The following is a 230,686-nucleotide window of genomic DNA, read 5'->3' as shown; positions in this document are numbered from 1 at the left end:
CGGGTTCCAGGGTTTTAAGGGGGGTGATTTCATCGCTGCCGAAGGATCCGGCTGTGTAAGTACGTTCAATGATATTGCGCAAATCAGCGGCGGGAATATCGTCGGCAAAGCGGGAAATGATCTCGAACGCCAGCTCGCGGTAGCTCAGGCCGCGCAATTGCTGCAACGCGGCGGAATCGAACTCCGGGTACGCCTCAGGCATGGCCAGCCCGCCATCTGCAGCTAGCCCCCCCAGGAGAATGCTGGAAAACTTTTTGGGCGGCATGCCGCCCCGGGTAGAAACATAACGCATTTTTTCTTCCTGAAAAAACGAAACCGGTAGCCGGTTCAGGCCGGAGTCGCGGTGTATTCGAAGGTATTCAAGGGGAAGCCCCCTTGCGGCGCACTGCTGCAGCGTAAGCTGAAGGACATCGCTACTTGCTGTTCAATTGCTCCAGCCGGATACGTGTCACTTTACCCACCACGAGGGGCAGCTTCTGGATCCCGGCGATTGCGGCGTTGATATTTTTCTCCAGAGCCAGATGGGTAAGCATGATGATGTCCACATGGTCCTCCCCTTCGCTGGGTTCCTTTTGCACCATTGCGTCGATGGAAATTCCCAGGTCTGCGAGCACACGGGTGATGTCGGCCAATGCCCCCGGTTTATCGATGACTCGCAGTCGCAGGTAATAAGATGTTTCCACCTCTTCCATGTCCAGGACCGGCGTATTGGAAAGCAGGTCGGACTGGAAAGCGAGATGGGGGACGCGATGTTTCGGATCGGCAGTATGCATCCGGGTGACATCCACCAGGTCCGCGACGACAGAACTGGCCGTGGGTTCCGCACCGGCTCCCGCGCCGTAGTATAGCGTTGCGCCAACCGCGTCGCCTTTTACCACGATGGCGTTCATCACCCCTTCCACGTTGGCTATCAGGCGGCGCGCGGGAATCAAGGTCGGGTGGACGCGCAACTCGATTCCGGCCGAAGTGCGCCGGGTAATGCCCAGAAGCTTGATGCGATATCCCAGTTCTTCCGCGTAGCGTATGTCTTCACGAGTCAGTCTGGTAATGCCTTCGGTGAAAACCTTGTCGAACTGCATGGGGATCCCAAAGGCGATCGAAGCCATGATGGTAAGCTTGTGCGCCGCATCGATGCCCTCGACATCGAAAGTGGGATCCGCTTCGGCATAGCCCAGCTTCTGCGCCTGCTTGAGCACCGTATCAAAGGTCAATCCCTTGTCGCGCATCTCCGAGAGAATGAAATTGCTCGTGCCATTGATGATCCCCGCAATCCATTCGATGCGATTCGCCGTGAGGCCCTCGCGCAACGCCTTGATGATGGGTATTCCACCCGCCACCGCTGCTTCGAACGCAACCATTACGCCCTTCCGCTGGGCTGCCGCAAATATTTCCGTGCCATGCGAGGCCAGCAGGGCCTTGTTGGCGGTGATGACATGCTTGCCGTTTTCTATGGCCTTGAGCGTCAGCTCTTTCGCGGCGGTATATCCGCCTATCAGCTCCACCACGATGTCTATGTCTGGATGCGTCACGATTGCGTTTGCATCGTCCGTGACCACAATGTCATTACCCGCGATTTTTCGCGCCTTTTCCACATCACGGTCGGCAATCATGCGAATGATGATTCCTCGCCCCGCGCGCCTGCTGATTTCTTCCTGATTACGCTTGAGTACTGCAAAAGTACCCCCGCCGACAGTGCCTATGCCTAGTAATCCTACGCTGATGGGTTTCATGTCCTGACAGATGAATGAATTGTTGGAAATGTTGCTGGTACGATGTACAGTCAAGAATAAAAAATCATGCTTCCCGTCATTTGCTCTCGTCCGGTGATCTGATCCGGGTTCGCTTGCGGTATCGCCCGAGAAAATCGCCGATCCGCCCTATCGCTTCAGTGAGGTCGTCGCTATTGGGCAGGAATACCACTCTGAAATGATCGGGTGCCGGCCAGTTGAAACCGCTGCCTTGCACCAGCAGCACTCTTTCCTCCAGCAGGAGATCCAGGACAAACTGCTCATCATCCTCGACGGGATAAATTTCCGGATCCAGCCGGGGAAACAGGTACATCGCCGCCTTCGGCTTGTAGCACGTCACGCCGGGAATGTCGGTGAGCAGCTTCCATGCCAGATCGCGCTGCCGCATGAGGCGTCCGGTCGGCATCACGAGGTCGTTGATGCTCTGGTATCCGCCGAGCGCGGTCTGGATGCCGAATTGCGAAGGCACATTCGCACAGAGCCGCATCGAGGCAAGCATGGTCAGTCCGGCAATATAGTCGCGCGCAAACTGTTTCTGCCCGGAAACCACCGCCCACCCGGAGCGGAAGCCCGCAGCCCGGTAATTTTTGGACAACCCGTTCAATGTCACAAACAGCACGTCCTCCGCGAGCGAGGCTATCGAGGTATGAGTGGCATTATCGTACAATACCTTATCGTATATCTCATCCGCGTAGATGATCAGCTGGTGCTCGCGCGCAATATCGGCAATCCCGCGCAGGATATCGTCCGGGTAAAGTGCGCCGGTCGGATTATTGGGGTTGATGACAACAATGGCGCGAGTGCTGGAAGTCACTTTCGCGCGAATGTCATCCAGATCGGGCAGCCAGTCCGACTTCTCATCGCATACATAATGCCGTGGCGTTCCTCCCGCCAGTACAACTGCGGCTGTCCACAAGGGATAATCGGGTGCGGGAATCAGCACTTCGTCCCCGGTGTTCAGCAGCGCCTGCATCGCCATCACGATCAGTTCCGAAACGCCATTGCCGATATAGATATCCTCCATCCGCACACCCTGGATCTGTTTCTCCTGGGTGTAGTGCATGATGGCCTTGCGTGCCGCGAACAACCCCTTTGAATCGCAATACCCGGAAGCGGCAGACAGGTTATGGATCACATCCTGGAGAATTTCCTGCGGCGCATCAAAGCCAAATGAGGCGGGATTGCCGATATTGAGCTTGATGATGCGATGCCCTTCCTCCTCCATCTGCCTTGCGCGGTCCAGCACAGGCCCGCGAATGTCGTAGCAGACATTGGCCAGCTTGCTGGATTTCAGGATGGGTTGCATGGTTATGGATTGGATGACTGGAAGAGGCGGTTGCCGCGAACACGCCGTGGCCGCCTGCAAAGAGGAGGATATGGGCGACGGAATCGGAATTTTAATTTTCAAGCAGGTAGTCTGTTCGGCTGATCATGCCTTTGTTCCGCTTTATTGCATCGCAAAAAAGATGTAATGTTACCCGACAGACCAACGTGCCGCAAATGGAGACTGATTTGAAGCTGCACCTTTCCGGGTTATCCGAACAAAACACGTTCACCGGCTACGGTGCCGGATATGTTACGATCAACCAGATACGCTACGAACAAAGCCTGATCGTCCTGTCCGATCGCATCATCGACTGGGAACCCAGGATCCTGGAGCAACTCAAGCCTGAGCACTTTGCATTCCTGCTTTCGTTGCAGCCTGAAATGGTGCTGTTAGGGACAGGACCCATGCTGCGGTTTCCGCATCCTTCCCTGACGAAAATGCTGACTGCTGCGGGGATCGGGGTGGAAGTAATGGATACCCAGGCGGCATGCCGCACCTACAACATATTGATGGCGGAAGGACGGCGCGTGGCGGCGGCACTCGTCATTTGATCTCGCCGGCTTTCGCACACTCCACCCTGTCCAACTGCCCGGATTCAGGATTATTCAGCGCTTCCCAAGGGAAAGCTCGGTCCGCACGCGCTCGTGCCAGATCTCGATCCAGCCGGGCAGTTCCACAGGCAGCATGGGCCGGGAAACAAAAGCTCCCTGAGCGAGATCGCAGCCCGTGCGCTGCAGAAGATCCCAGTCATTCCGGTCTTCCACGCCTTCGGCAACAACTTCCATGCCTAATTGCCTCGCCAGTGACAGACTGGCTTCATACATCGCCATCAGGGTCTCATTGCTCCAGGCGTGGTGGACAAACCCCTGGTCAATCTTGAGTTCATCGAAGGGAATATCACGCAACTGAGCCAGGGAGGAATGCCCGGTGCCAAAGTCGTCGATGGATAGCCGGAAACGCTTCAGGCGCAGCCGCGTGAGTATCTCAAGCGGTGCCCGCGTATCCTGCATCAAGCGGCTTTCCGTCACTTCCAGCACGATATCCTGGGGAGCGATGCCGACTTCGGCAGTCATATCAGCAACAAAATTCAGGAAACTCAAGGATGCCAGATTATCCATCGACACATTCACGGCAACACGAAGCCGGATTCCCTCCTCTCTCCACGCTTTTGCCTGGATCAGCGCATTGCTGAAAACCAGTTGTGTCAGTTCGTCGATCAGTCCGAAAGCTTCGGCCACCCCGATGAACATATCGGGAAATACGAGCCCATCCACCGGATGGTTCCAGCGCACCAGCGTCTCGACGCCAATCACCTCGCCGCTCGCGACCGCAACCTTCGGCTGGTAGTAATTGACCAGCTCCCGATTGTTTAGGGCAGCCTGCAATTCCTCCGCGTGGTAAACTTTTTTTGGTATCCCCTGGCCGCTGCTGGAAGGAGGAGTCCATTTATCGAGCAGCAGGGACAACGATTCCGGCCGGACCGGCTTGTGCAAATGCCCCAGTATGGGAATCTTGTGCGCCTGCACCAGTTTTTCGGCAGTCTGCAACATGCGCTCATCCTCCCCGCTGACCAGGATGAGGCTGCCGGTATAATGGCGCTCGACGAGATGGCGCACGAATTCTATTCCATCCATTTCCGGCATGTTGAGATCCAGCAGGATAATGTTGGGCCGCGAGTTTGCATCGATGCTTTCCAGCGCAACACGCCCGCTATCGCACAGTATTACCGATGTAAATCCGAGATTGGCAAGAACACGGTTGAGCAGCTTGAGCATGAAGGATTCATCGTCAAGCACCAGAATCCTGATAGCGGATCGTTCGACCATATTGTTTTTCTAAAAAATACTGAATAAAGCCTCAAACAAGGCGTCAAACGGACTGCCTCATTGCTCGGTTTCACGTATTGGCGTCGCACTACCTAGCCTAGTTGGCCTGTTTCGTTGTTCCAGGTTTGCCATTGTAATCATAACCCATGAAACCGCGATGGATAAACCTCGCGGCACGAAAGGTTTATCCAGGGGACTCTCCCAGGAATATATTACCAGTGGCGTAACGTTCTCGCCCGGAAACCCTCAGGAACCCTTGGCCTCCAGAGAATCGATATAGTGGCTCACCAACGTCAGTTCCAGCTCGAAGCGCGGCAATAATTCTCTCAGCGCATCCATATCCCCTGCTTTCCCTGCCTGCTCCATCTGTTCACACAATTCGCCCAGAGCCATTGCTCCCACCGAACGGGCCGAAGACTTGAGCTTATGTGCGGCCGCCGCCGCCGGCGCGGCCTGTCCTGCTTCGCATGCGGCACGCAAGTCCACGGCGACTCTTGCCGAGCTGATCCTGAAATCGTGGAGAAATTCGCTGATCACCGCCGGATCGTTTCCTACCAGGTTTTCTAGGATGGTCACATCCACCGGTTTCTTTTCCGCCGGCGCCGCCGGGGATGCGAAAGGCGATGCCGCCACAAGATGGTCGGCATAGGCAGCGGGAGTAACGGGCGTCGCTGGCGCGGGCAGCCATTTTTGCAGTATCGCTCTCAGATGGGCAAGCTGAACCGGCTTGCTCAGATAATCATCCATGCCCACTGCCCGGCAATGCTCCGCCTCACCCTTCAATGCATTTGCAGTAAAGGCGATGATGGGCTTGCGGACCTTGTCTCGTTCGGCGAGACGGATCGCAGCCGTCAGCTGATAACCATCTATTTCCGGCATATGCAAATCGGTGAGCAGCAGCGCATAATCGCCGCTCATCCAGCGCTTCAGCGCTTCCTTTCCATCAGGGGCTATGTCTGCAGCGTATCCCAGCAGCGCAAGCTGCTGCCGGATGACTTTCTGATTGATTTCATTGTCTTCCGCCACCAGGATCAGCCTGCCTTCCGCCAGCGCCTTGTCTCTCGATGGCGCAACCAGCGAATCGATCTTGGCCGGCTGCTGTGTAGCCATTTCCTCGTGCAGCCGTCCTGCAGCGATCGCCACGGCACGGAGAAAAGCATCCCGATGCATGACGTCGCCATCCAGAGTAACCGTATCAACGGCTTCGGAGCGCTCGTGGCGGCGGCGCCCGCGCCGGATGACCACGAACCGTGGCTCGATGTCGGGCTGATGGTGGCCGTGCTCCAGAACCACGAAATGAGGATCGAGATCAGGACGTGCGCGAAATGCTTCCCGCAATTCCTCTATGGGGGGGAAGGCATGTCCGGCATCGATGATCAATAGCCACAAGCCTGGCGGAAGCGTTTCTATCCGATTACGGGCCGCCGCGAGATCGGCTACCCGCTCAACGGCAGCCCCGCTGTATTTCAGATACACGGCCAGATCGTCGCTCAGCCCCTTCTCGTCTCCCAGCACCAGGCAGGAAACGCCAGCCAGGTCAACCACCTTCGCCACGGGTTTGGCGGGAAGGGCCACAAATGTGAGACGCACGGTGAATGTCGACCCCTTACCGGGCGCGCTCTGGACTGTGATACTTCCCCCCATGAGCTCGACCAGATGATGGGAAATAGCCAGGCCGAGTCCGGTTCCTCCAAATCTGCGCGTCGTGGAAGTATCGCCCTGGGTAAAGGAACTGAAAAGTTTTGCCTGGATCTCCTCGCTCATGCCGATCCCATTGTCGGCGATCTGGAACTCCACCGTCACCTGATCGCGGTCATGGCTGGCCAGAAGCGCCCGCACTGACACCCGGCCCGGTTCCTGCTGTCCACTGGAAAACTTGATGGCATTGTTGGCGAGATTGACAAGCACTTGCCGCAAGCGCAGCGCGTCTCCCAGGACCTCCTCCGGAATCGCCGGATCCAGGAACAAGGTAAGCTCCACGCCTTTTCGCGCAGCCAGGCTTTCGAGCATGTTGCAGGCCTTCTCGACGACGCTCACCACCGATGTGGGCGCCTGTTCGATTTCCAGCCGGCCTGCCTCTATCTTGGAGAAATCGAGAATATCATCGATGATTTCCAGCAGCGCAAACGCAGATTCGCGGATAAGGTCGACCATCTCCATCTGGTAGCCGTTGAGACTGGTCTGCTGCAGCACATCCGCCATGCCGATCACGCCATTCATGGGGGTGCGTATCTCATGGCTCATGGCAGCCAGGAAAATCGATTTAGCCTGATTGGCTTGCTCGGCATCGAGACGAGCCTGTTCGAGATCGCGCAGGATACGCATTCTCTCGCTTATATTGATACCCGAAGGTATGAGCTTGGCTATCTGGCCCTTCGCATCGCGCACCGGTACCAGCATGAAATCGATAGTCATCAGGCCACGGTTGGCGATGCGTACAACCAGGTCGTGGCGCACGATCTTCCCGGCTAGCGCCTTCTCGATATCCTCGCGAATTTGCGCCTGCACTTCTTCCTTATACGAAAACCATGCCGTCTCATAGAGTTTCTTGCCGATCACGTCCCGGCTCCGCAGGCCGCCCGTCTCCAAAGCAGTGCGGTTGATCTCGACCAGTACTCCATCAGGCGTCATCTCCCCGACAAAAGCCCCCAGGTTATCCACTATGGCCCTCAGCCGCTGCTCGCTGCCGCGCAATGCCTGCTCTGCCTGCTTGCGCTCGTGGATATCGCGCAGAATACCGGTAAAGTATCGTTTTCCCCCGACGAAATATTCGCTGACAGCAACATACAGATCGACGAGCTGGCCATTCTTGTGCCGCCCCTCGACTTCCCGGCCCATGCCGATGTTATGTACGCCTTCCACTTCCAGGGTGAGGATATGGTCGAATTCACAACGCCCCCTCCCCGTTCGAAAGTATCTGTCGATATAGCCGTCATGCGCGCGGCGATGGGGTTCAGGCATGAGCATCGAAATATTCTGGCCCAGCACCTCCTCGCGCGTATAACCGAAGAGTTTTTCTATTACCGGATTGACCGAGCGGATAATGCTTTTGTCATCAATGGTGACAATGCAGTCCACCATGTGTTCCACAATGGAACGTGTCTCTTCTTCCTTGCTGACAAGGGCCGCATTGACTCGCTCCAGGTCCGCGGTGCGGGCTGCCACCCTGTTCTCCAGCTCCTGATTGAGTTGCCGCAGGTTGTCTTCGGCGTCTTCCCGCTTACGGGTGCTCGCATTCAATCGCTCGATCATGGTATTGAAAGTACCGGCCAGTTGCCCGATCTCATCCCATCCCCCAACCGGCACGCGTTGTTGCAGGTTTCCCGCGGCGATATGCTGTGCGCTGTGGCTGAGTTTTTTCAAGGTGTCAACAACGCGCCTGCTGAACAGGATAGCGCCAAGAATAGCGGCGAGCAGCGTTATCCCGAGAATCACCAGGCTGAAAGTACGCACGCGCCTTCCGAATGCAAACACCTCGTCCGCATCCATCTTGACCTCGATGCCCCAGTTCATGCGCGGCAGATAGCGCCATGCGGCGACCACCTCCTTGGCGCGGTAATCTTCTTTCAGGCCGGCTCCACGCTCGCCATGCAGGCCGCTCTGGATCATTTTCGAAAATGGCGGGTTGTTAAGGGGCACCTTGAGCTCCAGCGCTGCATTGGGCTCATGTCTCAATGGCGCCATCACCAGGGCGGTGCGCTCGTTCAGAAGCCGGGTTATCATGGTTTCGCCGCTCGCACCTAGTCCGACATTGTCGGTAACGACCTGGAATACGCGCTCGCTATATATCTGAAGCGCCAGGACACCCTCGAGCTTACCCTCAGCCATGATCGGAAAAGCCATGAAAGCCGCGATCGCGCCTTTCGACGGTCCGTAACGTTCAAAATCCGACACGCCTTCCTGCAGCGTATCAAGCGCATTACGCGCAACATAAGCCAGGCCGCTATTCCGGTAGGGTCCGGTGATCAGGTTGGTGGCGAAATCGATTTCATGGGCCTGGGTATAAACAATATCGCCCTGGAGAGAAATCAGGAAAAGATCGTAATATCCGGCATCCTCGACAAAACGCTTGAAATGCTTGCGGTAGCGGGCATCCAGTTGACGATACGCGGCGGATTTTATCCCCTCTTCGGCATATGCCGCGGCAAGCTCCGGCATGGCCATGCGTGTGGTGCTGGCCGCCTGTATGATTTTGGCATCGCGGAGACGCTCTCGCAGATAGCTATCGATCTGTTCTGCTTTCATATCGGCAATGGCGGAGACTTGCCGGATCGCCGTCTTCTCCATTTCGATTTCGAAGGTATGCAGCAGGCTGTAGCCGATTATCAGAATCGGTAGCAGGGAAACCGCGACGAACCAGACGGTGAATCGCTGCGTAAGAGAAGTGAATCTCACGGTCATGGGGAGGGTGATGCTCATGGCGAAGCGAGACTCAGGGAAGCTTCCTCGCTTCTGCTAAGGAGTTGATCCCATTCTTCACGCGAACGGTAGCTCGGAAATGGGGCCGGCTCCAGCGGACGGCCGGAATCCCAGACGATATCGAACTGACCATCGCCCCGCGCCTTGCCGACACGGGCAATTTTCCATACATGGCGCGTCGCGGGATCGACCGAAACCAGCCCCTCGGGTGCTGGCAGGCTCTGGCGCAGGATGGTGCGCTGCACCTGGGCCACATCGCCCGAGTCCGCCTCGAGCGCCGCCTGTACCCACATTTGCAGGTTGACATAAGACGCTTCCCCCGGCCCGTCGATCACGGCGTTCTGTCCAAAGCGATCCCGGAACCGGCTTACGAAAGCCTTGTTCTCCGCGCCTCGAATGCTCTGGAAATAGTTTCGCGCCGCATAATGACCCGCCATGGGAGGCATTTCCTCGGCGGACAATCCTACCTCGGTGATGCTGAAAGATAATACGGGTATCCTCTCGGGGGTGATTTCCCTCTTTTGCAGTGCGCGAAAAAACATTGCATTGTCTGTGCCGCTGATGGTATTCAGAACCATGTCCGGCCTCTTCCCGGCGATATCTGCCGCCAGATCGTCCATATCCGGAAGCCCGGCGGATATATACCGCTCCCCTGCTATGATCGCGCCATGCGCAACCAGTAAATCCTTGATGAGAATACTGGCTACGCGCGAAAAATCATCGTTCGATCCAGTCAGGTAGACTCGTTTGCCACGCCCGCTATGGATACCGCTTTGGCCAGGCTCCCCCCGGTTACCAAGATTTACCAGCGCCCAATGAACCGCGGGCATAATCTGTTGATTGGGTACACCGCCCCCATACAGGATGTTCGTGGACTGCTCCATGCCCTCGTACCGTAGCGCATAAAAAAGTATGTGATGATGTTTTTCCACGACTTTTTTCACTGCCTTGCGGCAAGCCGAAGTCCAGCATCCAAACAACGCCTGTACCTGCTCCAGTGTAATCAGGCGCTCCGCCTCCTGTGCGCAATGCTCCGGATCGGAGCCGCAATCGACGACGATGGCCTCGATTTTTTGCCCTTTTATTCCTCCCGCCGCGTTCGCCTCCTCGATGGCAAGCCTGAGAGCGTCCACGAGCGGCTTTTCGCTCTCCGCCATCCTGCCGGTCAGCGAATGCAGCACGCCAATCCTGATAAGGGGTTTTACAGTAGAGTAGTGGCTTACTACCAGGGCGCCGCCGATCAATACAAGGATCAGCAGCACCAATGGAATGCGCCTTGTTCCGCTAATGCCCGTGGCTCGCTTTTCTGTCGGCATACCATTCACACTTCAGAAAATTCCCTTTCGAAAACCATGGATTCACGCGCGCCGTTCTGCCGCACCCTTCATCATGGACGCTATGCGCCAAACCAGAGCCTGGTAAAGTTGGACCATGGCCGCGCCCAAAGATTACCAGAGCTGTGAAGGAAGGGCTGAACAGACCCTAAAATCATCGAGCAGTATTTCGTCAATCGCTAACCGCCGCACCGCACAGTGCTTTTACATGCGCCGCGACACTCTTGCCGAGCGCTTTAAGATCGTATCCGCCCTCCAGCGTGGATATGATCCTGTCGCCGGCCCATACCGATGCCACCTGCATTATTTGCCGCGTCACCCATGCGTAATCCCCCTCTACAAGATTCAGCGAGGCAAGATCATCGTCCCGATGGGCATCGAAGCCGGCTGAAATGAACAACATCTGCGGCTTGAATTTCTCCAGGGAAGGCAGCCAGAACCGGTTGACTGTCGAGCGAAAAACTTCTCCTCCGCTATCAGCCGCAAGCGGAATATTGACCATCCGCTCCGAACGCCCCGAGATGCCGCTATAGGGATAAAATGGGTGCTGGAAAATCGAGACCATCATCACGCGTTCATCGTTCCGGAAGATATCCTCGGTACCATTGCCATGATGCACGTCGAAATCCACCACGGCAACACGTTCGAGAGCGTGCGCCTCCAGGGCATGGGCTACGCCTGCGGCGACATTATTGATAAGGCAGAATCCCATCGCGCGGGACCGTTCGGCATGGTGGCCCGGGGGACGAACGCTGCAAAAGGCATTTGTCATGCGCCCTCCAATCACCAGGTCCGTTGCCATGACCACCGCCCCTGCCGCACGCAGCGCAGCGTTCCAGCTATACCTGTTCATCGAGGTATCGGGATCAAGATGAACGATTCCCGTGGAAGGCACCTTTGCCGCGAGCGAAGCGATATATTCGGGGGAATGCACCCGCTCCAGTTGCTCCATCGATGCGAGGGGAATGTCATGGGGTTCGATTCGTTCCATTGCCCGCATCAATCCGGAAGCCAGCAATTCATCATTAATGGCACTGAGCCGGGCCGGACATTCGGGATGATACGAAGCCATTTCATGCAGCAGGCAATCTGGATGGGAAATGAAGGCGGTGCGCATGTAATTCCTCCGGTTCATGACGACGAGCTAGCGGCCAGGAGCATTTCCGCCTCGGATCGCCTGTCGGCGGCCACCGTCGCATATGGCGCCCACACCTTGCCCGGCATTCCGCCAGTTGCCCCGGGATTCCTCATATCAAAACAGCCCGCGCGGCCTCGGGCGCAAAATTGAAACGACAGTCCACTCCGTGATAACCTCTGCCTCAGTCACCCCACTTATTTATACTGCATTTGAATCGTCTCATGGAATAATCTTCAATCCGGTAGTTGATCGCTTTTTTTTAGTTTGGAACCATGATCCACAAAGACTTTCGCGACACTCGACGTTCACTTGCGTGGTGGGTTCGCTACAAGGCGAATTTAGGATAATAAAAATCAGGTCTTAAATGTCTCTTTCACGACAACTCTGGTTAGCCATCATACTGGTTACGCTAATAAGTTTTACGGGCAGCTTTGCGCTAAGCATGGCCAGCATCCGCAGCCACATCGAACAGCAGTTGCATCAAAAAAATATCGATAGCGCGACCTCCCTCGCCCTTGCAATATCGCAGTTAAGCAAGGATCCCATTACCATCGATCTGCAGATTGCCGCCCTTTTCGATACTGGCCAATATGAGGCGATCTCCATTACCGCGCCGGACGGCAGTATCATCGATGAGCGTACCCAGAGACCGGTTGCAGCTGCGGCTCCTGGCTGGTTCATGAGTCTTTTTCCAATAAGGGTCGAGGTGGGGCACGCTCAGGCGACGGATCACGGAGTGCACTTTGGCGTCATCAAGGTTGCCAGCCAGTCCCATCTGGGTTATCGCATGCTATGGGACCAGGCGAGCACGCTGATGATCTGGTACCTCACGGCGGCCGCCCTTGTGGGACTCATCGGCGTGCTGATACTCCACGCAATAAAGAAACCGCTGGTAGCGATGGTGGATCAGGCGGAAGCCATAACGAACCGTAATTTCCTGACTATTTCCGAACCCCGGATCCTGGAGCTGCGCAGCATCGCGCGCGCCACGAACGACCTGATAAGACAATTGCATAACAGGAAGCTTGAAGAAAGCTCACGGCTTGCAGACTTGAACGAGCGCATGAACCTTGACCCGGTCACCGGCCTTGCCAATCGCGAATATTTCATGAACCGGCTGCGTGAAATGATGGAAAACAAGGCCGATGCATCGGGTGGCATGCAAACCGGTATTCTGTTTCTTATTCGCCTCGATAAACTCGAACAGATCAATCAGAAGCTCGGGCGTATCGAGACCGACCGGCTGCTTCGCGAAGCAGGCGCGCTCCTGAGCCATATCGGCGAAACTTCGGAGGGCGAAAACCCGGGGTTTCTCGCCGCCCGCATGAACGGGTCGGATTTCATGCTGTTTATCCCGCACGCCGACAATACCGAAGCCATAGCGAATCAAGTCGTTTCGAAACTCACGGTATTGCTGTCGCGAGTTGGTGACGAGGTTACGGACATCTGCCACATCGGCGCCGTGCGATACCGCAAAGGGGACGAGTTGCGCGAACTTCTTGCCAGTGCCGATGCGGCCTTGGCAGCCGCCGAAGGCACTGCCAGGACGCTAGCCCGGGCGGCCCCAACCCAGGCCGGCCCGGCTGCGAATATTGGGGATTGGCGGCATATTTTCAATGATGCATTCCGGGAGGACCGCTTCAGGCTGGTTCTCCAGCCTGTGGTAGGACGTGCCGGGGAATTACTGCACCAGGAAGCATCCGTTCGCATGCAAGCGCAGCAAAACGGCGGCTGGCTGGATGCACCGGACTTTATCCCCATCGCGGTGCATCTTGATCTGATCGGAACGCTCGATCTCGGGGTCGCCCGCCATGCCCTCGAACATCTGCATTCCTTCCCGGAAGATATCGCCATCAACCTCTCTGTCGAAACCATCGCCAATGGGGAATCCCGCAGCAAACTGACTGAATTGCTGTGCAGGCATCCGGATTTATGTCGCCGGATATGGCTCGAAATGACGGCATATGATGCCTTGCGTAAATTTGAGGCATTCCAGGGTTTTTGCGGCACGTTCAGGGAAATCGGTTGCCGCATCGGGGTGGATCATGTCGGCCATACCGCTGGGGAATCGGAAAAACTGGCCAGCTTGGGCCTTGACTACTTCAAGATAGATGCCAGCCTGGTGCATCGGATTCATCAGAACAGGGAAAACCAGAGACGGCTGAAAGCGTTATGCGGCTTGGCTCAACAAATCGGCGTTATCGTGATCGCATGCGGGGTGCAAACCGAAGAAGAACAGAAAGCCCTGGTCAAATTGGGATTTGATGGCTTGGCGGGACCCGGTATCGATTTAAAATCAGAATGATAGCCCATCCCAGGCGAGACCGGTCCGGTGTGCCGACTCTGCACGGACTACTACATACTGCACGGCTTGCTGAATTTCGTGCAATTGTGCAGAGAACCCTTGCAATATTCCGGTATTCGACCTATAAGTATTAGAGGGTAAAACGGTTTTTCAATAACAACAAGGACAGGCATGATGGCTTCTTCCCATACATGGAAATTTTTCCGGGCGGGCGGTTTCGATCAGGCACAGATCGATAGCGGCGCGGATCTGCTGGCATTGAAAGCACTGGATCAGAAACTGTGGGTGGCGCTCAGTTGTCCGACCCGCGGCATCGAATTCGATAACAAGACGCTCGATCTGATCGACCATGACAAGGACGCGCATGTACATGCGAATGAAATCCTCTCTGCAATTGCCTGGGCAGGTGGTTTGCTGAAAAACTCCGATCTCATGGTCGAGGGATCGCCCAGCCTGGCTCTGGCGGATATAGACGATAGCAGCGAAGAAGGACACCAGGTGCTGGCGTCCGCACAATATATCCTTAAATATCTTGGTAAGCCCGACGCGACCGAAATTTCTCTTGCAGATCTGGCTGACGTCGAGAAACTGGTTGCCGGACTGGACTTCAACGGCGACGGGTTGATCAGCGTCCGCCAGATTACGGACGTAAAACTGCGCAGTACGGCGGAAGACATCGTCAAATACCAGGGATCCGTTGCTGATGTGAACGGTGAGCCCAGCATCAGCCAGGAACTCAGTGATTCGTTCTTCGCTGAAATTGCCGCGTACTGCGATTGGCAAGGCCAGGGCGACGGCGACCCCGCTATCCGCTTTCTGGATGAGACAACCCAGTCCGCCGCTGGCGCCTTTCATGCGGTCGAGGACAAGATCAACGACTATTTTACACGGTGCGACCTGGCCGCATACGATGCCCGCGCGGCTGTCCCGCTCAGCCGCTCCGTGGAGGATTATCAGGGCATCGCAGCCCAAACATTGTCGGCCGTGAACACCGATATAGCGAATTTTCCGCTGGCAACCGTGGAACCCGGCAAGCCATTGCCATTGATCTCCGGAATCAATCCCGCCTGGCGAAAACAGGTCGATGCGCTGCGCGAACTGGTCATTACGCCGCTACTCGGAAAAAAAGAAAGTCTAAGCGCTTCCGAGTGGACAATGTTGCGCACAAAATTTGCCGCATTCGAAGCCTGGCAGGCGGCAAAACCGGCATGCAAGGCGGAGGAACTGGGCAAGCAGCGAATACGGGAGATTTTCAAAAGCGAACACAAAAAAGCCATTGACAGCCTGCTCAGCCAGGACAAGGCAGTGGAGAACGAGGTAAAGGCGATTCGCCTAGTGGAAAAACTTCTGCGCTTCAAACGCGACCTGTTCAACCTCGTCAACAATTTCGTATCGTTTCGCAGCTTTTACACCGGAAGAGACAAAGCCATCTTCCAGCTCGGCACGCTCTACTTGGATGGACGGAGTTGCGATCTATGCATTCGGGTGGACGATATCGCAAAACATGCGGAATTCGCCAGCACCAGTGGCCTGTATCTTGCGTACTGCGAGTGCGTGCGCAATGGTGGGACCGAAAAAATGAGCATAGCGGCCGCCTTTACCGCTGGCGACTCCGATTTTCTGATGGTTGGGCGAAACGGCATCTTCTATGACCGGAAGGGCCACGACTGGGATGCAACCATAGTACGCATAGTCGATCATCCGATCAGCATCCGGCAGGCGTTCTGGTCTCCCTACAAAAAACTTGCCCGGTTTATCAATGAGCAGTTGCAAAAACTCGCCGCATCGAAAGCGGCCGCCACGGATGAGAAACTGATCAGTACAGCTGTGGATATGGGCACTCCTGCCGCCCCTGGAACTCCGCCTCCACCTCCGAAGGCCCCTTTCGACGTGGGCAAATTTGCAGGGATATTCGCCGCGATAGGACTGGCCTTGGGAGCGATCGGCGGTGTTCTCGCCTCCCTGGTCAGCGGCATCCTGGGTCTCAAGCTGTGGCAGATCCCTTTGGCGATTATCGGGTTGATGCTGCTGATTTCCGGTCCGGCCATGGTGGTCGCATGGTTCAAGCTGAAGAAGCGTAATCTCGGCCCCCTGCTGGACGCGAATGGCTGGGCAATCAATGCGCGCGCGCGAATCAACATCTCGTTTGGCACTTCGCTCACCAAGCTGGGTTATCTGCCAGAAGGTTCCCGCCGCTCGCTCAAAGATCCCTATGCCGATAAAAAACCTGTTTGGCCTTATTTCATCCTGATAGCCGGCGTCATCGCCGCCTTGATCGTTTTATCGTATCTCGGTATCTTCACTGCGCCACCGGCCACCACGCCATGACCCTCGCGATTTTTGGAAAGCGAGGAAACAAAAAACAAACTGATAGACTGTTCAGTACTATTTCAGGTTTTTTATCCGGAGTGGCATTGAAAAGGAAACCAGGCTGATGAACATCGATGAACTCAAGTTAGTGGCTGCTGCCATCGTGGCAAAGCAGAAGGGACTTCTTGCAGCAGATGAAAGCAGTCCTACCATCAAGAAACGTTTCGATGCGATCCAGCTCGAGTCGACTGAGGAAAATCGCAGGCGATACCGGGAACTACTCTTTACCGCTGGAGGCATCGAACGCTATATCAGCGGCGTCATTCTTTTCGATGAAACATTGCACCAGAGCTCCGCTGGCGGTATTCCTTTTGTACGATTGCTGTCGGAACGCGGAATCATACCCGGCATAAAGGTGGATAAGGGCGCGAAATCGCTGGCGCTGTACTCCGGCAATCAGGTCACCGAAGGCCTGGACGGATTGCGGGACCGGCTGGCGGAATACAGGCAACTGGGGGCGAGGTTCGCAAAATGGCGCGCAGTCATACAGATCGATGAATGCGAGTTACCAGCGCCCTATGCCGTCCACGCCAATGTCCATGCTCTGGCGCGATATGCCGCGCTGTGCCAGGAAGCGGACATCGTGCCGATCGTGGAACCCGAAGTCCTTATGGATGGGAAGCATGGCATCGAGCGTTGCGAAGCGGTCACCTCGCAAGTGCTGAAAAGCCTGTTCGAAGAACTTGACGCTCATCGCATCGCATTCGAAGGAATCCTGCTCAAGCCCAATATGGTGATTGCCGGCCTGAAATGTCCATCCCAGCCTGAGCCCCGGCAAATTGCAGAGGCCACGGTGCGATGCTTAAAGCGATATGTACCTGCCGCGATTCCAGGCATCGTCTTCCTGTCGGGAGGTCAAAGCCCGGAAGATGCAACCGCCAACCTCAGCGCAATAAATGAGTTGGGACCGCAACCGTGGCAGCTCAGCTTTTCCTATGGCCGGGCGCTCCAGGCGCCGGTTCTGGATGCCTGGAAAGGCCGGGACGATAGCAAGGTGAAAGCCCAGGAGATTTTTTTCAAACGCTGCCGGCTGAATGGCCTGGCACGTGACGGAATGTATACCGAATCCATGGAAGGTAATTAGGGCCTGTTAACAGGCCCTAGCTGGGACCACTTACAGCTATTTCGCCTGCTCTTTCTGCTTCAGGTGGAGATAGGCTCTCGACGCCGCCTCACCGCCAGCTCTTGCGTTTCCCTTCCTCGCTTCGCTGATCGCCAGCGCCATCTCTTCAAAGAGCGCATCATCATACTCCGCTTTCGGGTTCTCTCCATATATATGCAGGCTCGGATGCGTATAAGGATGTTCCCTGTTCTGCTGAATCAGTTGTTCTCTGGCCGCCTCGGTATGTCTGACCACCGCTGTTGCACTTCCTTCTCTGCCGCTTTCGATCGCTTTTTTCAGCAATTGCTCAGCCTTTTTCTCATGGTCTTCCTGTGCATGGCCCACTGAGGCGATTCCAAAAAAAAGACCGGCAAAACCCGCTAGAAGAATGAAATCGATAACACGTTTGTTCATTGGATTTCTTCGATGAAATAGGTGCACGGTGGAGAAGCAGGCTTCCGGTAAAATCGATAGGCATCTCGCTCCATCACCTCGCCCAGGCATAGCTATCATGACAACGAAACTGCCTGAAAAATTCAGTCTGGCTTTTCCCCTGGATACGAAGCCGTTGCCCAGAAAGTTGCGGTTGCGGCCTGAAGCCTTCCCTGTTCCTTTCAGCCAACTCCGGCAGCATCTCCCAGCCATTCACGGCGGTTCAGTCTGTTGCATCCCTGCAGAATAAACAGGACCTGATCAAATGGAACAGCCGCAGCGCGCATCCCTGCTTCACACATTAAAAAAAGACTATTTCCTGTGGTGCCTTATCGGACTTCTTGTCCTGCTCGCGATCACCGGCCATGGGCAGATAGCCGATTACGCGGAACTCGTAGATTGGCATACAGTCGCCGCCCTCACAGGATTGTTGATACTGACGAAAGGCGTGGAGACTTCCGGCTATCTGCATCATCTCGGCAAGCGGCTGGCGCTGTTGATGTCTACGGAAAGGACACTGGCTCTGACCCTCGTAATTGCTGCGGCACTGCTATCCACGGTGCTTACAAATGACGTCACGCTCTTCGTTGTAGTGCCGCTCACCTTGGGCCTCAGGGTAATGGGAACGATACCGGTAACACGCCTTGTGGTCTTCGAAGCCCTTGCGGTAAACGCGGGATCCACCCTGACGCCGATCGGAAATCCCCAGAACCTTTTTCTCTGGCAGCTATCCGGTGCGTCATTTTACCGCTTTGCGGCCGCCATGGCTCCGCTTGCCGCGATATTGCTTGCCCTGCTGCTTCTGCTTACTGCCTGGACCTTTCGCAGTCGCCGCCTGGTTATATATGCGTCAGGGAGAAATAGCCGTCATATTTTTGTTATTCATTTTTTTAATCGCCTATCGCCACGCGCTCAAACGGGTCGATTGGCCCTTGATCGTGGTATTCGTGCTCATGTTCGTGGACGTACGGCTGGTTGCCGAAATGCCCCTTTTACACGGAATGATAACGCAGGTACCTGACGACCCCAGGCATTTTTTCGTTGCCGGAGTCCTCATCTCCCAATTCATCAGTAACGTGCCAACTGCCATCCTTCTGGCGGAATATTCCGGAAACTGGAAGCTGATCGCTCATGCCGTAAATATCGGTGGCTTCGGCTTCATCCTGGGGTCGCTTGCCAATATCATCGCATTGCGCATGGTCCGGGACAGCAAGAGCTGGCTCGTCTTTCATGCCTTCTCGGTGCCTATGCTATGCATGGCGACTATCGCCGCATACCTGTTGCTGTTCGTCTGAGAGGCGCCATGCGTGTGCCATTTCCGATAGCGGAGATTCTCGGCTACCCCCATCAGCGCGAAATGGGGAAGAAAACGGGGCTACAGCCACCGCGCGCACAGCCTCGCGCCGAATTCTTTCAGCCGCTCGCCGATCGATCGCTTGCGCCAGTCTTCCAGAGTGATAAGTGCCGAGGAGTCAATGTCCTTGTCGAACATCGCCTTCATTTGCGCCCCGAATTCCTGCCCCAGGATCACGGCATTCACCTCGTGGTTGTACTCGCGGCTCAGCCAGTCGAGATTGGTTGAGCCGACAGTAGACCATACGCCGTCTATGAGAGCGGTCTTGGCATGCAGCATGGCGTCCTTGCGCTCGTAGATCTTCACTCCCGCAGCCAGCAGCTCTTCATAATAAGAGTGCGAAGCGTAAAAAACGAGATTCGAATCGCTCTTGCTGGGCAGCAGCAGGCGCACATCCACTCCCCGTCGGGCAGCTTGCTCGAGCGCGGCGAGCAGTTCCTGGTTCGGCACGAAATACGCGTTGGTGATATAGGCATAGGTTTCCGCGCTGTTCAAAGCGGAAAGCAGGGTGACGTACATCTGGTTGCAATCCTCATCCGGACTGCTGGCCACCGCGCGCACAATCTGGCTCCCTTTCTCTTCTTGCTTCGGGAAAAAGTTTTTGGCCGGAAGGGCCTCGCCGTTCTGCTGATTCCAGGTCGCGAGGAATAGCTGCTGGAATTTGGCCACGACGGGGCCCTCTATACGCAGATGCGTATCGCGCCAGGGCTCAGTATCGGGCGCTGGGGTTTTTGAACGGAACGACCCGCTGGAATAAACACTGCTGATGTTGACCCCGCCCACGAAAGCTACCTTGCCGTCGATAACGAGGAGCTTGCGATGGTCGCGGCCTACTTCCCATTTCTTGCGTAGCGCGAGGGGATTGAGCGGATTGAACTCGAGCACCTTTGCGCCGCTCGCGATCAGGGGCTGGAAAAATTCGCTGGGCGTGTTCCCCGACCCGACACTGTCATAAATCAGATTCACCTGCACGCCGCGCTCCTGCCTGGCTGCCAAGGCATCCCGGAAGCGGCGGCCGACCTCGTCGTCCTCGATGCTGTATGTTTCCATGTTGATATGATTCCTGGCATCCAGAATTGCCGCATACATGGATTTGTAGGTAGACGGGCCATCCATCAGCAGCGTCACCTTATTGCCCGTGGTCAGGGCACTGCCGGCGATCTGCTCCACCTGCGCGAGATGCCTTTCAAATATGCCGGTTGGCTCGCCGCCACTTTCGACCCGGGCGAGAATTGCCTTGCTTTCCTTCCGGGAAATTTCGCCGCGTGCGTTTTCAATCTGCACCGCACGGCCGACGGAACCGCTTTTGACGGAAACAGGGAGCGAACCGCAACCCGCAAACAGCAATAGGCAAATAACCGGCAAACACTTATATGTCATAACACGGCCACCTCGGCTTTATGGTTGACCTGACGCATGCGGATTCCATTCTCCTCCCCGCCGTTGCAGGGAAATAATGGAACAGGTCGATGATTCAGAATGAAGAAGCAAATACTGTTCCTATACTTTCGATTCAATAGATTAGCAAATCTCGGGGCCGGGAACAGGAAAATTCTTCGACACAGCATTCACTCGTTCCCGTGGCGATAGACGGCCAGGTGACAATAGCCATGCAATGATATTCCATTCCCCATGAGATCACGGGGGGAAGCGATAATCCTAAATCCGGCAGTTGGACAGGGTGGAGTATGCGGGAAGCGGACAAGATGCTAAATAGCCAGCATGCCCCTAATCCATTTCAGGGCAGGTGGATGAGGACGAAACGCCGGCGGAAACGATTGCCTCGCATGATGAAAAGACAAGCGGATCCCGGACCGGATGGAGGAGCTGGTCCGGCGCCGGCAGCATTCAATGTTTTTGATACCGGCCGATCAATTCGGAATAAGTGATGATATGGCCTCGCATCGCTTCCTCCAGCTTGGACTTGGTGGGCTGCTTCAAATCCGGCAGCACCGTATCGAGCGCATAGAGTTTATGAAAATAGCGATGATTGCCGATCGGAGGACAGGGGCCGCCATAGCCGGTGCGCTGCCAATCATTGGTGCCCTCGCGGGTCCCGTGAGGAAGATTTTCGGTTGGGATCCCCTCCGAAAGACCCGTTGCATGCGGGGGAATATTATATAAGACCCAGTGTACCCAGGTCCTTTTCGGTGCTGCTGGATCGGGCGCGTCCGGATCATCCACGATCAGGACAAGGCTTTTCGTCCCCTCTGGGACATCTGTCCAGAAGAGTTCCGGTGAAATATCGTGCCCTTCGCATGTATGACGAGCAGGAATCTCCCCGTCTTGGGGAAAGGACGATGCAGTTAAGCTCATGGGCATAATCGATTTCTCCTTCTTCTCTTTTTTTTCCAAAGCGCCTACCGTCGGTTGGATATCAGCCGTAGCCGGCTGCCAGCAGCCGAGGATGAACCCCAGGAGGAAAACAAGCCTTCTCCGCTGGCCGGCATCGGGCCTGAAGCGGGACAATTGAAGCTGGGCGGCGGATATCATGGAATAATGTCGATCTTGCCGGAGAGGCTGTCAACGGCGGTCCTGGGTTTCTTTTTGCTGCTGGTGCGCAATCAGCCGGGCAATTGCCGCCAATTCCTCCGACAGCAACTGCAGCAGATCATCCAGCGTGAGTATGCCCACCAGCGCGCCCTGTTCATCCACCACCGGCAGCCGCCTTACAGCCTTTGTCCGCATGTACTGGATGGCTTCGAATACCCCAAGGCTCTCCTTTACCGTAACCAGTCCCCCGGTCATGATGTCGCCGACTGTTATCACCTTTTGATCGAGCTCGGTCGCCATGATTTCGATCACCACATCCCGATCCGTAATGATTCCGACCGGACGCCGGAAGCCGCTGCTGTCATCTACAACCACTACATCGCCCACATGGTGCTGGCGCATGAGTTTTGCGGCAGCAAGTATGGTGTCCTCACGCCGCAAGATGACCACGTCACGATTGCATAATTCGCCTACTGGCATCGCACTCTCCCATCTGGAGCGATACTTTCCGCAACAGAAAGCGCTCGGGGAACAACCGGATCAGCATAAGGGTAACGGCATATCCGGTGGGATAGGGGCGGGGTTGTATCTCTCCTGCGCCTGTCCCGCTCTCCCACTCTGGTTTACCCTACTTTACCTCAATATGCCTGGCGGTCTTGCCTTCCTTCTTGGGCAATGTCAGTTCCAGGGTGCCGTTTTCATACCTGGCCTCGGCCCTGGCGTCATCCACATCGCTGCTCAACGTAAAGCTGCGATAGGCTGAGCCTTGCCGGCACTCGCGGCAAATGACCCTTTCACCCTCCTTCTGTTCCTTTTCCTGCCTGGTCTCCGCACTGATAGAAACGCGGTTGCCATCTATCTGCACCTTCACGTCTTCTCTCTTTACTCCAGGTATTTCCGCTCGCACCGTGTAAGCGGTATCGCTTTCGCTCAGATCCATCTTGATCGTCGGTGCGTTTTCCATTTCCATGGAAAAAGGACGCATTCCGGTATTTTTGACCCAGTCGAACCAGTCATCGATATTATAAAATGGGTCAAAACGGGCTATATCGCTCGAAAGCGGGGAGCGGCGTGCAATATTTGCCATGATTTTCTCCTTTAACAATAAGTTCTTGGGGAAAGTTACCGTCCAATTTCATATACAGCGTTTTCATTTCATCTGTTGCCCTACCTGCTGCTATCTGAATCTGTCATCGCCGGAATCGCCATCCATTTCGCTCCCCGCTTCCGGTTCTTCGGGAAATTCATCGGATCCGCCACCAAACACGCGGCCCCGCCGTTCGGGATGATAATAAGAAGCGGTAGAGATGACACGATGAGGACTTCTACGTTCAGTTGCTTCAGACGGAACATGCGGATCAGCCAATCGCGCCGACTCAGCCGTGGCTTGCATAGGCGCGTCGGTTTGGCCCTGAACTTCCGAATCGGAAGCGTTTCTTCTGTCTGATGATTTATTCATTTACTTCCTTTATAAATTGTTGATATTCCATGAGGAAACTGGATGAACCAAGGAAATGGAGTTCGTTCTGAAATTGGTGCATCCCATTTTCTGTGCGATTTTTTCGCAGTCCAGCGGAATTGTTCGTTCGCTAACTAACATAATCTTTGCTTTCCCGCCGAAATTACGAGGTGTATAAGAGAGGATGAGTCCCGCTATCTCGCTTCGCATATTCCGGGACAGTCCGCACCCCCCTGTTCAGGGTCGCAGTTGTCGTTGGGGTCGTCCACGCAAACCTTGTCGCCGGGACACCTGATCCCGGCGATGCCGTCGCAGGCCTGCCGCTCGCCCTTCTTGCATTCCCCCTGGTGCTCGATAGATGCGCCGGCGGCTGCGGCGTTGCATGCGTTCCCGTAGGTTCTTCCATCGCAGCCGCAAACGGGCTTGAACTCACGGGTACAAATCTCCGGCTTGATCTTGCATGCTCCTTGCGCGTCCGGAATCCTGCACTGACCCAGGCCATACTCGCAATACTGTTTTGGATCAGCACAGGTTTTTCCGGCGATTCCCCCACAGACCGCCGACGGTCCGGGATCCTCGGAATTCACCGGCTTGCACTGGGGTACGAACTCCACATTGAGAAATGTGCCCTTCCTGGGGTGAATGGAACGCAATTGCCGGACGAAATGATCGAAATCTTTGGGAGCAGCATCAAAACCCTTTTCTGCGCATACGAACAACCCGCCTTCGATCGGGACCGGGCCGCCTTCGCGGGGGCTATAGACAAAAACCGAGTCGACGATCTCGGCGGCGACCGCTCGTCCGATCACCTTGCGGACAGATCGAAGCGCCGCGTTATCCAGTCCTGCGCCGGAATTGCCGAGCGTGATGTTCACCGCCCTGTTGGCCCGGTTTGCCTGATCTGCCTGGTCCGCTCCGGGGATTGGATCAAGGCGGTCGCTGGCAAAAACGGGCGAGGCCTGAGCCAGGATGGAGCCGATCAGAAACACATGAATGATCGTCCTCATTTGTCCTCCCATAAATAGACGCAGGAATGTAAAGGGGCGAGCCGCTGATGGACTCCATGCGCTGGTTCCTGGATTTCCAGATGGAACCGGCCATAATTCTTTATAGCAAAGAAGATGGGAATGTAAAGACGCTATCTGGCTGTTTCGATTGCTTCGATTACGCCATTGGCAAAAAAATCCGGAGAGGATCAGGAAACCCGCCGTTTAAGAAAACGTGAATCCTCATGCAGGATGCACCTTTTTTCATATAGCCTTTTTGCTTCTTATCGGATGCAAATGCCGACAGCGCCGTGGATCATTCAGAGGTCCCTAAAGCCCCGATGGATAGGTCTCATCCATTTCTCCCGGCTTCCTGCGGATATGGGCCTGTAACGGGATGACCGCCTCCGTTTCGTCGATATGGATCATGAAGTCGAACTGCCGCGGCAGCGACGAATGAAAGTAGTGGCTTATACGTTCGGTTTCCGGCCGATAGATCACGCCGATGGCGCGCTGCAGGCGCTCTTGCCTCAGCACGTCGACTGCTTCATTTTCAACTGTCAGATCGAGGTAGAAGGATTTTTTCTCAAGCCGGGAAAACAACTCTTCGTAACTCCCGGGCAGGGGTGCACGTATGGTTTTGGTTCTGGACGGAGTGTCCCAATCCGTCGCTGCAGTAACCGTGCCGCGGCTGGTGGAAAAGCCGATGCATAAACCGCTGCGGCCATATTTTTCAGTAACCAGTTGCCCGATATTGATTTCTCCGTGCCGCCCCATATCCGTTGCGGCCGCATTGCCCAGATGAGAGTTGTGTGCCCAGACAACCAGCCGCGGCTCCCGTTCCAGCCGTGTTTCCAGATGGGCGGACAGTTTTTCCAATGTCTCGAACATATGCCGATCCCTGAGATTCCAGGTATTGGGGTGCCCCCGGAACATGGCCCGGTAGTATTCCTCCGCGTTCCTTACCAGCTCGGCATTCTGTTGAGCTGAAAAATAATCGTTTCCGGCAAACGGATCGTCCCTTCCTATATACACACGCGCTTTCTGCTGCAACCGTACGAGCTGGTCGATGACTTCCTGCTCGCAGGAATCCCATCTGCCAGATGCGATGGCATAGCCATATGCCTGCGGATTGTTGATGAACTGGCCAAAGCAGGCGTAGCGCTCACGCGCCGCGGAAGCTTCTTCGGGGTCGATTTTGTCGAGATACTCCAGAACCGCGGCCATGGAAGTCGTCATGCTATACAGATCCAGCCCGTAGAAGCCCACGGGCTCCTGCTCTCCGCGCTGGATTTTTTCCTTTTTCTGCCCGCTGTATTGGGTAAATGAACCGCTCCCCAGGTTATAGTCGTGGAGCCATTCGACGAAAGCAAGAACCTCGGTATTGCGCCACATCCAGGTAGGAAACCGTTGAAAACCAGACAGGGCACCGTCCGCAGCCAGGTCATCCGAACGACCGGAAACGAAGTCATTCACGCGGTATGCATCCGGCCAGTCAGCTTCAACAGCTACCGCATCGAACTCCTCTTCGACTATCAGGTGCCGGGTAATTTCGGCCCGAATGCGGTAGAACTCCGCTGTACCGTGGCTCGCTTCTCCAATCAGGACGAAGCGTTTTCCTCTCGCCTGGCCAAGCACGGTTTCGATCAGCGCATCCTGGTTGCCCGCCGCGAGCCCTAAAGGCTGGGCATGTTTTTCCACCACCTCCGCCAGGCGTTGCTCCGAAATGACGCTGTGCATTTCAGCGCTTCCCTACGGGTGCGCTGCAGTGATCGCAAAACCATTCTGCGGCCAGAAGAGCAGCTGCCTCCAGCGTTCCCGACTCCTCGAACAGATGCGTGGCATTTGGGACGATTTCCAGCGTGGATTCGGCATTGAGGCGGGAGAGCGCCGATTTATTCAACTCCAGCACCTGGGGATCGTTCTCCCCGACAATAAGCAGCACCGGCGCCATGACTTGTGGCAAATAATTCTCCGCCAGGTCCGGGCGCCCGCCCCGCGAGACCACAGCCATGATATCGTGAGGGCTGCGGGCAGCCGCGATCAAGGCCGCCCCAGCTCCCGTGCTGGCGCCAAACCAGCCGATTTTTAAATGCCTGGTTTGCGGTTGGCGCTGCAGCCACGCCCCAATGTCGATCAACCTGTCCGCCAGCATGGGAATATCGAAGCGCAAATGCCGCGTCCGCAAATCGATCATCTCTTCCTCGGGTGTGAGAAGATCGGCAAGCAGCGTCGCGAACTGATATTCATTCAGCGTTTCTGCCACATAGCGATTCCGGCTGCTATGCCTGCTGCTGCCGCTGCCATGGGCAAAGGCGACGAGGCCTTTCGCGTTGGACGGTATCGCAAGATCCGCATCCAGAACCACGCCTCCCGCTGGAATACGAACGGGAATGGATTTCAACCCTCCGCCTCCTTCCCGTGCGGTATCTGTCATGTTGGAACCCTTTTCTTACAATGGCTTGGACCCTGCTTCGACTGGAAAAACCAAAAACCTGATACCTCCCGCCTGTTTCTCCGGAAGCGTCTTTCACTTTTAACCGGCTTTATCCTGCTGCTTCTGTGCGATTCCGTACATAGCCACCCTGGTATTCGGGAGATTTTCTCCGCTATCCCGGAACGGCAAATTGCGCCCCTGCGGGTTGTATGGTAGATTTTTGGCTAATCCGGGGTAATGCTCTCTACCGCCACTCCTCGATCAAAAGAAAGAAGCAATAACAAATAAGCAACAAATGAGCGATCTGACAGCATGACGGACCCGATTGAAAGAGCTCCTCTCAGCAGGCATGACGAGAAAGAAGCGCCATCTGCGCGTTTTGAACCTGCCGGGTTCACGCATGAGGCAGCATCGACTCTCTCATCGATCCTCAGGAATGCCGAATATGAATGCGCCAAACGCATTCCGCAGTCCGGCGGAAACCGCTGGTATTCAGAACCCATCCGTCTCGCCACCTACGCTGCTGGAGGGATCAATTGCTGGAAAGAGTCGCCATGCCAGAATCTCTATTCCGGCATGCTGGAACGCAGCAAAGGTCTCGCCCCCGTCATGCTTTTCGATCTGTTTTTCTTTCATCGAAGCGTTGCGCGCGACAGGATCAGCCAGGTCATTGCTGAAGATGATCTGAAGATTCTGGAGGAAGCCGGCGTCCTCCACATTACCGGGGACGACGTGGCGTCAAAGGTTCGATGCTATCCGGTGGGGGAACTGTATTTCCTTTGCGACCCTTCCAGGGACAAATCGGATTTTGTCTATATCGGATGGGACTCCGACCTGATGGTCAATATCGCCGCAAAATATTCCAAGGGTCGCCGCTTTTCTCGATCGCTCGACCTGTGCACGGGAAGCGGCGTGCAGGGAATCTGTCTCTCGCGCCAGGCGGAAGAAGCAATCTGTGCGGATATCAATCCGCGAGCTCTCGCAATGGTCCAGGCAAATGCCCGCCTCAACAAGATCCGGAACGTCAACACGATACATAGCGACCTCTTCTCCAGCATTCCGGGGCGCTTCGATTGCATTACAGCCAATACGCCTTATGTTCCACATCCGGAAGGAGCGCAATTGCCCATAGGCGGGGGAGATATCGGCATCGAGTTCACCATTCGGCTGCTGCTGGAACTACCGGAGAGATTGACCGATAACGGAATGGCCGTGATTTACACCAGCGATCCCATCGTTCATGGAAAGCGACGGCTGATCAGCCGGGTCACGTCCGAATTGGGGCACCTGCCTTTCCGTATCATACTGATACCCCTGTTTACCAATAATTACCCGATGACACGGCCCATGCAGGAGCACTACGACCGGCTCGGATTGAGCGGATATGATGATTGCATACTTGTCATAGAGCGCAGCAACAAATATACGGTAGAACAGCACCAGAACGACTGGCTGCACTACTACCGCACGCGTGTGGATGCCTGGCTGGATTGGCGCCGGCGCGCGAACCAGGGAAGCGCTGAATAAATCTCCGCTGGCGCGGCGGTAGCTTTGCAGGATGGGATGCACGAAAGGCGACGACGCGAATGGTGCGGCCGCACAGGGCGGATCAGTGTCTTCCGAAGGAAGATGCGACCCCGTAGCAGGCTGCTGGCGCCTGTTGACACTTGTTACGCGCCCGCCTGCTCAGGCTTCGTCCGGTTCCGGGTCCTCGGTCAGACCCGCCTTCCGGTTTCCACTCAATGGAATGAAAACGTTCGCTGGAACACTGGCGGGGATTTTTGGCGTCGGACAGGCGACATCTGCATTTTGTGCCCGGTGACGCAGGGCATGATCCATCAGCACCAGCGCCAGCATCGCCTCGGCGATGGGCGTTGCACGAATGCCGACGCAGGGATCATGCCTGCCATGGGTCTCGACCACTACCGGCCTGCCGCTCTTGTCTACGGACCGGCGGCCCAGCCGGATGCTGGAAGTCGGCTTGACAGCGATATTCACCACGATGTCCTGCCCCGTGGAAATGCCGCCGAGGATGCCTCCCGCATTATTGCTCAGAAATCCTTCTGGCGTGATCTCATCCGAATGCTCGGTGCCTTTTTGCGTGACAGCGGCAAAACCCGCGCCGATCTCGACACCCTTGACTGCATTGATGCTCATCATCGCGTAGGCGATCTCCGCGTCCAGCCGGTCATACACCGGCTCGCCCCAGCCTACGGGCACGCCCTCCGCCACTGCGGTGATCTTCGCCCCGACAGACTCGCCTGACTTCCGCAGCTTGTCCATGAATTCTTCCAGGACAGGCACGATAGCAGCATCCGCCGCGAAGAACGGATTCCGGCTGACCTCGGCCCACTGCCCAAATGGCGCCGCTATCGGCCCAAGTTGCGCCATGTAGCCGCGTATCCGCACCCCTCGATTTTCCAGCAGCCATTTTCTGGCAATGGCGCCTGCCGCAACCCGCACCGCCGTTTCCCTCGCGGAGGATCGGCCGCCGCCGCGGTAGTCGCGTATCCCGTACTTCTGCCAGTAGACATAGTCTGCATGCCCCGGCCGGAACGTATCCATGATCTTGCTGTAATCCTGGCTCCGCTGGTCCTGGTTGCGGATCAACAGCGCAATGGGCGTGCCAGTGGTTCGGCCTTCAAATACCCCGGAAAGGATTTCCACCGTGTCCGGTTCGCGCCGCTGGGTTACATAACGCGACGTGCCCGGACGGCGCCGGTCCAGGTCCTGCTGGATATCTTCGGTGGACAATTCCATCCCCGGAGGGCAGCCGTCGACCACGCAGCCGATAGCCGGGCCGTGGGATTCGCCAAAAGAAGTCACGCAAAAAAGCTTGCCGAGCGTATTTCCAGACACGTTATTTGTCTCGCCAGATCGATACCTGAAGTTTAACATATCCCTTCCCGCAGCCCGCATCCGCAGGGGTGGCAAGCGCGCGGGAATCGCATCGGCAGACAGCCTCGACCGGAGGCCGCGCACCCTTTTCTATCTGGACAAGCATATGAAAATATCATGAGAGCCATATTGATGGATGCGCCTGGCGGGCCGGAAGTGCTGGCCGTCGCCGATGTTCCGGCGCCGGTGATTTCCACGCCGTCCGGCGTGCTGGTGAAAAACCATGCCGCCGGAATCAATCCGATAGATACGAAAGTGCGCAAGCGCAATATGTATTATCCGGAGAAGCTGCCTGCCATTCTGGGCTGTGATGGCGCGGGGGTGGTGGAGGCAACCGGAAGCGCGGTTACCCGCGTACGCCGGGGAGACGAAGTGTTCTTTTTCAACAATGGCCTGGGCTACCCGCCAGGAACGTATGCCGAATATGCGGTGGTGGACGAAGACTATCTGGCATTGAAGCCGCGCAATATCTCCATGGTGGAAGCTGCAGCCTTGCCGCTCGCGCTCATCACCGCCTGGGAAGCGCTGGTAATCCGCGGCGACCTGAAAGAAGGTCAGTCGGTGCTGATCCACGCGGGCGCGGGCGGCGTCGGCCACATCGCCATACAGCTTGCCCGTTATTTCGACGCGGTGATCGCCACCACCGTTTCAAGTCCCCTCAAGGCAGAGCTGGCGCAATCCCTGGGCGCAGAACTGATCATCGACTATACCAGGGAGGATTTTGCCGCAGCCGCGTTGAACTGGACTGGAGGCCTGGGAGTAAGGCTCGTGGTGGATACCGTCGGCGGCGACACCTTCTGCAAATCCTTCGCCGCGACGCGGCTGTACGGCCGCGTGGTGACGCTGCTTTCCACCGCCTGTGAAATCGATTGCATCAATACCGCGCGACTGCGCAACCTGAGCATCGGCTACGTGCAAATGACAGCCCCGCTCTATTTCGGCATGCACCTCGCGCGCCTGGCGCAGACGCGCATACTGGAACGCGGGGCGAAACTGGTCGAGCAGGGATTGCTTAAAGTGCACGTCGATCGCGTGCTGCCGCTGGAAGAAGCAGCCGAGGCGCATCGCCTCATCGAATCAGGCCACGCCGTGGGCAAGATTGTGCTGCAGATTGAATGAGAACCACCATTCTGATGCTTCGAGCGATGCGGTCTACTTCAGTCCCCTGCGCGGTGGACCTCAAGGATTCTTCAGGGGGAAGGGAATGTTGAAAATCCAATAATCGGGACCAATCGAAAGGATTATTCAAGATTCTCCAGCATCGCCAGCCCCCACCCCACACCAAATCCGGTAACGTCGCTTCCCACCGCGCCCAGTCCGCCCTTGCAACTGCTGGCCGAAAGATCCATGTGTATCCATGGCCCGTCGCCTGCAAAACGTCCCAGGAAACGCGCGGCGAGTATATGGTCCGCATCGCCTTCGAGAGAGCATTGCTTGATGTCGGCAATCCTGCTTTCCAGTTCTTCGTCATAATCGGCATCCATCGGAAATGGCCATATTCTCTCGCCGCTGGATTTTCCCGCCGAGCCCGCTTTTTCCAGCAATTCCTCCCGGTTCGCGAAAATCCCGCTGTAACGGCATCCCAGCGCGGTATGCATGGTACCCGTGAGCGTGGCAAAATCGATCATCAGATCCGGCTTCTTCCTAGATGCCAGCGTCAGGGTATCCGCCAGCACCATTCTGCCTTCCGCATCGGTGTGGATGATCTCGATGGTTGTCCCCTGCAGCGCCGTGATAACGTCATTCTGCTTATAGGCGCGCGGACTGATGTGATTCTGTGCGATGGCAAGCCAGCAATCGATATCCACCGGCAGGTCAAGACGCGTTGCAGCGAGCAGAATGCCGAGGGCAACCGCCGAACCGTTCATGTCCTCGTGCATGCCATGCATGTATTTCGGTGGCTTCAGGTTATGGCCGCCCGTGTCGAAGCAGATGCCCTTGCCCACCAGCGCGACGCTTTTGGCGGTCTTGATGGTCCTGGCGGTTTTAGCGGAGCGGGCCGCCCGCCGCTTCACATGCACGATAGCGGCATCCTCCGGGTCGCTGCCCTGGGCCACCGCCACGAAGGCCCCCGCACCCATCTTGCGCAAAGCCTTGACGTCGAATTCCCGGCATTTCCAGCCTTCTCTCCCCGCGAACTCCCTGATTTTTGCTCTATAAATTGCCGGGGTCAGTTCATTGGGAGGCAGCATGGTGAGGGAACGGGTCAACAGATTGCCTTCTGCCCTGGCGTACGCCGCTGCAAATCCATCCGCATTCCTGCAGCCATGCAGCACGATTCTGGCCAATGGCTTTCCTGACTCGCTTTTTCCGCCCGTTTTACGCGAAGGGAGTTCCGCCCCGTTGACCAGGGCGACATATATTGCCCATTCCGCCACATCCCGTGTTTCCCGCCCATCGCCATAGACTGCGAGATGAATTTCCGCCGGCTTTTCTTCCAGCAGCAGCCGCACCGCCTTGCGCAGGCGCGTTTGCTGCTCGAAAGGGGGTTGCGCCGGATCCACGATGACCCAGGCACACAAAGCGCCTCTCTCGATCGTGGCCGATAGCGGTGTCTCGTCCATCTCGCGCCACGTCATCTTGCGCCGCGCCAGGAGGTCTGCGAGCGCCTGCCTGCCTGCATACTCGAAACCCGGAGATTCGCCTGGAGAATTGCCCGCCCCGGGCAGCACCACGAGAATATGCCGGGCGGATCCGGGCTGTATCAAGGGAGAAGCATGCTGTATCAGTTTTGCGAGCATTTGACGGTCGATGCTGGTTTATTGCGGTGGGTCAACCCTGAATGCAAGGGTAGAGGCTCTCTCTACACCATGCACCATGGAGCAGCATGCTATTATATACGGTCGATCCATATCCCGCTTATCGCAGCCCATAGCCGTGCGTCAATATCTCGATTTAATGCGACATGTTCTCGTGCACGGCCACCGCAAGTCCGATCGGACAGGTACTGGCACGCTTTCGATATTCGGCCACCAGATGCGTTTCGATCTGGCGGAAGGCTTCCCGCTGCTCACTACCAAGAAATGCCATCTGAAATCCATCATCCACGAACTGCTCTGGTTTTTAAGGGGAGATACCAATGTCAAATCCCTGAACGAACAGGGAGTGACGATCTGGGATGAATGGGCGGATAAAAATGGCGACCTCGGGCCGATATATGGCCAGCAGTGGCGTTGCTGGCCCAGCCCGGAAGGGCGATGCATCGACCAGATCGCGCAAGTGATCGAGCAAATCGAGAATATGCCCGACTCCCGCCGCATGGTGGTGTCATCCTGGAACGTGGGAGAATTACATGAAATGAAACTGGCGCCATGCCATGCACTGTTCCAGTTCTACGTCGCCGGCAACAGGCTTTCATGCCAACTCTACCAGCGCAGCGCCGACATTTTCCTGGGCCTGCCGTTCAACATCGCATCCTATGCCCTGCTCACGCTGATAGTGGCGCAGCATTGCAACCTGGAGCCCGGGGATTTCGTCCACACCCTGGGCGATGCCCACCTGTACCTCAACCATCTGGATCAGGCGCGGGAGCAACTGGAGCGGGAACCGAAAAAACTGCCAACAATGAAGCTGAATCCATCGGTGAAAAGCATTTTCGATTTCAGCTATGAGGATTTCACCCTTGAAGGCTATGATCCTCACCCGGCAATCAAGGCGCCGGTGGCGGTATGATCCCGCGGCGACTTTCCATCTTGGCAGCGATGGCGCGCAATCGCGTCATCGGCAAAGACAATGCCCTGCCATGGCGGCTTTCCCCGGACCTGAAGCGCTTCAAGGCGCTCACGATGGGGCATCCCATCATCATGGGACGGAAAACCTTCGAATCCATCGGCAGGGCGTTGCCCGGCCGCACTTCGATTGTCGTCACCCACCAATCGGGATATGAGGCCGAAGGCGCCGCCGTGGTGCATTCCATCGCCACGGCGTTGCGGGAATGCTATAAAAATACGGACTCCACGGAAACCTTCATCATTGGGGGAGCCGAAATATTCCAGCAAACCCAGCCTGTATGCGACCGGATGTATATTACCGAGATACAGGCGGATTACGAGGGAGATGTGTTATTTCCCGAATTCGACCACGCTGAATGGATCGAAACCTCCAGGGAAAAACACCGGATGGACGAAGATGGGCTGGAATACCATTTCGTCGTGTTTGACCGCAGGACGGACCTGGGCTCGCGCTGAGCGCTGTACCGACGCGCTGCTTACTGTATACGGTGAGAGGCGAAAGGATGTCCGAGGAAACGCTCATAAAGCAGCTTAATTTTCCTTAAATTGCTGGCCCAGCCGCAATATGATGATAGCATCGACAGCGCGCAGCACGTTCATGAGTGCCGCCAGATCGATACGATCCGCCTTGGCGCCGCTCACCGTGCCCTCGAAAATGCGCAACGCGCCGTTGTCTTCAAGACAGGCGTGTGTCCTCGTGGCGCGAGCCACGCACACGGTTGGCGTCTTCCTTCATCGCCACCTCAAATTCATAATCAAAAATGGCTGAACAGCGGGAACACCGTTCAGCCATTCGCATACCACTGCTTGCTGTCGCCCTACAACACCATCACTTCGGGCAGCGGAAAACCATTGAAGTTGCTTGCATAGGCTGTCGTATAGGCGCCCGCATTGGGAATATAAATGAAATCGCCTTCCTCGATGTCTTCCGGCAGCATCTCATCGCGCATCAGGATATCCACTGAATCGCAAGTCGGCCCTGCCACGGACCAGGGGATACTTTTCCCTGAGCGGTCAGAAAAAATCTGATAGCTCAAACCTTCGGTGACTTCGATCACCCCGCCGAACATGCCTGCGTCCCAATACATCCAGCGCTTGCCATTGCGAGTCGCTGTGCCGACAACGCGGCAAACGAAATAGGCCGCGTCGGAAACGAGGTAGCGGCCGGGCTCGGCCATGACGCGAATATCCCCGGGTAAGTCCGCAAGGGCCTCGTTCACCACTTCGCCTATCACTTCGATCGAGGGTATCGGCTTGACATGCCGCACCGGGTAGCCACCGCCTATGTTGAGCAGGCGAGGTGTCAGTCCGGCGCCACGCATGTCGGCAAAGACCTTTTTTGCCCGCTCGATGCCCACGCGCCAATTCTGAGGGTTGCGGCATTGGGAACCCACGTGAAAGGTCACGCCCGAAAGGTCGGCTCCAAGGGCTGCCGCTTCTGCGATGATGCCCTCGATCTCGGCGGCATGCGTGCCAAACTTGCCGGCAAGCGGCCAATCGCTGCCGATGTTGGGCGTGTCGATGCGAAGGTACATTTTCGCGTCCGGCTTGACGCTGACGATCTTGCGCAGTTCCTCGACGCTGTCGAGCACATACCATTCCACTCCCATGGAAGCGGCATACTTTAAGTATTCACGCGATTTCATCGGATTGCTGTAATAGATTTCGGCGGCCGGAACGCCCAATCCCATCAGCAGATCGAGTTCAGAAATGGAGGCGATTTCAAACCCGACCCCTTCCTCGATCAGGACCTTCAAAACGCGCGGATCGGGATTGGCCTTGACGGCATAGTGCGGATGCACGCGAGGCATCGCAGCTTTGAAACGGCGGGCTTTGGTGCGGACGATATTGCTGTCTACCAGCAGGAACGGCTTGCTGTAACCCTTCTTCAGGGCTGACTGGACATGCTGGAAATCGAGACTGACTTCAGGATGGGTGTCGAATATGGAGTTGGCTTCTACGTCCTGGCGTAGAGCGGCAGTGTGCAGTTTCATGATGTCCCCCTTTGGAGGTGCTACGTTACGGGAATATGGATGTTTACGAGATCGGCCGTATCCCAATAGTTTGCTTTGCTTGTCATGATGACCTCCTGTGCGCTCGCATTGAAAAAAAGCGGATTATAGACTTGATCGCGCGGGAATCAAGTATTTTTTTTGAGTCATGAAAAATCATATGGTTCAACGAATTTCGCGCGCCATCTCTGGCGATGGAAGGCATGATCCCCATGCAAAAATGCACCGCTCCGAAAGAGAAATGAAGGGGAGATATGACGATGCGCTTATGGCGATTTCCGCAAAAACCTTGTTTGTTTTTTTCACATCCCAGGGCGTAGGCGGGAGGACGGAACTTGCCCTTGCGATCAGATCTTGGGCAAGGTTACGCCATTTTGCCCCTGGTATTTTCCGCCGCGATCCTTGTACGACACTTCGCACACCTCGTCGGACTCGAAGAAAATGACCTGGGCGACGCCCTCATTGGCGTAAATCTTTGCGGGAAGCGGGGTGGTGTTGGAGAATTCCAGGGTGACATATCCCTCCCACTCGGGCTCGAAGGGCGTGACATTCACAATGATGCCGCAGCGGGCATAAGTGGATTTCCCCAGGCAGATGGTGAGGATATTACGGGGAATGCGGAAGTACTCGACGGTGCGCGCCAGCGCGAAGGAATTAGGGGGAATAAGGCAGATATCGCTTTTTACATCGACAAAGGAATTCGAATCGAAATTTTTGGGATCGACGATGGCCGAGTTGATGTTGGTGAACAGCTTGAATTCGTCCGAGCAGCGAATATCGTAACCATAGCTGGAAGTGCCATAGGAAACGATGCTGCGGCCGTTCACATGCTTGATCTGGCCCGGCTCGAATGGTTCGATCATGCCTCGTTCCGCGGCCATGCGACGGATCCATCTGTCAGACTTTATGCTCATGTTTTTTCCAGGAAAACAGGTTATCGGGAATCAGGTATCCTGGATCACGATCTTTGCGAACAAGGCGGAATGATCCAGGGACAGATTGTCGACCTTGACCGCGAGCCGCCGGGCAATGCTCCGGTAAATCTCCGCCACCCGTCCATCGGGCTCCGCGACCACCGAGGGCCTGCCCGAGTCGGTATGCTCCCTGATCCGGATGTCAAGCGGGAGAGCGCCGAGCAATTCCACGTCGTAATCCCTGCACATTTTTTCGCCCCCGCCTTCGCCGAAAATATGCTCCTCATGGCCGCAACGAGAGCAGATATGGGTACTCATGTTTTCCACGATCCCCAGGATGGGGATGCCGACCTTCTGGAACATCTTGAGCCCCTTGCGCGCATCCAGCAACGCGATATCCTGCGGCGTGGTAACGATGACAGCGCCCGTCACCGGCACCTTCTGGGCGAGGGTCAACTGGATATCGCCGGTACCCGGCGGCATGTCCACCACGAGGTAATCCACGTCGTTCCAGCGCGTATCGTTCAATAGCTGCTGCAATGCCTGCGTCACCATAGGCCCGCGCCACACCATGGGCGTTTCCGCATCGATCAGGAACCCGATGGACATGGCCTGGATGCCATGCGCCTTCATCGGCACGATGCTTTTTCCATCCGGAGACTCGGGACGGCCGGTGATTCCAAGCATTTGGGGCTGCGACGGCCCGTAAATGTCCGCATCCAGTATGCCGACCGAAGCACCTTCCGCCGCCAATGCCAGCGCCAGATTCACGGCGGTCGCCGACTTGCCCACACCGCCCTTCCCGGATGCGACGGCGATGATATTCTTGACGCCCGGAATGAGCTTCACGCCGCGCTGCACGCTATGAGAAACGATTTTGCTCGATATATTGACAGTTACGCCGCCAATGCCCGGAATGGTTCCAAGCTTGTCAGCCACCTGCTTGCGTATGCTTTCGGCCACGCTTTTCCCGGGATACCCCAGCACGATGTCGAGCGAGACATCGCTGCCATCGATGCGAATATTTCGGGCCTCGTTGGTGCTCACATAATCCTTGCCGGTGCTGGCATCGGTTATTTCCTTGAGGGCAAGCTGAACCTGCTGTTCGGTGATAGGCACTTTGCGCTCCTTGCGGCATGATATGGATGAATAACTTTGGGAAGAGCTGAACAAATCCCCGCTGGCGCCTGATGCTCGTCCCGATTTTAACAGCAACGCATCCAGCGGGGATTTGTTCAGCTCTTCCCTTGAATACTAACAAATTTCGATGTTGCGAGTCATGATGGCTGATAGGACCGAAGACCCGGGCATGATCCAACGCTGCATCATCCGCACGCCTTCCGGCTGAACCAGCGATAGCGGATCCGGACCCTGCAGACAGCAGGCGGAAGATGGCCATCGCTTGCCTTCCTTCAGTTTCAACAGACCTCTACCGCCACAGTTTGTTACAATTGCGTCTGGTATATTCAATAGCTGATTGATGAAAAAGCGAAAAATTCTCGTTACCTCCGCTCTCCCCTACGCCAACGGCAGCATTCATCTCGGCCATCTGGTGGAATACATCCAGACGGATATCTGGGTGCGTTTCCAGAAAATGCAGGAACACGAGGTTCACTACGTGTGCGCGGACGACACGCATGGCACGCCGGTTATGCTGCGCGCCGAGCAGGAGGGGATTACGCCCAAGCAGTTGATCGACCGGATGTGGGCCGAACACAAGGCTGACTTTGACGGTTTCCAGGTCGGTTTCGACCACTACTACACCACCGATTCCAGTGAGAACCAGGCGTATTGCGAAGATATCTACCGCCAGCTCGAGGCAAAAGGATTGATCGTCAAGCGTTCCGTGGAGCAGTTCTACGATCCCGTCAAGGAAATGTTCCTGCCCGACCGGTATATCAAGGGCGAATGCCCGAACTGCCATGCCAGCGACCAGTACGGCGACTCGTGCGAAGCATGCGGCGCCACTTACTCGCCTACCGACCTCATCAATCCCTACTCAGCGGTGTCGGGAGCAGCCCCGCAGCGCCGGGCATCCCAGCACTACTTTTTCAAGCTTTCGGACATGCGCTGCAAGGTTTTCCTGGAAAAATGGGTTTTTGAATCCCTCCCCAGCCTGCCTGGCTCCACCGAAACGCGTTCGCGGCTGCAGCCTGAAGCAGCGAACAAGATGAATGAATGGCTGTCATCCGGCCTTGCCGATTGGGATATCTCGCGGGATGCTCCCTATTTCGGTTTCCCCATTCCCGGCACCGCCCGCCAGAAATTTTTCTATGTCTGGCTGGACGCCCCCGTGGGCTATTTCGGCAGCTTCAGGAATTATTTCCAGATGCATCGGCGGACCGAGGCAGACATCGATGAATTCCTGCGTCCGGGCGGCGATACGGAGATGATCCATTTCATCGGCAAGGACATCCTGTACTTTCACGCCCTGTTCTGGCCAGCGATGCTTGAGTTCTCGGGTTACCGCACGCCCACCCAGGTCTACGCCCACGGATTTCTTACCGTCAATGGACAAAAAATGTCCAAATCGCGGGGAACCTTCATTACCGCGGACAGCTATTTGAAGCAGGGCCTGAATCCGGAATGGTTGCGCTATTATTACGCGGCGAAGCTCAATGACAATATGGAGGACATCGACCTCAATTTTGAAGACTTCGTCCTGCGCGTCAACAGCGACCTGGTGGGAAAGTACGTCAATATCGCCAGCCGGTGCTCCGGTTTCATTCTCAGGAAGTTTGGCGGCAAGCTGACGGACACGATTTCGGAGGGAAACAGGAAATGGTTCAACCGCTTTCTTTTCTGCCAGCTCAACGAGGAAGACACTTTTCTGGGACGCCACGTTTCCATCGCGCAATTCTATGACAGTCGCCAATTCAGCAAGGCGATCAAGGAAATCATGCTGGCTGCGGATGTCGCCAATCAATACGTGGACCGGATGAAACCGTGGGTTTTGGCGAAAAATGCCGAGATGGACGCCGAACTGCACGAAGTATGCAGCCTGGCGCTGAACATGTTCCGGATCCTGACGGTTTACCTGAAGCCGGTGCTGCCCAAGCTGGCCGCAGAAGCGGAAGGATTTTTACGCGTTCCTCCGCTTACCTGGAAAGACGCCAATTCACAGAACAGGCTGTTGCCAGACGGCCACCAGATCAGCGATTATCAGCACCTGATGGGCCGGCTCGATCAGGAACACATCGAACAGTTGATCGAAGCCAACAAAACGAGCCTCCAGCCGGCAATACAGCCAGGACAGGCCATGCAGTCCGCGCAGTCCACAGGCGCAGCCAAGAGCCCTTCTTCCGCACCCCCTTTTACAAAACAAGTAAAAAGAGAGAAAACGGAAACGAGTGACGGCCCCCTGGAAATTACGATCGACGATTTCACCCGCATCGATCTCAGGGTGGCGCGGATCATTCAGGCGGAGCAGGTGGAAGGAGCGGATAAGTTGCTGAAACTGACCCTGGATGTCGGCTCCGGACAGCGCACCGTGTTTGCCGGCATCAAACAGGCTTATGATGCCGAACGGTTGAAAGGCCGCCTCACCATACTCGTTGCCAACCTCGCGCCACGCAAAATGAAGTTCGGCATATCCCAGGGCATGGTCCTTGCTGCCGGAGACCAGGATGGCGGACCTTATCTCCTCCAGCCCGACACGGGGGCCCAGCCGGGCATGAGGGTGAAATAGCGTCCCACGATACTGCTTCGTCCCAAGTAGTCCGTTCTGATCCATTCCCGGTTGAACCTGAATCCGGCAATTGACCGCGCTTATCCGCAAATCCATGCCTGGTACCTGTAAAATTCTACAGCTTCCCAGAAGCCCAACGGCATGATGCAATAGATCATGTCATTTCCAAGTTACAAAATCTCCGCATAGATTTCAGCAGCAAATCCCGTCGCGCACATATTTCACCGTGGCGCCATTCACGTTTCAAGCGCATTTTCAAGCACATTACATGTAAAGACCGAAGCTCGAGGCATGTTGAGCAAACCCATCAGGAAACCCAGGATTCCGCGCCCGGGCCGCACCCCCCGTGCCTGGCGCAGCAAACCGACTGACGACGCTGCCCGTTCTGTCAGGCTTGTGCAGGGCCAGTGTCGCGTGCTGGAAATGATTGCTGCCGGCGCCCCGCTCCGCGAGACGCTCGCAGCGCTTGTGGGCGTGATCGAGACCGACATCGATGGAACGAGGGGTTCTATCCTTCTCCTCGATGAAAGCGGCAAATACCTGCGGCACATGGTCGCACCCTCACTGCCGGAAACGCTCCACCACCTGATAAATGGCTTTGAAATCGGCCCCGCCGCGGCATCCTGCGGCACGGCGGCTTATCGTGGTGAAGCCGTGATCGTCGAGGACACCGAGACCGATCCGCTCTGGGCACCTTACCGCGAGGTTGCAAGAGCGAACGGGTTGCGCGCCTGTTGGTCAACACCCATATTCGACCGCCAGCGCGCCGTGCTGGGGACATTCGCCATCTACCTGCGTATGGCCGCCCGCCCCTCACAGCGTCATCAGCACACCATCGAAATGGCCACCCATACTGCCGCCATTGCCATTACGCGGGACCGGGAGATACGGGCGTTGCAAGATGGCGAACGTGCCATCCGCAGCATCCTGGAAGGCATGATGATCGGCTTTGTCACGCTGGACCATAGCTGGCGGTTCACCTACGTCAATCCGAAGGCGGCGGAAATCCTCGACCGGAAGGCGGCGTCGCTGGTTGGCCGGAAGTACCTGGAAGCTTTTCCTGAGGCGGAAAATTCGCCGCTCGAGCTCACCTACCACAAGGTAATGGCCGAACGCGTCACCATGCATACCGAACATTATTTCTCCCCCTGGGACCGCTGGCTCGAGCAACGCGTCGATCCAACACCTGATGGCGGCATTTCAATCTTTTTCCAGGATACCACCGAGCGCAGGCTGCAATTGCGGAAGATTGAACACCTGGCTCGCGTCTACGCGGTACTGAGCGGCATCAACGCCCTCATGGTGCGTGAATGCGACCGTGAGTCACTATTCCGCGAGGCCTGCCGGATTGCTGTCGAGCAAGGCGATTTCCGCATGGCCTGGATAGGGATTATCGACCCGGCCTGCATGAAAATTGTTCCGGTCGCCTCGGCGGGTATAGAGGAGCAGCACCTGACTGCCCTCAAGAAACTCTTTTCACCGGGCACGGGCGCGGTGTCGGAAAACACCCTGGTCGCGCAGGCAATCGAGGGGAAAAAGGCAGTTGTATCCAACGACGTACAAAATGACCCCAAGATCCTGCTGCTCAGGAAATATGCCGGCCCCAGAGTCTGCTCGCTGGCTGTTTTACCGTTGATCGTTGCGGACAAATCCATAGGCGTGCTCACGCTGTATGCCGATCAAATCGAATTCTTCGAAGAAGAAGGGCTGAGGCTGCTGACGGAACTGGCCGGAGACATCTCGTTCGCAATCGATCACATTGCCAAACAGGCGCAGCTCGACTACCTGGCCTACTACGATGTCCTGACAGGACTTGCCAATCGCAGCCTATTCCTTGAGCGCGTGGCCCAGTACCTGCGCAGCGCTGCCAGCGGCGACTACAAGGTTGCCGTGGGCCTGATCGATCTGGAGCGGTTCAAGAACATCAATGACAGTCTTGGCCGGGCCGCCGGCGACGCGCTTCTGAAACAGGTGGGAGAACGGCTGACGCGCAGCCTGGGCGACGCCAACCTGGCGGCAAGAATAGGCGCGGATCATTTTGCCGTGGTGATGCCGGTAGTGGAAAATGAAGGAAACGTCATTGCGCTTTTGAGTAAGCGAATGGAGCCTCTGCTGAATCATCCCGTACAGTTGAGCGAAGGCGTGGTCCGGATTTCCTTCAAATGCGGAATAACGCTTTATCCCGACAACGGCACCGATGCCGAGACGCTGCTCAGAAATTGCGAAATTGCGCTCAGAAAGACCAAGGTCACCGGCGACCGGTACCTGCTCTATACAAAGGCAATGACCGCATCGACGGCCGACAAGCTGACTCTGGAAAACCAGTTGCGCCGGGCGATCGAAAATGAAGAATTCGTGCTCCACTATCAACCCAAGATCAACCTGGAGAGCGGCAAGCTTGTCGGTGCCGAAGCGCTGATCCGGTGGAACGACCCGCTCACGGGCCTGGTGCCGCCAGGCAGCTTTATCCCCGTCCTGGAAGAAACCGGATTGATCTATGAAGTCGGACGCTGGGCGTTGCACAAGTCCGTCGAAGATTATCTGCGCTGGCACGCAACGAATTTGTCCACCATGCGTATTGCGGTAAACGTATCGCCACTGCAGCTACGCCACCGCGATTTCGTTGATGAAATCAGGCGGGTAATAAGTATAAATGAGATTGCGGCAGCGGGATTAGAACTGGAGATTACTGAAAGCGTGATCATGGAAGATGTCAAACACAGCATCGTCAGCCTGAGAGCGATCCGCGCCATGGGCGTTACCATAGCCATAGACGACTTTGGCACCGGTTTTTCCTCGCTAAGCTACCTATCCAGACTACCCGTGGATACGCTCAAGATCGATCGCTCGTTCGTGACCGATATGACTGTCTCGCTGGAAGGGCTTGCGCTGGTATCAACTATCGTCACTCTGGCTCATGCCTTGAAGCTTAAAGTAGTAGCCGAGGGCGTCGAAACGGAGGAGCAGTTGCGTCTGCTGCGGTCATTGAACTGTAACGAAATGCAGGGATTTTTATTCAGCAGGCCGTTACCGAGCGAATCCTTCGAAACGAAATACCTGGCTCCATTGAATCGCCCCTGAGCAAAGGCATTTAATTGTATTTTATATTCCGCTGCCTCCTGAATCATGCAGCCACGGGATGACAGCATTATTTCAGCATCAGCTACCCTCGCCCTGTGGATGCCGATACGGTTTTTGAAATCGGCTCCGTCACCAAAGTTTCACAAAAAACCATTGACCATCCATACCCGGAGCTGCAAGATCTTTACTTGCATTTTGCAACCCCTTACGTTAGCATAGTTACTTTCAGTTTGAAAGTATCAGACACCTAAACACTGCCTGATCACATAGCCCAAACGACTGGAAAAACAGAAAGCGCATCGTGCCATCGCCTCGCTGCGCAAGGAACCGCAAGAACCAGACAGGGAGAATCGACGTGCTGACACTTTACCAGTTTGAACGCAGCTGGGGTAATCCCAACTTGAGCCATTTCTGCGTCAAGACCGAAACCTACCTCCGGATGGCAGGAATCGAATACGCCATCAGGACGACTCTTCCGCTGTTTGCGCCCAAGGGCAAATTGCCTTACATTGAGGATGAGGGGATAAAACTTGCGGACTCCCGTTTTATAGTCCGCTACTTGAAGACCCGGTATCGGGACCTGGATGAAGGGCTCAGCCAGGCTGAGCTTGCCCAATCGCTAGCGATGCAGCGGCTGATTGAGGAACACTTGTTCTGGGCCACCATGTATTCGCGGTGGCAATATACAGACAGCAACTGGCAAACCAACAAGCGGGCCATCTTTGGCGTCCTGCCGCCGGTCATCCGGGATCTTGCCGCGCTGGTTTATCGCCACAGGATCAAGCGGCAGATTTATGGCCATGGCCTGGGACGCCATTCGGCGGAAGAAGTTTTCGAGCTCGGCATGCAGGATATCGACGCACTATCGACCAGCCTCGGGGAAAAGGCATACTTCCTGGGAGACAAGCCGACCACGCTGGATGCCAGCGCATTCGGCTTCCTGCTCAACACCCTTGCCTGCCCGATCGAATCCCCGCTCAAGGAGCATGGCCTGTCAAAAAACAATCTGAGAAATTATGTTGAGCGTATCGGGAAACAATATTATCCGGACTTATACCTGGCCTGATCGATGAACCTTGCCTTCGTGCTCGACCACCTGGACTCGATCAGGACTTACAAGGACTCGAGCTTTGCCATGATGCGCGAAGCCGCTGCCCGGGGTCATCGCTTGTTTGCCCTGCAACAGGGTGGCCTGGCATGGAATGGAGAATGCGCCGTCGGGCATGCCCGCGCGCTGGATCTGGCTGGCACTGGGGAAGCAGTCGAAGGAAATTCCTGGTATCGGGCGTCGGACCCCGTTGAAACACCGCTGCATGAATTCGACGCCGTACTCATGCGCAAGGACCCCCCATTCGACATGGAGTACGTCTATAGCACCTATCTGCTGGAGCTGGCGCAGGATCGCGGCGCATGGGTCATCAACGACCCTCGGGCAGTGCGCGACCATAACGAAAAGCTCGCGATAGCGAAGTTTCCCCAATATATTGCACCAACCCTGGTAACGAGGCAGGAAGGATTGATTCGCGATTTTCTGGCCGAGCATGGCGACATCGTTTTGAAACCGCTCGACGGCATGGGCGGAACCAGCATATTCCGGATTCACAAGGAGGATCACAATATCGGCGTAATCATCGAAACGCTCACCCATTACGGCACCCGCACCATCATGGCACAACGGCATATCCCCGAAATTGCTCAGGGAGACAAGCGGGTTCTGCTGATCGCCGGAAAGCCCGTACCTTATTCGCTCGCCCGCATACCCAAGCTTGGCGAATCCCGCGGCAACCTCAACGTCGGGGGAACCGGCGTGGCCCGGGCTCTTACTCCTCGCGACCGGGAAATAGCCGATGCGCTAGGCCCGTATCTGCATGACAAGGGGATCATGCTGGCGGGCCTGGACATTATCGGCGATTATCTCACCGAAATAAATGTCACCAGTCCTACCTGCATGCGCGAAATCTGCAACCAGACCGGTTTTGACGCCGCTGCGATGATGGTGGATGCCATTGAGGATTCGCAGCCTGCGAGATGAATCGATGACCATCGCGATCGAAGTCAGGCAATTGCGCAAGCACTTCGGGTCCGTACGCGCCCTGGGCGGAATCGACCTTGACATCCGGAAAGGGGAATTTTTCGCCTTGCTAGGCCCTAACGGCGCGGGCAAAACCACCCTCATCAATATCATTGCAGGCTTGGCGCTGGCCGATAGTGGAAGCGTTCGCGTGATGGGATATGACGTCCGCTCGGACTATCGCGAAGCACGGCGCATGCTGGGGGTGGTTCCCCAGGAACTGGTGTTCGACCCGTTTTTTACTGTACGTGAGACGCTTACTATCCAGTCGGGCTATTACGGCTTGAAGAACAATGCTGGATGGATAGAAGAGATCATCCATAACCTGGATCTCGACGACAAGGCCGATGCGAACATGCGCTCATTGTCCGGTGGGATGAAGCGCCGCGTGCTGGTGGCCCAGGCACTGGTTCACAAGCCCCCCGTCATCGTGCTGGATGAACCCACGGCAGGCGTGGATGTGGAATTGCGCCAGGGATTATGGCGTTTCATCAAACAGCTGAATGGCAACGGGCACACCATCGTTCTCACTACCCATTATCTCGACGAAGCCGAGGCTTTATGCAGCAGGGTGGCAATGCTGAAGCAGGGAAATATCGTTGCGCTCGACAGCATAAAAAACCTTACCAATACCCTCTCCGGGTGCATGGTACGCCTCAGGCTGACGCCGGACATATTGCCCGCGCCGCTTCAACCCCTAGCGGACAATCATGAAGACGGGTGCCACCTCCTGGCCCTGGAGGATTATGCGCAACTGGAGGATGTACTGGCGGCGCTGCGCGCGGCACGCACCCAGGTAGTCGAGATGCAGGTATTACAGCCGGATCTGGAAGAAGTTTTCATGAAGATCATGAATACGGGCCAGGCGCTGGAACCACTTGCCACAGCGCGATGACCGGTTTTCTGACGCTGCTCTACAAGGAGTTGCTCCGGTTCTGGAAGGTAGGGTTCCAGACAGTATTCGCACCCGTGGTGTCGACGCTGCTTTACCTCATGATCTTTTCGCACGTGCTGGAAGACCACGTGCAGGCGTATCCCGGTGTGCCCTATACCGTCTTTCTTGCGCCCGGCCTCGTCATGATGGCCATGCTCCAAAACGCATTCGCAAACTCGTCATCCAGCCTCATCCAGTCCAAGGTTTCGGGCAATCTTGTCTTCATCCTGCTGTCGCCGCTTTCGTACACCGATATATTTTTAGCCTATGTGCTCGCATCGGTGATACGCGGACTTGCCGTGGGACTGGGTGTTTATGGAGTGACCGTCGCGTTTTTCGATATCCCGGTGCATTCACCCCTATGGATTCTCGCCTTCGCCTTGATGGGCAGCGCCTTCCTGGGATCGCTGGGAATCATAGCCGGAATCTGGGCGGAAAAATTCGATCAGCTTGCGGCATTCCAGAATTTCGTTATCCTGCCGCTGACATTTTTATCGGGGGTATTTTATACGATAAAGTCGCTGCCCGCCTTCTGGCAGGGATTGTCCCACCTGAATCCATTTTTCTACATGATCGATGGCTTCCGCTATGGATTCTTCAAGGCTTCGGATGTTTCGCCTTTTTTAAGCCTGGGAATCGTCGCGGCAGCCTTTCTGGCGGTATCGTGGCTGACGCTGCGAATGCTCAGGAGCGGCTACAAGATCCGGCATTGAAATGGGCCGCGCTCCCCACCAGCTGCGGATTTGAACTGCCGGAGTTTCTGCTAGGACTTCTCCATCTGGGGAAACACGACCGCGCCCGGATAATGCTCCTGGCCCCAGGAGGCAATAGCGGCCAGCACGGGCTTGAGGCTTTCCCCTTTCTTCGTAAGAAAATACTCGTAGCGCGCGGGGTTCTGCTGGTAGGCTCGCCTGGTGATGAGATCCGCGACTTCCAGCTTTTTCAGCCGGTCCGCCAGAATATTGGATGCGATTTTCTCCGCTGAGGAGATCAGTTCCTGGTAGCGCCTTTTGCCCAGTATCAGGTCGCGAATGATCAGCAGCGTCCACCGGTCGCCAAAGATATCCAGCGCATTGGTAATGGGACAGCACGAGCGCTCAAAAGCAACCGTAGCGGCCGCACCGTTGTCTGGCGTCTCATCGTCTTTCATCATTTCCCCATCAAGAATGGCACTCAGGGGGAATAATGTAAATCAGTTACTTGCTTTCTGCAAGAGTGTAGGGAACAAGCAGCGATTCTCCGCGCGAATTCTGTGGAGGCGAGGATGTGATATCGGCGTCCTACTGTCGGAGATGATGATGGGCAAACCCGTATGCCTTTTGCTGTTACTGATGCATCCGGATTTGCCTATTAAAACAAGCTGCTTTTATCAGTTGCTTCCTGTCTGGGGCATTTGCGCACCAGGGGTAGCGTAAGCGGGGTTCGGTTGCGCCATCTGGCGATGAGCAGCGGCTTCCTTCATATTTGACCGCGCAGCTTCTTCATACTTGCGTATCAATGCTGCGGTACGCGATTTCAAATTGTGGGATTGCCAGCCATAAAATTGTATCTGCTCATACTGTTCGAGCAGTCTCTTCTGTTCGTCAGCCTTTTGCTGCATTCCCTGTGCCGCAACCTCGAATTGCTGCGCTAATAAGTCATGCTCGCTTGGCGATACCACCGCCTGACTAGTTGATTGATCAGAAAAACTTTCCGCTTTTGCAGAGCTTGAAAATATGCCTGCGGCCAATAAAACAAGCGCGGACAAAACGATAAGGATATTCTGTTTATTTTTTCCGAGTGCCGTTGCCATTTTGATTCTCCTGTTCCCAATTGATTGAATCAATATCGGACGGATGGTCAGAGTTCTTTTGCTGCTGGACGAATGGTCAGAGTCCCCACACTGGACAGATGGTCAGAGTCCTGAAATGTGAGTCCATGCTAATTCCCACAGGAATAAAATGGTATTGGGGAAACCTTGATTTAATACTAAGGGAAACCCTGATTCTTAAGCTGGGATCGACGCGAGATATTGTTCTGCTTAGGAAACTTCTGGATCACGTGGAGAGTAATCTGGAAATCACTTGCCCCAGCGTTGAATTTCTACTTAGGAAGAGTGCTATGAAGAAGATAAGCCAATGCGAATCGGATATGGAAGATCCTGAAAAGACCGGAAGCGAACCTGCATCAGAAGGTTATGTCGGAGCAGTGTCGCCTCACAACTGGAAGAAGCAAGGCGGTCAAGATGTTCGGGGTTGAGGTCGTTGAAGCGCTGGAGAAGGAAGGCATCAAGCTCAGCAGCGGACGAGAAACCAGACCTCAGGTTTGTTGGTTTCCACCCGGCTTAACGGTCAGCACTGGACAGGGCGCATGCCTGATAACATACTCTGCTATGCTGCCCAAGCTCAAGTGGTTCCATCCCGTGTAGCCATGTGTGCCAAGAATAAGCAGATCGGTATTATGCCTCAGGGCAGCCAGGACGATTTCCTTGCCGGTGTCTCCTTCGACAAAAATCGTTTCGGTATGGACGCCAAAGGACCCCGCGAGCGCTTCGAGCGCCGCTTTCCCTTTTTGTCGGGTTTGCTCGATACTTGCCTGGACCCATTCCTCGAAGCCGGGGGTATAATAATAAGGCGAGGGCACCATCCAGCCACTGGGTTCAAATACATGCAGGATCTTGAGTTCTGCTCCAAGCACTTCTGTTATCCATCTCGCATACCCGGCAGCCTCCCCGGAAGCTTCGGAGAAATCAGTAGCCAGAATGATTTTTCGGATAAGTGGGTCCATATGTTAACTTCCTGTTGAGTGAGATTGAGCGGCCGCAATCGCAGGGTCAATACTGCGATCATCCATCCATAATAATCCGCATGACATATTCTCAATATGTTTGCTGTGGATTCTGCCAGGGAGGCGACCGGTGTATCTGAAGCCGTTGCCACAACGCACGGCAATGCGCTTCTTCTTCTAACTATCGGAACGTCAGTCCAGTAGCATATCGCGTCCAGTCAAGCTGGAAAGCCTGTCCGGACGTCCAATTCCCCCGCACGATACGCCTTGCGCATAAAAAGGCAATGTATGCGGGCCGGGATCAATCCCATACCAGCAAACGGATCGGAGTAGGGTTGTAGGCATTGCATGGATTGTTCAGCTGCGGGCAGTTCGAAATCAGCACCACCACATCCATCTCCACCTGCATCTCCACATATTTGCCCGGCGCAGAAACGCCATCCGCAAAATCCAGCCCGCCCTCTTCAGATACGGGTACGTTCATGAAAAAATTGATGTTGCTCGGTATATCGCGCTTGCTCATGTTCAATTGCTTGCATACCGGATCATGCGCCAATGCGTGAAGGAAGCTGTCGCGGCAGCTGTGCATCGGGTATTTCTCGAGCGCGTAGCGCGTCGTGTTGCTCTCCGCCGAGCAGGCGCCGCCTACCGTGTCGTGCCGCCCGCAGGTGTCGGCGATGATGGTGAGCATGACGTTGCCAAAGTTGGAGTAGAGCCGGCTGCCCGTGGTGAGGTACAGCATGTTCTGCCGGCGTACCGTATCGGTCGCGCTGTAGCGTTCTTCCGCGTCGTGGGCATTGTAGAACAGGGTATCCACCGCCTGGTTGCCCTCCAGGTCGACAATGCGGAACACCTGGCCTTTCTTCACTACCTTGACCCAGGGGTCTCCGGCAGCACATACCTCGTCCACCGCCGCGAGACGAGGTTCCAGTTTGCTTTCCACAAGGTTCTGCGCACTCATGCTTCACCTCCATGTGCATAAAAACGTTCAGTATTTTGCAGGCCACGCGCATTCTCTGCGATCTTCGTACACGCTGCGGCCACCTCAGGAGAGGTGACAAATGTCGCCAATTTGACTGCCCCGGGGTGATAGGTTCTAGAGGGATCCAGCGGATGAGGCGCTGCGGATAGCACCACCAGCGTATCCATCTCGAAACTCAGGTCCACGTAATCGCCCGCCTTGCTGCTACCGGGGTGAAACTCCAGTTCTCCGGATGAATTGGCGGTCACCTTGCTGAAGAAGTTGATGTTGGATACCACGTCGCGCATGCCCAGCCCCCACTTCCCCAATTCCACCAGCATCCCGTCCAGCCCGCTGCGAAACATTTCGTTGCGAAGCTCCTGGTACCGCCCTACGCCATATTTCTGGCGTATCAATTCCGCATCGCTCAAGCCGCATACCGTATCGTTCCAGCCCGTGGTGTCTTCCGTGATGCAGCAGAAAATGCGTCCCATGTCGGAATGGCAGGCGTGCCCCTTGGTCAGCCGGAAGGTATGCTGGCACTTCAGCGTGTCCGCCATGTTGTAGCGCTCCAGCTTCTCTTCCAGGTTATAGAAAAGCACTGCCGCGTTGGCTCCGCCCGCCATATCCGTCAGGCGCAGCGTCGTGCCGCGGCGGATGACGCCGGACCAGTGAGAACCCCCGGGAATGGCTTCTTTCCACAGAAATGTATTTGGATTTTTCATTTTTTCTCCTCATGAAAAATAAATTGTCGACTGCGCTTGATGACAGTCCTGCAGTTCACATTTGGTTCATATCGGCTGTGATTCTTTTCGAGTCATCTTTTTTGTGCTCCTTGCGATTATTGTTCATCAATATATGCAGGGTAGTTACTCCCAGGATGCTTCCCAGCACCAGCGGGACCGCATAAAGCTGCCACCAGGGAGCACCGGCCGCCACCACGTATTCGCGCGGCCAGGCGATGTTGGCAAGTTCGAACAACGCCCATGCAAACGCCACTGTATTGATCGCCAGTCCCAGTGCGCCCAGCTTCAAGGCCCCCAGCGCGGGATTCCACCGCCCCGTCAGCCGGCTGTAGAGCCCAACCCCGGTCGTGAAGGAGAACATGGCGTACAGCCCGCCCGTGCCAAAGGCAATGATGGTGGCGACAGCCCCGTCGTTCAGGCCGAAAAGCAGTCCCAGCCCGGACAGTGAAACCGTGGTCAGGATGGCGTTGCGCGGGATCTTGTGGCGCGTCACGCGCGAGAGCGGTGCAGGCATGTTCCCTTCGCGCGCCATCGAGAAGACGATGCGCGATACGTAATTGACCACCGATGAGCCGCAGGAGAGAAAAGCCGTCATGACGATCGCCAGGAAAGGCTTGGCAGCCCACGCCCCGATGGTGCCCGTGATGATGGGTGAGATGGGGTCGGAGGTGGCGCTGGCTTCTATCAGGACGCCATGGTCGACGGACAGCATCAGCGAGGAGGAGTTGAAAAGCACCACGGTGCCCACGGCGCACAGCGACAGGAAGATCGCCCGGGGAATCATCCGTTCCGGGTGGTGCGCCTCTTCCGCTATCGTGGAGCAGGCGTCGAAACCAATGAATGCCCATCCGGCGATGGCCACCGCCGCCAGGAATGCCGTCATGCTGGTGGGGGCAAGCCCGGTGCCCAGGTGCTGGAACAGCTCGGAAACAGGGTGGATGCGGAAGAAAAAGAACAATACCAGCGCAACGCATACCGATCCGAGCGCTTCGGCACAGACCCCCAGCATGTTGATGACCTTGAATATGTTCTGGTGGACCATGTTGACCGTGGTGCAGATCAGCAGGAATATGCCTCCCCACAACACGGCTGTCGCACCCTGGGCATCGCCGCCCACGAAAACCGCCGCCAGCCACATGCCCCCCGTATAGGCCGTGGTGGTGAGCATGGCGATGGTGGAGCTGACATAGATCACGCCGGCGTATTGCCCCGCCCGTGGTCCTATGAGTTGCCGGGCCCATTTATAGGCGCCGCCTGCTATCGGAAACTGGGAGGAGAGTTCGGCATAGACCGTGGCCACCATCATCTGCATGACCAGGCACAGCGCCAGGGCAAGTATCCAGCCTCCTCCGGTGACTACGTTCTGGACACCGAAAATGGCATAAAGACCCACCACCGGCGATACCACCGAAAATCCCAAAGTGAAACAGTTCCATACACTCAACGTCCGCTTGAGCGTATGGGAACCTGCAGGATCAGGAATGGGACAGCCATTCTGCCCCGAATCTATTGACATGATGCCCCTCCGGCCGGGTTGTATCCCTCCGCCAGATGACTAAAATCCGTATTGAAGGCAGAAGCTGCCTTGAAAACCAGGTGAGGCTTTCGGCAACTGCCAATGTCAATGCCAGAGGTTCAGAACGCATCGAGGGCTCGCATGGTTCCCGCCACCAGCTGGTCCAGCTCCTGCTCACTGATAATGTAGGGAGGCATAAAATATACCGTATTTCCCAATGGGCGCAGCACCAGTCCTTGAGCAAGTGCGGCCTGAAAAAATTTTCCCGAAAATGCGGGATCACCGGTTTCCACCTCGAACGCCCAAATCATTCCGCAGTTGCGAAAATTCCTGACCTTGCCGTGGAAGGCGAGAGGTTTTGCGATGTGACTGAGGTAGGCTGCCTTCGTCCGATTGGTTTCGATGATATCGTCCTGCTCGAAAATATCGAGCGTGGCTAGCGCGGCGCGGCACGCGAGCGCGTTACCCGAATGAGTATGGGAATGCAGGAAACCGAGCGTCGTGTCATCGTGGTAAAAACCCTGGTATACCGTATCGGTAGTCATCACCACGGCCAACGGCAGATAGCCGCCGCTCAGTCCCTTGGCGAGGCACAGGAAATCGGGCGTGATATTGCCCTGCTCACAGGCAAACAGGGTACCGGTCCTGCCAAAACCGACCGCTATCTCGTCAGCGATGAGATGCACTCCATACTTATTGCACAAATCCCTCGCAAGCTTGAGGTAACGGGGATGATACATGCCCATCCCCGCCGCGCCCTGCACCAGCGGTTCGATAATGAATGCGGCGGTTTCTCCATGATGTTGCACGAGATACGCTTCCAGCCCAGCGGCTGCTTGCTGCGCATGCTCTTCGGGCGATACCCCCTCGGCAGCATATCGCCAATCGGGGGTGGGAACGTGCGCACTCGCACGCAATAGCGGCGCGTACGTATCCTTGAACAGCGCCACATCGGTTACCGACAGCGTTCCCAGCGTCTCACCGTGATAGCCGTTTTGCAGGCTGACAAAGCCATTCTTTTCCGGATGGCCGCTGTTGTGCCAGTAGTGATAGCTCATCTTCAGCGCAATTTCTATTGCGGACGCGCCATCGCTGCCATAGAAGCAATGCCCGAGCCTCCCGGATACGAGACTGCTCAGGCGTTCCGATAATTCCACCACCGGCTCATGCGTAAATCCCGCCAGCATGACATGCTCCAGCTTATCCAATTGCTCGTGAACCGCGGCATTGATGCGCGGATTACTGTGGCCAAAGAGATTGACCCACCAGGAACCGATGGCATCGAGATAGCGCTCCCCTTCGAACCCGAGAAGCCACGCACCTTCGCCACGAGCGATAGGAATCAGGGGCAACGTTTCATGCTGCTTCATCTGTGTGCAGGGGTGCCAGACGAATTCCAGGCTGCGGGCCTCGACGTTTTTGGATAGAAGCGGTTTGTTCAATCTTCACCCTCCTGTATGACCAGCAGCATCTGCCCTGCGGATACATGCCCGCCCTTGCTACAAAACAATTGCCGCACTGTTCCGCCAACGTGCGCTTCGACCACGAATTCCATTTTCATGGATTCCAACACCACCAAGGGTTTTCCCACCGTGACGCGCTCTCCCTCCTCGACCAGCAATTTCCATACTGTGCCGGTGACATGCGCGCTGACCGCATGCGCCCCTTCCGGCAAGTCCAGTTCGCTTTGCGCGTCAGCATCCTCAAGGACAATCTCGCTCACATATTCCGCCTTGCCTTCCGCCTTCCAGCGCGCGCGCTCCGCCTCGAACGCGGCCTGCTGCGTTGCCTTGAATGCTTTGATCGCCACGTCGTTCTTTTGCAGGAAGGCGTTGTATTCTCTTAAACTGAACCTGGACTCTTCCACCCGAAGTTGAAAGCGTCCGGAGATAAAATCCTGCCTGAGCTGGAGCAGTTCGCTTTCGCTGACCGGGTAGAACCGGATCTGATCAAAAAAACGCAATAGCCAGGGCTTGCCATCCTTGAAGTCGACTGTCTGGCGATAACGATTCCACATCTGCACTGTCCGCCCGACAAACTGGTATCCGCCGGGGCCTTCCATGCCGTATACGCACAGATAAGCCCCACCGATGCCTACCGCATTCTCCGGAGTCCAGGTGCGCGCGGGGTTGTACTTGGTGGTAACCAGCCGATGGCGCGGGTCCACCGGCGTGGCCACCGGCGCGCCCAGGTACACATCCCCGAGGCCCATTACCAGATAGCTTGCCTCGAATACGATCTGACGGACTGCTTCGATGCTTTCCAACCCGTTGATGCGCCGGATGAACTCAATATTGCTGGGGCACCAGGGCGCATCCCGCCTGACGGACTGAATATATTTTTCTATCGCGAGCCGGGTCGCCCCATCGGCCCATGACAAAGGCAAATGCACGATCCGCGTTGGCACCTGCATATCTTCGATGGCAGGCAGTTCCTTTTCAGCTGCGATCAGGAAATCCAGCAGCTTGTCCCGCGGCAACAGGCGCGAATCATAATGGATTTGCAGCGAACGTATGCCCGGAGTCAGATCCAGAACGCCTCGCAGCCGCGCTGCACTGACTGCATGTTCCACCCATTCCATCAAGGCGTGAGCCCTGAAGCGGAGATTGAGGTCGAGCTCCGGGGGACCATACTCGACAAGAATATTTTTATCCCCCGACTGCCGGTACACTACCTGGACTTGCGCTGGACCTTCCGGAAGCCGATGCAATATGGCGGATTCAACCTCAAGGGCTGAAGCTGTACGGTTTTTCCTTTTGAATACTGGTGGAATAACCTTCGGCACATCCAGATTTCGAAGCGTCGCATCCTGCAATTTTTCGAGTTCAAGCGCCTGTTCCATCGACATGGGACAGAAACGCACGCTATCTCCCGGCTTGAGTTGACCCATCTTCCATAATTCCGCCTGGATGACGGTAGCCGGGCAGACAAAGCCGCCGAGGCTCGGCCCATCCGGACCGAGTATCACCGGCATATCGCCGGTGAAATCGACCGAACCTACCGCATAGGCATTGTCATGAATGTTGGAAGGGTGCAATCCCGCCTCGCCGCCATCACTTCGCGCCCACTCCGGCTTGGGACCGATCAGACGCACCCCGCTGCGGCTGGAGTTGTAATGCACTGTCCATTCGGAAGCAAAAAAAGTGCGTATATCGTCATCGGTAAAGAAGTCGGGGGCTCCATGGGGCCCGGAGAGCACGCCGATCTCCCATCGATTGCTGTAATGGGGAATCAACTCCGTGGGGAGCACGCGGTCAGGAGAGCGGGCATGAAGCCGGAGCGGGACAATGTGCAGCACATCCGCGCTGAGCAGGGCCCGTCCGGCATGTCCACCAAACTTTCCGAGGGTAAAGGTTGCCTTGCTGCCCAGATAGGCCGGAACCTGGACCCCTCCCTGAACCGCAAGATAGGCGCGGCAACCGGGACCCGCTATCTTGCCGAGTTGCAACAGCGCGCCCGACTTGACCCGGCAGGAACGCCATTGCGCCAAAGGCTCGCCATCCAGCCGCGCATCGATAAGGGCGCCGCATAGCGCGATGACGCTGTCGCAATTGAAGCGCAGCGTCGGACCGGCAAGGGTAATCTCGAGCCCGGCTGCGCTTTCCATATTATCCACCAAACGATTCGCAAGGCGAAATGCGAGACTGTCCATCGGGCCGGAAGGCGGTACGCCGATACTCCAGTAACCCACCCTTCCCGGATAATCCTGCACGGTGGTCTGCACGCCAGGGCTGACGACATCGATGGTGCTCGCCGCATAGCGGAAATTGTTCAGGAAGCCCGTGGTGTGACGTGCTTCGCGGAATGCCGCCGTCTGCAGAATCTGCTTCAGATAATCCAGGTTGGTTTCGATGCCGCTCACTACGGTATTGTTCAGTGCTCCCAATAATGTCTGGATCGCCTGCTCGCGGTCCTTCTCATGAACGATTATTTTCGCGAGCATGGGGTCATAAAAAGCCGGGACCTCGACGCCACGCTCCACCCAGGTCTCCACGCGCACTCCGGATGGGAACTCGGCTGCGGTAAGCGTGCCGGAAGATGGCTGGAAATTCTTGGCAGGGTCTTCGGCGTACAGGCGCACCTGGATCGCGCTTCCACGGGGTCGGATGACGAAGGAATCGAGTGGCGGCAGCTCGCCGGCAGCCTGCAGGACCATCCATTCCACCAGATCGATGCCGGTCACTTCCTCGGTCACGCCATGCTCGACCTGCAGGCGAGTATTGACCTCGAGAAAATAAAACTCACCCGTAGCGGCATCAAAAATGTATTCCACGGTGCCCGCGGACTGATAGTTGACCGCACTGCCCAATCTCGCGGCCGCATCCAGCAGCGCTTTGCGCAGATGCGGCTTGAGTCCGGGCGCAGGCGTCTCCTCGATTACTTTTTGATTGCGTCGCTGCATGCTGCAATCGCGCTCGCCCAAGGCGACGACGCCACCCGCACCGTCGCCAAAAATCTGCACTTCGATATGGCGGGCATCCTGTACGTATTTTTCCAGAAACAAGCCCGCATCCTTGAAGTTATTCTGCGCGAGATATTTAACCGACTCATACGCGCTGGCCAGCTCATCCCTGTTCCAGCACAGGCGCATACCGATGCCGCCTCCTCCAGCGGTGCTTTTCAGCATGACGGGGTAGCCGATATGCCCGGCGCTGTGGAGGGCGTCTTCCATGTTTTCCAGCAGACCCGTTCCCGGCAGCAGGGGCAGCGCATTTTCCAAGGCAAGCGCGCGCGCCGTATGCTTCAAGCCGAATGCCCGCATCTGTTGCGGGGTTGGGCCGATAAAACGGATATTCTCCGCGATGCACTGCTCGGCGAACTCCGCTTTTTCGCTTAGGAAGCCATATCCCGGATGAATGGCCTGTGCACCCGTGCGCCTTGCCACCTCGAGGATTTTGTCGGCCCGCAGGTAGCTTTCCGCGGCGGCACCGCTACCGATGCAGTACGCTTCATCCGCCGCTGCCACATGCCTCGACAATGCATCGGCTTCCGTATATACCCCCACGCTTTTGACACCCATGCGGCGCAGCGTGCGGATGATGCGCATGGCAATGGCGCCGCGATTGGCAATCAATACCTTCTCAAACATGCTCTGCCCTTTTTTCCTGGGGTTGCTTTGACAAACCGGTAACCCGCCAAAGTCGTCGCCATATTCGCGACTGGATCGTCTTAGACTAACAGAAGGTGTAGGATTTGTAGACATAAGGGGATCGTTTCAATTACGGTCGATTTCGGGAGCGCTACATCCCTCAACCCGCATTCTATATATTTGTTTGAAAAGGTGTCGATTAAACTGCTGAGCTTATTATCCTTCAGGACGTCTATTAAAATACCTCTGCTAGCATCCCAGGTATGGTTTCACATGCGACTCTCGAGCCGGTTGCCCGCTTCTCATCCGGCTTCCGGGCATAGCCATAGATCACCTCGAAAGTTGCCGGGAGCTTTCCTCTAGTACGCAACATCTCATAGCAATTCATCGCTTTTTGCCATGCTGTTTTACCCATCAGCCCGCGCCGCCTTCCCTGGCTGACATTATGGGCGCCGATCGCTTTCAGGTCTCGTATAACACCAATTACGTCGTCATAACAAATGGTGATATGTTCCCTATCCATGACCGCGACCGCAAATCCGGCACGCGCCAGCTTATCTCGAATGTCATGTATTTCGGTGAAACGGTTGACGTGCCTGTATTCATCTGCGCCACGGAAAGCCTGGCGCAACTCCTTCAAAGTATCCGGACCGAAAGTGCTGAACATGAACAAACCTCCATTCCGCAGCACGCGGAACACCTCGGCAAATGCCGGGTTGAGATCATTGCACCATTGGAGCATCAGATTCGACCACACCAGCTCCACGCAGGAATATTTGAGCGGCATCTTCTCCGCATCACCTCCCACATAGCTGATTTGACCGCGATTCCCGCCTTGCGCCAATGATTGCCCTTGCCGCAAAATCCCGGGATGCGCCTGAGCGTGCATTGCCGTTGCGATATCGATCGCCAGTATCCTTGCGGCAGGGTAGCGCATGAGCAGCTTGCGCGTGCCATAGCCCGTACCGCTGCCAGCATCCAGAATGACCTCCGGAACATATTTTACGGAATCGAGACGCGCGAGCATTCGATCGCACACTTCCCGTTGCAACACCGCGGCCTGATCGTAACTTGCGGCAGCCCGGTCAAATGCCCTCCGTACCAGGCGCTTATCAACGATATGTTCGCAATCCATTGTCATTAACATGTTCGGACTCACTCAGCAAATTTTCGAGCATAGTTTTCTCGACGCACGTTGATCCAGTTCTCTCAACGCTGTTCCCAGCCGGGCGACATCTTCCATCGTGTGTGACGCGCACAATGAAATGCGCAGCCTTGCAGATCCCTGCGGGACGGTAGGCTCGCGAATCGCGGGGACGAGAATTCCCCTTGAACGCAATGCCTTGCTGATTTCCACGGCCTGATCGTTATCACCGATAATCAGGGGCTGAATAGGCGTGGTCGAGGGCAATAACCGCCAGCGCAGCGATTGCAACTCCTGCCTGAGCGCTGCGACAAGCTGGACCAGTTTATCGCGCCGCCATTGCTCTCTCTCTATCAACCCCAGACTTTTGGATAAGGTATGGGCAAGCAGAGGCGGAGACGCAGTGGTGTAAATATAGCTTCGGGCACGCTGGACCAGCGTTTCGATGATCGCCGGCTGTGCGGCGACGAAAGCACCGTATACACCCGCGGCCTTGCCCAGCGTCGCCATATAGATAATGCGAGGCGAGCGGATATTGAAATGGGCCATCGTTCCCCGCCCCCCCGGCCCGAGTACGCCAAAGCCGTGGGCATCATCCAGCATCAGCCACGCGTTGTATTTCTCGCACAGTTCCAGCAGACCGGGTACGGGCGCTATATCCCCATCCATGCTGAATACGGCGTCGGTCAATACGAGTTTGCGCTCGGCGCGCGATGCTGCCAGTTGGCGTTCCAGCACAGCCAGAACAAGGTGCGGATAGCGATGGAACCTCGCGCGTGACAGCAGCACGCCGTCATTGAGCGACGCATGGTTGAGCTTGTCGCAAAATACCGCGTCGCCGGGACCCATCAGCGCCGTAACCACCCCCGTGTTCGCCATGTATCCCGTGGAAAACAATAGTGCGCGAGGCAGCCCGACAAAGCGGGCCAACGCTTCTTCCAGTACATGATGCGCTGAAGAGTGTCCGCTGATGAGATGCGAAGCACCCGAGCCAATCCCATATCGCTGTGCGCCCTCGCACGCTGCCGTGATCAGCCGCGGGTGGTTCGCAAGGCCAAGGTAGTCATTGCTGCAAAACCCGAGGTATTCCCATCCATCTATGAAAACATGGGTCTGCTGCGGACTTTCCAAAGCCAGGCGCCGCCGGAGCAGATTTTTTTTCTCGCGGCCCCGCAATTGCTCGCTTAGCTGCTCGATGAGATCGTTTTTCATTCCGCTAACCATAATTCGACGGAAACCTGGGATATAGGGAATCACGACGGCTGCTACATCGAGCTCAACCCTAGCTTATCGAATAATGCCTTGTCCCTTTCCGCTTCCGGATTGCCGGTAGTAAGCAATTTGTCTCCGTAAAAGATCGAGTTGGCGCCGGCAAGAAAACACAGTGCCTGCACGGCATCCGGCATCTCGCGCCTGCCAGCGGACAGCCTCACCATGGCTTTCGGCATGGTGATGCGCGCCGCTGCAATGGTCCGCACGAACTCCAGAGGATCCAGGGCTTCGGTGCCGTGCAGGGGCGTGCCTTCCACCTGTACCAGATGATTGATAGGGACGGACTCGGGATAAGGGTCGAGATTTGCCAGTTGGGCAAGCAGGCCGGCCCGGGCATGGCGCGACTCACCCATGCCGACGATGCCTCCGCAGCATACGTTGATCCCCGCTCCACGCACTTTCTGTAAAGTGTCCAGCCGATCCTGGTAACCCCGGGTCGTGATGATTTCGCCATAAAATTCCGGCGATGTGTCGAGGTTATGATTGTAGTAATCGAGTCCCGCATCGTGAAGCTGCTCTGCCTGCCCCGGCTTCAGCATGCCTAACGTGGCGCATGTTTCCAGTCCCAGTGCTTTCACCGCGCCTACCATCTCCACCATTTTCTCGATGTCACGCTGCTTGGGCCCCCTCCATGCCGCACCCATGCAGAAACGTGTCGCGCCCTGGGCCTTGGCTGCGGCCGCCGATGCCACGACCTCCTCGAGCTGCAACATGCCCTGGTTCTCGACATTGGTGTGATAGCGTGCGGCCTGGGGGCAATATCCGCAATCTTCGGGGCACCCTCCCGTCTTGACGGAAATCAATGTGGAAAGCTGCACGGCATTCGGATCGTGATGCTGACGGTGGATCAATTGAGCCCGATGCATCAAGTCATTGAATGGCAGATCCAGCAGGGCCTGGATTGCCGCTGCGCTCCAGCACTTCGATCCGGGCGCATCGTCAATGAGCTCGACAGCGATGGCATCGCTGAGGGTGCCTGGCTGATTTTGCATGGGGGCGGCATTGATATCGGGAGTGGCAATCATGTCGGAAGTTAGCTGGTTCATAGCATCCTCTATCTCTGTATTGTTTAAAAGCCGTTTATCATGGGCGCGACTATTGGCGGATTCCAGTCACTGCATCCGTCATTTCTCCTGGGCGGCCAGGTCCATGACATGCATGACATTTGCCTTGACTGGAAGACATCGCTCATGGCGGTGCGGGCTGTTCTTCGTCCGGACAACCCGCATCCGCTCAATCCTCCTTGATTACCAGGAGAACCTGCCTCGCGGATACGCGACCGCCCTCTTTACAAAACAATTGCTGGACGGTACCGTCGATCGGTATCTCCACCGTAAACTCCATCTTCATTGATTCGATTACTGCTGCCGGACTTCCTGCCGTCACGCGTTGCCCTTCCTTGACCAGGAGTTTCCATACGGTGCCAGTTACGTGGGTGCGAATGGCATGCATCCCTTCCGGCAATTGCATTTCACTTGGCGGAGCGCTCGCGTTGTCCTGCGAACCATCGCTGCTTGTGTAATTGGCCTGCCCCCCCGCCTTCCAGCGTTCACGCTCGGCGACATACGCGGCTTTCTGCTTGACCCTGAAGGCATCGATTGCTGGCGCATTCTCCTGCAGGAAAGTGTTGTATTGCTTCAAACTGAAACTGGTTTCCTGGATACGGAGGTTGAAACGCCCATGGAGAAAATCTTCCCTCAATGCGTGCAGTTCCCGCTCGGTCACGGGATAGAAGCGAACCTGATCGAAAAAACGCAGCAGCCATGGTTTGCCATCCTTGAAATCTTTCGTCTGGTTAAAGCTGTTCCACATTTGAACCGTGCGTCCGACGAGTTGATAACCCCCGGGACTTTCCATGCCGTATACGCACATGTAGGCACCGCCGATACCTACTGCGTTCTCGGGCGTCCAGGTGCGCGCCGGATTATATTTAGTGGTAACCAGGCGATGCCGTGGATCAAGGGGCACTCCAAGCGGCGCACCGAGATAGACATCGCCCAGCCCCATTATCAGGTAGCTTGCCTCGAATATGATGCGCTTCACCTCTTCGATGCTATCCAGGCCATTGATACGCCGTATAAATTCGATGTTATCCGGATTCCACGGGGCATCTTTACGCACGGACTGCATGTACTTTCTCATCGCCAGCTGGACCGATGGATCATTCCATGACAATGGCAAGTGCACGATACGCGTGGGCACTTCCATGTCCTCAATGGCGGGCAACTCCTTTTCCGCCGCAATGAGCGTAGCCAGCAGCTTGTCGCGTGGTAGTAATTTGGAATCGAAATGGATATGCAGAGAGCGAATGCCAGGGGTCATATCCACCATCCCCTCGAGACGGCCTGAATCGATGGCACGCTGGAGCCATTCCATCAAAGCGTGAACGCGAAAGCGCAGGTTGAGATCGAGTACCAGCGGGCCATACTCAACCAGCATATTCTTGTCGCCACCCTGCCGATATAGCACCCGTATCTGCTGGGCACTCTCGGGAATGGTATGGAGGATGGGGCTTCCTCTTTCTTTTATTGGCGTTGCCGGCGACTCTTTGGGTTGGCGCAGATCTCGTATCAATGCATCCTGCGATGCTTCGAGCGCTTGTGCCTCGGTGATGGACATTTGATGAAAGCGCACCGTATCGCCGGGCCTGAGCTGGCCCATCTTCCATAGCTCGGCATGAGCCATGGTGGCCAGGCACACAAAACCTCCCAGGCTTGGACCATCCGGCCCAAGTATGACAGGCAGATCGCCGGTAAAATCGACCGCTCCGATAGAGTACGCCACGTCGTGGATGTTGGAGGGATGCAGTCCCGCTTCACCGCCATCGGTTCGCGCCCATTTCGGTTTGGGACCGATCAGGCGTACGCCTGTACGGTCGGAGTTATGGTGTACTTTCCATTCGGAAGCAAAAAAAGTGCTGACATCTTCATCGGTAAAAAAATCGGGCGCACCATGGGGACCATATAGCACACCGATCTTCCAGGTATTGGTATATCCCGGAATCAATTCCTGTGGCAGGACGCGAGGGTTATGAACGCGAGCCTCGACAATATGCAACACATCGCCAGTATGCAGCGCACCTCCGGTACCGCCGAACTGGCCCAGTATGAAAGTGGATTTGCTGCCGAGGTAGTCGGATAGCTGAAAACCACCTTGAACCGCCAGATAAGCGCGAGCGCCGAGGTCCAGAATATCGCCGAACTGAAGCAACGCGCCGACTGCAACTTCATGTGACTGCCATTGCGCCAGCGGCTTTCCGTTCAGGCTCACCTGGATCGGCGCTCCGGTCACTGCAATGACGCTATTGCAATTGATGCGTAGAGTCGGGCCGCTAAAAGTGATTTCCATGGCGGGCAGCCCTTCCGCGTTGCCCACGAGACGATTTGCCAGGCGGAATGCCAGGCCATCCATGGGTCCGGACGGAGGCACGCCGATATTCCAGTAACCTAACCGTCCAGGATAATCCTGTATGGTGGTTTGTACTCCCGCGGGATCGAGCACATCAATGGTAAGTGCAACATTTTTATTCGCTGGTGCTGCATTTTCATCCGTGACCACTTCTCTTTCAAACATTTTTGTCCCCAGTTTTGGCAGAACATTCCGCCAGGTTAAGGCAGGCAATCCTGCCAATCATCTTTGTTCCGCTATTTCCATGCCCCGGTTTCGAGCCATTAAAATTAAACAGAACGCCCTTCTTCCATCTGACTCAGGCTGACTAACCCCATACCAGCAAGCGGATCGGAGTGGGGTTGTAGGCGTTGCATGGGTTGTTCAGCTGCGGGCAGTTCGAAATCAGCACCACCACATCCATCTCCGCCTGCATCTCCACATATTTGCCCGGCGCAGAAACGCCATCCGCAAAATCCAGCCCGCCCTCTTCAGATACGGGCACGTTCATAAAGAAATTGATGTTGCTCGGTATATCGCGCTTGCTCATGTTCAATTGCTTGCATACCGGATCATGCGCCAATGCGTGAAGGAAGCTGTCGCGGCAGCTGTGCATCGGGTATTTCTCGAGCGCGTAGCGCGTCGTGTTGCTCTCCGCCGAGCAGGCGCCGCCTACCGTGTCGTGCCGCCCGCAGGTGTCGGCGATGATGGTGAGCATGACGTTGCCAAAGTTGGAGTAGAGCCGGCTGCCCGTGGTGAGGTACAGCATGTTCTGCCGGCGTACCGTATCGGTCGCGCTGTAGCGTTCTTCCGCATCGTGGGCATTGTAGAACAGGGTATCCACCGCCTGGTTGCCCTCCAGGTCGACAATGCGGAACACCTGGCCTTTCTTCACTACCTTGACCCAGGGCTCGCCCGCCGGACAAATCTCATCCACTACCGGAAGAGCGGGGCTCAAATCATTTTCAACAAGCTTTCGTACACTCATGCTGCACCTCCACAGGTATATAAACGTTGGGTGTTTTGGAGTCCCCTCTCGTTCTCCGGGATGTATGCGGGTTCCTTCGCCTGCCAGCGAAAATCTCCGGAAACCGCAGAGGGAGTGACAAATGTCGCCAATTTGACTGCCCCGGGGTGATAGGTTCTAGAGGGATCCAGCGGATGAGGCGCTGCGGATAGCACCACCAGCGTATCCATCTCGAAACTCAGGTCCACGTAATCGCCCGCCTTGCTGCTACCGGGGTGAAACTCCAGTTCTCCGGATGAATTGGCGGTCACCTTGCTGAAGAAGTTGATGTTGGATACCACGTCGCGCATGCCCAGCCCCCACTTCCCCAATTCCACCAGCATCCCGTCCAGCCCGCTGCGAAACATTTCGTTGCGAAGCTCCTGGTACCGCCCTACGCCATATTTCTGGCGTATCAATTCCGCATCGCTCAAGCCGCATACCGTATCGTTCCAGCCCGTGGTGTCTTCCGTGATGCAGCAGAAAATGCGTCCCATGTCGGAATGGCAGGCGTGCCCCTTGGTCAGCCGGAAGGTATGCTGGCACTTCAGCGTGTCCGCCATGTTGTAGCGCTCCAGCTTCTCTTCCAGGTTATAGAAAAGCACTGCCGCGTTGGCTCCGCCCGCCATATCCGTCAGGCGCAGCGTCGTGCCGCGGCGGATGACGCCGGACCAGTGAGAACCCCCGGGAATGGCTTCTTTCCACAGAAATGTATTTGGATTTTTCATTTTTTCTCCTCATGAAAAATAAATTGTCGACTGCGCTTGATGACAGTCCTGCAGTTCACATTTGGTTCATATCGGCTGTGATTCTTTTCGAGTCATCTTTTTTGTGCTCCTTGCGATTATTGTTCATCAATATATGCAGGGTAGTTACTCCCAGGATGCTTCCCAGCACCAGCGGGACCGCATAAAGCTGCCACCAGGGAGCACCGGCCGCCACCACGTATTCGCGCGGCCAGGCGATGTTGGCAAGTTCGAACAACGCCCATGCAAACGCCACTGTATTGATCGCCAGTCCCAGTGCGCCCAGCTTCAAGGCCCCCAGCGCGGGATTCCACCGCCCCGTCAGCCGGCTGTAGAGCCCAACCCCGGTCGTGAAGGAGAACATGGCGTACAGCCCGCCCGTGCCAAAGGCAATGATGGTGGCGACAGCCCCGTCGTTCAGGCCGAAAAGCAGTCCCAGCCCGGACAGTGAAACCGTGGTCAGGATGGCGTTGCGCGGGATCTTGTGGCGCGTCACGCGCGAGAGCGGTGCAGGCATGTTCCCTTCGCGCGCCATCGAGAAGACGATGCGCGATACGTAATTGACCACCGATGAGCCGCAGGAGAGAAAAGCCGTCATGACGATCGCCAGGAAAGGCTTGGCAGCCCACGCCCCGATGGTGCCCGTGATGATGGGTGAGATGGGGTCGGAGGTGGCGCTGGCTTCTATCAGGACGCCATGGTCGACGGACAGCATCAGCGAGGAGGAGTTGAAAAGCACCACGGTGCCCACGGCGCACAGCGACAGGAAGATCGCCCGGGGAATCATCCGTTCCGGGTGGTGCGCCTCTTCCGCTATCGTGGAGCAGGCGTCGAAACCAATGAATGCCCATCCGGCGATGGCCACCGCCGCCAGGAATGCCGTCATGCTGGTGGGGGCAAGCCCGGTGCCCAGGTGCTGGAACAGCTCGGAAACAGGGTGGATGCGGAAGAAAAAGAACAATACCAGCGCAACGCATACCGATCCGAGCGCTTCGGCACAGACCCCCAGCATGTTGATGACCTTGAATATGTTCTGGTGGACCATGTTGACCGTGGTGCAGATCAGCAGGAATATGCCTCCCCACAACACGGCTGTCGCACCCTGGGCATCGCCGCCCACGAAAACCGCCGCCAGCCACATGCCCCCCGTATAGGCCGTGGTGGTGAGCATGGCGATGGTGGAGCTGACATAGATCACGCCGGCGTATTGCCCCGCCCGTGGTCCTATGAGTTGCCGGGCCCATTTATAGGCGCCGCCTGCTATCGGAAACTGGGAGGAGAGTTCGGCATAGACCGTGGCCACCATCATCTGCATGACCAGGCACAGCGCCAGGGCAAGTATCCAGCCTCCTCCGGTGACTACGTTCTGGACACCGAAAATGGCATAAAGACCCACCACCGGCGATACCACCGAAAATCCCAAAGTGAAACAGTTCCATACACTCAACGTCCGCTTGAGCGTATGAGCCTCTGCCGCAGCGGCATGACAAGCAGGACCATCCAGGCTTTGTTTCACTGGCATGATGTTTCTCCCGGCGAGAAGATCGCAACAAGGTCCTGCCAGCCGCTCATGGCCCTTTTTATGGCGGAAACCGCACGGGGGGAGCTACGCGAGACAAGCGAGCCTCGCGGCTGCCTGCAATCGATTACGATTACGACAGGAAAGGGACGTACAGGTACGGAACGTACGGAAAGGAAATGCATAACGAAGTCTCCTTTAATCGTCGGGTAAAACCCCAAGAGCAATGTATCACTACATTATCTCCCGGGCTTTTATCCCTCCGTGGAGCCTCGTCATGACGAGACCGGAAACTCTCGGACCAGGCATTTCCTATCGAGGAAACCGGAACCCTAGTTTCTCTTTACATCAATTGCACCGTCTTGATCGACCGCCCAAGCAAGGCCTGGCCTGATCCAGGTACAGCATATTACAAATTGCTATGCCACTGCTGCTGAAGCAACCCAAATAATGGCGAATCCTTAAACCACAATAAAATTACTGTTACTGGAAATAATTGTACATACTTAATAACAAAAAGCAACATTAAATTTCCATCTTCAGGCATCAGCATAAATTGGGAAGTTAGGGATTCGTCATACATTTTCATGCTGCGCGGCCGGATTCTATTCCAGGATATGCCAAAAGATTAGTGTTCTAAAAAATCTTATTCTCCATACAGTTATATGCGTTCAATCTGGAAACAACACCATGAAGTAACTGTCGCCTATATCTACAATTCTGTATCTGGAAACACAAAATATGTTTTCGTCCTATTTGATAGTCATTTGCATCGATCCGGTGATGAGAGTGTTCGCTACCCAACCTGCCCTCAGTGATCAAAACGATACCATGAAATCAAGCGAAAATAGCCACTGGTCCTTTTTGTTGTCGAAAGGCCGATATGGCTGTTCAAGCCCCACCACTCTATCGTAGCGGATATTGGGTCGCACATTGAAACTGCGCGCCGCTTTCCAATTATCGAGTTTCAATCTTTTCGCCGGTTTCCAGTTCAGTCCTATGGTGGTTTGATAGTAATCCGCGGGTGCGGAAGTAATGGGAAAGTTGCCTGCAAAACTTACCCCCTGATTATTAGTGGCAAAAGCCACGCGGAGAGGAGAAAGAACCCGAAAACCGTCCCTGTCGCGGAACCATTCGCCACGAATTCCTATGGAAAGATCCTCCAGAAGATCGTAATACAAATGAGTATTGACTCCCTGCCACTCTACGTCCTTCTTTACCCCGTTCATTAATGCTCCGCCTACGAAACCGTGAACGTAATGCGCAACAAAGTGAGTTTTATCGGTAATGCGGTACTGCAAAACCGAACTGATCAGGGTCCAGGGTTCATGAGTCGTTGCCGAAACGTCGCCAAACGTATTCAATATATTAAATGAGTTCCTCTTGTCCTCGCCAACCCATGCAATGCCTCCTATGCCGTTCCAGTTGGTTAATGCAGTTCTGGTTAAATTGGCGTCCCAGCCCCCCGTGCCGCTACCGGTGAGCGGCCCGCCAATCAGAGACCAATTCTTGGTGAGCTTATATTCGAGCAATAATCCCATATGTGTAAAGGGATGGCCGTTATCCAAGGAATATGCGTGCGAATAGAAGAAAACATCGGGCGCCGGGCCAATCTCATAGCCGGTTGGCGAGAAAAAATGGCCCGCCTTGACATTGAGGCCATTTCCGACGGGCACATAGAATTCGAGATAGGCCTGAGGAAATGCTATGCCGTAGGTGCGGGTCGACTTGCAGCAAATATTCAGGTCCCAGCTGCCTCTATTATTTGGCTCGCCACTGTTTACATCGAAAGGAGGAATCCCGGCTGCCTGGTAATAAATGGCATCCGTGCCGAACATGAAGTCGATACGGCCGCCAAAATCCCATGCATCGCCTTCAGCCACCACCGGTCGTTCAACAAATATATTGAATTGGTTTAGTTGCATTCTATTTGACCGATCAGCAAAGGAAACAGGGCCGTTATATCCGTTGCCCGGATTACCCGGGTTATAGGTAGCCCCGAGTTGCATCCATCCACCTATTTGGATACCGCTATTCTTAATGAGGGATAATAAATTATCTGAGGTGGAACTGTTGGCATTCAAGGTATTACTAGAAGTAGCCCCGTTTAGGTCAAAAGTATTCGAGTTAAAAGTATTGTTGGCCTGGACGCTGTTCGAATAAAGCATAAAGTGGACCCCTCAGTCAAGACAATATCAGGTTGAGTTTAAGAGGGTAGCTGATCACATGCAGCGGAACGGCGCTGCTCCGATTCGGTTTCTGAGTGAGATGTTTCTCGCTCACTGAATTTATCCACAATTCTTGCCCCGCCGCCCCTTGCTGTCTGGTAGACCTCGTTGGGCGTGCGATAGTCCAGCGACTGGTGTGATCTTTCCGTGTTGTAAAACACAAAGTATTCTGTCAATCCCAGCAGCAGTTCAGGCACGGTGGCATACCCTTTCAAATACACGTCCTCGTGCTTGACGCTGCGCCAGAGCCGTTCCACGAAGATGTTATCCAATGCCCGTCCGCGTCCGTCCATGCTGATGGCAATACCATGCGCCTTGAGCACTCTGATGAATGCCTCTGAGGTAAACTGGCAGCCCTGATCGGTATTGAATATCTCGGGGGGGCCACAGGTCTGCAATGCCTGCTCCAGGCAGTCTACACAGAACCCGCTATCCAACGTGTTCGACACGCGCCACGTCAGAACTTTGCGGCTGTACCAGTCGATCACCACTACCAGGTACACAAATCCCCGCGCCAGGCGAAGATAAGTAATATCGCTGCTCCACACCTGGTTGGGCCGTGTCACCTCTACCCCGCGCAGCAGGTACGGATAGACCTTGTGCTGCTGGGTGGCGCGACTGGTATTCGGCCCCGGCGCCATGCCCGCCAGTCCCAGCTTGCCCATGAGCCGCTGCACTCGCTTGCGGTTGATGCGATGCCCCATGCCGCGCAAGTACACCGTCATCTTGCGGCTACCGTAAAAAGGATGCCTTGTGTATTCGGCATCGATCTGCACCAACAGGATCAATTCCTGTTCGTCCGGTTCAACAGCCCGGTGCGGTGCATAGGTGGCGGAACGAGCGACCCCCGCCAGCTCGCATTGCCGGGTCAGTGCCAACTGATCATTGGGACTGACCCAGCGCTTGCGCTCTCCTATAGACTGATCCCGGACTTTTTTTTAAGCCAGTCCAGTTCCATCTTCAGCCGCCCGATCTCAGAGTAGAGTCGCTCCGGGCTGGCGGATGGGTCAACCGGCTTGGGGCCGCGCCTAATGTCGAATATCCCGGATGCCTGCCCCTGCAACTCCTTCTTCCACAACCCCACCTGGGTCGGATGCACCCCAAACTCCCGGGCAATCTCGTTTACCGTCTTGACTCCCCGGATCGCTTCAAGCGCCACCTTGGCCTTGAACTCACCACTGAAATTCTTGCGTTTCTTCTCACTCACTGCCTACTCCTTTTTATAGCAGGCTACCATCTTAAATCACTGTCCAGTATCTGGGGTCCACTATAGCAAACTGAAGACCATCAGGAATAACAAGCTCCGCGCCAATTTCATGATTACGTGCATCTGCTTGGTGGCCTGATCTGCATGCACGCAGCTGTCATTGATGGACTGAGCACCCAGATCACCTTTCAAAAATGCAAGACCTAACTTCTCGTAATCCCCAAGGGTTTTCATGATCGCCCCTTTTTATGATGACATATTCTTACATCCCGGCCTGGGCTCCAACCTGCATGAACCTCGTTGCTTCAACTGTTACTCTTATAATTACGGTATCCATTTCCCGCTCAATTCGATATCAGTTCATCCTCTTGTTGGCGAGATGAAAAATAATTATTTTTTTCGAGGTCAGAGCCAATCCGTCGATGATCAGCGGCTTTAGTCAGGTTTTCCATGCTGGCTCGCCGGTACTTTCGCATGAGTGCCCACGTATGGGCTTGCAAATCCTGGGCACGCTTACCATAGAGATAGCTTTTTTCCTCGTAATGCTCGAGAAGCTGCTCTTGCTCCTTCGCCTTTATGCTTAGGTTCATAGCCGTTTCTTCGTAGTACTTTGCCCTGGCAATATGATATTCACTGGAGTTGGATTGATTGGTATCTTCTCCGTATGCATTCGGCGTGCCTGAAGCAATTAACCCAGGCAGGAACAAGGCCATAAAAAACTCTTTTGCCGACGGTATTTTTTTATTTACCCGATCCTCGGCTTTGGCTAGTAAGGTTGCCATTTTGAATTCTCCTATCCATCAAACAAAAATAGCTGCTGCTACTGGACAGATGTTCAGAGTCCACTGCTGCCTGCTGCTGGACGGATGGTCAGAGTCCCTTTAACTGCTAAATTGGACGGATGTTCAGAGTCCACTGCTGCCTTGTTGCTGGACAGATGGTCAGAGTCCCTTTAACTGCTAATTGGACGGATGTTCAGAGTCCACTGCTGCCTTGCTGCTGGACGGATGGTCAGAGTCCCTTTAACTGCTAATTGGACGGATGTTCAGAGTCCACTGCTGCCTTGCTGCTGGACGGATGGTCAGAGTCCCTTTAACTGCTAAATTGGACGGATGTTCAGAGTCCATTGCTACCTTGTTGCTGGACGGATGGTCAGAGTCCTTTTAACTGCTAATTGGACGGATGTTCAGAGTCCACTGCTACCTTGTTGCTGGACGGATGGTCAGAGTCCTTCTAATTGATACACGTTCAGTTTATTTGATTCTACAACTCTTGCGGCATTTTAAGACTTTAAAACCAAAAATCAAAATTCCTTTTACTGCAGCTCTCCCGCTGGCGAAACCTAAGCCAAGGCCACATGAAGTTACTGTAGGTGAAGTTCTCGCGCTTCAACTGTAAAAACATTACAGATAACAGTGGTATTAAGAGGAAGGATAACGGATATTCCTAAAATGTCAAGCAGAATCTTACAAATTTATTGCAACCCGGCGGCTCTCCCTTGGATCGTTTCAGGAAGAATCGAAAAGTTTGGTGAATCAGCGAATGAAGTAAAAAGATGGAGATGCCGGGTTCATGCATTGGATATGCGTGAACCCATGGAAACGATTCGCTTCGATATTTCCGATGCGAATGCACTGACGGAAATGATGAGAGGAGAACCACCCTGGTTTGGGATTAAAAATTAACGGTTCCATCCGGCTGCTATTGCTGCACCGCGGAACCAGGTATCGGCACGGCGCGATCCGCAGCCGGACGATTTTTTCAATCCCAACTCAAGCTGCCGAATATGATTTGGAAAAATAAGCAAATCGGGTAATGCCAGGTCGCTATTTTAGCTCGCTGGCTTCCGATGCCATTTTTCTATGAGAAATAGCCGCTGCCATACATGTTTTTGCAGCTTGCTCATATTTCAATATCAATGCCTGAGTCTGCGCCTCTACATCATGGGGCTCCCAGCCATAAAGATAATGTTTGCTCTTGTAATGGAGCAGTAATTTTTTTTGTTCGTTTGCTTTCAATTGCAATTCTTTGGCTGACTCTTCAAAATGTTCTGCCAACGCCATATGTTCCGCAGGAGTCCTCGTATCCCGCTCAGCTTGAATAAGGGTTTCAGAGCGGTCGCCCTCACGGATGTCCGTATTGGCGCAAGCCGTCAATAATCCGGTAAAAAACAAGCTCAGAAGAAAACAGAAACCGCATTTATAATTGGCTGTCATAGAATTCCACATACTGGTAATAGAGTGAAATAAACAAGCGGCTGAAGAGGAGAAAAAAGGGAGGGAAGTGTAAGACGTTGGGCAGTTCTACACTCCCTCCGAAGGGCACCCTTTCATCAACCCCGTTATCACTGAACAGTCTTGTTATCAATGCCTCGCTTTTCTAAAAAGGCCGAGTCGCGCCGTAGACTATTATGTCCAACATAATTTTCTTCGAGCTTCTGGGCCATTTGCCGATGCGAAGCTGCTTCTCGCATTTTTGATTGCGCCGCTTGTTCATATTTCCGTATCAAAGCCAGGACATTCGATTTCAAGCTATGAGATTGCCAGCCATACATGTTCCCGTTCTCATACTGCTGAAGCAACGCTTTCTGTTCCTCTGCCTTTTCGTGCATTTCCTTCGCGGCATCTTCAGAACGCTTCGCCAAAGCATAATGCCCGCCTGGCGTAGCAATATCCTGAATGGTCGCATGGCTGGCGACATCTTCTTTAACTATGTTTTTACTCATGGGCGCGCATGCGCCTAATGATCCAACCAGGAACAGGAGTGCAAAAAAACCTCCTGGTATCTGTTTACATTTCCCGCCAGATAACTGGTCCCCAGTTGCGCCGAATGACATTACCATTTTGATCTCCTATCCATTGAATAATAATTACCGCTGCTGGACGGGTGGTCAGAGTCCTTAACTGCTACCTGGACGAGCGTTCAGAGTCCATTGCTATCTTGCTGCTGGACAGATGGGCAGAGTCCTTTACTGCTAACTGGACGGGTGGTCAGAAGTCCATTGCTACCTTGTTGCTGGACGGGTGGGCAGAGTCCTTTACTGCTAACTGGACGGGTGGTCAGAAGTCCATTGCTACCTTGTTGCTGGACGGGTGGGCAGAGTCCTCTTGCTGGGGCAGACGATCAAGGCCCAGCTAAAAAAACGATACACATTCAAGAATACTTTGTCAAGCTTTCTTCACATTTCCCTTATGAAAAATTTACTCCAGGCCGGGTGGGGACAGGGCAATCCGACTGATTTGGCAAGCCAGTCCCAATCAGTCCATCCGGAAACGCAATCTTTCAAAAGGTTAAAGCCGCCTTGTATTCAGCATCATTACGCTTAAGTTTACGCGCCGTCTGAAGATGTGAAGCGGCTTCCCTGCCATTTGATTGCGCAGCCTGCTCATACTTGCGTATCAAAGCCATGGTGCGGGACTTCAGATTATGCGATTGCCAACCATACAGATGCATCTTCTCGTACTGCTCCAGCAGAGCCTTTTTTTCCTCTGCTTTTACCTGCATTTCTCTTGCAGCATCCTCGAAATGCTTCGCCAACGCGTAATGATCGCTTGGGGTTACGGCATTTTGAATAGCCAATTGGGTAGCCGCATCCTCTTCAGCAATATTCACGCCCATGGGCGCGCACCCAACCAGTGCCCCGAAGAGCGCTAGAACCGTAAAAGTGCGTATTGATTTTTGTATGAACATCTTTTCTGTCAATCGAATCGACGGATTTAAACTTTAAACATATAGTACTTACTTAAGGGTATTTTGTCAAGTTTTCTTCACATTTTATTGATGCAAAATTGACATTCCAGGTGTTAGGGCGGCTGGGAGATACCTTCCCAGAACATCTTTGATCTTTGAAGAGTTGACGCCGAAAATACTCAGTGATGAGGCAGGGTATAAGCGGAGATGCGGGAACGGTTCAAAAGGTCAAACCGCTTCATAAACTGTCGTGCCTGAGGTATTGGCCTTCAAATTCGTGCGCCTTTTGACGTTGAGATGAGGCATGTCTCATATTCGATTGGACAGCCTGCTCATATTTGCGTATCAAAGCCGAGGTGTGCGACTTCAAATTATGGGATTGCCAGCCATACAGACGGATCTTCTCATACTGTTTCAGTAACGCCTTTTTTTCCTATACCTTTACCAGCATTTTCCGGGCAGTATCTTCAAAATGCTCCGCCAGAACATAATGATCGCATTGGGTTACGGCATTTTCCGCAGCCATGCGGATGGACGGATCCTGAATGGCTTTGTGGGAATCCATTTGTGCGCATGAAGCCGTTAGACCTGAAATGGAGAAAACGACCCACAATTTTCGTATTTTCGTTTTCACGGCAGGGTAGGCCAACCGGATAAGCTAATTTTATTCTAGCTTATTTGGGCCGCTACGTATGCAAGGGAAACCCTACACCAAGCAAGGGAATTCTTTGAAATAAGGAAAACTGCTACTGGCAAGTTACTCGATCTTGGCAGAGTTCACACTGGCAAGGATGAATGTTACGACGGATAACCCCTGGCTGGATGCCTGCCCACAGAAATCGCACCCGCCATGATGCCCCGCAGCATTCCTGTAGAAGGAACGAGATCACGTATTTTTCTTACGTGCCACAACCACGCCGTCGCGCGTCGGGTTGATAAAGGCGTCGAACTCGGGATCCCTGAAGATCATCTGGTTGTGCTCCAGAATAGCCTCGGTCCAACCGGGAACGATATCGACATAGCGCTCGACGGCGACACGGCCATGCCAAAGCACATTGTCGGCAATGTAAAAACCACCCGGGCGGATACGCTTCCGGGCCAGCTTCCATATATCCGGATAATCTCCCTTGTCCGCGTCGTTGTAGCAGATATCGAACATGCCTTCGGTTTTTGCGAATGCGTCCTGTGCTATGCCCACATGGAAATCGACTCTCTCCCATAAATCGGCGGCTTTCAGATATTGCTCCGCCTTTTCCCTGTTGTGCGGATCCCCATCCGTGCAGATCACTCGTCCGCCCTTCCCCGTCGCTTTGGCAAACCAGTAGGCGGAATAACCATATCCACTGCCGAATTCGAAGATGCGGCGCGCATCGATTGATCTGGCCAGCGTCTCCAGAAAAACTCCCACCAAGCGGCCGACTATTGGAAAATTATTCTGTTTTGCGACTTTTTCCATATCTGCCAGCACGGGATGGTCGGTCCGGCCAACCAGACTGAGCATATACCTTTCGATTTCCGGATTCACCGGAACCAGCACCGCAGGATTTGAAATAGTCGGCGATTGCATTGTAGTCATGTGTGCACCCTCCATGAGAATGAGAGTTCCGCGCCTGCAGGCGTCCTGTCCAGGCTGGTTCTGTATTTCGACTCTACGCCTAACATCGGGGCGGGTCAACGCGGTCCAACCGCTTTTGGCCACAAACGATTTCCCTCCTCTTGCTTGAGGTGTACTCAACCGCAATGTCCAATGCCATCTCTATGAAGTTCAATAGAAGAGCGAGCACTGGACCTCGCTCATTTGCCGGAACATTGCGGTTCCCGAAATAACCAAGACCCGCTGCAGATCGTCTGCGGCAAATCGCTCCTGTGTGCCGGCAGCTCAGCGGGAGCTGAAACCCGCCATCCGGCGGCAGCTCTCGGCACATTCACGGCAGACCCTGGCACAGTCATCCATGCCTATCTGTTCGCAACTTCTGGCACAGGCGTCACAGACTTCCGCGCAAACCCTGCAGAACTGGTTGCTGAAAGCCGAAGCGCTCAGCATGAGATTGGCCGAGGTCTGGCAAATCTCGGCGCAGCTCATCATCAGCCGGAAATGATCGGGCGCAACATGGCTGCCGCCCGACTCCAGGCAGTGGTTCATCGCCTCGTGGAGGCACGTTTGATGACATCGATTACACGCATCAACGCAAGATTGCATATTGTGATCGGTAGTGTGGGACATGGGTTGCTCCTTTAGGGTTGGGTTGACTTGGCGAATGCGGCTTTCAGCCACGAGAGCAAAAGCCAGCTTGCATCCTGGACTTGATGCTTGCATCCTGGACTTGATTCGAGGGGAAAGTCTGTGTGGTAGACTACAGAAAGAAAGCTATTTTCAGCGAAAAAACGATCAATTATGTATGGCGTGCATGCACATCGGACGCATACGGAATGAGATCTGCGTCCCGTCGCGCCAGGTAGCGCTTCGCCGTTGCCCCCGCCCGCGGCGAAAACCCGACCGAGTGCGACAAAATCCGGTGTTTATGCGAGCGACATTGAGCCGTGTCCCATGCCTCTTTGGCTCCGTTGATGTAAAATAGCGTCTCTTCCTTAGCGCCTGCGGGTGCAGCCATCCCACACCGGCTACGTTCGGCGGTTCTGGACGATATTGTCCAGCCGAGAAAAAACCCATTTCAGCGGATTAGAAGCTAGAAGCGGAACGCCCCCTGGGTAGTCCGAATTCCCTTCTTTCGCCTGGTTCCAGGCAAAAGAAGGCAAAAGAGACGGAAATGCGAGCAGGACCATTGGAATTCTCGATCGATTCACATTAAACGGAGCAGACAATGAACAACAGACCAAAAATCATATTGACTTCCCAGGATCTCGAGCGGCTCGAAAAGCTTCTGGAAGCATTGCCCGCGAACGCTTTTCCCGGCCGGCAAGCGCTGCTTGCAGAACTGGAACGGGCAGAAATTGTGGAACCGGACCAGATACCGCCTTCGGTGGTCACGATGAATTCAACCGTCCGCTTTCGCATCGACTCTTCAGGAGAGGACTATTGCCTGACCCTGGTTTATCCCAGAGATGTCGATGATACGGGGGGGAAAATTTCCATTCTTGCACCAGTGGGCAGCGCCCTGCTCGGCCTTTCCACCGGTGATGAAATCGAATGGCCGAGCCCGGGGGGCGGCACCATCAAGGTGCGAATAGTGGAAATAATTTATCAGCCGGAAAGAGAGGGGAAGTTTTACCGCTGAGGGCGTATGGCGCGTATCGAAGCCAGCCGGGGGCTTCCGCGTGACGCGGGAATTCGGGCAATATCATTGATTATCATCATTTAAAAATAACCCTGATTCTGTTATAGTTGCCCGCATTTTTTTACGGAAACCACAGGAAGGAGCTTCAACCATGAACCCGCAGGATCGGGATTACCGCCAACTCTCCAGCAATAGCGGCCCAACAACAATAACCTTTCCGTCGGCGAAATGGGCGAAATCGATGAAATCGGTTTTCAGTTTCTGCCTGGGCGCGGGGACACTGGTTGTCCTCGCGTTCGATGGCTTCGCTGCGGAAGCTCCTCCCGCGGGAAATACCACTGCGGCTCCCACCGCCCAGCCGCAAGTAGGCGGAACGACGGAAACGGCAAGCAAGCAGCCGGCTTCGGGTGCTTTCGACTGGTCGAAACAGCCGCCCGTAACAGCGCCGCCGCGCCCGGGACTGTTCACCATCGCACCCTCCGGGCCCGGCTATTACACGCTCATGGATCAGCTCACCGGAAAAAAACGGGAAGCGCCGCCTGTTTCGCCCTACGCGCCGTACGCCCTCATGACCACTCCGGCCTTCGACATGGATTTCCGCTACATGGAGAAACCGGGATATGAGCCTGACCTGTTCGATCCCATCAAGCGCATCCGCCTGGGCGATGATTTCCTCTTGTCTCTCGGCGGCAGCTTCTGGTACCGGTACATGCGCGAAACCGACCTGCGGCTGACCCGCGCAGACGACAGTTACCATATGATACGCAGCCGTTTTCACGCGGATTTATGGTACCGGGATCGGGTCCGTCTATTCGCGGAATTCCTGGATGCGCGAACCTTCGGCCAAGCCTTGGCGCCTTTGCCCACGGATGTGAATCACACCGACATGCTGAACCTGTTCGCGGACGTCAAGATCGCGAATATCAAGAACGGTCCCGCCTATGTCCGCTTCGGACGCCAGGAATTGCTCTATGGCTCGCAGCGGCTCATTTCCACCCTGGACTGGGTAAACACCCGCCGCACCTTCCAGGGCGCCAAAGCCTTCTGGCGCACGCCAGAGCTCGACCTCGATGCATTCTGGGTTCGGCCGATGACCACGGAAGCCAATCAATTCGACAACTGGGACACGAAACGGGAGTTCTTCGGCTTGTGGGGAACCTACCGGCCCATGAAAGGGCAACTGGTCGACCTCTATTTCCTGAGCCTGCTGGACGATAACCAGGAGCTCGCCTTCCGCAGAACCGGAATGCGCGGCGTCTCCAATACCCAGACGCTGGGAGGCCGGTTGGCGGGCGACTACAACCAGTTCCTGTACGAACTGGAAGGCATGTACCAATTCGGCCAATTTTCCAATATGGATGTCTCCGCTTTCGCGGTGGCATCGGGCGCCGGCTACCACTTCAAAGGCGCGCCCATGAATCCCCAGTTCTGGCTTCGCTATGACTTTGCCTCCGGCGACAAGAACCCGGGCGACGGCAGGTACAACACTTTCAACCAGCTCTTTCCTTTTGGCAACTATTACCTGGGCTGGGCCGACCGGGTAGGCCGCCAGAACATCCACGACTTCAACGCGCAGCTCAATCTGCATCCGCTGCCGTGGGCGACGTTCACCACCCAGTATCACCGGTTCTACCTGGCCAACAACCGCGACTTCCTGTACAACGCCGCGGGCAACGCCACGCTGCGCGATGCAACCGGCCAATCGGGAAGCTATGTCGGTGACGAAATCGACGTCCGGTTGAACATCAATATCAACCGGCAGAACAATATCCTGGTCGGATATTCGAAACTGTTTGCGGGTGATTTTCTGAAAGCAAAAGCGCCCGGCGTCGCGCCGGACCTGTTCTACGTCCAGTACAACCTTCGTTTCTAGAATAGGCAATAACATGGAGGGTGATGCGGCATGCTGATGCCACGACCCCTCTACGTGTAATCCCGGTATCCGTTAAACGTAGTCAAACGTAGGGTGCAATAAGCGCAGCGCATTGCACCGCCCTACACCCTTTTACCCTTGTATCCTTTTACCCTTTTACATGCTCCGCGAATTCAATCTCCTTCGAATTCACATAGCGCGAATACCTTGAAGCCCTGCGTTTCCAGCCGCGACTTGCCACCAATATCCGGCAGGTCGATCACAAAACAGCACTCCACCACCTCGGCACCCATATCGCGTATCAGCGCCCCTGCCGCCTCCGCCGTGCCTCCGGTGGCGATGAGATCATCCACTAGCAATATCCGGTCGCCTTCCTGGATCGCGTCCACGTGGATTTCAATGCGATCGGTGCCATATTCCAATTGGTAATCACGCCCCAGCGTCTTGGCGGGCAATTTGCCTTTTTTCCGTATCGGCACGAATCCGATCCCCAGCTCATAGGCCACCGGCGCGCCGATGATAAAGCCGCGCGACTCGATACCTGCCACCTTGTCGATGCGCCCGCCTTTATGGCGATGAGCAATCTCCTGCACCGTGGCGCGCAATCCGACGGCATCCTTCAGCAAGGTGGTGATATCGCGGAACATAATGCCCTCGTGCGGGTAATGCGCTATGGTGCGTATGCGGGATTTGATCTGCATAAAACGGATTTCCTTTTACTGGTTTTACGATGTCGCGGTAATCCGCGAAGCAAAAGCACCGGGAGAAGACGTCCTATTATACTGACGGAAAAGTTGCCGGAAACCTTGTTCTGGTTTATCCTTGCGCCCCTGCTGCCCCACCGCGCAAAACCCCATCGGAGAGATGGCCGAGTGGTTTAAGGTACACGCCTGGAAAGCGTGCGTACGGCTTCAACCGTACCGAGGGTTCGAATCCCTCTCTCTCCGCCACCTGAATTCCCTTACCCGGAAGTGCGCTTAACATCCTGAACGGTAACGGGGTTTCAGCGGTTCTAAGTCCCGTATTTCGGTGATATTGAAATCCACCCGGAAATGCGAGTTTAAGCACGGCACGGCGGTCGCACAATCGCCCGGAACTCCGGAGTTTATGCGGGTTTGAGATGAAGTCCAGAGCGGTTCTAAGTGCCGCGTCGAACGAGCGCATGGGGCGCAAGAGTTGCCCGGATTTTTCGACCAGAACAGCCCTGTCGGTTTCGAATTTCTTGATCCGGGTTTCATACGCCTTGACCATCGAATCGCTGTCCGTCTCGACCAGCCTGTCCATCAACTGTTCAATCTTATCGCCCAGCTTGCGTACTTCATCCTCAAGCACTTTTCCGCGCTGCGCGATCTGCGCCTGCCGGTAATTCCACCATATCTCGAACATTCTGGTCGCGGTTTTGAATAAAGGCGCAGACGGTTCAAGTGTGTGCAGCAGGGCTGCTTTCCCGTATTGAACCTTATTATCCGAGGAGCGGACGGCGTGGGCGTCAACCCATGGTGCTGGGAAGCATGTTGCGCCTCGGCTGCCGTGTCCGTCTGCTCCAGATTTTTTCGGTAAAAACTCGCAAAGGCGTTCGAAAGGCGATTGCTCCTGCTTCCTTCGTCATCATTGACATTACGTTGTGCGTCTACAAAATCGACCCGGACGAGATTTTGAAGGAGAGACTTACCTTCTCGCTGATCAAGACCGATAGCTACAATCTCGTCATTCTTTTTTTCTAGGGATGCATATGTTGTTTCGAAGTGCCGCCCTAAGTTATTGTCTTGAGATAGGAACTCCGAAAGACGTTTGGCAGATTTTCCGCCGTCACCTTGAGAATATGCCGAGAGATAGCCTAAAGGTGATTTCCAAGCCAGTTGGTTTGGTTTTACTTCCACTGGGTATTGTCGGTCAGGAAAATCGATTAGAACTGGCCCATGGATCTTGGATGTTGCCGTGATAAGCTTAGCCAGTGGGAGAATTTCATGGGGGATGGCTACAATTTTGAGGAATTGAAGCGCGAGATATTGGCTCGCAGCAGAGCTACCGATTGGGAGCTCGCCAAGGAAGAGTGGCGGCTAGTCGCAATCTCGGAGGCGGACGAGCCCGAAAGGTGTCTCTGTTCTCACTTTCCCATTATTGAACTTTGCAGCATCCGGCGTAACCGTTGATGTCGGGAACGTCTGCGTGAAGCGTTTTCTTGGCTTCAGATCAGACCTGATATTCGCATCCCTTAAACGCATCCGAAAAGACATCCAAGCGAGCGTCGGAGCCGACGCGACAGCCTTTTTTTACGATCAAGACATCATCAACGACTGGGAGTACTGCTTTCAGCAAAGCACCATGCGGAAGCGGAATCTCAGCGAGGCTCAGATGGCAACCAGAATGAGAATCAATCAGAAGATCATTTCGTCGATAGGTCGCAGGGGCATTGGTTAGCAATCAGCACGTTCGGAGGTCAGGGTTGCGAATCGAACGACCGTGAACTCGGACGTTTTGCGCCCAGCCGTCTTAACACTACTTCCGGAGGAGACTTACTAACGGCATTCTTACTATGTTAACGATTGACGTATAACGTCAATATATGATAAGGTTAAGAATGATAAAGAGCTTTAAATGCCGGAAAACTGGGCATCTCTTTGAAGGCGAGCATGTTGCCGCATTTTCCGGCTTTAAACGTCAAGCGGAAAAGCGCCTTAGAATACTGGATGCTGCCGAGACGCTTGAAGCGCTCGCTGCCTTACCCAGCAATCGCCTTGAGCGTTTGTCGGGTGACAGGGCAGGACAATACAGCATCCGTGTCAATCAACAATGGCGCGTATGTTTTACGTGGAACGAAGGTGCCAACGATGTGGAAATCGTGGATTATCACTGAATAGATATAGAGAAAGGTAACGGAACATGACGAGAGAAGCTATTCACCCCGGCGAATTTCTTGCTGATGAACTGGAAGAAATCGGTATGACGCGCACAGAGCTTGCGCGGCAGATCGATGTGCCTGCAAATCGTATCTCCCAGCTTATTCGTGGCAAACGCGACTTGACAGCGGATACTGCGTTACGGCTGGGACGGTTCTTCGGCACCGGCCCGGAGCTGTGGTTGAACCTGCAAAAGACCTATGAGCTTGATAGGGCAAGAACCGAGCTGGGTAAAACAATCCAGAAAATCAACCCATGGAAGCCACAGGAAGAAGTGCATATTTGATATCGGTGTTTATTCTTAACCGGCCACTATTTTCTTTCTGCAATTCTCGTGTTTTTAAAGGGGGAAAGCCTTCCCCCTGCTACAACCGCAGCCTAGCTGCGTTTTCCGGCACCCCCCATTAACGGGGATACCCCGTAACGCCCCTCATGTCGTGAACCGGTTTCCGGTTCACCCTTAATTTTACTTCCCCCCCTGGGAATAAATTAATTTAACACGGGACCTGCTTCCACCAAGTCATCCCCCGATCTTCCACACGCCGTGTTACGGCGTTTGTGCAGACCGGGTGGTTCCCCCTGACTTGTCTCCACCAGAACTTTCGCTCGTTCCACTCGCTTTTCTCTGGGGTTTTCAACCCCAGCGGGGGTTGTTTTCTTTAACCCTTTAAAGCGAGACAAAACCATGAGTGATGAAATCAGAATCTGTGTTGCAGATTTGGCTGCATACAATAACGGGAGGCTGCACAGCATATGGATCAATGCCTGTGACGATATCAATAATATCCGGGAGCAGATCAAAGCCATGCTGACCGCCAGCCCAGAGGGCTTTGCGGAAGAATATGCCATTCATAATTATGAGGGCTTCGGCAGTTATACGCTAAGCGAGTATGCAGGCATTGAAACTGCCCATGAGGTACAGGATCAGCGCCTTAAACAGTTTGAAGCACAGCGCCAAGAGCAAAACCGGGGTTGCCCGCAGCCTCACCAGCGCGGCCCGGAATGAACGCGCTAGCGATTTAGTATTAACGGTTCCAGAATATATGCACTGATTGAAAGCCGGTTTCGACGGTGAAAATGTCGCCGCTCGTCCACCTGCTCCGGCGTGACCACCTTGGCTCCAGCACCATTGAGCTTACCCGCCGCCGCAGCCTTGACCCGGTTCCGCAGAGTCTGGTGTCACTGCCGGATGTAAATTGACACAGTGCAGCGATTGAAAACTGATACACCGAATTGAGAAGATGGCCGCATTTTGGAAGCGGCCATGATCACAGACGAGGTGTATGTGGAGATTGAATTACTGAAGAAGCATGGCCTGAGCTTGCGCCAGATTGCCGCGGAGGTGGGATGCGCGGTGAACACCGTGCGAAGCCACTTGGAAGCAGATACGCGGCCCCGGTACCAGCGCAACAAATTGCGCGTGACCAAGCTATCGCCATTTGAGGATTACTTGCGGGAACGTCAGGCGGCAGCCCATCCGGCGTGGATTCCGGCGACGGTGTTGCAACGCGAGATGGCCGCGCAAGGTTATGCTGGTGGATTGAGCCAGCTACGCGCCTTTCTGCGCAGCCTCAAGCCTGCTTTACCGCTGGATCCGGTAGTGCGGTTCGAGACCGTGCCGGGCGAGCAGATGCAGGTGGACTGGGTCGAATTCCGCAAGGGCAAAAATGCCCTCTACGCTTTTTGTGCGACGCTGGGCTTCAGCCGCATGAGCTTTGTCGAATTCGTCACGGATATGAAAGTCCGGACGCTGATCGCGTGCCATGATCACGCGTTCGAGTACTTCGGTGGCGTGACGCGCAGCGTGTTGTACGACAACATGAAGACCGTAGTACTGGAATGCGATGCATCCGGTCAGGGCGCGCATCGCTTCCACAGCGGGTTTCTCGATTACGCGCGCCACTGTGGTTTCGTCATCAAGCTGTGTCGCCCGTATCGTGCCAAGGCCAAGGGCAAGGTCGAGCGCTTCAACGGCTATCTGCGGCGTTCGTTTTACGTGCCGCTGGTAGCGGCACTCAAGCAGGCCGGGCTGACGCTGGATGCGGTGACCGGGAGTGGTCATTGATTCCATAGCACAGGCTATACCGCCCCAACATCCCTTAGCAGTCTATGAGCGCCTGCTCGATCAGATCCGCGATGAGCAGGAGTTGGCGGCATGAACCTTCAACATGAAAGAATGCTGATGCTGTGTGAATTGCTCAACCTGTCGTTCGTAGCCCAGGCCTACCCGAGGGCGGCACAGGATGCCGCGCAGCGGGAAATGCCCTACAGCGACTTCCTGGAGGGGCTGCTCAAGGCCGAGGCGGCGGGGCGCAATGTCAGAAAGCAGAGCATGCTCACACGTTTGGCAGGATTCCCGGCGATCAAGACGCTGGAGGATTTCGACTATGAATTTGCCCAGGGGGTGAAGCGCAGCCAGATCGAGGAACTGGCGGGACTGGGCTTTGTCGAGCGCAATGACAATGTGGTGCTGATCGGACCCAGTGGAGTGGGCAAGACCCATTTGGCGATTGCCTTGGGTTACCGCGCGGCACAGGCCGGCCTCAAGACACGCTTTACCACCGCGGCCGATCTGTTGCTGACATTGACCGCCGCGCACACGCAGAATCAACTCAAGAGCGTCATGCACCGCGCCATCAACAGTTATCGCCTGCTCATCATCGACGAAATCGGCTATCTGCCGATGAACCGCGAGCAGGCCAACCTGTTCTTCCAGGTGATTGCGGCCCGCTATGAGAAGGGCAGTTTGATCGTTACCAGTAATTTGCCTTTCGGCCAATGGGATGCCACTTTCGCTCAAGATGCCACGCTGACCGCCGCGCTGTTGGATCGCCTGCTGCACCACGCGCGCATCGTGCCGATCGCTGGTGAGAGCTACCGCCTCAAAAATCAGCGTGCGGCGGGGATGGTAAAGAATAAGCGGGAGACCGTTCCCAACGCATAGGCAATATGCGAACGTAATGGGGGTGTATCAGTTTTAAATCGGCGTTCGCTGCAAAAGTGTGTCAGTTTTAAATCGGCATTGACATCTGGTCGCTGACCCCCAGTTCCTTGCTTGCCGCACCCGCGATCAACCCTTCCTTGATAGGCTTAACCGCTAATTCCTTGAACTCGGCTGTATATTCCTGCTTCGGTATCTTCTTCATCCTCCTCTCCAATGTGACCTTCGATTCTACATCACCCTTGGAAGACGATTTTTCGGGGGAACCTCATTTCGTAAATCGGTTACTTTTCGCTTCGGTCATCTCACATAGTTCTCCATTTTGAGGCCGCCCTTCCCACCGAGGTTGGCGCAAGGCACATATTCCGCCTGAATCCCGTCTCCGGGGAATCAATAGGGTCAGATTCTATTAATTCTCGTCCATTGCTGAAAACCGATGATCTTTCGCCATTCACGTTTCCGCCCCATGGAAAAAGGACTTCACTTGCTGTCTGTGCAGTCGTTACGCTGCAAGTTCGACGTTATTCCCAACACTTCCGCTACTCACTTATTACAGGAGAGCCAGGATATTCCTGCCGACCACTATTTCAGAACGAAGGCAGGTCAGATTTACCAAACCCCGGTAAACAAATACAGCAAACCCGGATTTCTTTACATAAATTTACGCTTTCATCATCCAACTTGACATGGCATGAATTTATCCTTGTTTCAGGCCATACATGTGCTTGTGTTTCGATACCTCGACTGACGATATCGGACAAACCCGCTATTCAGAGGTCGAGCAGCTAATAAAGATTATTGGTCATAGGGAATAGCCATAAGTTCTCATCTTAAAAATATTCGATTTCACACTTATAAGGGAATCAACCGTGGGAAATATTCCTGTAGGAATCAAACGTTTCGCCCCCGAAGTTGATAGTGCGGTTGAGAGAAGGAAAGGGAAATCGATCGTTGTTGTCCTCGGTATGCACAGAAGCGGGACTAGCGTTATTACTCGGGGGTTAACGGTTATTGGCGTTGAATTGGGAGACCGCCTGATGCCCCCCGCGAAGGGTAACGAAAGGGGGTTTTTTGAGGATATTGATTTACATGTTATCAATCGTGAGTTATGTGACTCTCTTCGACGCCCTCTTCATTGGCACACACCTGGCTTTGCCCACCTAAGCGAGCTTCTCGATAAAAAAAATGCTCCTTTCCGCCGGAGGGCAATGGAAGTGCTCCAGCATCGATTGGAAACGTCAGAGTATTTCGGCATAAAGGACCCGGCCTTTTGTAGGACATTGCCATTCTGGCAGAGTATTTTTGAAGATTTGCAGCTCAATATCTCTTATGTCATTGCAGCAAGAAATCCACTCAGTGTGGTCCAATCGTTAGGAAAAAGGGATAACCTCCCTCCAGGAAAATGCTATCGCCTATGGCTTGACCATGTTCTTCTTTCCATTCTAGGAACGCAGGGAGCATGCCGGATACTCGTCGACTATGATCTTCTTTTAGCGAATCCTTCCAAGCAAATCAGTAGAATTGCTTTTCGCCTGGGTTTGGTCGAGAGACTGGATCCTATGCGTCTGGAGGACTTTAGCCAGAATTTTTTGGATAAAAGGCTCCGGCATACGAACTTCGAAGTGGAGGATATTTATCGTGACCAGAATGTTCCTGCTCTGGTCAGAACAGTGTCAACATTGCTTTCAGATGTCGCCGCGGACAACTTAAACCTGGACTCGGAATATGTTACCGAAGTCTTTGCGGATCTCTCGAAGCAGGCACACAGGGAAGCTGAGCTGTTGCATAAATTTTTTGTTGCGTTTAGACATTGGAACCCTTTGAAGCAAGGAAACATACAAGACCAACCCGCCTATATTGAACAGGATGGGGTACGGTTGCGTTAGTGGCCAGGGCCTGTTATTAAGGAGGCCTTTAATACCCTTGTTCTAGCATTATAGAAATCAGTCACTTATAGCTAAATTGGCCGTCGCTATTTTTGGACTGGATTAATAATACTTGTTTCGCACTCGCGTTTTTTGTGCACTACCCGTAGGGACGGGCCGAAATTTTACCCGACTCATCGTTACCCGCTGCTTGCAGAGCATACTCTGCTGCGCGGCTCGCGCATGCCGGCAAAAATCACTATAAAGCAAATATTCGAACGCGAAAAATGGGATGAAAGTGGAGAGAATTTTCAAATATCGCATTGTGGCCCTGCTCTGTGCCCTAAGTCTTGTATCGTGCGCGACAAAGACGGCCGCCCTGCGTGAGGGGCTGACACGAGCGGAAGTTATAAACACCATCGGTAATCCCGATGGCTTCCAACGAGCTGGCAACTATGAAGCGCTGCATTATATTGATCGTCAGATCAACGGTTGGCTTTTTACCAGCGGGTTTAATGTGGAGAAAGTTGATTACGGAGTAATTCTCAAAAATGACCAGGTCGTTCAATACGGGCAGGGACGTGTGATCGAACGGGGTGGGAGTGAGCCCCCATTCACCTTGATTTATCAAAGATGATGTTGTGTCCCCGGGATAGTGCCTCATCGGGTCTATCTGCTCATTGCTGGTCGATACTTGCAATAATCCTAAATCCGGCAGATTTGCCGTAAACCGTCCAGTGGATCAGAATTGGCAACAATTGAACCAATATCGGGGGATGAAATTGTGAAAGTGCTCGCCATACTTGCACACTGGCTATCATGATTATGCTCTTCGGAAATCGTGGCGCAACTGCCGAGCCACTCAAGGTAGGTCAGGCGGCGCCGGACTTCAATCTTCCCGATCAAAACGGTAAAAGCCACAAGCTCTCGGATTATTACGGTAAATGGCTGGTATTATATTTCTATGTCAAGGACAACACGCCTGGATGCACCAAGCAAGCGTGCAAGTTCCGCGATGACTTTCACGAATTGAGGAATCTGGGCGCGGAAATTGTGGGTATAAGCGTGGACGGCAGCGCCAGTCATGCCAACTTTGCCAAAAAATATAGCCTTCCATTTCCACTTCTGGCGGACAGCAAAGGCAAAACCGCGAGGCGTTACGACTCGATATGGAGCATCATCGGCATGGCGAAGCGCAATACCTACCTCATCGATCCGGAAGGCAGGATCGCCAGAATTTATCTGTCAGCCAGCGCTTCGCGCAATTCTATTGAAATAATAGAGGATTTGAAAAAAATGAAGAATTCCTGATTCGAATCCAAAATCGAATCAGTTTGATCACCATAGATGGGGCAAATAGGCAGAATGCGAAACTCTGCCTTGACGGGGGAGAGGATTTGCCGTGAGTATTCGGATTTATTATTGCAATAAAGAGCTGCTGCCGTTCACCATTCGAAGCCAGTGCAGTATCTTGTTCTTGTAAATTCTTCCATCAACCACTACCAGACCCACTGGATCCGCCGAACGGACGAAACCGGTCCGCAAACGGCAAGCGCCCCGACAAAGCGCTCGAATTCGAAGCAGCGAAGTGTAAAAGTCCCTTTGCACTCCGCATCGTCCGGCAACTCAGGTACACGGACGACACTCGCCTGATCCAGGTCATCCGCTACGGTGCAAAAGCATGAAAGGTCATCCTGCAACCCCGTACCAATGGCCTTGAGCAGTGCCTCCTTGCGCGTCCAGAAACGCAGAAACATCGCGTTTGCCTCACCCGAGGGCGCCTGCTCGATAGCGGCTATTTCGGCGTCGCTAAAAAACTGGCGTGCCATCTGCAGCCAGTCCGGCACTTCCCGCACCTCCTCCACATCGACGCCCAGGATGGTCCCGAAGGAAACGGCGACGACCGCGAGATCTTCGGAATGCGACAGGTTGAATTCGATTTTCCCTCTGTTGCCGCGGCTGCTATTGACGAGCGATGGCTTGCCGTGCGGGGAAATGATGAAATCGATACTGGAAGCCGGGCATCCCGAATAAATACCGAGGATGTGCCGCAATGCGGCATGAGCCAGCACGAAACGGTTCCGGTGCAGGGAAAACCGGAACCGGCCTGCGCGCCGCGTTTCTTCGGCGGACAGGATTGATGCTGCGGCCTCGATAGTGGAGGTGGATTCCTGGAGGCTCACGAACCATAGCGCAACCTCGCCCCGGCCGAGAACCCCCGTAGCCAACTTCGCATTCACCTTCCTGATATCCGGTTTGTTCACGTCGGGCTATTCGAATGTTGTGAGGAGGCGGAATCACGCTGGGCTTTTACACGCCGATGGCTTCCCAAGCCCGGCATCCGTGAAATTCCCACCTATAATGGATTCATGAAGTGCTTCCATATTCTCTCGATTGCAAGCAGGACAACGAGGACGACAGCCGCAGCCAGGATGGGATGGATGATAATCCAGGATCTGGAGGGTATCGGCAATCGCCAGCCCGCGAATAGCTTGCCAGCCGTCTTTGATCCCTGTGAGGGTGCGGCATGAGCAAGGCGGAACAATCCTTCGTCTTTCCCGTTTCATTCGCCCAGCAGCGGCTATGGTTCTTGCACCAGCTTGCTCCGGACACGCCTTCCTATAACTGCGGCGGCGCGCTCCGCCTGCACGCAGCGATCGATGCCGATGTCCTGAGACGATCCGTCAATGAAATCATCCGCCGGCACGAGGTGTTGAGGACCACTTTCCAGGTGATCGAAGGACGCCCCGTGCAAGTAGTGAGCGGCGCGCTCGAGATCGTGCTGCCGGTGATCGATCTCGGCAGTTCGCCGCTACCGCAGGCGCAGATCGCATCCCTGGTTGCGGAAGAGGTACGCCGGCCGTTCGATCTGGCGAAAGGCCCCTTGCTGCGCGTTACGCTTCTGGTGCCGAATGCAGCGGATGCAGCTACCGCAGATTCGATCACCGCGGACTCAGTCGTCATACTGGCAATGCATCATATCATCTCGGATGCCTGGTCGATGCAGGTGTTCGTGCGGGAGATGACAATGCTATACCGCGCCTTTGCGCGGGGAGAAGGCTCGCCACTGCCGGAGCTACCCATCCAATACGCGGACTATGCAGTCTGGCAGCGGCGCTGGCTGGAAGGCATCGAGGAACGGCAACTGGCCTACTGGCGCGGGCAACTGGCGGAACTCCCCACCCTCGAACTGGAAAAGGATTACCCGCGGCCCCTTGTTCCCAGCTATCGCGGAGCGCGGCATGGGTTCGATATCGGGGATGATGCCGCTCGCAGGCTTTATGGCCTTTGCATAACGGAAGGAGTAACGGCATTCATGGGCCTGCTGGCCGTATTCGCCACATTGCTCCATCGCTATACCGGGCAGGACGAAGTGGTGATCGGGGTCCCGGTGGCAGGACGAAACCGCCCCGAACTGATCAACCTGATCGGCTTCTTCGTGAACCTGCTCGTGCTCCGCCTGGATTTCAGCGGCGACCCCTCTTTTGGAACCATTCTGCGGCGCGTCCGGCAAACCGCACTAGATGCCTTCGATCACCAGGATGTGCCATTCGAGCGCGTGGTCGAGGACATCAAGCCGGTACGCGATACCGCCCGGCATCCGCTGTGCCAGGTTACGTTCCAGATGCTGCATTCCGCTCCGGACGATGGCAGCTCTCCAGTTGCCACCATCGATATCGATCTTGGCACGGCGGCCTTCGATCTCTCGCTGGACATGTGGGAAACCGGCGGCAACCTGCAGGGACGCATCGAGTACAGCACCGACCTGTTCGACCATGCCACGGTGCATCGCTTCGTCACCCATTTTCGCATTCTACTCGATCGGTTATGCGATTGGCCGGAACGTCCGCTCTCGGAAATGAATCTCCTGGATGAATGGGAGCTCCATCGCGTGCTTCACGAATGGAATCACGCCGATATCACGGTTCCGGCTGGCGCGCCGGTCGAGCGACTCGTGGCCTGCCAGGCTGCCCGCACCCCCGCCGCCGTAGCCCTGGTCGAGGGTGCGAACACCTATACCTATGCGGAACTGAATGCCCAGGCGGATGAACTGGCAGGCCGGCTGACTGCAGCAAGTGTTTCGCCGGGAGTGCCGGAAGTGCCATTGGGGCCAATGGGCCTGTATGCCGGCCGCAGCCGGGAAATGGTGGTGGCCATGCTGGCTGTGCTCCGGGCTGGCGGCGCCTATGTTCCGCTGGATACGTCCGCCCCTGCGGCGCGCCTTCGCCATATCCTCGATGACTCGGGTGCTGCGCTGGTCTTGACGACACAGCGACAGGCTGATGCGGCGATTGAAGGGCTCGGCGGCGGCTGGCCAATGGTATTCATCGATGAGCCAGCCGCCATGCCGCCGGCCGCCCGGCATCCCGATGACCCAGGCTATCCGGACGGTTCCAGCCATTCCAGGCCGGACGAACATGGCGAATACAGCCAGCGATTGGCCTACATCATCTACACATCCGGTTCCACCGGGAAGCCGAAGGGTTGTCTCATCACCGCAAAATCGCTCGCACAGCACACCATGGCTGCCATGCGCTATTTTGGGCTGGGACCAAACGACCGGGTATTGCAGTTCACCGCCGCCAACTTCGACGTGGCTGCCGAGGAGATTTTCCCGACGCTTGCCAGCGGCGCGGCGCTCTATATTCCGCCTCGGGAAACGCTGGCCTCGATGAGCGACTTCAGCGATTACCTAGAGCGTAACCAGATTACCATGATCAATCTCCCCGCGCCGTTCTGGCACAACTGGGTGTCCTACCTGGACACGAGCGCCCGTAGCCCATCCGGGTCATTGCGTCTCGTGATAGCAGGGAGCGATACGCTGGCGATGGACCAGGTAGAGCGCTGGCAAGCGCTTGCCCCCGCATCGACCCGGTTGTGCAATGCTTACGGGGTAACGGAGGCCACCATTACCGCCACTTTGTATCCTGTTCCAGCGCAATGGAAAGCTCTCCGGCCACGCTCGGTGCCTATCGGATGGCCATTTGGAAATACCAAGGTATACCTTCTGGATCGCTACCGGCAGCCCGTGCCCATGGGCGTGCCGGGAGAGCTTTATATCGGCGGCGGGGGCCTTGCCCGCGGTTACGCAAAGCGCCCGGACCTGACTGCGGAACGCTTTGTTTTTCACGCCTTCGAGAACAATGGCGGCGACGAACCGGTGCGGCTCTATCGCACCGGGGACCGCTGCCGCTACCTTGTGGATGGATCTCTCGAATACCTGGGGCGGAATGACCGGCAGATCAGCATCCGCGGGCACCGCATCGAACTTGGCGAGGTGGAATACGCGCTGGCCGAACATCCCGCGATTTCCCAAGCTGCGGTGGAATTGCGAGCCGGGCCTTCGGGCGGCCCGCAACTGGTGGCCTGGATCGCCGGCTCGGCTTCAGCGGCAGAAGCACGGACCTTCCTGCAACGGCTTTTGCCGGCATACATGGTGCCTGCATCATTCGTGATGCTCGATGCGCTGCCGCTTACCGCCAGCGGCAAGATAGATCGCCAGGCGCTGCCCCCGCCCACCCGGCCAGAGGATCCGGAAGCATCCGGGAATGCATCCGGCCAGTTTGTCGCGCCTTCCACGGCAGAGGAACAAGCACTGGCGGCGATCTGGTCGCAGGTGCTCGGTCTCAAACGTATAGGCATCCATGAAAACTTCTTCGAGCTGGGAGGCGACTCGATCCTGAGCATCCAGATTACCGCGCGCGCCAACCAGGCCGGCTTGCACCTGACTCCCCTGCAGATATTCCAGCACCAAACCATCGCGGAATTGGTATCCGAGGCACGCCTCGCCGCCGCACCCGCTTCCGCCGCTGTCGAACATGATTCCTATCATGCCGAGAATGCGGATGATGGCAAGCTTATTCCACCGACACCCATCCAGCACTGGTTTTTCGAGCAGGCGCTATGCCACCCTCATCACTACAACCAGGCGGTCATGCTGCCCATTGAGGGAGCCGTGGACAGCGGGGCGATCGAAGCCGCCATAACAGCACTTGTTACCCGGCACCAGGCATTGCGGCTGCGATTCAGGCGCGACGATAGCGGCTGGATTCAGGAGTGCGTAGCGCCGGACAAAACCGTTCCATCCTCGCTCCTGGTTGAAAATCTCCTGGGATTATCGGAATCCATGCAACACGCCCGCCTTGCGGCAAGAGCGGCCGAGTTGCAGGAAAGCCTCGATCTGGCGAATGGACCTCTCATCCGTACAGCTCTCTTCAATCTGAGCCCTGGCAGCAACCAGCTTCTCATCGCCATCCATCACCTGGCGGTCGACGGCGTGTCCTGGCGCATTCTGCTGGAGGAGCTCACGGCGGCCTATCGCCAGGCAAAGGCCGGCATTTCCATCGACCTGCCCGCCAGAACAACAGAATTTTCCCGCTGGGCGCGGCGACTGGAAAAAGCCGGCGAAACCGACCGCTTCCAGACGACGTGGAATTACTATCGCTCGCTGCCGCTTCGCCGCCTCGGCCGCCTGCCAATCGATCACCACCAGGGACCGAATACGGTCGCATCCGCCGACAGGATAATCGTGGCGCTGGCGCCGCCGGAAACCGAGGCGCTGCTGCGTGAGGTTCCCAAGGCATTTGGCACCCAGATCAACGATGTTCTGCTGACCGCCGTTTCACTGGCATTGTCCGGTTGGTCGGGATGCGCCGCGCAGTGGATCGAGGTCGAAGGACATGGGCGGGAACCGCTTTTCCCCGATTTGGATCTCTCACGCACGGTAGGCTGGTTCACCTCCATCTGGCCGGTCCTGCTGGAACCGGGCCAATCACGTGAACTGGACCAAACCCAAACGCCAGCCCGGCTATCGGCGGCCGAACTGGCCCAGGCACTGAGCCGTGTCAGGGACCAGTTGAGCAAGGTGCCGAATAACGGCATCGGCTATGGACTGTTGCGCTACGGATCGCACGACCCCGAAGCCTCGCGTTTCCTGGCCGCGCTTCCTCCCGCCGAAGTAAGCTTCAATTACATGGGCCAGTTTGCGGCGGGCGCAAGTAGCGGACCATGGTACTGCGGCCCTACCCGCGACCTGTCCCAGGCACGCAGCCATCTCATCGAAATCGATGGCCACATCGCTGCCGGCTGCCTGGAGATGGCCTGGACCTATAGCCGCCACTACCATCGGCGCGCAACCATCGAGCGCGTGGCCGGGGATTTCCGCGAATGTCTGGAGCGCATTGCGGCGGCGGCCGCCCATCGCAGGTTGACGCCAAAAGACTTCCCACTTGCCAATCTCAGCCAGAAAGGCCTCGATGCCATCGTCCGCCGCATGACGCGAACCGCCGGAAAGAATTGATCATGGATAGTCCTGGATAATCGTGGATAACGCAGCCAATATCGAAGACATCTACCCGCTGTCGCCGCTTCAGCAGGGGCTTCTGTTTCACAGCCTTTACGAGCCTGGCTCCGGCATCTACGTCGAGCAGTTGGGCTGGGCGCTGGAGGGAACATTTCATGCCGACGCATTCGAACAGGCCTGGCAGTTCGTCGTTTCCCGCCACCCCGCGCTGCGAACGGTGTTTGCCTGGGAGGGGCTAGAAGAACCAGTGCAGGTGGTCTACTGCAGTGCTGCACCGGTCCTCGACCGGCTGGATTGGACGCATCTTCCCATTGACGACCATGAGAGGCGGCTGGACGAATTTCTCGAACTGGACCGGCAACATGGGTTCGATCTTTCGGTTGCGCCCCTGATGCGCCTCACGCTCGTGGAACGCGCGCCTCACCGGCGCTTCTTTATCTGGAGCCACCACCATTTGCTGCTGGACGGCTGGAGCGTGCCGCTCGTACTGCGGGAGGTGTTCGGCCATTATGTCGCTTCATGCCAGGGCCATACGCTGGATTTGGCGCCTGTGCCGCCCTTTCGCAGCTACATACAGTGGCTGAGCGAACAGGACTCGGCCAACGCCGAGAAATACTGGCGCAATCTTCTTCGGGGCTTCAACGCCTCCACTCCGCTTGGAAGCACTGCAAATCACGCTGTATCGGCAAACCCGCATTACGGCGCTCGCAGCCACTTCCTTCCGGAAACGCTGGCGGAGTCTCTAAGGACTTTCGGGCGCACTCACCGCCTGACACTTAATACCCTGGTTCAGGGAGCCTGGGCCTTGCTGCTCAGCCGCTACAGCGGCCAGGCCGATGTGGTATGGGGCTATACCGTTTCCGGCCGCCCGCCGGAACTGCCGGGCGTGGAGGAGATGGTCGGACTATTCATCAACACCTTGCCGGCGCGAGTGGCCGTGGATCGCGATATGCCGGTGGTCGAATGGCTGCGCGCGCTGCAGGATGCGCAGATGACCGGCCGGCAGTTTCAGCATATTCCTCTGGCTAAAATCCGTGGCTGGTCGGAGATCTCCTCCGGCCAGCCCTTGTTCGAAAGCATCCTGGGCTTCGAGAATTATCCCCTTCCCGAGATGGGTGCCGCCAGGGAAGCGACTGCCGATCCCGGCCAGGCAGATTTTCGCCTGTATCCTCTGCGTTCTCATTCCCGGACGAATTTTCCCTTGAGCCTCATCGTCATGCCCGGTTCGCCGATAGAGATCCGGTTGCTTTACCAGGGAGATCGTTTTGGTGAGGCGGCGATCGACAGGCTCGCCGGGCACTTCCGCACCTTGCTGGAAAATCTGTGCACGAGCCCGGCCAGTCTGGCGATCGGGAAGCTGTCGCTGCTCTCTTCCGAAGAACACCGCCAGCTCGTCACTGTCTTTGCTCATGGCGAGCGCCGTCCTCCATGGGACTCTCCGGCTTACCGTCGCATTGAAGACTATGCCGGGAAACAGCCGAACGCACTCGCCATCACCGCTGCCGGGCGGATGCTGACCTATGGCGAGATCAACCGGCGCGCCAACCGATTGGCCCATTATCTCCGCAAGCGGGATATCGGCCCGGACACCCTGGTCGCCCTCTTTACCACCCGCACACCGGAGATGGTGATCGCGCAGCTGGCGATATCCAAGGCGGGCGGGGCTTTCCTCTCCATCGATCCCGCCTATCCTGCGGCCCGTGTCGCGTTCTGCATCGAGGATGCTGGGGTCCATGCGCTGCTGGCCGAGCGCGCATTGAGCTCCAGGCTGCAGGCCATGCCGGTCAGCGCGGAAAAAATCATCTTGATCGATGCCCTCCCAGCCGAGGTGGATGCCCAGCCCGACCATAATCCCTCATGCAGGGTTATGGCGGAAAACCTCGCCTATGTCGTTTATACCTCGGGATCGACAGGCGTGCCCAAGGGGGTCGAGATTACTCACGGCGGTCTGGCCAATCTTGCCGATTGGCATATTTCCAACTATGCGGTGATGCCGGAGGACCGCATGTCGCAGATCGCCAGCCAGGCGTTCGACGCTTCAGTGTGGGAGATCTGGCCCTGCCTTGCCGCCGGCGCCAGCCTGCATATCATGGACGATGCAACGCGCGCCTCGCCCACCGCCCTGATAGGCTGGCTGGCCGAACAGAAAATCACGCTCAGCTTCGTCCCCACGCCCCTGGCGGAACTGATGTTCAACGAAACATGGCCGGAGCAGCTTCCGCTTCGCGCCCTCCTCACTGGGGGAGATCGGCTGAGGCGCGCGCCGCCGCCCACGCTTCCCTGCCCGCTCATCAACCATTATGGACCGACCGAAAGCACGGTGGTCGCGACCTTCGGCGCCGTCTCGCCGTCCATTGGCCAGACAGGACAGGCAGGCCTGCCGGACATCGGACGACCGATAACCAATACCCGGATATATATCCTGGATCAGAACCTCGAACCCGTGCCCATAGGCATCGCAGGTGAACTCCATATCGGCGGCGACAGCCTGGCGCGCGGCTATCGCCACCGTCCGGAATGGACACGCGAGAGATTTGTCGCGGATCCATTTTGCAACATGCCGCCGGCACGGCTTTACCGCACGGGTGATCTCGCCTGCTTTCGCGAGGATGGAACCATCGCTTTCCTGGGGCGACTTGATAACCAGGTCAAAATAAACGGGCACAGGATCGAGCTCGGTGAAATCGAAGCCGTTTTGGCGGATCATCCTCTGGTGGAGAGCACAGCCGTCATGGCGCGCGAAGGCACCACCGGAAAATCCAGGCTGGTCGCCTATGTCGTCCCTGATTCCCGGCTCTTGAAATCGGTTCCCGCTGCCAGCGAAAACAGGCAGGTCGGCTATTGGCAAACTCTATATGACCAAGTCTATCGGGAATCGGATACCCGTAGCGGCCATGCGGTATTTAACATAGCCGGATGGAACAGCAGCTACACTGGCCTGCCGTTTTCCGAAGAGGAAATGAAGGAATGGGTCGAAGGCACGGTGAAACGCATCGCCGCGCTCAAGCCGTGCCGCATTCTCGAAATCGGTTGCGGCTCGGGCATGCTTCTCTATCGCCTCGCTCCGTTTTGCCAGCAATATTTCGCGACAGATTTTTCCGCGGCGGCACTGGCCTTGATCGAACGCGGCCTTGGCCGCCCGGATATGGCAAACGTCACGCTTTCACAACGGACGGCGGATGATTTCGAAGGCTTGCCCCCAGGGTTTTTCGATGTGGTGATACTCAATTCGGTGATCCAGTATTTCCCGGGCATGGCCTACCTGCTGCGGGTGATTGAAGGAGCGCTTGGTGTAACGACAGCCGGCGGAACGGTTTTTATTGGCGATATCCGCTCCCTGCCCCTGCTGGACGCTTTCCACGCCTCGGTGGAGTTTGCCAATACCGCGCCCTCCATGCCATTGCAGCGCTTGCAGCAAAAGATCCGGAGCCGCGTTGCCCAGGAACAGGAACTGGTGATCGATCCCGAATTGTTCCAGGTCCTCGCCCAACGGCTCCCACGCATTGGCCATGCCGAAACGCCGCTGCGGCGTGGGCGATTCCATAACGAAATGATCGCATTTCGCTACGATGCGCTTCTCCGACTGGACCGGCCGCCCGGTAATTCGGGCTCGCCGGGGCGGCCAGCACGAAGCATGGATTGGCGCGGTCAGCCGTTATCGCCCGGAACACTCGAGCGCATACTTGTAGAGGAAGCGCCGGAGTCCATCGAAATAAGCGGCATGGCCAATGCGCGCACCGCAGAGGCTGCCCGCCTGCATTACGCCCTTTTCAGGGATAACGCTTCAGGCAAGGTGGGAGACCTTCGTAACATCCTCCGCGACCAGGTTGCGGAATCGGTGGATCCCGAGTCCTGCTGGACACTGGCCGAAGCGGCCGGCTACGATTGCCGCATCCGCTGGACTCCCGGCGCGGCGGATGGCCGATTTGACATGTTGCTGACGCAACCGGGGATCGAGGCTGATTTCAACCAGTGGCCCCGGTCTGCCCCATCCGGCACGGTGGAGTTGACGCGGTATTGCAACAACCCGCTGGGACTGGCCGCAACACAGGAACTGGTGCGGCAGTTGAAAACGCACCTGCTCGAACGCCTACCGGATTACATGGCGCCTACCGCCATCGTCGTCCTCCCGGGCTGGCCACTCACGCCGAATGGCAAAATCGACCATTCGGCACTGCCTGCAGCCGAACATGCCGAGCGGGACCGGGAACAGGGCTACCGCGCGCCGCTTTCCTTCCGCGAAAAGCTTCTGGCTGCAATCTGGGGAGAAGTACTGGGCATCGATCGCGTCGGTATCGACGATAATTTTTTCGAACTGGGCGGGGATTCTATTCTCAGCATCCAGATCGTTGCCAGAGCAAGCGAGCAGGGACTGAAGATTACGCCAAAGCAAATTTTTGAAGAAAAAACCCTGGAACGCGTGGCGGTAGTTGCCGGCGTGGCCGCCGGAAAAACCGAAGATCGGCTGGAAGAAAAGAACGTTCCCGCGGGCGAGATCCCGCTCACGCCGATCCAGTCCTGGTTTTTCGAGCGCGATCTGCCGGATGCAGGGCACTTCAACCAGGCTCTGCTGCTGGAGCTCGATGTACTCCTGGCGCCAGGCCTGCTGGAGCAGGCAATAAAAATAGTGGCGGAGCGCCATGATGCGCTGCGTATGCGATTCCGCAGGCGAGATAGCGGCTGGAGCCCCGTATTGGCAGCTTCCGGTGAAACCATCGCATTCTCGGTGGAACCAGCCAGCGATCTGGAAAAGCGCTGCGCGGCGGCCCAGGAGAGCCTTGATCTGGAAAATGGCCCCCTGGTTCGCCTGGTGCTGTTCCAGAACTCGGGAGAACCATCGCGACTCCTGCTGGTAATGCATCATCTCATCGTCGATGCGGTCTCCTGGCGCATCATCCTCGAAGAACTGGGAACCGCCTGCCTCCAGCTGCAGTCGGGGCGGCCTGTTCGCCTTCCCATGCCGACTACATCCTACGCACGCTGGGCCGCCAATCTTTCAGCACTGGCCCATTCTCCCCAGATCCGGATGCACCTCGCGGCATTTGGCGCCATCGGCTCCGCCAAGGTGGCTCCGCTGCCGCGCGATTTCGAAGGCAGCCGTAATCTCGAAGGCTCGGCCGTCCGCATAACGGTATCGCTCGCCCCGGAGAAAACGCGCATATTGACTACCAACCTGCCGCGCACCTGGCACGTCCCCATTCATGATGCGTTGATTGCGGCGCTTGCCCAGGCGCTGGGCGGATGGACAGGCAACAGCCTTCAGCTTATGGATATCGAAGGACATGGCCGCGAAGATCTCGATAGTGAAGTCGACCTTACCCACACGGTCGGCTGGTTCACCACCATATGCCCCGTTTTGATCGATATCGGCGCGCCGTGCAAGCCGATCGACCGTCTCGTCCGGATACATGAGCAGTTATCCGGGCTGCCCGAGTGGTCTCGGCGCACGCTCGCCTTTGGCTTGTTGCGCTATCTGGCCGACACCGATTGCCAGCAGGTTATGGCTGCCCTGCCACGGCCCGAAGTGATCTTCAATTTCATGGGTCAATCCCGGCAAGGCCCCTCGGCCGGATCGCTCTGGCGTCCTGCCACGCAATCAAGCGGACCGAGCCGCAGCCCGCGCCAGCCGCGCAGTCACCTGATCGAGCTGAACGCCGAGATCATCGATGGCGCCCTGTCCGCCGAGTTCACCTACGCCGCCGATTGCCATATGCCGGCAACGATCGCTTCGCTGGCGGCCCGGTTCCATGCCGTGCTGGAGGCTTTGACTATGGAATGCCGCCATGCTCCTCGGGCTTACCACCCCTCGGATTTTCCGGAGACTGGCCTCAGCCAGGCCGAACTGGACCAGGCCCTTGCTGAGCTAGGGATAGCACAGGAGAGGGAACGATGAGCAGGAAGGGCATCGAGGCCATCCATGCGTTATCGCCGCAACAGCTCGGCATGTTGTTCGAGAGCCTTTACACGGCTGGCACGGCTGGCATGGCTGGCTCGTCTGGTTCGGCTGGCTCGGGCATGCATATCGAGCAGAAAACCTTCGTGTTCGACGACAGCTGGAACATGGCAGCTTGGCGGGAAAGCTGGCAACGCGTGGTGGATTGGCACCCCGCATTGCGCACCGCTTTTGTCTGGCGCAACCAGAAAGAACCGCTGCAAGCCGTCATGTCGCATGCCGATATACCGTTTGAGCAGCATGATCTAGGCGAACTGGATGAATCCGCCAGGCAGAAGCGCCTCGCCGCGATCCTGCGCAAGGACCGCAAGCGTGGCTTCGTCCTCACTCAGGCTCCGCTCATGCGCCTGGCAGCGATCCGGATGAGCGATAAATCCTGGGTCGCGGTATGGACCCACCACCATATTCTGCTGGACGGCTGGAGCCTTTCGATCATCAGCCGCGACGTGTCCCACTTTTACAATGCACGCTGCCGCCACCTGGAGTGGAGTCCGAAGCCAAGCCGCCCGTATCGCGATTACATCAACTGGCTCGCCCGCCAGGATCTCCGTGAGGCCGAGGCATTCTGGTGCGGCAGGTTGAGCGGCTTCTCCCGCCCGACGCCGCTGGGACAGCCGGAAAGCGGGAACGACCGGGTTGGCGAAATTGCTCCGGCTGCTTTGACGGCCCAGGACGGGAGCGAGGAGCGCTATGGCTATCGTGAATTCCACCTTCCCCGCAGCCTGCTGGTGGCGCTCCAGTCAACCGGATTCGCCCACGGCCTGACCTTGAATACGCTGCTGCAGGGTGCTTGGGCCGTCCTGCTCAGCCGCTACAGCGGGCAGCGCGATATCGTCTATGGAACTACTGTCTCTGGCCGGCCGCCGGAGCTGGCCGGCGTCGAACGGATGGTTGGGCTTTTCATCACCACGCTGCCGCTGCGGCTGAAGATCGAGCCAGGCAAGCCCCTGACGATCTGGCTCGACCAGGTCCAGGCGGAGCATCTGGCAATGCGCCAATATGAATACTGCTCCGCAGGCCAGATACACCAGTGGTCCGAAGTGCCCGGTACGCTGCCTTTGTATGAGAGCGTGCTGGTTTTCGAGAACTATCCCATGGACGACGCGGCGCACCCGGCGACAAACCGGGAAAACGAGTTCGTCGGCGCGCAGACACGCCACGCCCTCGCGGTGCTGGTCAGTGCGGAAGAGGAATTGGTGGTGCGCATTATTTATGACACGCACCGGTTTCATGGCGAAGCAACCGCCCATATGATCGAGCATTTGTGGTCGGTGCTGGCGAGCATGGCCGAGGACATCCAGCAACCGGCGGATGCGCTGGCCGGCCTTATTCCGCGTGAGCAGATACCGGCAGTGCGCCTACCCGCCCGAAGTGCGCCCCGAATTGCTCCGCAGACACCGACAGAGCAGATTCTCGCGCAGATCTGGCGCGAATTGCTGGGTCTGGAGGAAGTAGGCGTCACCGACAATTTTTTTGAGTACGGTGGCCATTCCTTGCTTGCGATCCAGCTTGTTTCGCGGGTCCGCTCGACATTCCAGCTGGACCTGCCGCTGCACAGCTTCTTCGATGCGCCAACGGTGCGCGACCTTGCTGCCCTGATCGAGGCGCTGCTGCTGGATGAGCTGGCCCGGCTAAGCGAAGAAGAGGCACAGCGCGTGATGAGCGGAATGGGGAGGGACTGAAGCCAAATGACTTCAATTTAGCCGGCAATATATGGCAGCCAGCTCGCGCATGGACAACAGGACCGGATTGAGCGACGCCAAGCGGGCGCTGCTCGACCAGTGGCTAGCCGGCAGGCAGCGGATGCCTGTTGCCTGCGAGCCCACGCCCCGCCCTCCCGGCATGTCCGAGATTCCGCTCTCGTTCGCCCAGGAGCGCATGTGGTTTCTCCATCGGCTCGACCCCGGGTCGCCGCTGTACAACGTCCCCATGCCCATCTGGCTGCGGGGGGCAATAAACGAACAGGCACTCGAGCAAAGTATTAACGGAATAGTGAGCCGGCATGAAGTATTGCGCACACGTTTTGCACTGCATGACGATCGGCCTGTCCAGATAGTCGAGCCGGCCGTGCATATTCCACTGCTGGTTCACGATCTTCGGGAGACATCCGAACCGGAACGGGCAGCAGAACTGGAACGCCTGGTCTGGAAGGAGACGCGGCGGCCATTCGACCTGGCCAGCGGCCCTTTGCTGCGCGCCACATTGGTGCGCCTGGGCAGGATAGGCAATATAGGCAGTACAGGCAATGCGGACAGCCCGGATAGCAATACCCATGTTCTCCTGCTCGTCACCCATCACATCGTCGCAGACGGATGGTCAATGGCGGTTTTTTACCGCGAGCTCTCCCGGCTTTACCTGTGGTATGCCGAAGGAATACCGGGCCAATTGCCGGAACTCCCTATCCAGTATGCGGACTATGCTATCTGGCAGCGTTCCAGACTGGCCTCAGAGATGCTCGACCGCCAGTTAGCCTACTGGAGGCAGCACCTGGAGGGCGCACCGCCCTTGCTGGCCCTTCCTGCGGACTTTCATCGTCCGCCCATTCAGGGCGCGGAAGGCGCAAGCCAGGCGCTAATGATCGAACCGGATATTGCGAGGGGAATAGCGGAACTCGGCCATTTTGCAAAGGCGACACCCTTCATGACGCTTCTCGCCGCCCTGGCGGTCCTGCTATACCGCTTGAGCGGGCAGGACGATATCGTCATCGGAACGCCCATCGCCGGCCGCTCGAACCGGAATACCGAGCAACTGATCGGCTGCTTCCTCAATACCATGGCATTGAGGACGAGAGTACGGGCCGGCATGAGTTTTTTTGAGGTCCTGCATGACGCGCGGGAAGCGGCGCTTGGTGGATTTGCCCATGCCGACCTGCCATTCGAGCGCCTTCTCGAAGCGCTGCAGCCTCAACGCAGCGCCGCGTGGACGCCGGTCTTTCAGGTATTCCTCAACATGCTCAACTATGCGGAAGCACGCATCGACCTGCCCGGAGCAGAATTGCCGAAGGAAACGCTTGGCGGCCCGGCTGAAGCGCTGGCGCGCTTCGATCTGACCTTTTACGCGGAAGAAACGGCTGAGGGCCTGCATCTCAAGGCGGTCTACCGGACTGAATTGTTCACGCATGCGCGAATCAGTGAGATGCTGGCGCAGTATCGGCTCCTTCTGCAAAAAGTGGCTGCTGCGCCGTCGGCACCGATCGAAAGCCACGAACTGGTAACCGCCGCCGCACGAACGCTCCTGCCGGACCCTCGCCAGTCCCTGCCCACGCGGCCATGGCAGGCAATCCACCGCTTCATCACCCGGCACGCCTCCGATATCTCCGATCGCATCGCGCTCTCGGACGGAGCCCGGTCATGGACCTATGGTGAACTGGAAACGGAGGCCAATGCCGTGGCGAACCGCCTGCGTCAGCTTGGCATCGGCCCGGGAGAGGTAGTCGCGATCTTCGGCAGTAGAAGCACGGCGCACGCTATCGCCATCCTGGGCGTGCTCGAAGCCGGTGCTGCATTCATAATCCTGGAACCCGCCTACCCCGCAGCCCGCTTGATAGCGTGCCTGCGCCTGGCCAAACCCAGCGGCTGGATCAGCCTTGCAGCCAACGTAGCAGGCGAGACTGGCGAGCAACTACCGGAAGAACTCGCGTCATTTCTCGGCCAGCAAGCCTTGAAGGCTCGCCTCTCGCTTCCGCGTGATACTGGAACAGGCACGAGTGAACAACCAAAGACCCTGGGGATGCCGGAAACCCATCTTTGCCCGGATAGTCTGGCATACCTGGCTTTCACCTCCGGGACTACCGGTGTTCCACGCGTGATCGAGGGATTGCATGCGCCCCTGTCTCATTTCGTGGACTGGCACATAACGACATTCGGGCTGAACGCGGCGGACCGCTTCAGTTGCGTATCCGGGCTATCGCACGATCCATTCCTGCGCGACGTACTGACGCCCCTCGCGCTCGGCGCGACCCTGTGCATCCCGGCCGTGGAAGATCTCGCGTCGGCGGCGCGCCTAGCGGAATGGGTCAACCACGAACGGATCAGTGTCATGCACCTGACTCCCGCGATGGGAGCCATGCTGCTGGATGGAGCGCGGGCAATCGCACAAGCCTGCGGAAAGGCCTCACTGCCGTCATTGCGCTACCTTTTCTTTGGCGGCGACGTGCTCGATGGCGCCTTCATCTCGGCCCTGCGGCCATACGCCCCGAATGTGGAGATAGTAAACTTCTACGGCACGACGGAAACGCCTCAGGCGATGGCATGGTGCCCGGCCCCTCCCGACACGGCCATGCCACTCATACCATTCATGCCATTGGGCCGCGGCATAGACGGCGCGCAACTCATCATCCAGTCTGCACCCGGAGTGCAGGCAGGCATTGGCGAGCTGGGCCAGATTCATATCCGCAGCCCTTATCTCTCTCGCGGTTACAGGGATGATCCCGGCCTGACAGCACGCTTGTACATCGCCAACCCCTTCCGGACCGTTCGCGACGCGGCAGGCGACCGGATGTTCCAGACCGGCGATCTCGGCCGGTACCTTCCCGATGGCAATGTCGTTTTTGTGGGGAGAGCGGACGAGCAGATCAAGATACGCGGCTTTCGCGTCGAGCTTGGCGAGGTAATCGCCGCCCTGGAGCAGCATCCTGCGGTAACACAGGCCCGCATCCTGCAGGAGCAGATCCATGCCGGAGGCCGCCTGATCGCCTACGCGGTAAGACGGAAGGGGCAGGAAAGCGCGATGATCACTGAAGCGGATGTGCTGCGCTTCCTGCGCTCGCGCCTGCCCGACTACATGATTCCGGCCCGCGTCGTATGGCTGGAACGCCTTCCGTTGACCAGCAATGGCAAGATCGACCGGCGCGCGCTGCCCGCGCCAAATCGCGAGCAGCAGCGGATAACGCACACCACGGCGCCTCGCACCGAAATAGAACGAATTCTGTGCGGCATCTGGTCGGATGTGCTCGGCGTGGAGCAGATCGGCGTCGACGACAATTTTTTCGATCTGGGTGGCCACTCGCTGGCGGCAATTCGTGTACTCGCCGCAGTCATGGCTCGGCTAAAACTGGACCTTCCACTGCGGCGAATCTTCGACGCTCCCACGGTGGCGCAGCTGGCTTGCGCCATCGGCGCGGCGCAGGAACGCAATGCGCAGCCGCCACTCGCGATCGAGCGACTATCCCGCGAGCAGCATCGCCTCCAAACCTCTTCCCTGCGCACAGATTTCGAACAGGAGGAAACAAATGCACCAGCGCCAACCAGACGCTCCTGAGATCGCGCTTCTCGAACGCGAAGGCGAGGTCACACTGATGATCGACGGAGACCAGGCCATGCAAGCATGGGAACGCGAGTTGATGTGCCTGTCATCCGACCTGCTGTGCCAGTTCGGATCCACGTTCCTGGAGGTCGGGCTGGGGTTGGGAATATCCGCGCTGCGCATCGCCGGCAACCCGCGCACTCACCGCCATGTCGTGATCGAAAAATACCGGAAAGTGATCGATCTTTTCCAGGAATGCAACCCCTCGCCCCCCTCCGCGCTCGAAATAGTCCATGCCGACTTCTTCGATTACCTCCATGAACTGGAGACAGAAAGCTTCGATGGCATTTTCTTCGATCCGCACCTGCCGAAGGAACTGCGTGAAGATGAAGTTCTGTGGCAGGAAATCGTCCCGCAACTGGTCCGGACATTAAAAAAGGGCGGTGCGCTGATCCCCTGCTTTTCCAGCTATCCGATCTTGCGCTGGCAGTTCATACCCTTCTTCGATCACGTGGTGGTCGATAAAGTGGCATTCAATGCCTACCGGACCACCAATTACATGGCCTATAACACCGGCGACGCCTTCATTCAGCAGTTCATCAAGATGCGCTAAATCCGGCCCCCGAAGCGCAGGGCACAGCTTTCCCCCAAGGAAACAAATATCTTCGCTATCCCGTCCGCCAGGAGCGCACACGTGAGGCAGGGTCTTCCTGGGATGCCCATTCCGCAATGTTTTCCGGATAAAACCATGTGTCCACAACTGTAAGATTCTACAGCTATTCAAAACACTCGTTCTGATGTTTCATACCATCCTGGGACGAGCTGAGCCAATCTCCGCTGGCATGACCATTGTTGCGCGCCTTGCGATCACCTCAAGTTTTGCCAGTAACGTTCCGCCAGATTTATTCAGAAGCTCCAGTATCGAGTTTGATTTCTCAAGCAGATCATGTTTGCTGCTTTATGTCCATCGCGCTATGGCCCATCAATATCTTGTTTTCACCCTGGATGACCAGAGCTACGCGCTGCCTCTGCCCTCGGTAGATCGGGTGGCGCGAGTGGCCCAAATCACGCCGCTGCCGAACGCACCGGGTATCGTATTGGGCGTAATCAATATTCACGGCAGGATTATTCCAGTCATCGACTTTCGGCGGCGCTTCAACCTGCCGAAACGCGAAATTGTCCTGGATGACCAGCTGATTCTTGCCCACGCCGGGCTGCGCCGGCTCGCCCTGATAGCGGATGCGGTAACGGAAGTAATCGAATGCCCGGATCATGGCCTGGCCTTGACGGAGCACATCGTTCCGGGCATCAAGTACCTGGAAGGCATCTTGAAGTTCGAGGATGGATTGGTCCTCATCCATGATCTGGACAAATTTCTTTCGCTGGAAGAAGAAAAGGCCTTGGATATCGCGCTGGAAACCGCCTGAAACATGATGCGCATGATATGCGAATGACACTCCCACACCCTCTCCTTCTACAGTTGAGCGAACAGCTGGCCAATCGGATGGGCTTGTATTATCCGGTCAACCGCTGGGGCGATCTTGAGCGGGGACTTAGTGCCGCCGTACCCGCGCTGGGAATGAAAAACCTCGAAACCTGTGTTCGGCATATCCTGTCCACCTCGCTTGCACGCCCCCAGATCGAAATTCTGGCTCGCCATCTCACCGTGGGCGAAACGTATTTTTTTCGGGAAAAAAGGGTTCTTCAAGTACTGGAAGAGCGCATTTTTCCGGATTTGATACGTGCCTGCGTCTACGACCATCGTATGCTGCGCATCTGGAGCGCAGGCTGCTGCACCGGCGAGGAAGCCTATTCAATAGCCATGATACTGGATCGGCTCATCCATCCATCCACGGAATGGAATGCGGTCATTCTTGCCACGGATATCAATCCCGTATTCCTGCAAAAAGCAACTGACGGAATCTATAGTGACTGGTCTTTTCGCGACACGCCAGGCTGGATGAAAGAGCGGTACTTCAAGAAGAAAAAGAACAGGCAGTTCGAGATATTGCCGCATATTCGCAGGCGCGTAAGCTTTTCCTACCTCAACCTTGCAGAAGACACCTATCCATCCGCCATCAATGGCACGGATGCGATGGATATGATCTTCTGCCGCAATGTAATGATGTACTTCAGTGCGGAAGCGAGAAGGAAAATCGTTCGAAACTTCCACCGCTCGCTTGTAGATGGCGGCTGGCTCATTGTCAGCGCTGTGGAAGTACAAGGTAGCGCCTTTCCTCAATTTTACGCCAGAAGTTTCCCGGGCGTGATTCTCTATCAGAAAAGCGAAATTCCCGTACCGCGAATCGACATGCCTGCTTGCGGGATTCTTGCCTCTGCCCCGCCATTCCCGCCACCAGACACTTGCGGACTTCCGGAAGTGCATCCGGTGCATCCACACGGGGAAACCGCAAGGAAAGAATCGGTGGCGCCGGAAGCAGATTCGCCTCAATGGAAAAAAAAGATGCCGGGCACCCAAGCCCATATGGATAGAACCAGCCAGGAGAAAAGTGAGTCGTACCACCATACCGCCCGCGCCCACGCGAACCTGGGCCAGCTCGGCGAAGCCATCAAATGGTGTGAAAAGGCCATCGCGGCGGACAAGCTTAATGGCGCCAGCCATTACCTTATGGCTACCCTCCAGCTGGAGTCCGGTCAGGACAAAAACGCGGTCCAGTCCCTGTTGCGCACACTGTATCTCGATCCGGATTTCGTGCTCGCCTATTTCGCATTGGCCAGTCTCCACTTGTCACAGGGGCGAAAACGTGAAGCTGGACGCCACTTCGCCAATACGCTGTCACTGCTGTGCAAGCTGCCTCCCGGCACGCCTCTACCGGAATCGGATGGCCTGACAGCCGGGCAGCTTATCGAGATCATCCGCTCGCTTGGTTACCCAGCCACGCCCCATGGAAGCAGCACCAACGACTCCCATGACAATAGGGGGCACAGGAGGAAAAAACTGAATGAATAGCAAAATGACGCCTCCACCGCTGGCTCGATCTTTGCTGTCCGGTACCGCCGGACAGCGGGTAGCCGCAGCACATGATTTCCTCGCGGATATCTGGAAACCATCCAGCCAGGAGATACAAAGGATACTGAAAGCAAGGGCATCGGCATTGGCGCAGGAACCGGTGGCCGAACAAAGCGTTGCCGGAAGCCTGGAAGTTGTGGAATTTGTTCTTGCCCACGAAAGATATGCGATTGAATCACGTTTCATTCGTGAAGTCGCCGTGCTGGAAAGCTTGACACCGCTCCCCTGCGTCCCAGCCTTTGTATTGGGCATCGTCAATCTGCGGGGAGAAATGCTTCCCATCATCGATCTCAAGAAATTCTTCGAACTACCCGACAAGGGACTGGGCGATCTCAACAAGATCATTGTGCTGAGATCCGGAGAAGCGCTATTCAGTGTCCTGGCCGATGCGATCGCCGGCGTGCGCCGTGTGCTGCTGGCCGACGTCCATCCTTCGCCACCCACGCTCACAGGTATCCGCAGAGATTATTTGAAGGGAATAACCGCGGAGCGGCTGGTCGTCCTGGATGCCGAAAAACTCCTCTCGGACAAAAGCATTGTCGTGCAGGAAGAGGTGGGTGAATAGCTCTCATGACTGAAGAGGCATGCAAATAATCACGAATCCCGCGTTCTTCGATTCTGGTCTTGAGATTTTGTAAAAGGAATAAGAGGAAGCCGAAGCTTTCAAGGGGGAAACATGACCATCAGCCACAAGATCATCGGCGGTTACGTCGTCATACTGGCGCTGTTGGCGCTGGTGACCGGCGTTGCCTTTCACGCTCTTCACCAGACACAGACGACTTACGACGATTTCCTGAACGTGGACGAGCGGCTGCTGGAAAGTGGCAACGACCTCATGACTGTCACATATGCTCAGCAGAGCTACGTGAGGGGTATTTTACTCTTTCCCGATATTCGCCAGTTGAACCAGACCCTGCTGGAGGCAAACGATCGCCAGTACAAGGAAATTTTCGCAAAAATGCATCGCTTGATGCGCATACCGGAGAGAATCGCCGTCATCAGCGAAATGGAATCCATCCAGCAGCAATTGCTGCAAGCCCAGCAAGAGGTGCTCCGGCTCGCAGCGGAGCAAAAAAACGAGGAAGCGATCGCCTACACCATGAAGGACTTCCGGCCCCGCAGCCTTGCGCTCATCGAGAAGGCTAAAAATTTTTATGAAGAGCAAACAAAATTGCTCGATAAAGGAAGGATTAACCTTGCAGAAGAAGTAAGGTTTTTCACTCTTACCCTGGTCATTGTTTCGCTATTTGCGATTTTTGCAGGGATGAGCATCGGCCTCAACCTGGGCCGTACCATAACCGGTCAGCTGCGGGAAAGCATTGCGCAACTGTCATCCTCCTCTGCCGAGATTCTTGCCACCACCACGCAGGTTGCCTCGGGCGCCGCCGAAACCTCCGCTGCCGTAAGCGAAACCACCGCCACCGTGGAGGAAGTCAAGCAGACCGCGCAACTCGCGAGCCAGAAAGCGAAATATGTTTCCGATACAGCGCAGAAAGCCTCTACCGTCTCACGGGCCGGACGCGAATCCGTTGAAGAGGCCATCCAGGGCATGCACCGTATCCAGGAACAGATGGAATCCATTGCCAGCAGCATCGTGCAGTTGTCCGAACAGAGCCAAGCCATCGGCGAAATCATCGCGACGGTAAACGATCTTGCCGAGCAATCCAATCTTCTGGCGGTAAACGCAGCAATCGAAGCGACTCGCGCCGGCGAACATGGCAAAAGCTTCGGCGTGGTGGCGCAGGAGATCAAGAGCCTGGCCGAGCAATCCAGGCAAGCAACCAGCCAGGTGCGAAGGATCCTGGGCGATATCCAGAAAGCCACGAATACCGCGGTGCTGGCTACCGAGCAGGGAAACAAGGCAGTGGAAGCTGGCGTGAAACAATCCAGCGAAACCGGCGAATCGATTCGCCTGCTATCCATCAGCATCAATGACGCGGCACAGGCAGCTACCCAGATCGCCGCTTCCAGCCAGCAGCAGATGATAGGCATGGATCAGATCGTGCTGGCGATGGGCAATATCAAGGAAGCTAGCGAGCAGAATGTGGCGGGTACGAAGCAGGCGGAACTGGCGGCGCAGGGCTTGCATGAGATGGGTAGCAGGCTGAGCATCATGATCAACGGCAAGACCACCAGATAGCAGGAGCATAATCCCATGCCGACCAACGATGACCTCCTGAAGAGACTCCTGGCAACTTTTCGTCCCGAAGCCGAGACGCATCTGCAGGTAATGTCTTCGGGATTGTGCTCCCTGGAGAAAACACCGCCGGGCAGGCAGCATGCAGACATTATTGAAACCGTATTTCGCGAAGTGCACAGCCTGAAAGGCGCGGCGCGAGCAGTAAATCTGACGCAGATGGAATCCGTTTGCCAGGCAATGGAAGCGGTTTTTGCCGCTTTGAAAAATAAACGTCTCCCGGCTTCCTCTCATTTGATCGATCTGTTGCTCCAGGGTGTCGATATGCTCACGAGCCTCCTGGCCGCGAATGACGATGCCGTGCGACAGAAGGCCCTGGCAGTACCTCTGATACGCCAGTTCGAGGATGTGTTGAAAGGGTTATCGACCAGCCCTGCCATCATGCCACCCATCACCGCAGTTGTGCCGGCCTCCCCCGCTCTTTCTGTTTCTTCCGCGGCTTCCGCCGGCAGGCTGGCCGAATCCGGCACGCGCAATGAAATGCCGGCACCGCGGCCAGCCCGCGGTCTTGGCGCCACTACCGTCAGGGTTTCCACTACCAAACTGGATTCTGTCATGCGGCAAATCGAGGAGCTGCTGCTGCCGCGGCTCAAGATCGACCAGCACGTCAATGAATTGAACCAGATTTTTTTTGAGTTCGTGGAATGGAAAAAACAGCGGCAGCAGATCCAGCCCGCACTGCGACTCATTGAACAGAAATTGGCTGGCAACACCGATGCCACGACTTCCAGATACAGACATGAACTATCCCGGATACTCGGCTATCTGGATGCGGAGCAACTGCGCATGAAAATGCTGGAGGACCGCCTGGGGCAATTGCAGCATGCCACCGTACAGGATCAACGTATGCTGGCCAGTATGAATGAGAGCTTGCGGCGGGACGTGCAAGAAATGCAGCTGCTGCCATTCTCCTCGCTGCTCGACGTCTTTCCCCGGTTCTGCCGCGAACTCGCGCGCAAGCAGGGCAAAAGTATTGAACTCGTCATCAGGGGGGATGGAATCGAAATCGATCGGCACATACTGGAGGAGATCAGAGACCCGCTCATCCACCTTGTGCGCAATTGCATCGACCACGGAATCGAGCAGCCGCAAGTCCGCCTTGCCAAGGGAAAACCAGCGCACGGAACAATCATATTGTCATGTTCGCAGAAGGATGGCGGTACAGCGGAAGTGTTGGTATCGGATGATGGCGCAGGCATTGATATCGCCCAGGTGAAAGCCGCTGCCTGCAGGCTCGGCTTCATGTCGGTCGAAGAGGCGGAACGGCTGGACGAACTGGAGTCGACGCTGCTCATTTTTCATTCCGGTCTTTCGACCAGCGCTACTGTCACGGATATCTCGGGACGTGGGCTGGGGCTGGCCATCGTGCGCGAAAAAATCGAGCGGCTTGGCGGCGGCATCGTAGTAAAAACCAAACCGGGCCGCGAAACCGTTTTCCATATCTCTCTTCCCCTCGTGCTGGCAAATTTTCGCGGGGTTCTCATTCGTGCCGGAGGGCAGCTATTCGTCATCCCTTCCACCGGGGTGGAACGCGTACTGCGATTTTCCGGCGAAGACGTCCGGACGGTCAAAAATCGCGAAACGATTCTGGTGGATGGAAAACCAGTTTCCCTCGTCGGGCTGAGTAATGCGCTCGAATTGACGCCCGTCCGGCCCGAGACGGAAGCAAAGCCATTCTCTCAAGCTCTGATTCTCGGGTCGGAGGCTTTCCAGATAGCGTTCCTTGTGGAGGAAATTCTGGGTGAGCAGGAGGTATTGGTCAAGACCCTCATCCGGCCGCTGGCTCGTGTCCGCAATGTCACCGGCGCAAGCGTGCTGGGCAACGGACAGGTCGTACCTGTCCTCAATGTACAGGACTTGCTGAAATCGGCGATAAAACATCGGGGCATGGAATCTCCATCGCCATCCAGTACAGCTCGGCCGCCAGATGAAGAGCATGGGAGCACACTAGAACATGCAATCCTGGTGGTAGAGGATTCCATCACCTCCCGGACCTTGCTCAAAGCCATTCTGGAGTCGGCAGGCTATCGCGTCGGTACGGCCGTGGACGGCGTGGATGGATACACCGCGCTGAAAACCGCGAAATTCGATCTTGTCGTCTCCGATGTGGAAATGCCGCGCATGGACGGTTTCGATCTCACTGCGAAGATACGCGCGGACAAGCAGCTTGCCGGCCTTCCAGTCGTACTGGTCACAGCGTTGGAGTCGCGCGAACACCGCGAACGCGGGGTGGACGCGGGTGCGAATGCATATGTAGTAAAGAGCGGCTTCGACCAAAGCAACTTGCTGGAGATCATCCGGCGTCTCCTCCGTTTCTAATCATCCCTCCTTTTTATGATCAATGTCCTGGTAGTGGAAGACTCGGCCGTGATACGCGAATTCCTTGTTCATATTCTCGAGTCCGACCCCGACATCGCGGTTATCGCAACAGCCCGCGACGGTGAGGAAGCCGTGGGCATGGCGCAGCAGCGGCATCCCGACGTCATCACCATGGACATACACATGCCAAAGATGAACGGTCTGGAAGCGACCCGCCGCATCATGGAAACAAACCCGATCCCTATCGTGATCGTCAGCGGCAGCCAGGATATGGGAGAGATGGGAACGACATTCGATGCCATGAATGCGGGCGCGCTCGCGATATTGCCGCGCCCCGCCGGCGTCGGGCACCCGGACTACCAGGCCATGGTCCGGCATATGGTTCAGACGGTAAAACTGATGTCAGAGGTAAAAATGGTCCGGCGCTGGGCGCGAATGCGAAATTCTGCTTCGGCTTCATTGCCTCCACGCCCTGCCACCCCAACCCCTGCTCCGGAAAAGACTCGCCTCAGCGTTGTCGGCATTGGCGCTTCGACTGGAGGCCCATCCGCCATCGAGATGATTCTCGCGGCGCTTCCAAAAAGCTTCCCGGTACCGATCCTGATCGTCCAGCATATATCCCCGGGATTCGTGGGTGGGCTGGCCCAGTGGCTATCGAAATCATCCGGTCCGCCAGTGCATGTCGCCACCCATGGCGAGCTTCCGCTGGCAGGGCATGCTTATATTGCGCCCGACGAATTCCATATGAAGATCGTGCGGGAAGGAAGAATCATTCTGACAAAAGATCCACCGGAGCATGGATTGCGGCCTTCCGTTTCCAGTCTTTTTCGATCGATTTGCGAAGTCTATGGGCGTGAGGCGGTTGCCGGATTATTGACGGGAATGGGGCGCGACGGCGCGGAAGAACTGAGAAGGCTGAAGGAAAAAGGCGCTGTCACCTTTGCCCAGGATAAGGACAGTTCTGTCGTGCATGGCATGCCGGGCGAGGCGGCTAGGCTGGGCGCGGCAACATTCGTTCTGCCATTGGAAAAAATCGCGCCGATGTTGATAAGCCTGGCAGATCCTCATGACATACAGGGAATACGGCTAGCATGACTCAAATGCACGATAGCAGCGGTATCGAAATACTCCTCGTGGAAGACAGTCCGACCCAGGCAGAAAAATTGCGGTATCTGCTCGAATCAAAGGGCTATACGATAAGGGTGGCGGTGGATGGCAAGCAGGCTCTTGCCTTGGCTCGGCAGCGCAAGCCAGCCCTGATAATCAGCGATGTCATGATGCCGGTAATGGATGGCTTTACATTCTGCAGAGAAATAAAACATGACGGGGGCCTCAACGATGTCCCCGTAATCCTGCTCACTTCGCTCTCCGACATCCGCGACATCATGAAAGGGCTGGAATGCGGCGCCGACAATTTCATCCGCAAGCCGTATGAGGACCGGTATCTGTTCGCTCGCATCGATTACCTATTGATGAACCAGGAATTGCGCAAGAGCCAGAAGCTGCAGATAGGAATGGAAATCTACCTTGGCGGACAGAAACACTTCATTACCGCCGAACGGCAGCAGATCGTGGATCTTTTGATTTCGATCTATGAGGATGCAATCCATATCAACAAGGAACTTCATGCGCGGCAGCTTGAACTGGCACATTCGAACCACTTGCTGAATGGACTCTACCGCATTGCGGAAGGCCTGAACCGGGCGGTAACAGAACGCGAGGTCTGCGATAAGGCACTCGAATATGCGCTGGAGCTGCCAGGCGTGGAAGCCGGATGGCTCTACCTATGGAACAACGGTGCTTTACAGCTTGCCGCTTGCTGTAATGAACCCCCGTTCTTTGCAACCGAAAAAACCGAAGGCTCCTGCGAATGCTGGCATCTATTCCTTGCGGGCGAACTCAGCCGCACCGCCAGGATAATCAACTGCAGCCGCCTCGTTCCAGATTCCGATAATTTCAGTCTCCCCTGCCATGCCAGTATCCCGCTGTGGGCTGGCAGTCAGAATCTCGGGATCATGAATCTGATGGGCAAGCAGCAGGATTCTTTCACGGATAGCGAACTGGAGACCTTTCATGGAGCAGGCCATCAGATCGGTATTGCGCTGGAACGCGCCAGATTGCATGAACACATGGAAAAACTGGTGGAAGACCGCACCACTGCATTGACCGCGGAAATAAGCCAGCGCAAGGAATATGAAGAGAGGATCATCCGGCTCAACCGGATTCACGCAGTATTGAGCGGGATCAATACGACCATCGTGCGCGTTGGGGAAATACAGGAGCTTTTCGGTGAAGCATGCCGGATTGCGGTCGATCATGGCCAGTTCGTGTTCGCATGGATCGGATTGTACGATCGGGAAACGCAAAACATCACGCCCATGGCCAAGGCGGGTCACGAGCACGGCTATCTGTCGCAGTTGAACTTCACTGCTGTGCTTGATGCTCCTGGAAATTCATGGTTGATAGCGGAGGCGATCAACACGCTCAGGCCGGCCGTCTGCAATGATCTTGCCAGCGACGAGCGGGCACGGGCGTGGGCTAAGGATGCGGCGGATCACCGCTACAACTCCATGGTGGTCCTGCCGCTGACCCTCGAAGGCCAGCTCGCCGGGATCTTCAAGCTGTACGCCGCGGAAACCGGTTTCTTCGACGAGGGGGAAATGACCCTGTTGACTGAAATGGCAGGCGATATTTCCTTTGCCATGGACCACCTGAAAAAAGAGGAGCGCCTCCACTATCTGGCTTTTTTCGATGCTGTGACCGGTCTTCCCAATCGCTCGCTATTTCTGGATCGGGTCGATCAGCGCCTCGGCACATTTCAGAACAGTTCCAGAGCGCTCTCGGTAGTGATTCTCGACCTCGAGCGGTTCAGCAGCATCAATGAATCCCTTGGGCGCCAAGCTGGAGATAGCGTGCTTCGTCAGCTTGCGGAGCGGCTAAAACATATGCTGGCCGAAACAGACATTCTGGCCCATCTCTCTTCCGATCATTTTGCGCTCGCCATAAGCCATGAAGAGGAAAGTACCGACATCGCCCATACCCTGGAGAAGATTCTGGTTGGCATACAGGGCCGCCCTTTCCTGATCGCTGGACAGGAATTGCGGATATCCGCCAGGGCGGGCGCCTCTTCGTATCCCATGGATGGCCGCGATACCGACAGCCTTTTGCGTAATGCCGAAATCGCACTGAAAAAGGCCAAGCTTTCCTGGGACAAGCATCTCTACTATGCGCCCGAATTCAATGCCCGTGTTACGGAAAAACTGAAGCTCGAGACCAAGCTGCGCCGGGCGCTGGAGGAGGAGCAACTGATACTGTATTACCAGCCGAAAATTGATCTCGAAAGCGGCCATATCAGCGGACTCGAGGCACTGATGCGCTGGCGGGATCCGGAAAACGGGCTGGTACCACCGCTGAGCTTCATTCCGCTTCTCGAAGAAACCAGGATGATCCTCGATGCGGGACGCTGGGCCTTGGGCAAAGCTATATCGGATTTCAAGAAGTGGCAGTCTCTCGGACTCAACCCGCCGAAAATTGCTGTCAACGTATCCCCTATCCAGCTTCGGCAGAAGGATTTCGTCAGTATGGTTGCAAGCGCCTTGCATCACGCCGGAAACGTGTCGATCGGGCTGGAACTGGAGATCACGGAGAGCGTGATCATGCAGGACATCGAGCAGAACATCGAAAAGCTCAGGATCATCCGCGATATGAATGTCGAGGTCGCGATAGATGATTTCGGCACCGGGTATTCTTCCCTCAGCTATATCGCCAAATTGCCTGTGAGCGTCCTGAAGGTGGATCGTGCATTCATAATCAATATGACCACCAATCCGGACGATCTCAATATCGTGTCCGCGATCATATCGCTGGCACATTCGCTCCATCTGCGGGTGATTGCGGAAGGTGTGGAAACAGAGGAACAGGCAGACCTGCTGCGTATGCTCAAATGTGACGAGATGCAGGGATATCTGTTCAGCCCAGGGGTAACCCCAGACCGGATCGAGCAATTCCTGCGCGAAAGGAAATCGCTTCCCGCCGCCGGCAAGCGATGAGGACATCCAGCGGATATGGATCGATTCCCGCTGACTGCAGCCGTACTTCTCCCTGACCTTCCGCGAGAAGCCACACAGATGAGGTAGAACCCGATAATTGCGGCGGAGCACATCCGCCCGTTGTTGCAATCCGCCTTCATACATACTAAAATGTTAATAATTCTCATTCTCGCTATCATGAGTGACGCGATGTCCGACTATCTTCTTCAGGGCCGACACCTGAACCAGCCCCAGCGTCAAGGAAATTCTCTCGCAATGCGCATAAGAATGGCGCTGGAGAGAAAATTTGATGCTGTTTTTAGAATACTTTTCATGGATCGGGAAATGGGACCTTCGGACCGTACGCAGCGTCGGCGAAAGCATGCGGGTGGCGGCACGCCGCCTGTTCCAGGATACCAGTCCACCGACGGCACCCGGTTATTTCAGCATGACATCGTCTTTGTGAAAACACGTTGTTCCGGGACCCAAACCGATGGGGAGCCGGAATGGTCTGCCACACCGCTGATCAAGGCGCCACAGGCCTCCGTATCTGCTTCCTTCGGCAAGGCGAATAAGCCGGGTCGCAATCAGGCGGGTCCGTGCCTCGCCGGGCTTTGCATCCTGTGCGTCGGCGGGCGCGCCGCCCTGTATCCGGCATACCGCCACTTTGTTGAAGCAACAGGGGGGCATTTTCTGATCTATCGCGGCGACCGGCACGATGGGCCAGATCCGCTTGGCGCGCTGCTTCTCCGGGCCGACGCAGTAATTTGTCCGGTCGATTGCGTCAATCATGCCGCTTTTTTCCATGTAAAACGGTACTGCGCTTGCCTTGGCAAACCCTGCGTCCTGCTGGAACGCTCCGGCTTGCCGACTTTCCGCAGGGGAATAGAAATACTGGCCATGGCAAGCTTCCAGAATATGCCGGCAGTCCGCGCCACAACGCAATGTTGACATTTTCGCGGCGGATTCTAGACTGATAGTGTGTCGCTCGTGCTGCCCGCAGATATTCATGCGTAATCTGCAGCGCCGCTCCACTTTCCATAGAGGATCAGCAGATGATTCGCAATCCCGTCGATATCGCCACACGCGTCAGCCCTAACCTGGCCGCGCTGATCGCAAGCCAAGCCAACGATCCCGATGCCGAGGAACCCGTAACGCTCGCCGCGGTACGCGCCTTTCTCGCAGACATGCTGCCCCAGTCGCTAACAGAGACGGAGCAGCTGCATCATTTCGATCTGGACGAGTCATTACTGGACGAAATGGATGCGTTGATCGAGGAATTTGGAGAGGACGCGCTTGCCATCGACTTTACGCAAAGCGTTGCCACGGAACCGCTCTCGCGCGTGATCGAAGCCATGGTGAACGACGAGAACCGGGAAAATCCACCCACCCTGGCGGCAGTGAAAGAATCCATCGCTTCGGGCGGCCTGACCGCAAGGCTTGTCGGAGAAGGCGTCCTGGAGGAGGACGAAGACGATGCTTTGCTTGCGGAGATAGAGGCCCTCATCAGGCGCTACGGAGACGATTCGCTGGCGGAGGAATTTTTGCGCTATGAATGAAAAATCAGGCACATCCGCCGAACACGCTGCCACGATCTCGAGGCCAACATCTCCTGCCCGCGAACCAGGGAAATCCTTGACCCTAAATCCGGCAGTTGACCGCTCATTTCCAATTTAGAGTCATGATCCACAAAGACTTTTTACGGTACTCGACACTCACCTATATGGTGAGTTCGCTACAGGGCCGTTACATGGCTTCGATGGAAAAGGATGGAACAGGAGCCCACGAAGCCGCCGCCGCGTCAGCGAGAATTTGTGCAGCGCTTCCTTAAATCGCTCCTTCCAGAATGACTTCGGCAAACGCATCGATCTCCGTTTGTAATTCGTGGCTTGAAACCAGCCCTTCCACCAGATGAAGCGGCAGCCTGTTGCCGCAGGCACCGACCAGCAAACCCATGATCATGCCGCGATGCACGTTATCCCCACCCGCATTGGCATTGGCCAGCAGTGACTCTTCGATTCCGGCGCCATGCCTGATGATGAGATACAGCATCAATGGAAGACCATGCTCGGGATAGCAGGCAGTCGCGAGGAGGTGCCGAACCACCTCCGCTTCGCCACGCTGCCGCACAAATCCGGCTATCTCAAAAGGACCCTCGTCGAGCCTTACATGCAATTGCCACATCTCGTCCCTGGGAATGCTGCCCGGCCCGCCATGGTTGCGGTAGGTGGCAAAAAGATCCTCACCCGTGATTCTCGGCAGCCTTATCGCCCTGGCATAGGAGAATATGGCCTCGACCGGATCCCCGCCTTTCAGCAATGCGTTCAGCAGCGGAACCAGGACACCCAGCGCGCTCGCGACATTTTCCGACCGGTGGGTAAGAGACTGATGTTCCATCGCGAATCCCAGTCCCTGATATGCGCTTTCAGCAAGCATAGACAAAACCAGGGGGCGTATGACGCCGCCATGCGACCCGATAGACCAGATATTGCGCTGGAATTCGGCGGATCCTTCGATGGGAAAACCTCGGGAATAATTCTCGAACCAGCGCCGCAGATAGATTTCCGTATAGGGATCCTGGTTTTCGCCAGGTGTGGCGAGATGCTGTACAAAGCTCTCGAGAAAATCCCGCGGATCATAACGCCTGCGGCGAATTACCGAACGCATGAGCACGCGTACCAGGTGGGCGCCAAGGGTGTTCTCCCCGGCTTTTAGTCCATGATGATAATGAAAGCGGTCCGCAAGCCGCGGAACCCGGTTTCCATGCTCCCCCTCCCGCTCCGTGGAACGAATTGCGAGGCTGCCATAGGTGGTATCATAGAAGCGCGCGTGCTCATGAAGGATGTCATACGGACGCCCCAGCCGGTTCGCGGACTCCACGTCCGGCCGATAGGCCATGCCTACCATGAAACTTTCCGGATGGGGATGGGGCGGTGCTTCATAGCCCCGGATACCCTCGTTGAAGGAGGTCCGGATGTTTTTCAAGCTATAAAACCAATGTGCCGGCATTGCCAGCGCATCCCCGATAAAAAGTCCCCATAGCGCGTTTCGAATTCTTGCGGCCCGGGACGCGGCCATATCTGGATCTGGATGATGGTGCATGAGATCGATTTCCTGGTTTTCCCTGGACAGTTTCTCATAATTCGCCGCGGTGGGCATCCGGGAAAAGAGGAAAAGATGCTGATCTTGAGTCTGCCCTTGAGTCTGCCGGCCCATCGTCTGCCGGCCCATCAATTGTCGAAGCCGTGCATGCAGCGCGGCGCGGCTTCCTTGCTGCACGAAGGGATTACATGAACAACCAGCCGGGGCAGGAAAACCCGCATCGCCATGAACCCCAGGCGGGGCAAGACTTCCAGCGCGAACTAGTCGAGGGCTTGTTGAATCCGCGCTGCTATCCGCATCCCCCAAAAAAAGTCCGATTGATCGAGACGCACATTTCCTGGGTCCTGCTTGCCGGCCGCTACGCATACAAAATTAAAAAATCGCTCGATCTGGGATTTCTGGATTACCGCAGCCTGGCATCGCGCCGCCATTACTGCGAAGAGGAGGTCCGGCTCAATCGCCGCCTGGCACCGCAGATATATCTGGATACCGTTCCCATTGGCGGCGGCAGTTCGCAAACGCCAGCGCCCGGACTGCTGCCGGCCCTGGAATATGCAGTGCTAATGCGCCGTTTTCCTTTCTCCAGGCAGTTTGACAAGCTGGCAGCGCAGAACAGGCTGGCGTCGCAACAGATCGATAACCTGGCCATGATCCTGGCGCGCTTTCATGCCAGCCTGCCAGCGGACACATCCGCTTCCAGTTTCGGATCGGCAGGCTTGGTGCAATCAGCGATGTCACAAGCGCTGGATCGTCTGGAAACATTGCTTGCAGACAGCGCAGAAGAAGCTGGCATTGCCCGGTTGCGCCACGCCAGCGATACGGAATACGCCCATTGCAAGGACCATATCGAGCGCCGGCGGGCGCAAGGTTTTGTACGGGAATGCCACGGCGACCTGCATCTGGGCAATATCGTGCTGCTCGATGGCCAACCCGTTCCTTTCGATGGAATCGAGTTCGACCCCGCCCTGCGCTGGATCGACGTGGCGAGCGAAATCGCCTTCCCGGCCATGGACCTGATGCATTATCAGCGTCCCGATCTCGCCTTTCGCTTCTTGAACGCCTATCTGGAAGAAACCGGAGATTACGGAGGCGCATCGCTGCTGCCTTTTTATATAGCCTATCGCGCCACGGTTCGCGCCATGGTTAGCACAACACGTGGAACACAGCCCGGCCTGGCCCGGCGCACGAGAAAAAAAATGTGCATGGATTGCCTCAATCTCATCGCGCTTGCGGAAAGATGCCTGAACCGGCGCCAGCCCGCTCTGATCATTACTCATGGTTTGCCGGGTTCAGGCAAAACCACCTTCTCCCAGGCCGCGCTGGAGCGGTTGCAAGCAATACGCATACGCTCCGATGTGGAGCGCAAGCGCCTCCATGGACTGTCACCGATGGCACGCAGCGATCCCCTGGCGGACAATCTGTACAGCGCGGATGTCACGCAACGAACCTTCGCTCATCTCCATGGTCTTGCCCGCAGCCTGCTGGATGGAGGCATCCCGGTGATCGTGGATGCGGCCTTCCTCCGCCGGGACGAGCGCGAACTATTCCAGCGGCTTGCGTATGAGCGAAGAATACCTTTCGTCATCGCCTCCATGAAAACCAGCATCGGCACAATGCGGGAACGTATCGCGCAGCGGCAGACCAGATCGGATGATGCCTCCGAAGCCGACCTTACCGTTCTGGAACTATTGCGAAACAAGCAGGAGAAACTGTCGTCGCAGGAGCGTGCCTGCACAATAGAATTCGATAATGAAGACGACGTGCGAGCGGGCAGCATACAGGCCTGGGAATCGCTGAATCGCCGCCTGACTGCATCATGATGGCCATCATGGCGGAAAACAAAAAACAGGAGGCAAAAAAGATCCGGCTATCACCCACGATTTATGGGCCGTCTGAACTAATCGATGATGCTATACTCTCAATTTCGACTGTCTATTCGTATATCTTTGGGAGATTCTCATGAAGAAGATATTTACCTTATTAACCTTCGCGATACTCAGTTTTGGACTGGCCGCCTATGACGCCGAAGCCCGCCGTTTCGGCGGTGGCCAAAGCATCGGCAAGCAACGCGAAGCAATGAGCCAGCAAGCTGCTCCCAAACCCGGTCAACCGCCTGCCGCGGCTCCCGGACAGGCAGCCGCCGGCGGCAGCAAATGGATGGGACCGTTGGCAGGCCTGGCCGCCGGCGGACTCCTGGCTGCCCTTTTCATGGGCGGAGCGTTCGAAGGCATCAACATGATGGATGTACTGATGCTGGCCGCACTGATGGCCGCCATATTCTTTGTGGTGAGGATGCTGCGCAGGCCACGCCAGGAGCAGCCGGCGCGGCCCATGCAGTTCTCGGGTGCAGGGCCTGCCGGGAACCATGGTATCCCGCCGGTGCCCGCAGCGGCTGCGGCACCGCAGAACACGGAAAATGTAAAGGCTGTTTCTTCGCCGGACAGCAGGGCAAATATTCCGGCGGATTTCAAGGTCGAACCGTTCCTGCGCAATGCGAAAACGTCCTTCATCCGCCTGCAGGCCGCTAACGACGCGAAGGATACCAGTGATATCCGGGAATACACTACTCCCGAAATGTTCGCGGAAATCAGCATGCAAATCAGCGAACGAGGCAGCGAGCCGCAGAAGACGGAAGTGATGGCGATCAATGCCGATTTGCTGGAAGTCGTCACCGAGAATGACCTGGCCATTGCCAGCGTCCGCTTCAACGGGCAGTTGCGCGAGGCTCCCAATGCGCTGCCGGAAACATTTGATGAAATCTGGCATGTGCAAAAAAACTTAAAGGATCCGGAGTCTGTCTGGCTGTTAGCGGGAATCCAGCAGGTCTCCTGATCCGGTTGTGATGCTGGCATCCGTCGCCATAGCGCCGCTCAACCATCTGCTCCAGAGTGAAAGTTGGGCCCGCAGGCGACTGCAGGCTTACGCGGGAAAAACTGCGCGTTTTCGCCTTCCTCCCCTTGTTGACCTCGCCCTGACTGTACAAGTCGGGGGCGAGGTATCCGCAGCGGCGAGTAATTCCCCTTGCGACGCGATATTCACCCTCCATCCCACCCTGTTTCCACGGCTGCTTGCCAATAATACCGATGCTTGCCCCGAAATCAGGATTTCGGGCGACAGCGCATTCGCCGACGAAATTCTCCAGATAGTGAAAAGCCTGCGCTGGGATGTGGAGGAAGATCTGAGCAGGATAATGGGTGATGTTCTCGCCCATCGCGTGGTACGAACCGGAGATAACCTGATCCAATGGCAGAAAGGGGTCTTGCATAATCTTCTGCAGACAATGACGGAATACTGGACGGAAGAACAGCCGGTACTCGCCAAGCCCGTCGATATGCGTGAACTGACCCGAGAGATAAGCCGGTTATCTGCGGATACCAGACACCTGGAAGAAAGACTGGACACGCTAGACAGGAAAGCAGTGCAAACAACCTGAGAAGACTTTTTGAGGGGACTCCGGCAAATCCCGGGGGGAACGCCGCTGTCAACCCTGGCATGTATACGGTGATGCGGCATCGCGATGACCCAGTGGCAAAATCCCTGGCTGCTGTTTCACAACAAATAGAATAAATGCGTTTCCTTCGTCTTCTCAAGATACTTTCGGTAGCCTTCCAGTTTGGCCTGGATGAATTTTTTCTCGGCCATGAACGACTACGCCTGGTACGGCCAGTGGTCAGGGCAGCCACGTTCTGGCGGCGGCTGGATCGTGCGCGGGGCGAGCGTCTTCGCCTTGCGCTCGAGGCGCTTGGTCCTATTTTCGTCAAGTTCGGGCAAATGCTTTCGACCCGTCGCGACCTCCTTCCCCCGGATATTGCCGACGAACTTGCCAAGCTGCAGGACCAGGTTCCACCGTTTCCCTCCAGTATCGCTCTGGCCACGCTGGAGCAGATATACGGCAAGCCCGTCAATGAAATATTCCTGCTGTTCGACGCCGAGCCGGTAGCCAGCGCATCCATTGCACAGGTACACCTGGCAGTCCTGCATGACGGCACCGAAGTTGCGGTGAAGGTGCTGCGCCCCGGTATCGCGCCGATTATCGCCCACGATGTGGCACTGATGGAAACCGGGGCCTGGCTGGTCGAGGCGCTATGGCCCGACGGTAAACGGCTCAAGCCGCGGGAAGTGGTAAACGAATTCTCCAGGCATCTCGAAGATGAGCTGGATCTCATGCGGGAGGCATCCAACTGCAGCCAGCTCCGGCGCAATTTTCTCGATTCCCCCCTGCTTCTGGTGCCCGAAGTCTACTGGGACTACTGTTACTCGGGCGTCATGGTGATGCAGCGGGTGAAGGGCATACCCATCAGTCGCGTGGCCGATCTGCAGGAGCAGGGCATAGACATACCGAGGCTGGCCCGCGTGGGAGTGGAAATCTTCTTCACCCAGGTATTCCGCGATGGCTATTTCCATGCCGATATGCACCCGGGAAACATCTTTGTCGGCAATGATGGCCGCTACATCGCGGTTGATTTCGGCATAATGGGCACCCTCACGGATGAGGACAAGAACTATCTGGCACAAAACTTTCTTGCTTTTTTCCGGCGGGACTACAAGCGCGTGGCCGAAGCGCACGTGGAGGCCGGATGGGCGCCAAAAGATACTCGCGTGGCAGACTTCGAAACAGCGATCCGTGCAGTTTGCGAACCCATCTTCGACAAACCTCTCAAGGAAATATCCTTCAGCCGCGTATTGTTGCGCCTGTTCCAGACATCGCGCCAATTCAATGTCGAGATCCAGCCTCAGCTAGTGCTATTGCAAAAAACCCTCTTGAATATCGAAGGATTGGGACGCGACCTCGACCCCGATCTCGACTTGTGGACCACCGCCAAGCCGTACCTCGAAAACTGGATGGCCGAGCAATTGGGATTGCGCGGTTTTACCCGCCGTCTGAGCAAGGAAGCCTCGAGCTGGGGAATGATGCTTCCCCAATTCCCACGCCTGATGCACCAGGCGCTGAGTGAATTTCGCGTAAAGGGCCTGGAGCAAAAGATGGATGCGCTTCTAGTGGAAAAGAGGCGGCAGAACCGGCTGCTTGCCATTCTTGTCGTACTGCTGACGCTGGCGGCGCTATGGCAAATCTGGTGATCGGCTGCGGCGAATATCGTTTCCGGTTCGCGATTCCGCCGGATGAAGCAACCGGCTATGGAAGCCCCCAATCATTGCCCGGTTTGAGCGATTTCGTTGACTCCTCATGATCGCGCCATTCCCAATGGTGCAAGCCGCTTGCAAGGAGATGTCATGTGTGCAGCCGATCCCCCTTCGCCCGGGTGACTTCCCCGAACCCGCCCTTGATCCACGTCCCTTTTATCAATATGTGGCGGTAGCCGCCGTATCCGCCGGCCATACTTGAGTGAATTTGGTAAAATCCCCGCTTTTTAATCCACGAACAGAATGGCGCTACTGGAAATTCGTGAGGTGACGAAGCGCTTCGGCAGCTACACTGCGGTGGATCACGTCAATATCAGCGTCCAGGCGGGCGAATTCTTCACGCTGCTCGGCCCGTCCGGTTGCGGCAAGACGACGCTTCTTAGAATGATAGCGGGATTCGATCTCCCGGATTCGGGACAAATACTGCTGGATGGCAAGGATATGGTGGGAACGCCGCCGGAAAAACGGCCCGTCCATACGGTATTTCAAACCTATGCGCTATTCCCGCACATGACAGTGGCGGAAAACATTGCCTTCCCCCTGAAAATGGCGCGAAAGCCCCCTCATGAGATCAAGCTGCATGTGGGCGAAGCCCTGGATAATGTTCGCCTGTCTGACTTCGGCCATCGCCTTCCCCATGAATTATCCGGCGGCCAGAAACAGAGGGTCGCGTTTGCCCGGGGACTGGTCAATCGCCCGCGGCTATTGTTGTTGGACGAACCGCTGGGCGCGCTGGACGCCAAGCTGCGCGAGGAGATGCAGATCGAGCTTATCAACCTTCAAAAAAATGTCGGAGTGACTTTCGTATTCGTTACGCATGCACAGAATGAAGCCTTGGCGTTATCCCATCGCATCGCCGTGATGAACAAGGGAAGCGTCGAGCAGATTGATGAGCCTTCCAAAATCTACAGTTCCCCCAGAAACCGTTTTGTCGCAGATTTCATAGGCAAGATCAGCATCATGAATGCAACGGTGCTGGAAGCCGCCCCTTCCCATCTGAAACTCGATGTGGCCGGACTGGGGCACGTCACGGCAGCAGGCAACCAGGGAGTCAAGACGGGTGACCGGGGTGTCATGGCCATCCGCCCCGAGCAGGTAAGGATTTCCCACCCGTCCACTGACCTGGAGCTGAAAAATCACTTTCATGGAAAGGTTCATGACTTTCTCTATATGGGCGACGTGACCACGTATATCGTGGAGCTTTCCAATGGAGTCCGTATCGAGGCGCTACTCCCCAATTCCGCGCCGGGACGCGCCAAATTCTTCGAGGCCGGAGACGAAGTGGCAGTGTCCTGGCGTCATGACGCAGGCATTTTCCTGAATGAATAGCGATCGTAAAAAAAAATGAGAGCAATCGTGGCGAAAATGCTCGTCGGCGGACCGCCCCTGGTATTCCTGCTGGTTTTCTTTGCCGCTCCCAGTATGATCATGGTCCTCAGCTCGTTTCGCTTTCCGGGCGAATTCGGGGGACTTGCGCCACTTGCCGCGCCGGAGGGAGGAACGGGGGGCGATTATGGATTGACGGCGGAGGCTTACCAATTTTTTTTCAGCGATGTGATTTATGTGGAAATTTTCCTCAAATCCTTTGGTATCGCCATGGCGACGACGCTCATTTGCCTTGTCATGGCCTATCCGCTGGCGCTGCTGATTGCCCGCAGCGAAAAACGCTTCCGCAATTTGCTGGTGTTGCTGGTGGTGCTCCCATTCGCCAGTAATTTTCTCATCCGCATCTACGCATGGATGATCATTCTTGGTCCTGAGTCCGGGTTTAGCCATTTCGTGAATGCAATTCTGGGTGTTTTCGGCATCGCGCCGGTAACACTGCTATTCTCGCCCTTCGCTGTATTGGTAGGCATGGTATATGTCCACCTGCCGTTCATGGTCCTGCCTCTCTATACCAATCTCGAAAAACACGATCCGTCGCTCCTGGATGCGGCGCAGGATCTGGGAGCAACAGCCTGGCAGCGCTTCTGGCGGGTTACCCTGCCGCTGTCGCTGCCTGGAATTTTTTCGGGTTCCGCCCTGGTATTCATCCCCGTGCTGGGCATGTTTGCCGTGCCCGACATACTTGGCGGCACCGGCGATATCCTCATCGGCAATCTGATCAAGGATCAATTCCTGGGCACCCGGGACTGGCCTTTCGGTTCCGCATTATCGATCATGCTCACGCTCGCGGTGCTGTCCGTGGCAGGACTATCCACGTGGGTCGCGCGCTCCGCCATGAGGCATGGCCAATAACCATGAGCCGCGCGAATATCTGGTTATGGCTGGTTGCGGCGTCGATTTATGCCTTCCTGTATGTTCCGCTCGCAATCGTGGTGATGTATTCGTTCAACGATTCCCGTCTGAACGCCGAGTGGGTCGGCTTTACGCTGCACTGGTATAAAGCGCTGCTCAACAACCAGGAGATGCTGACCGCTGCGCGCAATTCACTCGTTATCGCTCTATGCGCAAGCCTGAGTTCCACCATACTAGGCACCATGGCAGGCCTGGCGATACACCGGTATCGGTGGAAATTCCTGCCGGTGCTGGTATTTACCCCCGTGGCCATGCCCGAAATCCTGCTGGGCGTATCGCTGCTGTTATTTTTCCTGCAGGTGTTGAATCTCACCCTCGGCATGGTATCCATCATCATTGCCCACACCACGTTCTGCATCGGCTTCGTTGCCATCATCGTACGGGCGCGCCTCCAAGCCATGGACGACAGTATCTTCGAAGCTGCCCGCGATCTCGGCGCCTCCCCGTGGCAGACCTTCCACCTGGTTACCCTGCCTCTCATAGTCCCGGCAGTTGTCGCGGGTGCGCTGATGTCCTTTACGCTGTCCATCGACGACTTCATCATCACTTTCTTTACCAAGGGAGTAGGCGAACCGATTCTTCCCATCCAGATCTATACGATGATAAAAGTGGCGGTAACGCCGGAAGTCAACGCCATTTCGACATTATTGATGCTCCTTACCCTGACCATGATCATTATCGCCGCGAGACTGGAAGCGCGCGCTTCGTCGAATAAAAGCAATTCGCGCCAGGCACGGTGAAACCCCTCTCGCTGCCCGGAAAAGCCTCAGTACTACTCCTGCTCATGCTGGCGCTGGCCGCCCTGTCTGCCGGCTGTACCGCGAAAGGGGGAAACCCTGCGGGTAGTGAAAAAGAAAAAGATGTCCTGTACCTGTTCAACTGGAACAATTATCTTGCGCCGGACTCGGTCAGGCACTTTGAAACGGCTTGCAATTGCCGGCTGTCTCAGGATTATTATTCCGATAACGAGGAAATGCTGGCGAAGCTGGCAGCCGGGGCAAGCGGCTACGATATCATCGTGCCTACCGGCAATGCACTGGATACGCTTTTGCGCCAGGGAGCGCTGAAGCCCCTGGATAAATCGCTCCTGCCCAATCTCAGGAATATCAATCCCGCTTATCTCGACACTGCCTTCGACCCCGGCAATAACTATTCCGTACCCTACGCCTTCACGCTTTCCCTGATCGGCTTCAACCAGGAAAAACTGAAGGAGCTGGATCTGCCAACCGATACCTGGGCACTCATTTTCGAACCCAGGTACCTGGAAAAAATCAAAGGCCGCGTGACCGTGCTTGACAGCCAGCGCGAGCTGATGGCCGCGGCGCTCAAATATCTGGGGTATTCGGTCAACGATGCCAGCGAGGAGCGCTGGAAACAGGCAGCCGCTCTTATCGTGCGCGCCAAACCCTACTGGGCGGCTTTCAGCAATGCCGGCTATATCAAGGAATTGGCGAAAGGAAATCTATGGGTCGCCCACGGGTACTCCAATGACATGTTCCAGGCTGCGCTCGATGCAAAAAAAACCGGCCGTCCTTTCACCGTAGGTTATACCGTACCAAAGGAGGGAGCGGTCCTGGCGCTCGACAGTATGGTTTTGCACCGGAGCGGAAGACGCCCCGACCTTGCCCATCAATTCATCAATTTCATGCTGGACGGCAGGAACTCCGCGGAGCTGACCAATCTCACGGGATCGGGAAATCCGAACGAGGATGCGATGCGCTTCATCGAGCCGGAAATAGCCGCCAATAAGGCCATATTTCCCGATGCCGAACTACTCGGCCGGCTGGAAATGCTGCGCGATCTCGATCGCAGACAACGGCGATTACTCAGCCGTTTATGGACCGAAATAAAATTGAGATAGAAGGCGCAGCGGTAGAAGCGGCAGTCGCGCGGATTCCGACCGGATCGAGCCACATGGCTGTGATGTAGTTGGGGGAGCCAGCATCCGATACCGAATGCATCCTCAGTCATGGTCCGGCTCTCGCGAAATGATGGCCGGTTCCGGTATAATCTTCAGTGAAGCATCCACTCACTACCTGACATACCCATGAGCTACTATCACCGGCATGTTTTTTTCTGTGTCAATCAGCGCGAAGAAGGAGCAATCTGCTGTAACAGCCATGGCGCGCAGGCCATGCGCGACTATGCAAAAAGCCGTATCAAAGCCCTCCGGCTCGACAGCAAGAGCAAGAGAATACGAATCAACAATGCGGGCTGCCTCGACCGTTGCAACGAAGGCCCTGTCATTGTCGTTTATCCGGAAGATGTCTGGTACACCTATGTGGATAAGGAAGACATCGACGAAATCATTGAGGAGCATCTCAAGAATGGACGCGTGGTCGAACGGCTAAGGATCTGAAACGCACGCCCTTCTGAAACGCCACGGCATGGTGATCAACCCCCTGTCGGATTTCCAGTCCACCCCACTATTGCCAGCGCTTCGTTGAATTCATTTACTCCGAAAAACCTGTTCATTGACGGTCCGGCAGGACGGCTGGAAGCGGTGCTGGTCGAACCCGATCTCGTTCTCCCGCGCGGCATTGCTGTCATTGCCCATCCGCACCCGCAATATGGCGGGACCATGAATCACAAAGTGGTCCATACCCTCTTCAAGACGTTATGGGAGCTCGGATTCATTGCCGTCAAATTCAATTATCGCGGCGTGGAAAAAAGCGAGGGCCGGCGTCATGCGACGGGCGATAGCGGCGAAGACGAAACAGCAGATGTGCTGGCGGTAGTGGAAGCGACAAGAAAAAGGTTCGCTTCCTCATTCCATGGCCCTGCCCCCCTGGTTCTGGCGGGTTTCTCCTTCGGAGGGGCAATCCAGGCCTGGATTGCCCCTCGACTGCAGCCGCAAATACTGATCATGGTGGCCCCTCCTGTGGAACGAATGCGCATTCCCTGCTTGACCACCGGCTCCGCGCGGCGGGATATCGAACCCATTCCCGAAATCCTCATCATCCAGGGGGATCAGGACGATATCGTACCCCTCAGGACAGTCCTGGACTGGTCCGCTCCGCAGGAACTCCCCGTCGTGGTGATACCCGGTGCGGAACATTTCTTTCACGGGCGGCTGCACATCCTCAAGCGCATCATCCAGAAAGCATGCGGGCCCGCGATCCCGTCTCTGCAGCGCCCGTGATTCCGCTGTTTCGTCCGCGACGTTCCATCTTTCGCCAGAATGAACGCTAGTCGGAAACCACTATATGCAGCCAAGCTGCATGGAGCGGAAGTTATCAAAAAAGCCCATTTTCTTTGAGAGATCCGGAATTTTTTTGCCGGGATCGATGAATTTATCCTCATCCCTAAAATTGCGGTTATCGTAAATGGTGAGATTGGCGTTGGGGCCGGTTTCGAGGCTCCGCACCTTGTTTTCCCAATTAAAACCGAATGGGCCCATCATCTCCGGGAGGTTGATCGGGCCCACGAGCGTAAAACTGTCGCCCTGAAAATCCTTTTTGTCATACAACTTCACCCAGCAACCCTTATCCGTATTGATATCCTTGGAAACCTGAACCGGAACCATGACCAGAACAGGCACCTCCATGATTACCTGCTCATCCTTTTTCCCTGACCGTGCAGATTTGCCGGTTGCTCCGCTTGCGGATTTATCCTTGGATTTGTCAGCCGGCTGTTCGGCGTAAAGGCCGCTGCCAAATCCCAGGCCGACCGCAACGGCAGTCGCGACCATAAAACCGTGAAGATTTTTCGGTAGAGTATCCATGCTTCTCTCCTTTGGAAAAATTTGTCGAAAGGATGGCAGGGCGGCAAGAGGAGTGCCCCGCCGAAATGTTCCTTGAACATGGTTCCTTCAAACGCGTTGCCGGCAAAACGAATAATCGCGGATTGAACGAATACAGGCACCGCAGGAAACTTGTCCACGGATTTCCTAGGCTAGGGAGCGCAACCTCATCTTTCCGTACGGTCGGCCACATAAAAGCCCGGACTATGGATTCTTGGGCTGTCGCCCCAGGCGGTCGGATCGGACCACCCCCCTACCCGGTCGCCTCTGCAGTGCCTCATCTCGCCTTAAAACTGGAGCGATCAACGACAGGCGGGCGAAAGGAAGCCACAAGCCAGGGCCTGGATTGATCTTTTTCAAGGAAACGGTTTACACTGCGCCATCCCGGCATGGAGAACGAGGAGAATCCGATGCATCGGCCGCTTATCCTGTTCGGAGTCCTGTTGATACTGGTGGGTGTGGCATGGCCGTGGTTATCGAAGCTGCCCTTCGGGCGCCTGCCAGGCGACATTATCGTTGAACGTGAGAATTTCCGGTTCTACTTTCCTCTTACGACCGGTCTTCTGCTATCGGCAATCCTGTCGCTGCTGCTTTGGTGGTGGTACAGAAAATAACACGGGCTGCAGGATCAGAATACAGGGTGCAGGGATTTTGAATGGGAGAAAGACGTGGATCTGTATGAATCGATGATTTACTGGTTTGTGAAGGAATTTGTAAAGGCTGTGGTGGCTCTCGGAGTGGTTTTAGGAATCATCGTGTTCCTGTGGTGGATCAATACCGGGGAATAGAAGTATCGAAAGGTATCGGATGAATCCATCAGCATGAATGCAATACAGTCATTTTTCCACAACCGCAATATCTGTGCCGGGAAACTGACATTTCAGCTTGAGCCTTCTGCGGTTTTCCTGGGCTCTACCGCCCGGTTGCGTCGGACGATGGGTTTCCTGGAAAGTTGCTCTGGCAAAGGTTGGGCCTTGTCGGTGAGCGGCTTGAGAATCGGCAGCACATGCTTCATCACCTGCGTGGACAGCGCGGAGGTAAATCGGTAATCCGCAGCATCCTGGCCGGGGACGAATGCAGTCATCGTCCCGAAAAAACGGTCTCCGATGAAGAATACAAAGGTAGCGGAGCGGTTTACGGCACGGGACTCCTTGACGACACCCGGTGCGGAAAACGTAATATAGCGATGGTCGCCGGTTCCGGTTTTTCCCCCGATGAAAATTTCGCTGCCATCCTCCTCTACCATTGCCCGCGCAAGACGCGATGCTGTACCGGTCTCCACGACATCGGTGAGGACGCCACGCACCGCTGCTGCCAGTTCAGGCGAAAACATTCTTTCTCCCTGGACCGGCGCTCGCTCGACCACCGTTTCGAACGGCGTGCCTGCGCCAAAGCGGAGGCGCTCGATAAGTACGGAAGGCACACGTACGCCATTGTTCAGGATGGTGCCCATCAGTTCCGCCAATGCAGCTGGATGGTCAGCGGAACTGCCAATGGCGGTAGCAAGCGATGGTACCAGTGAATTAAAGGGATATCCCAGCCGCTTCCAGCTGCGATGTATCTCCAGGAACGCTTCCAGTTCCAGGAGGACACGAATCCGTATGTCCTGCGAGTTCTTGTGTATCGTCTTGAACAGCCATTGATAGACCGCAATGCGCTCATTCCCGCTTGCCTCGATCACGTCCCTGTATTCAGCCTTGGGATGCGCGATCAGATAGCGTGCCAGCCATAGCTCCAGGGGATGGACGGTCACCAGATAACCCTGGTCCGCGAGCGAATATTTTCCCGGCCCGTAAATGTCGTAAAGCTCCGCGAGGCTCGGCGTCCTCGGTCTTTTAAGGCCGCTTTTAAGCGTGCCTTTGGGAGGTTTAAGACTGGCAAGGTGCGGACTCATGAATTTCTCGAACTCCGCGAAACTCGCGCCGGGATAAAGATAGCGATAGGCCGCGGCCAGGCGGCGTGGCGTATGCCTGAAGCTGGAGAAAAATACCGCACTCACATCCGCGGGAGTCTCCTTGTCTTTGTATTTAGCATAAAAGCGCTGGATAAACTGCCGACCTTCCTTATCCGCAAATCGTTTGAGGTATATCTCACGTTCCGGATCTCCCGCGTTTCTCAGTATCCTCGCTGAAGATCCTTCGATGTCGAACATATAGTGGCGCACGATATCGCGCATCAGCCGGATGTAAACAAGATTGATCGAACTCAGGGTGGCCTGGCGCACGCTCGGCATTCTCTCATTGTCCTGCGGATTGAAGTTGTGAAAAACATGCGCTCCGCCAGCGGTAAAAAAACTCTCGTAGGGACTCGCCGAATACTTTCGCTCAAGCGCCGCTTCCAGCATACCTGCCAGGCTCTTGTCCCTGCTTTGCAAAAGATGCGCGATCGCCCACCGGCTGAGATTGTCGCTGGGATCGACCTCTTGCTTGCGCAAAAGCTTGGGTTCCAGCATCGAATATTTTTTATGCAGCTCCTCGATGATTTCCAGATAAGTGACCAGCGTCCTCAGTTTTGCGGTTGAGCCCAGATCGAGCTTTGTCCCTCGATTGATATCCAGGGGCTGATCAAAATTGTCCGCCTGAATTCGAAACTTGGCGCCTCCAGGAGTCAACTCGGAAAGTGTGAAACTGTATATGATCTTACCCGGATCCTCCTTCTCCAGCATGCGATAACCATAGAGACCCATCGCCTTGGCATATTTCTCGTCCTTGAGCCCGCGCAGCATATCGGTGACCTTCCGCTGCAATTCTCCATCCAGGGTACTCTGCACCGACAGATCCAGCCGGTCCACGTCATACATTCGCTGCAATCCGAGCAGATAGGCGAGCCGCGCGCGGACGTTATTCACCGCTTTTTGCGCGACGAAATTCCTTGGCTCTTCGGTCATGACGGCATCGCGGAAGCGCAGCGGCATTGGCAGCGCGACATCCCTGAGAATGGACGGTATCACGCCAGCCTGGGCCAGCACCCGCAAGTGGCTGTTGGTAAGCTCCTCCAGCGCTTTCCTGCCGGAAATCAGATAATAGGAAGGCCTGCGCTGCGCAATCATCAGGCTCAGCACGTGCTTGTAGAGGCGCGCTGCCTCGGTCAGAGCATCCCCTCTGGCGAAACCAGAGTTCAGAATGCGATTGGTCTCATCGAAATCCAGGCCGTACCATACCCACAAGCCATCACCCAATCCGTTTGCTTCGCCGTAGCCCGGCGCCCCTGCCAGGGGTACGGTGTTCAGGTAATCCATTATGATGCGCTGGCGATGCGGCATCGTTTCTTCCCCATCCAGGTAAGCACGAACCGAGGCTGAGAGAACCTGCTGCAGCTTGTCTAGCGGGGTAGTAGTCAGCCCATTGGGGGAATGACGATATTTTTCGATCTGGGTCGCCAGCGTGCTGCCTCCGACCACGTCGTGCTCCGGCTGGAAGAATTGGGTCATCTTATCCAGCAGCGCCTTGCCCAGCCTGTTCCACTCGATCGCCGGATTTTTTTTCGGACGGGTGACATCGAGCAGCTCACGATTTTCGATAAACAGCAGGCTGTTGGTTACTATTTTTGGAATAGCCGCGAAATTTTCATAGATACGCGTTGGAAATACCGTGCGATACAGGAGTTTTCCTCTGTCTCCGGCAACTTGCAGACCAGCCTGCGTTTTCTCGCGATAGGGTATGAAAAAGCCCTCCGCCGCGAGCTCGCGCATGCTGGGAGAAAGCCGTGCCTGGGCACTTATCTGGAAGTCGTGTTTCGTCAGATTACGCAGCATTTCGGGCAAGCGGCTGTAGCCCATGCGTATATCATAGGGCCCGGCCTGCGTGAGAAGTGCGGCTTCGGCTGGATCGGCAGCGCCTTTCTCGACTTCCCAGCGCAAACCCTCTGCCAGCTTCGCGAAGTAATGCGCCTGGTAGGCGGAAGTTCCCATTTCCAGATAAATCAGGAAAATCGCGATACCGGCCACGGCAAGAAGCAGGATCAGAAAGGAAAGAGCAAGAAACTCGAACGTGCGGCTCAAAGTGAAACCATCAAGTCAAGGAATAACGAGCAAAGCTCATGAATAAACGGAATGCCGCGGAAGTCCGACTCTCCCTCGACGACAAACAGAACACTGCCAAATGCCGCGGCAGCGGCGCGATTTCTCAGGTGGAACGAGGAAGATTTCCTCGATATCATGCAAGTGCTTCGTGATGACGAATAAATCAACAGCGCGGCTTCGGCAGGAATGGCTAAAGCACTGCCATGGCATGCACCGAACCGTCTGAAAGACCTTTAGAAAACTTTTATTCCAGATTAGCCGAACCTTGGCAAAACCAAGGCGGTAACTCGATCTGGTTAGCAATATAGAGAATTCCTCGCCAAATGGCAAACGGGAAACCTGGTTTATCCCGGTTTATGGTTGCATCTGGATCAGGCTGGCGATAGCGCATCCATTTTGCCGACAAACTCCAGCCATAAGAAATCCCTGAGCAAATGGAGAGCGATATAATAACCTCTCCATCCATCGCCCCATCGACCGAAGGCGATCTTGGAATTCTTTAAAAGGAGAACAACGAAAAATGAATAAAGCAACGCTATTGTTGGCTGCAACCATGCTCGCCGGTCTGGCGGGATGTTCCAAGACCGATCCTTACACGCCCCCTGAAAATGCAACAGGAGAAGACATCTTTTATGCGAACTGCAGCAAATGCCACAAGCCGGAAGCACCAGGCACCGTGATGACGCTGAGCAGTTCCATGGCCAACAAGGAGGCCATTACCCAGAAGATAGCAAAAGGAAGCATGTCCATGCCCGCCTTCCCCAACATAAAAGGCGAGCCGGCCCAGCGCCTGGCTGAATTCATCCTGGCGAACAGCAAGACGAAATAGGCCGCCGCGTTTCGCGGACCAGGATGCCCGACTCGTTCCCGTTCTTGTGAAAACGGCATGGGGTGATGATATTCCCGTTTTTTTCGGGAAACGTTTGTCATGATCCTCCCCCTCCCATGGTAGGCCGGATGCGGCACACCTTTCGGCCTGCCGGATTGTGATTGCTCTATCCCGCAGGGCATGCCGTTTTCTTCTCATGCTCGTCATGTTGGCGCTGCTCGCGGCAGGTGCCGCCTGGCTGCTGCTGCGCGGCAGCCTGCCGCACTATGGCGGCTCCGCCTATCTGGCTGGGCTCGCCGCTCCCGTGACCATCGAGCGAGACGCGCTGGGCAGTGTGACGGTGCGTGCGGACAGTCATCTTGATGTGGCGCGAGCGCTGGGCTATGTTCACGCGCAGGAGCGCTTTTTCGAGATGGATCTGCTGAGGCGGCAAGCGGCTGGGGAACTGGCCGAATTATTCGGGCCGGCCGCGTTGCCCATGGACCGCAAGTCCCGGGTACATCGCATGCGCGTACGCGCCGCAGCAGCGCTGTCACAGTTGCCGGTCGAACAGCAGCAACTGCTTGCGGCCTATCGCGATGGGGTAAATGGCGGTCTCGCTGACCTCTCGTCGCGTCCATTTCCCTATCTTCTGGTCCGCACCCACCCAGGCATGTGGCGCAGCGAGGACAGTCTGCTGGCTGTTTCTGCGATGTTTTTCACGCTCAATGATGAGGAAAACCATCGCGAGCTGGCTCTATCCACCATGCGGGTAGCCCTTCCTGAAAGCGCCTACAGATTCCTGATCGCACGAGGAGGTGAATGGGATGCGCCGCTTGCCGGAATCGCGCTTCAGTGGCCGCCCCCCCCATCAGCCGAGGAATTGGATTTGCGCAAGCTTGCCCCCGGCCTCATGCGCGACACCGAGGAATATAACGGCTACCTCCCCGGCAGCAACAGCTTCGCCGTCGCCGGCGCGCTGACCGGAGGCGCGGCACTCGTAGGGAATGACATGCATCTGGGACTGAGGGTGCCAAACATCTGGTTTCGCACACGCCTCGTTTATCCCAATCCCAGGCATCCGGAACAAATCGTCGACGTCAGCGGAGCCAGCCTTCCCGGCACCCCGGCTACTACCGTGGGTTCCAATGGCAGGGTAGCCTGGAGTTTTACCAACAGCTATGGCGACCTCCTGGACTGGGTACGCGTAACGCTGCATCCAGCTGACAACTTCACCTATCGAAGCGCGGAGGGCTGGAAGCCGTTATCCATTCACCGTGAGGTACTGCATGTACGTGGCGCCCCGGACGAGACCCTGGACATCTATGAAACCGAATGGGGACCAATTCTTGCTGCCGATCATGATGGAGCGCCCCTCGCGCTGGCGTGGACCGCCCATCGGCCCGGCTCGGTGAATATGGAGCTGGTCTTTCTGGAGCAGGCCGAAACCTTGGAACAGGCCGTTTCAATTGCATGGAAAGCAGGCATGCCGCCACAAAATTTTATCGTTGGGGATCTGGCTGGCAGGATCGCGTGGACCATAGCAGGCCGCCTGCCCGTTCGGACCGGCAATTTCGATCCCACGCTGCCGTCCGACTGGTCGGCCGCAGGCACGGGATGGAATGGCTGGCTGAACCCGGAAGAATATCCTCTCATCACTGATCCGCCCTCAGGGCGATTATGGTCCGCAAACGCCCGGGTCGTGGAAGGGCCCATGCTCGACAAGATCGGCGACGGCGGTTATGACCTGGGCGCGCGCGCCAAGCAGATTCGAGATGATTTGTTCGAACGACAGCACTTCTCGCCCGCCGACATGCTGGCTATTCAGCTGGATGATCGGGCGCTGTTTCTTTCGCGCTGGCGGGCGCTGCTTGATGAGACATTGAAACAGGGGAAAGCGGAACCCTGGCGCACCGAAATGCGGCAGGCCATGCGGGACTGGGATGGATACGCCTCGACGGATTCAGTGGCTTACCGGCTGGTGCGGGAATTCCGCCAGGAAGTCATCAGAACCGTGCTCGACGGTTTTGCGGCTGCAGTCCGAATCAAATACCCGTCATTCATGCTTCCAAAACTGAACCAGGCCGAGCATGCGGTATGGATGCTGGTGCAAACCCGCCCTCCGCATTTGCTGTCCTCCATTTACGCGGACTGGCAAGACATGCTGGACAGTTGCGCAAGACGCCTGGCCGAGCGCATGCGCGGCCAGCCGGGCGGAATCGCCGCGCGTACCTGGGGGGAGCGCAACACCGCAAGCATTCGGCATCCGGTCAGCCGCAACCTGCCGGGATTCATTGCAGACTGGCTGGACATGCCAAAAGACCAGTTGCCGGGAGACACCCATATGCCCCGGGTGCAGGGGCGGGATTTCGGCGCCTCCAACCGCCTGGCGGTTGCACCCGGGCTTGAAGAGCAGGGCTATTTCGAGATGCCCGGCGGCCAGAGCGGCCACCCCCTCTCGCCGTACTACGGCAGCGGACATGCCGACTGGGTTGCGGGAAAACCGACGCCGTTCCTTGCGGGGCAGGCACAACAAACCCTGCACCTTTATCCGGATGCAGAAAACCGTTAACGATTCAATCCAGCGATCGGCCATCTCCATCTGTCAGCTTCATGTGCCTGTCAATACCATGTGACCGTGTCCCCCGAAAGCGCGCAGCGGGGATTTGTTCAGCACCTCCCTTGACCATCGGGCTCGTCAACAGGTAATGTTCGCCCCTTTATCAGCGCCTGGGAATCTCCGCTTGAGATCTACTTTCACCACATACGCCCCGCATGACCTGCTTCACGGCATCCTCAAGCATGTCTCCCGTTCGTTTTATCTCACCCTCAACGTGTTGCCGGAAGGCGTGCGCGACCAGATGGGCCTGGCTTACCTTTTTGCGCGCGCCGCCGATACCATCGCGGATACCGATCTCATCGACCGTGACCAGCGCTTGAAATATCTCCAGCAGTTTCGCATGCAGTTCGCCTCCCCCGAAATCCACTGGGAAGACCTTCGGGAAATGCAGGCAGCGCTGGCTCCGCACCAGAAGGATTCGGCGGAAAGCATCCTTCTCCAGCGGCTGGAAGACTGCTTCAAGTTGTATGAAACCTGCTCCGCCGGCGACCGCATGCGTATCCAATGGCTTATGGACGTGCTTCCGCGCGGGATGGAAATGGACTTGACGCAATTTCCCGGCCAATCCGCCGCCGACCTCACGGCGTTGGCCACGCTGGATGAACTCGATCAGTACACCTATTATGTCGCGGGATGCGTCGGAGAATTCTGGACCAGGATGGTCTGCGCCCACCGGCCAGCCATGTCCCGATGGGATACTGAAAAAATGTCGTCCATTGGAGTAAGATTCGGTAAGGGATTGCAGCTTACCAACATACTGAAAGATATCGGCCGCGACCTGCATCATGGCCGATGCTATGTGCCGGAACCGCTGTTGTCAGCAGCCGGGCTGACACCCGCCGATCTGCTGGACGGGCGCCGCACGCTGCCATTGTTCAGGCCCGTCCTGAGCCAGCTTATCAAACTGGCCATGCAACATCTGGACCAGGGCTGGATTTATACGATATCGATACCGGGTTCCGAAATCCGTCAGCGCCTGGCATGCATGTGGCCAATATTATTGGCCGGCGAAACGCTGAAACGTGTCTCGGCTTCTCCTGACATTCTCAATCCCGCAGTCAATGTGAAGGCGCCCCGCACCACCGTATACCGTGTCATGGCCCTGACCATCCTCTCCGGGGCCAATGGATACGTTGCAACGGCTTACTGGAACCAACTGAAAAAATCGTTTTCCTGATACCCATGCTGCCGGATACCCCTCAATCCCTCCTGTGCTTCCTGTGCTATGCGCAAAACCTGTCGAGATGGCGAAAAAGCACTCTGAATCCATATCAAGCACGGATAACCCCGGAACAGAATAACCGCGATGCAACAGGATAAACCCGAAATAGCACCCAGTGCCGTTCGCGCGCGAGGATTCGCAGATGCCATCGGTCGCTGGCTCGATACCAACATTTTTTCCCTGGGACGGGAAATGCGGCTTTCCTACCTGCCTCCGCTCATGGTTTATGCGGCCGCAGGCATTTCGGGGCTGACCAGTATCGTTGGCACATTTTACGTGAAGGAGCAACTGGGGCTTACCGCCGAATTTCTCGCGGCGCTTGGGTTCTGGATGATGCTCCCATGGGCCCTGAAGATGCCGCTGGGGCATCTGGTCGATCTGGCGTGGCGATGGAAAAGCCTGCTGGTATACGTGGGAGCGGGTCTGATCACGATGAGCATCCTGATCATGGTCGGCCTGCTGGGACATCTCGACGCGATGCGGGCCATCGCTTCGGTGGAAGCCTGGTACGTGACATCGTCATTACTTGCGCCCATAGGGTATGTGTTGCAGGATGTCGTGGCGGATGCGATGACAGTCGAAGCAGTGCCGCGAATCGATGCCGATAGCAAGACGCTCTCCCTGGATGAGCGCAAGTCGATGCATGTCACCATGCAGACTCTCGGGCGCGTCGCCATCATTTCCGGAGGCGTGCTGGTATCGCTCATGAACGTTTTCTTGCTGCAGGGCGTCAATGATCTGCCCAATGAAGAAAAGGCTGCAGCCTACCTGTTCGTCTATGAGCTTGCCCTCATCATTCCGGGCGCTTCGGTCTGCGGCGTTTTGTTCGCCGCCTGGCTGCGCTGGCGCGATATGGCGAGGCTGAGGGCAAAGGGCCTTGGCCGGGAGGAAAGCCGCGCGCTGCTCGAAAGCCAGGCCCCTCCCCCACCAGTCAACTGGTGGATTCTGGGAGGAGGGCTGGCCTTTACCCTGGTCTCCCTCAGCGTTGGCCTTAGCCGTATCCCGGGAGCGGAAGAAATTATTTTTCTCGTTTCCATGGCCATCGTCATTTTCTTGATGTGGCGTTTGACCGGCGAACTCGAGCCCGAAGCGCGCAACGTGCTGGTCGGGACAGCAGTATTGATATTTGTATTTCGGGCAGTGCCGGGGCCGGGAGCGGGCTCGACCTGGTGGATGATCGACGAACTGGGCTTCGACCAGCAATTTCTCGCAACCTTGTCACTCATCGGCGCAACGTTGACCCTCGCAGGAATGTTCATTTTTCGGCGCTTCATGGCCGAGCGGTCCATCGCCTATATCATCGCCTCCCTTACTATCCTGGGAAGTCTGCTGTCGCTCCCCATCATCGGCATGTATTTCGGCCTGCACGAATGGACGGCTTCGGTAACCGGCGGCGTAGTGGACGCCCGGTTCATTGCCGTGATTGACACCGCCCTGGAATCGCCCCTGGGTCAGATTGCCATGATACCCATGCTGGCCTGGATCGCAAACTCGGCGCCGGAAAGGCTCAAGGCAACCTTTTTCGCGGTGATGGCCTCCTTCACCAACCTGGCATTATCCGCTTCCCAGCTTGCCACCAAGTACATAAACCAGATCTTTACGGTTACACGGGAAGTAAAGGATCCAGCGACAGGGCAAATCACGGTTCCGGCCGATTACAGCGAGCTCGGCACGCTTCTGATTGCGGTTACCCTGATCGGATTTGTCCTGCCGCTGCTGTCCATCACCGTCATCCAGCGCACGCGCTTTCGCAATGCCTGACACATTCCCGGCACACGAGGCGGAGTTGTCATGAGGTTGCGCCTGTCATCCTCTGCGGGGTTGCCGTTCGAAGCCTGCCCCGGCCGGGTGTTCCCTTGACAAGTTCCAGCCCGAAGTACATCATTCGGGCGGGGGCAAGGAGTCGCTGGCCGAGTGGTTCTGTGTTGCTGCAATCGCCGGCTTCGCCTGGACTCCTGCCTCCGACCACGATGCGATCCCGCCTCTTGACCATCCTTTTCCCGGCAGCCGAAGTCATGCATCTCATATCACGGCAAAAAGGCGCCATTACGCTTTTTACGCTGCTGCTCACTGTTTTCGCGGTCGCGATGGCCTACTGGCTGTGGCGGGCACATGTCCAGGTTTCTCTGGAAATCGAGCTCGCCTGCCGCGTTCCAGCGGCGGAAGCCTGCGTTTCCGCCAAAGCCCGTTATATGAACAGTTTTTATGCTGCCTGGTTGAACCAGATCTTTCCGTGGATCTTTCCGTTCATCCCGGCATTCATCTATGTATTTTTTTTCCGCTGGCTACGGAAAAACAGGCAGCCGCCGGCGGCCTAGCAGCCTGTCGGACTTGAAGTATCGAAGCGAAAATGTGACTGGGTGAGGGTAAATTTTGACGATTTTGAAGACCAATAGTCGTTCTATTGGTCGAAAAAGTAGCGAAATATAAACCAGCCAGATGCTTTTGCAGCCGATTTCCTTTAGGGAAGCGCTGAATAAATCCTTGCTGAGCGCGTTGCTGGTAAAATCGGGATGATCATAAGGCGCGCGACGCAGGTCGTAGCTTGGACTGCGATGCCAAGGAGCGCAACGCCATGAGTGCCCGATTTTACCGCAACCCTTATGGGACGGGGATTTGCGGGTGGTCTGCCTTGTCAGGCTCCTGGCGAAGGGGATCAGCCATTCGCATCGTCGCCTTTCGCGCATTCCATCCCGCAATGCCACCGCCGCGCCAGCGGAGATTTATTCAGCGCTTCCCTAGGTCCGGCAGGCTGCTAGGATACGAATGGCAATTCCTTCTGGAGAGAAACGGCTGAAGCAGCGGAAAGACTGCCGGGAGATAGTGCACTCGCGCGCACACCCAGCAGCCGCAGCCTCCGGTCCAGCGATATCCGCCGCAAGCATCTTTCTGCAGCCCGGCGGATAACCATGGCATCGGCAGTTGGCTCAACCAAGGTGCTGGCACGCGTTACCGTCTGGAAATCCCCGAATCGCAACTTGATGCCGATAGTGCGAGCGACATAGCCTTTGCGCTGCAGATCCTTTGCCAGATCGACGCACAAACCCGTAAAAATCCCGGACAGGATGGAACGGTCAAGACGGGGATGAAGATCGCGCTCGAATGTGGTCTCCCGGCTAAGCGATTTAGGCTCGGAGTTGATGATCACTGGCCGGTCGTCTCTCCCGTGAGCCACTTCGTGCAGCCAGCGGCCGTAGCTGAAACCAAAGTTCAGCTGGAGAAAATCCGGGGCGGCACATGCGAGTTGCCCTATGGTGGCAATACCCAAAGTTTCGAGTTTTCCCGCGGCTATGGGCCCGATTCCATTTATTTTTTTTACCGCCAGTGGCCAGATGCGGGCCGGGGTCCCTGCTTGATCAAGGATGGTGAGGCCATCCGGCTTTTCGAGATCCGAGCATATTTTCGACAGCAGCTTGTTTGGAGCGATGCCAATGGAACAGGAAAGCCCGGTCGCTCCCTGCACGGCCTGTTTGATGCGCTGGGCGATAGCTGCGGTATCGATGGCGAGATCAGTCAGGTCGATATAAATTTCATCGATGCCATGATCCTCGATCTTCGGCGCCACGGTTGCCACCGCGGCTTTAAACAATTGGGAATAATGACGATAGCGCTGGAAGTCGGCAGGCAGCAAAATGGCATCCGGCGCCAGCCGGGCCGCATTCATCAGGCCCATGCCAGAGGATATGCCGAAGATTCGCGCCTCGTAAGTCGCCGTGGTGACGACACCACGCCCCGCATAGCTTTTCAGTCTTCCAAAAAGCCGCGTACCATCCTTGCGAAGCGCGGGTTCCTCTTCTCCGCTACCACCGATTACGACCGGCTGGCCGCGCAGTTCCGGGTAGCGCAGCAGCTCGACCGACGCATAGAAAGCATCCATATCGAGATGAGCAATGCGGCGATCCATTCCAGGCCTGTCATTTACGGTCACAAGAAGAAATCGAAGAAATCATTCCGGGAGGCGCTGAATGGATCCCTCAAACCTTCCGCAACGTCATCAACGGCGGTGTCGAAAGCGCTGATCGGGTTCCGATCAATCCCGCCAGAGTCACGCCCACGCTTCCAGTCAGCAGGCCGGTCAGCCATATCCATGGGTTGAAAGTATAAGCGAGGTTCAACACATACTCGCCGATGACATATCCCATTGCGGTAGCTCCCGCAGCGGCAAACAGTCCGGCAAACGCGCCGAGAATCGCAAACTCGGAAGCCCAGGCCCGCGCCAGCTGTCCGCGCCTTGCTCCCAGGGTACGGAAAATCGCAGCTTCCCGAATGCGCTCATCCTGGGTGGAAACGATCGCGGCATATAATACCGACAGTCCCGCCAGGAGCGTAAACAGGAAAACGAATTCCACTGCTTTCGTTACCTGTCCTATCATTTTTTGCACCTGGTTGATGATCTCTGCCACATCGATCAAAAGCAGGTTGGGAAATGCCTTTATCAACTTGTTCGTCAACTCCGCATCCTGCTCGGGAAGGTGAAAACTCGTAATGTAGCTGGCTGGGTAATCTTCCAGGATACCAGGGGGCGTAAGCACGAAAAAGTTCACGCGGAACGTGTCCCAATCCACTTTGCGCAGGCTGGTGACCGTGCCCGAGAAGACGCTTCCCGCTATATCGTAAGTCAGCCTGTCGCCGAGACCGGCGCCTATGGTTTTTGCAATATCCTCCTCCAACGAAAGCTCGGTGTCCCCTTTTTCCCCGCGCTTCCACCACTTGCCCTGAATTATCTGGTTATCGCTTGGCACTTCCGTGGCCCATGAAAGATTGAATTCGCGCTCCACCAGCCGCCTGGCCCGTTCGTCCGCATAATCCCTGGAGACGATCGGCTTGTCGTTGATCGCGGTCAGGCGCGCTCGAATCATGGGAAACACCGGTGGCTGCGCAACATGATGCCGGCGAAAAAACTCTGCCAATGGCTGTATTTGATCTTCCTGGATATTGACGAGGAAATGGTTGGGAGCATCTGGTGGAAGACTGGTGCGCCAATTCTGCAGCAGGTCATCCCGGATCAGTGTCAACGCAAGCAAAGCCATAAGGCCCAGCCCCAAGGCAACCGCCTGCACCACGCTGGCGGTGGCGCGCCGCCGGATGCTCGCCAGGCCATAGCGCCACGCACCACCCGTCTGCCCGCGCATGTGCGACAGCATTCTTACCAGAACCAGACCGAGCGAACCAAAGACGATTATGGCCCCGACGAATCCCCCCATCACAGACAGCCCCAGGCGCGCATCGCCCGCTTTCCATAGAAAAAGCAGCGCCAGCGCACCCAGTCCCGAGAGATAACCCGTCACGCTATGGGAATTGGGTGCGCCGATGTCGCGCCGCAGTACGCGCAACGCCGGAACACTGCGCAAATTGAGCAAGGGCGGCAACGCAAAACCAAGCAACAGCACCATGCCGGTAAGCAATCCATGTATCGCCGGCCACGCGCTGGGCCAGGGCAGCTCTGCCTTCACCACCCCCGACAGCCAGTAAGCCAGGACCTCCTGGGCGATGATGCCAAGAATGCACCCAGCGCTGCTCGCAATGATTCCCAGCATGATGAAATGGTACATGTACAGGCGCAGCATGGACGACTGACTGGCCCCCAGACAGCGCATCACCGCGCATCCATCGAGATGGCGCTGGATAAAGCGCCGTACGGCGAGTGCCGCGGCCGCGGCCGCCAGAACCACGCTTGCCAAGGCCGCCAGGCTTAGAAACTTTTCCGCCCGTTCCAGCGCAGCTTTTATCTCCGGACGTGCGTCCCGTATGCCTTCGATCCTTTCCCCCAGCATCAAACGCGATTCAGCCCAGCCACGAAACTTTTCGACTGCGCCATCCTCCCCGGAAACCAGCAGCCGATAGCTGATCCGGCTCCCCTGCTGCACCAGTCCGGTTGCCGCCAGATCATCCGCATTGATGAGGACCCGCGGTCTCAAGTTTATGAATCCGATCGAGTAATCGGGTTCCTGTGTTATCAGCGCTGCCACGGTAAAATGCTTCACGCCCAGTTCGATTGTGTCACCGCGATGGAGATCGAGGTGAACCATGAGTTTTTCATCCACCCAGGCCGAACCTCGGGATGGAATCGCATCAGCGACATGAGCGATCCGCGTTGACGAGGCTGTCCCGAAACCCTCGCTGATGCGCAGTTCCCCACGAAGGGGATATCCTGCCGTTACCGCCTTGATCTCGCTCAGGATGCTGCTATCCCCCTTCCCCGCCATGCTCGGAAATTTGATCGCCGTGGATACAGACAACCCGAGCTGCCTGGCTTCCTCGGCATAGCTGGTAGACAGCACATGGTCTGAAACAATGACCAGATCCGCGCCAAGCAACTGGTTTCCCTGGCGGGAAAGCCCAAGCTGCACCCGATCAGCGAAAAATCCTACGGTAGTCATCCCGCCGACCGCGATCACCAGTGCAAATGCAAGCACCCGCAGTTCGCCCGCGCGCCAGTCGCGGCGCAGCATCCGCAGGGAAAGTCTAACGAGGTTCATCCTGAATCCCACCGTTGAACAGGGTGAAGTATGCAGTTTCTGGACTCGCCATACAGATGAATGTCGAGTACCGCGAAAAGTTTTTGTGGATCATGGCTCTAAACTGGAAATGAGCGGTTAATTGCCAGATTCAGGTTTATAATACATCAACCGGTCCTGCATGGGTTATCGCTGGCAATGAGGGGAAATCGCAGCCATTGCTTCGCAAAATGCGCTGTGTAGGCTTTCAGCGCTTCCCTAGTTCTGCTGCTGCAACTTGGGAGCCAGGTCCGTTTCCAGCTTGAGCGGTCCCTCTCCGGAAAAACGATCCAGATAAAGATAGATTACCGGTGTAATGAAAAGCGTGATCACTTGCGAGAACAGGAGGCCACCGACCACCGCAAGACCCAGGGGCTGGCGCAGTTCGGCGCCCGCACCCAATCCGAGAGCGATGGGAATCGCACCCATCAGCGCGGCAAGAGTGGTCATCATGATCGGACGAAAACGCAGCAGGCAGGCGGTCCGGATGGCTTCGCGCTGCGGAAGGGCGTCGTTGCGCTGCGCATCGAGCGCAAAATCGATCATCATGATGGCATTCTTCTTGACGATGCCGATCAGCATCAGAATACCGATCATGGCGATGATGGATAGTTCCATTTTGAATAGCCAGAGCATGGCCAGCGCGCCGACTGCCGCGGACGGCAGTCCGGAAAGAATCGTGAGCGGATGGATATAGCTCTCGTAGAGTACGCCGAGCAGCACGTATATCACCAACAGCGCAGCGACGATAAGCACGATCTGACTTGCCTGGGACGACTGGAAGGCCGCTGCATCGCCTGCGTAGTTCGTCAGAATGCTGGGCGGCATATCCAGCTCGCGCTTGAATTGTTCGATGTTTTTGGACGCATCCCCAAGCGCCGCGCCAGGCGCCAGGTTGAACGAGATCGTCAATGCCCCCAATTGTCCCGCGTGATTGATCGCCACCGGTCCCGCCTCGCGTTTCACCGATGCGACACTGGACAATGGGACCAGCGCGCCGCTGCTGGACCGCAAATAGATTTTTCCAAAAGCGGTTTCATCCGCGCGGTCTTCCGCGCCCATCTGCAGGATCACCTGGTAGCTATCGGTGGAAGTATATATCGTGGAAACCTGGCGCTCGCCGAATGCGCTATACAAGGCGGAACGTATGTCGGACATTTGCACGCCCAGCAGGTTGACCTTGTCGCGATCGATATCCAGCTTGGCCTGCAACCCTTTCAGCTGCGAATCGCTGGTCACGTCGCGGAATATCGACGCCTCCCGCATGCGTCCCATGAGGTTCTCGGCCGCTGCATGCAGTTCTTCGGCATTTACGCTGCGCAAGACGTACTGGTACCGGCTCTTGCTGGTACGGCCGCCGAGCCTGAGGTTCTGGATGGGATTGATGAACACGTTTATTCCCGGTATGGCGCTCACTTCCCGGCGCAGGCTTTCGATGACCTGGTCGATCGGCGGCCGCTCGCCGCGGGGCTTGAGAACCATGAAAAGCCGCGCGCTATTGCTATCGGTGGCATTGGCATTCAACGTCTCCACCGCCGGGTTCGAACGGATCACTTTGTCCGCGCGCAGCACCAGCTCGGCCATGGCAGGAAACGAAATATCCTCGACTGCCTCCACCGTGACCAGAGCCTGCCCGATGTCCTCGGTGGGAAAAAACCCCTTTGGTAGAATTGCAAACAGCACGCCAGTGGCAACAAAAGTGGCGATGGCGATGCCAAGCACGAAACGATGATGCAGCAAGGCGAGATCAAGCACGCGTTCGTAAAGCGAAAGCATCCGCGCAAACCCCCGCTCGAACCACTCCGTCCACTTCAGGCTGCCCCCATCCTGCTCATGCCCGCGAATGTAGCGGCTGGTCATGACCGGGACCAGCGTGAGCGATACCACGGCCGACATCAGCACGGCGATGCCGACGACAGCGGCAAATTCATGAAAAAGAAGCCCGATCACCCCCGGCATGAAAAAAATCGGTATGAACACCGCAACCAGTGAAAGCGAAATCGAGATGATGGTAAAGCTGACTTCTTTTGAACCCAGCAAAGCCGCCTGCAACGGCGGCATCCCCTTCTCTATGTGACGCACGATATTCTCCAGCATCACGATGGCATCGTCCACCACCAGCCCGACTGCGAGCGTGATGGCGAGCAGGGAGATGTTGTCCAGGCTGTAGCCGAGAACGCGCATCATTGCAACCGTGCCCAGCAATGAAATCGGCAGGGAAAGCGCGGGTATCAGCGTAGCTGAAGGCTTCCGCAGAAACAGGAAAATCACCAGCAGCACCAGAATGATGGTGATCCCGAGGGTCACCTGCACGTCATGAATGGCTTCCCGGATCGAAACCGAACGGTCGCTGGTAAACCTGAGATGGATGGATGACGGCATCTGTGCGACCAGCGGAGGGATGGCTGCCTTGATCGCATCGACCGTTGCCACGGTATTCGCACCCGGCTGGCGCTGGACAGAAAGCGTAACCGACGGCTCGCCATTGAGCCAGCTCGCAATCTTGACGGATTCCACGCTGTCCTTCACTTCGGCCACTTCCGAAAGCTGCACCGGGTTTCCGGCGGGAGATGTCGCCACGATAAGTTTCGCAAATTCGGCTGCACTACTGAGCTGGCGATTGGCCTGTATGGTCAGGGCCTGGCGCGGTCCTTCGAGAGTGCCCACCGGCGTGTTGGCATTGGCGGTGCGCAGCGCATTTGCGATATCGTCCAGAGTCAGATTGCGCACGGCAAGCGCTTCCGCATCCACGAGTACGCGCACAGCATATTTTTTCTGCCCGTTGATCTGCACCTGCGCCACGCCGGTAATCGTGGATAGCGTAGGCGCGATAAGATCCTCGACATAGCTGTTCAAATCGGACAGCGACATGGATGGCGATGTCAACGCAAGGAAAAGGATGGGAGACTCCGCGGGATTGATCTTGCGGTAGGAAGGCGGTGTCGTCATTTCTGCCGGCAATGCGCGCTGCGCCCGCAGCAGCGCCGCCTGGACATCTATGGACGCGTCATCGATGTTGCGATCCTGCTCGAACTCCAGCGTAATCTGCGTATTGCCGAGCGTGCTCGTCGAACTGATTACCGAAAGACCCGAAATGGTGGAAAACTGGCGTTCGAGCGGGGTCGCCACGGAGGAAGCCATCGTCTCGGGCCCGGCGCCGGGGAGCACCGCCGTCACGGTGATGGTGGGCGAGTCGTAGCTCGGCAGGGCCGCGATCGGCAAGCCGCCGTAGGCTATGATTCCCGCGACCACCGCCGAGGCTGACAGCAATACCGTCATGACCGGGCGGCGAATGCATAATTCGGAGAGATTCATTTTTCTGGCGCCGCTATGCGAATCCGGCCATGCGTGCCGGGAAAATGTGGCGTCTATCCATCGCCCGACCTGCCGGTTTTTCTTGGCCCCTCCACCACTACGCTGCCGGGCCTGAGGTTTTGCGCACCCTCCATGACAATCCGTGTTCCTGACGCGACGGAAGGCCCTTCTATGACCGCAAGGCCGTCCTGGATCAGGCGCACGCTCACGGAAAGCGTATCGGCCTTGTTTTGCCCATCGATCACGTAGAGAAATTTTCTTTCGGGCCCGTTCTGGACAGATTGCACGGGAACCGTAAGCGCCTCCGTCAAGGTGCTCGGCGACAATGCGACCCGAACGAACATGCCTGGCCAGAGGTGGCTGTCCGCATTGGGAAACTCGGCCTTGAGGGCTATCGTTCCGCTGGCGGTATCGACAGCATTATCGATGAATATCAGGCGTCCTTTACGGGACAGCCTGCCCGAGTCATCGAGCTCCACATAGACGGGCACATCGCCCTTTACAAGCGCATCCTGCAATGGCACGAATTCACGCTCGGGCAGGTTGAAGCTGACGTTGATCGGATCGATCTGCGTGATGCTCACCAATGCATCATTCGGCAGCACCAGGCTGCCTTGATATACCGAAATGGCGCCAGTACGGCCGGAGATCGGCGCCAGGATTTCGCTGAAACCGCGCGCGACGCGCATTGCGCGCACACTCGCCTCGTCCACCGCAAGCTGGCCGCGCAGGCTCTCCACTTGATTCTGCGCCACTTCCAGCGCAGCCTCCGAAATAAAGTGCTGTTCAAACAAATCACGCTGACGCTTGAGATTGCGCTCGGCATTCTTTAGGTCTGCCCGCGACCTGGCAAGCTGGCCTTCGGTCCGGCTGAGATTGGCGTCTTCGGTACGCGCATCCAGCGTGAACAGCCTCTCCCCCTGACGTACGAACTGCCCCTCCCTGATATGCACCGACCTGATCATCGCGCTGAGTTGAGGCCGGACCGCAACCGTTTGCTGCGGGGTTACCGTCCCGTTCGCGCTGAGCCTGATGGGTACATCCTCCCGCTTTATCATGGTGGTCACGACCTGAACAGGCTTCTCGGCCCTGCCCTTGGTGTCTGTCGCGCTGCCCTGGCTGCGCCAGACCCATGCGCTTGCCGCCAGTGCAAGCAGCACGAGAGCGGTCATGGTAGCCCGAAAGCGGCGGTTGGGCGGTACCGCGCGTTCCGCCGGAGAAGGAACGGCCATCAGATGGATTCCGGAAAATTTACCAGGACAACAGGTGAAGAGGCAGGTGGATACTTTCCGGATGCAAGCCGCTCAGTTGGCCCATTCCGGTTTCCTCTCATATGCCCCGTCCATGTCATGTTACGATTCTTCCCCCAGCCAGCCGTATCCGCGAAGCGCACCTGCTGGAAATCGCATCGTCATGCGTAACCAGAATCAATGTGGTACCCCGCTCCCGATTCAGCTCGAACATCAATTCTATAATTTGTGCGCCGGTAGCAGAATCGAGGTTTCCAGTAGGCTCATCCGCCAGCAGCAACTGCGGCTGGGTAACGAACGCCCGTGCAATCGCGACCCGTTGCTGCTCACCGCCCGACAACTGCTTGGGATAATGCTTCAGCCGGTGTCGAAGCCCCACCCGATCGAGCATCTCCAAAGCCGCGGCCTCCGCCGTGTCCACCCCCGCGAGTTCCAGGGGCAGCATGACATTCTCCATTGCCGTCAATGCAGGCAATAACTGGAATGACTGAAAAACGAAACCCAGCATGCGTGCCCGTACCGCCGCGCGAGCATCCTCGTCCAGCAGGAATATATCTTCTCCACCAAGTTGAACCTTGCCGGCCGACGGAATATCTAATCCTGCGAGCAGGCCAAGCAATGTCGACTTTCCCGAACCGGAGGCGCCAACCACGGCCACTGAATCGCCCGCATTTATTTCGAGGTTGATATCCTCCAGGATTGTAAGCTGTGCGTCGCCAGTGCTGACTTGCTTGGTCAAGGCAATTGCCTGCACAATAGGCCGTACAACAACATTATCCGTCATGAAAAAATTCCTGATTATACTTTCTATTCTTGCAAGTATTCCGCTCGCCAGATCGAGCGCAGCGGCCGTGCCCGATGCCACGGCCAATTCCACTACTGTGATGGTATTTGGCGACAGTTTGTCTGCCGGCTATGGCCTGCCGCAAGACACGGGATGGGTTAGTTTGCTGAAAAGACGGCTGCAAGCTCAATCGCAGGTGCGCCTCGTCAATGCAAGCCTCAGTGGCGAAACCGCTTCCGGGGGGCGCGTCCGAATCGAACAGGCGCTTAAAACGCATCGGCCGGATATCGTCATTCTCGAGCTTGGCGGTAATGACGGATTGCGTGGAGCATCGATCGACTCCATACGCGACAACCTTGAAGCAATCATTGAAGCATGCCAGCGAAGCAAAGCAACCGTCCTGCTGACCGGAATGCAACTGCCTCCCAATTATGGCATAGCCTACACCCAAAAGTTTCAGGATATTTACCCGCAACTGGCCAAGCGACACGGGCTCAAGCTGGTTCCGTTCCTGCTGGACGGCTTCGGCAACAAACGTGAATTTTTCCAGTCGGATGGAATACACCCGACGGCATCCGCCCAGGAGCGGATCGTGGAAAATGTATGGAAGATCCTGAGTACCATGCTCAAGCTGCAACAATCGGTGGCATACGAAAATAACTGATTGCGCGGTTGCCTGCGCCCCAACAATACTGTGGTGCGGTCGAAACATCCCCTCCGCTGCCCGATCCACGCTCCGCAGAGCTCCTCGGGCCACGCTCCGGGGCGCTCCTTCGCCAGAAACACGATCCACTCGAGACCACCATGAACGACTACCACCATATTTTACTTGCCGTGGACTTTGCTGAAACCGATGAGTATGTCATCCGGAAGGCCGGGCATCTGGCGGAAACGCTTCGGGCCAGACTGAGCATCATCCATGTGCTGGACAATATTCCGATGCCCGATATGGCGTATGGAACGATGATTTCCATGACCGGCGATTCTTCATACGAATTGCTGGAAGTGGAAAAATCGAGGCTGAATGAGATAGGCGCCCGTTTGAATATCGAGCCGGCCCGCCGGTGGATGGTATGGGGAGTGCCTGGCCAGGAAATCGTCAGGCTTGCCGAGCAGGAACAGGTCGATTTGATCATCGTCGGCTCGCACGGGCGTCATGGCCTCGCCCTGTTACTGGGCTCGACGGCGAGCAACGTGCTGCACCATGCCACTTGCGATGTGCTGGCGATCCGGTTGCAGAATGAGTCCAGCGTCCCGGAAGCAGCAGGATTATCCGGAAATCTCGCGCGAGCGGGAGCATCCTGAATGAGCATTCCCGTGAATTCCCGGCAGAAGCGAATTTTTTGAATGCGCCGGAACTACCAGAAACTCCACCAGGGTTCGCCGGTGGGGCCGGTCGAATCGGAGTAAAAACGGCTATTGGGAAAGTTCTTCCTCATCACTCTCTCGGCATCGTCGCGCAGATCTGTCATCCCCAGCGCATCGTATGCTTTCGTCATTATAAACAATGCCTCTTCGGTAGCTGGCGTCTGCGGATATTCCTTTAATGCATATTGCGCGCGATTGGCTGCGGCAACGTAGCCTCCGCGTTTCATGTAATAACGCGCGACCTGCACCTCGTTCAATGCCACGACGTTCACGAGATGCTTCATCCGTTGCACGGCATCCGGAGCATACTTGCTTTTTGGAAAACGGGTAACCAGTTCCCTGAAATTCTCGAACGATTCCCGTGACGCCTTCGGGTCCCGTTCGCTCATATCCTGCTTCAGAATTCTTTCCGTTACGATGCCCATCAGGCCCAGGTCATCGTTGAAGTTGGCCAACCCCTTGAGGTAATAAGCGTAGTCTACATTGACATGGTTGGGATGCAGCTTGATGAACCTGTCGGCAGAGGCAATGGTCGCCGCCTGCTCCCCATCCTTGTAATGCGCATAGGCAACTTCCAGCTGCGCCTGCTGCGCATAGCGGCCGTACGGATATCTTGCTTCCAGCTGCTCGAACAGCTTGATGGCCGCGCTGTAATTCCCTTCAGTCAGCTCATTTTTTGCTTCGGAATAATATTTTTGCGCCGACCAGTTCTTGGAATCGTCCGCATTCTGCTTGGGCAGCAAGCCACACCCTGATAACAGCAGGCCGCATCCGGATAGCAGCAACGCCACGAATAACGCTACACTACGGGACATGGTCACTTCACGGGAAAATAGGGAAACGGGCGCATATTATAACGCAAAGCCGCCGTTGCCCGAACTCGCGAAAGCAGTTTCGGTGCTGACCATTCCCGCCGAGTTGGCGGGAATGCGTCTCGACCTTGCGCTGGCCCGCCTCTTGCCAGACTGGTCCCGCACACGACTGCAAACATGGATACTGGAAAACCAGATCAGTATCGATGGAAAAAAAGCGACTGTAAAACAGAAAGTATGGGGTGGAGAACAGATCGAGATCCAAGTCGAGCTTTCCGGGAATCCGGCGCAAGCCGGCCATACGCCCGAAGCCTTGCCGCTGGACATCGTTCACGAGGATGACGCCATCGTGGTCATCAATAAACCAGCCGGAATGGTCGTGCATCCCGGCAGCGGCAACTGGCAGGGAACCATGCTGAATGCCTTGCTGCATCATGCGCCCGGATTGAATGCCGTGCCGCGCGCGGGCATCGTCCATCGGCTGGACAAGGACACCAGCGGACTGCTGGTTGTGGCAAAGACCCTGCAAGCTCAAACCAGCCTGGTGCGCCAACTGCAGGAACGATCGGTCAAGCGCGAATATCTTGCACTAGTGCTCGGCCAGGTTTCCACCGGTGGATGGGTGGATGCTCCCGTGGGTCGGCATCCGGTCCAGCGCACCAGAATGGCCATCACCGCCGGGGGCAAGCCAGCCCAGACTGCCTATCATCCCGAGGAAATGCTCGATGGCTGCACGTTGCTTCGGTGCCGCCTCGAGACGGGGCGCACGCATCAGATTCGCGTGCACATGCAATCCATCGGGCATCCGCTCCTGGGCGACCAGGTATACGGAGGCCGGCCAAAAGACATCTCCTCCTGCCTCGCGCAATGCCTTTCCGGTTTCTCCAGACAAGCCTTGCATGCGCAAAAGCTGGAACTCGCTCATCCGCAGCATGGTGGGCGAGTGGAGTGGGAAGTCGCGTTGCCCGAGGATATGCATAGCCTGCTGTCGGTATTGCGGCAACGCGGAACAGTTCCGCAGATTCCCTTCCATGCGTGACTGGATCATGCCGCAGTGGCCCGCTCCAGGCAACGTCCGGGCGTTGTTTACCACGCGCAACGGCGGAGTTGGCAGAGATCCTTATGCCACTTTCAATCTGGGCGATCACGTCGGGGATGATCCGCAAATCGTCAGCAGGAATCGCCTGCTGCTGCGGGAGATATTGCCATCCGAGCCAATGTGGCTGAAGCAAGTGCATGGCAGGCGCGTGTTGAACGCCGATCATGACGACTGTTCGATTCCCTGCCACGCGGACGCCTCATTCAGCTCTCGTCCCGGCAGCGTTTGTGCGGTAATGGCGGCTGATTGCCTGCCGATACTGATATGCGACCGTGCAGGCACGCTGGTCGGCGCCATTCATGCCGGCTGGCGCGGCCTTGCAACGGGGGTGATCGAGCAGGCGATATCGGAAATGCGCGAGTCCAGCCATGCGGATCTCTGTCTCATGGCCTGGCTGGGCCCCGCGATCGGACCCGATCATTTCGAAGTTGGCGACGAAGTGCGCGAGGCGTTCGTCGCACGGGACCCGCTATCCACCCGGGCTTTCCGCCGCCACGCCGCCGCGCAAACACCCAGGTGGCTTGCCGATCTTTTCCTACTGGCGCGGCTGTCGCTCAACAGGGCCGGTATTACCGAGATCCATGGTGGAAACGAGTGCACATTCAGTAATCCCGAAAAGTTTTTCTCCTATCGCCGCGATGGTCAAACCGGGCGGATGGCTGGCTTGATCTGGCTGACCTAAGGAGCCGCCCACCACCCACGTGCCCCAATGCCTCTGGCCTTCCGCCCCGCGTTTGCCGCGTTCGCCGCTGAATGGCACTGCTTCCCGTAGCGCTGCCACCCACCTGAAGCCAGATCATCTTGGGCATGCAGATAGCGGTGGCGAGCCGATAGCCCATTTTCCATGCGGCAACGCGTATAATGCCGCATTTTTTGCGAACGATTCATGTCCACTCTTGCCTGGATCATAGGCACCAGCCTGGTTGGCGGCTTGCTAAGCATCCTGTTCGCCGCTGCGCTGACGCTCAATACGCGCGCCGTATGGGTGCAGATGCTGGTTTCCTACGCCATAGGCGCGCTGCTGGGTGCGGCTTTCCTCAATGCCATGCCCGAAGCGCTCGAGCTTTCGCAGGAGCCGGGACGAATGACTGCCACGGTCCTGTTCGGGATACTGTTATTTTTCATCCTCGAAAAACTGGTGCTATGGCGCCACTGCCACAGCGAGGAATGCGAAGCGCATGAGCACCTGCCCTCCGTCACCATGGCCGCCGCGCCCGGCCATGAACATGACAACGGCCGCAGCGGCATGTTGATCATGCTCGGCGATACATTCCATAATTTTGTCGACGGCATACTGATCGCGGCCGCTTTCATGGCGGACATACAATTGGGAATCGTGACCTCGATCGCCATCATCGCCCATGAAATCCCCCAGGAAGCCGGGGATTTCCTGATACTGCTCAATTCGGGCTATACTCGGCGGCAGGCCCTGCTATTCAACCTTCTATCCAGTTTCGCCACGCTCCTGGGGGGAATTTTGACCTATTTCATGCTGCAGGATGTGAATCATCTCATTCCTTCGCTGCTGGGGTTGGCTGCCGCCAGCATGATCTACGTCGCGATGTCTGATCTGATTCCTGGCCTGCACAAGCGGCCGGAGATCGGTGCAACCATCCAGCAGGTCGCGCTGATAACGCTGGGCATCAGCTCGATCTGGCTTGCCAACCAGCTTTTCTCTCATCATGCCTGATCATGCCTGAGTCCGCCGCTTCGTCACAAAACTTCGATACGGTCCGGTACCATTCCATTCGCCGTATTTTTCATCACCCGATGCACCCCTGATCGACTATGCCTCGACCTGAAGAATCACCCCCGACAATCGGCTTCGTCTCGCTTGGCTGCCCCAAGGCACTGGTGGATTCCGAGCAGATTCTGACGCAGTTGCGCGCGGAAGGTTATGCCACCTCCTCTACCTACGAAGACGCCGACATCGTGGTCGTCAATACCTGCGGCTTCATCGATAGCGCCGTGGAAGAATCCCTGGATGCGATCGGGGAAGCGCTTGCCGAAAATGGCAAGGTCATCGTTACCGGCTGCCTCGGCGCAAAGGAAGGAGGTGAGGTGATAAGGCGCGCCCATCCCCAGGTGCTGGCTGTCACCGGTCCGCAGGCATTGCCCGAAGTCATGGCGGCGGTGCACCAGCATCTCCCGCAACCCCATGATCCCTTCACCAGCCTGATTCCGCCCCAGGGAATAAAACTCACCCCGCGGCATTATGCTTACGTCAAGATATCGGAGGGCTGCAATCACCGCTGCACCTTCTGCATCATTCCATCCATGCGGGGCGATCTCGTCAGCCGCCCCATCAACCAGGTCATGCAGGAAGCGGAAAACCTGGTAGCGGCGGGCGTAAAGGAACTGCTCGTCATTTCGCAGGACACCAGCGCTTACGGGGTCGATATCAAATACCGCACCGGCTTCTGGCGAGGCCGGCCGCTCAAGACCCGCATGACGGAACTCGCCAGCGCCCTGGGAAGCCTGGGTGCGTGGATACGGCTGCACTATGTCTATCCCTATCCCCATGTCGATGAAGTGATTCCGCTGATGGCCGAAGGAAAAATTCTTCCTTACCTCGACGTGCCGTTCCAGCATGCCAATCCTCGCGTTCTCAAGGCGATGAGGCGTCCCGCAAGCGCCGAGAATAACCTGGCACGCATTCGGCAATGGCGGGAGATCTGCCCGGAAATCACGCTTCGCAGCACATTCATCGTGGGCTTCCCCGGCGAAACCGAAGTAGAATTTGAACAGCTTCTGGAATTCCTCGAAGAAGCGCAACTGGACCGCGTGGGATGTTTCGCCTACTCGCCGGTCGAGGGTGCAGCGGCAAATGCCTTGCCCGATCCCGTTCTGGAGGAAGTAAAAGAAGAACGGCGCGCCCGCTTCATGGCAGTGCAGGAAAAAATCAGCACCGCGCGCCTGAGGGGAAAAATCGGCCGGCGCATGCTCGTACTGGTGGATGAAGTGCAGAAAAATCGCGCCATCGCCCGCAGCGCGGCGGACGCGCCCGAAATTGATGGCGTGGTCTATATCCGCAATGCGAAGAATCGAAACCCCGGGGATTTGATCGAAGTCGAGATCGTCGGCTCGGACACGCATGATTTGAGAGCAAGAGAGGTACGGCCGTGACGGGCGGGAGGTAGCGGGAGGTAGGGCGCAATGCGCTTTGCTTTATTGCACCCTACTCTCTGGTGCGTGAAACGCAAAAAATAGCACCATTACCTGTAGCAGCACCGATGCGCCCGAAATCGATGGCGTGGTCTACGTCAGTCCCATACTACCGGAACATGCGGTGGACCTTGTTCATATCCCGGAGCTTAACCCGACCGCATAGGAGTCCGGCGGTAGGGCGCAATTGCGCTAGGAAAAAGCGCGATTGCACGCAAGACACGACGGAATTGCGGCAACCCGGACACCGATCTGGCACAGGAATGGCTTGACCGCGTACAAGCGAAGCTGCAATGATTCAGGGTGCTTCGGCATGGAGTACCGTGCAAAAATCAACCTGAAACGGGAGATCGATTTGAAGAAGATTCTTGCGATGATGCTGGGTTTCACCGTTATGACGACAACGGCGATGGCCAACGAAACGGATAAACGCAAGGTGCTGCCGCTCGCGGAGCATCAGCGGAATCACGTGCTGACCGAGATGCGCGCCCTGCTATCGGGAACAGGAAATATCCTGGAAGCGCTATCCAGGGAGGATATGGCCGCGGTCGCGGCTCATGCGCGCGCTCTCGGCATGGGAATGGCGCACAAGGGCGAGGATCATCTTCTCGCGGTGATTCCGAAAGAATTCATGCAGCTGGGCATGGCGACTCATAAGGACTTCGACAAGATAGCGGCGGATGCAGAGTCACTGAGAGATCCGAAACATACCTTGCGCCAGTTGAGCGAGTCGATGAAAAAATGCAGTGCATGCCACGAAAGCTACCAGATTCGCGTGGAAAATCCCGCGGGAGTGGCGGCAAGAGAAACGCAGTCACTGCACCATCACCAATAGGACAATATCGACGATGGTCAATATCCTGCCTTGGCGCGGTAGCCATTACCTCGCCATTTTGACGTACGAAGCATTTCAAAAAACTTTCCGTTCCTCTGTAATGCCGAAACGCCCAGAAAAATAATCAGGATCAGGGGATGTGTCATGAGCCGACAAAATCGCCCCCCGATCCTGATCTGCGATTATTATTATTTTTGCTGCTGCTTTATTATTGTTATGTCTTTCAATTCCTCGACCAATTAAACCGTGCGCCGCCGTCCCTTTGCCCAGAGCCCAACCAGGGCGATTCCCATCAGGGCCAGTGTTCCAGGTTCCGACACGGGGGTATCCGGCAGGACTGTTATATATTCCCCCTTAATCTGACTGATCTTGAAATAGTCATAGTTCTTGTCGCCACCACCGGAATTATAAGGTTGCGGAGCAAAAATCAAATAACGGCCCGTCAGGTCCGTATTGAAGTTTTTCACGGTATCGACAGCAACATTGTTGAAGCTGAACATCGTAAAACCCAGGCTTGCGAGGTCGGAAAATGCGGTACCAGCGAAGTTATAGCCTGCCGCAAGCGTATCTCCGCCTATCCACGCGCGTATGTCGGCATCGCCACTCTTCCAGCCGATCATGAAGCTCTCCGGACTGAACGTGGTGCTGCTGAACTCGAATACCACGAGATCGTCCCTGCCGTAATTATCGATTGAATGATTGGGCGAGCTGTTTTCCTCGCTTTGGTCCGGATTTCTCACTCCGATACCGCCATCATAGACGTTGATCGTGGCTTTCTTGAAATCCCCCGTACCGCTGTCGTTGTTGGTGGAATAGGCCCTTGCCTTCAGCACATCCCCGCTTCGGGTAAAGATGCAGCCATTTCCTACCCCGCTGGTGCAGCTGATCGTGGTCGAACTTCCGCCGGTTTCGGTGTTCCAGGTGATCATGGATGCATTGACATTACCTACAAAACCCGCCACCGATATCATTACCGCTCCCGCGCTAGCAAATTTTTTCATTATTTCCTTGGATGATTTTGAATGTTTTTCTTATAAACCTCTTTTTCTACTCAATTAAGCAAAGAGTATGCCATGTTTACACATTGCTATAAAACAGTCGCTTGCAGTCGTATTTCAAGAATCGGAAATAGAGATTGTAAGAATTTTCGGCAACCGGAAAGCCTTTAAAATATATCAACCCTTTTCGGGGCATGAGGTTAAAACGAGCCAGAATGGGTCCAATATAGAAAGAAATGTGGGAACATTTCGGGATATGGTGCAGGACAATAGTTGCTTCAACTCATACTCGAACAACTGACATCGTCCGTCGCTTGACCTAAAAACCTCGAATGGGTTCTACTAGCGAAAACTTGTTTGACACAATTCATACAGCATTTCGCCTTGCTGGGAACAGCAAAAGGCGGCTGGCAACCGCTGCGAAAATTCTCCGCTTCCGGTCTTCCTGCCGCTCATGCAGTACGGGACAACACCAATGCCGGAAAATCCATTTCGAGAAATGTCGCCATCCGCCCACCGCATAAAGGATAGGAGTGGCGTGCCGCGGCTGATGCTCACGGGCAGATTCACGCTGGCCGCGCTTGGGCGGCGCATGCATGCCATGTCTTCCGAACTTGCGGCGCATGCAACTGATCCCGAACTGCAATGGGATCTTACCGGCATTGAGCAGATGGATGATGCGGGGGCCGTATTGCTATGGCGCGCCTGGGGCTCACGCCGTCCCCGCCGCCTGCAGCTTCGGCCTGAGCAGGAAAGGCTGTTCACGCGCATGAAGGAAGCGCCGCATTCGCCCGCGCCCGCGCGGTCGGATTTGCTATGGCCCGTTACCACTGTGGGAAAGGCAGTCTTTCTGCTATGGGAGCATATGAACGGCCTGGCTGTGCTGGTCGGCCAGATGATGCTGGACATCGTGTACCTGATCAGCCATCCCGCCCGCATTCCATGGCGGGAAATTTCCGCAAACCTGTACCGTACCGGCGCGCAAGCACTTGGCATCACAGCGCTCGTCGGATTTCTCATCGGCATAGTGCTCAGTTTTCTTTCGTCCCGGCAATTGCAGATGTTCGGCGCCGACGTATTCATTATCAATATACTCGGCGTCAGCGTCATTCGTGAACTGGGTCCCATGCTGGCAGCCATTCTCGCGGCAGGCCGCTCGGGCTCCTCCATGACAGCGCAGCTGGGTGTAATGAGAGTGACAGAGGAACTGGACGCCCTGACTGTAATGGGCATACCTCACAGTCTGCGCCTGGTGCTGCCGAAAGTGATCGCGTTGGGGATCGCGATGCCCCTCGTGGTGCTATGGACCAGCGCGGTGGCCCTCATGGGGGGAATGGTCGTCGCGGATTTCCAGCTCGGGCTGAGCTACCAGTTTTTCGCAAGCAAGCTGCCGGACGTGGTGCCAATCGCCAATCTCTGGCTGGGATTGAGTAAAGGCGTGGTGTGTGGAATGGCGATAGCCTTGATATCATGCCATTTTGGCTTGAGAATCAAATCCAACACCGAGAGCCTCGGAGAAGGCACCACGAATTCGGTGGTGACTTCGATTACTGTCGTCATTATCATCGATGCGATTTTTGCCATTATTTTTGCCAACGTCGGACTACGGTTGGGCAACAGCTGATGGCGAATGGAAGCTGCGTCATCGAGGTCGAAGGATTGTATACGCGTTTCGGCAGCCACCTCGTGCACGAAAATATCAATCTGTGCGTGCAGCGGGGAGAGGTCCTGGCGCTCGTGGGGGGTTCAGGCGCGGGAAAGACAACCTTGATGCGGCAGATGCTCGGTCTCGAGATGCCGGCACAAGGCACTGTCCGGGTTTTTGGCGAATCCCTGCATGGGCATGATCGCAAAAAATTGCAATCGATGCGCAACCGCTGTGGGGTGCTGTTTCAGAAAGGCGCGCTATTCAGCGCATTGTCAGTATATGACAATATCGCGTTGCCGATGCGCGAGCTGCACACCATGGGCGAGGACATGATCCGGGACCTCGTCATGCTCAAGCTGAAAATGGTCGATATTGCCGCCCAGCACGCCAGCAAGCGCCCTGCGGAACTCTCGGGCGGCATGATCAAGCGCATCGCGCTGGCACGGGCGATGGCGCTCGATCCGGAGCTGCTGTTTCTGGATGAACCTACTGCCGGGCTGGATCCGGAACTGAGCGAAGGATTCGTAAACCTCATACAGGCCATGCGCACCGAATTGACACTTACCATTATCATGGCGACGCATGACTTGGATACGCTTGCGGCCCTGGCCGACCGGGTAGCCGTCATAGCTGACCGGCATGTCGTTGCCTTGGGCAGCCTGAAGGAAATCGCAAACTCGAACCATTTATTTGTCGAGAACTTTTTCCATGGGGTACGGGGCAGGAAGACACTAGGGTGATATTTTATAGGGAACCATCATGGAAAACCGTGCCCATGCCCTTGTGGCGGGTCTATTCGTAATCTTTCTGGCCGCGGCGGTTGCAGCAGTGGCGATATGGCTCGGCGGAGGCGCCACCACGCGCGACAAATACCTGCTGGTCTCGGAATTTCCGGTCAATGGGCTTAATTCCCAGGCCGTGGTACGCTACCGTGGGGTAACGGTAGGAAAAGTGGAAAGCATACGCCTGAACCCGGAGAATCCCCATTTCATCCATATTCGCATCGCGGTGGATCGGGATCTGCAGCTCACCCGGAACACTTACGCGCAACTTGGCTTCCAGGGTTTGACGGGGCTCGCTTTCGTGCAGTTGAATGACGACGGCAAGCAAGCGGAACCGCTGGTTACCAGCGTCGATGATCCCGCACAGATTCCGTTTCGTCCCTCCACGCTCGATGGCTTGGCCGAATCCGGGCAACGCCTGCTCGGCAACGCAAACGGGCTGATAGAGCAGTTGAACCTGCTTCTCAATGACCAGAACCAGGCCCAATTTGCAGCCATCCTGGAAAATACGCGGGGTGCGACAGGCCGCTTGCAGAACGTCCTGAGCCAACTCGAGCCAGGTATCCAGTCGCTGCCTGCTCTGGCTGCCGACGCAAGCGCCGTGCTGAAACGTACCGATCAACTGGTCGCCGACCTTAACCAGATTGCCGTGAAGGCAAACCAGCAAGGAGGGGTTGTCGACAATTTGTCACACACGGCGGGGGAGCTTGTCGATACCATGCATAAGCTGCGTGAGGCGACCGAAGGAATCACGCGCAATACTCGCAGTATCGATCGCGTGCTTTTGCAGGTGGAAGAGCAGCCGCGAAGTTTGCTGTTCGGCCGGTCGCCGCCTCTACCAGGACCGGGAGAAGAGGGGTTTGTACCGCCCCCGGCATCTCCCTCCATACCTTGAGAAATCTTGAGATGAAGAAATTTCTCATTATTGTGGCGGTATTCGCTGCGGGGTGTGCCGCCACGCGCGCCCACACACCCGCTTCGATATATGATTTTGGCCTTGACCGACCGCCCGCCCGGGCAACTGGCGCCTCTTCCCACCTGGCGGAGATTTCCGCAAAACTTTTGGTGATCACCACCTCTCCCACCTGGCTTGATAACCCGGCCATTCGATATCGCCTTGCTTACCATAATCCCGGGCAGACCTACATCTACGCGAATAGCCGATGGGTATCACCCCCTGCGGCCTTGCTTGCCCAGCGGGTCAAAAAGCAAATTACCTCCGCGGGCGGCAGCGCAGTAGTAAGCAGCGGAGATGGCGTGCGGACGGACTATGCGCTACGCCTTGATCTGGAGGAGTTTACCCAGGTATTCGAAATGCCGGGAAAAAGCCGCGTCATGGTGGCGCTGCGCGCCAGCCTGATCGAGCCGGGAACGCGCACGCTGCTTGCTCAGCGCAGTTTCCAAATGGAACAACCAGCTCCGGAAGCAAATGCGGCAGGAGCCGTGACCGCGCTGACGGAAGCGAGCGACGCGCTGATTGACAACCTTATCGGCTGGCTTGGCCAGGAGTTATCGGAGACAAAGGGAAAAGCGTCCCGTTGAACTGAGCTGTACTTGTTGGAAAAAGCATCTTTTACAGGTATCTGGATAAAACTCTTCAGGAATTGAAAAGATGACGATCCAGGAACAACTGGAAGCAATGGGCCATGCTCGCGTTATCGTTGTGCTTAAGCCCATGAGGAAGAAACGGGCGGGCGGGCGCATGTCACTTGCGTTGTCCGAGACCATTTCTCTTCAGCAGGAGGCTGCCCGCGCGCTCGAAAAATTCTTCAAGCCTTTTTCGAATTCCCGGACCACCATCCTTGCCCGCGAAATCGACACAGTTCGAGATCATGCCGGACAGGCGCTGGGCCGGGCGATAGCGGATATCGCTCCATCACGTCCCCTCTATGCGAGCGATCCGAACGCGGCAGCCGTTCAGGAGAATATGGGACTCAGATACTTTCCCAATCTGGGCATTCTGTTCGGTACGGTCGACGAGAAAGGCATGGACGGGCTTCGGTCTCAGGCCGACGTGGTTTCGTCGCTTTTCTCTCCACCCGAAATGAGCCTGATCCATCCGGTCGAAGAAGCGGCGCTTGCAGGACCTGATCCAGGAAATTCCTGGGCATTGGAACGTCTGCATGTTCCCCAATTATGGGATAAAGGCTTGACGGGGAATGGCATCCTGATCGGCCATCTTGATACAGGGATAGATACCACGCACCCCGCGCTTGATGAGGCAATCGACTCGTTCGCCGAGTTTGATGCGATTGGCCGGCTGGTAGCCGGCTCTCAAATGACAGATAGCGGATTTCATGGGACCCATACCGCGGGCATCCTCGTCGGGAGGCCGTATCAAGGCGTAACATTTGGTGTAGCTCCGGGCGCGAAGCTCGCTGCCGGGATGGTCATCGAACACGGGGATACGGCTGCGCGGGTTATTGCCGGACTCGAATGGTGTATTGGACAAGGTGTGCGAATCGTAAGCCTCTCGCTAGGGGTTCGGCAATACGAACCATTGTTTTCGCGCATCTTTCAGCTTCTACGGCAACGAAACATCCTTCCGGTGGCGGCGATCGGAAATGAAGGCGCGCAAACAAGCCGCACTCCCGGAAACCTGCCGGAAGTCCTTTCCGTGGGCGCCATGGACCAGACCGACCAGATATGGTTCAACTCGTCCAGCCAGCAGCTTTCCGAAAAACATAGGCGGATAGTGCCCACCGTCATCGCGCCGGGTGTCACCATCTGGCCCTCCGTACCCAATGGCGGACTGCGGGGTTTCTCCGGGACTTCAATGGCTGCGCCGCATGTAGCCGGCTTGGCCGCGCTATTGATGCAGCACCGGCCGGACGCTACAGTCGATCAGGTTGAAAAGGCGATTCTGGCCTCGTGCAGCCGTCCAGACACAATAAGCACATTAAGGGGGAATAAAGGCGTCCCGGATGCGGTCAAAGCACTGGATGGACTCTAAACGCAGAGGTGGCAAGGTAAATGGATAAGCTGAAGATCGATCCGCAGTTGCTGCATGCGCTCGAGGATACGGCAGCGCCAAAGGGTCCGGTTCAGGCTGTGGTGACAGTGGGCACCCCCGGGCGTGCAAGCCCCATGGCGCCGGCCGAAACCGAGAAGGTGGTCAATGCTATTGTCGATCGCGCGGCGCGAGAATGTAATTCATTGCCGCATAAACTGGTTATTTTTCCAAATCTGCAATCATTTTCAATCGAGGCTGATCCCATACTCCTACGGAAGATACTGGACGAGGATGCGGTCGATGCCGCCACACTCAATATCAAACCTTGACGCCATCCTCGCTGCCCCACTCTGGCGGCCTTCTCCGTGCGGCACGCAGGCACATCGACCGCTCGCGTCAGGATGAAAGAGCAATGACGGCCGAAACACACACTAGCGCAATCGCGGGGACGACTTGGTGTATACGTTGATATGCCCGCTCGAAATAGAGCAGCAATGCCAATATCATGGCAGATGCAATACCCGGCAGCGCACTCATGACGGCCAGCATCAGCGGCAGGCATACCGTGATGCACGCCGCGCCGTGGAATATACCGAAGCGCATGCAATCCAGATCTGCGGCCGCGCCGCGCGGGGTCAATGCCACGCTGCGATGGCATTTCCGCATGGCAGCGGCGCGCCATGGCGACAATTGCCATCCCGCCACTGCCAGCAAGGCCATCGAGCCGGTAGCGGGAACCGCAATCAGGGCAGCCACATCCGGTATCAGCAAAAACCCCATGACGCCCGCGCCCGCGAACATCCAGGCTGCGCCATATCCGGCAAGAAAGCCGGCGATGGCTCTTCCTCGGCGCCAGCGATAACTCCTGAAAGCCACCTGGCGTATCGGGACCACAAGCAGGGGAAGCATCATGGCAGCAATCATCAAGAACCAATGCTCGGCAGCTGCCGCAAATAAGTCCACAGCAAATAAAGGGGGGCCGCCGCCGGAAAGGGAGGTTCGCAGGGAATTGTCGTGATGATTCGAGACGGCAAGAAGGCATGCCCAGGCAACGCCGCTTGGCAGAGTCGTCCATAACGTCACACGGTCGATGCTCCGGATATTTGCGGAAAAGGCCAGCGCCAGTCTTACCGCCATTTCGGTTCCCGTTCAGCAATAGGTTCAGCGATAGTAAAGGCTGATGCGGCCTACCTGCGGGCCCTCGCCGTCCTGTTCGCGCTGCTTGGGAACAAAGGTAACCTTCAGATTCTCTTCGTTCCATTCATTTCTTTGCTTCAAGCGATTAACCGCGTCAGTGATGTCGAGAACATAAGTAAGTCCGCTGCCTCCATGCGGGTCATCCCGGCGCGACGCTTCCGTCAACCCGAACATCGGCAGGAGGCCCGCGTAATGGGATGCGCCTTCTGGGTCGTCCGCCGGCGCGTTGACAAAAACTTTATAACTCGATGCCTTCCCAGCCCCCACGATGTTCTCCATGTTGAGATAAATCCTTTGCGGTTCCCCTTCGGCCAGCGCCGCCAGATTCTCGGTAATCGCCGTAGGGTCAATCTGCACGTTGGCCGTGGTGGGTGAAGAAGAAAGCCGGACAGTTTCTTCCGATGCGCCGACAAGCGTTGCTGGGCCTGTTCCCATGATTATTTCCTCCTCCGCCAGACCGGCGGCTGCCAAAGGATCGGAGATATCTTCATAACGATATGACAACAAGGGCGTAGTTGTATCGATCACCTCATCAGAAGTATGCGTCACGATCGCACCAGTTGCATCGTGGAAATCAAAATCGGTCCCCGAAGGCGCACCCCAACTGGGATCAGTGGGATTCTGGAACTGGCTTCCGCGCCCCAGCCATACCTCCCACAACCGGTCGATATTGGCATGGTGCAGCCAGAAAAGCGGATCCAGGCCCGCGGTTTCAAATGCGCCCATCCAGCCTGAAACTGCTACATGTATGGAACCGTGCGGTACCCGTTCGAGATCACCGATGACACCGCCGGAATGCTGGAATCCTGTTCTGGGACCTCCAAATCCCGATGGCACGCCAAATCTGCCCGTCCTGAATGGAACGGTGAGCAGGCAACCCAGGTCCGTATCCGACGAGTCGATACCAAAATCTCCCGTCTGCCTGCCCTGCTGGCTGAGGCTCGGAGTCTGGCCTCTTTCAGCGTCGGCAAGACTGTTGGGAGAGCCATCCGGAAGACTGGCATCACGGAACTCCCGGCGCACCAACTTCGCTTGGGGATTTCCCTCGTCGCTGTAATTCCAGTAAGGCAACGCCCAGTGATCCGGCCCGCCGAGGGCTACGACATGAGAACGCACGATCTGCTCGAAGAAGCCCAGATACAAGCGATGCCATGGGAGGAAATACCAGCTGCCGTGTTGGCACTGGTTCCAGAATCGCCTCCTATGGCTCAGGGAAGGCAGGCTATCGGTCGCAGCTGCCAAAGGGTCTTGGTTTCGAAGATATGCATGAATCGCCGCCTGATACCGCCAACTGGCGGAATTACGGATAGGCAACTGGCGCATCCTGGCTACCGCACGGGCGTACCATAGAAGCGTGTCATCCCACGTCGCGAGTTTCCAGACATCTTCCCGTACCCTTACTCCATTGACGGCAGGTTTCATTTTTGTTTCCTCTCGAAAAGTTTAAATATACGTTTGCCCCTGTTATTTCGTGTCGTCCAAACCGTTTCATACTGACCCCGCAAACCGCCGTCCAATTACTTTCCCGCCTGCTCCTTGAGCGTTGCTTTTCCCGATCCATCCCGATAATACAAGTTGCCAAGGCTGTTTCTATGATGATCATATAGCGCCGCCATCCACTCGGCATAAGCCCGGGCCGCGGCCTCTTCATCGCATCCGGAGATCGCGCGCGCTGCAAGGTCGGCGGCAAGCATGCCGCTCATCAATGCGCGCAAGACGCCATTGGATGAGGCTGGATCGAGCAGTGCGGCGGCGTCTCCCAGCAGGAAATAGCCGGGCCCGGCACAAGACGGATGGAGCCGCCATGTCATATCGAGGCCGGCTGCACCCTTTCCGCCATGACGCACGCCTATCGAATGTTCCATTCCGGGTTGCGCCGCCTGATCCAGCGTCACCCACGCGATTCTGTCATCGCCAAGGGGAGCAAGCCATTCCCACCCATCTTTGCGCTGGCGAAACAGGGGCTGCCCCTCCAGGCATCGATCACTCCCATCCTTCCAGCCGAAGCGCACGCGCAAGGGAGGTCCCGCACGATCAACGCAGAGGTTCAACTTACGCGCGAGCCACGCATGCCGCCCGGTTGCGTCGAAAACCCAGCGAGCCCGAATCTCCGATTCCTTGCAAACTACGCCGTCGACACGGCCATGCTGCAGAATGGCGTCTTGCGCCGTGACTGCTTCCTTGAACACTGCACCTGCCTCGCTTGCGGCGCGCCGCAGGATACCATGTAGAGTCCGCCGGTCGGCCTGAAAGCCAAGCCACTTCCCATTGCTGTCTGAACCGTATGGCGTGAGCGTGCGTACGCCATTGCTCTCGCGCCAGATACCGTGGTGCCGATAAAAACCGGCCGCTGTAATGTCATTCCAAACTCCCAGCTTTCTCAATATCGGCTCGACACCGGGATGCAGCGTTTCGCCCGGGGCATTATGAACAGAAGTGCAAGCTTCGATCAGGATCGTTTCCAGGCCAGCCTGGCGAGCGGAGATTGCTGCCGCGCAACCCGCAGGGCCCGCGCCGATAACAAGGATATCCGTGCGCTTCCGGGACATGCGGTTACCCACGGATTACCCGCGGATCAGCCCACGGTGCAGGCACTCCCTTCTCTCCTGGCTCATCTTTCACTGGAGGCGCTCGCCCACCTGAGATCATGCTCGCGCTTGGTCAGCACCGCCTTTGAATCGGGGCTCGCGAAGAAAAAGCGCAAATCCTGCAATGGGAAGCGGTCCAGATAAGGGCTTATTTTCTCGCGCGCGGCTACCGCCGGGCTTTTGCATAACTCCATCCGGTAAATCTGACCGCGTAGAATCGTATGAGCCTCGCTTTGGGCCTGCTGCAGCTCGACGTCCGCGGAAGTGATGACCCGGAAGGAAAGCACCAGCCATTCCCGGCGGGTTTTACTTATATCGCTCAGGTTCCCTGCCACGCTGTAGGCGCGGCTCACCGCCAGTATACGATCCTGGTAATCTTCGGCACTGATCTGCGCCGTCAGCCGGATACTGAGCCGGTTCTGCATGACTTGCCTTACATAGTCGGCATTCAGGAACGATGCGATCTCCACGTGCCGTTCCCCATTGTGGCTGACCACACGAGGTCCGGTAATGCCATCCCAGGGAAGGGACCCGGCCTGTCCTATCTCCTCGTCGGTGAGCGGAGCAACCGTCCCGCCCGTGTTGCCGATCGGCGTGGCAAAGGTACGAAAGACATCCGGGGCGACTGCCGGCCAGAAGGTGCTGAGGGCGGCGCACAATTTGGCATCTTCCGGAAAGGGGCTGCCCAGGGCGTAGCTCGCGAGATGTCCCACCCCATCTGCCCCAGGTTGCCGGTCCATTCCCACATCCCATCCCGGCGCGAAAACTCCCGCAGCGTCATCCGGGAGGGAAGACGCCCGCAGGACATCGGGCTGCTGCGGCCATACGGCCGGCAAGCCCTCGGGCGCGCCCATCCCGACAACGGCGGTGATGGTCATGTCATCGGCCTCGAACGGATTGCCCTCAAGCTGGAGATTGGCTGGGAGGCGCGTTTCACTCAGGGGAGTCGGAGGAACCGACCAGAGCTCCCCACTAAACTGGGCAGGAATATCCTTGCTCCTGCTCCACTCCGAGACTTCGAATTGCCCGCAAGCGGGAAAGAAATCCGGGGCGCACACCAATGCGTAGGCAGCGACAAACGGGATATTCCGACCAGCCAGAGCCGGGATATTCGCGTCCACCCAGCCGTCCCCGGAAAAATCGACGTAGTGCAACGCATCATAGGGCTCCTTCTTCATCGCGCCGATGACATCGGTATTATCGTTGAGATCGATGAACCGGCCATCTTTTACCTGGGTTCGCGCATGGACATATTCGGGGGCGGAACCGCGGCCGACCCCTGCTGTTGATGGTTCAAAAGCGGCAAAAACATCCACGAAATCGGGAGTAACCCTGAACGTAAGAGGCTTTCCATCCACCACGGCGGCTTCCACCAGGCTGGGGCGCACCGCGGGGACCAGCCATCCGGGACCCAGTTCCGGCTCCGCGGACCAGTCCGCTATTTCCCTGTCCCGGATGACGTAGGGGAAGCTTTCCGGCAGCGGGTCGGTTCCGAGCGCCTTATGAACTCTCTGGATTTTAAGGTTGAACAGGTGGGCGCCGAATGACAGGCCAAGATCCATTCCCTCGATGCAGTCGCTGCCAGGGAAAAGCTTATGGACAGGAACCAGGAGATCCCTGTCCGCTTCGTCGCCCGCGCCTCCCACGCTGCTTTCAAGTATGGGTGAAACCCGCGTATCGCGGCCTTTCCTCCTTACTGCGAGCCATGCGGTAAACCGCGCCGGCAGCACCCGTATGCCATGCGGATTGTCTTCGTCCTCGGGCCAGAAACCGCGCACATCAGGATGATAGCGAGGCCGCGCCGTACCCACGCGCGCAATGCCGGTACGCGAAAAAACAAGATCCGCGTGACGGCCATCGACCGTATCCGAGGCCGGGCGGTATTCGCAGGAAAAAACCGCCACCGCCACCTGGGAAGCGCCGCCGTTATCCCGGATGAATTTGGGCAGCGACACCGGCGCAAGGCTGAAGATGAAATTTTCGAGCAGGTCGAGTTCGGCTGGCGTTGCAAAGCCCTGAAGCGGACGCCCCTCGTGATCGCGGGTGACCAAGGGACTCGCCAGCGCATGATACAGCAGGCTCAGAGAGGGCTGCCCCGGCGTTATCGCCTTGTTCCCCTTGACCGCAAAATCTTCAAAGCCGGTCAAGGTGCGATCGATTTCTCCCAGATTCCTCGTCAGTTCCCGCTGCAGTGCCGCGGGAGTGGATTGAGCAATATCGAGCCTGTTTCGGGTCACGTTCTGCAGCAGGGCACGCCACCCCAGCGGCGCAAGCCGGTCGCAAACTGCTTTGATATCATCGATTCGTGCCATGAACCCTCCTCTTTTTACAATATGACCCTGCTCTTATTCTTTATAGCCGCAAAATATGGAAGAGCAAATCTTTTCCCTCGCGCACCCATCTCGATGCCATCGCAGGCAGGAGATCAATCGGGGCTCTTCCAAGCGGCGCAGGTGTGCCGATCATCAGCCAAACGCCCTTGCGCAAACCGCGCGTGGCGATTTAAGCAACCGATGGTAATGATTATCATTTATAATACAATCCTGCGACGGCCATGCCAGTCCGCTGGATCAACCCGGTTGAATTTCGGCGCAGTTATCCGGAAAATGCACTTATACCCATTTGCGCGATTCGCTCGCCGCCGGCTTTTTTTTCTGGCAGCTCAACCGCATTGTAAGGATGCAAGGAGATATTGATGAAACGTTCATTCCTGATAGTCACATGCTTGCTCGCGCTCCCGGTTCTTACCGCATGCGCAGGAAAATCCATGCTCGCCAAACCCTCTTCATCCGGCGATGCCGGCTATGCAACAGTGGAACGTCCGGTCGCGGGCTGTGCTGCGGGAGAAAACGCATTTGACTGTGATCGCCGGGCTATCCTGGCCATGCTGGGCAACTATCAGGTCAAATTCAATTTCGACGAAACCGTCGTGCTGCAGCCAGGTTACGTGCGAAGAGAACCCAAGCGCAGCGCGGCATTTGAGCATGTATTGCTGGTCGAGGATGCAGGCAAGCGTATTTCCCTGCAGCATATTCTTGTAATGGGCGGGGGTGCGGTAACCAAGCACTGGCGCCAGGACTGGATCTACGAATCACCCAGGCATTGGGTCTTCGTTGGAAAAGAACGCTTCGAGCCGCGTGAGCGCGAAGCGGCTGCGATTCCCGGCACGTGGACGCAATTGGTGTACGAAGTCAATGACGGACCGCGTTATACAGGTAATGGCAAATGGAATCACAAGTATGGGGTATCAACCTGGACCTCCGACCGTACCTGGCGGCCGCTTCCCCGACGGGAATACACCAAGCGAGACGATTACCAGTTGATCAACGGCGAAAACCGGCACACCATCACGCCGCAGGGCTGGGCGCACGAGCAGGACAATACCAAGGTGGTGCGCACGGAAAGCGGCAAGGACATCCCCCTGGTGCGGGAGTTTGGTTTCAACGAGTACCGCCGCATCCAGGGCTACGACTTCGAGCCCACCTCCACTTACTGGCAGTCAACCTCCAGCTTCTGGGAAGCGGTGCGCAACCGCTGGGATAGCGAGTTTGCCAGACACGGCAGCGTTACCCTCAACATCCGCCCGGGCGATGAAACCTTCAATAAGGCGATGCTTGAACTGGCGGATGCTTACGCGAAAGATCCGCGACTGGACGAGTTTTTGCCCAGGGTGGAGGAACTGTTCCGCAAATTCGTCAATGCGGGCAATTCCAGCGTGGCCAGCGCTTCCGGGACTTCCAGGTAATGGTTGCTTCTCCACAGAGCCGAAGAAACTGACGCGTGTCTATCCTTCTATTTCACGGAACCGAACACCTTCCGCAATAGTCCGTTGGCCTGATTGCCAGGATCGCTTCGAATGGCTTGTTCTTCCTCGGCCATGATCAGGAAAAGCCCATCCAGGGTCTTCTGGGTGACATAGTTTTCTATCTGGGCGTCCTTTTCCGCCACCAGGCCGAGTTTCACGCCCTTTCCGGCAAAATCGTTGTATTTTTTCATCAGCCCCACCTGGCTCGTCGCCTCTTTCACGATCGGGAGGAATTTCTGCGTCAGTTCTTCCGATGCGGCGCTCCGAAAATACTGGGTGGCCGCATCGTCGCCCCCTGCAAGAATCTTCCCTGCGTCCTCAATTGGCAGGTTTTCGACTGCTGCCATCAGTAGCGGCGCGGCTTCCGCCGTTGCTTTTTCTGCTGTGCGGTTCATGGCCACTATCAGATTATCGGGATGTTTGTTCATGCCCAGCGTACGCATCACGCCTTCTACCTTCTGCAATGCCCCTGGCAATGGAATTTTGACTTTCGGGTTCCCAAGAAATCCGTCCGCCACGCCCAGCCTTTCGACAGCCACCTTGGTGCTTTGGGCGAGCGCCTGCTTCAACCCCTCCATGGTATCTTTTTGAGAGAGTGTCTCCTCCTCGGCAGAAAAAGCGGGCGTGCAAAAGAAAAGCCATGCGAAAGCAGCTATGGTGCGCATTCGGTAGTTCCTTTCAGGCGTTTTCCATGGATCATGGACCATCATCCCATCCCTTGTCATGCGAAGCCGGCCTCCTGCGCCTGTTCATCGGCATGATAGCTGGAGCGCACCATCGGCCCGCATGCGGCATGGCTGAAGCCCATTGCCTTCGCGATCCGCTCGAATTCACGGAAACCCGCCGGCGGCACATAGCGCTGCACGGGCAGATGACCGATGCTCGGTTGCAGATATTGTCCGATAGTGAGCATTTCGACGCCATGGCCGCGCAGATCCCGCAGCACTTCAACTATCTCTTCGTCGGTTTCTCCCAGGCCCAGCATCAAACCGGATTTGGTTGGAATATCCGGAAAACGCGCCTTGAAGTCCTTGAGCAGTTTGAGCGAATGCGCGTAATCCGCTCCAGGGCGACATTGCCTGTAAAGACGCGGCACCGTTTCAAGATTATGGTTTAGCACGTCTGGCGGACAGGCAAACAACTTCTCCAGCGCGACATCCAGTCTTCCCCGGAAGTCCGGCACAAGAATTTCTATTCGGGTGCGGGGCGAATGAGCGCGCACCTCGCGGATGCAGTCCACGAAATGCTGGGCGCCCCCATCGCGCAGGTCATCGCGATCCACACTGGTAATGACGACATACTTCAGCTTCATGGCTGCAATGGATGACGCCAGATGCATGGGCTCCTCGAGGTCCGGCGGTTTGGGCTTGCCATGAGCCACATCGCAGAATGGGCACCGGCGGGTGCACAGGTCGCCCAGGATCATGAAGGTAGCCGTGCCCTTGCCGAAGCACTCCCCGATATTGGGGCAGGATGCTTCCTCGCACACGGTATGCAGTTTCTGTTCCCGCAGAATACGCTTGACCTCGTAAAACTCCTGGCTGTTGGAAGAGCGCACCCGGATCCACGAGGGCTTCCGCAATAGCTCGCCTGGGGATTGGGGCTGGATCTTGACCGGGTTGCGAGCCGTCTTGGCTGCGCCTTTCTGGCGGGTTTCTGCTGTCATGAAAGAAATATGTTCCTGTTTCTATAGAATGATAAATGGCAAGAATAACGCATCAGGCCGGCAAAAGCCTCATCCGCAATCTTCGGGCAAGCCTGCTGCTCAGTATTTCCAGTCCATCGGTCACGCCGAAATCCCTGAGCTGGGTAACCCGCAACCCGGCATAGCCGCAGGGATTGATGGCGAAAAATGGCTGCAGGTCCATGTCCACATTGAGGGCCAAGCCATGATAACAACAGCCTTTTTTTATTTTCAGCCCCAGGGAGGCAATTTTTGACCCCTCCACATATACGCCGGGAGCTTCCCTGCAACTCTCCGAGTTGATGCGATAATCGCCCAGCAAGTCTATCACCGCACCCTCCATCCTGCTGACGAGCTCGCGTACGCCCAGCCCCAGCCGGCGCATGTCCAGCATGAGGTAGGCGACAATCTGGCCCGGGCCATGATAGGTAATCTGCCCTCCCCGGTCGGTTCGAACCACGGGAATGCCATTTTCATGCAGCAGGTGTTCCGGCTTGCCTGCGACGCCCTGCGTGTAAACCGGCGGGTGCTGCAATAGCCAGATCTCGTCAGGCGTATCGCTGGTCCGCGTGTCGGTGAATTCCTTCATCGCCTGCCAGGCATGACGATAATCCACGAGAACCCGATTGTATCTGACTTTGATGTGGGAGACACCGGCCGGCGAGCGGACTCCCGGTCCGTTCGCCTCCAGGGGGAGAATGCTCCAGATTCTGGAATCCCGGCCTGCGCCAAAATCAATAGTCAAAGCACCATGACCACGTTGGGCTGATCGCACAGTTCCCGGTACAGCTGATCCAGTTGTTCACGTGAAGTGGCTAGAATGGTGCAGGTCAGGCTCAGATAAGTGTTCTTTCTGCTTATCCTCACCTCCAGGTTTGCAGGATCAAAATCCGGCGCATGGCGCTGCACGATCGCGAGCACGGATTGCATGAACTCCTGCCTGCGCTGTTCCAGGAGCGCCGCTGCGGCTACCTCGCTCGCGGGAGGGGAGGGCAGGCTGTCGCTTTCTCCATCCATAGGCCCGTTCGGCGGGGAATCGGCCAACGTATCCGAGCCAGCCAGCACAGCCAGCATGTCCGGCGTGTTCGCACTGCTCGTACCCACCCGACCAACGATTTTGATGGGGAAATTGCATGGATACTCTATCAGGGAGGGCTGGTCAGACGAAGTCATGAGGTTTCGATAAGCGTGTCGCCGCCTCGCATCACGGTAATCTTGTATTCCTGGTAGAGCTCGTACAGCATGGCAAATAGCGCGCCCGGCCTGCCATTGCCAACCGGCTTGCCATCGAGCCGGGTGATTGGCAGGATTTCCTTGGTAGATGATGTAAGCAGCAGCTCCTCGGCACTGCGGACCTCCTCCTCGGAAACCTCCCGCACTTCGTGGAGAATTTTCCGGGCTGCCGCCAGTTCAAGTATCACATCATAGGTGATGCCCGGCAACATCAAATGGTTTTTTGGCGGTGCAAGCAGCACGTCGTCTTTTACCACAAAAATATTGCTCGCGGCGCCCTCCGTCATGTAGCCATCTCGCAGCAATACGGTTTCCATCGCATCGGCATCGATTGCCATCTGACGGAGCAGCACGTTGGGCAATAGCGAAATCGCCTTGACATCGCAACGCAGCCACCGGTTGTCAGTGGAGGTGATGGCCGCCACGCCGGTTTCGAGCCACTCCTCTGGCGGAGTGAGCAAGGGGTTGCTCATGATGAAAACAGTAGGAGAAACGGCTTTCGGAAAAGCATGGTCACGCTTGGCCACACCACGCGTAACGTGGAGGTAGAGGGATTGATCATTGCTTTCATTGCCTGCAATGATCTGCTCGAGAAGATGGGTCCATTCCCCGATGGCATGAGGATTGCGCAACCTTATTCCATCCAGGCTGTGCTGCAGCCGGCGCAGGTGCTCGGCCAGCCGGAAAGGCTTGCGGGAATATACTGGAATGACTTCGTATACGCCATCACCGAAGATAAATCCCCTATCCAGTACCGGGATGCGTGCTTCTTCGATGGGCATGAAATCCCCATTGAGATAAATCATGGCGGTCCTTGAAATAATCGATGGTATTCAGCGCTTTCCTTGATCCTGCTTCAGATCCTGTCAATACTTGTTTAGCACCTGCGTTGCTGCACGGAAAAGCGCGAGTGCAAGCCGCAAAACAAATATTAACAGGCCCTAATTCAACAAAAGCCGTATGCTATCCCAGGCGCGCCCAAAAATGCTCGCGTCGCTCACCGATTCGAGTGCGATCAACGGGTGCTCCGCGAACGGCTTGCCATCCAGCGTGAACTTGACGGTTCCCACCCTTTGTCCCGCGGTTATGGGAGCCATGAGCGGCTGCTTGTATTCCAGCCTGGCCTTCAGTTTATCCACCTCGTTTTTTGGCAGGGAAAAGTATATGTCGTAGCCAAAACCCGTCTTGAGCTTGTCCTGCGTGCCCTTCCATAATGGAATAGCGACTACTTCCCGTTCTTTCCCATAGAGGTGAACCGTGTTGTAGAACTGGAAGCCATGATTCAGCAAACGCTGGCTTTCCATGGTGCGCGCATTGTCGGAAGCGGCGCCCATCACCACGGAAATCATCCGCCGCTCTCCTCTCTTGGCCGAGCTGACAAGGCAGTAACCAGCCGCTTCGGTATGTCCCGTCTTGATGCCATCCACATTGGGATCGAGCCATAGCAGGCGATTGCGGTTCGGTTGCGTAATCTTGTTGTAGGTATACTCCTTGAGGGAATAGAGCGGATAATATTCCGGAAAATCGCGAATCATGGCAGCAGCCAGCAGCAAAAGATCGTAAGCACTGGAGTAATGCTCGGGGTGCGGCAGGCCGGTTGCATTCGCGAAACGGGTATTTTTCATCCGCTGCCGCCCGGCCTCCTTGTTCATCAGGGAAACGAAAGCGCTTTCGGAACCCGCGACGGCTTCCGCTAGGGCGATGCTTGCATCATTGCCGGACTGCACGATCATGCCCCGCATCAGTTCATCCACCGTCACCGGCCTGTTGACTTCGATGAACATGCGCGACCCTTGGGCACGCCTGGCATGTTCCGACACAAGCACAGTCTGGGTCAGAGTTAGCCGTTTTTGCTGAAGCGCCGAAAAAATAATATATGCGGTCATCAGCTTGGTCAGCGATGCCGGCTCAACGCGCTCCTGGGCATTCTCACTGACCAGGATTTGCCCGCTCTGGAAATCGGAAAGAACATAGGACTTCGCCGCGATGGATAAGGTGGGAACAGGCAATGAGGAATATTGCGGCTGCTGGGCAACAACGGGGGGCGCGAGAAACAGTAGCAGCAGGATTAAGCGTTTCATGGCACAGGCGCAAAACGCCATTATATCCCAATAGGAGACCCAATCCTAAAAGCGATAGGAACGAGGGTAAGGCGCTTCAGGATAAACCTCCGCCGGCGCATCGCCGACAAAAGCGGGATGCGCCCCGGAGCGCCGCCCGGAGGCTACCGCAAAGCACGGACCGGGCAGCGGCGGAAATGCAAGCCCCCCAGGCTATCGTTGGGCCGCCTGCAGCCTGCCACGAGGCGGCATATTCCTTCGGAAGACACAGGCGCTGGCCTGTGTCTCCGCCCGTGGGCTCTACCGCTTACCGCGGCAAACGCTGTACCCATCGCTCCAGCCCATCTTGTATTGCGCATCCACCGAAAAACGCCGCTCATCCTTTGCCGCATAACGCGTCTTCTTCGAGGTTTCGCAACCATCGATATACCCGTCCTTGAAGGCGGGCGAATATCCGGTGAGATTGTAAACGGGGCGCGCGCTTGCCGGGGGAGGCCCTGCCGGACCTTTAACTTCGGCCGTAGTTGCACAGCCCGCGATTAAAATCATCAAAAAGACTGGCGCAGTCGAACGCACTACACTTTCCCCGCTTCACTGAACCCGCTTTGCCGTCCATGATCCCAAACCCAGCAGTTGACCGCGCTCATTTCCAGGTTAGAGCCATGACCCACAAAGATTTTACGCGGTACTCTACGTCCACCTATATGGTGAAAGCGAGCCCTCCGCCGGGTTTAAACCATCAGCGGCGACGCCCGCTCCCAAAAATACCACCCAAAACCCCGCGAAAGATCTCCCGGCCGACCTGCGAGCCGATCGAACGCGCCGCGCTTTTGGCTGCCGCGTCGAGGATACCGGGATGCCGGCCGCCACGCGGTCCGGTTTTGCCCAGAAGCAGGCCACTCAGCGTATCCATCATGCCACCTTCATCGCTGGCCGGCGCCGCGTGATTTTCCTGCCGTTCCATCGGTCTTCCGCCATCCTCGCTGGCTTCCTGCGTCGTGGCGGTGCGGCTTCGGATTATTTCATAAGCGGATTCGCGATCCACCATCTGCTCATAATGCCCGAAAATGATGGAGGACTGGATGATATTCATGCGTTCCGCATCGTCGAGCGGACCCATTCGCGAGGCTGGCGGGGTGATGAATGCCTGTTCGACCATCGCCGGCCTGCCCTTCTCGTCCAGCAATGACACCAGCGCTTCGCCGACCGAAAGCTCGGTGATGGCTTTTTCGGTATCGAAACCGGGACTCGCCCGCATGGTCTGCGCCGCCGCCCGGACGGCTTTCTGGTCGCGTGCCGTAAATGCGCGCAACGCGTGCTGCACGCGGTTGCCAAGCTGCCCCAGAACATTCTCGGGAACATCGAGCGGATTCTGCGTCACAAAATATACCCCGACCCCCTTGGAACGTATCAGCCTCACCACCTGCTCGATTTTCTCCAGCAGCGGGCGCGGGGCTTCGTTGAACAGCAGATGAGCCTCATCGAAAAAGAATACCAGTTTCGGTTTTTCGGGATCGCCGACTTCCGGCAGGCGCTCGAACAGTTCGGACAGCATCCACAGCAGAAACGTCGAGTACAGCTTGGGAGAATTCATGAGCTTTTCGGCTGCGAGAATATTGATCATTCCCCGGCCCTGGTTGTCGGTCTGCATCAAATCGCTGATGTCGAGCATCGGCTCGCCGAAGAACTGGCCGCCCCCCTGCTGTTCGATTTCGAGCAGCGAACGTTGAATTGCGCCGATGGAGGCAGCGGAAATGTTGCCATATTCGACGGTGAAATTCCGCGCGTTCTCGCCCACGAATCGCAACATGGCGCGCAAGTCTTTCATGTCAAGCAGCAAAAGGCCGTTGTCATCCGCGATCTTGAACACCAGCGCCAGCACCCCTTGCTGCGTGTCATTCAGGTTGAATAACCGTCCAAGCAGCAGCGGCCCCATGTCGGATACGGTGGCGCGGACCGGGTGTCCCGATTTGCCGTATATATCCCAGAAAGCAACCGGGCAACCCATCCACACCGGCTTCTCCAGCTTGAGTTGCGCCAGCCGCGCCTCCATCTTCGGGGAATCCTTGCCTGGAGCGGCCAGCCCCGACAGATCCCCCTTGACGTCGGCCATGAATACCGGCACACCAATCGAGGAGAACCGCTCGGCCAGTACCTGTAGCGTGACCGTCTTGCCGGTTCCGGTCGCGCCGCTGATGAGACCGTGCCGATTGGCAAGGCCAGGCAGCAAAACGATTGGCTTGCCGGATTTATCGGAAGTCGCGATTACTAATGGTTCTGGCATGGGATTTCATGGCTCCTGTTTCAGGGTTTCATGATTGCATCATGACTGGCACTTCTCATGATGGTGGCAGTTATAATAATTGGGAAGAAGTAGTAAAAATCCTCGCCTGTCATCGTAGCACGTCCCTGAATCCCGGGGGGACTGCCACTTATCTTCATCCCGCCCAACTGGCGATTTCCAGCAGCAGGAGCAGCAAAAGCCACACCACCAGCGCGCGCCAGACCAGGCCAATGGTATTTTGCAGAAAATCCATATCGGCTTCTTCCCCCACTCCCAGCTCAGGACGATAGAACTCCCCATGGGGTTGGCGCAAGGGATCTCCAAGACGCACTCCCAACGCGCCCGCGCCGCTGGCGAGGATTATTCCCTGGTTTTGATTCATCCATGATGCAGCCTGCGCGCGCCAGCAATAAACGGCGTCTTCGAAATTGCCGGCGATGGCAAAGCTCATGGCGGTGCATCTTGCGGGCAGCCAGTCAATTATCTCGAAAGCTTTTGCCGCAAATGCGCCCGGCGCTTCCGGCTGTCCTCCCCAGCGCTCGTTCAGCAGCTCTGCCACGCGATAGAGCAGCGGACCCATGGGACCCGGCAATATGACAAAAGAGACAATAATGGCAAACAGGTACCGGTGCGAATAAAGCAATCCCATTTCGATGGCAACCCGTGCAATTTGCTGGCTACTGAGCTCATCGGTCTCCTTCGCGCTCCCCCCTAGGTCCTTCAATAGCTGGCGGGCCAAAAGCACGTCGCCATTCTTTAGTGCTGTTTTCACTTCGACGAAAGACTCACTGAACTGCCGGAAGCCCATGGTGAAATACAGGATTGCCACATTCCAGGCGCACGCCAGGATCGGGCTCAAGCCATACAAAAAATGATAGGCCCAGCTCGCCACCACCAGTACAGGAAGCACTGCCGCAAACCAGGCCGCAACGCCATGATGGCGAATGCCCGTATTGAAATAGCGCCCAAGCGTATCCGCATAGGATAAAAACGCGGCTACCGGACCATTGCGGTGGCCGCTCGAATGCCAGCGTTCCAGCAACAGGGCAAAGATCAGAGAGAATAAGATCATCCTAAATCCGACAGTTTAACGGGGTGGAGTATGCGGTTTTTGGAGTGGAGGGCAAGGCGCGACGACGCGCAATAGCCATTCCATTCCAGGGAGTTGCAGCGCAGCCATGTGCCGCAAAAATCACGCAATCCGCCATGTAGCGAACTCACACTATAGGTAAACATCTAAAACCGTGGAAAGTCTTTGGATCATGACTCCAAGACTGGAAAAAAGCGGTCAACTGCCGGATTTAGGATCATAGCAAGAAAAGCCGGTTTTCTCGTCCCGGAAAAATTATCGCAATACCGATTTGAGGACTCTTCCCATTTCCGCCGGATTGCGCGTCACCGTTATCCTGCATGCTTCCATCACGGCAAGCTTTTCCTGCGCCGTGCCTTTCCCGCCGGATATGACCGCCCCGGCGTGTCCCATGCGCCTGCCCGGCGGCGCGGAAACGCCAGCAATAAAGCCGACCACCGGTTTATTCATATTGTCCCTGACCCAACGAGCGCAATCCTCCTCATCCGAGCCCCCGATTTCACCGACCATCAAGACGGCGTCCGTTTCATCATCCTCATTGAAAAGTTTCATCACATCCAGGTGCTTCAGCCCGTTGACCGGGTCGCCGCCGATTCCGATGCAGGTGGATTGTCCCAGCCCCTGCTCCATCAATTGCGCGACTGCTTCATAGGTCAGCGTGCCGGAGCGCGACACCACGCCTATGCGCCCTTTCTTGTGGATATAGCCGGGCATGATGCCGATCTTGATTTCATCCGGCGTGATAATACCGGGGCAATTGGGACCGATCAGGCGCGTTTTGCGCCCTTCCATTTTGCGGCAGACGCGCAGCATGTCGCGCACCGGAATGCCTTCCGTGATGCAGATCACCAGGTCCAGTTCCGCATCTACCGCTTCCTCGATCGCCGCCGCGGCAAAAGGGGGAGGCACATAAATCACCGATACCGTCGCTCCTGACGCCTGTTTCGCTTCCATGACACTGGCGTAAACGGGGATGCCCTCGAAATCCTTCCCCGCCTTCTTCGGATTGACGCCGGCAACAAAGCATTGGTCTCCGTCGGCATAATCCCGGCACATGCGGGTATGGAACTGGCCTGTCTTGCCGGTTATGCCCTGGGTCATGACGCGCGTATGCCGATCGATCAGGATAGCCATGGTTATGTCCTTCCCGTTGCCGGCCCGGGCGTCTCGGGTATCGCTGCCGCCGCCGCAGAGACAGCCTTGGCCGCCGCGTCGGCCATATTGGCCGCGGAGATGATCGGCAGGCCCGATTCGGCCAGGATCTTCCTGCCCAGTTCCACATTGGTGCCTTCCAGGCGCACGACCAGCGGCACGCCCAGCTTTACTTCCCGGGCAGCTGCCACCACGCCTTCGGCAATGACGTCGCATTTCATGATACCGCCGAATATGTTTATCAGGATGGCCCGCAGTTCCGGATTGCGCAGCATCAGCTTGAATGCTTCCGCCACCTTTTCCGCGGTGGCGCCGCCCCCCACGTCGAGGAAGTTCGCAGGGTTGCCGCCATAAAGCTTGATGATATCCATGGTGGCCATTGCCAGGCCCGCGCCGTTGACGAGGCAGCCGATGTTGCCATCCAGCGAGACATAGGAAAGATCATATTTCGAAGCCTCGATCTCCGCGGGGTCCTCTTCGTCCAGATCGCGCAAAGCGGCAAGCTCGGGATGGCGAAACAATGCATTGTCATCGAAGCTCAGTTTTGAGTCGAGTGCGAACACGCGATTGTCCGATGTCATCACCAGCGGATTGATCTCGACCAGCGAGGCATCGGTTGCGTCATAAGCGCGATACAACCCCTGCAGAAATTCGCTCGCTTCCTTTACCGCTTGCGGGCCGATGCCGATACTTTCCGCGACATCCCCGGCCTCTGAAGCGGTGAGGCCGGCAATCGGGTCGATGAATATCTTCCGGATCTTTTCGGGTGTTTTGGCCGCGACCTCCTCGATATCCATCCCCCCTTCGGCGCTTGCCATCAGGCACACCCGCCGCCTGGAGCGGTCCACCACCAGGCCGATGTAGAACTCCCTGGTGATTTCCACGCCCTCCTCGATCAGCAGCCGCCGCACTACCTGCCCGCCCGCGCCGGTCTGGCGGGTAACGAGCTGCATGCCCAGCATCTGCCCAGCGTATTGTTCCACCTCATCGAGCGAGCGCGCCACTTTCACGCCACCACCCTTTCCACGGCCGCCTGCGTGAATTTGCGCCTTGACCACCCAGAGGCCGCCCTTCTCCAGCTTATCCGGCCTGTCCAGCTTGTTCAGCTTATGGGCAGCTTCCATTGCTTCCGCCACACTGAAACAGGCAATTCCACGAGGGGTCGCAACGCCGAACGCGCGCAGTATTTCCTTGGCCTGGTATTCATGGATCTTCATGATTTTCCCGCGTTAGAAACAAGGGGCAAAGGAAGTATATCGCAATAGCGCCGCTACCGTTACCGTCGTAGTTTTTGCGCCATCACGGGAAAGAATTTACTTCAAGACGAAGACAGCCGGCTTGGCGTTATGAGTACCAGCCTTGCCGCGGCCACGATAACAGTAGCCACTGCTCGCCAAAGTTAAAGCCGTATACGTATCCAACATTCCACGCGCCCATCTGGATTTGAAAAATCCATTCCAGTGATGTAGTCTGGCCCCATCGCAACTCCCTGCTTGCGCCAAGGAAACGCTTCCTCGTGTTTTCCACACTGTCCCGTTTCGTCATCCTCGACCTGGAAACGACCGGCGCGACGCCTTCATACCACCGCGTCACCGAGATCGCCCTCATCTGCTTCGAATACGGTGTGGAAACGGAGCGCTGGCAGACGCTGGTCAATCCGGGTGTCAGCATTCCATCCTTCATCTCGCGCCTGACTGGCATCACCAATGACATGGTCCGGGACGCGCCAGCCTTCGAGGATATCGCCCCCGTCCTGCACGGCTACCTGGACGGCGCCATATTGGCTGCGCACAACGTGCGCTTCGACTACGGCTTCCTCAAGAACGAATACCGGCGCTTGGGCGCGGTACTCCGCCAGAAGGTGATGTGCACCGTCAAACTTTCGCGCGCCCTCTATCCGCATCACGAGGGCCATGGGCTGGATGCCATCATGGCACGCCATGGTCTTGCCTGCCCTGCGCGCCACCGCGCCATGGGAGATGTCGAACTGGTGGTCAACTACATGGAGCTCGCCAAGCGAGAATTGGGCGAGGCCGCGGTACTGGACGCCGTAGCCCGCCTGATACACGGCTCCAGCCTGCCCGCGGGGCTCGATGCCGGGTTCCTGGACGAGATACCCGAGAGCCCGGGAGTGTATCTCTTCTACGGTGAGAACGACTTACCGCTCTATATTGGCAAGAGCGTCGCCCTGCGTTCCCGGGTGCTGTCCCATTTCAGCAACGATCATGCCTCCAGCCGGGACATGCGCATCGGACAGGAAATCACGCGCGTGGAATGGATCGAGACAGCGGGAGAACTGGGCGCCTTGCTATTGGAAGCGAGACTGATCAAGGAACGCCAGCCGGTACATAACCGGCGGCTGCGGATACAACAGCTATTCTCGCTGAGTCTCGCTGCCGGGCTCAACCAGTTCCCGCTGGTGCGCGTTGTTGGGGAAGAGGAAATCGAGCCGGAGGTATTCGAGCACCTGTTTGGCTTGTTCCGCTCGAAACGCGGCGCCATGAACACCCTGCGCGAGATCGTCAGAGAGCAGCGGCTGTGTCCGCGCGTGGTCGGAATCGAGTCCGGCAAGGGCGCCTGTTTCGCATCACAGCTTAAACAGTGCGATGGTGTTTGTGCGGGAAGAGAGAAGCCGGAGCTGCATTACCTGCGCTTGAAGCTCGCCCTCATACCTCACCGCCTGAAGCCCTGGCCTTATCCGGGAAAGATCGGTGTGCGTGAACAGCATGCCGACACCGGACGCACCCAGTTGCACATCTTCCAGGACTGGCGCCATCTTAAAACCGTGGAAGACGAGGACGAACTTCAGGATGTCCTGGCATCGCACTTTTGCGCCGAATTCGACCTGGACATCTACAAGCTGCTGCAACGCCATCTTCAAACCTGCGGAGATACCGTCATGATGCTTCCTGCCCTCGAAACGATGGATCAGGCAAACGGAGACTTGCTGGAAGAAGGAGTCGCAAATAAGGTATGTTGACGCCTACGTCATGCACCGCTTCCTCGATGACATACAAATCCAAGGGATTTCGCAAAAATATCTATTTCCGATACAAATCAGTAACTTGATCAACTATTATTTTGTGAGATTAAGTCTGAATAGGGCAGATGTGGGAGTCATTGCCCAATTGGCATTCGTTCCGTTTAAATCATCATCGCGAAACATTACCTCGGCCTCTCCTTGATATGTCATGATAGGTATTGCGATGATCTGTGGAGACATAGCCTTTCTCCGATCTACTTTGTAAACATCTATAGCAAACTTTATGTCGCCTGCAGAACTAGTCACACTATCTACAAGTTGCCAATGGGCAAACTCCGCAGGCTTATCCGGGGCTGTCAAATTTGTTCGAGCTCGTGCAAGGAAATGAGATGTCTCATCTCTATCAGCCAGCCAATATATCTCGCGGGTATCAAATAATTCATTTATTCTTCCACTTAAGGTCAATATTTCGATCAACGACCTGAACTCGGACAGTTGAGGCAAAAACCAAGTTGTGCTATCAAAGGAACTTCGCCATCGGTTGTGCGATGGAATAAGTTTAAAAACATCTCGTTCACTTCGGTCTTCAATTGCAACGGTGTTAACGAATTGCAGGACAAGTCCTGCCGCAAAATCATAGACTCGCACGACATTGTTACTCTCAACTATACGGCTAGTGTATGAGCGCCATTCAGATGGAAGTCCAGATCGAGCTCCGAAAGATGATTTATCTGATAATGCTTGGTTTACCCATGCTTGATCAATCGAACTTGCTGGAACCGAGGGGCGGATAAATGGAAACAATGATGTGGTGCGCAAATCCATCGCCATTATTTCGCCCACACGCTTACAGCCGTAGCGAGTTGTTTGTCCCCAGCTAATAAATAAGTCACACATCATGTCAGTCCATTTAACTGACACGCATCGATCATCGCCATCAATAAAAGCTTTGATGAACATAAACTCCATGACTGATCGATGGGCAAATTTGAAATTACCCACCGCATCTCTATTTAATAATGATCGATTGGTCAACTTCCAGCTTTCGATTAATTCGCTAGAAACGCGAATTAAACTTACCAGCTCATTAAGCGGTATCCGTTCACTCCCCCTCAGATTGCGTCCCAAAACCAAATCAACAGCTAGTTCTTTTGAGAATCGCATCAGCTCATCAGAGCTAATCCAGGCACTCTCCCGTTGCAACCATTGATCGACCATGAAAACATATAGATCCCAAAGATTGCGTGCATCCAGCTTTGCTGCAGCAAGCTTTGGCACCAGGGTAAGCAGCATTGGACGTACCATAAGCTCTGGAATCTGAGCCACGATCTTTTTGGCCCTTTTGAGTTCGTTTAAATGTGTCCATTTAATCGCCGTTTTGAGAAATGCACTTACTTGTTGGTCATTAAAAGGCAGAAGATATACGGTGCGCCATTCGTGCATTGTTAGAGTTCCGGTACTCCGCGGTGCTACTTTAACTATCCCTGTTTCATGGGGTATAGAACTTTCCTGAGAGAAGAATTGTGTTCTGCAAGTCATGATAATCACTTTAAAGTCCGCAGCGGCGATCATCAATTCATCCATACGCTTCCTATAATCTTCGATCGCGCTCGTATCCTCATCAAAAGCATCTAAAAGCAATATCGTTTCGCGTTGATCCACAATTTTCCGTATCTGTTCCCTCGCATCGTTACGATTTAATGGAATAAGCGCTATCCTCCTCCGCTTTCCAGGCCATTTTTTCTGTTCCTTCGCGAATAAGTTTAGCAGGAGAGTAGTTTTCCCCATCCCCGCGTCTGCGAGAACCAGGATGCGTCGCTGCTCCGAAGCACATTGGATTTCATTCCATAGTGCACTGAAAACCAACTTCCTGACTTTCACTGTGACGCGAGGGTCGTCTTGGTTTGAAGGGTCGATATTCGAACAATATGGCTCGATATAATCTTTCTGTGCTTCTAGAAAATCCTCTTTTTGGAATGCGCTAATCAGCATATCTTTCTCCAATTCGAGAAGCCTTCGCGCCATTCGCTTTTGTCATTCCGATCAAGAATGAATATGATCGCTTTCCATAGCGCAAAAAGACAACCGGCAACCGCGCTTATCAATAAAAAATTTGTCCTGGTGAGGTTTTAGCTATAAATGATATTTGCTCTTGTACAGTTTTTTGCCGAGGACCGGTCGACTGTTAGATATTTCCCCGTCAGTGTCCCACAAAAGGAAAAGGCTCACGTTTTTATTCGTAAGCCTTTGTTTTACTGGTGGGTCTGGTTGGACTCGAACCAACGACCAAGGGATTATGAGTCCCCTGCTCTAACCGACTGAGCTACAGACCCCCGCAATGGTAGGATGAATGAAAGTATAACAGTTGCGGAGCCGCTCAGCCTTCGGTATCGAGGAAACTGCGCAGCCGCTCGGACCGCGAAGGATGGCGCAACTTGCGTAGCGCCTTGGCTTCGATCTGGCGAATACGCTCGCGCGTCACATCGAACTGCTTGCCGACTTCCTCCAGCGTATGGTCGGTATTCATTTCGATGCCGAAGCGCATGCGCAGCACTTTCGCTTCGCGCGGTGTCAGCGAATCGAGTATGTCCTTGGTCACGTCGCGCAAGCTCGCGTATACCGCAGCGTCGGAGGGAGCCATGGTGGCGGAATCCTCGATGAAATCGCCAAGATGGGAATCCTCGTCATCGCCTATAGGCGTCTCCATGGAGATGGGTTCCTTGGAAATCTTCAAAATCTTGCGGATCTTCTCCTCGGGCATCTCCATTTTCTGCGCAAGCACTGCCGGTTCCGGCTCCTGCCCCGTCTCCTGGAGTATCTGGCGCGAAATTCGGTTCATCTTGTTGATGGTTTCGATCATGTGCACGGGTATGCGTATCGTGCGCGCCTGGTCCGCGATGGAGCGCGTAATAGCTTGGCGAATCCACCAGGTCGCATAAGTCGAAAACTTGTACCCGCGCCGGTATTCGAATTTATCCACTGCTTTCATAAGGCCGATATTCCCTTCCTGGATGAGATCAAGGAATTGCAGCCCGCGGTTGGTGTATTTTTTTGCGATGGATATGACCAGGCGCAGATTGGCCTCAGTCATTTCACGCTTCGCGCGGCGCGCCTTCGCCTCGCCGGTGGACATCCGGCGATTGATTTCCTTGAGGTCCTTGAGAGGGATGCCTACATCCTTTTGCAGGTTCAGCAGGTTCTGCTGCTGCTCCAGGATGGCCGCTTCAAAGCGGCTCAGCGGCTGGCTATAGGTTTTGCCCAGCGCCACTTCCTGCGCCACCCACTCCAGGTTGCTCTCATTGCCGGGAAAAGCCTTGATGAAATGTCCGCGCGGCATGCCCGCCTTGGTGACGCAGATATCCATGATCCGGCGCTCGTAGCCGCGCATTTCATCCACCAGGGCGCGCTGGGTATCGCAAAGCCGTTCCACCATTTTTGCCGAGAAGCGGATGGCCATGAGCTCAGAGGAAATACTTTCCTGTACTTCCTTGTATGCCCGGTTGGACGACCCTTTCTTTTCCAGCGTTTTCTGCATTTCCGCATATGCTTGCTGGATGACTGCAAAACGGTCCAGCGCATCATTTTTCAGCTTCAGCAGGTTCGCATTCGCTATCGCGACGATATCTTCATCTTCCGAACCCTCGGCGCTCAGCTCCTGCTCAAGCGACTCGTCGGGAATTTCTTCGGTGATAAGCTGCTCGGAATCGGGATCCAGCAATCCATCCACCAGCTCATCGACACGCATCTCGTCTTTCGCCACCTTGGCGGCAAGATCGAGAATGGCGGCAATGGTCGTGGGGCATGCAGAAATCGCCTGGATCATGTGCTTCAATCCATCTTCGATCCGCTTCGCAATCTCGATTTCGCTTTCGCGCGTGAGCAACTCGACCGAACCCATCTCGCGCATGTACATACGCACCGGGTCGGTGGTGCGCCCGAATTCCGAATCGACGGTGGAAAGGGCCGCTTCCGCTTCTTCCACCACGTCCTCATCCGCCACCGTAGGAGCAGTTTCGGACATCAACAGTGTTTCCGCGTCGGGCGCCTCATCGTACACCGATATGCCGACATCATTGATCATGCTGATGATGTTCTCGATCTGCTCGGCATCGAGCATGTCGTCGGGAAGATGGTCGTTGATCTCGGCATAGGTCAGGTAGCCGCGCTCCTTTCCCTGCACGATCAGGTTCTTGAGACGCAGACGCCGGGCCTCCAGGTCCTGGGGCGCAAGCGGCGCCTTGTCCGGATCCTTCGGCTGAGGCGCTTTGCCCTCTCTTAGCACCTTTGCCTTGGCAATTTTCGCAGTAATCAAATTAGGTTCTTTGGCAGCCATAACCGCTTTCGCAATCTCCGTCATCCGAACTGATGTGGCGGAGGTAAGCTCCTCGCCCCCTGAAAAGTCTTCTTCCGCCATTTCTCCCGGTATTTTTTCGGGCATGTCTGGCACGACATCCGCCGTGCCTCGCCTGGGCCTGGCCCCGGCCTCCTTTCCTTCATTCCCAGCCGCCGCCTTGGTTTTTCTGAGAGAACGGTCCACTGCGGGAAGCTTCGATTTTTCTTCTTTTATAGCTGGCTCTTTGTTTTGTGTTTTCGGCTTTACCATAACCTTTCCAGACAATGCAGTTGAAACCTAAAAACTTTTGATTCTACCATGATTTCAATATCAGTTATCAACTGGTCGGATCATGATAGCGCCAATCGTTGAAGCTCCTGTTTTTCCTCGTGCGTCAGCATGCTCAACGACTTGCTGTGCAATTTGGTCATGCGCTGCTTGCGTTTCCTGTTTCTCAATTGTGCCATGGCGCCAGCGAACTCGGCCTCCACGTCTATGTTGGCGTCCCATGCGAGGGTTTCGCTCTGGGCTTTTTGCAATAACTTGCAATGCGGGCTGTCCTGAAAATAGGTAATCGCTGCAGGGACTACCGTATTTACGCTGATATGGAGGCAATTATCGATAAATTCAACCAGTTCCGTCAGCGCCACAATCTCTTCCGAATATTCCGTATCTTCCGTGAGCAGATCCCTATCCAGCTTTGCAGCATAGCCCGGATCGTACAGCAATACCTGTATTAGCCATCGGTATGGCGAAGCCGGTTGCGGCCGCGACGCCTTTTCCGGAGTCCGGGTGGATGAAAACCGCCTGATCTTCAACAGCTCTTCCAACTCGTTACGGGTAAAGCCGCTGATTTCCGCAAGGCGCTTCAACAGCAGAAGCGCAAGACCCGGGGCTGCAACTTTTGCCAGCAGCGGCTTTGCATCCTGGGCCAGCTTGGCGCAGCCTTCGCTGGTTCTGAGGTCCACGCGCGCCGATAGTTCCTTGAAGAGAAAAACAGACAGAGGAAGCGCATGCTCGAATAGCCGCTCAAAAGCTTCCTTCCCATGACGGCGCACGTAACTGTCGGGATCTTCGCCCTCCGGTAAAAAAAGGAAGCTGATATTCTTGCCATCCACAACCTGAGCCAGGCTGTCTTCCAATGCGCGCCATGCCGCTTTTCTCCCGGAATTGTCACCGTCGAAGCAAAACACCACGTTATCCGTATGGCGTAAAAGTTTCTGTACGTGATGCGGCGTGGTGGCTGTCCCCAATGTGGCAACCGCGTAATCGATGCCATGCTGCGAAAGGGCAACCACGTCCATATACCCTTCAACCACGATCACCTTCCCCGCCTGCCGGATTGCCCTGCGTGCCGAATAGAGGTTGTAGAGCAGGTGGCCCTTCTGGAACAGGGGTGTTTCGGGTGAATTCAGATATTTTGGCTCGCCCTGGTCCAATATCCTGCCTCCAAAACCCACGATTCTTCCCTTGAGATCAAGAATGGGAAACATGATGCGGTCGCGGAAGCGGTCATAACGTTTGCCGTCCTCGGCGATGACCAGTCCTGCCTCGGCCAGCAGATCGGCTCGCTTTCCCGCCAGGAAACCGGCAAGTGCTGCATCCAGGTTCTGCCAGCCGGCCGGAGCATAACCGATGGCGAAGCGCGCGGCTGTCTCGCCCGTCAAGCCGCGCGTTTTGAGATAGCCGATAGCGTTTTGGGAATGCTTGAGCTGCTCGCGATAAAAGCGCGTCGCCGCGCTCATGGCATCGGACAGATCCCGGGTGAAGGCTTCAGCCCCGGACTGCTGGGCTGGGGCGGATTCCTGCCTGAAGCCGGACTCCAACCCCGGATTTTCCGGATAAGTCCCTGATTTTTGCGCGGGAACCCGCATTCCGACGCGGGAAGCCAGATCAGTCACGGCTTCCACGAAATTCATCCCCGCGTATTCCATCAGAAAACTGATGGCGCTGCCGTGCGCACCGCACCCGAAGCAGTGGTAAAACTGCTTGGAAGGGCTCACGGTAAACGAAGGTGTTTTTTCGCTATGAAAAGGACAGCAGGCGGTATAGTTGGCTCCCGCTTTCCTGAGCGGGATGTTGCGCTCAATGACATCGGCGATATCCACCCGATCGAGCAATTCCTGAATGAATGATTGCGAGATCATTTATGGCCGATAATCAATTATGTCAGAGAACGCAACCACCGAACCGTCTTCCCTGGGGCCTGTTAAAACGCACCTTCCCTTCCTCGTTGGCATGGCGCGAGGAGCCGGGCGGTCCCGGCTACATCAACCGGCGAGCCTAGCCCTGAGCAGGGCGGAGACCTTGCCCATGTCGGCGCGTCCGGACAGCCTGGGTTTCAGCAAGGCCATTACTTTTCCCATATCCTGTTGTCCCTTGGCGCCTGCCGTGGAAACCGCTTCGGTTATGGCAGCATCGATCTCGATTTCGCTCAATGCAGAAGGCATATAGCCCTGCAATACGCTCACCTCGAATTTCTCGGCATCGGCCAGATCCTGCCGATGCGCAGCCTCGTACTGGGCAATGGAATCCCTTCGCTGCTTGAGCATTTTTTCTACCACTGCGACGACGGCAGCATCATCCAGTTCGATCCGCTCATCCACTTCCCGTTGCTTCAGCGCCGCCTGCAGCAAGCGGATGGCATCCCGCCGCCTGGTATCGCCCGCGCGCATCGCGGACTTCATGTCTTCGGTGATTTGTTGCCTCAGATTCACGTTCGGGAATTTTTCTTATTACTGCGAATAGTCTCAATACCGGGATTCAATATATTATTGACCGCGCTCGAATTCGTGATGATGTTGTGAAACTCGCCCCTACTCATCCAAATGAATCTCGCCAGATCAGGCGTGATAAATTTGACTAATGACAACTAATAAAGTTTCGGAGGAAGCAATTGGCTGCGTAAACGCTTGTAGGTTCGCTTGACTGCCGCAGCCAGCTTACGCTTGCGTTCAGCCGTGGGTTTTTCGTAAAATTCCCGTGCACGCAATTCCGTGAGCAAGCCGGTTTTTTCTATGGTACGCTTGAAACGGCGCATGGCAACCTCAAACGGCTCATTTTCCTTGACTTTAATAGTAGTCATGAAGATATCTTCTCCTTCTCTCGATGTTGAATAGATAAAAATAATCGATGCGCCGGCTTCACCCGCACGAATCTGCACAATGGAACATCAGCCCAACGAACATTAGCTCTCCATTATATAACAAGTACAGAAATTTTCAGAATCCGTTGGCAAAAAGTCAACCGCACGCTCCTTGCTGATCCCGCCGATCCAACCACCCCTGCTTGTACTCGGAATCGAAACATCCTGCGACGAAACCGGGGTTGCGCTTTACCATGCCCAGCGCGGGCTGCTGGGCCATACGCTTTATTCCCAAACGGAAATGCACAGCGAATATGGCGGCGTGGTGCCGGAACTCGCATCCCGCGATCATATACGGCGCGTGCTGCCTCTCCTGAAGCAATGCCTGGCCCAGGCCGGACAGGAACTCGGGGATCTCGGCGCCATAGCCTACACGCAGGGACCGGGGCTGGCGGGCGCGCTGCTGGTCGGCGCAAGCATAGCCGCCTCGCTCGGCCTCGCGCTGGATATTCCCGTTCTCGGCGTGCATCACCTGGAAGGCCATCTCCTCTCGCCGTTGCTATCCACTCCCTCTCCGGTATTTCCCTTCGTGGCGCTCCTGGTGTCAGGCGGCCATACCCAGCTGATGGAAGTAAAGGGTCTTGGCCAGTACAGGCTTCTAGGCGAAACGGTGGACGATGCAGCGGGTGAGGCTTTCGATAAAATCGCAAAACTGCTGGGCTTGGCTTACCCTGGCGGTCCCGCGCTGGCAAAGCAGGCTGACGAGTTTTCCAGATCAGGCCAGCGCAATCCGTTCAGATTTCCCCGCCCCATGCTTCGCAGTGGAGACCTCAATTTCAGCTTCAGCGGTCTCAAGACAGCGGCGCTCACCCTGATAAACCAGGAGGAATTGACGAACTCAACACGGGGCGCCATCGCGCATGCCTTCCAGGAAGCCGTGGTGGAGGTTCTCACCGAAAAATGCATGAATGCACTTACGCAGACGGGGCTGGATCAGCTCGTGGTGGCGGGAGGAGTGGGCGCCAACCGGCAATTAAGGCAAACGCTTTGCCAGAAGGCCGAAGTAGCCGGCGCCTCCATTTTTTTCCCCGAATTGGAGTTTTGCACAGATAACGGCGCAATGATCGCCTTTGCGGGAGCCATGCGGCTGCAAGCCGGCATAACCGCGGATCATTCCGGCAGAACGTTTGCAATAAAAGCCCGATGGGACCTTGAAACGCAAACTGATATCTGAAGGGGAAATGGAAGCAATTATGGAAGGCTGCGCTCGCCGATTCTCGCCTCCTTTCCCGCCATCAAGCTGGCAATATTCGATTTGTGTTTCCAGACAAGGAGCAGCGACAGGATGAGGACCACTGCTGCACTCGTCCCCAAGCCGAGAAAATACACCGCGTAAACTGGTGCAAGCACTGCTGCGGCAAGGGCGGATAACGATGAGATGCGCGATACTGCGGCTACCAACAGCCAGGTTGCCGCTGCCGTCAACCCCATCCATGGGTTGAAACCCAGCAACACGCCCAGGGCGGTAGCCACACCTTTTCCACCCTGGAAGCGTAAAAATACCGGAAAAAGATGGCCCAGGAATACCGCTAATGCCACTGCGGCAACCACCGTATCGGTGATTCCCCAATTCGGACCGGCATAACGCGCCAGTACGACCGACAACCAGCCTTTGCCGGCATCTCCGAGCAGTGTCACCGCCGCGGCCGCTTTCTTGCCGCTGCGCAGCACATTGGTCGCGCCGGGATTGCCGGAGCCGTAGGTGCGAGGGTCGGGCAGGCCGAAGAACCGGCTTGCCAGCACGCCAAAGGATATGGAACCAAGCAGATAAGCCGTCAGCACGGCAGCGGCTGCGATCATGAGACTTGCGCTATGTCCGAAAAAGTCCTATCGCGGTGGCACAAAGCCGGAAACAGGCCGATACCGCCGGAATAAATTCGCCCACAGGGCTGGCAATCTTTCAATATGGGTGGGATGTTGCTGGTAAACTTCCGATGGCCGGGACGGCGGCGCGACTAAAATATCCACTCAGAGAACATGCAGGGGCTGGCAATCCATATTCTATTGCACCTGGAGTGAATAGCATAATGGAAAATTGGCTGCTTGCCAGGCGCCGGTACAGCCTGAAGCGCAAAAACCGGTAGAACCCATATAGGCTGATTCAGTGGACATTATCTTTTTGCATGAACTCAAGGTCAAAACCTTGATTGGCATCTATCCGTGGGAACGCGACGCGGAACAAACCATCCAGCTCGATCTGGAAATAGCGCTTCCCCATAGCCATGCCTGCCAGACGGACAAATTCGAAGATGCGCTGGACTACGCGCTTATCGTCCAGCGCATAAACGAAACCCTCTCGCAAAAGCACTTTTCCCTGTTGGAAGCTCTGGCCGAGCATATCGCCCAGATCATCCTGGTGGAGTTCGGCTCGCCCTGGACGAGGATCAGCGTAGCAAAGCCAGGCGCAATACGCGGGCTAAAAAAACTCGGCGTACGCATCGAGCGCTGGCGGGATCCGCTTTCAGTCCAGGAAACGATTCCCCCTCCAGCTCCTGTAGCGTAAACCCGAACGCTGGATAGACTGGACAGACCGGGCTGAGCGGCCGTCCACGTTCGGCCGCTCGGTGTCCCCATGCGCCTATCCCCGCCACCACGATGGCAGGGATAATGAACGGCATGGACAGCAACGAGCCTGCCGCGCTATCAGTGTATCAGTGCCGCCTCGATTTCCGTAAATGTCCTGGCAACTTCCAGAGATGGAAGAGTGACTCCCAGTTGCTTCTCTATCTGTGTCAGAGAAAAAATGCCGCAGACCACCGGCATTCCTCTTTCATCGCTTTCTATCACCAGGGTGTGCTGCCGGCCGCTGTCCTGCAGGCTGGTAATGATATCTCCCACCCGGGCTCGCTGGACCTCCTCCATGGCGACAGCCTCCAGCCGTTCGAGAGGAGTCATGATATCGGCCACAAGGATCTCATTATGCTTTACCTGGCGCTCCTGGATAAAGCGCAGCGGTTTCTCGCCGAGGACATCGGTGGCCGTGATGATGCCGCAGAGACTCTCGTCCCCGTCAAGCACCAGCAGCGAGCGCACGCCACGCTTTATCATATCGGCATTGGCCACCTCCATCGAGGTCGCGGTATCGGTAACCGCTGCGTGCGTGTAGCGCAGGTCGGTCATGACCTCCAGGGCGGGTGACAGCAAGGTTACTGCTTTGGGCGAGGCCGGGGAAACGATCCGGACGGTGCCGGCAAGCCGCCTCGCGGATAAGATGTGAAAATCGGACATGGTATGATCCTCCAGCAGAAGTGGATGGAATACGCTTGAAATCCCGAATACTTTCTGGCTTTCTGGACTTCTTTGTTTACTTTACGCCCTGCCGACAAAAGGGTCAATGTGAGATCGACGCCATACCGCCGTTATATGCGCGCCCCCTGGCGGCGGGTGTCCTCAGGGATGGCCGAGGAGAAAAAATTGAATTCCTCACTGGAAAAAGAAGGTTCCAAATCAACCTTCTACTGCCTACCATCCATGATTTCGTTGTTTAACCGTTGCAAAACCGCTATTGGATCCCTGGCCTGGGTAATGGGCCGGCCAATGACCAGGTAATCCGAACCATTTTCGATTGCTTCCCTCGGAGTTGCCACCCTTTTCTGCTCATTCTCCGCTGTATCGGCAGGCCGAATTCCCGGGGTAACCAGACAAAAGGCATCGCCGATCCTGTTCCGCAACTGCCGGGCTTCAAGGGCGGAACATACCACCCCATCCAGGCCGCAGTCATGCGCCAGCAGAGCAAGGCGCTGAACCGTTTCCCTCGGGCTTCCATTCAAGCTGATTTCGTCCAGATCTTCCTGGCCGAGGCTGGTAAGAAGGGTAACGGCTATGAGCCGGGTTTCGCCGGGGGGTACGGCATCCCGGGCCGCCAAAAGCATTTTTCTTCCTCCCAGTGCGTGGACATTCAGCATCCATACGCCCAGCTTCGCCGCCGCCCTGCAGGCGCTCGCAACCGTGTTGGGGATATCGTGAAATTTCAGGTCGAGGAAGACATCGAACCCCTGGCGCATGATGCTTTCCACCAATTGCGGCCCGGCGGCGGTGAAAAGCTCTTTCCCTATCTTGACTCTGCATAAAGCGGGATGGAGGCGATCCACCAAGGCCAGCGCCTGTTCCGCTTCGGCAAAATCCAGGGCGACGATGACGCGGGGATTACGGGGATTACTCATGCAATGGAGAAATCGGAACAGTCTGTCCCAATCGGGAAGAGGAGACTGACGCGGCAGAACCACTCCTCGCCCTGGCAGGCAAAGGTCATCCTCGTTCTTCCGAAGCCAGGAATTTCTTTTTGTAGGAAGAGCTCTCCCGCCTCAGCTTGAATATTTTTCCAAGGCAGGAAAGCACTCCGATGACCGCACCTAGCGTAAAAAACAACAACAGCACCAGGACGAGAGGCGCATTCCATTCATAGCCAAAATAATAGTGCAGCGTCACCTGGTCGGTATTCCGCATGGCAAAGCCGAGCAGCAGAAGGAAGAGTCCAATGCGCAGAAACCAGGCGAGATAACGCATGAATCATATTCCCCCGACGATCGATTCAACGGGATGTGCGCCGCTTTTTCGACCAATAGAATAACTATTGGCCTTCAAAATCGTCAAAATCCACCCTCACCCAGCCATATTTTCGCTTCGATTCTTCAAGTCCGACAGGCTGCTAGCCTTTCTGGTCGACCCGTTCCCGCATTTCCTTGCCCGCCTTGAAATGGGGAACATACTTCTCGGGAACACGTACTTTTTCCCCCGATTTTGGATTACGGCCGACGCGCGGCGGACGGTAGTTCAGGTCAAAGCTGCCAAATCCGCGAATCTCGATACGTTGACCCTGCGCTAAACTTTTGGCCATGGCATCAAGTATTACCTTGACGGCAAGTTCCGCATCCTTCGCCACCAATTGAGGATAACGCGCTGCGAGCCTTGCAATCAGTTCGGATTTTGTCATTGCTGTCCCTTTACTCTGTATTCTTGACATCCATCTTGGCTTTGAGCAGGGCGCCAAGGCTGGTTGTCCCGGCATTCGCGGAACTGTCTGCGGCCGCCTTTTGTATGGCGTCGGACTCTTCCAGCATGTCTTTCGCCTTGATGGAGAGATTGATGCCCCGGTTCTTGCGGTCGATGTTGATCACCATCGCTTCAACCGTGTCACCCTCCTTCAGATGGGAACGAATATCCTCCACCCGGTCGCGCGAGACCTCGGAAGCACGCAAGTAACCTTCGACATCGTTCTCCAGTGCAATCACCGCGCCCTTGGCATCGATCGATTTTACCGTCCCTTTCACGATGCTGTTCTTGTCATGCAAGGAAACGAAGCTGTTGAACGGGTCTCCCTCCAGCTGCTTGATTCCCAGTGAAATCCTCTCCCGCTCGACATCTATCGACAGCACCACGGCCTCGACTTCGTCACCCTTCTTGTAATTCCGCACCGCCTCCTCGCCCGGCTGGTTCCAGGAAAGATCGGACAAGTGCACCAATCCATCGATGCCACCCTGCAACCCGATGAAGACGCCAAAGTCGGTGATGGATTTGATCTGTCCGCGCACCTTGTCGCCTTTCTGATGATTCATCGCAAAGTCTTCCCAAGGGTTGACCTTGCATTGCTTCATGCCCAGGGAAATGCGCCGGCGTTCCTCGTCGATCTCCAGGATCATCACTTCCACTTCATCGCCCAGTTGCACCACTTTCGAGGGATAGACATTCTTGTTGGTCCAATCCATCTCGGATACGTGCACCAATCCTTCTATTCCCTGTTCGATTTCCACAAATGCGCCGTAATCGGTGAGGTTGCTGACCTTGCCGAACAGGCGGGTGTGCGGCGGGTAGCGCCGCGAGAGCCCCACCCACGGATCTTCGCTCAACTGCTTCATGCCCAGCGAAACCCGGTTTTTTTCCTGGTCGAATTTCAGTACCTTGGCGGTCACTTCATCGCCGACACTGATGACCTCGGATGGATGCTTGACACGGCGCCACGCGAGATCGGTAATATGCAGCAGGCCATCTATGCCGCCCAGGTCCACGAACGCGCCGTAATCTGTTATGTTCTTAACGATGCCCTTCACCACCGCGCCTTCGGTGAGGTTTGCAAGCAGCGACTGGCGGTCCGCTCCCTGGCTTTCTTCAAGCACCGCTCGCCGCGATACCACGACATTGTTGCGTTTGCGGTCGAGTTTGATGACCTTGAATTCCATCTCCTTGTTTTCATAAGGCGTCGTATCTTTAACCGGGCGAATGTCCACCAGGGAGCCAGGCAGGAAAGCGCGAATACCGTTGATCATTGCGGTCAGTCCACCCTTGACCTTGCCGCTTACCAGGCCCTTCACGATCGTGCCGCTTTCCATGGCTGCCTCGAGGTCATGCCAGGCTGTGAGGCGTTTGGCCTTGTCGCGCGACAGGCGGGTTTCGCCATAGCCATCCTCCAGCGCTTCGATGGCCACGCTTACGAAGTCGCCCGGCTTGACTTCTATTTCGCCCCGGTCATTTTTGAATTCCTCTACGGGGATGAAACTTTCCGATTTGAGGCCGGCATTGACGACAACAATGTTGTAGTCGACACGGACGACCTCGGCCGTGATGACTTCGCCGATTCGCATTTCCTGGCGGGAAAGGCTTTCCTCGAATAACGCTGCAAAACTTTCGGAAAAATCTGTAGCGGGGGATGCAATGCTCATTGTAAAAACCTGATTTTGTAACTCCATCGCGAAAAGCAGGATGGAGCGAGTAAGTTGATAACAACCGCTGTATTTTCCTCCTGGTGAGAAAGAAGGAAAAAGCGACGGCACGAATAAATCAATTTCCTGGAAAAACCATGATTGCCGCTATTAATAAATACCCAAGAACCCAAGTTTGGGCCGTTCTGGCTCGCGCCTCCAGCACCAACTGTCCCGGTAATCGCCGAACTGATGATTGCCGGCGCCCCGAATACCAGCTTTCCATTCGGAAACGAGATCGCCCGTCATTCCCGGAGTTGCAAGAGTTGGGGAGTTTCCGAAATTACGATGGCTTTGGGGCGCTCTTTGCACAGGCTTCCGCATACAGCTTCAATACGCTGTCGACCGCTTGCTGGATGTCGAGCGAAGTCGTATCGAGCAGATTTGCATCTGCGGCCAGTTGCAACGGCGCCACGCTGCGATTGGTATCGCGCGCATCACGGTCCCGTATATCCTGCAAAAGGGTGGCAATATTAGCATTGATTCCCTTGCCCATCAACTGTTTATAGCGCCTCTGCGCGCGTACTTCCGGGCTTGCGGTAAGAAATACTTTGAGCATCGCTTCAGGAAACACCATGGAGCCCATGTCGCGCCCATCCGCCACCAGCCCCGGACGCTTGCGAAATGCGCGCTGGCGGTCCAATAGGGCGCCTCTCACCCGCGGATAAGCAGCAACCCGCGATGCGCCATTGCTGCATGCTTCAGCCCGGATGTCATCCGCTACGTTTCGGTCTCCGAGGCGTATCTCCCCACCGGCAAAGGACACATCCAGATCCGCGGCAATCCCGCTCAATGCTTTTTCATCGTCCAGATCCACTTCCGACCGCATCGCGGCCAGCGCCACGAGGCGATAGAGCGAACCGCTATCGAGATAGTGGAACCCGAGCTTTTTTGCCACGAGCAACGCGACCGTGCCTTTGCCGGAAGCTGAAGGGCCATCGATCGCGATAACTGGAATACTGTTTTCTGCTTCTTCCGCCATTGATGATGCCTCGATGAATTTCCTGGTGGGGATTATGTTCCAGGGCCTGTTAACACTTGTTTCGCGCCCGTTGCTGCGAGACAAGTGTTAACAGGCCCTGGTAATTGCAGCGAACTTTTCAAAATATCCGGGAAAGGTCTTGGAAACACATCCTGGATCGTCGATGCGAACAGGCGCACCGAAGGACGCCAGCGAGAAGCACATCGCCATCCGGTGGTCGTCATAAGTCCCGATGGAGGCATGAGGTATGAATTGTCCCATGGGCGGCGGCTGAATGGTCAATGAATCCCGGCCTTCTTCCACCTTCGCACCCAGCTTGCGCAGTTCATGGGCGACAGCGGTCAGGCGGTCGGTTTCCTTGACCCGCCAACTGGCTATATTCCTGAGCTTTGTGGTTCCATTGGCGAACAGCGCCACCACGGCCAATGTCATGGCTGCATCGGGAATAGCGTTGCAGTCGAGATCGATAGCACGAAGGCGGCCGGATTCCGGCCCGCGCACCTCGATCCAGTCGCCACCCTTGTCGATTTGCGCACCCATCTGCTCCAGCGCATCCGCAAAGCGAACATCCCCCTGCAGACTCCCCTGCCCTATCCCCTCCACCTTCACCGGGCCTGTAGCAATGGCGCCCGCGGCAAGAAAATAGGAAGCCGAGGATGCGTCACCCTCCACCCGCATCTCGCCCGGACTGCGATAGCGTTGCCCTGAAGACAGGGTAAACCGGCGCCATTCCTCGCGCTCGATGGCAACGCCAAATCGGGCCATCAGGGCAAGCGTAATTTCGATATAAGGCCGGGAAATCAGCTCTCCCACCACGCTTATCGTCAGCGGGTTCCTCCTGGAGAACGAGCACAAGGGCAGCGCCATCAGCAGTCCTGTCAAAAACTGGCTGGATACATCTCCCCTGACCGTCACCCCGGTCGCGCGAATGTCGGCCGGCATGATTCGCAGCGGAGGAAAACCCTCCACCCCGCCATATGTTATATCCGCTCCCAACTGGCGTAACGCGTCCACCAGGTCGCCGATAGGCCTCTCATGCATTCGCGGCGAGCCCGAAAGACGATAGCGTCCCCCTGTCAGCGACAGAACGGCAGTCAGGGGGCGGAACACGGTTCCCGCGTTGCCCAGGAATAAATCGGCTTCCTCAACCGGGAAACGGAGCGGCGAGTGTCCTCCGATACCCTGGATTCGATAATCGTTTCCGCCTACCCTGCTGATCGAAACACCGAGAACCTCGAGTGCATCCAGCATCCGGGCGGTATCATCCGAGTCGAGCACATCGCGTATCAGCGTGGTCCCTTCCGCGAGCGCGGCAAGCAGCAGCACCCGGTTGGAAATGCTTTTCGAGCCGGGCAGCCGTACCACCCCTTCGGCGAACCTCGCCGCGGGCAAATCAAGAAAACTCATCACGCATTGCATCGGAAAAACTGGAATGCCGCCGTATTTATTGGCCGGGAGGCTTAGAAATGAGTCAAATCCGGTATTATAATCGACTCCGCATGGTTTCCCTATTTCCCTGCAGCCGCGTTCCAGGCCGGCAAACAAACCGCTGCCGTCAAACGCGCATCGCGCCATCCAGTGCGTTCTGGGCACGGCCTGAACATTCGCTTTGGGACTCTGTCAGAGTGTAGAATCTCGCGCTCATACCCGGCTGCACCACGGTTATCATTAAACTTAAATCCGGCAGATTGGACAGGGTGGAGTGTGCGGTTTTTGGAGTGCAGGGCAAGGCGCTGCCACGAGGAATGGCTATTCCATTCCAAGGAGTTGCAACACAGCCATGTGGTGCAAAAATCGCGTAATCCGCCTTGTAGCGAACTCACCATATAAGTGAACGTTAAAGTACTGCGGAAGTCTCTGTGGATCATGGCTCTAAACTGGAAATGTGCGGTCAACTGCCGGATTTAAGTTAAAGCCTCTACCATAAAAATCAAATTCGCGAATAAACCAGACACAAAGGAAGCTGCGGCATGCCGCGATGGTTCAAGGATAACTCGCAGTCGATCGGAAATACGCCACTGGTCCGGCTGAATCGCGTGACCGATGGCGCCCCCGCAGTTGTGCTGGCCAAAATCGAGGGACGCAATCCCGCCTATTCGGTCAAGTGCCGCATAGGGGCATCGATGGTCGATGACGCCGGGCAACGCGGGCTCCTTGGCGATGGAAAAGAACTGGTGGAACCTACGAGCGGCAATACCGGTATTGCCCTGGCCTCTGTTGCTGCGGCGCGTGGCATCCCGCTGACCTTGACCATGCCCGAAGGCATGAGCATGGAACGCCGCAAGCTGCTTTCCGCTTATGGCGCAAAACTGGTTTTGACTGAAAGCGCAAGAGGCATGGGGGGGGCAGTGGCGAAAGCCGAGGAAATTGTCGCTTCCAATCCCGGCCGTTACGTCCTGCTCCAGCAGTTTACCAATCCGGCCAATCCGGCCATCCACGAGCGAAGCACCGGGCCCGAGATCTGGAACGATACCGATGGGTCGATCGATATTTTTATTGCCGGCGTGGGTACGGGAGGAACCATGACGGGAGTATCGCGGTATATCAAGCACACCAGGAAAAAAGCGATCTGCTCGGTTGCTGTCGAGCCCTCGGCGAGCCCGGTGCTGACGCAACACCGCGCTGGCGAAGCCCTGAAGCCGGCTCCCCACAAGATTCCGGGAATAGGCGCGGGCTTCCTGCCTGCAAATCTGGATCTCGCGCTCGTAGATGATATCCAGCAGGTCAGCAATGAGGAAGCGGTGCAATATGCGCGCCGCCTCGCGCGGGAAGAAGGCATCATCTCGGGAATCTCCTGCGGAGCGGCGGTCGCCGTGGCGGCAAGATATGCCAGGCATCCGGACAATGCGGGTAAAACGATTGTCGTCATCCTGCCGGACTCCGGAGAGCGATATCTAAGCTCTATCCTTTTTGAGGATCAGCTCACAGGAAACGTTCCATAGCATGACCCGTAGACGGCAAAGGAGCGATATGCCATTGAAAGGCGCAAGTTTACAGATTGACGCTGTAGTTTCCCAGCTACGGGAGCTACGGGTGAAATCGCTGGAGAGCCGGCAAAGGCGGAACAAGCCACCCAAGCTTCCCTCGCGGAAAGTGCTGATTGGCGTGGCGGATGGCCTGCGCGCCATATTGTTTCCCAACCGGCTCGGTTTGCCGGAGCTCACCAACGAAAGCGTGGATTATTACGTCGGGTACATGCTGGATGTCACGCTTCGGGAATTGCTGGCGCAAGTGCGCCGCGAGCTGCGCTTTGTTTCTGGCCTCGAAACCATCAGCGATCAGGACCAGGAACAGGCCTTTGCCCTCATCAAGGCTTTTGCGCAGCGCCTGCCGCATATTCGCAGCCTGCTCGAAAGCGACATCCAGGCAGCCTACGAGGGCGATCCTGCAGCCCGGAGCATCGATGAAGTCCTGGTTTGCTATCCCGGCATCACCGCAATCACGCATTATCGCCTGGCACACGAGCTTTATCGCCTGGGCGTTCCCCTGATTGCACGCATGATTTCCGAAATCGCCCACTCCGCTACCGGTATCGAGATCCATCCGGGGGCGCAGATCGGAGGAAGTTTTTTTATCGATCACGGAACTGGCGTAGTCATCGGGGAAACCGCCATCATAGGCGAGCATGTCCGTCTCTACCAGGCGGTAACGCTCGGCGCCAAGCGCTTCCCCGTGGACGAGCATGGCGCGCTGGTAAAAGGCAATGCGCGCCACCCTATCGTGGAAGATGATGTCATCATTTATGCGGGAGCAACCATACTCGGCCGCATCACCATAGGCCGGGGCTCGACCATCGGCGGCAACGTCTGGCTTACTCGCAGCGTACCGCCGGGCAGCGCCATTTCGCAGGCGCAAATACGCAACGAAGTATACGATGGCGGCGCGGGAATCTAGGGAAGCGCTGAACAAATCCTCGCTGAGTGCGTTGCTGGTAAAATCGGGATGATCATAAGAAGACGCGCGACGCAGGTCGTAGCTGGGACTACGATGCCAGGGAGCGCAACGCGATGGCTCCCCAGAGCGTGGCCCGAGGGCCCCCGCGAAGCGGGGATCGGGCAGCGGCGGGGATGCTTCGACCGCACCACAGTTTTGCTGGGGCGCAGGCATCCCGCTACGGGGTCGCATCTTCCTTTCGGAAGACACTGTTCCGCCCTGCGCGGTCGCACCATTCGCGTCGTCGCCTTTCGCGCATCCCATCCCACAAAGCCACCGCCGCGCCAGCGGAGTTTTATTCAGCGCTTCCCTAGGCCCCGCGCTATTTCCGTTGCTATATCAAAAAACACATAAAAAGAATATCATGGCGGAAACAGATTGGTGCTTGTCCGGTCCGCAAAGTCACTATGCGGATAGCGCAGATAACTGGAATATTTGCCGTCTTAAAGCAGAATAGCAGGACCGGTGGAGTATCATGCCCAGGAAATGTATCAAGTGCGGAAGTGAAAAGACGCACGGATCTCGCGTCAGAAGCGGCGAGCGCACCGCTGCGATGTGGTTTCGGAAACCCATACGCTGCAGGGAATGCAAGGAACGCTTCTGGGTGCCTAACCCGAACGCCTATATTGCAACGGCATCCTTGCTGGGTGTGGGGGGACTGCTGGTTGGGGTCATCTGGCTCGTAATCACCAATAACATCGACGAGTACTACGGCTCCATGACCGACGTGGCGGAAGTAGCGGATTCCCCAGCCGAGCCGGGAAAATCGGCCGACGCCGCCAAAAAGCCGCTACCCGCCGCTCCCTCAAAGCAGTTAAGCCCGGGATACGTCACAGGTTCGAAATCGCCCGATGGCGCCGATATCTCCATGGGAGAAAGAAAATCGCAGGACTCTCCAAAAACAGACAAGGTGGATGACCCCCACTTCGCAGTGCAGCTATATGAGGAAAGCGCTGAAAATGGGGATAGCGATGCGCAGTACAAGCTCGGGCTTCTGTATCTCACCGGCAATGGAGCGCTGCAGGATTTTGCCGAAGCTGCGAAATGGCTCAAGCTTGCAGCGGAACAAGGCTACGCCCTGGCGCAATATGAGCTGGGGCTCATCTATCGCAGCGGACACGGACTTGCCGCCGATCCGGTGCAGAGTTATGTCTGGCTGAACCTGGCCGCCGCCGCGGGCGTGCAGCAGGCGATGGGCGCGCGCGATGACGTCATGCGCTCCCTCAACACCCGTCAACTGGCGCAGGCGCAAAAAATTTCCCGCGACTGGCTGGCTTCAAAAACGAAATCCAGGCCATCCAGCGCCGGAAAATTAGCCAGATCAGCCGGGAGCGCCGGCCCGGACGGACGGAAAGCGCCGCCGCGAAACCAAACCGGCTCCGGTGGCCAGGCCGGCTCCGCCCCGCCGGTAATGGAGACTGCGCCGCAGGAATAGCAAACCGTACCATTCGCCGTGCGACCGTGTGATCGTGTGACACTGCGGCACGACGCGCAGCAATTAAATTACCACCGGCAAAGCCGGTGGTTTATTGGGTGAACCCCTCAAAGGGGTCTCAAAACCGTGAGCCGCTTCGCGGCGCAGTGAGGCGTACAGCTCCAAAGTTGATCTCTCTTGCAAACATTACTTCGATCATAGGGCCTCTCCAGTTCCATGCACCGATTCAAAACCATCTCCGACCGACGCAAAGGTCAAACCTTTCGGAGTCCCCCGGCAAAGCCGGGGGTTTACCTCACTTAATTAGCCAGGAAAAACCGAATGAGCAACGTACTGGACGTCATTATCGTGGGGGGTGGAACGGCAGGCCTTTCCGCCTTGCGGGAAGTCGGAAAACGCACCAGCAATTTCGTCATCATCAATGATGGTCCATGGGGCACAATCTGCGCCCGGGTAGGCTGCATGCCTTCCAAGGCTCTCATCGAAGCGGCCAATGCCTTTCACCACCGTAACCGCTTCGCCGAATTCGGCATCCGGGGGGCGGAAAATATCACGATCGATATTGCGGCGGTACTTCAGCGCGTACGAAAGCTCAGGGATGGATTCGTCGCAGGCACGCTGAAAGCAACGAGCGACCTGGGAGAACGCGCCATATCCGGCCGCGCGCGATTGCTGGGCGTGGGAAGGCTGGAAGTAAACGGACGCATACTCCATGCGCGCAGCATCATCCTTGCTACCGGGTCCCGTCCCGTGATCCCCGGACAATGGCAGGCGCTCGGCGGAAGGCTGCTGACCACGGATACCCTATTCGAACAGGAAACCCTGCCTTCCCGCATGGGAGTGCTGGGCCTGGGGCCTGTCGGCGTGGAGATGGCACAGGCACTTTCGCGGCTTGGCATCAACGTAAGCGCGTTCAGCAAAGGCGAAAATATCGCCAGATTGAGCGATCCCGAGGTCAATGCCATCGCGGTGGATCTTCTGGGCAGGGAATTTTCATTGCTGACGGGCGAGAAGGCGGATCTCCGGATGGACAACGATCAATTGCAGGTAAGCACGAACGGCAGCGATATCGCCTGCGACAGCGTTCTCGTCGCGCTCGGGCGGCGCCCCAATATTGATGGCCTGGGGCTTGAAACATTGGGGGTCGAACTCGACGAACACGGACTGCCCCCTGTGGATCCCGACACCATGCAAATAACCGATCTGCCAGTTTTTCTGCCGGGAGATGCCAACCGCCAGGCTCCAATCCTGCACGAAGCGGCGGATGGAGGGTACATAGCCGGAATTAACGCCATGCGCCCCACGCCTTTCAGCTTCCAGCGGCGAGCCCCCCTGGCAATCATTTTTTCCGAGCCTGGCATCGCCATCGTGGGAAAGCGCTTCGAGTCGCTGGACAGCCGACGCATACTGACCGGGACGGTGCGTTTCGAAAAACAGGGGCGGGCCCGCATAGCGCAGCGCAACCACGGCATTCTCCGCCTGTACGCGGACCGGGAGAACGGCCGGCTGCTTGGGGCAGAAATGGCTGCGCCTGCGGCCGAGCATATGGCGCACCTGCTGGCGCTTGCCATCGACCGGTCCCTTGCCGTGCAGGATATGCTGCGCCTGCCTTTTTATCATCCGACTCTCGAAGAGGGCTTGCGTACGGCTCTACGAGAGATATCCTCGCAATTGCCGCCATGCAGCGAATCCGATCTCGCTGCGTGTGAACCCCTGCGCGTCGAGGCGCTGGAGTAGCGCCGGACTTCTCCCCGCAAAACCGCCGTTGCGCCAGCGGAGATTTATTCAACGCTTCCTTGACCCTGCAGTGAATTCCACGGATGAAGCCGAGTCCAAGTTTGGGAAGTGATATCGCTCGCCAGCATGGCGGCCAAACAAAATTGTGAAGGACCGTACTGTAATGAATGAGTTTGCCTTTGCCCGGGTATTGCACGTGTTGGGAGTCGTGCTGTGGATAGGTGGCGTAGCCATGGTCACCACTGTATTGCTTCCCACCATATCGAAAATGCGCTCCGCCGAGGAGCGCACGGATTTTTTCGGACGAATCGAACGCCGCTTTGCCGCCCAGGCGCGCTTTACCACCCTGCTGGTCGGCCTGAGCGGGTTTTACATGGTCTATTTGCTGGATGCCTGGGACCGCTTCACCGAGCTGCGCTTCTGGTGGATGCATGCCATGGTGCTGGTGTGGCTGATATTCACCCTGGTGCTGTTCATCGCGGAGCCGTTGGTGCTGCGCAAGAAGATACAAAAATCGGTCGCGGATAATGCAGAAAATTCGGTTTCATCGGCCCAGCGCATGCACTGGATACTGCTAAGCCTGAGCCTTGTCGCCGTCGCCGGCGCGGTGGCCGGCAGCCATGGCTGGATGCCCGGCGGAAATTAAGGGTGTGTTTCGGACCTTGCCCTCACGCTTTTTCGCACGGCAACGCGAGCGGGAAACAAGTATTAACAGGCTCTAGGAAACCTGGCGTATGAGTTACGCAGCAATAAAAATGATCCATGTCGGCAGCGTCATTGTCAGCTACCTGCTGTTTTCATTGCGCAGCATATGGATGCTGCAGGAGTCTGCTGCCATGCAGCGACGCTGGGTAAAGGTCATGCCGCATGTGGTGGACACGGTACTGCTGGCCAGTGCCATCACGCTCGCCATCAGAATCCACCAGGACCCGATTCACGACTCCTGGCTCAGCGCGAAGGTCGGGGGATTGCTGCTTTACATCGTTCTGGGCATGATGGCATTGAAGTATGGAAAAACCCGCAAGACGAGAATCCGGGCATTGATAGCGGCCCAGGCTGTCTTTCTGTATATCGTGCTGGTCGCGCTTACGAAAAACCCCTTGCTGTTCTAATCGGCAATTTCATCCCTCATTTTTATTCATACGGAATTCCTTTCTTCCCGCCTGCTTTGTATCCGTGGCACCCAGGCATCAAAATACAAGGAAGATCCTGAACAAGACCCCATTGCTGCCAACCGGATGACTGATGCACACTCCCGCGGGTGAATCCCGCCATTCGTACCCTTTCCGGCGCCAGTCTTTATAATTGCAATATAATTGCAATGCCAATGCAGTTGTATTGCTCAAGAAAAACACAGACCAAATCCTGGCTGGCGCAGCGATGGCTTTGCGGGATGGGATGGGCGAAAGGGGGCGAAGCGCAATGGTCATTCCATTCCAGGGAGTGGCAACACAGCCATGTGCCACAAAAATCACGCAATCCGCCTTGTAGCGGACTCACCATGGATGAACGTCGAGTTACAGCGGAAAGTCTTTGCGGATCATGTCTCCAAACCGGAAATGAGCGGCCAGCAGCCGGATTTGGGTTCATATTTATCTTCGCCCCTTTCACGAGATTGAACCCCGGCTTGCTATAATTGCGCGCATGTTCCTGTTGATCTTCTTTACTGCTCGCTTCACAAGCTGATGCGCCCGTTGATCTATTCACTCGCCGCGCTTCTCGCATTGGGCTTGTTCGTTGCTCTCCTCGTTGTTTTTGCGGCGATGGTAACGGTTCCTTCGCTGCCCTCGCTCGAGACACTGACGGATTATCGGCCCAAGATTCCCCTACGGGTATATAGCGCCGAAGGCCTGCTGATCGGAGAATTCGGCGAAGAGCGCAGGGAGGTGGTCAAGATCAGCGCAGCACCCGCACAGTTGAAGCAGGCGATCATCGCCGCGGAAGACGACCGGTTCTACCAGCACGGCGGGGTCGACTATATCGGCATACTGCGTGCCGCCTATTCGAACTTCACCTCGGGAGGGGTAAGGCAAGGCGCCAGCACCATAACGATGCAGGTGGCACGGAATTTTTTTCTGACGAAAGAAAAAACACTCACCCGAAAATTCAGCGAAGCGCTGCTGGCGTTCAAGATCGAGCACAGCTTGAGCAAGAACGAAATACTCGAACTCTACTTCAATCAGATCTATCTCGGGCAACGCGCATACGGCTTTGCCGCCGCCGCCCAGGTTTACTTCGGAAAATCCCTGCAGCAGCTCAGCCTTGCCGAAGCAGCGATGCTTGCGGGCTTGCCCAAAGCCCCATCGCGCTTCAATCCGGTAGTCAATCCCAAGCGTGCCAAAACACGTCAGCTTTATGTTCTGCGGCGCATGCAGGAGCTGGGCTATATTTCCAAAGAAGAGTTCAAGCTGGCGGAAGACCAGCCGCTGCATGTCAAGCGCGAATCGCAGGAATTTCCAATGAAGGCCGAGTATATCGCCGAGATGGCCCGCCAGGCAGTCTACGACCGATATCAGGACGCAACCTACAGCAAGGGATTCAGGGTCTACACCACGGTAAGGAAATTCGACCAGGATGCGGCGTACCAGGCGGTGCGTGAGGGAGTGATCGACTATGACCGGCGGCATGGATATCGCGGCCCTGAAGCGGTGCTCGAATTACCCGCCGCCACCTCGAACCGGGATGAGATACTTGAAGACGCGCTCACGGAAGTGGCCGACAGCGATGATCTTCTTGCTGCCGTGGTGCTTGCCGCCGACCCCAAGCTGGTCAAGGCCTACCGCAAAGGCGGAGAGATCATCGAAATAAGCGGCGACGGTCTCAAATTCGCCCAGAAATTCCTGGGGAACAAGGCGAACAAGAAGCATATCCGTGCGGGCTCCCTGATTCGCATACGGAAGAACGACACAGGATGGCAAATCGCGCAGCTCCCCCAGGTCGAGGCAGCGCTGGTATCCATCAATTCCAGTGACGGTGAGATTCGCGCCATGATTGGCGGGTTCGATTTCAATCGCAGCCAGTTCAACCATGTCACCCAGGCCTGGCGCCAGCCGGGTTCGAGTTTCAAGCCCTTCATCTACTCCGCCTCGCTGGAAAAGGGCTTTACTCCCGCAACGATCATCAATGACGCGCCCCTTTCTTTTACCGCGGAGGAAACTGGAAGCGAACAGTGGGACCCTAGAAACTTCGATGACAATTACGACGGCCCCCTGCGCATGCGGGTGGCGCTAGCAAAATCCAAGAACCTGGTGTCGATTCGCATCCTTCAGGCCATTGGGGTGCAATATGCCCAGGATTACATCGCCCGTTTCGGGTTCGATCCAAAGCTCCATCCGCCCTATCTGTCCATGGCGCTGGGCGCGGGTTCGGTTACGCCGATGCAGATGGCCGTCGGATATGCCGCTTTCGCCAATGGAGGGTTCCGGATAGTGCCCTATTTCATCCAGCGCATAGAAGATGAAAAAGGCAACGTACTGGTGCAATCGGAACCGGCGGTCGCCGGGCAGAATGCCAAGCAGATCATCGATCCGCGTAACGCGTTTCTCATGACCAGCATGATGCAGGACGTGGTGCAGCGCGGCACTGCAACCAGGGCCAAGCAGTTGGGCCGCAACGATCTGGCGGGGAAAACCGGCACCACGAACAACCACGTCGACGCCTGGTTTTGCGGCTACCAGCCGGATCTGGTAACCATCTCGTGGATTGGTTTCGATAATCCGAGGCCACTGGGCGACAAGGAAACCGGCAGCCATGCCGCGCTGCCCATGTGGATAAGTTACATGGGCAAGGCTTTGAAAGACGTTCCCGTGGCGAAAATCACCCCTCCCCCGGGAGTGGTCACAGCCAAAATCAATCCTGAAACCGGACTGCGGGACGCAGCCGGCACCGTGACCGAACAATTTCTCGAGGAGCAGTTGCCGCCCGAGCAGTTGCCGCCCGAACCCGAAAACAAGCTAGAAGACGTGATCAGATCGACAGAGGATATAATCAGGGAATTTTTCTCGCACTAAACCCGGATATCGCCGCATCGGGCGCCACCAGCCACACCCCTCTGCAGGGATTTGCCAGGATGATTCAGCGCGCCGCCAGCCATCTTGCCGCATCCATCGCATAATAGGTGAGGATGCCATCCGCCCCCGCCCGCTTGAATGCCAGCAGCGCTTCCAGCACGCAACTTTGCTCATCCAGCCATCCATTTTGCGCCGCTGCCTTGAGCATCGCATATTCCCCGCTGACCTGGTAGACGAAAGTGGGTGCCCCGAACCGATCTTTCACGCGGCGGACGATATCGAGATAGGGCATGCCCGGCTTGACCATGATCATGTCAGCGCCTTCCTCCAGATCGAGCCCCACCTCCCATAGCGCCTCATCCGAATTGGCGGGATCCATCTGGTAGGTATACTTGTTTCCCGAACCCAGGTTCGCGGCGGAGCCTACAGCATCCCGGAACGGCCCATAGAAACTCGATGCGTATTTGGCGGCATAGGCGAGAATGCGCGTGTGAATGCATTCGTGATCTTCCAGCATGGCGCGAATCGCTGCCACACGCCCATCCATCATGTCCGAAGGCGCCACCACGTCCGCCCCGGCCTGAGCATGTATCAGCGCCTGCTGCGCCAGCGCCTTTACCGTTTCATCGTTCAGCACGTATCCCTGGCGGTCGATGAGTCCATCCTGGCCATGACTGGTGTAGGGGTCCAGCGCGACGTCGGTAATGATGCCCAATTCGGGAAAATGCTTCTTGAGCTGTCCCACCGCCTTGGGCACCAGGCCTTCCGGGTTGAGCGCTTCGGACGCGGCAAGATCTTTCAGGCCCGTGTCGATTACGGGAAAAAGAGCCATGGCAGGTATGCCAAGCTCCAGGCAGCTTTCCGCACGGCGCATCAGCAGGTCGAGAGTCTGCCTTACCACGCCGGGCATCGACAGCACCGGCTCCTCACGTTTTTCCCCATCCAGCACGAATACCGGGTAGATCAGGTCATCGGCATGCAATCTGCTTTCCCGCATCAAACGGCGGGAAAATCCATCGCGGCGCATGCGCCGCATTCTCCTTTGGGGAAACTGGCTGAAAGCTGACATATTAATGATTTGAAATTAATGACTTGGAAATAACCACTAAAATTTTACAGTAAATATTCAAAAATCCGGGAACTTGTACTCGAATTGCTTATCTTACTTACAGACGTTGCTTGATTGTCTCCCGCTTTTCCTCCCTGAGCGGGTACCTTAATCCCTATTAAGGTAGTTTGCCCCCGGTTTTATTCCCCTTTAACCGGGGGTTTTTTATGCCCGCTATTCCTGGATCGGCATCCTCTGGGTTTTTCGCGTTTTTCGTTTCCAGTCTATGCGAATCTCCGGTCCGTGAAAGCGAATCCAGTCCGAGCCACGCGCCAAGAACCGAAGCCGCCTGGTCCACTCCCTCGCGCGTCATGCTGGAAAATAATTGTACGCTGCATTGCGGATAAGTTTCACGCAGCGATTGCGTTACGCCATGGAGCACCTTTCCCGCCTGCTGCCGCGAGAGTTTATCCGATTTCGTGAGCAGCGCGTGCACCGGCTTGCCGGTTTCGGCAAACCAGGCCAGCATTTGCCGGTCCAGCGGCGTCAGTGGATGCCGCACATCCATTATGAGCACCAGTCCATGAAGAGATTCCCGCGTCCTGAGGTAGGTGCCAAGCAGATGCTGCCAATGCTCGCGGATTTCCGCAGGGACTTTTGCGTAGCCATACCCCGGCAGATCCACGAGAAAGCCTCCACGTCCCAGGCGGAAAAAGTTGATGTGCTGCGTCCGGCCAGGCGTTTTGCTCACGAAAGCCAGTCTCCCACGATTGGTCAGTGAATTGATGGCGCTGGATTTGCCCGCGTTCGACCGTCCCGCGAACGCAATCTCGATACCGGCTGGAGGCGGCAGGTCCCGCAAGCGATTGACGGTGGTAAAAAAGGTTGTGGGGTGAAAAACCGACATGATCATTGGTCCAACTCGGCGAATAGCAGGAAAAATAGGGGGAATCCGTTCTTCAGCCAGCATCAGGCTTAAGGAAGCGCTGAATAAATCTCCGCTGGCGCGGCGGTGGCTTCGCGGGATGGGATGCGCGAAAGGCGACGACGCGAATGGTGCGACCGCGCAGGGCGGAGCAGTTTCTTCCAGAGGAAGATGCGACCCCGTAGCGGGCTGCTGGCGCCCCATGTATACTTTGGCGCGCTCTGGCATCCCCGCCGCTGCCCGATCCCCGCTTCGCGGGGGCCCTCGGGCCACGCTCTGGGGAGCCACTGCGTTGCGCTCCCTGGCATCGTAGTCCCGGCTACGACCTTCGTCGCGCGCCTTATGATCATCCCGATTTTACCAGCAACGCCGCTCAGCGAGGATTTATTCAGCGCTTCCTTAGATCTCCGAAACAGCAGCTGGCGTTTCCCGGGCAATTATCCTGAGACCATCGAGCACCAGGCTATCTATCACCACGGTGGTGGCATCGAGCCGTGCCTGAAGTTGCTGCGCCGCGCCGCCGCTGAGAATGCAATCGGGTACGCGCCCCAGCGTAGCTGCAAGAATCGCGACCATGCGATCCACCGCCCCGGCCATTGCGAGCAACGCGCCCGTGTACATGGCATCCTCGGTGCGATCGGGATACTCGCAAAACTTTCCATTTCCCTGTTCCAGGGCAGCGGTATTTTCAATCAATGCTTTTTGCATCAGGGCAAGGCCAGGTGTGATGATTCCTCCGAGAAACTCTCCAGTGTCGGAAAGCGTATCGACAGTCATGGCGGTGCCTGCGTCAACCACAAGGCAACCCTGGCGCTGCAGCTCCCACGCAGCGATGAGCGCAGCCCACCTGTCGCAACCAAGCTGCGAGGGCTCTGCATAATAGTTGCGCACTCCGCACTGGTATGCGGCAGCGGTAATCCATCGAGGTTCCGCCTGCCAGCGGCGGAATGATCTGGATAGCTCTTCCGCGACCCTGGCTCCGCCCACGTGGGACACCATGATCTGGACCGGTTCCTCCATATCCCCCCATTCCTTGTCCAGCAGCACCAGTCCATCCTTCGCTTCCGTTGTCCCCGCCGTTCCCTCCGGAACCTGCGCCACCTCCGCGGCCCCCTGCCTTACCCAGTCCTGTCCATCATGCAGGCCCCACTGAATTCGCGTATTGCCGGAATCAACTGCCAGCAGAAGAGGTAAGGATGATTTCATTTCAAAATGCCCTCCGTAGCGTAATTTCGCCACCGCTATAGCGGTGGATTCCCGATGATGCCGACAGAAGCAGCGACCCGTCATCCGCCACGCCTTTTACCGTGCCCTCCCTGCTCGAACCATCAGGCAGATGAAGCATCACGGCTTTATGTTCGTAGGCATGGCGGCTTATCCACTCTTCCTTGAAGGATGCGAAGCCGAATTGCTCGAATTCCCTTAACGCCCGGGATAGCTCCATCATCAGCGCAGCGAGCATTCTGTTGCGATCCGGCATCCTGCCAGCCATGGAAAACACATCTGTCGTACCCTGGGGGATGTTCGCCCGCACCTTGTCCGACAATCTCAGGTTCATGCCGATCCCGATCACTGCAACGGCAGGGCCCAGCATGTCGCCCTGCAATTCGATCAATACGCCGGCAAGCTTGCAGAAATTGAATATCACATCGTTTGGCCACTTCAGGGTAGCGCCTTGCACCCCGACGGATTCGAGCGCGCGCAGGATGACAACCCCGGTTGCCAGGCTCAAGCCTGACAGGAAGCTCGCGCCCTGGGGAAACCGCCACAACAAGGAAAATGTAAGGCTATCCCCCAGGCCGGAATGCCACTTCCGTCCATGGCGTCCCCGTCCGCCAGTTTGCAATTCCGCCGCCACCACCTGAATGCGATCGCTCTTTGCATTCAATTCCGCTGCGGCCCTGTGCTGTAAAAAAGTATTCGTCGACTCGACGCTATCCAGCACTTCGAGGGCAAAGGCATCCGATTGCGATCCGAGGTATTCCAGGATCAGGTCTCGCTCCAGCCATTGCATCGGTTCGCTCAACCGGTAACCCCGGCCATGGATTTTATATACCGTCAGCCCCACTTCATCCAGTCCGCGCAAGGCGTTCGACACGCTGCTTCGCGAGATACCGTGATTTTCGGCAATGGCCGCGCCCGAATGGAATTCGCCATCGTTCAACGTGCGCAAAATGGAAAACGTCAACGGCTTCATGTTAACCAGTTTAGTGCAAATACCGCCGGCTGCCTCGCCGCGACACTCGACTATGGAGAAGTAAGCTCGAAACAGGTTATTGCAGCATTGTAGGCCAGGGTTAACGCAGCGCAACCCGACATTCCAGCATAAAATTGCTATGCATCGGTTTCGAAAAACATCCACTCTATTGGAAAAGCAAGCTCAGAGTAAATTTTTACGAAAGTGATTCCCACTATAATAGTCCGAACAGCAAGGAGCATCTCATGACACCCAAGAGGATAACTTGAAACACGAACCTGCAGCCAACAGCCCAGTTGCTTCCAACTTCATCCGCAGCATCATCGAGGAAGACAATCGCTCAGGCAAATGGAATGGACGGGTGGAAACCCGCTTTCCCCCGGAACCGAACGGCTATCTTCATATCGGTCATGCCAAAAGCATTTGCCTGAATTTCGGCATTGCCCGTGACTACCACGGCAAGTGCCATCTGCGATTCGATGATACCAATCCCGAAAAGGAAGAGCAGGAATATGTGGACTCCATCATCGAGTCGGTCAAGTGGCTCGGCTTCGACTGGGGCGATTGCATGCATTATGCTTCGGACTATTTCGACAAGCTATATCAATTCGCCGAATACCTCATCACCCGCGACAAAGCCTATGTCGACAGCCTGACAGCCGATGAAATCCGCGACTTCCGGGGCACGTTGACCGAAAGCGGACGCAACAGTCCCTACCGGGATCGAAGCATCGAGGAAAACCTGGGCTTGTTCCACCGCATGAAAGCCGGCGAATTCCCTGATGGAACGCATGTCCTGCGCGCCAAAATCGATATGAGCGCTCCGAACATCAATCTTCGCGATCCCGTCATCTACCGGATTCGCCGGGTCTGGCACCACCGGACCGGAGACAAATGGTGCATCTACCCGATGTACGACTATACCCACTGCATTTCCGATTCGCTGGAGAAAATAACCCATTCCCTGTGCACCCTGGAATTCGAAGATCACCGTCCGCTCTATGACTGGACACTCGACCAGTTGAGCGACGCACTTCCCTGCCATCCGCAACAGATCGAATTTGCGCGGCTGAACCTTACCTATGCCGTCATGAGCAAGCGCAAGCTGATCGACCTTGTGGAGAATCACCTGGTCGATGGCTGGGACGACCCGCGCATGACCACCCTGGCGGGCCTGCGGCGCCGCGGCTACACCCCCCAATCCATCCGTCTCTTCGCCGAGCGCATTGGCATCAGCAAGGCAGATTCATGGATAGACATGGGCGTGCTGGAGGACTGCCTGAGAGAGGATTTGAATGAGCGCGCGCCCCGGCGCGTTGCCGTTCTCGATCCGCTGAAAGTCGTGATCGACAATTTTCCCGAAAATGCGGAAGAAGACTGCCTCGCGCCGAATCACCCGCAAAAGCCCGAGTGGGGAACCCGCACCCTGCCCCTCACGAAGACCGTCTATATCGAACGCAACGACTTCATGGAAACGCCATCCAAGGGCTATTTCCGCCTCTCTCCCGAAAAGGAGGTACGGCTTCGTTATGCTTATATCATAAAATGCACTGGCGTCATAAAAGATGCCAATGGCGAAATCGTGGAAATCCACTGCACTTATGATCCCGATACCCGGAGCGGCACGGCGGGCGCGGAAACACGCAAGGTCAAGGGCAATATCCACTGGCTCTCCGCGGAACACGCCGGGAAGGCGGAAGTGCGGCTTTACGATCGCCTGTTCGCGCACCCCTATCCCGATGCCGGCGGGCGGGATTACAAGGAAGCACTCAACCCCGATTCCAAACACATCATCAGCGCGCTGGTGGAATCCTCGCTGGATCAGCCGCAACCGGAAGAGCACTTCCAGTTCGAGCGCCACGGGTACTTCATCGCGGACAACAAGGATTCGATGCCGGGCAAACCCGTATTCAACAGAGGAGTCACGCTTCGGGATTCCTGGGGAAAATCGGGGGAAACCCGGTAGTTTCCTGCATCAGTTCAAACCGGAGATGCATTTCATCCTGTCTGCAGCAGCTGTTGATCCGGCCAGAAAATGCCATGAACACGTCATCCGGGGCTTGACCCTGGATCCAGCCCCAAGCCAGCAAAGCACTCTCCTCAATATGGTTGAAGTCGTACAAATCATCCGCTACAAGACTGGATAGTTATTGTTCTCTACAATTGGTGCAATGAACTCTTCCCTTTCTCGTCTTTTTTCGCTAGCATACTGCATACTGAACATGAGGAACTCCGCAATAGAAATATCAGGCATGCGGGAATGATCCTGTTAATTTTGAGAATCGGCTTTCCGGTTCCGAGTTGTCTCTGAAAGCGGTTTTGGGTACTCAGCCTTGCCGCCTCGCCCAACTAAATACATCAACCTTTGAATGAGAGCCTAATGAGCCAGCACATCCATCACGTTTCCGACGGAACTTTTGAATCCGAAGTATTGCAGGCAACTGCGCCGGTGCTGGTGGATTACTGGGCTGAATGGTGCGGTCCATGCAAGATGATTGCTCCCATCCTGGATGAAGTGGCGCAGGAATACGGGGATCGCCTCAAGATCGCCAAGCTGAATATCGACGAGAATCAGGCCACGCCGCAGAAATATGGCATTCGCGGCATACCCACGCTTATGCTGTTCAAGAATGGAAATATCGAAGCAACCAAGGTCGGTGCGCTATCCAAATCCCAATTGACCGCGTTTATTGACAGCCATATCTAAACCCGTTAATCTTATAGTCAAGCCTCCCTTATTTAAAGCAAAGCGGAACCAAGTCAGGTTAACCGCTTCTAAATCTAGTTACGCCCCGTCAGCATTTCCCAACGCTCCAGACGCTCTACGCCTGTTTACTCCTTCGCGGGTTCCACTCATGCACTTATCCGACCTCAAGAACTTTCACGTCACCGAACTGGTGGAGATGGCTATCGCCAACGAAATAGACGGAGCCAACCGCCTGCGAAAACAGGATTTGATCTTCGCCTTGCTGAAAAATCAGGCACGCAAAGGCGAGAGCATTTTTGGAGAAGGCACTCTGGAAGTATTGCAGGACGGTTTTGGCTTCCTGCGCTCTCCGGATACCTCCTATCTCGCGGGCCCTGACGACATCTATGTTTCCCCCAGCCAGATCAGGCGCTTCAATCTGCACACCGGGGATTCCATAGAAGGCGAAATTCGAACCCCGAAGGACGGGGAGCGCTACTTTGCGCTGGTCAAGGTGGACAAAGTCAATAACGAACCACCCGAGCATTCCAAGCACAAAATACTCTTTGAAAATCTCACCCCCCTCTTCCCCACGCAGCGCCTGCTCCTTGAGCGCGATATCAAAGCTGAAGAAAATGTGACCAGCCGCATTATCGACCTCATCGCGCCCATCGGAAAAGGACAGCGCGCCCTGTTGGTGGCAAGCCCCAAATCCGGAAAAACGGTGATGCTTCAGCATATCGCGCATGCAATTGCCGCCAACCATCCGGATGTCATTTTGATGGTATTGCTGATAGACGAGCGTCCTGAAGAGGTGACCGAAATGATCCGCTCGGTCAGGGGTGAAGTGGTCTCATCCACTTTCGATGAGCCCGCGGTGCGGCACGTGCAGGTGGCCGACATGGTGATCGAAAAAGCCAAGCGCCTCGTGGAGCACAAGAAGGACGTGGTGATATTGCTGGACTCCATCACCCGCCTTGCGCGCGCCTACAATACCGTGGTGCCCGCATCCGGGAAAGTGCTTACCGGCGGGGTCGACGCCAATGCGCTGCAACGGCCAAAACGGTTTTTCGGCGCTGCCCGCAACATTGAAGAAGGCGGTTCCCTGACTATCATCGCCACAGCGCTGGTCGATACCGGCTCGCGCATGGATGATGTCATCTATGAGGAATTCAAGGGCACCGGCAACATGGAAATCCACCTCGACCGGCGCATGGCGGAAAAACGGACCTATCCCGCCATCAACGTCAACCGCTCCGGCACCCGAAAAGAGGAACTGCTTATCAAGCCAGATGTCCTGCAAAAAATCTGGGTGCTGCGCAAACTGCTCTATCCCATGGATGACATGGATGCAATGGAATTCCTGCTCGACAAAATCAAGGCCACCAAAAATAACGCGGATTTCTTCGATTCAATGCGCCGGGTATAAGCATACTTCCGACGCGCCACGCATTTCAGGGTGGAAGGCTGAAATAACCCGCGTACCCCACGGCTCGATCACTTTTGTCAAAAAGAAAGTGCGAGCCGCCCCGGCCCCGTAATGCAGGTTACTGCCTACCTTCCACTTACCGTCGCCGGTATTATCTCGACACGCAATCCAGCTTCTGAACATACTGTTGTAACCTATCCCTTACTAGTGGATAATATGCGGTTTTCGCTGGCGGCCCTATCCGGTATCGCTTGAACAGGAGCAAGGAGAATAAAGTCATGAAATCAGGAATTCATCCAAATTATCAGGAAATTACCGTGACATGCAGTTGCGGCAACACCTTCCAGACGCGGTCCACCATGGGCAAGCCACTGCACATCGAAGTGTGTTCGGTTTGCCATCCGTTCTATACCGGAAAGCAAAAAATCGTGGACACAGCGGGACGGGTGGAGAAATTCCGTCAAAAATACGGCAAGAAGGCCGAAAAGCAGGCAGCAGTTTAAGAAAGATAAGAAAGAACTTGTCTGTATGTTTTAAAGGCAGCCACTGGCTGCCTTTTTTATTGGCGAATCATTGCTGCTGCCAGGGTCGGTTAACACTTGCTTCGCACCCACGACGGTGACAGACATGAAACGCGCATTAACCTGAATCCGGCAATTGGACAGGGTCGAGTGTGATTTTTGGAGTGCAGGGCAAGGCACAACTCCTTGGAATGGCTATTCCATTCCAAGGAGTTGCAACGTAGCCCCGTGCCGCAAAAATCGCGCAATCCGTCCCTGTAGCGAATCTACCATACAAGTGGATGTCGCGTACCGCGAAAAATCTTTATGGGTCATCGATCTAAACCGGAAATGAGCGGTCAACTGCCGGATCTGGGATTAACCCTTCTCTCCGGACTGGCCTGCCTGCTGCTGGCCGCCTGCGCGGTCAATCCGGTTACCGGAAACAGGAATTTTACCCTGTTGTCGGAAGCGGACGAGACGCGCAAAGGGCAGCAGGCGGCTGTAGAGATAGGCAAGACGTATGAAGTATATAACGACCTGCCCGCATTGCAGGCTTATGTCGATGAAATCGGGCAGAAGCTGGCCAAAAACAGCCATAGACCCAAGCTAGCCTATCATTTCACCGTTGTCGACAGCCCTGAGGTGAATGCGTTTGCTCTGCCTGGAGGCTACATCTACGTAACCCGCGGCATCCTGGCATATCTCAACTCTGAAGCCGAGCTTGCCGCCGTGCTGGGGCATGAAATCGGCCATGTCACGGCGCGGCACAGCGTCCAGCAATACAGCGCTGCAACCGCCACCAACGTCGCCACCACCGTTGGGGGGATCGCCGCGTCAGTATTCCTCCCGCAACTCGGGGGGCAACTGGCCCAGGGCATTCAAAGCCTTCTGGGGTTTGGCGGCGACGTTCTGCTTTCAGGCTATGGGCGCAGCCACGAACTGGAGGCGGATCGTCTCGGCGCCGAATATCTGGCGCGAAGCGGTTACGATCCACAAGCTATGATAAGGGTCATCGCCGTGCTCAAGAACCAGGAGCTGTTCGACATCGAGGTCGCACGGGAGGAAGGGCGGGAGCCACGGCGATATCACGGTCTGTTTGCCTCTCATCCAGATAACGATACACGGCTGCAGGAGGTGATCGCCGAAGCACAGCAGTATACGAAGTCCGGCGTGGCGGATGACCGGCGCGAGGAGTTCCTGCGCCGCACCCAGGGGATGATTTTCGGCGATTCGGCCAAGCATGGGATCGTAAGGGGAAATACCTTTCAGCATGGGGAAATGGGGTTCACGCTGTCATTTCCTCCCGAATGGCGCATTCAGAACCAGCCCCAGGAAGTCGTGGCGACCAGTCCCGACGGAAAAGCGCTAATGGCCTTGAGCCTTCTCGACAAGGCCCGCGGTTCGCCTGCTGATCTTGCGCGGGAACGTCTCCGGCTCGATTCCGCCGTGCAGATATTATCGATGACCAGCAATGGCCTGCCTACCGCGATCCTGAATTCGTCGCCAGAATGGGGTGGAAAGCCATTCAAGGCAGGTGTCATCTATCTCGGGGATAACGCATACCTTCTTGCGGGCAGGGGCGATTCTTCCGAGGCATTCGATCGTCACCGGGAAGAAATTTCCGGGACTATCGAAAGCTTTCGCGCACTTTCGGATAGGGAGAAAAAATCGATCAAACCCCTGGAGATCAAAACCATCAGGGTCACCAGGGGCACGACCTATGGCAGCCTTGCAGCGAAGTCCCCTTTGAGAAGCCACGCGGAAAATTACTTGCGCCTGCTCAACGGGCATTATCCCGCCGGAGAGCCGGTGCCCGGTCAGGTTATCAAGGTCGTTGAATAAGGGAGTCCCTGAACCTGGCATGGTGCGCGTCCTCTGCCTATGATGGCAGTCCCGCCATGCCGGGATCAGCCATATTGCGCCAATTGGGGATAATCGGTTATGACTCCATCCACGCCCAGTTCCCGGCAAATATCATGCTCCACTTTCGTTACCGGGCCAAAAACGAAATTGCGAAAACCATTGGCGGCGGTCTCTTTCAAGAGATTTTCATCCATCACCTCGTAATCCCAGACGATGTGATTGATCCTGGGATTATCGCTATGGTTGAGGTCTGCCAGCAGCGAATCGAGAGTCTGGGGCCGATGCGCAACCAGTAATCCGCAATTGACCTTGAGGGACGATGCGCAGATGCCCACCAGGTCATGGCGAAAAGAAGTGACCACAATGCGATGGGTTTCATGATGTTTCTCCAGTATCCGGATGACCAGGGGCAGCGCCACTGCCGCCTTGACCTCGATGTTCCATAGCACATTGCGAAAATGCTCCAACGCTTCATCCAGGGTCGGCACTTCGTGGCCCATCACCTGCTCCAGCTCGCCGCGCGTAAGCTCCGCTACCGGATATCCGCCCACGACGCGGTCATGGACCAGTACCGGCGCGTAGTCTTTACTGAGACGGACGTCGGTTTCGATCCCGCTCACCCCCATGTTCACCGCTGCCTCGAAAGCGCCAAATGTATTTTCAGGAAAGGCGGCATGGTAGCCGCGATGTGCCAGGATCAGCATGATATGTTCCCAGGATCAAAATTCAGCAGTGCTTGAGGAGCAAGGGAGCTAGCAAGCTCTTTTATTTTTCCTTCCATCTTGCCCGCCTGCGGTAAGCCGCCTTCGTTATTTATACGTTGCCAGGCTTCGCGCCATGAACTCCGATAATGCGCGCATCCAGGCTTCCCGCATGAAAATGAACCCATCGTTATGACCACCTTCCAGTTCAATGAATTCCCTGGGTTCCGGCGCGGCCTCATACAGCGCCTGGCCATGTGCGAAAGGAACGATTTCATCCTGTGGGCTGTGCGCGATGAGCACCAGACAGACAACCGACCGCAAGTATTCGAGCGTATTGTAATTGAAGCGGGAAAGCAGGCGTACTGGCAGAAAAGGATATATTTTTTCCGCCATATCAGGCAAGGAAGTGAAGGCCGAAGCCAGAACCAGCAATCCCGGCCGTTCGTGCGCTGCAAGCCATGCGGCAACCGCGCCGCCGAGGGATTCGCCGAATAATGCAATATGGTCCGGCTGGATGCCCTTTTCTTCTACGAGATAATTCCACGCTGCTTCGGCATCGGCGTACGTGCCGGGTTCCGAAGGAGTACCGCTGCTTTGGCCATAGCCGCGATAATCGAAAATAAATGTCTGATACCCCAGCCTGTGGAACATCGATAGGTAGTCGATCCGGTGCGATATATTCCCCGCGTTGCCATGGAAGAACAGCACTGTCCCTCTTGCGGCCTGCACGGGCACAAACCAGCCATGAAGCGAGAGACCATCTTTCGTCCGGAGAGTCACTGATTCATAGGGTAATTCCAGTTGTTCGGGCGTCGCAATGAAATCTCCTCCGGTTTGCGGAAAATAGACCAGATGCGATTGGGCAAAAAACAGGAATGCCGCCAGCAGGGCATAAGCGCTTGCAATCATGATAGCCAGGCCGAGCAGCATGCGCATCGAAAGTGAGAGCAGGTCCAGGACTTGTAAGTATAATAATCGCTGTCCGATATGAATATGACACTGGAACAGACATGAATCTCGACAGAGTAACTTCCGGCCGCGACGTACCCAACGATTTCAACGTCATCGTGGAAATACCGATGAATGCCGATCCGATAAAATATGAAGTCGACAAGGAAACCGGCGCCATGTTCGTCGACCGGTTCATGGCCACTTCGATGCACTACCCTTGCAATTATGGCTATATTCCCCATACCCTGTCGAAGGACGGCGACCCGGTCGATGTCCTGGTCATTTCACCGGTGCCCCTGATTTCCGGGGTGGTGGTGCGCTGCAGGGCTCTCGGGATGCTGAAAATGACCGATGAGGCCGGTGAGGATGCCAAGGTATTGGCAGTTCCTATCGACAAGCTGTGCGGTCTCTATCGCAAGAAAAAATCCTATGACGATTTTCCCGAACTGATCCTCTCGCAAATAGCCCATTTCTTCGCTCACTACAAGGATCTGGAAATGGGCAAATGGGTAAAAATAACCGGCTGGGTCGGCATCAAGGACGCCAAGGCGGAAATCATGGGAGGAGTCAAACGCTACAACTCGGCAAAAAAGAAACCGATGTTCTGATCGCCACGGCAGCATGGCGCAAACGCGCGGCCCATCGAGGCGTGAAATCCGTGGATCGGCAGCCCGATTCCCAGTGCAATAAACAAGCGATAAATGGCCTGGCTTGAACGCATCATACTGGCGGGGGAACTGGTAACCCTCTATCCTCTCGAAAGGGACCACATCGAGCCCTTGAAGACTGCCGTGGCCGACGGGGAATTGTGGAAGCTCTGGTTTGCCAGTGTTCCTTCCCCGCAGCGGATGGAAAGCTATGTGAATGGCGCCATCGATGAAGCAAAAAAAGGGAATGCGGCATTTGCCGTTTCTCTCAATAAAACAGGTACGATTGTTGGTACCACGCGCTTCTACAACGTGGATGAAGCAAATAAAAGACCGATGCTGGGCTACACCTGGTATGCAAAGTCCGCTTGTAAAACCGGCGTAAATACTGAAAGTAAACTGCTTTTGCTCCGGTATGCCTTCGAGCAGAAGGACGCGATAGCGGTGGAGTTCAGGACGCACTATTTCAACCAGGTTTCCAGGGCTGCCATCGAAAGGCTGGGGGCCAAACAGGATGGCATTTTGCGCAACCACCAAAGGATGCCCGATGGTTCGATTCGGGACACGGTGGTGTATTCGATACTTCAGCATGAATGGCCGGCGGTCAGAAGCCATTTATTGAGCAGGCTCGCCAGCAACAGGGATATCGGGGGAGGATAGCCCGATTTTCAATGCCAGTCGTGGGCTGCGTGGCGCATCCGTCGGCGCCTGGAAAAGGAACTTCAAAAGCTGGCGCCCTCCAATCTGTTGCAATCTGTTATTGACCCATCACCCATCGCGGTTTGAAGCAATCTGGAAACGGAAGCATGGAGAAATCATGAGCAATGACGAACCTCTCGAAGGGAGCATGAGCCGGCGCCGGATGCTTGCCCTGCTCGGACTGACTGGAATGAATATGCTCGCCGGCTATTCGCCTCCTGTTCTGGCGAGCAGGGAAACCAGGGGAAGCACGCTGGGATGCATTGTTACACCCCAGCAAACGGAGGGTCCTTATTTCGTTGACGAACGCTTGCGGCGTGCCGACATCCGTTCCGATCCTTCCGACGGATCAGTGAAAGAAGGTCTGCCGCTCACCCTGGAGATCGGTGTGTTCGGCGTGGGTGCCGTGGACAGGTCCGCCTGCAAGCCTCTCTCGGGCGCCATGGTGGATATCTGGCAATGCGACGCACAGGGTATTTATTCCGACGTCGTGGATGAGGGATTCAATACCGTCGGCAGGAAATTCCTTCGCGGATACCAGGTAACGGACGCGGAGGGCTGGGTCCGGTTTGTCACGATTTACCCGGGCTGGTATCCCGGCAGGACGCCTCATATTCATTTCAAGATTCGAACCGGCCCGGGATATGCGCAAACTCATGAGTTTACCTCCCAGTTTTACTTCGATGACAAAACTTCTGATTCCGTGTTCGCACGGCAACCCTATGCCCGCCGGACAGAGCGGCGGCCACGGACAAGAAATGAAGATGATGGCATCTTCCGGCGCGGCGGAAGCCAGCTCATCCTTGCCCTTGCCGAAACGCAGACCGGCTATTCCGCGCGATTCGACGTCGGTCTCGACATGAAATGAATCCGAAAAGATGAGCGTCGGGCAGGCCGGTCAGGCGAGCTTGAATTCCGAACCCGTGCGAGCGGAAATCCGCTGCCCGATTGCTGCCTCGATCGCATCGTCCACGGTTTCAAGAAAAACGAATTCCAAAGTAGCCTGGGTGGCTTCAGGCACCTCGTGCAGATCTTTCCGGTTCCGCGCGGGCAATAGCACCTTGCGAAGACCGGCGCGTTGCGCAGCCAGCACTTTTTCCTTGATTCCACCGACGGGCAGCACCAGTCCACGCAAACTGATCTCGCCAGTCATCGCTACGTCGTGATGCACCGGCCGATCGGCAAAAAGCGACGCAAGCGCGACAAACATCGCTACGCCCGCGCTGGGACCATCTTTCGGAATAGCACCTGCGGGCACGTGCACATGCAGGTCTATCCCCTCGAAAGCCACGGGAGGAATGCGCAAATCATCCGCCCGGCCCTTGACCAGCGTCAGCGCCGCCTGCGCGCTTTCCTTCATCACGCCGCCCAGTTGTCCGGTCAGGATCAGCCGTCCGGTACCGCGGACTCGCGTCGCTTCGATGAAGAGAATGTCCCCTCCCACGGGGGTCCACGCAAGGCCGGTCGCCACCCCCGGCAGACTCGCCCGCAGTCCCGTTTCATGCTCGAACTTCGCAGGGCCGAGAATGGCTTCGAGATCCTCGTCATCCACATTTACCTGCAGGCGCTCGCCATCCGCGATGCGCATTGCTGCATGCCGCATGACACGTCCGATCTCGCGTTCCAGCTGCCTTACTCCAGCCTCACGGGTATAATTCGCGATGATGCCGTTTATTGCCCCGGCCGAGATGGTGCACTGTTCTTCCTTGAGTCCATTGGCTTCACGCTGGCGGCCTAGCAGATAGCGCAATGCGATCTGCAGCTTTTCCTCCCGGGTATATCCCGGCAGGTCGATGATCTCCATGCGGTCGCGTACCGGCGGCGGCACATTATCGATGACATTCGCAGTGGCGATAAAAACGACCCGGCTCAGGTCGAATGGCACGCCCAGGTAATTGTCCCTGAATGTCGAATTCTGCTCCGGATCGAGCACCTCGAGCAGCGCGGCCGAGGGGTCGCCATGAAGGCTCGCGGACATCTTGTCGACCTCGTCTAGCATCATCACGCAATTTCGCGCGCCTGCCTTGCGCAGGCTCTGCACGATGTTTCCCGGCATCGCACCGATGTAGGTGCGCCGGTGCCCGCGCATTTCGGCCTCATCGTGAACCCCGCCCAGCGACACGCGCACGAACGGGCGTTGCAGCGCCCGTGCGATGCTCTGACCCAGAGATGTCTTGCCGACGCCGGGCGGCCCGACGAAACAAAGGATGGGCGCCCTCCCCTGCGGTCTCAGTTTTTGCACGGCGAGAAACTCGACAATGCGCTGTTTGACGCGCTCAAGCCCGAAATGATCGGCATCGAGGATTGCACGTGCCGCCTTCAGGTCTATCGGCACGTCTTCCGGCAGCCGCCAGGGCAACTCCGCCATCCACTCCAGGTAAGTGTGAAGCATGGAATACTCGCTCGAAGCAGGCGGCATGCGTTGCAGCCGCTGCAATTCCTTGCGGGCCTGGGCTTCGATTTCGTCAGGCATGCCAGCCTCACCGATCGCTTGACTCAACTGCTCTATTTCCTGATCGTCGCTATCGGACTCGCCCAATTCCTTCTGTATCGTCTTGAGTTGCTCACGCAGCAAAAACTTGCGTTCGCGATCTTCCAGGTTCTCCTTGGTGCGCGCACCAATCTCCTGCGACAACCGGAGCACCTCGATGCGCCGGGAAAGGATCTCCAGTACTTTTTTCAACCGCTCTTCCGCGCCGATCGTTTCGAGCAGCATCTGCTTCTCGCTCACCTCGGTATCCAGCAGGCTGGCTACGATGTCCGCCAGTTGCGAGGGCGCCCTGGTAGCCTGCAGCGCATGCGCAAGCTCTGCTGGCACGCCCGGCAGCAATGAGAGGATTTCCACCGTGCGCTCGCGCAATTGCATCCCGAGCGCCTCGGCTTCCGTGGATACCTCGGCCGGGTCGCCGATACGCCGGATGCGGGCCGCAAGAAATGGATAACCTCCAACCGGTTCCTCGATGCCAAATCTTTCCACGCCCTGGCAAACCGCGTGGCGCAGGCCATTTGCGGAACTGAGATACCGGACGATGTTGACTACGGTGCCCATGCCGAACAATGCGTCGAGATCCGGATCGTCGATAGCAGGATCCCTTTGCAGAACTATCCCGATCTGGGCGCTCGAATCCAGTGCGTACTCCACCGCGGCAATGGATTTCGCGCGGCCCACCGTGATGGGCATCAGCACATGCGGAAACAACACCACGTTGCGCATGGGGACGAGGGCGATCACATCAGGGGGCAATACGAGCTTGGCTGCGACGAGCTGGCTAGATTGTTCCATGCCATTCCTCTTGGAAAGCGCTGAATCTGGTTGACAGACCGGCCGGGAAGCCTCTAATCGCCCGACCTCGTTGCATGGCGTTGCGCATCGCGCCAGTGCCGCCGTCCGCGAAACGGACGCGGGACAGGGCCGCGCAGAAAGGATCTCTTTTTTCAGTCTAGCACGAGCAGTGCGTACTTCAATCGACTTCGTGCCACCGCTATTCGTTTACGTTTCATCCAGGCCGATATAGTCCCATAGTCCCGCCTTCAACCGGGAAATATGCCGACATTGTGCGGCGCGTATGGATTGACTACAATGAATTCACGCAGCCATTTCTCCGGCGCCAACTTTCACGGCAAACTTCTCGCAGAGAATCAAGTGAGCAGATACCTGGTACAACTCGACTTCATTTCCTTCATCAAGTTCAGCTCGCTGTCGTTCTGTTGCGCCAACACATTATTTTCTCCCTTGAATGCCTTCTATACGTTCCAGAGCGGCGGTATGGGCAAGGCGCTACTCGTGCTTCTCCTGGCGCCGTTTGCCGGCCTGCTGCTGGGCGTGTTCTTTGGCGTGCTCGCGTTTCCCCTTTATACTTTTCTGACCACCCGCAGCCAGTTTCTTGCAGCGCTTTCCGGCAGGTTCAAGGAAGTGCCGCGCGAAACGGAGCAAGCGGCCGGGGATGAATAGCCATTAGGGCTTGGAGGATTTTCCTGTGAAGATGAAAGCAACGGTCGAAGAAGTCGTTTCCCGTATTCCCGGTCCCGCGACGCCGGAATGGCCCATGGGCGAGCCCTTTGCCGTAGCGCTGGCGCATGGGAGCATGTCGGTCGAGTATTACGCTCCGAAAGGCCACGATCCGCAAACACCGCATGAACAGGATGAAATTTATTTCATCCATCGAGGAACAGGCGAGCTCGTAATCGATGGCGACCGTTATCCATTCAAGGCAGGCGATTGCCTGTTCGTTGCGGCCAATATCGCACATCACTTCGAAAATTTCTCCGGCGACTTCGGAACGTGGGTCGTCTTCTGGGGACCGAAGGGCGGAGAGGAGAATGGTGAAAAGGCATGATGCCGCACTTGCCTTTTTTACCGGAATAATTAGCATTGGCTGTCACCGGGGATTTAGCAGCCTCCCCATTCAAGACGCTTAGCGTCCAAGGCCTGCTCCATCTTGGTTTTAACCTGGAGGAGAGCACATGGACGTACCAGGCGAAGGCGATACCGTAGTCAATTCAGATATTTCCCCTCCCGTTACGCTCGCACAAGCCGCTTTATACTGGCTGAAGCTCGGATTCATAAGTTTTGGCGGTCCAGCGGGCCAGATTGCGATCATGCATCACGATCTGGTCGAAAAAAAACGCTGGATTTCAGAAAACCGCTTTCTGCATGCCTTGAATTATTGCATGGTCCTGCCCGGCCCTGAAGCGCAGCAGCTCGCTACCTATATCGGCTGGCTCATGCATCGCGCTTCCGGCGGCCTTCTCGCAGGCATGCTCTTCGTATTGCCGTCTTTTTTCATTCTGGTGGGGCTTACGTGGGTTTACATGGCTTATGGCTCGGTTCCCGCGGTTGCCGGCATGCTGTATGGCTTCAAGCCCGCTGTAGTAGCCATTGTTCTATTCGCCGCCTACCGGATAGGGTCTCGCGTCCTGAAAAATGCCGTCACCTGGGGTATTGCCGGACTGGCATTCCTCGCCATCTTTGTTTTTGAATTACCGTTTCCCGTTATCGTGCTGGCCGCAGGCCTGATTGGGTATTTGGCCGGGCGCATCGCGCCGCACCATTCCAAAACAGCAGACGGACAGGATGCTGCGGAAAAAAAACCGGGGAGTGCATGGATTGGCGACCATACACCGATACCACCGCATGCTTTATTCAGCAAGGCAAAGTTTATTCACGTAGCGGCCACAGGGCTTGCCATCTGGGGAATCGTCATGGGCGGCCTTTTCCTCGGCTTTGGCTGGGATAGCACATTCACCCGAATTGGCTGGTTCTTCACCAAGGCTGCCTTGCTTACTTTCGGTGGAGCCTATGCTGTTTTACCGTACATTTATCAAGGTGCGGTAGAGCATTACCAGTGGCTCACGCCGATCCAGATGATTGATGGGCTCGCCCTGGGCGAAACCACGCCCGGCCCTCTCATCATGGTGGTTACGTTCGTCGGTTTTGTAAGCGGTTGGACTAAGGCGCTATTCGGTCCGGACGCATTATTCGTATCGGCTTTTATCGCCTCCACTATCGCCACTTTTTTTACATTTTTGCCGAGTTTTGTTTTCATTCTTCTCGGTGGTCCTTTTATCGAAACCACGCATGGCAATCTGAAACTGACATCCCCGCTTACCGGGATTACCGCCGCGGTAGTAGGGATTATCGCCAATCTCGCCTTATTTTTCGCTTACCATGTTTTCCGGCCATCCGGGGCCGCCAGTGTAGATTGGCTTTCCGTCTTGCTTGCCGCTATCGCAATGATTGCTTTATTCCGCTTCAAGGTTGGAGTCATTCCAGTCATTCTGGGCTGCGGCATCATCGGTATGGTGCTGATGCAGTTCGCTCCTTCCATGATTATTTCCAACCTGGTTTAGCCAGAAGAGGAATCGCCATGCTCTATTCTTCGGTTATCAAGCACGCTCTTGTTAGCGCTGCATGGGGGTTTATCATCGCGACCGCCCATGCAGCGGATACTTCGGCCACTTTCAATACGGCAGAGATCGAAAGATTAACGGGGCTGAAGGG

Annotated in this window: 190 protein-coding genes, 2 tRNA genes, 2 pseudogenes and 1 riboswitch (2 of these 195 running past the window's edge); of the genes and pseudogenes, 98 read left to right on the top strand and 96 right to left on the bottom strand. The window is 56.2% G+C overall.

All coding sequences use genetic code 11. The features are described 5' to 3' along the window. From thrC to ACZ5CE_RS04830, 3 genes are all read right to left on the bottom strand, one after another. Positions 1-292, bottom strand: the 5' portion of a protein-coding gene (gene thrC, locus ACZ5CE_RS04840) for a threonine synthase (RefSeq protein WP_464576684.1). Its footprint begins 1,172 nt before the window's first position; only the first 292 of its 1,464 coding nucleotides appear in the window; it begins with the start codon at positions 290-292; the stop codon falls past the left edge of the window. Between the two features lie 121 nt (positions 293-413). After that, entirely contained in the window at positions 414-1,730 is a 1,317-nt protein-coding gene (locus ACZ5CE_RS04835; RefSeq protein WP_464576683.1) for a homoserine dehydrogenase, read from the bottom strand. A gap of 76 nt (positions 1,731-1,806) precedes the next feature. Next, positions 1,807-3,054 (bottom strand): pyridoxal phosphate-dependent aminotransferase, encoded by a 1,248-nt coding sequence (locus ACZ5CE_RS04830; RefSeq protein ID WP_464576682.1) that lies wholly within the window; start codon positions 3,052-3,054, stop codon positions 1,807-1,809. Between the two features lie 206 nt (positions 3,055-3,260). On the opposite strand from ACZ5CE_RS04830, the gene ACZ5CE_RS04825 reads away from it, so the two are divergent. Further along, entirely contained in the window at positions 3,261-3,626 is a 366-nt protein-coding gene (locus ACZ5CE_RS04825; protein ID WP_464576681.1) for an Mth938-like domain-containing protein, read from the top strand. Between the two features lie 54 nt (positions 3,627-3,680). Here ACZ5CE_RS04825 and ACZ5CE_RS04820 read toward each other — a convergent pair whose 3' ends face one another. The 4 genes from ACZ5CE_RS04820 to ACZ5CE_RS04805 all read right to left on the bottom strand — a co-directional run bounded on the left by ACZ5CE_RS04820 (position 3,681) and on the right by ACZ5CE_RS04805 (position 11,771). Then, entirely contained in the window at positions 3,681-4,901 is a 1,221-nt protein-coding gene (locus ACZ5CE_RS04820) for an EAL domain-containing response regulator (RefSeq protein WP_464576680.1), read from the bottom strand. 246 nt (positions 4,902-5,147) lie between these two features. Continuing rightward, positions 5,148-9,320, bottom strand: a complete 4,173-nt coding sequence (locus ACZ5CE_RS04815) for a PAS domain S-box protein (protein WP_464576679.1) — start codon at positions 9,318-9,320, stop codon at positions 5,148-5,150. Further along, the gene (locus ACZ5CE_RS04810) at positions 9,317-10,636 is read right to left on the bottom strand and encodes an ABC transporter substrate-binding protein (RefSeq protein ID WP_464576678.1); all 1,320 of its coding nucleotides are present in this window, start codon (positions 10,634-10,636) and stop codon (positions 9,317-9,319) included. Before ACZ5CE_RS04810 ends, ACZ5CE_RS04815 begins: the two co-directional genes overlap by 4 nt. Before the next feature lie 190 nt (positions 10,637-10,826). Continuing rightward, positions 10,827-11,771 (bottom strand): histone deacetylase family protein, encoded by a 945-nt coding sequence (locus ACZ5CE_RS04805; RefSeq protein ID WP_464576677.1) that lies wholly within the window; start codon positions 11,769-11,771, stop codon positions 10,827-10,829. Between the two features lie 385 nt (positions 11,772-12,156). Here ACZ5CE_RS04805 and ACZ5CE_RS04800 point away from each other — a divergent pair, with 385 nt between their 5' ends. The 3 genes from ACZ5CE_RS04800 (at position 12,157) to ACZ5CE_RS04790 (ending at position 17,551) form a co-directional block, all read left to right on the top strand. Further along, entirely contained in the window at positions 12,157-14,097 is a 1,941-nt protein-coding gene (locus ACZ5CE_RS04800; protein WP_464576676.1) for a bifunctional diguanylate cyclase/phosphodiesterase, read from the top strand. Positions 14,098-14,268: 171 nt separating this feature from the next. Then, a complete protein-coding gene (locus ACZ5CE_RS04795; protein ID WP_464576675.1) occupies positions 14,269-16,425 on the top strand; it encodes a hypothetical protein in 2,157 nt (718 codons plus the stop codon). A gap of 106 nt (positions 16,426-16,531) precedes the next feature. Continuing rightward, complete coding sequence (locus tag ACZ5CE_RS04790; RefSeq protein ID WP_464576674.1) at positions 16,532-17,551, top strand: class I fructose-bisphosphate aldolase; 1,020 nt, start codon at positions 16,532-16,534, stop codon at positions 17,549-17,551. A 36-nt stretch (positions 17,552-17,587) separates the two neighbouring features. Here ACZ5CE_RS04790 and smbP read toward each other — a convergent pair whose 3' ends face one another. Next, complete coding sequence (gene smbP / locus ACZ5CE_RS04785) at positions 17,588-17,983, bottom strand: small metal-binding protein SmbP (protein ID WP_464576673.1); 396 nt, start codon at positions 17,981-17,983, stop codon at positions 17,588-17,590. Positions 17,984-18,266: 283 nt separating this feature from the next. Between smbP and ACZ5CE_RS04780 the strand changes: the two are divergent. Then, a pseudogene (locus ACZ5CE_RS04780) lies at positions 18,267-19,041 on the top strand (SLC13 family permease); the annotation flags it as partial. Between the two features lie 36 nt (positions 19,042-19,077). Continuing rightward, positions 19,078-19,296: a hypothetical protein gene (locus ACZ5CE_RS04775; protein WP_464577572.1), complete on the top strand. Its 219-nt coding sequence runs from the start codon at positions 19,078-19,080 to the stop codon at positions 19,294-19,296. Positions 19,297-19,376: 80 nt separating this feature from the next. Here the strand turns inward: ACZ5CE_RS04775 and cls are convergent, their stop codons facing one another. The 7 genes from cls to ACZ5CE_RS04740 form a co-directional block, all read right to left on the bottom strand. Further along, positions 19,377-20,735: a cardiolipin synthase gene (gene cls / locus ACZ5CE_RS04770; RefSeq protein WP_464576672.1), complete on the bottom strand. Its 1,359-nt coding sequence runs from the start codon at positions 20,733-20,735 to the stop codon at positions 19,377-19,379. 468 nt (positions 20,736-21,203) lie between these two features. Continuing rightward, positions 21,204-21,677: a YbhB/YbcL family Raf kinase inhibitor-like protein gene (locus ACZ5CE_RS04765; protein WP_464577431.1), complete on the bottom strand. Its 474-nt coding sequence runs from the start codon at positions 21,675-21,677 to the stop codon at positions 21,204-21,206. Between the two features lie 201 nt (positions 21,678-21,878). Further along, on the bottom strand, positions 21,879-22,328 hold the full coding sequence (locus tag ACZ5CE_RS04760; protein WP_464576671.1) for a CBS domain-containing protein: 450 nt from the start codon (positions 22,326-22,328) through the stop codon (positions 21,879-21,881). A gap of 148 nt (positions 22,329-22,476) precedes the next feature. Beyond that, the gene (locus ACZ5CE_RS04755) at positions 22,477-22,935 is read right to left on the bottom strand and encodes an Hsp20/alpha crystallin family protein (protein WP_464576670.1); all 459 of its coding nucleotides are present in this window, start codon (positions 22,933-22,935) and stop codon (positions 22,477-22,479) included. Positions 22,936-23,501: 566 nt separating this feature from the next. Further along, positions 23,502-24,314 carry a Kazal-type serine protease inhibitor domain-containing protein gene (locus ACZ5CE_RS04750; protein WP_464576669.1) on the bottom strand — a complete coding sequence of 271 codons (813 nt, stop codon included), beginning with the start codon at positions 24,312-24,314 and terminating at the stop codon, positions 23,502-23,504. A gap of 309 nt (positions 24,315-24,623) precedes the next feature. After that, positions 24,624-26,033, bottom strand: coding sequence for an erythromycin esterase family protein (locus ACZ5CE_RS04745; protein ID WP_464576668.1), 1,410 nt, complete (start codon positions 26,031-26,033; stop codon positions 24,624-24,626). 1 nt (position 26,034) lies between these two features. Further along, positions 26,035-26,730 carry a dienelactone hydrolase family protein gene (locus ACZ5CE_RS04740; protein WP_464576667.1) on the bottom strand — a complete coding sequence of 232 codons (696 nt, stop codon included), beginning with the start codon at positions 26,728-26,730 and terminating at the stop codon, positions 26,035-26,037. A 312-nt stretch (positions 26,731-27,042) separates the two neighbouring features. On the opposite strand from ACZ5CE_RS04740, the gene ACZ5CE_RS04735 reads away from it, so the two are divergent. Beyond that, on the top strand, positions 27,043-28,257 hold the full coding sequence (locus tag ACZ5CE_RS04735) for a methyltransferase (protein WP_464576666.1): 1,215 nt from the start codon (positions 27,043-27,045) through the stop codon (positions 28,255-28,257). Positions 28,258-28,416: 159 nt separating this feature from the next. On the opposite strand, the gene aroC is transcribed toward ACZ5CE_RS04735, so the two are convergent. Next, a complete protein-coding gene (gene aroC / locus ACZ5CE_RS04730) occupies positions 28,417-29,589 on the bottom strand; it encodes a chorismate synthase (RefSeq protein WP_464577429.1) in 1,173 nt (390 codons plus the stop codon). 156 nt (positions 29,590-29,745) lie between these two features. Between aroC and ACZ5CE_RS04725 the strand changes: the two genes are divergently transcribed. Continuing rightward, positions 29,746-30,747: a zinc-dependent alcohol dehydrogenase family protein gene (locus ACZ5CE_RS04725; RefSeq protein ID WP_464576665.1), complete on the top strand. Its 1,002-nt coding sequence runs from the start codon at positions 29,746-29,748 to the stop codon at positions 30,745-30,747. Between the two features lie 122 nt (positions 30,748-30,869). On the opposite strand, the gene ACZ5CE_RS04720 is transcribed toward ACZ5CE_RS04725, so the two are convergent. After that, positions 30,870-32,369, bottom strand: a complete 1,500-nt coding sequence (locus ACZ5CE_RS04720) for a M17 family metallopeptidase (RefSeq protein ID WP_464576664.1) — start codon at positions 32,367-32,369, stop codon at positions 30,870-30,872. Positions 32,370-32,505: 136 nt separating this feature from the next. On the opposite strand from ACZ5CE_RS04720, the gene ACZ5CE_RS04715 reads away from it, so the two are divergent. Both ACZ5CE_RS04715 and ACZ5CE_RS04710 read left to right on the top strand, forming a co-directional pair. After that, on the top strand, positions 32,506-33,300 hold the full coding sequence (locus ACZ5CE_RS04715) for a thymidylate synthase (RefSeq protein ID WP_464576663.1): 795 nt from the start codon (positions 32,506-32,508) through the stop codon (positions 33,298-33,300). A gap of 29 nt (positions 33,301-33,329) precedes the next feature. After that, on the top strand, positions 33,330-33,815 hold the full coding sequence (locus tag ACZ5CE_RS04710; protein WP_464576662.1) for a dihydrofolate reductase: 486 nt from the start codon (positions 33,330-33,332) through the stop codon (positions 33,813-33,815). Positions 33,816-33,890: 75 nt separating this feature from the next. Here ACZ5CE_RS04710 and ACZ5CE_RS04705 read toward each other — a convergent pair whose 3' ends face one another. From ACZ5CE_RS04705 to apbC, 4 genes are all read right to left on the bottom strand, one after another. Next, positions 33,891-34,076, bottom strand: coding sequence for a hypothetical protein (locus ACZ5CE_RS04705; protein WP_464576661.1), 186 nt, complete (start codon positions 34,074-34,076; stop codon positions 33,891-33,893). A 101-nt stretch (positions 34,077-34,177) separates the two neighbouring features. Beyond that, a complete protein-coding gene (locus tag ACZ5CE_RS04700) occupies positions 34,178-35,353 on the bottom strand; it encodes a type III PLP-dependent enzyme (protein WP_464576660.1) in 1,176 nt (391 codons plus the stop codon). Between the two features lie 365 nt (positions 35,354-35,718). Then, positions 35,719-36,285: a dCTP deaminase gene (gene dcd, locus ACZ5CE_RS04695; RefSeq protein ID WP_464576659.1), complete on the bottom strand. Its 567-nt coding sequence runs from the start codon at positions 36,283-36,285 to the stop codon at positions 35,719-35,721. A 30-nt stretch (positions 36,286-36,315) separates the two neighbouring features. Next, positions 36,316-37,404: an iron-sulfur cluster carrier protein ApbC gene (gene apbC / locus ACZ5CE_RS04690; protein WP_464576658.1), complete on the bottom strand. Its 1,089-nt coding sequence runs from the start codon at positions 37,402-37,404 to the stop codon at positions 36,316-36,318. 361 nt (positions 37,405-37,765) lie between these two features. Here apbC and metG point away from each other — a divergent pair, with 361 nt between their 5' ends. From metG to ACZ5CE_RS04660, 6 genes are all read left to right on the top strand, one after another. Next, positions 37,766-39,973 carry a methionine--tRNA ligase gene (metG, locus tag ACZ5CE_RS04685; protein WP_464576657.1) on the top strand — a complete coding sequence of 736 codons (2,208 nt, stop codon included), beginning with the start codon at positions 37,766-37,768 and terminating at the stop codon, positions 39,971-39,973. 291 nt (positions 39,974-40,264) lie between these two features. Next, positions 40,265-43,054, top strand: coding sequence for a bifunctional diguanylate cyclase/phosphodiesterase (locus ACZ5CE_RS04680; RefSeq protein WP_464576656.1), 2,790 nt, complete (start codon positions 40,265-40,267; stop codon positions 43,052-43,054). A gap of 301 nt (positions 43,055-43,355) precedes the next feature. Beyond that, positions 43,356-44,120, top strand: coding sequence for a glutathione S-transferase family protein (locus tag ACZ5CE_RS04675; protein WP_464576655.1), 765 nt, complete (start codon positions 43,356-43,358; stop codon positions 44,118-44,120). A 3-nt stretch (positions 44,121-44,123) separates the two neighbouring features. Beyond that, positions 44,124-45,086, top strand: coding sequence for a glutathione synthase (gene gshB, locus ACZ5CE_RS04670; protein WP_464576654.1), 963 nt, complete (start codon positions 44,124-44,126; stop codon positions 45,084-45,086). Positions 45,087-45,090: 4 nt separating this feature from the next. Next, positions 45,091-46,020 carry an ABC transporter ATP-binding protein gene (locus ACZ5CE_RS04665; protein WP_464577428.1) on the top strand — a complete coding sequence of 310 codons (930 nt, stop codon included), beginning with the start codon at positions 45,091-45,093 and terminating at the stop codon, positions 46,018-46,020. Continuing rightward, positions 46,017-46,772, top strand: coding sequence for an ABC transporter permease (locus tag ACZ5CE_RS04660; RefSeq protein WP_464576653.1), 756 nt, complete (start codon positions 46,017-46,019; stop codon positions 46,770-46,772). The genes ACZ5CE_RS04665 and ACZ5CE_RS04660 overlap by 4 nt, the downstream gene beginning before the upstream one ends. 50 nt (positions 46,773-46,822) lie before the next feature. Here ACZ5CE_RS04660 and ACZ5CE_RS04655 read toward each other — a convergent pair whose 3' ends face one another. Next, complete coding sequence (locus ACZ5CE_RS04655; protein WP_464576652.1) at positions 46,823-47,212, bottom strand: winged helix-turn-helix transcriptional regulator; 390 nt, start codon at positions 47,210-47,212, stop codon at positions 46,823-46,825. A gap of 216 nt (positions 47,213-47,428) precedes the next feature. Beyond that, positions 47,429-47,851 carry a hypothetical protein gene (locus tag ACZ5CE_RS04650; protein ID WP_464576651.1) on the bottom strand — a complete coding sequence of 141 codons (423 nt, stop codon included), beginning with the start codon at positions 47,849-47,851 and terminating at the stop codon, positions 47,429-47,431. Between the two features lie 308 nt (positions 47,852-48,159). Between ACZ5CE_RS04650 and ACZ5CE_RS04645 the strand changes: the two genes are divergently transcribed. After that, positions 48,160-48,297, top strand: a complete 138-nt coding sequence (locus ACZ5CE_RS04645) for a hypothetical protein (protein ID WP_464576650.1) — start codon at positions 48,160-48,162, stop codon at positions 48,295-48,297. Between the two features lie 60 nt (positions 48,298-48,357). Here the strand turns inward: ACZ5CE_RS04645 and ACZ5CE_RS04640 are convergent, their stop codons facing one another. From ACZ5CE_RS04640 to bioB, 9 genes are all read right to left on the bottom strand, one after another. Beyond that, complete coding sequence (locus ACZ5CE_RS04640) at positions 48,358-48,825, bottom strand: universal stress protein (RefSeq protein ID WP_464576649.1); 468 nt, start codon at positions 48,823-48,825, stop codon at positions 48,358-48,360. Positions 48,826-49,126: 301 nt separating this feature from the next. Beyond that, on the bottom strand, positions 49,127-49,786 hold the full coding sequence (locus tag ACZ5CE_RS04635) for an urea amidolyase associated protein UAAP2 (protein ID WP_464576648.1): 660 nt from the start codon (positions 49,784-49,786) through the stop codon (positions 49,127-49,129). Beyond that, entirely contained in the window at positions 49,783-50,511 is a 729-nt protein-coding gene (locus ACZ5CE_RS04630; protein WP_464576647.1) for an urea amidolyase associated protein UAAP1, read from the bottom strand. The genes ACZ5CE_RS04635 and ACZ5CE_RS04630 overlap by 4 nt, the downstream gene beginning before the upstream one ends. Before the next feature lie 55 nt (positions 50,512-50,566). Next, positions 50,567-52,048 carry an APC family permease gene (locus ACZ5CE_RS04625; RefSeq protein ID WP_464576646.1) on the bottom strand — a complete coding sequence of 494 codons (1,482 nt, stop codon included), beginning with the start codon at positions 52,046-52,048 and terminating at the stop codon, positions 50,567-50,569. Positions 52,049-52,167: 119 nt separating this feature from the next. Beyond that, positions 52,168-53,490 carry an adenosylmethionine--8-amino-7-oxononanoate transaminase gene (gene bioA, locus ACZ5CE_RS04620; protein WP_464576645.1) on the bottom strand — a complete coding sequence of 441 codons (1,323 nt, stop codon included), beginning with the start codon at positions 53,488-53,490 and terminating at the stop codon, positions 52,168-52,170. Further along, a complete protein-coding gene (gene uca, locus ACZ5CE_RS04615) occupies positions 53,487-57,137 on the bottom strand; it encodes an urea carboxylase (RefSeq protein WP_464576644.1) in 3,651 nt (1,216 codons plus the stop codon). Before uca ends, bioA begins: the two co-directional genes overlap by 4 nt. A gap of 235 nt (positions 57,138-57,372) precedes the next feature. Next, positions 57,373-58,284 (bottom strand): malonyl-ACP O-methyltransferase BioC, encoded by a 912-nt coding sequence (gene bioC / locus ACZ5CE_RS04610; RefSeq protein ID WP_464576643.1) that lies wholly within the window; start codon positions 58,282-58,284, stop codon positions 57,373-57,375. Between the two features lie 12 nt (positions 58,285-58,296). Then, positions 58,297-59,493, bottom strand: coding sequence for an 8-amino-7-oxononanoate synthase (bioF, locus tag ACZ5CE_RS04605; protein WP_464576642.1), 1,197 nt, complete (start codon positions 59,491-59,493; stop codon positions 58,297-58,299). Positions 59,494-59,546: 53 nt separating this feature from the next. After that, positions 59,547-60,599, bottom strand: coding sequence for a biotin synthase BioB (bioB, locus tag ACZ5CE_RS04600; protein WP_464576641.1), 1,053 nt, complete (start codon positions 60,597-60,599; stop codon positions 59,547-59,549). Between the two features lie 39 nt (positions 60,600-60,638). On the opposite strand from bioB, the gene ACZ5CE_RS04595 reads away from it, so the two are divergent. Then, on the top strand, positions 60,639-60,800 hold the full coding sequence (locus ACZ5CE_RS04595) for a hypothetical protein (protein WP_464576640.1): 162 nt from the start codon (positions 60,639-60,641) through the stop codon (positions 60,798-60,800). Here the strand turns inward: ACZ5CE_RS04595 and ACZ5CE_RS04590 are convergent. The 8 genes from ACZ5CE_RS04590 to ACZ5CE_RS04555 form a co-directional block, all read right to left on the bottom strand. Beyond that, positions 60,787-63,126 carry a 5-oxoprolinase/urea amidolyase family protein gene (locus ACZ5CE_RS04590; protein WP_464576639.1) on the bottom strand — a complete coding sequence of 780 codons (2,340 nt, stop codon included), beginning with the start codon at positions 63,124-63,126 and terminating at the stop codon, positions 60,787-60,789. The two genes, ACZ5CE_RS04595 and ACZ5CE_RS04590, sit on opposite strands and share 14 nt — an antisense overlap. Before the next feature lie 142 nt (positions 63,127-63,268). Then, positions 63,269-63,928 carry an urea amidolyase associated protein UAAP2 gene (locus tag ACZ5CE_RS04585; RefSeq protein ID WP_464576638.1) on the bottom strand — a complete coding sequence of 220 codons (660 nt, stop codon included), beginning with the start codon at positions 63,926-63,928 and terminating at the stop codon, positions 63,269-63,271. After that, entirely contained in the window at positions 63,925-64,674 is a 750-nt protein-coding gene (locus ACZ5CE_RS04580) for an urea amidolyase associated protein UAAP1 (RefSeq protein ID WP_464576637.1), read from the bottom strand. Before ACZ5CE_RS04580 ends, ACZ5CE_RS04585 begins: the two co-directional genes overlap by 4 nt. 55 nt (positions 64,675-64,729) lie before the next feature. Then, positions 64,730-66,214: an APC family permease gene (locus ACZ5CE_RS04575; protein ID WP_464576636.1), complete on the bottom strand. Its 1,485-nt coding sequence runs from the start codon at positions 66,212-66,214 to the stop codon at positions 64,730-64,732. A gap of 238 nt (positions 66,215-66,452) precedes the next feature. Next, positions 66,453-66,558, bottom strand: a riboswitch (guanidine-I (ykkC/yxkD leader). A 471-nt stretch (positions 66,559-67,029) separates the two neighbouring features. Beyond that, on the bottom strand, positions 67,030-68,379 hold the full coding sequence (locus ACZ5CE_RS04570) for a porin (RefSeq protein ID WP_464576635.1): 1,350 nt from the start codon (positions 68,377-68,379) through the stop codon (positions 67,030-67,032). A gap of 38 nt (positions 68,380-68,417) precedes the next feature. Further along, a protein-coding gene (locus ACZ5CE_RS04565) for an IS3 family transposase (protein ID WP_464574421.1) occupies positions 68,418-69,646 on the bottom strand; the annotation gives its coding sequence in 2 pieces (ribosomal slippage) (positions 68,418-69,370 and positions 69,370-69,646; 1,230 coding nt in all). A 60-nt stretch (positions 69,647-69,706) separates the two neighbouring features. Continuing rightward, positions 69,707-69,880, bottom strand: coding sequence for a hypothetical protein (locus ACZ5CE_RS04560; RefSeq protein WP_464576634.1), 174 nt, complete (start codon positions 69,878-69,880; stop codon positions 69,707-69,709). A gap of 110 nt (positions 69,881-69,990) precedes the next feature. Beyond that, a complete protein-coding gene (locus ACZ5CE_RS04555) occupies positions 69,991-70,428 on the bottom strand; it encodes a hypothetical protein (protein WP_464576632.1) in 438 nt (145 codons plus the stop codon). A gap of 669 nt (positions 70,429-71,097) precedes the next feature. On the opposite strand from ACZ5CE_RS04555, the gene ACZ5CE_RS04550 reads away from it, so the two are divergent. Then, positions 71,098-71,331 (top strand): hypothetical protein, encoded by a 234-nt coding sequence (locus ACZ5CE_RS04550; protein WP_464576630.1) that lies wholly within the window; start codon positions 71,098-71,100, stop codon positions 71,329-71,331. A gap of 141 nt (positions 71,332-71,472) precedes the next feature. Here the strand turns inward: ACZ5CE_RS04550 and ACZ5CE_RS04545 are convergent, their stop codons facing one another. The 6 genes from ACZ5CE_RS04545 to ACZ5CE_RS04520 form a co-directional block, all read right to left on the bottom strand. After that, a complete protein-coding gene (locus tag ACZ5CE_RS04545) occupies positions 71,473-71,862 on the bottom strand; it encodes a hypothetical protein (protein ID WP_464576628.1) in 390 nt (129 codons plus the stop codon). Between the two features lie 128 nt (positions 71,863-71,990). Continuing rightward, on the bottom strand, positions 71,991-72,488 hold the full coding sequence (locus tag ACZ5CE_RS04540; protein ID WP_464576627.1) for a hypothetical protein: 498 nt from the start codon (positions 72,486-72,488) through the stop codon (positions 71,991-71,993). Between the two features lie 440 nt (positions 72,489-72,928). After that, entirely contained in the window at positions 72,929-73,264 is a 336-nt protein-coding gene (locus ACZ5CE_RS04535) for a hypothetical protein (protein ID WP_464576625.1), read from the bottom strand. A 505-nt stretch (positions 73,265-73,769) separates the two neighbouring features. Continuing rightward, entirely contained in the window at positions 73,770-73,901 is a 132-nt protein-coding gene (locus ACZ5CE_RS04530) for a hypothetical protein (protein ID WP_464576623.1), read from the bottom strand. Between the two features lie 321 nt (positions 73,902-74,222). Further along, positions 74,223-74,912 (bottom strand): O-methyltransferase, encoded by a 690-nt coding sequence (locus ACZ5CE_RS04525; RefSeq protein WP_464576621.1) that lies wholly within the window; start codon positions 74,910-74,912, stop codon positions 74,223-74,225. A 303-nt stretch (positions 74,913-75,215) separates the two neighbouring features. Continuing rightward, positions 75,216-75,536: a four-helix bundle copper-binding protein gene (locus ACZ5CE_RS04520; RefSeq protein WP_464577427.1), complete on the bottom strand. Its 321-nt coding sequence runs from the start codon at positions 75,534-75,536 to the stop codon at positions 75,216-75,218. A gap of 622 nt (positions 75,537-76,158) precedes the next feature. Between ACZ5CE_RS04520 and rnk the strand changes: the two genes are divergently transcribed. Next, positions 76,159-76,572, top strand: coding sequence for a nucleoside diphosphate kinase regulator (gene rnk, locus ACZ5CE_RS04515; RefSeq protein WP_464576619.1), 414 nt, complete (start codon positions 76,159-76,161; stop codon positions 76,570-76,572). Between the two features lie 241 nt (positions 76,573-76,813). Next, entirely contained in the window at positions 76,814-78,445 is a 1,632-nt protein-coding gene (locus ACZ5CE_RS04510) for an alginate export family protein (protein WP_464576617.1), read from the top strand. Positions 78,446-78,618: 173 nt separating this feature from the next. On the opposite strand, the gene ACZ5CE_RS04505 is transcribed toward ACZ5CE_RS04510, so the two are convergent. Next, positions 78,619-79,146: an adenine phosphoribosyltransferase gene (locus ACZ5CE_RS04505; RefSeq protein ID WP_464576615.1), complete on the bottom strand. Its 528-nt coding sequence runs from the start codon at positions 79,144-79,146 to the stop codon at positions 78,619-78,621. A gap of 157 nt (positions 79,147-79,303) precedes the next feature. On the opposite strand from ACZ5CE_RS04505, the gene ACZ5CE_RS04500 reads away from it, so the two are divergent. The 8 genes and pseudogenes from ACZ5CE_RS04500 to istB all read left to right on the top strand — a co-directional run bounded on the left by ACZ5CE_RS04500 (position 79,304) and on the right by istB (position 84,289). Then, positions 79,304-79,395 (top strand) — tRNA-Ser (locus ACZ5CE_RS04500). Between the two features lie 226 nt (positions 79,396-79,621). After that, positions 79,622-79,852, top strand: coding sequence for a hypothetical protein (locus tag ACZ5CE_RS04495; RefSeq protein WP_464576613.1), 231 nt, complete (start codon positions 79,622-79,624; stop codon positions 79,850-79,852). Positions 79,853-79,941: 89 nt separating this feature from the next. Then, on the top strand, positions 79,942-80,169 hold the full coding sequence (locus ACZ5CE_RS04490) for a hypothetical protein (protein ID WP_464576612.1): 228 nt from the start codon (positions 79,942-79,944) through the stop codon (positions 80,167-80,169). Positions 80,170-81,026: 857 nt separating this feature from the next. After that, positions 81,027-81,302, top strand: coding sequence for a type II toxin-antitoxin system RelE/ParE family toxin (locus ACZ5CE_RS04485; RefSeq protein WP_464576610.1), 276 nt, complete (start codon positions 81,027-81,029; stop codon positions 81,300-81,302). 26 nt (positions 81,303-81,328) lie between these two features. Beyond that, positions 81,329-81,631, top strand: a complete 303-nt coding sequence (locus ACZ5CE_RS04480) for a HigA family addiction module antitoxin (protein ID WP_464576608.1) — start codon at positions 81,329-81,331, stop codon at positions 81,629-81,631. Between the two features lie 399 nt (positions 81,632-82,030). Then, entirely contained in the window at positions 82,031-82,351 is a 321-nt protein-coding gene (locus ACZ5CE_RS04475; RefSeq protein ID WP_464576606.1) for an antirestriction protein ArdA, read from the top strand. A 258-nt stretch (positions 82,352-82,609) separates the two neighbouring features. Beyond that, positions 82,610-83,401, top strand: a pseudogene (gene istA, locus ACZ5CE_RS04470) (IS21 family transposase); the annotation flags it as partial. Between the two features lie 99 nt (positions 83,402-83,500). Next, entirely contained in the window at positions 83,501-84,289 is a 789-nt protein-coding gene (gene istB / locus ACZ5CE_RS04465) for an IS21-like element helper ATPase IstB (RefSeq protein WP_464576604.1), read from the top strand. A 67-nt stretch (positions 84,290-84,356) separates the two neighbouring features. On the opposite strand, the gene ACZ5CE_RS04460 is transcribed toward istB, so the two are convergent. Beyond that, entirely contained in the window at positions 84,357-84,491 is a 135-nt protein-coding gene (locus ACZ5CE_RS04460; RefSeq protein WP_464576602.1) for a hypothetical protein, read from the bottom strand. A 664-nt stretch (positions 84,492-85,155) separates the two neighbouring features. Between ACZ5CE_RS04460 and ACZ5CE_RS04455 the strand changes: the two genes are divergently transcribed. The 3 genes from ACZ5CE_RS04455 to ACZ5CE_RS04445 all read left to right on the top strand — a co-directional run bounded on the left by ACZ5CE_RS04455 (position 85,156) and on the right by ACZ5CE_RS04445 (position 87,462). Further along, entirely contained in the window at positions 85,156-86,172 is a 1,017-nt protein-coding gene (locus ACZ5CE_RS04455; protein ID WP_464576600.1) for a sulfotransferase family protein, read from the top strand. A gap of 271 nt (positions 86,173-86,443) precedes the next feature. Further along, positions 86,444-86,788: a hypothetical protein gene (locus ACZ5CE_RS04450; protein WP_464576598.1), complete on the top strand. Its 345-nt coding sequence runs from the start codon at positions 86,444-86,446 to the stop codon at positions 86,786-86,788. A gap of 182 nt (positions 86,789-86,970) precedes the next feature. Then, on the top strand, positions 86,971-87,462 hold the full coding sequence (locus ACZ5CE_RS04445) for a peroxiredoxin (protein WP_464576596.1): 492 nt from the start codon (positions 86,971-86,973) through the stop codon (positions 87,460-87,462). Positions 87,463-87,650: 188 nt separating this feature from the next. Here ACZ5CE_RS04445 and ACZ5CE_RS04440 read toward each other — a convergent pair whose 3' ends face one another. Further along, positions 87,651-88,415, bottom strand: a complete 765-nt coding sequence (locus tag ACZ5CE_RS04440; RefSeq protein ID WP_464576594.1) for a 4'-phosphopantetheinyl transferase family protein — start codon at positions 88,413-88,415, stop codon at positions 87,651-87,653. Positions 88,416-88,678: 263 nt separating this feature from the next. On the opposite strand from ACZ5CE_RS04440, the gene ACZ5CE_RS04435 reads away from it, so the two are divergent. The 14 genes from ACZ5CE_RS04435 (at position 88,679) to ACZ5CE_RS04370 (ending at position 117,785) form a co-directional block, all read left to right on the top strand. Further along, complete coding sequence (locus ACZ5CE_RS04435) at positions 88,679-93,451, top strand: amino acid adenylation domain-containing protein (protein ID WP_464576592.1); 4,773 nt, start codon at positions 88,679-88,681, stop codon at positions 93,449-93,451. 22 nt (positions 93,452-93,473) lie between these two features. Beyond that, complete coding sequence (locus ACZ5CE_RS04430) at positions 93,474-99,347, top strand: amino acid adenylation domain-containing protein (RefSeq protein WP_464576590.1); 5,874 nt, start codon at positions 93,474-93,476, stop codon at positions 99,345-99,347. Then, the gene (locus ACZ5CE_RS04425) at positions 99,344-101,089 is read left to right on the top strand and encodes a condensation domain-containing protein (RefSeq protein WP_464576589.1); all 1,746 of its coding nucleotides are present in this window, start codon (positions 99,344-99,346) and stop codon (positions 101,087-101,089) included. Before ACZ5CE_RS04430 ends, ACZ5CE_RS04425 begins: the two co-directional genes overlap by 4 nt. Positions 101,090-101,120: 31 nt before the next feature. Continuing rightward, positions 101,121-104,666 (top strand): amino acid adenylation domain-containing protein, encoded by a 3,546-nt coding sequence (locus tag ACZ5CE_RS04420; protein WP_464576587.1) that lies wholly within the window; start codon positions 101,121-101,123, stop codon positions 104,664-104,666. After that, positions 104,638-105,264, top strand: a complete 627-nt coding sequence (locus ACZ5CE_RS04415; protein WP_464576585.1) for a class I SAM-dependent methyltransferase — start codon at positions 104,638-104,640, stop codon at positions 105,262-105,264. The genes ACZ5CE_RS04420 and ACZ5CE_RS04415 overlap by 29 nt, the downstream gene beginning before the upstream one ends. Positions 105,265-105,601: 337 nt before the next feature. Next, positions 105,602-106,078, top strand: coding sequence for a chemotaxis protein CheW (locus ACZ5CE_RS04410; protein WP_464576583.1), 477 nt, complete (start codon positions 105,602-105,604; stop codon positions 106,076-106,078). A 23-nt stretch (positions 106,079-106,101) separates the two neighbouring features. Beyond that, positions 106,102-107,622: a CheR family methyltransferase gene (locus ACZ5CE_RS04405; protein ID WP_464576581.1), complete on the top strand. Its 1,521-nt coding sequence runs from the start codon at positions 106,102-106,104 to the stop codon at positions 107,620-107,622. Beyond that, positions 107,615-108,247, top strand: a complete 633-nt coding sequence (locus tag ACZ5CE_RS04400; RefSeq protein WP_464576579.1) for a chemotaxis protein CheW — start codon at positions 107,615-107,617, stop codon at positions 108,245-108,247. Before ACZ5CE_RS04405 ends, ACZ5CE_RS04400 begins: the two co-directional genes overlap by 8 nt. Before the next feature lie 111 nt (positions 108,248-108,358). Then, positions 108,359-109,822 (top strand): HAMP domain-containing methyl-accepting chemotaxis protein, encoded by a 1,464-nt coding sequence (locus ACZ5CE_RS04395; RefSeq protein WP_464576577.1) that lies wholly within the window; start codon positions 108,359-108,361, stop codon positions 109,820-109,822. A gap of 15 nt (positions 109,823-109,837) precedes the next feature. Beyond that, positions 109,838-112,198, top strand: a complete 2,361-nt coding sequence (locus tag ACZ5CE_RS04390; RefSeq protein ID WP_464576576.1) for a hybrid sensor histidine kinase/response regulator — start codon at positions 109,838-109,840, stop codon at positions 112,196-112,198. A gap of 15 nt (positions 112,199-112,213) precedes the next feature. Continuing rightward, on the top strand, positions 112,214-113,293 hold the full coding sequence (gene cheB, locus ACZ5CE_RS04385; RefSeq protein WP_464576574.1) for a chemotaxis-specific protein-glutamate methyltransferase CheB: 1,080 nt from the start codon (positions 112,214-112,216) through the stop codon (positions 113,291-113,293). After that, positions 113,290-116,247, top strand: coding sequence for an EAL domain-containing protein (locus ACZ5CE_RS04380; protein ID WP_464576573.1), 2,958 nt, complete (start codon positions 113,290-113,292; stop codon positions 116,245-116,247). The genes cheB and ACZ5CE_RS04380 overlap by 4 nt, the downstream gene beginning before the upstream one ends. Positions 116,248-116,436: 189 nt before the next feature. Next, positions 116,437-117,177, top strand: a complete 741-nt coding sequence (locus ACZ5CE_RS04375; RefSeq protein WP_464576571.1) for a DUF2325 domain-containing protein — start codon at positions 116,437-116,439, stop codon at positions 117,175-117,177. Between the two features lie 104 nt (positions 117,178-117,281). Continuing rightward, positions 117,282-117,785, top strand: coding sequence for a hypothetical protein (locus ACZ5CE_RS04370; protein WP_464576569.1), 504 nt, complete (start codon positions 117,282-117,284; stop codon positions 117,783-117,785). A 268-nt stretch (positions 117,786-118,053) separates the two neighbouring features. On the opposite strand, the gene ACZ5CE_RS04365 is transcribed toward ACZ5CE_RS04370, so the two are convergent. After that, a complete protein-coding gene (locus ACZ5CE_RS04365) occupies positions 118,054-119,505 on the bottom strand; it encodes an ADP-ribosylglycohydrolase family protein (protein WP_464576568.1) in 1,452 nt (483 codons plus the stop codon). Positions 119,506-119,516: 11 nt separating this feature from the next. Here ACZ5CE_RS04365 and ACZ5CE_RS04360 point away from each other — a divergent pair, with 11 nt between their 5' ends. The 10 genes from ACZ5CE_RS04360 to ACZ5CE_RS04315 all read left to right on the top strand — a co-directional run bounded on the left by ACZ5CE_RS04360 (position 119,517) and on the right by ACZ5CE_RS04315 (position 129,910). Next, positions 119,517-121,148 carry a bifunctional aminoglycoside phosphotransferase/ATP-binding protein gene (locus tag ACZ5CE_RS04360; protein ID WP_464576567.1) on the top strand — a complete coding sequence of 544 codons (1,632 nt, stop codon included), beginning with the start codon at positions 119,517-119,519 and terminating at the stop codon, positions 121,146-121,148. 139 nt (positions 121,149-121,287) lie between these two features. Beyond that, on the top strand, positions 121,288-122,160 hold the full coding sequence (locus tag ACZ5CE_RS04355; protein ID WP_464576565.1) for a Tim44 domain-containing protein: 873 nt from the start codon (positions 121,288-121,290) through the stop codon (positions 122,158-122,160). A gap of 10 nt (positions 122,161-122,170) precedes the next feature. Next, positions 122,171-122,761 carry a ubiquinone biosynthesis accessory factor UbiJ gene (locus ACZ5CE_RS04350; RefSeq protein ID WP_464576564.1) on the top strand — a complete coding sequence of 197 codons (591 nt, stop codon included), beginning with the start codon at positions 122,171-122,173 and terminating at the stop codon, positions 122,759-122,761. 134 nt (positions 122,762-122,895) lie between these two features. Continuing rightward, positions 122,896-124,407, top strand: a complete 1,512-nt coding sequence (ubiB, locus tag ACZ5CE_RS04345; protein WP_464576562.1) for a ubiquinone biosynthesis regulatory protein kinase UbiB — start codon at positions 122,896-122,898, stop codon at positions 124,405-124,407. Positions 124,408-124,713: 306 nt separating this feature from the next. After that, on the top strand, positions 124,714-125,799 hold the full coding sequence (locus tag ACZ5CE_RS04340) for an ABC transporter ATP-binding protein (RefSeq protein WP_464576560.1): 1,086 nt from the start codon (positions 124,714-124,716) through the stop codon (positions 125,797-125,799). Between the two features lie 36 nt (positions 125,800-125,835). Continuing rightward, a complete protein-coding gene (locus tag ACZ5CE_RS04335; RefSeq protein ID WP_464577425.1) occupies positions 125,836-126,708 on the top strand; it encodes an ABC transporter permease in 873 nt (290 codons plus the stop codon). A 2-nt stretch (positions 126,709-126,710) separates the two neighbouring features. Continuing rightward, positions 126,711-127,508 (top strand): ABC transporter permease, encoded by a 798-nt coding sequence (locus ACZ5CE_RS04330; RefSeq protein ID WP_464576559.1) that lies wholly within the window; start codon positions 126,711-126,713, stop codon positions 127,506-127,508. Continuing rightward, a complete protein-coding gene (locus tag ACZ5CE_RS04325; RefSeq protein WP_464576557.1) occupies positions 127,505-128,629 on the top strand; it encodes a polyamine ABC transporter substrate-binding protein in 1,125 nt (374 codons plus the stop codon). The genes ACZ5CE_RS04330 and ACZ5CE_RS04325 overlap by 4 nt, the downstream gene beginning before the upstream one ends. Before the next feature lie 186 nt (positions 128,630-128,815). Then, positions 128,816-129,127: a (2Fe-2S) ferredoxin domain-containing protein gene (locus ACZ5CE_RS04320; RefSeq protein ID WP_464576556.1), complete on the top strand. Its 312-nt coding sequence runs from the start codon at positions 128,816-128,818 to the stop codon at positions 129,125-129,127. Positions 129,128-129,211: 84 nt separating this feature from the next. Then, a complete protein-coding gene (locus tag ACZ5CE_RS04315) occupies positions 129,212-129,910 on the top strand; it encodes an alpha/beta hydrolase (RefSeq protein ID WP_464576554.1) in 699 nt (232 codons plus the stop codon). A gap of 60 nt (positions 129,911-129,970) precedes the next feature. Here the strand turns inward: ACZ5CE_RS04315 and ACZ5CE_RS04310 are convergent, their stop codons facing one another. Next, a complete protein-coding gene (locus tag ACZ5CE_RS04310; protein WP_464576553.1) occupies positions 129,971-130,492 on the bottom strand; it encodes a beta/gamma crystallin domain-containing protein in 522 nt (173 codons plus the stop codon). A gap of 428 nt (positions 130,493-130,920) precedes the next feature. Here ACZ5CE_RS04310 and ACZ5CE_RS04305 point away from each other — a divergent pair, with 428 nt between their 5' ends. Further along, positions 130,921-131,124 (top strand): DUF2905 domain-containing protein, encoded by a 204-nt coding sequence (locus tag ACZ5CE_RS04305; RefSeq protein ID WP_464576551.1) that lies wholly within the window; start codon positions 130,921-130,923, stop codon positions 131,122-131,124. A 266-nt stretch (positions 131,125-131,390) separates the two neighbouring features. Here the strand turns inward: ACZ5CE_RS04305 and ACZ5CE_RS04300 are convergent, their stop codons facing one another. Continuing rightward, positions 131,391-134,510, bottom strand: coding sequence for a transglycosylase domain-containing protein (locus ACZ5CE_RS04300; protein WP_464576549.1), 3,120 nt, complete (start codon positions 134,508-134,510; stop codon positions 131,391-131,393). 541 nt (positions 134,511-135,051) lie between these two features. On the opposite strand from ACZ5CE_RS04300, the gene ACZ5CE_RS04295 reads away from it, so the two are divergent. From ACZ5CE_RS04295 to ACZ5CE_RS04275, 5 genes are all read left to right on the top strand, one after another. Next, on the top strand, positions 135,052-135,360 hold the full coding sequence (locus tag ACZ5CE_RS04295) for a c-type cytochrome (protein ID WP_464576548.1): 309 nt from the start codon (positions 135,052-135,054) through the stop codon (positions 135,358-135,360). Positions 135,361-135,556: 196 nt separating this feature from the next. Continuing rightward, positions 135,557-137,911 (top strand): penicillin acylase family protein, encoded by a 2,355-nt coding sequence (locus ACZ5CE_RS04290; RefSeq protein WP_464576546.1) that lies wholly within the window; start codon positions 135,557-135,559, stop codon positions 137,909-137,911. A gap of 172 nt (positions 137,912-138,083) precedes the next feature. Beyond that, the gene (locus ACZ5CE_RS04285) at positions 138,084-139,136 is read left to right on the top strand and encodes a phytoene/squalene synthase family protein (RefSeq protein WP_464576544.1); all 1,053 of its coding nucleotides are present in this window, start codon (positions 138,084-138,086) and stop codon (positions 139,134-139,136) included. A gap of 129 nt (positions 139,137-139,265) precedes the next feature. Then, the gene (locus tag ACZ5CE_RS04280) at positions 139,266-140,942 is read left to right on the top strand and encodes an MFS transporter (protein WP_464576542.1); all 1,677 of its coding nucleotides are present in this window, start codon (positions 139,266-139,268) and stop codon (positions 140,940-140,942) included. 254 nt (positions 140,943-141,196) lie between these two features. After that, entirely contained in the window at positions 141,197-141,499 is a 303-nt protein-coding gene (locus ACZ5CE_RS04275) for a hypothetical protein (protein WP_464576540.1), read from the top strand. Between the two features lie 437 nt (positions 141,500-141,936). Here ACZ5CE_RS04275 and dinB read toward each other — a convergent pair whose 3' ends face one another. The 5 genes from dinB to ACZ5CE_RS04250 all read right to left on the bottom strand — a co-directional run bounded on the left by dinB (position 141,937) and on the right by ACZ5CE_RS04250 (position 151,027). Next, a complete protein-coding gene (gene dinB / locus ACZ5CE_RS04270) occupies positions 141,937-143,085 on the bottom strand; it encodes a DNA polymerase IV (RefSeq protein WP_464576539.1) in 1,149 nt (382 codons plus the stop codon). Between the two features lie 70 nt (positions 143,086-143,155). Beyond that, on the bottom strand, positions 143,156-145,660 hold the full coding sequence (locus ACZ5CE_RS04265) for an ABC transporter permease (protein WP_464576537.1): 2,505 nt from the start codon (positions 145,658-145,660) through the stop codon (positions 143,156-143,158). A gap of 237 nt (positions 145,661-145,897) precedes the next feature. Continuing rightward, on the bottom strand, positions 145,898-148,993 hold the full coding sequence (locus tag ACZ5CE_RS04260) for an efflux RND transporter permease subunit (protein WP_464576535.1): 3,096 nt from the start codon (positions 148,991-148,993) through the stop codon (positions 145,898-145,900). Between the two features lie 53 nt (positions 148,994-149,046). Then, entirely contained in the window at positions 149,047-150,225 is a 1,179-nt protein-coding gene (locus ACZ5CE_RS04255) for an efflux RND transporter periplasmic adaptor subunit (RefSeq protein ID WP_464576533.1), read from the bottom strand. A gap of 115 nt (positions 150,226-150,340) precedes the next feature. Continuing rightward, the gene (locus ACZ5CE_RS04250) at positions 150,341-151,027 is read right to left on the bottom strand and encodes an ABC transporter ATP-binding protein (protein WP_464576532.1); all 687 of its coding nucleotides are present in this window, start codon (positions 151,025-151,027) and stop codon (positions 150,341-150,343) included. Between ACZ5CE_RS04250 and ACZ5CE_RS04245 the strand changes: the two genes are divergently transcribed. After that, entirely contained in the window at positions 151,026-151,691 is a 666-nt protein-coding gene (locus tag ACZ5CE_RS04245) for an arylesterase (RefSeq protein WP_464576530.1), read from the top strand. The genes ACZ5CE_RS04250 and ACZ5CE_RS04245 overlap by 2 nt on opposite strands. A 140-nt stretch (positions 151,692-151,831) precedes the next feature. After that, entirely contained in the window at positions 151,832-152,332 is a 501-nt protein-coding gene (locus tag ACZ5CE_RS04240; RefSeq protein WP_464576528.1) for a universal stress protein, read from the top strand. A gap of 53 nt (positions 152,333-152,385) precedes the next feature. On the opposite strand, the gene ACZ5CE_RS04235 is transcribed toward ACZ5CE_RS04240, so the two are convergent. Further along, positions 152,386-153,210: an outer membrane protein assembly factor BamD gene (locus tag ACZ5CE_RS04235; RefSeq protein WP_464576527.1), complete on the bottom strand. Its 825-nt coding sequence runs from the start codon at positions 153,208-153,210 to the stop codon at positions 152,386-152,388. Between ACZ5CE_RS04235 and rluD the strand changes: the two genes are divergently transcribed. The 5 genes from rluD to ACZ5CE_RS04210 all read left to right on the top strand — a co-directional run bounded on the left by rluD (position 153,209) and on the right by ACZ5CE_RS04210 (position 158,306). Next, positions 153,209-154,246 (top strand): 23S rRNA pseudouridine(1911/1915/1917) synthase RluD, encoded by a 1,038-nt coding sequence (gene rluD / locus ACZ5CE_RS04230; RefSeq protein ID WP_464576525.1) that lies wholly within the window; start codon positions 153,209-153,211, stop codon positions 154,244-154,246. The two genes, ACZ5CE_RS04235 and rluD, sit on opposite strands and share 2 nt — an antisense overlap. Further along, positions 154,239-154,988, top strand: coding sequence for a peptidoglycan editing factor PgeF (gene pgeF / locus ACZ5CE_RS04225; RefSeq protein ID WP_464576523.1), 750 nt, complete (start codon positions 154,239-154,241; stop codon positions 154,986-154,988). Before rluD ends, pgeF begins: the two co-directional genes overlap by 8 nt. A gap of 204 nt (positions 154,989-155,192) precedes the next feature. After that, positions 155,193-155,996 (top strand): ZIP family metal transporter, encoded by an 804-nt coding sequence (locus tag ACZ5CE_RS04220; protein ID WP_464576521.1) that lies wholly within the window; start codon positions 155,193-155,195, stop codon positions 155,994-155,996. A gap of 98 nt (positions 155,997-156,094) precedes the next feature. Continuing rightward, complete coding sequence (gene rimO, locus ACZ5CE_RS04215) at positions 156,095-157,432, top strand: 30S ribosomal protein S12 methylthiotransferase RimO (protein WP_464576519.1); 1,338 nt, start codon at positions 156,095-156,097, stop codon at positions 157,430-157,432. A 247-nt stretch (positions 157,433-157,679) separates the two neighbouring features. Next, positions 157,680-158,306, top strand: coding sequence for a hypothetical protein (locus tag ACZ5CE_RS04210; RefSeq protein WP_464576518.1), 627 nt, complete (start codon positions 157,680-157,682; stop codon positions 158,304-158,306). A 239-nt stretch (positions 158,307-158,545) separates the two neighbouring features. Here ACZ5CE_RS04210 and ACZ5CE_RS04205 read toward each other — a convergent pair whose 3' ends face one another. Continuing rightward, complete coding sequence (locus tag ACZ5CE_RS04205) at positions 158,546-159,307, bottom strand: PEP-CTERM sorting domain-containing protein (RefSeq protein WP_464576516.1); 762 nt, start codon at positions 159,305-159,307, stop codon at positions 158,546-158,548. A 496-nt stretch (positions 159,308-159,803) separates the two neighbouring features. Here ACZ5CE_RS04205 and ACZ5CE_RS04200 point away from each other — a divergent pair, with 496 nt between their 5' ends. The 6 genes from ACZ5CE_RS04200 (at position 159,804) to ACZ5CE_RS04175 (ending at position 165,016) form a co-directional block, all read left to right on the top strand. Then, positions 159,804-160,928 (top strand): MlaE family ABC transporter permease, encoded by a 1,125-nt coding sequence (locus tag ACZ5CE_RS04200; protein WP_464576515.1) that lies wholly within the window; start codon positions 159,804-159,806, stop codon positions 160,926-160,928. Continuing rightward, the gene (locus tag ACZ5CE_RS04195) at positions 160,928-161,692 is read left to right on the top strand and encodes an ABC transporter ATP-binding protein (RefSeq protein WP_464576513.1); all 765 of its coding nucleotides are present in this window, start codon (positions 160,928-160,930) and stop codon (positions 161,690-161,692) included. Before ACZ5CE_RS04200 ends, ACZ5CE_RS04195 begins: the two co-directional genes overlap by 1 nt. A gap of 19 nt (positions 161,693-161,711) precedes the next feature. Then, a complete protein-coding gene (locus ACZ5CE_RS04190; RefSeq protein WP_464576512.1) occupies positions 161,712-162,629 on the top strand; it encodes an MlaD family protein in 918 nt (305 codons plus the stop codon). Positions 162,630-162,640: 11 nt separating this feature from the next. Further along, positions 162,641-163,276: an ABC-type transport auxiliary lipoprotein family protein gene (locus ACZ5CE_RS04185; protein ID WP_464576511.1), complete on the top strand. Its 636-nt coding sequence runs from the start codon at positions 162,641-162,643 to the stop codon at positions 163,274-163,276. 70 nt (positions 163,277-163,346) lie between these two features. After that, complete coding sequence (locus ACZ5CE_RS04180; protein WP_464576509.1) at positions 163,347-164,687, top strand: S8 family peptidase; 1,341 nt, start codon at positions 163,347-163,349, stop codon at positions 164,685-164,687. A gap of 20 nt (positions 164,688-164,707) precedes the next feature. After that, positions 164,708-165,016, top strand: coding sequence for a hypothetical protein (locus ACZ5CE_RS04175; protein ID WP_464576508.1), 309 nt, complete (start codon positions 164,708-164,710; stop codon positions 165,014-165,016). A 67-nt stretch (positions 165,017-165,083) separates the two neighbouring features. Here the strand turns inward: ACZ5CE_RS04175 and ACZ5CE_RS04170 are convergent, their stop codons facing one another. The 4 genes from ACZ5CE_RS04170 to ACZ5CE_RS04155 form a co-directional block, all read right to left on the bottom strand. Next, positions 165,084-165,824, bottom strand: a complete 741-nt coding sequence (locus tag ACZ5CE_RS04170) for a copper chaperone (RefSeq protein ID WP_464576507.1) — start codon at positions 165,822-165,824, stop codon at positions 165,084-165,086. A 24-nt stretch (positions 165,825-165,848) separates the two neighbouring features. Next, positions 165,849-167,306, bottom strand: coding sequence for a tyrosinase family protein (locus ACZ5CE_RS04165; RefSeq protein ID WP_464576505.1), 1,458 nt, complete (start codon positions 167,304-167,306; stop codon positions 165,849-165,851). Positions 167,307-167,401: 95 nt separating this feature from the next. Next, the gene (locus ACZ5CE_RS04160; RefSeq protein ID WP_464576503.1) at positions 167,402-168,433 is read right to left on the bottom strand and encodes an NAD(P)/FAD-dependent oxidoreductase; all 1,032 of its coding nucleotides are present in this window, start codon (positions 168,431-168,433) and stop codon (positions 167,402-167,404) included. Positions 168,434-168,495: 62 nt separating this feature from the next. Further along, entirely contained in the window at positions 168,496-170,784 is a 2,289-nt protein-coding gene (locus tag ACZ5CE_RS04155) for a hypothetical protein (RefSeq protein ID WP_464576501.1), read from the bottom strand. Between the two features lie 383 nt (positions 170,785-171,167). Here ACZ5CE_RS04155 and ACZ5CE_RS04150 point away from each other — a divergent pair, with 383 nt between their 5' ends. Further along, positions 171,168-172,217, top strand: coding sequence for a DUF6607 family protein (locus tag ACZ5CE_RS04150; protein ID WP_464576499.1), 1,050 nt, complete (start codon positions 171,168-171,170; stop codon positions 172,215-172,217). Positions 172,218-172,264: 47 nt separating this feature from the next. Here the strand turns inward: ACZ5CE_RS04150 and ACZ5CE_RS04145 are convergent, their stop codons facing one another. The 11 genes from ACZ5CE_RS04145 to sucC all read right to left on the bottom strand — a co-directional run bounded on the left by ACZ5CE_RS04145 (position 172,265) and on the right by sucC (position 182,997). After that, on the bottom strand, positions 172,265-172,942 hold the full coding sequence (locus ACZ5CE_RS04145; RefSeq protein WP_464576498.1) for a DUF4197 domain-containing protein: 678 nt from the start codon (positions 172,940-172,942) through the stop codon (positions 172,265-172,267). A gap of 56 nt (positions 172,943-172,998) precedes the next feature. Next, entirely contained in the window at positions 172,999-173,943 is a 945-nt protein-coding gene (gene lipA, locus ACZ5CE_RS04140) for a lipoyl synthase (RefSeq protein ID WP_464576496.1), read from the bottom strand. A 52-nt stretch (positions 173,944-173,995) separates the two neighbouring features. Further along, entirely contained in the window at positions 173,996-174,604 is a 609-nt protein-coding gene (lipB, locus tag ACZ5CE_RS04135) for a lipoyl(octanoyl) transferase LipB (RefSeq protein WP_464577423.1), read from the bottom strand. 98 nt (positions 174,605-174,702) lie between these two features. Next, a complete protein-coding gene (locus tag ACZ5CE_RS04130) occupies positions 174,703-174,978 on the bottom strand; it encodes a YbeD family protein (protein WP_464577421.1) in 276 nt (91 codons plus the stop codon). A gap of 152 nt (positions 174,979-175,130) precedes the next feature. After that, positions 175,131-176,000: a D-amino acid aminotransferase gene (locus ACZ5CE_RS04125; protein ID WP_464576495.1), complete on the bottom strand. Its 870-nt coding sequence runs from the start codon at positions 175,998-176,000 to the stop codon at positions 175,131-175,133. A gap of 135 nt (positions 176,001-176,135) precedes the next feature. Beyond that, positions 176,136-177,275: a D-alanyl-D-alanine carboxypeptidase family protein gene (locus ACZ5CE_RS04120; RefSeq protein ID WP_464576493.1), complete on the bottom strand. Its 1,140-nt coding sequence runs from the start codon at positions 177,273-177,275 to the stop codon at positions 176,136-176,138. A gap of 279 nt (positions 177,276-177,554) precedes the next feature. Next, on the bottom strand, positions 177,555-177,803 hold the full coding sequence (locus ACZ5CE_RS04115; protein WP_464576492.1) for a hypothetical protein: 249 nt from the start codon (positions 177,801-177,803) through the stop codon (positions 177,555-177,557). Positions 177,804-177,993: 190 nt separating this feature from the next. Further along, positions 177,994-179,538: a helicase HerA-like C-terminal domain-containing protein gene (locus ACZ5CE_RS04110; RefSeq protein ID WP_464576491.1), complete on the bottom strand. Its 1,545-nt coding sequence runs from the start codon at positions 179,536-179,538 to the stop codon at positions 177,994-177,996. A 154-nt stretch (positions 179,539-179,692) separates the two neighbouring features. Further along, a complete protein-coding gene (locus ACZ5CE_RS04105; protein WP_464576489.1) occupies positions 179,693-180,610 on the bottom strand; it encodes a CobD/CbiB family protein in 918 nt (305 codons plus the stop codon). 273 nt (positions 180,611-180,883) lie between these two features. Then, on the bottom strand, positions 180,884-181,762 hold the full coding sequence (sucD, locus tag ACZ5CE_RS04100) for a succinate--CoA ligase subunit alpha (RefSeq protein ID WP_464576487.1): 879 nt from the start codon (positions 181,760-181,762) through the stop codon (positions 180,884-180,886). Positions 181,763-181,764: 2 nt separating this feature from the next. Beyond that, positions 181,765-182,997 carry an ADP-forming succinate--CoA ligase subunit beta gene (gene sucC, locus ACZ5CE_RS04095; RefSeq protein WP_464576485.1) on the bottom strand — a complete coding sequence of 411 codons (1,233 nt, stop codon included), beginning with the start codon at positions 182,995-182,997 and terminating at the stop codon, positions 181,765-181,767. 299 nt (positions 182,998-183,296) lie between these two features. Between sucC and ACZ5CE_RS04090 the strand changes: the two genes are divergently transcribed. Next, positions 183,297-184,760, top strand: coding sequence for an exonuclease domain-containing protein (locus ACZ5CE_RS04090; RefSeq protein ID WP_464576484.1), 1,464 nt, complete (start codon positions 183,297-183,299; stop codon positions 184,758-184,760). 96 nt (positions 184,761-184,856) lie between these two features. On the opposite strand, the gene ACZ5CE_RS04085 is transcribed toward ACZ5CE_RS04090, so the two are convergent. From ACZ5CE_RS04085 to rpsU, 6 genes are all read right to left on the bottom strand, one after another. Beyond that, positions 184,857-186,755 (bottom strand): NACHT domain-containing protein, encoded by a 1,899-nt coding sequence (locus tag ACZ5CE_RS04085; protein WP_464576482.1) that lies wholly within the window; start codon positions 186,753-186,755, stop codon positions 184,857-184,859. 264 nt (positions 186,756-187,019) lie between these two features. Continuing rightward, positions 187,020-187,096 (bottom strand) — tRNA-Ile (locus ACZ5CE_RS04080). Between the two features lie 44 nt (positions 187,097-187,140). Then, positions 187,141-189,120, bottom strand: a complete 1,980-nt coding sequence (rpoD, locus tag ACZ5CE_RS04075) for an RNA polymerase sigma factor RpoD (RefSeq protein WP_464577419.1) — start codon at positions 189,118-189,120, stop codon at positions 187,141-187,143. A 326-nt stretch (positions 189,121-189,446) separates the two neighbouring features. Further along, positions 189,447-191,243 (bottom strand): DNA primase, encoded by a 1,797-nt coding sequence (dnaG, locus tag ACZ5CE_RS04070; RefSeq protein ID WP_464576481.1) that lies wholly within the window; start codon positions 191,241-191,243, stop codon positions 189,447-189,449. Positions 191,244-191,366: 123 nt separating this feature from the next. Further along, positions 191,367-191,813 (bottom strand): GatB/YqeY domain-containing protein, encoded by a 447-nt coding sequence (locus tag ACZ5CE_RS04065; RefSeq protein WP_464576479.1) that lies wholly within the window; start codon positions 191,811-191,813, stop codon positions 191,367-191,369. Between the two features lie 155 nt (positions 191,814-191,968). After that, positions 191,969-192,181, bottom strand: a complete 213-nt coding sequence (gene rpsU, locus ACZ5CE_RS04060; RefSeq protein WP_004179462.1) for a 30S ribosomal protein S21 — start codon at positions 192,179-192,181, stop codon at positions 191,969-191,971. Between the two features lie 199 nt (positions 192,182-192,380). On the opposite strand from rpsU, the gene tsaD reads away from it, so the two are divergent. After that, the gene (tsaD, locus tag ACZ5CE_RS04055; RefSeq protein ID WP_464577418.1) at positions 192,381-193,415 is read left to right on the top strand and encodes a tRNA (adenosine(37)-N6)-threonylcarbamoyltransferase complex transferase subunit TsaD; all 1,035 of its coding nucleotides are present in this window, start codon (positions 192,381-192,383) and stop codon (positions 193,413-193,415) included. Positions 193,416-193,432: 17 nt separating this feature from the next. On the opposite strand, the gene plsY is transcribed toward tsaD, so the two are convergent. Then, positions 193,433-194,041 (bottom strand): glycerol-3-phosphate 1-O-acyltransferase PlsY, encoded by a 609-nt coding sequence (plsY, locus tag ACZ5CE_RS04050; RefSeq protein WP_464576477.1) that lies wholly within the window; start codon positions 194,039-194,041, stop codon positions 193,433-193,435. A 304-nt stretch (positions 194,042-194,345) separates the two neighbouring features. Between plsY and ACZ5CE_RS04045 the strand changes: the two genes are divergently transcribed. Continuing rightward, positions 194,346-194,744 (top strand): dihydroneopterin aldolase, encoded by a 399-nt coding sequence (locus ACZ5CE_RS04045; RefSeq protein WP_464576475.1) that lies wholly within the window; start codon positions 194,346-194,348, stop codon positions 194,742-194,744. Between the two features lie 140 nt (positions 194,745-194,884). Here ACZ5CE_RS04045 and ACZ5CE_RS04040 read toward each other — a convergent pair whose 3' ends face one another. From ACZ5CE_RS04040 to aroA, 7 genes are all read right to left on the bottom strand, one after another. Continuing rightward, entirely contained in the window at positions 194,885-195,469 is a 585-nt protein-coding gene (locus tag ACZ5CE_RS04040) for a CBS domain-containing protein (protein ID WP_464576473.1), read from the bottom strand. 227 nt (positions 195,470-195,696) lie between these two features. Continuing rightward, positions 195,697-196,404, bottom strand: coding sequence for an orotidine-5'-phosphate decarboxylase (gene pyrF, locus ACZ5CE_RS04035; protein WP_464576471.1), 708 nt, complete (start codon positions 196,402-196,404; stop codon positions 195,697-195,699). Between the two features lie 85 nt (positions 196,405-196,489). Further along, the gene (locus ACZ5CE_RS04030) at positions 196,490-196,747 is read right to left on the bottom strand and encodes a LapA family protein (protein WP_464576469.1); all 258 of its coding nucleotides are present in this window, start codon (positions 196,745-196,747) and stop codon (positions 196,490-196,492) included. A 142-nt stretch (positions 196,748-196,889) separates the two neighbouring features. Continuing rightward, positions 196,890-197,174 (bottom strand): integration host factor subunit beta, encoded by a 285-nt coding sequence (locus ACZ5CE_RS04025; protein WP_464576467.1) that lies wholly within the window; start codon positions 197,172-197,174, stop codon positions 196,890-196,892. A gap of 10 nt (positions 197,175-197,184) precedes the next feature. Beyond that, a complete protein-coding gene (gene rpsA, locus ACZ5CE_RS04020; protein WP_464576465.1) occupies positions 197,185-198,897 on the bottom strand; it encodes a 30S ribosomal protein S1 in 1,713 nt (570 codons plus the stop codon). Between the two features lie 322 nt (positions 198,898-199,219). After that, positions 199,220-199,918, bottom strand: a complete 699-nt coding sequence (gene cmk, locus ACZ5CE_RS04015; RefSeq protein ID WP_464576464.1) for a (d)CMP kinase — start codon at positions 199,916-199,918, stop codon at positions 199,220-199,222. A gap of 87 nt (positions 199,919-200,005) precedes the next feature. After that, positions 200,006-201,325: a 3-phosphoshikimate 1-carboxyvinyltransferase gene (gene aroA, locus ACZ5CE_RS04010; RefSeq protein ID WP_464576462.1), complete on the bottom strand. Its 1,320-nt coding sequence runs from the start codon at positions 201,323-201,325 to the stop codon at positions 200,006-200,008. A gap of 563 nt (positions 201,326-201,888) precedes the next feature. On the opposite strand from aroA, the gene cysK reads away from it, so the two are divergent. The 6 genes from cysK (at position 201,889) to ACZ5CE_RS03980 (ending at position 208,135) form a co-directional block, all read left to right on the top strand. Continuing rightward, a complete protein-coding gene (gene cysK / locus ACZ5CE_RS04005) occupies positions 201,889-202,860 on the top strand; it encodes a cysteine synthase A (RefSeq protein WP_464576461.1) in 972 nt (323 codons plus the stop codon). A 28-nt stretch (positions 202,861-202,888) separates the two neighbouring features. Further along, entirely contained in the window at positions 202,889-203,812 is a 924-nt protein-coding gene (gene epsC, locus ACZ5CE_RS04000; protein ID WP_464576459.1) for a serine O-acetyltransferase EpsC, read from the top strand. 643 nt (positions 203,813-204,455) lie between these two features. After that, the gene (locus tag ACZ5CE_RS03995) at positions 204,456-205,286 is read left to right on the top strand and encodes a tetratricopeptide repeat protein (protein WP_464576457.1); all 831 of its coding nucleotides are present in this window, start codon (positions 204,456-204,458) and stop codon (positions 205,284-205,286) included. Positions 205,287-205,607: 321 nt separating this feature from the next. Continuing rightward, positions 205,608-207,023: a dihydrolipoyl dehydrogenase gene (locus ACZ5CE_RS03990; RefSeq protein WP_464576455.1), complete on the top strand. Its 1,416-nt coding sequence runs from the start codon at positions 205,608-205,610 to the stop codon at positions 207,021-207,023. Between the two features lie 163 nt (positions 207,024-207,186). Beyond that, positions 207,187-207,669: a hypothetical protein gene (locus ACZ5CE_RS03985; RefSeq protein WP_464576454.1), complete on the top strand. Its 483-nt coding sequence runs from the start codon at positions 207,187-207,189 to the stop codon at positions 207,667-207,669. 88 nt (positions 207,670-207,757) lie between these two features. Then, entirely contained in the window at positions 207,758-208,135 is a 378-nt protein-coding gene (locus ACZ5CE_RS03980; RefSeq protein WP_464576452.1) for a SirB2 family protein, read from the top strand. Between the two features lie 187 nt (positions 208,136-208,322). On the opposite strand, the gene ACZ5CE_RS03975 is transcribed toward ACZ5CE_RS03980, so the two are convergent. Continuing rightward, positions 208,323-208,730 carry a hypothetical protein gene (locus tag ACZ5CE_RS03975; RefSeq protein WP_464577571.1) on the bottom strand — a complete coding sequence of 136 codons (408 nt, stop codon included), beginning with the start codon at positions 208,728-208,730 and terminating at the stop codon, positions 208,323-208,325. On the opposite strand from ACZ5CE_RS03975, the gene ACZ5CE_RS03970 reads away from it, so the two are divergent. Further along, positions 208,709-211,033 (top strand): penicillin-binding protein 1A, encoded by a 2,325-nt coding sequence (locus ACZ5CE_RS03970; protein ID WP_464576450.1) that lies wholly within the window; start codon positions 208,709-208,711, stop codon positions 211,031-211,033. The two genes, ACZ5CE_RS03975 and ACZ5CE_RS03970, sit on opposite strands and share 22 nt — an antisense overlap. 64 nt (positions 211,034-211,097) lie before the next feature. On the opposite strand, the gene hemB is transcribed toward ACZ5CE_RS03970, so the two are convergent. The 4 genes from hemB to ACZ5CE_RS03950 all read right to left on the bottom strand — a co-directional run bounded on the left by hemB (position 211,098) and on the right by ACZ5CE_RS03950 (position 215,203). Continuing rightward, a complete protein-coding gene (gene hemB / locus ACZ5CE_RS03965; protein WP_464576448.1) occupies positions 211,098-212,102 on the bottom strand; it encodes a porphobilinogen synthase in 1,005 nt (334 codons plus the stop codon). A gap of 157 nt (positions 212,103-212,259) precedes the next feature. Beyond that, positions 212,260-212,988: a ribosome biogenesis GTP-binding protein YihA/YsxC gene (gene yihA / locus ACZ5CE_RS03960; protein WP_464576446.1), complete on the bottom strand. Its 729-nt coding sequence runs from the start codon at positions 212,986-212,988 to the stop codon at positions 212,260-212,262. 417 nt (positions 212,989-213,405) lie between these two features. Further along, a complete protein-coding gene (locus ACZ5CE_RS03955; RefSeq protein WP_464576444.1) occupies positions 213,406-214,212 on the bottom strand; it encodes a type III pantothenate kinase in 807 nt (268 codons plus the stop codon). A 1-nt stretch (position 214,213) separates the two neighbouring features. After that, positions 214,214-215,203, bottom strand: coding sequence for a biotin--[acetyl-CoA-carboxylase] ligase (locus ACZ5CE_RS03950; RefSeq protein WP_464576442.1), 990 nt, complete (start codon positions 215,201-215,203; stop codon positions 214,214-214,216). Between the two features lie 265 nt (positions 215,204-215,468). Here ACZ5CE_RS03950 and ACZ5CE_RS03945 point away from each other — a divergent pair, with 265 nt between their 5' ends. The 5 genes from ACZ5CE_RS03945 (at position 215,469) to ACZ5CE_RS03925 (ending at position 221,663) form a co-directional block, all read left to right on the top strand. Next, on the top strand, positions 215,469-217,169 hold the full coding sequence (locus ACZ5CE_RS03945; protein ID WP_464576441.1) for a glutamine--tRNA ligase/YqeY domain fusion protein: 1,701 nt from the start codon (positions 215,469-215,471) through the stop codon (positions 217,167-217,169). Positions 217,170-217,583: 414 nt separating this feature from the next. Next, positions 217,584-217,910: a thioredoxin TrxA gene (gene trxA / locus ACZ5CE_RS03940; protein ID WP_464576439.1), complete on the top strand. Its 327-nt coding sequence runs from the start codon at positions 217,584-217,586 to the stop codon at positions 217,908-217,910. 148 nt (positions 217,911-218,058) lie between these two features. Further along, positions 218,059-219,318 (top strand): transcription termination factor Rho, encoded by a 1,260-nt coding sequence (rho, locus tag ACZ5CE_RS03935; protein WP_464576437.1) that lies wholly within the window; start codon positions 218,059-218,061, stop codon positions 219,316-219,318. A gap of 278 nt (positions 219,319-219,596) precedes the next feature. Beyond that, a complete protein-coding gene (rpmE, locus tag ACZ5CE_RS03930; RefSeq protein ID WP_464576436.1) occupies positions 219,597-219,821 on the top strand; it encodes a 50S ribosomal protein L31 in 225 nt (74 codons plus the stop codon). Positions 219,822-220,169: 348 nt separating this feature from the next. Next, positions 220,170-221,663 (top strand): M48 family metalloprotease, encoded by a 1,494-nt coding sequence (locus tag ACZ5CE_RS03925; RefSeq protein ID WP_464576434.1) that lies wholly within the window; start codon positions 220,170-220,172, stop codon positions 221,661-221,663. A gap of 65 nt (positions 221,664-221,728) precedes the next feature. On the opposite strand, the gene ACZ5CE_RS03920 is transcribed toward ACZ5CE_RS03925, so the two are convergent. Continuing rightward, on the bottom strand, positions 221,729-222,388 hold the full coding sequence (locus ACZ5CE_RS03920) for a glycerophosphodiester phosphodiesterase (RefSeq protein ID WP_464576432.1): 660 nt from the start codon (positions 222,386-222,388) through the stop codon (positions 221,729-221,731). A gap of 105 nt (positions 222,389-222,493) precedes the next feature. Continuing rightward, a complete protein-coding gene (locus tag ACZ5CE_RS03915) occupies positions 222,494-223,324 on the bottom strand; it encodes an alpha/beta hydrolase (protein ID WP_464576430.1) in 831 nt (276 codons plus the stop codon). 74 nt (positions 223,325-223,398) lie between these two features. Here ACZ5CE_RS03915 and ppa point away from each other — a divergent pair, with 74 nt between their 5' ends. From ppa to ACZ5CE_RS03900, 3 genes are all read left to right on the top strand, one after another. After that, complete coding sequence (gene ppa, locus ACZ5CE_RS03910) at positions 223,399-223,947, top strand: inorganic diphosphatase (protein WP_464576429.1); 549 nt, start codon at positions 223,399-223,401, stop codon at positions 223,945-223,947. A 93-nt stretch (positions 223,948-224,040) separates the two neighbouring features. Beyond that, on the top strand, positions 224,041-224,646 hold the full coding sequence (locus ACZ5CE_RS03905; protein WP_464576427.1) for a GNAT family N-acetyltransferase: 606 nt from the start codon (positions 224,041-224,043) through the stop codon (positions 224,644-224,646). A 157-nt stretch (positions 224,647-224,803) separates the two neighbouring features. Next, positions 224,804-225,553 (top strand): intradiol ring-cleavage dioxygenase, encoded by a 750-nt coding sequence (locus ACZ5CE_RS03900; protein ID WP_464576425.1) that lies wholly within the window; start codon positions 224,804-224,806, stop codon positions 225,551-225,553. 30 nt (positions 225,554-225,583) lie between these two features. Here the strand turns inward: ACZ5CE_RS03900 and lon are convergent, their stop codons facing one another. Then, the gene (gene lon / locus ACZ5CE_RS03895; RefSeq protein WP_464576423.1) at positions 225,584-227,968 is read right to left on the bottom strand and encodes an endopeptidase La; all 2,385 of its coding nucleotides are present in this window, start codon (positions 227,966-227,968) and stop codon (positions 225,584-225,586) included. A gap of 297 nt (positions 227,969-228,265) precedes the next feature. Between lon and ACZ5CE_RS03890 the strand changes: the two genes are divergently transcribed. The 4 genes from ACZ5CE_RS03890 to ACZ5CE_RS03875 all read left to right on the top strand — a co-directional run. After that, on the top strand, positions 228,266-228,637 hold the full coding sequence (locus tag ACZ5CE_RS03890) for a hypothetical protein (protein ID WP_464576422.1): 372 nt from the start codon (positions 228,266-228,268) through the stop codon (positions 228,635-228,637). A 31-nt stretch (positions 228,638-228,668) separates the two neighbouring features. Next, positions 228,669-229,022, top strand: coding sequence for a cupin domain-containing protein (locus ACZ5CE_RS03885; protein ID WP_464577417.1), 354 nt, complete (start codon positions 228,669-228,671; stop codon positions 229,020-229,022). A gap of 127 nt (positions 229,023-229,149) precedes the next feature. Then, positions 229,150-230,535 carry a chromate efflux transporter gene (gene chrA, locus ACZ5CE_RS03880; RefSeq protein ID WP_464576420.1) on the top strand — a complete coding sequence of 462 codons (1,386 nt, stop codon included), beginning with the start codon at positions 229,150-229,152 and terminating at the stop codon, positions 230,533-230,535. 17 nt (positions 230,536-230,552) lie between these two features. Then, a protein-coding gene (locus tag ACZ5CE_RS03875; RefSeq protein ID WP_464576419.1) for a DUF1259 domain-containing protein crosses the window boundary here: on the top strand, positions 230,553-230,686 show its 5' end (the start). The gene runs 796 nt beyond the window's last position; only the first 134 of its 930 coding nucleotides appear in the window; it begins with the start codon at positions 230,553-230,555; the stop codon falls past the right edge of the window.

Source organism: Nitrosospira sp. TNL200, assembly GCF_055386305.1.
This window is presented reverse-complemented; position numbering and strand designations above follow the sequence as displayed.

Bases quoted from the DNA above. Each gene is read 5' to 3' on its own strand.
- ACZ5CE_RS04835 (WP_464576683.1), bottom strand. From the start codon at position 1,730: ATGAAACCCATCAGCGTAGGATTACTAGGCATAGGCACTGTCGGCGGG.
- ACZ5CE_RS04830 (WP_464576682.1), bottom strand. From the start codon at position 3,054: ATGCAACCCATCCTGAAATCCAGCAAGCTGGCCAATGTCTGCTACGAC.
- ACZ5CE_RS04820 (WP_464576680.1), bottom strand. From the start codon at position 4,901: ATGGTCGAACGATCCGCTATCAGGATTCTGGTGCTTGACGATGAATCC.
- ACZ5CE_RS04815 (WP_464576679.1), bottom strand. From the start codon at position 9,320: ATGAGCATCACCCTCCCCATGACCGTGAGATTCACTTCTCTTACGCAG.
- ACZ5CE_RS04810 (WP_464576678.1), bottom strand. From the start codon at position 10,636: ATGCCGACAGAAAAGCGAGCCACGGGCATTAGCGGAACAAGGCGCATT.
- ACZ5CE_RS04805 (WP_464576677.1), bottom strand. From the start codon at position 11,771: ATGCGCACCGCCTTCATTTCCCATCCAGATTGCCTGCTGCATGAAATG.
- ACZ5CE_RS04800 (WP_464576676.1), top strand. From the start codon at position 12,157: ATGTCTCTTTCACGACAACTCTGGTTAGCCATCATACTGGTTACGCTA.
- ACZ5CE_RS04795 (WP_464576675.1), top strand. From the start codon at position 14,269: ATGATGGCTTCTTCCCATACATGGAAATTTTTCCGGGCGGGCGGTTTC.
- ACZ5CE_RS04790 (WP_464576674.1), top strand. From the start codon at position 16,532: ATGAACATCGATGAACTCAAGTTAGTGGCTGCTGCCATCGTGGCAAAG.
- smbP (WP_464576673.1), bottom strand. From the start codon at position 17,983: ATGAACAAACGTGTTATCGATTTCATTCTTCTAGCGGGTTTTGCCGGT.
- cls (WP_464576672.1), bottom strand. From the start codon at position 20,735: ATGACATATAAGTGTTTGCCGGTTATTTGCCTATTGCTGTTTGCGGGT.
- ACZ5CE_RS04765 (WP_464577431.1), bottom strand. From the start codon at position 21,677: ATGCCCATGAGCTTAACTGCATCGTCCTTTCCCCAAGACGGGGAGATT.
- ACZ5CE_RS04760 (WP_464576671.1), bottom strand. From the start codon at position 22,328: ATGCCAGTAGGCGAATTATGCAATCGTGACGTGGTCATCTTGCGGCGT.
- ACZ5CE_RS04755 (WP_464576670.1), bottom strand. From the start codon at position 22,935: ATGGCAAATATTGCACGCCGCTCCCCGCTTTCGAGCGATATAGCCCGT.
- ACZ5CE_RS04750 (WP_464576669.1), bottom strand. From the start codon at position 24,314: ATGAGGACGATCATTCATGTGTTTCTGATCGGCTCCATCCTGGCTCAG.
- ACZ5CE_RS04745 (WP_464576668.1), bottom strand. From the start codon at position 26,033: ATGCACAGCGTCATTTCGGAGCAACGCCTGGCGGAGGTGGTGGAAAAA.
- ACZ5CE_RS04740 (WP_464576667.1), bottom strand. From the start codon at position 26,730: ATGACAGATACCGCACGGGAAGGAGGCGGAGGGTTGAAATCCATTCCC.
- ACZ5CE_RS04735 (WP_464576666.1), top strand. From the start codon at position 27,043: ATGACGGACCCGATTGAAAGAGCTCCTCTCAGCAGGCATGACGAGAAA.
- ACZ5CE_RS04725 (WP_464576665.1), top strand. From the start codon at position 29,746: ATGAGAGCCATATTGATGGATGCGCCTGGCGGGCCGGAAGTGCTGGCC.
- ACZ5CE_RS04720 (WP_464576664.1), bottom strand. From the start codon at position 32,369: ATGCTCGCAAAACTGATACAGCATGCTTCTCCCTTGATACAGCCCGGA.
- ACZ5CE_RS04710 (WP_464576662.1), top strand. From the start codon at position 33,330: ATGGCGCGCAATCGCGTCATCGGCAAAGACAATGCCCTGCCATGGCGG.
- ACZ5CE_RS04700 (WP_464576660.1), bottom strand. From the start codon at position 35,353: ATGAAACTGCACACTGCCGCTCTACGCCAGGACGTAGAAGCCAACTCC.
- dcd (WP_464576659.1), bottom strand. From the start codon at position 36,285: ATGAGCATAAAGTCTGACAGATGGATCCGTCGCATGGCCGCGGAACGA.
- metG (WP_464576657.1), top strand. From the start codon at position 37,766: ATGAAAAAGCGAAAAATTCTCGTTACCTCCGCTCTCCCCTACGCCAAC.
- ACZ5CE_RS04680 (WP_464576656.1), top strand. From the start codon at position 40,265: ATGTTGAGCAAACCCATCAGGAAACCCAGGATTCCGCGCCCGGGCCGC.
- gshB (WP_464576654.1), top strand. From the start codon at position 44,124: ATGAACCTTGCCTTCGTGCTCGACCACCTGGACTCGATCAGGACTTAC.
- ACZ5CE_RS04665 (WP_464577428.1), top strand. From the start codon at position 45,091: ATGACCATCGCGATCGAAGTCAGGCAATTGCGCAAGCACTTCGGGTCC.
- ACZ5CE_RS04660 (WP_464576653.1), top strand. From the start codon at position 46,017: ATGACCGGTTTTCTGACGCTGCTCTACAAGGAGTTGCTCCGGTTCTGG.
- ACZ5CE_RS04655 (WP_464576652.1), bottom strand. From the start codon at position 47,212: ATGATGAAAGACGATGAGACGCCAGACAACGGTGCGGCCGCTACGGTT.
- ACZ5CE_RS04650 (WP_464576651.1), bottom strand. From the start codon at position 47,851: ATGGCAACGGCACTCGGAAAAAATAAACAGAATATCCTTATCGTTTTG.
- ACZ5CE_RS04645 (WP_464576650.1), top strand. From the start codon at position 48,160: ATGAAGAAGATAAGCCAATGCGAATCGGATATGGAAGATCCTGAAAAG.
- ACZ5CE_RS04640 (WP_464576649.1), bottom strand. From the start codon at position 48,825: ATGGACCCACTTATCCGAAAAATCATTCTGGCTACTGATTTCTCCGAA.
- ACZ5CE_RS04635 (WP_464576648.1), bottom strand. From the start codon at position 49,786: ATGAGTGCGCAGAACCTTGTGGAAAGCAAACTGGAACCTCGTCTCGCG.
- ACZ5CE_RS04630 (WP_464576647.1), bottom strand. From the start codon at position 50,511: ATGAAAAATCCAAATACATTTCTGTGGAAAGAAGCCATTCCCGGGGGT.
- ACZ5CE_RS04625 (WP_464576646.1), bottom strand. From the start codon at position 52,048: ATGTCAATAGATTCGGGGCAGAATGGCTGTCCCATTCCTGATCCTGCA.
- uca (WP_464576644.1), bottom strand. From the start codon at position 57,137: ATGTTTGAGAAGGTATTGATTGCCAATCGCGGCGCCATTGCCATGCGC.
- bioC (WP_464576643.1), bottom strand. From the start codon at position 58,284: ATGTTAATGACAATGGATTGCGAACATATCGTTGATAAGCGCCTGGTA.
- bioF (WP_464576642.1), bottom strand. From the start codon at position 59,493: ATGAAAAACGATCTCATCGAGCAGCTAAGCGAGCAATTGCGGGGCCGC.
- bioB (WP_464576641.1), bottom strand. From the start codon at position 60,599: ATGAACCAGCTAACTTCCGACATGATTGCCACTCCCGATATCAATGCC.
- ACZ5CE_RS04595 (WP_464576640.1), top strand. From the start codon at position 60,639: ATGGGCGCGACTATTGGCGGATTCCAGTCACTGCATCCGTCATTTCTC.
- ACZ5CE_RS04590 (WP_464576639.1), bottom strand. From the start codon at position 63,126: ATGTTTGAAAGAGAAGTGGTCACGGATGAAAATGCAGCACCAGCGAAT.
- ACZ5CE_RS04585 (WP_464576638.1), bottom strand. From the start codon at position 63,928: ATGAGTGTACGAAAGCTTGTTGAAAATGATTTGAGCCCCGCTCTTCCG.
- ACZ5CE_RS04580 (WP_464576637.1), bottom strand. From the start codon at position 64,674: ATGAAAAATCCAAATACATTTCTGTGGAAAGAAGCCATTCCCGGGGGT.
- ACZ5CE_RS04575 (WP_464576636.1), bottom strand. From the start codon at position 66,214: ATGCCAGTGAAACAAAGCCTGGATGGTCCTGCTTGTCATGCCGCTGCG.
- ACZ5CE_RS04570 (WP_464576635.1), bottom strand. From the start codon at position 68,379: ATGCTTTATTCGAACAGCGTCCAGGCCAACAATACTTTTAACTCGAAT.
- ACZ5CE_RS04560 (WP_464576634.1), bottom strand. From the start codon at position 69,880: ATGAAAACCCTTGGGGATTACGAGAAGTTAGGTCTTGCATTTTTGAAA.
- ACZ5CE_RS04555 (WP_464576632.1), bottom strand. From the start codon at position 70,428: ATGGCAACCTTACTAGCCAAAGCCGAGGATCGGGTAAATAAAAAAATA.
- ACZ5CE_RS04550 (WP_464576630.1), top strand. From the start codon at position 71,098: ATGTCAAGCAGAATCTTACAAATTTATTGCAACCCGGCGGCTCTCCCT.
- ACZ5CE_RS04545 (WP_464576628.1), bottom strand. From the start codon at position 71,862: ATGACAGCCAATTATAAATGCGGTTTCTGTTTTCTTCTGAGCTTGTTT.
- ACZ5CE_RS04540 (WP_464576627.1), bottom strand. From the start codon at position 72,488: ATGGTAATGTCATTCGGCGCAACTGGGGACCAGTTATCTGGCGGGAAA.
- ACZ5CE_RS04535 (WP_464576625.1), bottom strand. From the start codon at position 73,264: ATGGGCGTGAATATTGCTGAAGAGGATGCGGCTACCCAATTGGCTATT.
- ACZ5CE_RS04530 (WP_464576623.1), bottom strand. From the start codon at position 73,901: ATGGATTCCCACAAAGCCATTCAGGATCCGTCCATCCGCATGGCTGCG.
- ACZ5CE_RS04525 (WP_464576621.1), bottom strand. From the start codon at position 74,912: ATGACTACAATGCAATCGCCGACTATTTCAAATCCTGCGGTGCTGGTT.
- ACZ5CE_RS04520 (WP_464577427.1), bottom strand. From the start codon at position 75,536: ATGCAATCTTGCGTTGATGCGTGTAATCGATGTCATCAAACGTGCCTC.
- rnk (WP_464576619.1), top strand. From the start codon at position 76,159: ATGAACAACAGACCAAAAATCATATTGACTTCCCAGGATCTCGAGCGG.
- ACZ5CE_RS04510 (WP_464576617.1), top strand. From the start codon at position 76,814: ATGAAATCGGTTTTCAGTTTCTGCCTGGGCGCGGGGACACTGGTTGTC.
- ACZ5CE_RS04505 (WP_464576615.1), bottom strand. From the start codon at position 79,146: ATGCAGATCAAATCCCGCATACGCACCATAGCGCATTACCCGCACGAG.
- ACZ5CE_RS04490 (WP_464576612.1), top strand. From the start codon at position 79,942: ATGGTGCTGGGAAGCATGTTGCGCCTCGGCTGCCGTGTCCGTCTGCTC.
- ACZ5CE_RS04485 (WP_464576610.1), top strand. From the start codon at position 81,027: ATGATAAAGAGCTTTAAATGCCGGAAAACTGGGCATCTCTTTGAAGGC.
- ACZ5CE_RS04480 (WP_464576608.1), top strand. From the start codon at position 81,329: ATGACGAGAGAAGCTATTCACCCCGGCGAATTTCTTGCTGATGAACTG.
- ACZ5CE_RS04475 (WP_464576606.1), top strand. From the start codon at position 82,031: ATGAGTGATGAAATCAGAATCTGTGTTGCAGATTTGGCTGCATACAAT.
- istB (WP_464576604.1), top strand. From the start codon at position 83,501: ATGAACCTTCAACATGAAAGAATGCTGATGCTGTGTGAATTGCTCAAC.
- ACZ5CE_RS04460 (WP_464576602.1), bottom strand. From the start codon at position 84,491: ATGAAGAAGATACCGAAGCAGGAATATACAGCCGAGTTCAAGGAATTA.
- ACZ5CE_RS04450 (WP_464576598.1), top strand. From the start codon at position 86,444: ATGAAAGTGGAGAGAATTTTCAAATATCGCATTGTGGCCCTGCTCTGT.
- ACZ5CE_RS04445 (WP_464576596.1), top strand. From the start codon at position 86,971: ATGATTATGCTCTTCGGAAATCGTGGCGCAACTGCCGAGCCACTCAAG.
- ACZ5CE_RS04435 (WP_464576592.1), top strand. From the start codon at position 88,679: ATGAGCAAGGCGGAACAATCCTTCGTCTTTCCCGTTTCATTCGCCCAG.
- ACZ5CE_RS04425 (WP_464576589.1), top strand. From the start codon at position 99,344: ATGAGCAGGAAGGGCATCGAGGCCATCCATGCGTTATCGCCGCAACAG.
- ACZ5CE_RS04420 (WP_464576587.1), top strand. From the start codon at position 101,121: ATGGCAGCCAGCTCGCGCATGGACAACAGGACCGGATTGAGCGACGCC.
- ACZ5CE_RS04415 (WP_464576585.1), top strand. From the start codon at position 104,638: ATGCACCAGCGCCAACCAGACGCTCCTGAGATCGCGCTTCTCGAACGC.
- ACZ5CE_RS04405 (WP_464576581.1), top strand. From the start codon at position 106,102: ATGACACTCCCACACCCTCTCCTTCTACAGTTGAGCGAACAGCTGGCC.
- ACZ5CE_RS04400 (WP_464576579.1), top strand. From the start codon at position 107,615: ATGAATAGCAAAATGACGCCTCCACCGCTGGCTCGATCTTTGCTGTCC.
- ACZ5CE_RS04395 (WP_464576577.1), top strand. From the start codon at position 108,359: ATGACCATCAGCCACAAGATCATCGGCGGTTACGTCGTCATACTGGCG.
- ACZ5CE_RS04390 (WP_464576576.1), top strand. From the start codon at position 109,838: ATGCCGACCAACGATGACCTCCTGAAGAGACTCCTGGCAACTTTTCGT.
- cheB (WP_464576574.1), top strand. From the start codon at position 112,214: ATGATCAATGTCCTGGTAGTGGAAGACTCGGCCGTGATACGCGAATTC.
- ACZ5CE_RS04380 (WP_464576573.1), top strand. From the start codon at position 113,290: ATGACTCAAATGCACGATAGCAGCGGTATCGAAATACTCCTCGTGGAA.
- ACZ5CE_RS04375 (WP_464576571.1), top strand. From the start codon at position 116,437: ATGTCCGACTATCTTCTTCAGGGCCGACACCTGAACCAGCCCCAGCGT.
- ACZ5CE_RS04370 (WP_464576569.1), top strand. From the start codon at position 117,282: ATGATTCGCAATCCCGTCGATATCGCCACACGCGTCAGCCCTAACCTG.
- ACZ5CE_RS04360 (WP_464576567.1), top strand. From the start codon at position 119,517: ATGAACAACCAGCCGGGGCAGGAAAACCCGCATCGCCATGAACCCCAG.
- ACZ5CE_RS04355 (WP_464576565.1), top strand. From the start codon at position 121,288: ATGAAGAAGATATTTACCTTATTAACCTTCGCGATACTCAGTTTTGGA.
- ACZ5CE_RS04350 (WP_464576564.1), top strand. From the start codon at position 122,171: ATGCTGGCATCCGTCGCCATAGCGCCGCTCAACCATCTGCTCCAGAGT.
- ubiB (WP_464576562.1), top strand. From the start codon at position 122,896: ATGCGTTTCCTTCGTCTTCTCAAGATACTTTCGGTAGCCTTCCAGTTT.
- ACZ5CE_RS04340 (WP_464576560.1), top strand. From the start codon at position 124,714: ATGGCGCTACTGGAAATTCGTGAGGTGACGAAGCGCTTCGGCAGCTAC.
- ACZ5CE_RS04335 (WP_464577425.1), top strand. From the start codon at position 125,836: ATGCTCGTCGGCGGACCGCCCCTGGTATTCCTGCTGGTTTTCTTTGCC.
- ACZ5CE_RS04330 (WP_464576559.1), top strand. From the start codon at position 126,711: ATGAGCCGCGCGAATATCTGGTTATGGCTGGTTGCGGCGTCGATTTAT.
- ACZ5CE_RS04320 (WP_464576556.1), top strand. From the start codon at position 128,816: ATGAGCTACTATCACCGGCATGTTTTTTTCTGTGTCAATCAGCGCGAA.
- ACZ5CE_RS04310 (WP_464576553.1), bottom strand. From the start codon at position 130,492: ATGGATACTCTACCGAAAAATCTTCACGGTTTTATGGTCGCGACTGCC.
- ACZ5CE_RS04305 (WP_464576551.1), top strand. From the start codon at position 130,921: ATGCATCGGCCGCTTATCCTGTTCGGAGTCCTGTTGATACTGGTGGGT.
- ACZ5CE_RS04295 (WP_464576548.1), top strand. From the start codon at position 135,052: ATGAATAAAGCAACGCTATTGTTGGCTGCAACCATGCTCGCCGGTCTG.
- ACZ5CE_RS04290 (WP_464576546.1), top strand. From the start codon at position 135,557: ATGCTCGTCATGTTGGCGCTGCTCGCGGCAGGTGCCGCCTGGCTGCTG.
- ACZ5CE_RS04280 (WP_464576542.1), top strand. From the start codon at position 139,266: ATGCAACAGGATAAACCCGAAATAGCACCCAGTGCCGTTCGCGCGCGA.
- ACZ5CE_RS04275 (WP_464576540.1), top strand. From the start codon at position 141,197: ATGCATCTCATATCACGGCAAAAAGGCGCCATTACGCTTTTTACGCTG.
- dinB (WP_464576539.1), bottom strand. From the start codon at position 143,085: ATGGATCGCCGCATTGCTCATCTCGATATGGATGCTTTCTATGCGTCG.
- ACZ5CE_RS04265 (WP_464576537.1), bottom strand. From the start codon at position 145,660: ATGAACCTCGTTAGACTTTCCCTGCGGATGCTGCGCCGCGACTGGCGC.
- ACZ5CE_RS04260 (WP_464576535.1), bottom strand. From the start codon at position 148,993: ATGAATCTCTCCGAATTATGCATTCGCCGCCCGGTCATGACGGTATTG.
- ACZ5CE_RS04255 (WP_464576533.1), bottom strand. From the start codon at position 150,225: ATGGCCGTTCCTTCTCCGGCGGAACGCGCGGTACCGCCCAACCGCCGC.
- ACZ5CE_RS04245 (WP_464576530.1), top strand. From the start codon at position 151,026: ATGAAAAAATTCCTGATTATACTTTCTATTCTTGCAAGTATTCCGCTC.
- ACZ5CE_RS04250 (WP_464576532.1), bottom strand. From the start codon at position 151,027: ATGACGGATAATGTTGTTGTACGGCCTATTGTGCAGGCAATTGCCTTG.
- ACZ5CE_RS04240 (WP_464576528.1), top strand. From the start codon at position 151,832: ATGAACGACTACCACCATATTTTACTTGCCGTGGACTTTGCTGAAACC.
- rluD (WP_464576525.1), top strand. From the start codon at position 153,209: ATGGTCACTTCACGGGAAAATAGGGAAACGGGCGCATATTATAACGCA.
- ACZ5CE_RS04235 (WP_464576527.1), bottom strand. From the start codon at position 153,210: ATGTCCCGTAGTGTAGCGTTATTCGTGGCGTTGCTGCTATCCGGATGC.
- pgeF (WP_464576523.1), top strand. From the start codon at position 154,239: ATGCGTGACTGGATCATGCCGCAGTGGCCCGCTCCAGGCAACGTCCGG.
- ACZ5CE_RS04220 (WP_464576521.1), top strand. From the start codon at position 155,193: ATGTCCACTCTTGCCTGGATCATAGGCACCAGCCTGGTTGGCGGCTTG.
- rimO (WP_464576519.1), top strand. From the start codon at position 156,095: ATGCCTCGACCTGAAGAATCACCCCCGACAATCGGCTTCGTCTCGCTT.
- ACZ5CE_RS04205 (WP_464576516.1), bottom strand. From the start codon at position 159,307: ATGAAAAAATTTGCTAGCGCGGGAGCGGTAATGATATCGGTGGCGGGT.
- ACZ5CE_RS04200 (WP_464576515.1), top strand. From the start codon at position 159,804: ATGTCGCCATCCGCCCACCGCATAAAGGATAGGAGTGGCGTGCCGCGG.
- ACZ5CE_RS04195 (WP_464576513.1), top strand. From the start codon at position 160,928: ATGGCGAATGGAAGCTGCGTCATCGAGGTCGAAGGATTGTATACGCGT.
- ACZ5CE_RS04190 (WP_464576512.1), top strand. From the start codon at position 161,712: ATGGAAAACCGTGCCCATGCCCTTGTGGCGGGTCTATTCGTAATCTTT.
- ACZ5CE_RS04185 (WP_464576511.1), top strand. From the start codon at position 162,641: ATGAAGAAATTTCTCATTATTGTGGCGGTATTCGCTGCGGGGTGTGCC.
- ACZ5CE_RS04180 (WP_464576509.1), top strand. From the start codon at position 163,347: ATGACGATCCAGGAACAACTGGAAGCAATGGGCCATGCTCGCGTTATC.
- ACZ5CE_RS04175 (WP_464576508.1), top strand. From the start codon at position 164,708: ATGGATAAGCTGAAGATCGATCCGCAGTTGCTGCATGCGCTCGAGGAT.
- ACZ5CE_RS04170 (WP_464576507.1), bottom strand. From the start codon at position 165,824: ATGGCGGTAAGACTGGCGCTGGCCTTTTCCGCAAATATCCGGAGCATC.
- ACZ5CE_RS04165 (WP_464576505.1), bottom strand. From the start codon at position 167,306: ATGAAACCTGCCGTCAATGGAGTAAGGGTACGGGAAGATGTCTGGAAA.
- ACZ5CE_RS04160 (WP_464576503.1), bottom strand. From the start codon at position 168,433: ATGTCCCGGAAGCGCACGGATATCCTTGTTATCGGCGCGGGCCCTGCG.
- ACZ5CE_RS04155 (WP_464576501.1), bottom strand. From the start codon at position 170,784: ATGGCACGAATCGATGATATCAAAGCAGTTTGCGACCGGCTTGCGCCG.
- ACZ5CE_RS04150 (WP_464576499.1), top strand. From the start codon at position 171,168: ATGAAACGTTCATTCCTGATAGTCACATGCTTGCTCGCGCTCCCGGTT.
- ACZ5CE_RS04145 (WP_464576498.1), bottom strand. From the start codon at position 172,942: ATGCGCACCATAGCTGCTTTCGCATGGCTTTTCTTTTGCACGCCCGCT.
- lipA (WP_464576496.1), bottom strand. From the start codon at position 173,943: ATGACAGCAGAAACCCGCCAGAAAGGCGCAGCCAAGACGGCTCGCAAC.
- ACZ5CE_RS04130 (WP_464577421.1), bottom strand. From the start codon at position 174,978: ATGGATGGAGAAAGCGACAGCCTGCCCTCCCCTCCCGCGAGCGAGGTA.
- ACZ5CE_RS04125 (WP_464576495.1), bottom strand. From the start codon at position 176,000: ATGATTTATCTCAATGGGGATTTCATGCCCATCGAAGAAGCACGCATC.
- ACZ5CE_RS04120 (WP_464576493.1), bottom strand. From the start codon at position 177,275: ATGAAACGCTTAATCCTGCTGCTACTGTTTCTCGCGCCCCCCGTTGTT.
- ACZ5CE_RS04115 (WP_464576492.1), bottom strand. From the start codon at position 177,803: ATGATTTTAATCGCGGGCTGTGCAACTACGGCCGAAGTTAAAGGTCCG.
- ACZ5CE_RS04110 (WP_464576491.1), bottom strand. From the start codon at position 179,538: ATGCCAGAACCATTAGTAATCGCGACTTCCGATAAATCCGGCAAGCCA.
- ACZ5CE_RS04105 (WP_464576489.1), bottom strand. From the start codon at position 180,610: ATGATCTTATTCTCTCTGATCTTTGCCCTGTTGCTGGAACGCTGGCAT.
- sucD (WP_464576487.1), bottom strand. From the start codon at position 181,762: ATGGCTATCCTGATCGATCGGCATACGCGCGTCATGACCCAGGGCATA.
- sucC (WP_464576485.1), bottom strand. From the start codon at position 182,997: ATGAAGATCCATGAATACCAGGCCAAGGAAATACTGCGCGCGTTCGGC.
- ACZ5CE_RS04085 (WP_464576482.1), bottom strand. From the start codon at position 186,755: ATGCTGATTAGCGCATTCCAAAAAGAGGATTTTCTAGAAGCACAGAAA.
- rpoD (WP_464577419.1), bottom strand. From the start codon at position 189,120: ATGACGGAGATTGCGAAAGCGGTTATGGCTGCCAAAGAACCTAATTTG.
- dnaG (WP_464576481.1), bottom strand. From the start codon at position 191,243: ATGATCTCGCAATCATTCATTCAGGAATTGCTCGATCGGGTGGATATC.
- rpsU (WP_004179462.1), bottom strand. From the start codon at position 192,181: ATGACTACTATTAAAGTCAAGGAAAATGAGCCGTTTGAGGTTGCCATG.
- plsY (WP_464576477.1), bottom strand. From the start codon at position 194,041: ATGATCGCAGCCGCTGCCGTGCTGACGGCTTATCTGCTTGGTTCCATA.
- ACZ5CE_RS04040 (WP_464576473.1), bottom strand. From the start codon at position 195,469: ATGTCCGATTTTCACATCTTATCCGCGAGGCGGCTTGCCGGCACCGTC.
- pyrF (WP_464576471.1), bottom strand. From the start codon at position 196,404: ATGAGTAATCCCCGTAATCCCCGCGTCATCGTCGCCCTGGATTTTGCC.
- ACZ5CE_RS04030 (WP_464576469.1), bottom strand. From the start codon at position 196,747: ATGCGTTATCTCGCCTGGTTTCTGCGCATTGGACTCTTCCTTCTGCTG.
- ACZ5CE_RS04025 (WP_464576467.1), bottom strand. From the start codon at position 197,174: ATGACAAAATCCGAACTGATTGCAAGGCTCGCAGCGCGTTATCCTCAA.
- rpsA (WP_464576465.1), bottom strand. From the start codon at position 198,897: ATGAGCATTGCATCCCCCGCTACAGATTTTTCCGAAAGTTTTGCAGCG.
- cmk (WP_464576464.1), bottom strand. From the start codon at position 199,918: ATGGCGGAAGAAGCAGAAAACAGTATTCCAGTTATCGCGATCGATGGC.
- aroA (WP_464576462.1), bottom strand. From the start codon at position 201,325: ATGAGTTTTCTTGATTTGCCCGCGGCGAGGTTCGCCGAAGGGGTGGTA.
- cysK (WP_464576461.1), top strand. From the start codon at position 201,889: ATGCCGCGATGGTTCAAGGATAACTCGCAGTCGATCGGAAATACGCCA.
- epsC (WP_464576459.1), top strand. From the start codon at position 202,889: ATGCCATTGAAAGGCGCAAGTTTACAGATTGACGCTGTAGTTTCCCAG.
- ACZ5CE_RS03990 (WP_464576455.1), top strand. From the start codon at position 205,608: ATGAGCAACGTACTGGACGTCATTATCGTGGGGGGTGGAACGGCAGGC.
- ACZ5CE_RS03985 (WP_464576454.1), top strand. From the start codon at position 207,187: ATGAATGAGTTTGCCTTTGCCCGGGTATTGCACGTGTTGGGAGTCGTG.
- ACZ5CE_RS03980 (WP_464576452.1), top strand. From the start codon at position 207,758: ATGAGTTACGCAGCAATAAAAATGATCCATGTCGGCAGCGTCATTGTC.
- ACZ5CE_RS03970 (WP_464576450.1), top strand. From the start codon at position 208,709: ATGCGCCCGTTGATCTATTCACTCGCCGCGCTTCTCGCATTGGGCTTG.
- hemB (WP_464576448.1), bottom strand. From the start codon at position 212,102: ATGTCAGCTTTCAGCCAGTTTCCCCAAAGGAGAATGCGGCGCATGCGC.
- yihA (WP_464576446.1), bottom strand. From the start codon at position 212,988: ATGTCGGTTTTTCACCCCACAACCTTTTTTACCACCGTCAATCGCTTG.
- ACZ5CE_RS03955 (WP_464576444.1), bottom strand. From the start codon at position 214,212: ATGAAATCATCCTTACCTCTTCTGCTGGCAGTTGATTCCGGCAATACG.
- ACZ5CE_RS03950 (WP_464576442.1), bottom strand. From the start codon at position 215,203: ATGAAGCCGTTGACGTTTTCCATTTTGCGCACGTTGAACGATGGCGAA.
- trxA (WP_464576439.1), top strand. From the start codon at position 217,584: ATGAGCCAGCACATCCATCACGTTTCCGACGGAACTTTTGAATCCGAA.
- rho (WP_464576437.1), top strand. From the start codon at position 218,059: ATGCACTTATCCGACCTCAAGAACTTTCACGTCACCGAACTGGTGGAG.
- rpmE (WP_464576436.1), top strand. From the start codon at position 219,597: ATGAAATCAGGAATTCATCCAAATTATCAGGAAATTACCGTGACATGC.
- ACZ5CE_RS03925 (WP_464576434.1), top strand. From the start codon at position 220,170: ATGAGCGGTCAACTGCCGGATCTGGGATTAACCCTTCTCTCCGGACTG.
- ACZ5CE_RS03920 (WP_464576432.1), bottom strand. From the start codon at position 222,388: ATGCTGATCCTGGCACATCGCGGCTACCATGCCGCCTTTCCTGAAAAT.
- ACZ5CE_RS03915 (WP_464576430.1), bottom strand. From the start codon at position 223,324: ATGCGCATGCTGCTCGGCCTGGCTATCATGATTGCAAGCGCTTATGCC.
- ppa (WP_464576429.1), top strand. From the start codon at position 223,399: ATGAATCTCGACAGAGTAACTTCCGGCCGCGACGTACCCAACGATTTC.
- ACZ5CE_RS03905 (WP_464576427.1), top strand. From the start codon at position 224,041: ATGGCCTGGCTTGAACGCATCATACTGGCGGGGGAACTGGTAACCCTC.
- ACZ5CE_RS03900 (WP_464576425.1), top strand. From the start codon at position 224,804: ATGAGCAATGACGAACCTCTCGAAGGGAGCATGAGCCGGCGCCGGATG.
- lon (WP_464576423.1), bottom strand. From the start codon at position 227,968: ATGGAACAATCTAGCCAGCTCGTCGCAGCCAAGCTCGTATTGCCCCCT.
- ACZ5CE_RS03890 (WP_464576422.1), top strand. From the start codon at position 228,266: ATGAATTCACGCAGCCATTTCTCCGGCGCCAACTTTCACGGCAAACTT.
- ACZ5CE_RS03885 (WP_464577417.1), top strand. From the start codon at position 228,669: ATGAAAGCAACGGTCGAAGAAGTCGTTTCCCGTATTCCCGGTCCCGCG.
- chrA (WP_464576420.1), top strand. From the start codon at position 229,150: ATGGACGTACCAGGCGAAGGCGATACCGTAGTCAATTCAGATATTTCC.